Below are 230686 nucleotides of genomic sequence, written 5' to 3'. Positions count from 1 at the left end.
CTAGGCACTACAGTAGCTATCCTCCCTTAAATCAATTGTTTTTTGCACTTGCAGCACTTTTTGGTGGAAAATCCATCATGGGCTCCATAATGGTTATGCGATTGACGATAATTCTTGCAGATTTAGGAATATTTTATTTCGGCCGTAAATTATTGAAGAACCTCAACCGCTCCCCTCATTTAATTTTCTGGTATTTCTTAAATCCGTTAGTCATAGCAGAACTTACGGGCAACCTTCATTTTGAAGGCGTCATGCTCTTCTTTTTAGTTTGGTCCCTCTATTTACTATCCCAAAATAAATGGCAACTGGCAGGAATAGCCTTGGGCTGTTCCATTTCGGTCAAACTCGTTCCCCTCCTTTTTCTGCCGTTGTTCTTGAAATATCTAGGTATTAAGAAAAGTATCCTTTTCTACGGAATCGCAATCATCACTACTTTAGTTTTGTTTATCCCTTTCTACTCCCCAGAATTTATCTCTAATTATTCGCAGACCGTTGGACTTTGGTTTTCAAATTTTGAGTTTAATGCAGGCTTCTATAATATTATAAAACATATCGCGATTTATTTCGATGAAAAGCCTTGGGAGTTTATTAAATCCTATGGAAAAATCACTCCATATGCCACTATTCTTTGTGCGCTCCTTTTTGCATTTTTTAGAGATAATAAAAACCTATTGAGCCTTATGGGTTCTATGATGTGGTTATTGACAATCTATTACATGATTTCCACCACGGTTCACCCATGGTACATTATTACCTTAGTGCTATTAGCATCCTTTAATTCGTATAAATACCCTATTATTTGGTCCGGGGTAATTGTACTCAGTTATTTTGCTTATTCTCAAGTGAACGACAAAGAGAACCTATGGTTACTGGCTTTAGAGTACACCATCGTTTTAGGCATCTTGGTTTACGATGTAATTGCACATACTAACAAAAAGTAAAGTTTTTGTAAAAAATTTTACTTCAATTAGGTAGGTTCTATATTATTTGTACATTTACCTCATAATGAACGAGGATAATTACATTTTAGCTTTAAGGAGTCTTCAGTCTCCAACACGTCCCGTATCTCGCCGTCGTCGCCCGTAAGGGTATTATTATTTTCATGGAATTAGGTGAGTCCATTTCCGCACGAACAAAATCATATTTTATATTTCTTTTAAACTCTAATAGCAATGAAGCTAGTTGTTGCTAACGAATCACATTTTAAATACGCACAGATTATTTGCGATACCATTGGTGAATCCGCTAAGGTTCGAGGTACTGGTATTGCCAAACGAACACCGGAGTACATTCAAAAAAAACTATCGAACGGTAATGCAATCATCGCCTTGGATGGCGAAAAATTTGCAGGCTTCTGTTACATCGAGGTGTGGGGTCATGAAAAATTCGTGGCTAATTCTGGGTTAATCGTACACCCAGATTACAGAGGGCAGGGACTTGCTAAGACCATTAAGGCCAGAATTTTTGAGCTGAGCAGGGAGAAGTTTCCAAATGCGAAAATTTTTGGTATCACTACAGGGTTAGCGGTTATGAAAATTAATTACGAACTTGGCTACCAACCTGTTACGTTTTCCGAACTTACGGATGATCCTGAATTCTGGAAGGGATGTCAAACCTGTAAAAACTTTGATATTTTGACCAGAACGGAAAGAAAAATGTGCCTTTGTACCGGGATGTTGTACGATTCGGAAAAAAAGGAAAAGGACAACAAGAAAAAGGAAATAACCAGCAAGTCTTTTAAAAGGTTAAAAAGCATTAAGGAAACTTTGTTTTTAAAGAAAAAAAAGTAAAAGTCAATACATAAAATAGAACGCATGAAATTAGTATTAGCATATAGTGGGGGATTGGACACCTCCTATTGCGCAAAATATTTATCAAAGGAAAAGGGATTCGAGGTACATGCGGTGAGCGTTAATACCGGCGGATTTTCTACTGAAGAAATAAAAACCATCGAAGAAAAGGCTCTGGAATTGGGAGCAACTTCATACACCTCTATTGATGCCGTACAGACCTTCTACGATAAGGTAGTTAAGTATCTAATTTTCGGGAACGTACTTAAGAACAATACCTACCCTTTATCTGTTAGTTCCGAACGAATTGTACAGGCTATCGAAATTGTAAACCATGCCAAAAAAATTGGAGCCAAGTACATTGCCCATGGTAGCACGGGTGCGGGAAACGACCAAGTTCGTTTTGATATGATTTTCCAAATTATTGCACCGGAAATAGAAATTATCACTCCAATAAGAGATAATAAATTGGCCCGTGAAGTAGAAATTCAGTATTTAAAGGAAAACGGAGTAGATTATCCTTGGGAAAAAGCCAAGTACAGTATTAATAAAGGTCTTTGGGGAACCTCCGTAGGCGGAGATGAAACCCTTACATCGGACAAGCCATTACCCGATAGCGCCTACCCAAGTCAGTTAGAAGAAAAAACACCAACAGATGTGAAGCTGACCTTCGAAAATGGTGAGTTGGTAGCCATAGATGACATTTCCGACAAACCTGTGAACAATATTGAAAAGTTAGAAGACATGGCCTCCAAATATGCCATTGGCAGGGACATTCATGTGGGTGATACCATAATAGGAATTAAGGGAAGGGTTGGATTTGAGGCCGCGGCTGCCTTGATTATCATTAAGGCCCATCACCTATTGGAAAAGCACACCTTGACCAAGTGGCAACAATATCAAAAGGAACTACAAGGAAATTTCTATGGCATGCTCTTACATGAAGGAAACTATTTAGATGCCGTGATGCGAAATATAGAAGCCTTTTTAACGGATACCCAAAAAACGGTGTCCGGGGATGTATTTATAAGCTTATACCCATTCCAATTTAGATTAAATGGAATTTCGTCTCCGCACGATTTAATGAACGCTTCTTTTGGAAGTTATGGCGAAATGAACAAAGGTTGGACGGCCCAGGAGGCTAAGGGCTTTATCAAAATACAGTCTAACGCAGGAAAAATTTATAACCACGTAAACCAAAACGATGATTAAGGCAGGTATTATCGGCGGCTCAGGTTATACTGGCGGGGAACTGATTCGAATTTTACTAAACCATCCCGCGGTGGAAATCGATTTTGTCTATTCCACCACAAGGGCCGGTAAAGGTTTATCGACCGCACATACCGACCTTTTAGGACTGACGGATTTACAATTTACAGGTGATGTAAACCTAGAGGTTGATGTTGTATTCCTCTGTTTAGGACACGGAAATTCCTCCAAGTTTTTATTGGAAAATGAGTTTTCATCCGAGACTATCATCATTGATTTAAGCAATGATTTTCGGTTACGGGCGGATGCCAATTTCAACGGGAAACAATTTGTCTATGGTCTACCCGAATTGAATTCAAAGAAAATCGTAAACGCACAATACATTGCAAATCCAGGTTGTTTTGCCACAGCGATACAATTAGCCTTACTACCGCTTGCGGAAAAAGGAAAACTATCGGAAAACATTCATGTAAATGCCGTAACGGGAAGCACAGGTGCAGGCGTAAGCCCTTCGGATACTTCCCACTTTAGCTGGAGAAATAATAATGTAAGCTGGTACAAACCTTTTACGCATCAACACTTAGGGGAAATTAACGAAAGTTTAAATTCCCTACAGGAAAAAACGGGAGAACTATTTTTCCTTCCCAATCGGGGTAACTTCACCAGAGGGATTTTGGCTACCGCATATACAAATTTTACCGGTACTCTTGAAGAGGCCAAGAAATTTTTCAAAGGATATTATGCCGATGCGGTTTTCACTCATGTTTCGGAAGAGCCACTCCATTTAAAACAAGTAGTGAACACGAACAATTGCCATATTCATCTGCATAAGCATAACGATACCCTATTGATTACTTCTGCCATCGATAATTTATTAAAAGGAGCATCCGGGCAGGCGGTACAGAACATGAACTTAATTTTAGGCCTGGAAGAAAATCTTGGACTAAATCTTAAGGCGAGTGTTTTCTAGATGTCGTTGAAAAACAATAAAAAATAGACACATGAAAATAGCCATTATAGGAACAGGTAATTTAGGACTTTCCATAGCTAAGGGGATACTCAATAGTAATGGTGCAACGAGTATGTACCTTACCAAAAGAAATGCAGAGTCCATCTCCGAGTACGAAAAATATGGAAACGTCACTGTTACTTCAGATAATAGGGAAGCGGTGGCTAAGTCGGACATTTTAATTTTTGCGGTTCAGCCGAGTCATTTTGCCGATATACTTGAAAGCGTCAAAGACCTTTTGAACGATAACCATGTAATCATTTCCACAATCACCGGTTTTGAAATTCATAAGATAGAAGCCATTATCGGATCCGATAGATATATCATTCGAAGTATGCCCAACACTGCTATTTCAGTCGGGGAATCCATGACCTGTATCTGCAGTAATGATAAAGGTAAAAACCGTATTGATTTGGCCAAGGCGATTTTCAATAGAATGGGACATTCCATGCAAATTCCCGAAGCACAAATGCAGGCGGCAACAGTTATCTGTGCCAGCGGTATTGCTTTTTGGATGCGTTTAATAAGAGCTACAACACAAGGGGCCATTCAATTAGGCTTCGATGCGAAGGAAGCTCAGGAACTAGCCATGCATACTTGTAATGGAGCGGCAAAATTATTGATAGAATCCGGCAACCATCCGGAAGAGGAAATAGATAGGGTTACTACCCCAATGGGCTGTACCATACAAGGGTTGAACGAAATGGAGCACCAAGGATTAAGCTCATCCCTTATCCAGGGTATTGTAGCTTCCTACGATAAAATAACGGAGTTCAAAAAAAGATAGATAGATGAAACTTTTCGACGTATATCCACTGTACGATGTTACCCCGGTTTCCGCAAAGGGAATGATAGTGACAGATGACAAAGGCCAAGAGTATTTGGATTTCTACGGTGGCCACGCCGTAATTTCCATTGGGCACTCCCATCCACATTATATTAAACGATTAAAAGACCAATTGGACAAAATAGGGTTCTACAGTAATGCGGTCCAAAACCCTTTACAAGTGGAATTGGCGGAAAAACTAGGAACTCTTTCAGATTGCGAAGATTACAATCTCTTTTTGTGCAATTCAGGTGCTGAGGCTAATGAGAACGCATTAAAAATGGCCTCCTTTGTCACTGAAAAATCAAGGGTGATTGCCTTTAAAAATAGTTTTCATGGCAGAACCTCGGCAGCTGTTGCCGCTACGGACAATGTAGCAATAAACGCCCCAATCAACAAACAACAGCAGGTGACCTTTTTAAGTTTGGATGATACAGAAGTCCTCAAAAAAGAACTGGGGAAAGGTGATGTTTGTGCGGTAATCCTTGAGACCATACAGGGCGTTGGCGGATTGGATGAGCCGACCACTAGTTTTTGTCAAGAAATCGCTTCCTTGTGCAAGGAAAACCAGGTTGTATTAATTGCAGATGAAGTACAGTCCGGATTTGGAAGAAGTGGAAAATTCTTTGGATTTCAACACCATGGTATTCAGCCGGACATCATAAGTATTGCCAAAGGTATGGGCAATGGTTTCCCTGTTGGAGGAATATTGATACATGAAGATATTAAGGCAAGTCATGGTCTATTGGGAACTACTTTTGGTGGTAATCATTTGGCCTGTGTTGCCAGTTTGGCCGTTTTGGAGGTCATTGAAAAAGAAGATTTAGTAAAAAATGCAGCCAAAATCGGTGCATATTTTAGCCAAAAGGCAAAAGAAATTCCACAAGTAAAAAGGGTAAAAGGTAGAGGATTGATGTTGGGATTGGAATTTGATTTTGAGGTAAGTTCACTGCGAAAAAAACTGATTTATGACCATCATTTGTTTACCGGAGGCGCAAAAGACAAGTATGTACTTAGAATCCTGCCAGCTTTAAATATTACGGAAAAGGATATCGATATTTTTTTTAAAGCCTTAAAAGCAGCATTACATTGAGCAAGCCACTAGACATAAAAGTGCGAAATGCCGTGTTAACTACCATGGCACGATTAATTTCTATAGAAAAATCAACGTTATTGGAAGCCAATCAAAAGGATTTGAATGGCTACAATGGTGAGGATTTGGCCATGGCCGACCGATTAAAAGTGGACAAATCCAAAATCGAGGGAATGATTTCGGCTTTGGAAAAACTGGCCAACGAACCGGATCCCCTCGGCATTGAACGTTTTTCCTTTACCCATGAAAATGGAATTAGAGTCAGCAATAAAACTGCTCCTTTTGGAACCATTCTAATCATCTATGAATCCAGACCGGATGTCACCATTGAGGCGGCGGGAATCACTTTTAAATCGGGTAACAAAATCTTATTAAAGGGTGGAAAGGAGTCATTTCACAGTAATCTTTTCTTGGTAGACCTTTGGCACCAAGCATTGGAGGAGCATAGTTGCTCCTCAGATTGGGTAACCTATCTCCAATTTAACCGATTACAAACCCAAGCTTTTTTGGAAAATCCATCACAAAAATTGGATTTGATAGTTCCTCGTGGCGGAGAAAAGTTAATCGCCTTTGTGAAGGAACATGCTACCTGCCCAGTTATCGTCAGTGGAAGGGGAAACAATTTTGTCTATGTGGATACAGAGGCCGATCTGCAGATGGCTCTCGACATTATTATCAATGGGAAAACGTCAAAAATATCAGCATGTAACGCCTTGGACAAAGTTCTTATTTCAAGAGATTTACCAAGAAAGCAGGAGTTTTTACAACATCTCACCCAATCCTTGAAAAAGCATAATGTCGAAATTTTGACGGATGCCAAGTTGGAAGGTTTGGAGGGAACATCAGTAATTCCCCACGAAAAGGTCTGGTATGAGGAATTTTTGGACTATAAAATTCTTATAGGCCAGGTTCCCGACTTAAATGAAGCGGTAAGCACTATAAACACGTATGGTGGAGGCCACTCCGCCGTTATCGTAACCAACAACGATGAAAAGGCCGACGAGTTTATGACTTCAGTGGATTCTGCGGCAGTGTATCACAATGCCTCGTCCCGATTTACGGATGGCGGACAGTTTGGACTCGGTGGGGAGTTAGCGATAAGCACGGATAAATTGCACCAAAGAGGGCCCATTGGCCTTCAACATCTGGTGACCAATAAGTGGTATGTAAAAGGCAACGGTCAGGTAAGGTAAATGGTTGATGGTAAAATAAATAAATCTGTCAGGTCGAGTGCAGTCGGGACCTTAGTTAGGAGTTAGAAAAATTATTAAGCAAACGGCTAAAAGCTAAAGACAAGAAAAGTAATGTCCAAAAAAAGAATTTTATTAAAAATTGGCTCCAATACCCTTACCAAGGAAACCGACCAGATTTCTAGAGGTAAGATTGAGGATATCGGTAGGCAAATTGCAAAGCTTAAAAACGATTACGAGTTCATTCTAGTAAGTTCAGGTGCTATTGCCGCCGCCAAACAATTTGTAAACTTGGAGCACAATGGAAAGGAAATTACGGTTAAGCAGGCCTTGGCATCCATAGGTCAGCCCCATTTGATGCGTATCTTCCAGGAAAACTTTAGGGAGTTGGGGCTTTTCACCTCACAATGTTTGCTTTCTTATTCAGATTTTGAAAAACCGGAATCCAAGGAAAATATAAGGAACACCATTAACGTGCTGGTAGAAAATAATTTTATACCTATTATCAATGAGAATGATACCGTAGCTACGGATGAAATTCAATTTGGTGACAATGATAAACTTGCGGCCTTGACCGCTAGCCTTCTAAAGGCAGACTTATTGATTATTGCCACTAATACCAATGGAATTTACGTAAAAGAGACCATCAATCATATCAGTCCCAAAACCATTTTGGAAGTTAATTATATCAGTGATTTAGAGAAGGAAATCAGTATGGAAAAATCTTCCCATGGTACCGGTGGGATGGAGTCTAAAATGGAGGCCGCTAAAATTGCAAAAAAAGCTCACATTGAAACCTGGATTGTGAACGGCCTTAAGGATAATTTTATTTTGGATGCGATTGAAGGCGCATCAAACTTTACAAAAATCAAGATATGAAGAATTACTTGTCCATTAGTGATATAGACAATCTATCTGAATGGGTAAAAGAAGCTCAGAAACTAAAGGCTAACCCCAAAGCGGATAAAAAACTGGGTGCAGATAAGACTATTTGCCTGCTTTTTTTCAACAATAGTCTTAGAACCCGTTTAAGCACACAAAAAGCGGCCATGAACTTGGGCATGGAGGTTATGGTCATGAATTTTGGTAATGAAGGTTGGGCGTTGGAATACGGAGATGGCACCATAATGAATCAGAACACTTCAGAACATATTAAAGAGGCTGCCCAAGTAGTTTCACAATTTTGCGATATTGTGGCCATTAGAGCTTTTGCCTCTTTGACCGATAAGGAACAGGACGAAGCCGAAGTTGTGTTGAACGGTTTTAAGAAATATACCAGTATTCCCATTGTGAATATGGAAAGCTCTGTAGGTCATCCATTGCAAGCTTTGGCCGATGCCATTACCATGGAAGAACAAAAAACAAAGGTCAAGCCCAAAGTGGTTTTGTCATGGGCTCCTCATCCAAAGGCCCTACCCCATGCAGTGGCCAATTCCTTTGTGGAAATGATGCAACTGCAAGAAGCCGATTTTGTAATCACCCATCCTGAGGGATATGAACTGAACGAAGCCATTTCCAAAAATACGACCATTGAATACGACCAAAAAAAAGCATTGGAAAACGCGGATTTTGTGTATGTAAAAAATTGGAGCAGTTATACCGATTACGGAAACGTTTCAAATCAAGATTCTAATTGGATGATGACCATGGAAAAATTGGGTTCGGCCAAATTTATGCACTGTTTGCCGGTACGTAGAAATGTGGTGGTCGAAGATGCGGTGCTGGACAGTGAACAAAGCTTGGTTATTGAACAGGCCAATAATAGGACCTATGCCGCACAAATTGTTTTAAAAAAAATATTGGAAAGCCTATCAAAGAGATGAGCCTAAAACTGAAAGACAAAGTTTGTATTATTACCGGTGCCACTAGCGGAATGGGAAAAGCTATTGCGGAAAAGTTGTCGGCAGAAGGTGCTAAGTTGGTTTTATCCGGTAGGGATAAGGTACGCGGCTCAAAATTGGAATCAAGTCTAGATAATTCTATTTTTTTGGAAGGGGATGTACGTGAATTAGGCTACAATGAAAAACTGGTAGAAACTGCCATATCCAACTTTGGAACGTTGGATGTCGTATCCTTAAATGCCGGAATTCTTGGTTTAGGAAACGTGGTGGATTTACCTATTGAGGTTTGGCACAGTACCATCAATACCAACTTGAGTGCTATTTTTTATCTAAGTAAATATGCAATCCCCCATTTAAAAAAATCAAAAGGAAATATTTTAATCAATGCATCGATTGCGGCTTTCAAAAGTTTTCCAAATCATCCAGCATATTGTGCCTCTAAGGCAGGTTCTGTTGCCATAATGAAACAAATGGCCGTAGAATATGGTCCAGATATAAGGGTCAATGCAATTTGTCCCGGACCGGTAGATACACCATTGCTGTGGGATTCGGCTAAAGCTTTCGAACATCCGGAATCTGCCGTGGAAAATGCCGGTAAATCTACTTTGTTAAAAAGATTAGGAACGCCTGAGGAAATAGCAAAACTATCTTTGTTCCTAGTCTCCGAAGATGCCTCTTGGATTACGGGAACGGCTATGACCATTGATGGGGGAATCATAAATTCATAGTATGAAGGAGAAATTATCCATAGTAAAAATTGGAGGAAACGTTATTGAGAACACAAGTGAACTAGAAAAATTTTTGACCCTTTTTTCAGAATTGGAGGGTTTAAAAATCTTAGTCCATGGAGGGGGCAAATTGGCCACTCAATTAGCAACAAAATTGGGAATCAAGTCCAAAATGGTCGGAGGACGAAGAATTACCGATGCCGAAACCTTAGATATTATAACCATGGTCTATGCGGGTCTCACCAATAAAAATATTGTGGCCCGGTTACAGGCTAAAAACTGTAATGCTATAGGATTAAGTGGTGCAGATGGTAATAGCATACAGGCTCATAAAAGACCTGTAAAACATGTTGATTATGGTTTTGCCGGCGATATCGATAGCGTGAATACCGCTTTACTCGCCCATCTACTAACTTTAAGACTAACACCGGTTTTCTGCGCTATGAGTCACGATGGCAAGGGACAGTTGTTAAATACAAATGCGGATACCATTGCATCGGAACTTGCGATTGGTCTAGGAGATATCTTTGTCACTACGCTTTATTACTGTTTTGAAAAACCCGGGGTATTGTTAAATGTTTCCGACGATACATCCGTAGTTAAAGAAATCGACACCAAAAAATACAAACAGCTTTTGGCCGGAGGTGTAATTGCGGATGGTATGCTTCCTAAATTAGAAAACTGCTTTCATGCATTGAATAATAAGGTGGATACGGTTTGTTTGGGAAATATGGACATGCTAGATAAAAACGATTCTATGTTCACTACCTTAACTTTGTAAGATGAATCAGAACCAACTAACGAAAAAGGCGATTGAATTATTGAAGGAATTAATCGCTATCCAGTCTTTCTCAAATGAAGAAGAGGGTACAGCAGCTGCTATAGAAAATTGGTTTAAAGCTTTTGATATCTCCTTTGAAAGGGAGCATAACAACGTTTTTGCCAAGAACAAGTATTGGGATGATTCCAAGCCAACCTTGCTATTAAACTCGCATCATGATACGGTTAAACCCAACCAAGCCTATACAAAAGACCCTTTTTATCCTCATATTGAAGATGGCAAACTTTTCGGTCTAGGCAGTAATGACGCGGGCGGGTGTTTAGTATCTCTAATTGCCACATTTACCTTTTACTATCGTTCCAAAATCTTGAGTCATAATATCTTAATGGTGGCTTCGGCAGAAGAGGAAAATGCAGGTGAGCATAGCTTACGTGGACTATTACCCCGTTTACCAAAAATAGATGTTGCCATTGTCGGGGAACCTACCCTAATGCAATTGGCCATAGCGGAAAAAGGCTTGGTTGTTTTTGATGCTACGGTAAAAGGTACTCCATCACACGCGGCACATCCTAATGACAATAATGCTATTTATAATACCATCAAGGTTCTGGAGTGGTTCAAAAACTATTCCTTTGACAGGACCTCGGAAGCTTTGGGGGACGTTAAATTGACCGTTACCCAGATAAATGCCGGCAGCCAACACAACGTAGTTCCCTCACAAGTGGATTTGGTGATAGACGTTCGCGTGAACGACAAGTATACCAATAAAGAAATCGCTGAATTATTGAGGTCGGAAGCTCCTTGTGAACTGAAAGAAAGAGGTTTAAAACTAAATTCGTCTCGAATTGACAAGGACCATCCTTTGGTAAAATCAGGAATCGCCTTGGGAAGGGAAACCTACGGTTCTCCAACCCTATCCGATCAAGCAGCATTAAGTTGTCAATCCCTAAAATTGGGACCTGGTGACAGTACGCGTTCCCACTCAGCCGATGAGTATATTTACGTTCACGAAATTGAAGAAGGAATAGATTTGTATATTAAAATATTGGAAGGATTCCTGAAATAAAAAATCGTCAAAAATGAAACTTTGGGACAAAGGATTTAGCACGGATAAAAAGATAGACCATTTTACGGTTGGCAATGATCGTGAATTAGATTTGTATTTGGCCAAGTATGACGTTGTTGCATCAAAAGCACATGCAAAAATGTTGGGTAAAATAGGATTGCTTAATACAACAGAAACAGAGGACTTAGTTTCGGAATTGGATAAAATTGAGGATTCCATAGAAAAAGGCGAGTTTACTATTGAGGAGTCCTTCGAGGATATGCATTCGAAAATTGAATTTATTCTGACTGAAAAGTTAGGCGATACAGGAAAAAAAATACATACGGCACGCTCAAGAAATGACCAAGTATTGGTAGCCATGCATCTCTACTTGAAAGACGAACTCAAAGAAATAAAAAATCAGACAAAATCACTTTTCGATTTACTTTTAAATCTAGCCGAAGAACATAAATCCGTTCTACTTCCTGGATATACCCACTTACAGATTGCCATGCCATCCTCTTTTGGACTATGGTTCTCCGCCTATGCCGAAAGCTTGATTGATGATCTTTACTTTATCGAAGCAGCACACAAAGTAGCCGACCAAAATCCCTTGGGCAGTGCAGCCGGTTATGGTAGTTCCTTCCCTATAGATAGGAACTTCACCACCAAGGAAATGGGTTTCAAAACATTGAAGTACAACGTTGTATCCGCTCAGATGGGAAGAGGAAAAGTAGAAAAAGCTACAGCTTTTGGAATGGCCAGTATTGCTGCAACACTCTCCAAAATGGCTATGGACATATGTTTGTATATGAGCCAAAACTTCAACTTTGTTTCGTTTCCAGATGAGTTAACTACGGGCAGTAGTATTATGCCACATAAGAAAAACCCCGATGTATTTGAGTTGGTTAGAGGAAAGTGTAATAAACTGCAATCCATACCCAACCAGTTGACTTTAGTCATCAATAATTTACCAAGTGGTTATCACAGAGATTTACAATTGGTAAAGGAAATCATTGTTCCCGCAATTCAGGATATGAAGGCTTGTCTGGAAATACTGACCTTTAGTTTAAAAGAAATTCGAGTGAACAAAAACATTTTGGAGGACGAGAAATACGATTATCTCTATAGTGTTGACACCTTGAATGAGCTCGTCCAAAATGGAATGCCATTTAGGGATGCCTACAAAAAAATGGGGATGGAAATCAATGAAGGGAGTTTCGTTCCAAAAAGAGATATTTCCCATACCCATGAAGGCAGTCTGGGAAATCTATGCCTTGAAGAAATCCGTGCTAAAATGAAAAAAAAGGGTTAAGCCGATTTTATATACTTATCTGAGTAAACCTTTGTAAACTGGGCCCCAAAGGTCACTATTAAACTGGAATATGAAACCCAGAGCATGACCAAGATTATAGAGCCTGCAGCTCCATAAGTAGAGCCCGGCTCGGCTTTTCCAAAATAAAAGGCAAGCGCATATTTCCCCAACAGAAACAAAAGGGCGGTCAGTCCAGCTCCAATTTTTACGGCACTCCATTTAATTCTCACACTTGGAAGATATCTGAACATAGCGCCAAACAAGAAATATATAAAAACGAGGGACAGTAAAATATCCATGACAAAAGTCCATTCCACTATACTGGTAGAAAGCAACCTTGACAGTTGCTTGGAAAAGGCAGATAAAAATGAGGTGATTACAAAGCTAATGAGCAATAAGAATCCAAATATCAGAATAAAGCCGAAACTCTTCAACCTACCAAAAAGAGTGGCTATAATTTCATTGGAATAGTTTGGTGATACACCCCAAATATCGTTCAACGCGTTCTGCAGTTGGTAAAAAACTCCAGTTGCTCCGTAAATTAGCACACAAATCCCCAAAAAAGTGGCTAAAGTAGAGGTATTCTCACTACCAGGATCGGACAACATTCCTTGAATCGATTGAGCGGTTTCCGGCCCCATGGCTGAGGATATTTCTGAAAAGAGTTCCCCTTTAACAATTTCTTTGCCCCAAATAGCACCAACAACTTCCAAAATAATTATCAATAACCCAGGCAAGGAAAGAATCGCATAATAGGCTATTACCGCACTAATTTTAAACGGTTCTTTTTCTAACCAAGCGTTAAAAGTGCTTAGTAATAATTTTGGCAGCTGCCTTAAAGAAAACCTCATCTCAATCCTATTTTTATTTAACCTGAATCAAGGTAGAACAAAGAATAGATCATCCTTGATGCAAATCAAAATTTTAGTGCTCTTTATTAAATAATAACTATTGTTATTTTTCAAAGCACATTTAATTTGAAAAGAGTTTTAAACTAGAAGACTATAGAGAGGTTCTTATTGACCCATTTTTGATTTTTAAGACTTATGGTGCCCTCTTTGTGTGGATAAAATGGATATATATTCTATATTAGACCCTTATCTTTTATTGCCCATTTATATTCATGAAAAATCGATTTTTAGGTTTCACTGCTTTCTTTAGTTTATTTCTTCTTCTTAACTATTCTCTTCATTGTCAGGATACCTATATTAGAAATGATTCCGCTGATGTTAAAAGTTACATCTTCAATCTTGAGTTAAGCGACGAGAACGATGAAATAAAAGGAACAGCCGAAATTTTAGTGGATTTTAAGGGTGATGCAAAACCTTTTAGTGTAGATTTAATAGGTAAATCCGGAGAATTTGGGATGGAGATTACTCAGGTTTTGGAAGGTGATGAAAATGTCAACTATTCCTTTGAAAACAATAAAATAAAGATTTCACCAAGCCAAAATAGCCATGATTATCAAGTTTTTAAAGTATCCTACCATGGGGTACCCGAAAGAGGATTGGTAATTGACACCACTAAATTTGGTCAACGTTCCTTTTTTGGGGATAATTGGCCCAATTTAGCACGCCATTGGTTACCGTCGGTCGACCATCCCTATGATAAAGCTTCAATAGAATTTCAAATCACCGCACCTGACCATTATGATGTAGTGGCCACAGGAGAAAAAATCGAAGAAAGCTACCTCGAGAATGGTAAAAAATTAACCGTTTATAAAGAGCCTGCGCCAGTTGCCATGAAAGTGGTCACTATAGGCGTTACCAAGTTTGCGAGTAGACTATTGGACAAGGTCTACGATATTCCGGTATCAGCCTGGGTATATCCTGAAAACCGATTGGATGGTTTTTCAGATTATGGTGTTGCTACCAAAGTCCTAAAGTACTTTATAGACCAGATCGGTCCCTACTCTTATGCCAAATTGGCCAATATGCAGGCAAAAACCCAATGGGGCGGACTGGAAAATGCGGGTACCATTGCTTATTTTGAAAATTCCGTCAATGGTAAAAATGAAGTGGAAGGACTTATTGCTCATGAAATTGCCCATCAATGGTTTGGAAATTCCGCTTCGGAAAATGATTGGAACCATGTATGGCTCAGTGAAGGTTTTGCCACTTACTTTGCTATTTTATATCAAGAAAGTGTGTATGGTGATGATAAAAGAAAACAAGAATTATTGCTAGACAGGAATGAAATCATTGATTATTTCAAGAAAAACCCCTCTCCTATAGTTGACCCTTCCATAAAAGAACCTTTAAAGGTTTTAAGTGTAAATACATATCAAAAAGGGGGTTGGGTCCTTAATATGTTACGTCGCGAGCTAGGAGATGAACTTTTTTGGGAAGGGATAGTTTCCTACTACAAAAGGTATCAGAATGCCAATGCTATGACGGAGGATTTTAAAGAAGTGATGGAGCAAGTATCCGGAAAAGAGCTGGATAAATTTTTCCAGCAATGGGTATTTACCAAAGGTTATCCTGAATTGAAATGGGAGTGGCATTATGAAAAGAATAAGCTCTATATAGATATAGAACAAGTACAGGATTATCATATATTTTCTTTTCCATTGGAAATTCAGGTTGACGGAGTTATTGATAGAACCTACTCACTGGACATCAATAGCAAAAAGACGACTTTTGAAATTCCATTAAAAGCAGCACCTAAAGAAATCCTTTTAGACCCTGATTTGTGGTTATTATTCGAAGAAAGAAAGTTTTAGGGCTCTTAAAACTTGTTTCTGAATTACAAAAAGTTCTCTTGATTGGGTAACTTTTGCGAATGAAAAAAATTGGTTTAGGTGTAGGTATTATCATCTTGGTATTAATCCTTTTGACCTATTTTTCAATTTCTTCCACGGATAAAGAATTTACCACTTGTATCGTTAAAACTACAGAAGATTTGGAATCATTTGATTTTTCCAAACATGATTCTGTTACCATTTCGCCCAGTATGCTATACAAGGCAAACCCTATAAAAACAATAATACAGGGTGAACAGTACCGCGAAGCTTGGTCCACCCCCGTAAATTTCCCTATCGTATATTTGGATACACTTTTCGGGGGAGTGGAAATTTTAGAGGAAGGCGGAGGAAAACAAACACACAGTTTAAAGTTGAAATCTAAAGAGGGATACATCTATACATTAAGAAGTATAAACAAAGACCCAAAACCTTTAATTCCGGAATGGGCAAAAACATTAGGTTTAGAAAATATTATCGTAGATGGTATTTCCGCACAGCATCCTTTTTCGGCATTAGCCGTCGCTAGATTGGCGGACAAGGCAAATTTAATTCATACCCAACCTAGGGCCGTATTCATTCCACAACAAAAGTCCTTAGGAAAATATAATGAAAATTATGGAAATAGAATCTACCTTTTGGAGCATGAAACCGAGGGCGGTAGAAACTGGATTCCTTATCAAGGAGTTGAAGAAATCATCGATACCGACGACCTCCAAGAATTAAAAGTTGACCTTGGGTCTGATTTAAAAATTGACAGAAAAACACTGATAAGGGCCAGATTGTTCGACATTATAATTGGCGACTGGGACAGACATTCCAAACAATGGGGATGGGCAGTAACAAAGAAGGAAAGAAGCTATACCGCAGTGCCCATTGCAGGAGACAGGGATAATGCATTTTTTAACATTGGCGGTTTAATTCCAACCATCATTTCAAATAGGCACTTGCTCCCTGGACTACAGTCCTTTGAAAAGGACATAGATTATCTTCCGGGTTTAGTCATGCCTTTTGATGTTTACTTCCTAAAAAATAGCTCCAAGAAGGAATTTTTGACCGAGGCCGAAAAATTACAAAGCATGTTAACAGATCGTATGATAGCGAATAGCTTTAAGGTATGGCCAGAACAACTTTACAAATTAGATGCAAAAGAGATTATTGGTAATATTCAATCCCGAAAAAAGAACCTTCCCCAAATAGCCGAGGATTTTTATGAAATTCTAACCGAGAAGGAATATCTAAATACACCTTTAAAAGGTTCGGAGGATTTGGGTTTACCCAGTCCTTTAATCCGTTGTTTTGACTGCCTTTGATTTGGGTTTAGGGTACTTTTGTTTTCTGTTTTTTAAATATTTATAACCCACATAGCCCAGCTGGGCCCCAATTAACAGAAGTTTTGTCTTTCTACTCTTAACCAATAATTTTGCAAAGCCTAATACCGGTGATATATTCATGTTATTTGTTTTACCTCAATAAAGCTTTAATAAGATAAAATAGATAACCCTTTTGAGTCAAAATTTGGTTCAAATGCTAACCCCTTCGATTTAGGAGGTTATGAATAAACTCTAATTTTATTTTTACAGGATCGGATATTACGAAAGGATAGGGGTCATCCTCCCCCATAGAGCGATTCATACTGTTCATCGTATACAACAAGGGTATGCCAGTTTCCAAGATAACCCCAAAATTCTTTTCTTGGTAAGGGTCAAAATTGGCTTTCATTTCTAGCTCGCTTTCTTTATTGAGTTTTGGCGCTGTTCTTAATCCAAAATTAAAGGCCGTTTCAAGGGCATCCATTAAATGAAGATAATGAGACCAGGTTTCGGCCCAGTCTTCCCAAGGATGTGAAGAAGCATATTTACTTATATAGAAATCTTGCCAATTGCCCATTGGGCCGTTAAAATAATGCTTACTCAGAGCATCGGGATAAGAGGTGGATTCGTCACCAAAAACATTTCTAAATCCATCAAGAACTGCATTATCAAAACGTACAAGTCTATCCCAATAATAATGTCCCACTTCATGTCTAAAGTGTCCTAAAAGCGTTCTGTAACGCTCTTCCATTTCTTGCTTTACCTTCTCTCTAATTACTGCATCGGCCTCTGAAATTAAAATAGTTACTACCCCATTGGCATGTCCAGTTTTTATATCCTTGTCAGCACTGTCAAAATCTTCCTTCGAAAGAAAGTCGAAACAAAGTCCGTTTTCAGAATTGATAGTTTTGCTTATAACGGGCAACCTCAGTCGCAAAAGTTGATATACCAATCTATGCTTGGCAAATTCGATTCGTTTCCAGCGCTTTAAGTTTTCTTCGTTGCTTAAGTCAGGTATAGTCCTATTTAATGAGCAGGCCAAACAAAAATTTGATGAGTGTCGCACGGGAACCAACCAATTGCAAGTACCGTGTTGGTTATTGGAACAGTAAGTGTAATCATTACCATCTAAGGCCGGTATGTTCCATTGTATTGAATTAGGGTCCAGAGCAACCATTTGGTTATAGTAGGAGGAAAAACCCAAATAATGGCCACAACTAACGCAGATATTGTTTTCAAAGACAACAGTATTGTTGCAGTTAGTGCATTGAAACAATTTCATTCGTTAGTTATTTTAGTACTCCTATTTAATCATCTTTAAGTTGATGATTTCTTGTTCGGTAAGGTAGCGCCAATGTCCTCTAGGTAAATCTTTTTTTGTGAGTCCACCATAAACGACACGGTCCAGTTTTATGATTTTGTAATCCAATTGTTCAAACAACCGTTGCACAATCTTACCTCTGGAACTATAAATTTCAATACCCACTTCCCTTTTTGGAGCATCTGTGATATAGCTTATATCTTGGACCTTTACTATTTTTTCATCGACCAGCACACCTTCTTGGATTTTTTTAAGATCGGCGCTTCTTAAATCCTTGTCCAATACAAGATGAAAGATTTTTCGCAATCCATTAATAGGGCTTTTTAATCGCTTGGTAAGGTCGCCGTCATTGGTGAATAAAAGTAGGCCAACATCTTCCTTATCCAATTTGTCCACAGGAAGTAATTTTGACTTTGAAGCGCTAGAAATTAACCCAGAAACATGGCGCTTCCCCTTTTCATCCCTGATTGAAGTGGTAAAATCCTTGGGTTTGTTTAGCAACACATATTCCTTTTTAACGGGATTTAGTAACTGACCATCAAATTTCACCTCATCGGTGAGCTTAACTTTATACCCCATTTCAGTAATTGGCTTTCCATTTACCGTTACACTACCGGCGGCAATATAGATATCTGCATCCCTTCTTGAACAAACTCCTGAATTTGACACATATTTATTTAGTCTAATGGAATCCGGGTCACTAAACTGTTTGGAAGAAGTGTTTTTCTTTATTGGAGCATTTCCCCGAGCATAACTCTTTTTTCTGAAATTCCCTCCTTGTCTTCCAGACGCCTTGTTCCCTTTTTTGGAATCATCCCTACTCATAACTTCCTGATTTTGTACAAAGGTAGCAAAGGGAAATGTATGAAATATGGAATTCGGTTTTTGTTTAACACAGAAAATTGAAATAGGACCAAAACAAAGCTCGATATGGGTACTATAAAATACGGTTCAGTACCAAGTCAACATCAATAAGTAGTATACTAAACACACCAACAACAATGATCAATTTTAGAATGTTATGCAACCATACAAAATGCTTTCTAGTGCTAGATTTGGCCAAGATAATCGTAAATACTATGAACAAACCAATACAACCGGCAAAATAATAATTCATGTAGCCCACATCGAACTTAAAAGTTAATAGCAAAGACGGAATAAGTGTAAATAGGAGCAGTATAACAATTAAAATTTTAGAAACACCCACACCATAAATAATAGGTACGGTCCTGTAATTTTGAGCAACATCTCCTGAAATATTTTCCAAGTCCTTAATAACCTCCCTTACCAAAATCAAAAGAAATAGAAACATGGCATGGACAAAGATTACCGATTCAAAATTCTTATAGTACACAAATACAGCAAAAAAAGGGGTTATGGCCAATGTTGCAGAAACAAAATTTCCTAAAAAAGGGATTTTTTTGAGCTTATGGGAATACAACCAAATACCGAAAATATAGGCCGAAAAGAAAAGAACCGCTTTAAAAGAAACATAGCTAGCGGCAAATACGGCCAAAAAATTCAGAATAAAGTAGGCGGATAATTTAAACCGTTGACTTACCAACCTATCCAACATACTTTTTCTAGGCTTGTTAATTAAGTCTTTCTCCGCATCATAGAAATTATTAATAATATAACCACCTGCTATGACCAAACTGGAAGCTATAACAATAATAAAAAGATTTACATCGAAAACCACTTGTCTTAAGGGGAGATCAGGAGAAAGAATATATATAGATGCCAAGTACTGTGCGATAACAATCATCAAGAGATTATACCCACGTACAACGGAAAAGAGACTCAAAACCTTTAATAGCAAGAGTTTGTCTTTTCTACTAAGCATGTATTTTAGGTGTACTAGAAGTTATAAACCACTTCTAATTTGTAGTCTTTTAATGCCCTTTTTGCCTTCTCAAAATCCTCGGTAAATCCTAAAAAATAACCTCCACCTCCAGAGCCACAGAGTTTTAAATAGTAGTCATTTGATTCGATACCCTGTTTCCAAACCTCATGAAATTTTGTAGGAATCATTGGTTTGAAATTATCCAATACAACGTGGGACAGTTTTTTTAGGTTGCCGAAAAGTGATTTTATATTTCCATTTACAAAATCTTCAACGCACGCATCCGTATGTTTTATAAATTGGTTTTTCAACATATTTCTAAAACCGTCATTTTTCATTTGCTCCATAAAAATCTGAACCATGGGTGCTGTCTCACCAATGGAACCACTATCCAATAAAAATACAGCACCCTTGCCCTCTAAATTTTGTGATGGAATGCTGGTAGACTCTATATTATCCTTACTGTTTATAAGAATTGGAAGGCTTAAATAACTATTCAATGGATCTAATCCAGAAGATTTTCCGTGGAAAAAAGACTCCATTTTACCAAAAATATCTTTTAGGCTTAAAAGTTTATTTCTGGTAAGATTTTCGAGAACCGTAATTTTATCCGTTGCATACTTATCATAGATTGCAGCAACTAAAGCTCCGCTACTTCCAACACCATATCCTTGAGGAATTGAGCTATCAAAGTACATGCCCTCTTCAATATCCTGTTCCATCGATTCAAAATCAAACGAAACCAATTCAGGTTCATTTTTGGAAAGCCCTTTTAAATAGATGGCAAAATCCTTTAATGCCTTATTGGATTTTTTAGCAATCTCAGAATTGTCATTGATTTTCAAGGCCCCTTTAAAAAAATTATAAGGAATGGAAAGCCCTTTAGAGTCTTTGATGATTCCATATTCTCCAAAAAGTAGGATCTTAGAATAAAATAATGGTCCTTTCATTTTTAAATATAAGTCTGTAAGGCGCTACAACTATATAAATATAAGCAACTAAAACACCAATTTCTGGGTTTTCTCTTCAAAAAATTAAGTGTTTTGCTTAAAAATTTACCTTAAAAACGTCAAAATAGTATTTAAAGTATGCTCCTAAACCACTAGTTTTTTAGCTCCCAACCCAATTCTATCACAAATATACTGCTGGTTTTGACAGTATACAACTAACTCATTCACAATAAATTGATTCACCATCTCTTTCTCGTTCTCCGGATATAGTACATGAACATTGGCACCTGCATCCAAAGTAAAGCAAACGTGTGTTCCTGATTTCTCCCTAAATAACCATATTTTATTAATGATTTCCAGGGTATTGGGCTTCATTAGAATAAAGTAAGGGTCACCAGTCATCATAATGGCATGCAAGGTCAATGCCTCGCTTTCAACAATTTTTACAAATCCTGATAAATCCCCCTCCTTTAGAACGGATTTTAATCGAGTTAAGTTCTTATGAGCCTGTTCAAAACGGCGTTCAGCAAATGGGTGTCCATTGACCAAATCGTGACCTGCAGTACTACTTACTTGTTTCTCCCCTTTATCCACCAGCAATATGGTGTCATGAAAATTTTTGAATATAGGATGTACTTCACTTGAATATTTTACTCCATACAAATTAGAACTTTCAGGTATATCCTTATGAAGTCCCCATTCCACTATTGGCCCTTCTAGACTTCTACAAGCACTTCCAGAACCCAAACGGGCCAAAAAAGAAGCTTTTTTCATGAAATATTTTTCTTCTAAATTGGGAAGATGTAGTCGTTCTATTTCCAGGAGACAGAGCGCCAATGCTGCCATACCACTAGCAGAAGATGCAATACCACTGCTATGGGGAAATGAATTGCCTGTCTCAATAACATAATGGTATTCTTTTAAAAAAGGAAAATAAGGTAGTATTCTATCAAAAAAGGTGATGATTTTTGGATTAAAATCGAGCTTGGGCTTCCCTTCAAATAAAAGCTCAAATGAATAATATTTCGTTGGTTTTGGTAGTTTATTAAAGCTGAGTATCGTGGTAGTCGAACATGCACTTAAAGTAAAGCTAATAGATGGATTTGCCGGAATTTGCCCTTCTTTTTTGCCCCAATATTTTACCAAAGCAATGTTACTAGGGGATTTATAGCCAACCTTACCTTCTTTTATTAACTGTAAATATCCAGAAGGGATGAAATCTTTTTCTGTCATTAAAACAACCTTTGTGCAAAGATAGTTTTTAGCCGGAGCAATTAAAATAAATGATTATTTTAGAGCTTGAACACCACCCAGATGAAGAAAAAACTAATGTATGTTTTTATCAGCGTTGCGGTATGCCTGATTATTGGGTTCCTCTCCAGCGTGGTTACACAAAGTTCAGTAAACGATTGGTACCTAACTTTAAACAAGCCAAGCTTTAATCCGCCGAATTGGCTATTTGCGCCAGTATGGACGGTGCTTTACGTGTTAATGGGGGTTTCCGCAGGATGGGTTTGGGCCAAGGGATTTCATCATAAATGGGTTAAGACCGCCTTATATCACTTTGGTTTCCAATTGTTGTTAAACGCGCTTTGGAGTATTGTCTTTTTTGGTCTAAAATCTCCCTTTTGGGCTTTACTGGTTATTCTAGCTTTGTTGGTAATGATACTATTTACCATAAAATGGTTTAAATTAGTTAGTAAGGTAGCCGCGGTTTTATTGATTCCTTATTTGGCATGGGTTTGTTTTGCAACCATCCTAAATTATAAATTATGGGAACTTAATTAATTTATGCCCATTTCTATTAGCTTGTGCATAGTTCTGTAATTCCTAGTCGTCGCATCGACCTTTAACTTTCGTTCTATCATATTGTTATTCAGTTTAGCTTTACCATAGCCGTTCTCACAACATAGGTAGATACAATTATTATTAAATTCCCATTTTTCACTGGGAAATACTTCATTCTTAAAAGCATTTATTTTTTCTAGGCCCGGATTTTGAAACAGAAGTACGAAATAAATCTTATTTACCGCTAAATTATCTCCATCATCGAAAGGATTATTTTTTAAAATTTTCTGTAAATCTTCAACCGACTTTACTAAAACCGGAACATCAAAACCGAAATTTTTCTTAATAGCCTTTTCTATTTGTTCTTCTAATTTTGATATTAATGTACGCTTACTTGTAAAAATGACATTTCCACTTTGTATATAGGTTTTTACCTCCTCCAAACCGATATTGGACATGATGGAACGCAGTTCTACCATAGGTACTTTCTTTTGCCCACTTACATTGATTCCCCTTAAAAAAGCAATGTACCTACTCATTCTCTCCAATTTCACTTAAGCCATTCACGATGCCCTGAGCCGCTATAAACCCTCCGGTCCATGCGTTCTGAAAATTAAAACCACCCGTAATTGCATCTATATTTAAAATTTCACCTGCAAAATATAGATTAGGCTGTATCTTACTTTCGTACGTTTTAAAATTTATGTCTTTTAGATCTACCCCGCCAGCCGTTACAAATTCTTCCTTGAACGTACTTTTTCCATTAACGTGAAACAATCCACTGGTAAGTTGATTCGCTAACTCCTGTAGTTGAATTTTACTGACCTCGGGCCATGTAAGTTTATCACTTATACCTGAAGCACGGACAAGACTGGCCCATAATCTTTTTGGAACATCAACTATCTTAGTTCTAAGGATAGTCTTCTTTTCTACCTGTTTCACCTTCATAAATAGCTCTAGGAGTCCATCTGAATGATACTCTGGCACCCAATTAACTTTAATTCTAAAACTATAGTTATAGGACTCCAGTATTCTAGCGCCCCAAGCCGAGAGCCTTAAAATAGCGGGACCGCTCATTCCCCAATGTGTAATTAACAATGGACCCTCCGCAAAAAGTATCTCACTTTGCGCACTATTCTTCTGATAATTCCTCCGCGACTTTTTTTTGTCCAGTACGGTTACCTCAGCGTAGGTACTTAGACCGGGAATATGCTTTATTCTTTCGTCCTGAATATTGAATGTAAAAAGGGAGGGTACCGGAGTAATTATATTGTGTCCCAACTGCGTCAGCATCTTCCAAACCTTTAAATTACTACCAGTTGCAAGGAGTAATTTTTTTGTTTTAAAAGTTTGGGTAGTTGTAGCAACGTGCCATAATTTTTCATTCTCTTCGGTAAATGGTTCTATCCCGGTAACACTACATAGAAGAAAGGTTTGTACTCCTAACTTTTTAGCTTCTGAAGTCAAACAATTTATGATAGTTTGCGAGGAGTCGGTCGTTGGGAATATTCTACCATCCTCTTCTATTTTTAGGTCAACTCCCCTTTTTTCAAAGAATTCAACGGTATCTCCACTGGCATAGGAATGAAAAGGACCTAAAAGCTCCCTTTCTCCGCGAGGATAGTGAGAAGCGAGTTCTTTTGGTCGGAACTCGGCATGGGTAACATTACACCTTCCCCCTCCAGAAACCTTAACTTTGGCAAGCACTTCCTTCCCGCGTTCTAAAATCGCTATTTTAATTTTTGGTCTTGCCTCTGCGACATGAATAGCTGCATAAAATCCTGCAGCCCCGCCCCCAACAATAACCACATCGTACATTAGTTTATTCTTTCTGGGTAGTTTGTAATAATCCCATCTACATCGATTCTTTTCATGGCGTTAATATCTTCTTCTTCGTTTACCGTCCATACATAAATTTTGAGTCCGGCTTCTCTTATTGTATTAGCAACTTGGAGATTTACATTCTTATAATAGGGGTTGATTGCAACCGCATTCAATTCCTTGGCTATGGGTATAGCTTCCGTTGGGTCTTCTTCGGTAAGAATGGCTAATTTCACGTTTGGGTTAAGCGTTCTCATTTCCCTTAATTCATCCCAATTAAAACTTGAAATAATGAAATTTTCAGCGGACCAGCCTTTGTTTTCTATATAATAAGTCATTATGTGGTTAACACGGTCCGCAGTATTTGCACCTTTCAACTCAATATTCAGTGCAACTTTGTTATCAATTAATTTGAGGACATCTTGAAGCATTGGTATTTTATGTCCACCATCCACAATTAGTTTTTTTAAATCTATATAATTATAATCCTCTATACTTCCTGGACCATTTGTTAGTCTTTCCACGTTTTCATCGTGAAATACTACAATTTCACCACTTTTAACTTTGAACACATCGATTTCTATCATATCCACTCCCAAGTCCATGGCTTTTTGTACGGAAGCCAAGGTGTTTTCTGTCTCATGGCCCATTGCGCCTCTATGGCCGATTATTAGCGGTTTTTTCATATTACAAGAAACTAAAGTTAAACCTGTAATCAAAACTAGTAATACTCTTTTCATATTCTATTGTATTTCAAAAATTAATGATTCCAAAGGAGCAAGATGAATATCTATAAATCCCTCTTTGTTGCTAATTTTTAATTGATTATTCCCCCCGTAAAGCATTTCCTTTAAAACAAACTCCTCATTCTTAAGTTCCCATTCTTCTATCAAGTCGACAGGTAACTTTAATTCAAAAGAAAATGATTCTTGAACATCAAAATTAGCGATTACAATAAGCTTTTGGTTCTTTGACCAACGTACATACGATAAGACCCTATGATTATAGTTTTGGGTAAGTTCCTTATTATAGAAATGAATCTCTCGATAATTGCCCATTAAGGCCTCACTCTTCAAAGTAAAATTTAATACCCTTTTATAAAAATCTCTTAGGCCTCTTTCCTCCGAGCTTAACTGACCTCCATCAAACTTTTTATCGTTTACCCAACGTTGGTGATTCGGAACTCCAACATAATCGAATATCGATGTCCTCGACGGACTTCCAAAGCCTGGGTTCTCGGCCGCCGGCTCACCCACTTCTTGTCCAAAATAAATCATTGTGGGAGAGGTACTTATGGTTGCAGAAACCACCATTGCAGGTTTGGCTATTTCGGCCTTGCCAACAAACTCCGGACTTGCAATTCTTTGTTCGTCATGGTTTTCCAGAAAATGGAGCATATGATGTTCAATATCCTTTAGTCCATTTTGTACTACTGGTATATGATCGGACCAACCGTAACCTTTCATGATATGCTTAAGACCATCATAAAAATCTACCTTATCGTACAAGTAATCCATCTTACCTTTGTGAATAAAAGTTCTATACAAATCTGGGTTATAGACCTCGGCCATTAAAAAGGTGTCTTCATTTTTCATTTTGATGGATGAATTCATAAAGCTCCAGAATTCTACAGGAACCATCTCGGCCATATCGTACCGAAAGCCATCTACACCTAAATCCAACCAAAACAAGGCTATATCCCTAAACTTAATCCAAGAATTAGGAACCTCTTTGTGCTTCCAAAAATTAAAGTGTTCTTTGTAGTCCCGTTCTCCAAAATCATAAGGTAGAAGGTCAAAATCTATTTCTCCATCTGGGCGAACCCCATAATTTATGCGTACCGTTTCGTACCAGTCGTTCATATCAGGCTTGGGACTTCTAGCACCGTTACCGGTCCACTTTGCCGGTTTCTCCTCAAGTGTCCCTATGGCCTTATGATTTTCACCTCCCAAAGGCTGGTAGCCGTCATGCCAATCTGGAACCTGAAATACAGAATTAGGGATATAATAGAAATTGTTGTCCTTTTTATATTCCAGACTGGTATCATCGTGTACTCCAAAACCAGAAACCCCTTCCGGATTAGAAATACCCTCATAATTTCTTGCAACATGATTAGGTACAATATCTATAATTACCCTAATTCCGTGCTTATGAGTTCTATCGATTAGTGCCTTGAAATCCTCTAGCCGTTTGGCCGGGTCTGTCGCCAAGTCAGGGTTCACATTGTAATAATCCTTTACAGCATAGGGAGAACCTGCGCGCCCTTTCACTACATTTGCATCATCATTGGAAATGCCAAAATCCGTATAATCCCTTATAACGGCATGATGAGGAACTCCTGTATACCAAATATGCGAAATTCCTAAATCCTTAATTTCAGCCAAGGCCTTATCGCTAAAATCCGCAAACTTACCCACCCCATTTTCCTCAATGGTTCCCCATGGTTTGTTTGTAGTGTTGGTATTACCAAACAGTCTTGTGAAAACATGATAGATTACAATCTTCCCTTTCATTTTTAAATCTCTTTTTCCTGAGATAAAGCGATAACACTTGATTCTTTTAAGACCATCTATCCTACAGTCAATTTATTATTAGGTAACAGCTCCCTTTGCTTTCCTTTTACCATGATTAGAATTCCTTTTTCCCCGGTCATTTCAAAGGTTACTTCATCCGCAGAAACTTTTACTTTTATAATTCTATTTCTAAAATTGACTTTGAATGAATATGCATTCCATTGCTCAGGTATTCTGGGATTAAAAGAAAGTTGGTCATTAATCACCCTCATTTCACCAAAACCTTCCACGATACTCATCCAAGTGCCAGCCATGGAGGTAATGTGAAGACCCTCCTCGACCTCTTTATTATAATCATCCAAGTCTAACCTTGATGTTCTTAGATAAAATTGATAGGCTTGATCCATTCTTCCCAACTTAGCTGCCTGAATACTGTGTACACAAGGTGATAATGATGACTCATGTACGGTAAAAGGCTCATAGAAATCAAAATGCTTTTCCAATTCTTCTGTAGAAAAATTATCTTCGAAGAAATAGAATCCTTGCAATACATCGGCCTGCTTGATATAGGGCGACCTTAAAATTCTATCCCAACTCCATTTTTGGTTGATGGGTCTTTCCGTCTTGTTCAGGTCACTTACCTTGACCAAATCTTTATCCAAAAACCCATCTTGTTGTAAAAAGACCTTGTATTCATCCGAATATGGAAAATACATATTGTCCGCTACTTTTTTCCAGGCCTCGCATTCTGTTGGTGTAAGATTTGTCTTCCCTACAACTCTTTTATAATCATTAGGATATCCTTCTTTTACACGGCCGAGTTGTTCTATTGCGAAATTGATACACCATTGTGCCAAGTAATTGGTATACCAATTATTATTGACGTTGTTTTCATATTCGTTGGGGCCCGTAACCCCTAAAATGACATACTTTTTCTTGTGACCTGAAAAATTGGCTCTTTGATGCCAAAACCTAGCGATACCTATAAGGACCTCTAGCCCCATTTCCGGGATGTAACTATAATCACCGGTATATCGATAATAGTTATATATAGCGAAGGCTATGGCACCATTCCTATGAATTTCCTCAAAGGTTATTTCCCATTCGTTATGGCATTCCTCGCCGTTCATGGTTACCATGGGATAAAGTGCTGCACCATTCGAAAATCCAAGTTTTTGCGCATTTACAATGGCCTTTTCTAGGTGATTGTATCTATATTTTAATAATTTTCTAGCAACCTTTTCGTCCTTGGTCGCCATATAAAATGGAATGCAATACGCTTCCGTATCCCAATAGGTACTCCCGCCATACTTTTCTCCCGTAAAACCTTTTGGGCCAATATTCAATCTAGAATCGGTTCCTAGATAGGTTTGGTTCAGTTGAAAAATATTGAATCGAATACCTTGTTGTGCTTTGATATCACCTTCAATTACGATATCGCTCATTTCCCATATGTTGGCCCAGGCCTGTTTTTGTTCTTCCAACAATCCTTTAAAACCAAGAATCGAAGCTTGGTCCAATGCTTGGTTGGCAGCGCTTACCAATTCTCCTTCGTCATGATTACGAGATACTGTATATCCTCCGAATTTTACAAGTGTTAGATCTTCTCCCCTTTTAATTTTCTGGGAAAATTTCATGGATATGAAGTTTTCCTGAGATTCTTCCAACTTGCCTTGAATTGATTTCCCATTATAATCTAAACTTGCCTGCATAAAGGCACAGGTCTTAAAGTTGGTCTTCATTGTATGCGCCTCTATAAAGGCACGGTTCCCTGAAGTTGACACATTCGTCGTATTCCAGAATTTATCATCCCAATTACTATCTTCATTGGTAATGCCACTGTCTAAATATGGAACAAAAGAAACTTCCGCATCACTGTTCGGCAATGTTAGTTTAAATTCGATAGCCCCGACCTCATCCAATTTCAAACTTAGAAAGCGGGTTACCTCGACCTTTATTTCAATAGTATTGGGCAAGACAGCACTAAAAGTTCTTTTGTGCCAGCCCTCTTTCATGTTCAATTCACGTTTATATCCAGAAACCTTAGTACAAGTAGCCAAGTCGAATTCATGGCCATTTACGAATACTTTTATACCTATCCAATTGGGAGCATTCAACACTTTGGCAAAATATTCTGGATATCCATTTTTCCACCAGCCAACACGGGTTTTATCCGGATAATAAACTCCCGCAATATAGCTTCCCTGGAAAGTTTCACCTGTATAGGTCTCTTCAAAGTTTGCTCGCTGTCCCATGGCACCATTGCCCAGACTGAATAAACTTTCGGAAGCCTTTACATGTTGCTTATCAAAACCCTCTTCTATTATGGACCATTCGTCGGCTTGTATATAATCCTGATTCATAGTTGTCGGATAAATATTGTTTAATGTAATTGGATTAAAATAGGAATAAGTAAAGAACTATTGAATAAGGCTATCCAAAAATTCGTTTGAAATTTCTGTAAAATCCGTAAAATTATAATTTGCTTCCCGTAAAGTTTTTGGGTCTCCAATACCAATACTAGTCATATCTGCTAGGTTGGCCGCCTGTATTCCTGCTACGGCATCCTCGAAAACAACACATTTGTTTGCGACCACTCCCAAATTTTTCGAAGCTATTAAAAAAACTTCAGGGTCGGGTTTGGCTTTAGTAACATTATTCCCATCTACTATGCTATCAAAATAGGATAGTAGTCCCACTTTTTCTAATATCGGTTTGGCATTTTTACTAGCTGAACCCAATGCCATAGGTACGTTTCTTTCATTAAAATATCGTAACACCCTTGGCACATCCGGTAAAATTTCCGAAGCATCCATCTTTTCTATATAGGATAAATAATCCTCGTTTTTTTCAATCATCCATTGATCAAATTGACTTTGGGAAGCATCAATATTGCCAATGTCGAGCAAAATTTCCAAACAACATTTTCTACTCACCCCCTTAAACAATTCATTTTGTTCTTGTGTAAATTCGAACCCCAGCTCATTGGCCAGTTTTTTCCATGCGAGATAGTGATATTTCGCAGTATCCACGATTACACCGTCCAGATCAAAAATAATTCCCTCTTTCTCCATGGCGGCAAAAATACTAATTGATGGTAGAACCACGTTGAATCAGCGTAGCAGAAATGACCTCCGTCTTAAAATTTCCTTCCAAATCGTTCTCAATACGGTCAATAAGCAGTTTTGCAGCCATTTCACCCATCCTTTCACCGTGTTGTGCTACCGTGGTTAATTTTGGAACGGAGTATTTGGACAAGATTCCGTTAGTAAATCCAATAAACCCAACATCTAGTGGAACTTTTTTTCCTTGACGCTGAACTATATCCATACATTGAATGGCAAAGATTTCATTCACGCACAAAACAGCATCTATTTCATTTTCATCAAAGAATTTGGAAATAACAAAATCATCAGCTTTTTCGTAAGGCAGCGTTAAAATTAATTTTTCATTAAATTCAATTCCATTTCGCTTTAATGCCTTTTCATAGCCTTTTGCCCGATTGGTACTAACATTGAAATATCTTTCGGTAGTTACTAATGCTATGTTTCTTTTCCCTGATTTAATCATGGAAAAGACTGCTTGATATGCAATTTCCTCATCATTGATAACCACTTTATCACATAGGACATCATCCGTAACCCTATCAAATAATACAAGGGGAATTCCCTGATTCAATACCTCATTCAAGTGATTGTAATCATTTTTCTCCTGGGTTTCTGCGGATAAGGACATTATAAAGCCATCTATACTCCCGTTGGCCAGTAGCTCCATATTCAAAACCTCTTTTTCAAATGACTCATCCGAAACGCAAATCATTACATTGTACCCCCTCTTACCCGCATAATGTTCAATCCCCCTAAAAACCGTTGTAAAAAAATGATGGACAATGTCAGGTATAATGACCCCAATATTCTTAGTCTTCTTGTTCTTTAGGCTTAGTGCAATATTATTGGGCCTATAATTATAAAGTTTTGCAAAAGCCTGAATTTTATCCTTGGTATCCCTACTAATTTCCTCACTATTCTTTAAAGCTTTGGAAACGGTTGAGACAGATACCTCCAATTCCTTTGCTATTTGTTTTAATGTAACTCTCTTTTTCAATTTTCTATAACTAAGTAGTCATTAATTTGAAATATGTGGTGAAATTTAGTCAAAAAATGACTAAAAAAACCTTGGGAAGGTTTAGTGTTAAAGATTTAACTTAAATTAATAAAACAACAATAAAACATTAAGGAAAATTAAAATCCTTATATTTGCCAAAATTGCAAATTCACATTTTAGGCTTAGTATTTTTACGAATTGACCAAAGTGACGTTGTTTTAATTTAGAATTCCAAAAGACTACCTAAAGTTATTAACACGAAAACGGTTTCGTAACTATATATTAGATTCTATACGTGTGTTTTTGACATTTTTACATATTTTTAACTCTTGAAATTAATTAAACTCAACTTAAATTAACTATTTATGAAGATTACGCTACTAAAAAGCCTAGTTATTCTTGGGGCACTTTTGTCTTTTGGAGTAGCACAGGCACAAGAAGTTTCCGGTACCGTTTCCGATGCTTCTGGCCCCTTGCCCGGCGCAAGTGTTTTGGAAAAGGGAACAACAAACGGTACACAGACTGATTTTGACGGAAACTAAACCCTTTCGGTTAGTGAAGACGCCGTTATAGTCGTAAGCTATATTGGTTACAAAACACAAGAAGTGTCTGTAGACGGAAGAACAACAATTAATTTCACTTTGGAAGAAGATGCTGAGGCTTTGGAAGAAGTAGTAATTATTGGTTATGGTACTACAACCGTAAAGGATGCGACTGGATCGGTATCCGCTGTAACTTCCGAGGATTTCAACGGTGGTAATATAGCTTCACCAGAACAATTAATACAAGGTAAAACTGCTGGTGTTAATATTCAGCAAACTACGGGTGAACCCGGAGCAGGTATTCAAATTAACATTAGAGGTGCAAACTCGGTTAGAGCAAACAACAACCCTTTATTTGTTGTAGACGGTGTTCCGCTATTTGGAGAAAGTACTGAAGCCGTTGGGTCCAACGCAGGTGGAACAGGAAGTGGACAAGTAGGTAACCCATTAAACTTCTTAAACCCTAATGATATCGAAAGTATGAGTATCTTAAAGGATGCCTCTGCAACCGCTATTTATGGTTCTCGTGGTGCCAATGGTGTCGTTATAATAACTACCAAAAGTGGAAAAGGAGCTTCTCAAGGATCTTTCGAATTTTCTACTAATTTAAGTGTTGCGCAGCCTGTTCGGTTGTTTGACTTATTGGATAGAGACGAATTTTTAACGGCTTTACCAGATTACGGTGCTGATCCTGCTGCTAACGATTTTGGGTCAAGTACAGATTGGCAAGAGGCTATCTTTAGATCGGCCGCCTCTACCAATAATAACCTTTCCTATTCTAACAACTACGGTTCTGGTAATGTGAGAGCCACTTTTGGTTATTCCAAACAATTTGGTACCATTGAGAAGTCAGAATTCGAAAGAATCACAGGTAGACTAAACTTAAATCAAAGGTTTTTAGATGACAAATTGTTGTTTACGCTACAATCTTCAATTTCTAGGGTTAATAAATCCCAACCTCCTATTAATTCTGGAGCAGGCGTAGAAGGAGATCTTTTGGGAGCTTCGTATTCCGCGAACCCCACTTGGCCGCTTAGCCCAACCTTTCAACCTCCGGGCAGTATTTCTAGAAACCCACTTAACCTTTTACTTGAGTCGCAAAACATAAGTAATACGGACAGGTTCTTATTAAATGGTTCCGTAGAATACAAGTTTACTCCCGAAATTTCAGCTAAAGTAAATGCAGGTTACGATAAATCCAATAGTGAAAACGTATCTGTACAGTCAGCCAATAATATTAATTATCCAGGAATTAGTGATATTGGTTTTGGTACATTCTACACCTTGGATAGAGACAATAAAACCTTGGAAACAACGGTTAACTATAATAAGGAGTTTGAAAACTCCAACTTAGATGTTGTTGTCGGTTATGCCTACCAGGATTTTAGGACGCAAGGACGTAACACTACCGGTAGAGGATTCAGCACTACGGACCTCAATCAAATGGGAGACGATTTGGTAAGCTCAGTTGAAGGTGCCGAAAGTACGATTGATGGTTCGTTCCAACAATTTTACTATGCAACTAACACTACAGATTTAGTAGTAAATCGTTTATTTCCATCTTCAACAACCGATAATGTCGCCTATGCATTTGATAGAAGAGTAGATGCGGTTACTGCTGATACATTTGATAATACGGATGAACTACAATCCTTTTTTGGAAGGATTAACTATAGCTTAAATAGTAAATATCTATTTACGGCTACTATGAGAGCTGATGGATCTTCAAGATTTGGACCAGAGAATCAATACGGTTACTTCCCTTCTGGTGCTTTTGCATGGCAAATAGGAGAAGAAGATTTTATCGGTGAAAATATCTCCACTCTAAAACTTAGGTTAAGTGCAGGTTTAACCGGTAACCAAGCTGGACTGGGATATGGTAACTTTGTAGCAAGACAACGTTATGGAGGACTAGGCAGTAACAATGATGCAGTAGTTCAACAAAATGGTTTGGCCATCGTAGCCGCTGACAACCCAGAATTAAAATGGGAAAGTACATTGGACTTTAACGTAGGATTGGACTTCGGATTTAACAGTGACCGATTGAACGGTAGCATAGATTTTTATCGTAGAGACACGAAAGATTTATTGCTAAGAACTCCTCCAGCATTTCCTGCAATAACGCCTTTCCAGTTTGGTAATGTGGATGCGAGTATCATAAATCAAGGTATAGAATTTGCCATAGGGTATGACTTTATTCAACAAGAAGACCTAAATTTCTCGGCCAATTTCAATATTGCCTATAACCAAAATGAAATCCAAGATTTCGCAGGTGCCATCAATACAGGGCCAATTAATGGGCCTGGTTTAACTGGTGCTTTCGCCCAACGTTTTGAAGCTGGCCAGTCCTTATTCTCCTATTACATGGCTATTTTTGAAGGTTTTGACAGCACTGGAAACCCTGTGTATACAGATGTTGACGGTAATGGGGTTGGAGATCCTGATGTGGATAAAACATTTGTTGGAGAGGATGCATTACCCGATATTACAAGTGGACTTTCCCTAAACTTAAGATATAAGAATTGGGATGTAGCTACCTTTTTTACGGGCCAATTTGGTTTCTCTGTATATAACAACACGGCAAACTCTTTCTTTAATGCCGGTCAGTTAGGTACAGCAAGAAACGTAACACAAGATGTACTTGCCTTGGGCGAAGATCCAGGAGCATCTACGGCAGTTTCTAGCAGATTCTTGGAAAAAGGTGATTTCGTAAGATTCCAAAACGCGTCCATAGGATATAAGGTGCCTTTATCTGGTGAAGGCGCATTAAAAAGTTTAAGATTATCCCTGACGGGACAAAACTTGTTCTTAATCACAGATTATAGTGGAATTGACCCAGAAGTGACTGTAAATACAGGTAATTTAAATGCTTCAGAAATTCCAAGTAGGGGTATCGATTTTATGACATTCCCTAACCCGCGTACATTTACATTCGGAATTAACGCTTCATTTTAATTAAAAAAATTGTTTACATTATGAAAAAAGTTCAATTAAAAATTTATTTAACCAGTTTCCTTTTAGGTCTGGGCTTCGTGTCCTGTACCGATTTGGAAATTGAGGAAACGGATTCCTTCATAAGTGAAGGATTTCAAGGGCTCGAAAATCCTGCTTCAGCACTCGAAGCACTTTATGGTGATGTCAGAGGACAACTTGCTGATCAAGCTAACACCTATGCACTTTTAGAAGTGACTACGGATGCCCAAATTATACCCACTAGGGGTGCGGATTGGGGGGACAATGGTCGTTGGAGAAAATTACACCAACACGAGTGGGGTCTTGAAGAGTCAGATGTTATTACACCATTTGAGCAATGGAATAAAAACCAATTGTCTGCTTCACAAATTTTGGATGAAAGAAGTAATTCGCCAGAAGACGTAAAACTTGAGGCACGTTTCCTTAGAGCCTATGCCATGTGGAGAATTCTAGACCTTTATGGTCAAATACCATTTAGGGATACGAGTTTACCCTCCACGGCATTACCAGAAGTTCTATCCGGGCAAGCAGCTGTTGATTTCATTTTAGCTGACCTGGATACTTGTATTTCAGGATTACCTGTACTCACAGGAAATTCCGGTGATGAACTTCTAAGACCAGGAAAAGCGGCCGCTAGATTCTTAAAAGCCAAAATTCTTTTGAACAAACATATTTATGTCAACCAACTTACGGGAGGCGGAGGATCTCCTGACGCAGGTGATATGGCCCAAGTCATTTCCTTGGTAGACGCTATTACGGCTGATGGGTATGCATTAGAAGATGATTATTTTGAAATCTTTAAGGAATCTGCAGATAGTGAAACTATTTGGTTTACGGAGTCCAACGTTCAAAATGTGATTTATGCCCCAATGCACTTGAACCAATATGGTCTTGCCGGTGGTGGTGGCTGGAATGGATTTAGCACATTGGCTGAATACTACGATTTATTTGAAGGTGACCCTGAAAGTAATAGAGTAGAAACAGATCTTACCCCCTTGGATGGACAAGAGGAAAGACGTGGTGGTGTTCCGCCAGAAGGACTTTCTTTTACTGGTAGGGAATTTACGGAAGATGCGGAAGGTTATGAATTTGGTTCCAATGTTGGTTTTGGGTTTTTGGTCAACCAACAATATGACTTGGATGGATCCAAATTACAGGATAGACAAGGTGTAGATTTAGCTTTTACCAGAGAATTTGTTGATGGTACTGGATCTACTAACCTAATTAATAACAGTGAAAGAACAGGTATTCGTATTATAAAGTACAATCCTCGTTTCGGTGAAACTACGTTACATAAAGTTCAATTTAGATACGCAGATGCCTATCTGATGAAAGCCGAAGCCATGTTTAGAACCGGTGGTGACCCTACGGAGATGATTAACACCCTTCGTGTTATAAGAGATGCTAACCCCCTAGGTTCCGTAAGCGAAAGTGATATCCTTGATGAAAGGGGAAGAGAACTATATACCGAAGGTTGGAGAAGAGGAGATCTTATTCGTTTTGGAGAATACCTTAGAGCTTGGCAGTTTAAAAATGATGGAGAAATTGGAAACGAGAAGAGATTGTTATTCCCTATTCCGTTACCTCAACTTTTGGCCAATCCTAATTTGGTACAGAATCCAGGTTACGAATAGTAGTTCTATTTATTGAGTATATAAGAATCCCTTACTATTAAGGGATTCTTTTTTTTAGATTAAAAACTTAATAAAAGTTTAAAACAGTTAGCACAAGGTTAAAAATTCGTGCCAAAGCCAATAAATTCCGTTTCTTTAACCCCATTTTCGATTGTTTGGTTCGTATGCGAAAACATTTAGTATATTTTGGTTTTCTCCTACTTTCCTTGGGATGTAGCGATACTGAGGACAAACTATTTATACAATTACCCTCTAATAGTACAGGTGTCACATTTACCAATACCATAACAAGTACTCCTGAATTAAATATCCTTAATTACTTGTACTACTATAACGGGGCCGGAGTAATTACCGCAGATTTCAATAATGATAACCTTATTGACTTGTTCCTAGCAGGGAATCAAGTAGCTCCCAATTTATATTTAAACCAAGGAAACATGACGTTTAAACGGTTATCAATGGATTGGAATACAAAAAAACTAGGCAATTGGACCACTGGGGTAACGCAAGTTGATATAAACAATGATGGTTTGTTAGATTTGTATATCTGTCAAGCCTCCGGATATAGAGCATTACAAGGAAAAAACAAATTATTGGTGAATCAGGGCCTGGATGAATTAGGTAACCCATCCTTTAAAGATGAAGCGGAAGATTATGGATTGGATTTTTCAGGACTCTCAACAAAAGCCGTCTTTTTTGATTACGACCTCGATGGCGATTTAGACATGTACCTTTTGAACCATTCCGTTCACCCAAACCTAAACTATGGCAGAGGCAATAACAGGTCAAAAAGAGACACCCTTTCCGGGGATAGACTCTACGAAAATGTCAATGAGAAATTTATAGATATCAGTGAAAAAGCAGGTATTTTTCAAGGAAAAAGTGGCTATGGGTTAGGGATTTCTATTTCAGATATTGATCGGGACGGTTACCCGGACATATATATTGGAAATGATTTTTTTGAAAATGACTATCTCTATCTAAATCAGCAAGACGGAACTTTTAAAGAGATTATTTCTCTTGATGACAAAAAATTGGGCCATACCTCACACTTTTCCATGGGCAATGCTATTTCGGACATAAACAATGATGGGTATTCCGATATTATTTCATTGGATATGCTACCGGAAAACCTGCATACCTACAAGACCTCTGGGCTGGAATATGGCTATCCTATCTACCAACAATATTTAAAGAATGGTTTTGCACCGCAATACATGCAAAACACCTTGCACCTAAACAACAAAGGCTCAAATTTCTCTGAAATAGGTTTTTTAAGTGGATTATCTGCAACAGAATGGTCTTGGGGACCTTTATTGGCCGATTTTGACAACGACGGATACAAAGATGTCTTTATCACAAATGGTATCAAGGGTGCCACCAATGATATGGACTATATGAATTTCATTGCAAATGAGGATATTCAAAAAAGGATAGATGCTGGAATGAGGAATACGGACATGCCCTTAATCGACGAGATTCCCGAAAAAAAAGTATCCAATTATTTTTTTAAAAATAATGGTGATTTAACATTTTCAAATTACACCACAACTTGGTTTAAAGATGAAGCAACATTCAGTAATGGATGTGCATATGCCGATTTGGACAACGACGGTGATTTAGATATCGTCGTAAACAATCTAGATGAGCCTGTTTCCATTTTGCAAAACAATCAGAAGGAAAATAACTTCATTAAAATAAAACTAAAAGGACCTCCAAAGAATATTAATGGAATAGGCTCCAAAGTATTTGTGTATTCCTTAGGAAAAGAACAATACCAGGAACACTATCCTTCGAATAATTATTTATCCTCAGGTGGAAACATACTTCACTTTGGAGTTGGAAACGATTCTATAATTGATTCATTGAAAATTGTCTGGCCAGACAAGACGATAAAAAAAATCACAGATATAAAACCTAACCAAGAAAGGTTAGTAGTTTTTGAAAAAAACATAAATGATTCAAAGTTTACACCGTCAAACGGGAGCAATCAATATATAATTGCAAAAGATTTGTCCGTTGACTTTGTTCATGAAGAAAAACAAACTTTGGATTTTAACAGGGAACCATTAGTTCCTTTTGTTAGGTCGAACGAGGGCCCTACCATTTCCGTTGCGGATATAAACAGGGATGGCCTGGATGACTTTTTTATAGGGGGAGCTAAAACCCAATCCTCAAAAATTTATCTTCAAAATGTAGAAGGGAATTTCAGAGAAAGTCAAACCAATCCATTTGAATCAAAAGTTAACAACGAAGACGTTACCAGTATATTTTTTGATGCTAACGGTGACGACTATTTAGATTTGTTAGTGGCAAGTGGCGGAAACGAATATCTTAATGGTGAACCATTAAGGCCACGATTATACCTGAATATAGAAGGTGATTTTATGGAAGAAACCTTAGCTTTTTCCAATATCAGTACTAATGCTTCTAAAATATCCACTAACGATTACGACAATGATGGAGATGTTGATGTTATAATTGCCTCGGATTTGGTTCCAACCCAATTCGGAGAAGTACCACAACAATATTTTTTCATAAATGATGGAAAGGGAAATTTTTCTGATGCAACAGAACTAATTGTCCCAGAACTTAAAAACTTGGGCAACGTTAAGGACTTGGTTTGGACAGACCTTAATGATGATGGTATCGATGATTTACTCGTAGCTGGCCACTGGATGCCGATTTCAATTTTTATAAACGATGGAAAAAAGCTAACCCTACTAAAATCTAATGACCTCAGCACTACTCATGGATGGTGGAACACAGTAGTTTCGATGGATGTCGACAATGACGGTGACCAAGATTTCATCGCCGGTAACTGGGGGGCAAATACGAAATTCAAAGCATCTAGGACAAAGCCAATAACTTTGTATAATTACGATTTTGACTCCAATGGACAAAATGACCCTTTAATTACTTATTACCACGGAGGCACGGAAACACCTTTTGCCTCTAAGGACGAACTAGTAAAACAGATGCCTTTCTTGAATAAGAAATATTTATCCTATGACTCGTTTGCTAAAGCTAGTATTGAGGATATATTTGGAAATGCTTCCTTAAATAAATCCAATAAAAAATATGTGTATGAACTAAGAAGCTGTTTGTTCATAAACCAAGGTGGTGGTAAATTTTTAAAACAACCTTTGCCCATAATAGCGCAGGCATCATCCATACACGATATAGCCATTGATGATTTTGACAAGGATGGCTTTAAAGATCTGTTAATTGTTGGCAATACATATGAAATTAGCACTCAATTGGGGAGGTTAGACGCATTGCATGGCTTAATTTTGTATCATTCCAAGGACAATCAACAACCTTATACGAGTAGGTACAAAATGTTGGAAATCGATGGTGCGGCAAGAGAAATACAAAAGATAAAACTTAAGAATACTGAATCTTACATAATTGGGCGGAACAATAATTCGCCTATTTTCTTTATTTATGATGATAACAATGAATAAGCCCTATTTTCTTATATCCATATCAATAATACTACTAGGTTTTTCCTGTACGGATAAATCGAGTGTAGATAATGAAAAAGAAAAAAAGGAAAATACACTATTTACTTTGATGTCGCCGGATAGTACGGGCATAAAGTTTTTTAATAGAATAGAAAACCAGAAGAATTTCAACATTTTTAAATATAGAAACTTCTATAATGGCGGAGGAGTTGCCTTGGGGGACATCAATAACGATGGCTTAACGGATATCTATATGACCGGAAACATGGTGTCAAATCGTTTATACCTGAACAAGGGAAATTTCAAATTCGAGGATATTACCGAAAAATCAGGTACACAGGGAAATAAACCTTGGTCCACAGGGGTAACCATGGCTGACATTAATAACGATGGTCTTCTGGATATATATGTTAGTAATGCGGGTAATATGGAAGGGAACAACCACGATAATGATTTGTTCATTAACAATGGTGATTTAACCTTCACGGAACGGGCCTCTGAATTTAATTTGGCCAAAACTGGTTTTTCCACACACGCCACTTTTTTCGATTACGACAAAGATGGAGATCTAGATGCTTATATCCTCAACAATAGCAACATTCCAGTTAGTAGTTTAGGGTATGCAGAACAACGCGAAGTTAGAGCTCAAGATTGGGAAGGAGTTCCGGACATATTCAAGGGTGTTGGTGATATGTTATTACGAAACGATGATGGTAAATTCGTAGATGTTAGCGAGGATTCAGGTATTTATGGAAGTCTCATTGGTTTTGGTTTGGGTGTAATGATTACAGATATCAATCAAGACCTTTACCCGGATATTTATGTTTCTAACGATTTTTATGAGCGAGATTATTTATACATCAACAATCATGACGGTACATTTAGTGAGGAAATAAAAAAATGGACCAACCATCTAAGCCTATCCGCCATGGGAATTGACATCGCAGATATAAACAACGATGGGCTCAGTGACATTTTTATTACCGATATGCTTCCGGAACCTGACCAACGCGTTAAATCCGTCATGGAGTTTGAAGGTTATAATATTTTTAAATTGAAACAGAGTAAGGATTTCCACCAGCAATATATCCAGAATACCCTACAGTTGAATAATGGTAATGGTTCTTTTTCAGAAGTCGCTTATTATAGCGGAATTGAGGCAACAGATTGGAGTTGGTCCGGCCTCTTGTTCGATATGGATAATGACGGGCTAAAAGATATTTTTATAACCAATGGCATTAACCACGACCTTACCGATTTGGATTTTGTGGACTTTTTCGCGAATGAAATTATCCAAAAAATGGCATTGACAGGACGAAAGGAGTCTATTGATTCCATTATCAACAAAATGCCCATGACACCCTTACCGAATTACGCCTACAAGAATAACGGCGATATAACCTTTAAAAACGCAAACGAAGAATGGGGTTTTGAAGTTCCTAGTAAATCGAATGGTGCTGCTTATGCCGATTTGGATAATGACGGGGACTTGGATTTGGTTGTAAATAATGTGAACATGGAAAGTTTTGTTTACAGAAACAATACCGAAAAGAAAAAAGAACATAATTTCATTAAACTTGATTTTGAGGGGCCTGATAAAAATAAGTTCGCCATAGGAACTGTTGCCAAATTATATTTTGATAATCAAGTCATAGGTCAAACCTTAATTCCATCTAGAGGATTCCAATCTTCCGTAGAATACCCAATGACCATCGGTCTGGGGAAAATACAAGAAATAGACTCTATAAGAATTATCTGGCCCGATGATTCAACTCAAAAACTAACAAAAGTTAAAGCAAACCAAACTTTGACTTTAAACTATAACGATGCTTCAACAAAATATACGTTACCTAAAACAAAGAATAGTCTCCCATTTTTACAAGAGGTAAATAATCCAACTTTTTATACCCATAAAGAAAACGAGTATAACGATTTTGACAATGAAGGGTTAATATACCAATCCCTTGCCGAAGAGGGACCTGCTATGGCCATAGGAGATGTGAACGGGGATGGTAACGAAGATCTTTTTATAGGAGGTGCCAAAGGGCAACCCGCTACACTTTATCTTCATAGCGGAAATGGAAAAGTAGGTAGTCCCAATACTTCTTATTTTGAAGTAGATGCAGAATTTGAAGATGTTTCTGCTTCATTTTTTGATTCCGATAATGATGGTGACCTAGACTTAATAGTAGGAAATGGAGGAAACGAGTTGGGCATGCAAAGTACGTACGGCGCAAGAATTTATATCAATGATGGCAAAGCCAATTTTTCCAAACTAGATGCTAAGCTTCCAAGTACAAACAAGAACATTTCCGTGGTGGCTCCTTTCGACTTTAATGGAGATGGGTATACCGATATTTTTATTGGATCCCGCAGTGTTGTGGGTACCTATGGAGTAGAACCAAACCATTTATTACTTCTAAATAATGGAGACAATACATTCTCTGATGTAACCGAAAAATCTGCATACGACCTAAAGAATGCGGGTATGATTACCGATGCAATTTGGGTAGACATCGATGAAGATGATAAGAAGGACCTAATAACCGTTTCGGATTGGGGAACCCCACAAATTTTTAAAAATTCTGGTCGTAGGCTCAGTAAATTGGAAAGTAACTTGGATAGTTTAAGTGGATGGTGGGGAGCAGTTAATGCTAAAGATTTGGATAACGACGGAGATCTTGATTTAATTCTGGGTAATGCCGGCAATAATCTGCATTATAAACCTGCACCGGGAAAACCAATGAAAATGTGGGTCAATGATTTTGACAATGACGGAACCATTGAGCAAATCGTAACGCAACGCTATAATGGAGGTGACTATCCCCTTCATCAAAAAAAGGAACTGACCACCCAGATTTTGGCCCTAAAAAAAGAGAATATTAAAGCTTCCGACTATGCCAAACGCAGGGTAGACCAACTCTTTTCAAAGGAAGTGATAGCGAATTCAATTGTTAAGGAAGCGGCAACTTCAGAGTCAATGATTGCCATCAACGAAGGGGAAGGAAAATTTTCCTTCAAGGTATTACCACCACAGGTTCAATTTTCCTGTATTTGTGGTATAGAGTGTACGGATGTAAACGCTGATGGGAACTTAGATTTGATTATGGCAGGCAATAATTTTGAGTTCAAGCCACAGTTTTCTAGACTGGACGCCAATTACGGAAACGTTCTTTTAGGGGATGGAAAACTGGGATTCGATTGGCAGAACTATAACGAAAGTGGTTTTTTCATAAGGGAAGAGGTCAAACACCTAAAAATACTAAAGGATAAATCGGGAAAAGAATTTATTGTAGCGGCTATAAACGATGCTACTCCAAAAATCTATAGCCTTTATGAGAATTAGATATCTTGTTTTTTTCATATGCATCGTGCTTTTAAGTTGTTCCGATACTAATTCTGGTGAGGTATTTAAAAAACTCAAGGCTGAGGATACAGGTATTGACTTTGCCAATACCCTTCGAGAAACAGATGACCTCAACATCTTGGATTATCTCTATTTTTATAATGGTGGTGGCGTAGCCATTGGTGATATCAACAATGACAATTTGCCGGATATCTATTTATCTGCCAACCAGACCGAAAATAAACTTTATATAAACCAAGGTAATTTAAAGTTCCAGGATATTACTGAAAAAGCCGGCGTTTCCGGAAAAAGCTCTTGGAATACAGGGGCTGTAATGGGCGATGTAAATGGGGACGGTCTTTTGGATATTTACGTTTGTGCCGTTGTAGGGTTAAACGGTTTCAATGGACATAATGAGTTATTTATTAATCAAGGGGATGAAACATTTAAGGAGCAATCGGCCGAATATGGATTAGATTATGAATCCTATAGTTCCAATGCCGCATTTTTAGACTATGACTTAGATGGCGATTTGGATATCTATCTTTTAAATCATGCCGTACATTCACAAGATACTTTTGGAAACGTTAAACTCAGGTACGAACGCAGTTACGAAACAGGAGATAAACTGCTTAGAAACGATAATGGAAAATTTGTCGATGTGAGTGAGGAGGCAGGTATTTTTGGGGGAATAAATGGTTATGGACTTGGAGTAGCTGTTTCGGATTTCAACTTGGACGGTTATCCAGACCTTTACATAGGTAACGATTTTCATGAAGATGATTACTATTACATCAACAATGGCGATGGTACTTTTACGGAAAGTCTAAGGAATTATTTTGGTCATACTTCGAGATTTTCAATGGGTAGCGACGTGGCAGACTTGAACCATGACGGTCGCCCTGATTTAATATCCTTGGATATGCTTCCTGAGGATGAAAAAGTAATTAAATCGTCCGAAGGCGATGATAATATTCAAGTCCAAAAACTTCGCATTAACGATTACGGATATCATTACCAATTTACCCGCAACATGCTCTATTTAAATCAATCTAACGGCACGTTCCAGGAAACTGCACTGGCAAGTGGTGTGGCTGCCACGGATTGGAGTTGGAGCGCACTTTTTGGTGACTATAATCAAGATGGGGAGCAGGACATTTTTATTAGTAACGGTATTCCAAAACGTCCTAATGACCTGGATTATATAAACTTTCTATCGAATGAAAATGTTGAAAAAAAAATCAACAATACAAATTTAATAGACAAAAAAGCCTTGGAATTAATGCCCTCTGGCCATGTTGGTAATAAAATTTTTCAAGGAGGTTCCGGGCCAACTTTCGTTGACCAATCCAAGGAATGGATTCCTCAAGATACGCTGGTTTCAGGAGCTACTGCCTATGGTGATTTAGACAATGATGGAGACTTGGATATTATTACCAATAACCTTAATAGCCAGGTTACCTTCTATGAAAACCTAACCAATATGACCTCTAATTATTTAAAGGTGAAACTGAACTATAAGAAAGGAAACACCTTAGGTATTGGAACAAAAGTCACGTCTTATTCTAAGGGAAAAATACAGTTTAGGGAATTATACACGGTTCGTGGGTTCCAGTCCTCTTCCCAACCTATAGTACACTTTGGGTATAGCCAATTGACTAATATAGATTCACTGGAAATAATTTGGCCAGATCGATCCCATCAAGTATTGAAAAACGTGGCGGTAAATCAAACCTTAGAAATTTCGCCAGAAAGTACTTTTCCAAACTCAAGATCAAGGAAAACAGAAGTCAAACCATTATTTACCCTCGTTGAAGATGGTCTTGGTTTAGATTTTGAACACAAGGAAGATGCTTATACCGATTTTAATCGACAAAAACTTATCCCCTACAAAGCGTCGGACCGTGGTCCTGCTACTAGTATAGGTGATATCAATAATGACGGTAAGGATGACATATACTTTGGCGGTTCCAAATTTGTTCCTGCACAAATCTATATTCAAAAAGACACAAATTTCGTCCGTTCTACTTACCCCAGCATTCAAAAAGATTCTGTTAAGGAGGACGTGGTATCCATTATTTTTAAGCCAGACAGCAATAGTTCTCCTAAATTATTGGTAGGTACGGGAGGGGCAGACTTTTTCGGACAGGCCAAAGCACTGAAGAATAGTTATTACAATTTCCATATAAAAGAGGGCGAAGCAATTCGTTTGGATTTTCCGGAATTGTACGAAAACACTTCGGTCATAGTCCCTATTGACATTGATTCGGATGGGGATTTGGACCTTTTTATTGGGAGTCAATCTGTTTCGGGTGATTTTGGCAAGCTCCCTAAATCGTATCTTCTTTTAAACGATAATGGTAAGTACTCCGTGAAAAATACCAAATCTTTCGAAGCTTTAGGTATGGTCACGGATGCAATTGCCGAAGACTTCAATAATGATGGTAAAACAGATTTAATCATTGTCGGGGAATGGATGAGCCCAAAATTCTTCAAAAATGACAACGGTAATCTTGTATTGGAGGAAGGACTGTTGGACGAGAATTTAACAGGCCTATGGCAAAGTATAGAGAGCTTTGATATTGATCAGGATGGTGACCTTGATTATTTATTGGGAAATTGGGGTGCAAATTCGAAATTCACAGCTTCTAAAAAGCATCCGTTAAAAATGTATTATAATGACTTTGATGACAACGGTAACACCGAAACCATCGTCTGTAACTATAACCAAGATGGATATTACCCTTTAGACGGACTCAATGAATTATCCAGCCAATTGGTGTTTTTACGTAAAAAATTTAATACCTATACCTCCTTTGCAGGTAAACCCATTGAGGAGGTATTGGGCAATGAGCTACTTGAAAAGTCAAGGTTGCTCACAGTAGGAGAGCTTAAATCCGGTTATCTCAAAAATGAAAATGGCCGTTTTGAATTCGTTCCTTTTCCTTTTGAATTGCAATTGGCTCCAATTATGGATTTTCTCAGATTCGATTTTAATGGAGACGGAAGGGAAGAAGTACTGGCCGGCGGAAATTATTTTGGTGTGAAACCTTATCACGGTAGATTTGATTCCTTTTCTGGGGCCCTGATAAAGTCACCTGATGAAATCCAAATGGGTAACGATATAGGTTTAAATTTTATGTTTAAATCCCTCCGGCACCTCAATATTCTACGTTTTAAGGACCGGCCATATTTACTGGCAACTTTCAATGATGAAAAAGCGCAATTGTACAAACTAATACCTTAAAAATCGGTATCCTAATTTTCAATTAAAACCCATTGACAAATTTTCAAAAAATCTAATATTGATAATGAAAAAAGGTATTAAAATCTTAGTGATTATTATTTCCATTTTAATTGTATGGTATTTGTTTTTTAAACCATCAGACTATACCATTAATTTCTCGTCAAAGTCATTGCCAGGTACCATTAATCAATCGCTAAAACTTTGGGGTAAGGGAATTAAAAATTCTACGAGTCCAAAACAAGAGGACCCTCTTAATATTTTACAAACATTTACTTTTTCAGATTCCGTGCATCAATATAACTGGACTATAATCCCAATTAACGATTCCCTTTCAAAGGTTTCTGTCGGTGTAAAGGATGATAATTTGATGCACAGTATTGTGAATAAGCTAAAAGTACCTTTTAGCAAAACTGATTTTGTAAAACGGTCTGAGAAAACCGTGTACGATTTTATGACCGTATTAAAAGACCATGTAGATAATTTTAAAGTAACGATAATAGGGGAAGAAGAGATGCCAGCTAAACTGTTAGCGTATGTCACCATTACCAAAGAACAGGTTCATAAGGCACAAGGTATGATGAATAACACAAATTTTATTAGTGATGTTCTCCTCAAGAATAAAATTGAATTCGATGGTCTCCCAATGGTCGAGGTGGTTAGTTGGGACAAGAAAAACGACAGCCTTACCTATAATTTTGGTTTTCCAGTAAAAAAAATGGATACTTTACCCGACTTGGGTGAAATAAAATTCAAAAATTTAGAATCTAAAAAAGGAATCAAGGCCATCTTTAATGGAAATTATATTTCATCGGATAGAGCTTGGTATGCTTTAATAAATCACGCTAAAAAAAATAATATTAAAGTGACAGAAACTCCTTTGGAGGTATTTCACAATAACCCTCAAATGGGGGGCGACACCAGAAAATGGGTGACTGAAGTTTATTTACCAATCGATTCTTCGCCAAGTATTGACTGACTTTAAAACATTTGGCACTAAGAAATTCTTAAAAAAGATTAATGAAAGTTTAATGTCGTCCTGTAGCGTCCATTTTTAAGCCTAAAGAATTGAATAGCAGACAAAATAGTGTAATTTTGCCTACCATTTAACAATAATTATATTGTAAAAACAAAAATAGACAAGTTATGTTCAGGAAAGTTTCGGCACTACTTCTTTTATTGATTTCATTTTCTTGTACCCAAGAAAAGCCGCAAAGCAATGAACCTATCAATATAACCGCGGAAGATTTACATACCTCTATAGATAAAGTTGTAGAGATTATGATACATGATATCTTTTCTCCGCCCGTAGCAAGTAGAATTTTTGCTTACCCAAATATCGCGGCATATGAGATTATAGCTCAGGTTAACCCAGAATACAATTCCTTGGCAGGGCAAGTAAACGAGCTTACACCAATACCAAAACTTGATTCTGTTCCCAATGTGAACGCTCACTTGGCAGCTATGATTGCCCATATGAACATTAGCAAACAGCTGATTTTCTCCGAGGATAAATTTAATGTTTTACAAGACAGCCTATTCAATAAGTGGGAGACGACCAACAAAGTTGAATTTGATGCCTCAAAAGCATATGGTGAAAAAGTAGCTGAGCATATAAAAAAGTGGATGGGTAAGGACAATTATAGCCAAACGCGCACTATGCCCAAGTTTACGGTCAATACGGATGACCCGGCCAGATGGCAACCAACACCTCCTGCATATATGGATGGTATTGAACCACACTGGAATAAAATCAGGCCATTTTTTCTGGATTCGGCCGCACAATTTAAGCCCGTGCCCCCTCCACCATTTTCTATGGATGAAAATTCGAAATTTTATAAAGAATTGAAAGAAGTTTATGATACCAGTAATAGGATTACGGCTGTTGGTGACTCATCTGAAGAAGTTGCCATTGCCAAGTTTTGGGATTGTAATCCGTATGTCTCCGTTACCCGTGGACACTTAATGTTCGCCACAAAAAAAATTACGCCTGGTGCACATTGGATCGGTATTACAAAAATAGCCTGTAAGGATACGGAAAGTGATTTCGAAAAAACTGTTTTTGCCTATACCAAAACATCAATGGCCATTGCCGATGCTTTTATCAGCTGTTGGGATGAAAAATACAGAAGCAATCTTATTCGACCTGAGACATTAATTAATCAGCATATCGACGAAAACTGGGTGCCTATTTTACAAACTCCTCCTTTCCCCGAATATACTAGTGGGCATAGTGTTGTATCCGGTGCAGCGGCAACTGCTCTAACAGATATTTTCGGCGATGGATTTAGTTTTGAGGACGATACCGAAATGCCTTATGGTTTACCCATGAGAAAGTTCAACTCTTTTAACGAAGCGGCAGATGAAGCGGCTATCAGTAGAATGTATGGAGGTATCCACTATCGCGCAGCCGTAGAAATAGGTGTTGGCCAAGGTAGGGAGTTAGGAGCATTGCTCATTGATAAAATCAAAATGCAAAACGACAATACCGTTGCCGCAAACCAGGACTAGTTTTATTTAGATTCGTAATTTCATCTACTATCTAGTTAAGTTTTAGCATTCCGGGTAAATTACCTGGTGGTTCTCACAACTTATGGGTATTGGTTCGAGCCAAATTCATCAATTCTTATTCGAGATTCTTAAGACATGATTAGAACTTTATTAATATTGACTTTCTTAACAACTGTTTCTTGCAGCAACTACGGACAGTTGACCGTGGTCACCGACTTACCGGGAAGCCTTAAGGAAAACTCGGGTATGGTAAGCCTAAAGGATTCTACAATTTGGGTGATTGAGGACGGTGGAAATAAAGACATACTCTATAAGGTTGACTTTAATGGAGATATTGTTAAGTCTTTGAAAGTAAAGAATGGAGACAACGACGATTGGGAAGATTTAACCAAGGACAAATTAGGAAACTTATATATTGCCGACATTGGAAACAATGATAACAGTCGAGATAATCTAACGATATACAAAGTTCCAAATCCAGAAATAGAACCTGGGGATAAAATCGATGCAGAAAAAATAGAACTTAACTATCCAGATCAAAAAGAGTTTCCACCCAAAAAGTCCGAACGTTTTTTTGACGCAGAGGCACTTTTCCATTATGGGGACAAGCTATTTATCGTAACTAAAAATAGATCTAACCCATTTACCGGTGTCGCCCATATTTATAGCGTACCCGACACTAAGGGTGAATATGAAGCTACCTTGGTAGCAAAAGTGAATTTATGTGATGAATGGGAAACATGTCAAATTACGGGTATCGATATATCTCCAAGCGGAGAAAAGGTAGTTGCCCTCAGTTACGGCAAACTCTTCATCTTTACAGATTTTTCATGGGATAATTTTTCAAATGGTAAAATAGAAGAAATAGATTTAGGAATAAGAACGCAACTGGAATCCATTTGCTTCGTTAATGAAGATATCATATTGCTATCCGACGAACGTTCCCATGGGACTGGAAATAATCTTTATACATTAGACTTAAGTAAAGTACAGGTTAATTAAAACCCAAAACCCAAACCAAAAGTAAAACGAGCCCCATCTGCACTATTAAATAGGGCAAGGCTTACACTTAAAATATCTGCTCCGTTAAGAAAAAAACCTCCGCCGTACGAAGTATGCCATTGGTTAGAGGAAATACCGGGAGACCAAACCCTGCCATAATCGAATCCTCCAAAGAACCCTATAGCAGTAGGTACTATTTGAGTTCTTATTTTTCTTAGACTAAATCTTATATCCGTGTTCTGAAAATACGCAGCCTTACCGGTGAACCTTTGATTTCTGAAACCTCGCAAACCATTCGTACCACCAATACTGGCCGCCTGGTAAAACTCATAACCGTTCCCCATATTAAGATGACCTTTCCATTTTGTTGCCAAGACCAAACGCCCGCTTGGAATCAATTTATAATCAAACGAAATACTGGGAATAAAATAACCGAAATTCTTTCCTTCTATATTTATATTATCTTTAAAACCAACCTTTACCGAAGTTGCCATGCCCATAGTGGGAAAACTTTGATTATCATGATTCTCATAGGTGTATTCTCCATGAACACCTACGAAGCTATTCCCTGTCTCTTCCCCATTTCCTTGATAAAATGTATTAATGAATCTATCAGCAGTTTCTTCTACCTCAATAATTTCGTAAGAAACTCCAAGTCTAAACTTTGCTTCCAAAGGACTTCTCCAAACCAAAGACGGAGAAAATTCAAAATTTTGAATTCTTACCCTATTATAATCCAATCCCAAATCATCATCCAAATTTTCACTATTGTTCCCAAACCCGAAAAAGTTAATGGCAAAATTAGGCGTTGTGAACCTTGTCTTTAATTCAAGGTTCCAATCCTCGAAAATATTGGCAAACTCACCATTATATTGAAGTTCTACCCCACTTGTAGCGAAATAATAAGACGCTTTTAAAGTATGTTGTTGGGTAAAAGGATTTTGTCTGAAGCCATTGTATGTATAGGTATCTAAAAAACCAATTTTAATACCATCATCAGGATTAAACCCTACTGTGGGTATGACCTGGTTATTGCTACTCCGAATATTCAAAGGGTTATAGGTATTCACGGGATAATCGTCCGTTAACCTGACCTTGGTTCTTGAAGTTTCTTCCAAGGTATTATCTTTACTTTTATAGTCATAAACAGAGACTCCCTTGCCATTTTTTATTCTGTAAATATCATTGTTTTGCCCCCCAATGATACGAACCTTTATTCCACCATAATCCTCTGGGTTTTCCAATTCAAAAATATCATCATCATCCAATCCGTAAATCCAAATTTCATTGGTACTGGAAGCATAGAAAACTTTATTGAAAAATTGTTTCTTTTTCTCTCCATCTATGATTCGGTATGCCTTTACCTCGGTTCGATTTTCATCGAACCTATTAATTTCAAACCAATCATCTTTATCCGTTCCAACAACCGTAGCAAATTTGTTAAGTACCCTGAAATATTTAATCGCGGTATCTTCCACATTATCTATTCTTGACAGAAGAATTCTTTTCATCTCCTCAGTTTTCGAATCCTGTACGGCTTTTGGAAACATGGCAAAAGCTTCGTCGATATCCTTATCTCCAAGGTTTTCCTTGATATATCTAGCTTGCTTTAACCAATCATCCAGCGTACTTTCGGACAATAATGCCAAGTCTAGTACATAAGTCTTTGGTGAAGAATTAAATCCTTTAACACTGCGTATTTCTTCATTGAATCCTTCCATTAATCGTAAACCTGGAATAATCCTAGTTGCCAAACCCATTAACAGTCCATCCCCCATTTGGGAAAAAGCCTGATCCCTATCCCGAGGTACGGGCCGATAGATTACCTTACCATCCTCCTTAAATTCTGCCCATCTCCACTGGTCCACATGTCTGTCCCAATCTCCAATGACCATATCGAACAACCTGGCCTTTATATATTCATCCGTATCCACTTCATATTTCTCATCATCCCTTAAATCCTCAAGCATGGAATCCGTGCTCTTTAACTCATTGGCATACCCAAAACTTTCAAGGTCTCCATGACCATCACCGGCATGTTCCTCAATCATGTACAATTCGTCCCCAAAATCCTCATTGTATTTTCCAAGGGCATTCTGTTTTGGTATGTAATATAGGGTGGGATTGGTATGTAACAACCCAACGGCATCGGAGAGCTTACCAATCGTAAAAGGTGCATAAGGATGTGAACCCGTATAAAAATCCGCCAAAAGTTCCTGGGTGTACGTCTCCTTTAAATCATCCATGACATACTGATTTTGAAAGGCCATGGATTGGAGATACAACTCAGGAAGTTTTCTCAAAGCCCTCATCACATACTCCTTGCCCGAAGCATGTCTTAACCTCAACGATTTAGATTGGTGTCCCCCTCCCTTTTTTACCGGCTTAAGACCACCAAAAATAGTATCCAAATAAACCACCGGGGCTGTCACTTCCTTGCCGTAGTATTTTCGATACCTTTCTCCCCAAATGGCTTTAAAAAATCCAGACTTATCAATTTCCTCTTCGGTATAGACGGAGGCCTTAACTTCCTTTATTGTTGTTCTTGAGTAAAGCGTGTCCGCTTTTTGCACTTCAGGTGGTAGGACAGCAGAAGTAAAAAGAAACTCCTCTTCCCCTTGTTCGCCTACCCCATAATAACGTACTCTTGAAGAACCGTCTCCATAGACTTCCAAGATTGCATATCCCATTCTTCCCGTGGAAAACCTTGACCCATTTAATAATCTGGTGTCTCCCTCTTTTGCCCCAGACCCACTTACAATCTGTGGTGTATTATTTTCAACGATATATTGCAAAGTATGCTCATGTCCCGAAGCAAAAATCACCTTCTCTGAAAATTGCGCCAATGTAGTCACCTTTTTGACCAAATCTAAATACCTTTTATTACTCATATCCTCCGTGGATGCACCCGATGTGCGCCTAAGTACGTTTATAAATGTCCCCAATCCCGGGAGTGGAACTGGCTGATCTTTTGGATAAAAGTGTTTTTTAAAGGAATATTGCCCTCCATGGGGGCCATAACTGGTCATGGGATGATGCATCGCAATGACGGTGGTTCTATCCCTGTAATCTTTTATGGCATCCTCCAATTCAAGGAGAAATTTCTCCCTACTTTTTATTTCACACTTATCGTTAATATCGGGACGTTTGTTCCAGTTGGTCAGATACCATTCCGTATCGAGTGCTATAATTACAATTTCATCGCTGACTTCGATTACTTCAATTGGACATCCGTTTTTGGGAAGGAATGCATCTTTATCATTCAAAACTTCTTTTACATAATTTTCCTCTCTTTCCAAACCAACAAGACCTTCAGTATACCAATCGTGATTTCCCGGTATAAACAATTTTCTTCCCTTATAGTTGGTCAAAGTATTTAACTGAGCGTCTAAGTGATTCTTTGCGGTTAAATAAGCAACGGTAGAATCCTTTGGGTCGGGAAGGCCAGCTGGGTAAATGTTATCTCCCAAAAAAATAGCTGTGCTGTTCTCCTCCGCGCTGTCCAGTCGTTTCTTGAAGTTTTTTAATACTGGATTCATATCTCCAAGAGGAGATAGGCCCGCATCCCCAACAAGATAAAAGGTGTGCTTTATCTCGTTATCCAATACGATATCCTCGGCATCCTTAATGTTGGCATATTTAGATTTATAGGTCGCACAGCCCGTAATTAACAATACCAATAAGAGAAAAGCGCAATTTTTTTTCATATAAAATTCCCTGTGTTCAATTTTTTGTAATTTGGATTTTCCTAATTCATTTCCCTATGTCTGATATCCTTCAGAAATCCAAAAATTATGTTGAGGAACTTTTATCTAAGAAACTAAGTCCCAACTACCTTTACCATAATTTAAGGCACACGCAACGTGTCGTTAAAAGTACTAAAGAAATATCGAACGAATGTGCCCTATCCACACAGGAATTGGAGGTTTTACTACTTGCGGCTTGGTTTCATGATACGGGATACACGGTGGAAAGCAAAAACCATGAAAAGAACAGTTGTAGTATTGCTACCCAATTTTTGAAAGACCAAGAATATGATCCAGAATTAATTGCCAAAGTGAATGATTGTATTATGGCAACGGAAAAAAACTCTGTACCCAATTCCCTTTCAGAAAAAATTTTAAGGGATGCAGATGCTTCGCATTTTGCACAGAGTAGTTATTTAGAAACTTCGGAGTTGTTAAGGGAAGAACTTAAACTATTAAACCTTGCAAATTTCAGCTATAGTGATTGGGTAGAAGTCAATATTAAAATGTTGGGTAATCAACATCGTTACTTTACGGAATATGCCAAAGAAAATTGGCAAGAAAAAAAAGATGAAAACCTAAGAAAACTCATTAAAGAAAAAAAATCCATAAAAGGCCTTGCAAAAAAAGAAGCTTTAAAGGCAAAGTTTAAAGGCGAAAGTCCGGACAGGGGAATCCAAACACTTTTCAGGGTTACTTTAAAAAACCATATTACACTTAGTGATATTGCGGATACCAAGGCCAATATACTTCTCTCCGTTAATGCCATAATTATTTCACTGGCACTTTCCAATCTTATACCAAAACTGGACAACCCATCTAACGATTACTTAATATACCCTACCGCTATTTTTGTACTATTTAGTGTGGCCTCAATGATTATGGCCGTTCTAGCCACTAGACCAAACGTTACAAGTGGGGAATTTACCCATGAGGACGTTCTGCAGAAGAAAGTCAACCTACTATTTTTTGGGAATTTTCATAAAATGAGCTTAACCGACTACGAATGGGCTATAAATGAATTGGTAAAGGACAAGGATTATATCTATTCTTCCCTGACCAAAGATCTTTACTTTCTTGGCAAAGTTTTGAATAGGAAATATATGTTACTACGTTGGACTTACACTATCTTTATGATAGGTATGATTATTTCGGTCATTGCATTTGCCATTTTCTTTAAAGTTTACGGTCCAGAACGGCAATTACACGAATTAATATCCCAAAATCTATTCTTTTAGAGTGGCCATTAAATCTTCATAGGTATAGGATTCTTGAGATTCTTGGTCTTTTTTATAGAGAATTTCTGCGCGTATAGCTTTTAGTCCTGAAACACCCTGTAAACCTTCAAGTTCCACAATTTCAATTTTGTCGGTAAAGTAGTTTTTGGACTTTAAGAACTTAATGTACCTTAAATACTCCAACTCATCCTTTTTTTGGGAATATACAATGGCTATTTTTCCTGTTTGGGTAAGTCGCTCCTCTGTTCCTTTTATATAGGCTTTGTCAATTCGTTTTTTGATAACCTCATAACGTGCGTTATAGGTTCCATCCACATCAAATTTCTTCTCATCCATCCGGAAACGTATGGATAAAGATGAACTATATACCAAAATCAACGAAGTAGCATTTAAGGGTATAGGTAATTCTGGTTTTAACTTATAATGTACATTCTCCATTTCACACATTACCTGTAATTGCCACAACCTTAAATTGTTCAGGTACAAACTATTGAATCCTCCATTTTCAGAAATACTCGCACCGATGTACATATTATGTTCAACGCCATCCGTTTTGTATCGCTCAAAATAATGCGGGAACATGGCCTGGGCATTTTCCTGCTTTTTATCCAAGACCGAAACCAATTTTTTATTAATCATTGTTACGCTCTCGTCATAATTTTTCCTATGATCATAATAGGAGCCTGTGCCCATATCTATTTTTGCCTCATAGGTCTGTATATGTTTGGCAATTTCAGTGTCCGAATCCTTTAAGTGGGCAAAAACCGGATCAATTTCTTCTTTAACAAAATCAAATATAGCCTGCTCACTATTGGTGTAAAGCATTTCCTTAATGCTTTCTAAATGATTGTTCACCCTATATACAAGTTCTTCATAAATAGGGAGTCTATTCTTCCCAAGTGCAAGCTCTAAAACCACATTTATTTGAGACAACTGAATCATCAAGTCCCTTTGAATTGCCTTGTTTCTAGCTTTCGAAGAATCCTTAATATCTATTTGACCGTAAAGTGGATATACATCTTTGAAGACAATTTCCTTGAAAGATGGTGATCTACTTTCCAACTGATCTTTAATAAAAAATTTCGCTTCCTCTTGAAATCTCCAATATACAGAGGAGTGTACAGAGGTACATTCATTCTGTATAATGGCATCTATTAAATTTTCCTCCTCGACCTTTGATCTCACTACTGCAGAAACGATATAGGGCATTACATCGTTAAGCTTTCTTGCATTGACCCCATTTAGTTCGTTTTTTCGGCCAGAAACTACTTCCAACACACCTAAGAGCTCACCTTCAAAAGCAATCGGTGCCAAAATGGCGCTCTTGATATTTTGGTCTTCAAGCACATGGTATGGGTCACTTCCATGCGACTTCTCATCGTATTTTGCAACATCGGGAATGGCGAAATAAGAATTCTCTTTAATAAGTTTCTTATAGGAGTATTGACAAAGGGCCTCGTGACACGATTTGGAATCCTGTCCATTAAGGATAAAGCTTCCCATATCTTTTCCGTAAACCGGTTCAAATTGGTCCTTTTTGGAGTTATAGACGACGAAACCTACTTTAATACCCGGCAACCTAAAAAATGACCTAAAGGTTTCCTGAAGGTTACTCATAAAACTTTCACTAGATCTTTTATCGCTTGCGATTAGATTGGACTTAATTTCAGATATTGAATGTTCGGAGGTGACATCGAACATGTTGGAAATTATAAATCCTTTTGCAACAAAACTATCTGGCGGTATCTTTTCTTTCCACAGACTTAGATTATCTGGGCTTTCCATCAACTCATCAATATCTTCCTGCGAAAGTTCCTTTGATCGTTCAGTAGGAAGTATCTCCATAAAATCCGCGTTGTACATAATGCGGTAATGGCGCATAACCCCATTGGAATCCGGAATATCATAAAAATAAGGTCGGCTAAAGTCTAGCTCCACACCATAATGGAATTTTAATATCACTGTACACCCCATGATATAATCAATCCCTTTTTCTTGATTTCTGATTTTGGGCTTAAAGTTAGGTCCAGCTTCTTTTACGATATTCTGGAAACGCTTAGAAGGATTAAAGAAAAAGTCAAAATATGGAATAGAAGCCACTTTAATTTCATTCTCGCCTAATATGGGTGAAAAACTATCCTGAAGCATAAGGGAGATTACCTCCTTATGTTCTTCAAGCAATTCAAAATCCGCAAAGCCTTCCCGAAGTATCGGATACGGTTTTTGGGCATCCAGTATTTGTTTGGCCCTTTCCGCCAATATCTTATCGTTGCCCTTGCTCAACCTTTCATACTCCTTTAAAAGCTTACCAAAACTTATTTGGTACTGGAGCGGCCGTATCTTATCCTCATTTTCCATATGCTACGTTAGTCTAGAATAGACTCTTAAAATTACAAAACCTGAGATTGTTTTTTGTTAAAGTTTATTTAGCACATTTTACAGTTTTTCGGATATTTATAAAAACTTAGTAGATGTCCTCCTCAAAAAGACTTTCAAGAGCATACTCCAATGCAAAGTACATTCAGTTTGACGATACTTCAAAATTCATTCTTTTTAGTGATTGCCATCGTGGGGACAATAGTTTTGCAGATGATTTTGCCAACAACAGAAACATTTACTTTCATGCCCTGAACCACTACTATAACGAAGGTTTTGATTATTGCGAACTTGGGGATGGAGATGAGCTTTGGGAAAATATTCATTTCGAATCCATCTTTGAAGCCCATAAAAATGTGTACCAACTTCTACGTAAATTTCATTTGGGACAACGACTTCATATGATTTGGGGAAACCATGATATGGTTTACAAGGATAAGGATTATGTAGACAACCATCTATCCAGTTACTTTGAACCCATAGATGATACAGATAAAGAATTGTTCGAGGGAATAACCTATAATGAGGCCATAATTTTGAAACATACGGAAACCAATCAAGAACTATTTCTCACCCATGGCCATCAAGCGGATTGGTGGAACTATACTTTCTGGCGATGGGGACGGTTTTTGGTAAGGGTATTATGGAAACCATTGCAAGTTTGGGGAATAGCAGACCCAACAAGTCCGGCCAAAAATTACAAGGAATTAATAAAACTGGAAAGAAGAATTAAAAGATGGATACTCAAAAACAATTTACTGATTACCATTGTAGGACATACCCATAGACCTAGGTTCCCGGAACCTGGGGACATTCCTTTTTTTAATGATGGTAGTTGTGTCCACCCAAGGAGCATTACCGGAATAGAAATTGAAAACGGACAAATTTCCCTAATAAAATGGCATATTGATACCACTTTGGACGGAACCTTAAAGGTAGTAAGGTTATTGCTTGAAGGACCTCAGAAACTGGTCGACTATATTGAAAAAAAATAATAGTGGACCAAATAGAACAATTAATAGAAAATCTTCCTATAAGACATAATTTGGTTTCTAGCTTTATGTTTTTGGGAGTTGTGCAAAGTTTTTTCCTTGCGTCCGTACTTTTCTTGCGATCTGGTACCAACACCGGAATAAAATGGTTGGCCGGCTGTATGCTGGCATCCGCAATTATCTTTTTGGATACCTATTTATGCTATACAGGACTTATAAAACATGTGATGTTTCTCAATGACTCCACGGAGGTATTAGTTTTATTAATTGGCCCCACCTCATATTTTTCTATATATGTTTTTCTAAAACGCCAAAATATTTCGTTGAAAGAAAGTTGGTGGCATTTTGTAATACCTATTACTTACTTTCTATCCCAAATACCATTTTATTTTGCTCCTTTGCCTGTAAAATATAATGCCTATTTAGGAGCTTATTATTCAACTTTGGATGCCGCTGTGGTTCCCGATTCTTTCAGTTATGGTTATCATTACATTAAAGATCTATTCGATTGGTTAGTTTTATTCAGCTTTCTCCTTTATGTGATTTTATCATTATTGCTTGTGTGGAAAGAAAAAGTAAGATTGACCGATTTGGGAATAACAGCAAAATCAAGAAAGTACATCTTTACAAGAAACACGGGACTAGTACTTCTATTATTATTAATCTTTATATTTTCTATCTATTATTCTTATGACGATGACGGAGGTGACCACTACTTAGGTATTTTTCATACCCTCATAACACTTTTAACCACCTACGTACTCCTATCAGAATCTCGCTTTTTTGAAAAATCATGGATTGCGGACAAATACGAAACACTAAGTAATCCAAAACAAGAAATAAATATAGAAGCCGTTGAATCTTATGTAATCGACAACGAATACTTCCTCAACCCAAAAGCATCTTTAAAAGATTTAGCCACAGTTTTACAAATTCATCCTAATCATTTATCCAAGGTCATTAATCAGAGTCGTCAATCCAACTTCAATGATTTTTTAAATCAAAAGAGAATTGAGCAATCAAAAAAGAAACTAATAGATCCAAACTTTTCCAATTTAACCATAGAGGCTATTGGGGTATCTGTAGGTTTCAAATCCAAATCTGCTTTCTATAACGCATTTAAAAAACATACGGGAACATCTCCCTCGTCATTCATGAAGTCATTTTCTCCAAAATTGTAATTCAGGACAGAAACGGCACCCCAAATATTTGTCGGGCAACTTTCTAATTTAATCTTTGACAAAAACAAAAATCATGAAGGGAATTAGGAGATACGATTTGGATTGGCTACGTGTCATTGTATTTGCATTACTTATATTTTATCATGTAGGCATGTTTTTTGTCCCTTGGGGCTGGCATATTAAGAACAATCATATTTATGAATGGATAAAATGGCCCATGCTTTTTTTAAACCAATGGAGACTTCCTATTCTCTTTGTCATTTCTGGTATGGGCACCTATTATGCCTTTTCGAAAAGAAATCTTTGTCAGTTCAGTTGGGAACGTATCAGAAGGTTAGGAATTCCTTTAATATTTGGTATGCTTTTCATTGTCCCGCCACAAGTATATTTAGAACGCTTGACAAAAAATCAATTCTCAGGTTCCTATTGGGATTATTTTACTTCAGTTGCTTTTAATGGTGTCTATCCTGAAGGAAATGTTAGTTGGCATCATTTATGGTTCCTCCCTTATCTATTAATTTTTTCGCTTCTTTTAGGACCTGTATTTATCTATTTGCTAAAGAAAGAACCTGGTTTCATTAATTGGATTAAGAAAATCTTTAGCAAAACCTTCGGACTATATTGGCTGATAATACCCCTTTATTTATTGGAAGCTTGTTTGGAACCCTTCTTTGATATTACGCACGCCTTGATAGATGACTGGTTCAATTTTAGTTTTAGCCTAGTTCTATTCTTCTATGGATTTTTATTAATCTCGGCAGGAAATGTATTTTGGACTAGCGTAGATAAAATAAAATCAAAGGCGCTCCTAGTGGGTATTTTTACTTTCTTTGGTCAAGTTTTTATTTGGATATTTCTAGAGGACGGCTATCTAGTTCATTTCACGGAGGCTCTTTTAAAAGTTGGCAATATATGGTCTTGGATTCTGGTGCTTTTTGGTTATTCAGCCAAATATTTAAACCGTAAAAGTAATTCGCTCACTTATGCCAATCGGGCTGTTTACCCTTTTTATATTCTTCACCAAACCATAACCATTATTTTGGCCTATTTCCTTATGGATTTGTCATGGGGATTATTTCCAAAAGCATCCATCCTAATTTTGGGAACATTTGGATTTAGTTGGTTTATTTATCATTTTATAATTCTAAAAACCCCTTTATTACAGCCCTTCTTAGGTTTAAAAAAGAAACGACCGAAATAAGTTAAACTCTCTTCGCCAATGTCTTCAAGGCAATAACGAATGCATCAAGTTCCTTGGTGGTGGTATAAATATTTGGGGTAATCCTACAGCCCTGAACGTTGGCATAATCTATCGCCACGGTAAATATGTTGAATTCCTCCAATAAGCTTCTGGCCAAGTCGGCCGGTTTAAGGTGGGCTATGCCCACATTGGCAATACCACAGCTGCGGTGCCGTTCCTTAGGTGTATTCACTACGATGTGTTCCACATCCCGAACAGCATCGCTCCAATACCGCTGCAGGTAACGGAGCCTTTCTTCCTTTCGTTGTAGTCCAATGCGCTCTAGATAATCAATGGCATCATCTACAGCTAAATCGGTATGTACGGGCAAGGTACCTGTGTGATTAAGACGTCTAATTTCAGGCACGTTGTCTGTATGATCTGCAAAAAGCGGCCAAATTTTGGCGATATGTGGTTTTGCCACAAACAACATGCCGCTGCCTAAAGGCACACTTAACCACTTATGGAGGCTACTTCCATAATAATCACAACCAAGGTCGGTTATATTCACATCTATATGGCCAATACAATGTGCACCATCGACCATAACCTCCACCCCGTGTTTATGAGCCATGTCACATATTTTTTTAACAGGTAGGATTTGCCCAGTTATGTTTACCATATGACATATCATTAGTAGTCTGGTCTTTGGTGTTATCTGGGATTCATAAAGCGAGACAATCTCTTCGTCTGACTCCGGATGGTTGGGCAGGGAAACTATTTTATTATTGATACCATACTTTTTTGCCATCAAGTTGAATTGATTCTTCATGGCACCATAATCCTGTTCCGCAAAAATGGCCTCGTCGTTTCTTTGCCATGGATACCCCCCAATAATCATATCCAAGGACTCCGTAGTGTTTCGTGTAATAATAAGTTCTTCCGACGAAGCTCCCACAATGCCTGCCAAACGATCCCTTACCTTATCCTTATTTTCCCATTGTAGGGTCCGCATATAATAGGAGGCCTCGTAATTCACGATTTCAATATGCCGTATATACTTTTCCATTATAGGCCTGGGGATAAAATTATAGTATCCATTTTCAAGGTTGATATATTCAGGCTTTAAAATGTAATCCTCTCGAATACGTTCCCAAAAGGCATCCTCTTCCAAGGGATAGGGTTTATTGGGTATGGACAAAGGGTCTTGGGACATCCCCAAAAAAGGTGAAAACAAAGCGGCACCTCCCAATTGCTTTAAAAAAGTTCTTTTTCTCATATAGTTAATGAATAGGTCCTTAAATAAATATACTAAAAAGATTCAACAGCCCTTTAACCCTTTGTTAGGGAATGGGAAATAGGCTGATTTCGGTTTTTATAGTTCCAACCCATTATTGAGGCTATTCTCGTTGCTTACTCTATAAAGTCTTTCAACAGTAGGTAACCAAATAAACAGAACCTATACTTTAAACAAAGTAGCCCAAAAGCGTATCCCTATAGTAGGTTGGGATACACTTATTTTTTATAGTATCTTTAGTGCACCATAATGACTTAACTACCACAGCCAATGCCTTTATTAATCGTAGTCCTAGGAATTCTTCTTTTGTTCCTCTTGGTCGCAAAATTTAAATTAAACGGATTCATCTCATTTATTTTAGTTTCCCTATTTGTTGGGATTACTGAAGGAATGGAACCTATTGATGTCGTAAATTCCATTCAAAAAGGGATAGGAAATATTCTAGGGTTTTTGGTACTTATCTTAGGACTTGGAGCCATGCTAGGAAAACTTGTGGCCGATAGTGGTGCTGCCCAAAGAATTACAACAAAACTTGTCGATAAATTTGGAAAGAAAAACATTCAATGGGCCGTTGTATTAACTGGATTTATCGTGGGCATCCCCATGTTCTATTCCGTTGGTTTTGTCATACTGGTACCCCTGGTTTTCACTATAGCCGCAGCCACAGGGCTGCCATTGCTATATGTAGGATTACCCATGCTTGCCTCACTTTCCGTTACGCATGGATATCTTCCACCTCACCCCGCACCAACAGCTATTGCAGCAACGTTTGATGCGGACATAAGCAAAACATTATTATATGGTATCATTGTAGCGATACCCGCCATCGTAGTTGCTGGACCGTTACTTTCAAGAACAATGAAAAATATAAAAGCAACCCCTTTAAAGGAATTTATGAATCCAAAAATCCTAAAGGAGGAAGAAATGCCAGGAACCGGTATAAGTATTTTTACGGCCCTGCTTCCGGTTATTCTAATGGCAATTGCAGCTCTTGGTGCATTATTTCTACCTTCAGAATCAACAATAAAATCAATTTTAGTTTTTGCAGGAAATCCCGTAATGGCAATGCTCATCTCGGTTTTGGTCGCGATTTACACCTTGGGATTGGCCCGGGGTAAAAAGATGAAAGAGGTCATGGATACGGTGGGCAGTGCCGTAAAAGGTATAACCATGGTACTCTTAATCATTGCCGGTGCTGGGGCTTTAAAACAAGTTTTGATAGATAGTGGGGTTAGTGAATATATTGGTGATGCATTGAGTGGCTCTTCTATATCACCTCTTATCCTAGCTTGGTTGATTGCAACTATAATCAGGGTTTGTGTGGGTTCCGCTACCGTTGCGGGTTTAACCGCAGCCGGCATCGTTTTGCCGCTTATCGAAGGAACGGGAGCGAGCGCAGAATTAATGGTATTGGCCATTGGCTCCGGTAGCTTGATGCTTTCCCATGTAAATGATAGTGGGTTTTGGCTGTTCAAGGAATATTTTAATCTGTCCATTAAGGATACCATAAAATCATGGACGATAATGGAAACTACCGTAGGGGTTATGGGCCTGGTTGGTGTCTTGGTATTAAATCAATTTGTATAAAAATTTTTATGAAATGACTGTATCTGAAAGAATAAAAGAATTAGGACTGGAACTACCTCCTGCCCCACCACCAGCAGGACTCTATCGCCCTATACTCGTGGTAGATAATTTTTTATATGTTTCTGGTCAGGGTCCTGTTTTAAAGGATGGGTCCCTATATAAAGGTAGAGTAGGTCATAACTTGGATTTGGAAGGAGGAAAAGCAGGTGCTAGACATGTAGGTCTAACCATGTTGTCCACCATTGTTACGCATTTTGGTGAAATAGACCGAATTAAAAGATTGGTGAAGACACTAGGAATGGTGAATTGTACTGCAGATTTTGAAAATCACCCCTTGGTTATAAATGGTTTTAGTGAGTTAATGTCGGATGTGTTAGGCCCTGAAAATGGAGTCGGTGTTCGCAGTGCTGTTGGAATGATGTTACCAGGAGGTATTGCCGTAGAGATCGAAGCTATGTTCGAACTTCACAAATAAGTAGTATGAATCAAGAAAATTGGTATCGGTTAAAAGACAGTTCAGAAGCCATTTCTCCCTCATTATTGGTCTATAAGGATAGGGTAATACATAATATTCAGGAAATGGTTCGGATGTCTGGGAATCCAGAAAATCTTCGACCCCATATAAAAACCCACAAAACTGCTGAAATCATTCAGTTACAAATGGATTTTGGTATCCATAAGTTTAAATGCGCCACCATTGCCGAAGCTGAGCTTTTGGCCCTTTCCAATGCTCCAGATGTGCTATTGGCCATGCAGCCCGTAGGAGCAAATATGCAACGGTTTATTACCCTCGTTAAAACATTCCCTAAGATTCATTTTTCTGCCCTCACGGACTCTTTTTCAATTGCGGACCAATTGTCCGAACTGGGAAAAGCCAATAATTTAATAATCAATCTCTATATCGATTTAAATGTGGGTATGAACCGAACAGGTATTGTCCCCCATGACAAGGCTTTCCATTTATACAAACACATTTCGGAAAATCCCCATTTGAAAATTGAGGGTTTACATGTGTATGACGGTCACCTAAGAAATCCCGATTTTAAAATTAGAAAGCAGGATTGCGATAAGGTATTTGATACGGTATTAGCACTAAAAGACAGGGTAGTTAAGGCCAGTCTTCCTCTACCCATCATTATTGCTGGGGGGTCGCCCACCTTTCCTATTCACTGTAAAAGGGAAAATGTCATTGCTAGTCCAGGTACCACACTTTTGTGGGATGTTGGTTACGGAGCACTTTTTCCAGAAATGAAATTTCTTCCGGCAGCAGTATTATTTACCCGTATTATAAGTAAACCCAAAGCGGGTATTTTATGTTTTGATTTGGGGCACAAATCCATTGCTCCAGAGATGCCTTTTCCCAGATTGGAATTTTTGAGTTTGGAACATGGTAAACAAATTAGCCAATCCGAAGAACATTTAGTCGTCGAGTACGATGACTTAAAGGTCACGGAAGTAGGTGCGGAACATTATGCAATTCCTAAACATATTTGCCCAACGGTAGCAAAGTATCCAGAATTACTCATCGTAGAGAACGGGAAAATTACCGAAAAATGGAAAGTAGCTGCCCGTAACCATAAAATAACAATCTAATATGTTTATTCTTGATGCCCACTTAGACCTTTCCATGAATGCCATGGAATGGAATCGGGACCTTACTTGGTCCGTGAAAGATATTCGAGCGAGTGAGGAAGGAATGACCGACAAGCCGGATAGGGGAAAAAATACCGTTTCTTTTGATGCTATGCGAAAAGGAAACATAGGCGTTTGCGTTGCTACCCAAATTGCTAGATATGTAAAGCCCAGTAATAATTTGCCAGGCTGGAAATCTCCACAACAGGCATGGGCTCAGACGCAAGGTCAACTTGCTTGGTACAGAACCATGGAAGAGGCCAATCAATTGGTTCAAATCAAGACAAAGAAACAGTTTAACGTCCATTTAAAAAACTGGAAACAAGATAAAGAAAATACGCCCATAGGTTATATTTTGAGTTTGGAGGGCGCAGATTCCATTCTAAATATGGATTATCTTCATAAGTCCTATGAGCATGGACTTCGGGCCGTTGGTCCGGCACATTATGGTCCTGGAACTTATGCATTTGGCACAGATTCCGTAGGAGGAATCGGTGCAAAGGGAAGAGAATTACTTAAGGAAATTGAAAAACTAAAGCTGATTTTGGATGCGACCCACCTTTGTGATCAGAGTTTCTGGGAAACCATGGATTCTTATAATGGCCCCATTTGGGCGAGCCATAACAATTGTAGAAAATTTGTGAATCACAATCGTCAATTTTCCGACGAGCAAATAAAGGAGCTAATACAACGAAACGCGGTTGTTGGAATGGCATTGGATGCTTGGATGATGGTACCCAACTGGGTTAGGGGGAAATCTACTCCGCGAAGTACTGGAGCTTCTTTAAAACATATGGTTCAAAATATTGATCATATCTGTCAGCTTTCGGGCAACGCTTTGCACGTGGGAATAGGTACGGATTTGGATGGTGGATTTGGGTTGGAACAATCTCCAATGGACCTGGATACAATAGCCGATTTACAAAAGATTCCATCATTACTAAATGAAAAAGGATATAGCCCAGAAGACATTGAAAATATTATGAACGGGAACTTTACTAGGTTTCTACAAAAGCATTTACCAGACTAAGCAATCCCTTAACCTCTTCGTTAATCGAATTTAACAGGGTGTTAAGTCCCTGTGGCAGGGTATTTGTTATCTTTATTCCAATATTTTAAGAAAACGAATGCGTAAACACAGCCCAATCATTATTGTATTATGCTTTTTAGTATTTGGATGGAGCTACGCCCAAACGGATATACCTACGCAAAAGCCATTGAAAATAGAAGCGGTAAACAAGATTGATAACAAGGGCACCACCAATATAGGCAATGTACTCAATATACCTTCGGTTATCAAAGAACAGCCAAAGTTGGATATGACGCGTAAGAACCCCGTGAAAATGTTACCGGACGAAGAATTGGTACAAGCTGGTACCGGACTTAAAATAGACCCTCGTATTGGTCCGGGCGAAAGATTGAACGGTTCCGGACAGTACTTTCCAGATCAGTATCTGGGTGATATAAAAAGTAATGGAAAGTTTATCGGTATCGTCTGTAGGGACCACGAATTTGTTGATGGAGACCGCGTAAAGATTTTTGTAAACGATATGGTCGTTGAACCCAACCTTCTTTTAACAGGTGCCTTTAAGGGCATTAACGTGGATCTTCAATCTGGTTTTAACAAGATTGACTTTGAGGCATTAAATCATGGTTCCTCGGCACCCAATACCGCTCAAGTGGATGTGTATGACGATACCGGCCAACTGCTCTATTCCAATAAGTGGTTACTATCCTCGGGCTCCAAGGCAACATTAATTGTTACGAAGGACTGATATATACTTTTTATTTGCGTTTTCCGGGGTTGTAACTTTCCTCTCCCCTATTTAGAACATCTTCTCGGTAATAAGCAGCATCTTTCCAATCTACATTAATATATTTTTCTATTTGGTCATCAAAATGAGGTGAAGAAGGATTGCCACTTTGTCCTCCGGCCAAAATTGTTTTTGCCTTAACCTTCTCCCCGAATTCAACGGCAGCAACAAAGCTATTTCCTCTTGTACCGTATATTTTTTTTGCTCCGGGTGTAGTATATCTCGCCCCATAGGCAGCCAGGGCTCCCCAAGTTCCCGAAGCGAAGCCAACACCAACACTGGGTAAACTATCCTTGAAAGTCTGTATGATATCGCCGTTTAAACGTTGGTATCGGTTTATATCGCCCCAGGGTATATCCCATGTTCCAAAATCCTCGACAAGTTGGTCAATAGTATCTTCAAAAATTTTGAGCTGTTCCCCAGGCTCATTCCCCCAGAACTGAATACGTTCCATTGCAGACATTCCGGCCGGAGAATCTCCTTCTCTATAATACCTCATGCCATAATGATGGGCCAGGGTCATTGCAACAGCTTCCTTGGATGTTTTAAAATCCCATTTTTCAAGCAGCTCAATTGGTTCTCTAAGTTTCGGGTTTTTATCTTCATGCTTATTGTATTCCTTTATCAAACCGGGAATTAAGGCCTCAAATGCTGGCAAGTATGGGTCGTGTGCCAATTGGATAAGACTATCCAAGGTGTAACTGTTCCTGTCCGTAAGAAGTTCTATTGCATGAATACCTCTAAAATTTTCTTCGTCGCGAGACATATAATATGGATAATCCTCTTTTTTAGGGCTGAATTCCAATGCAGAAGTGTAGGGAGTGGAATTACAATTCTGTATCCAACCGTTTTCGGGATTTAAGACCAAAATATTTTCATCTACCGTATGTAGACCTTGCCAATCGGTTTGTGGATCACTGCCATCTACAGGAAGAGAATAATCAAAACTTATATTACGCTTCGGAACAAAGTTCCCATGAAAGTAAGCAATATTTCCTTCGGCATCCGCATAAACGGTATTATTACTAGAATTTGTCCTAATGTCCATCATTTCCCTAAACTCTTTATAGCCATCTTTTTTAGTCCTTACAAAGGACTGTTCCAAGGCCTTTACCGGTTCCCACATCATGGCAGAGGCAGTCCATTGTCCATCCACAGCATGGGTTATAGGACCGTGATGGGTTCTGTACATGGGAAAGGTCTTTTCTTTAATTCCGCTTTCTGTCTTGTATTTTAGAGTTACAGTTGTTGAATCCACCTGTAGTAATTCCTCCCCGTATTGATAAAAGAGGTTTCCATCATTCTTTATAATGGTCTCCTTAAATTCATCCATAACATCGGTATAGGTAGAGGTATGCATCCATCCTGTTTTCTCGTTAAACCCTTGATACACAAAAAACTGGCCCCAAGTTACAGCACCGTAGGCATTTAACCCTTCCTCGCTTACTACGTGCACTTCACCCCTAAAATAAAAGGAGGTATGCGGATTGATCAAAAGCATGGCATTACCCGATTGCGTTAACTTTCCGGATATCGCAATTCCATTGGAGCCCTGTGGTTCGGCCATTTCTTCCTTTTTCTTCGTATTTAACAACTCCATTTCAGGAAGTTCCATTCCACTTTCGTAAAAGGATTCTATTTTACGGGTAGAAATTCTTTCTATATCTCCTCCAATACTTCCTTCACTAAAATACATGGGCATCCAAGGCTCAAACCGTGTTAATAGTTTTGGTTGTACCTCTGGATGTGTGTATAGATAATAATTGATACCATCGGCAAAAGCAACACAAAGCTTTTTTAGCCACTCGGGACTTTGCTCATAATTGGCCTTCGCCTCGGCTTCGGTCATAAAAAGATTTGCCCTTAAATCGCTATAAATGGCTTCCTCCCCTTCTATTTCCGCCAAACGTCCGGTGGCCCAAATATAATTTTGTTCCACCCGGTTGAAATCATCCTCACACTGAGCATACAACAATCCAAAAACGGCATCTGCATCGGTCTTTCCATAAATATGGGGAACTCCAAAATCATCCCTTATGATTTCAATTTGAGAAGCTCGGGCCTCCCATGACTCCACTTCCTGATTCTTATTCCGAGGAGAATTACAGGCCAGAAAGGAGCAAAAAATAACCAGATAAAATACTTTGTTCATATATCAACTTTTACGTCTTGGAAGGTACATAAACGTATCCGCTTTTACCAATTTTAGGAACAACACCCCTCTTTTTATAAAGCAGTAGATAAATAACCCATGCCGTCGTTCGCAAATTGTTTAAATTCATATGATTATAATCATCTTAAAAATAGATCGGATAATCTAGTTTTGGATAAGATGATTAAAATGAAACCAGGTTCATGGAATTATTGAAAAGAAATCTAGTTAAAAACAAAGTAAGTTGAAAAAGAGCATTTTAATATTGATTGTTACGATGCTCTATTCCTGTGGGAATAAGGAGGAAAAAGTATATCCAAAAAGAACTGCTATGACAGAATCTGTCTATGCATCAGTCACTGTGCAACCTGATAGTCTTTATCAAGCTTATGCAGCAGTTGCTGGAATTTTGGATGAGATTTTGGTGGAGGAAGGCGATTGGGTCCAAAAAGGTACTCCCTTGTTTCAGATTACAAATACAGCTCCTGAGTTGAATGCCGATAATGCCCGATTAAATCTTAGGTTGGCAAGGGACAATTACAAGGGCAGTTCTGCCGTACTGTCAGCCTTGGAAGATGAAATCCAATCGGCCGAACTTACCTTAAAAAACGATTCCATCAATTACTTTCGTCAAAAGAAACTTTGGGAACAGAACATTGGTTCAAAAGTACAGTTCGAAAACAAAAAATTAGCTTACGAACTTGCAGTGAACAACCTACGTCTACTTAAAAACCGCTATGAACGGACTAGAAATGAGCTTTCTACACAATTGCAACAGGCCCAAAACAATTACAAAACCGCTAAGGCCAATACGGCCGACTTTACCATTACGAGTAAAATCGATGGAAAAATCTATGCCTTATTCAAGGAACCTGGCGAAATCGTGACCACAATGGAACCATTGGCATCTATAGGCAGTAATAATGTATTCGTCATTGAAATGCTGGTCGACGAGGTCGATATCGTAAAACTTGCCAAAGGGCAAAAAGTACTGATTACCTTGGATGCTTACCAAAATGAAGTTTTTGAAGCAAAGGTCAACAAAATTTATCCCCGTAAGGACGAGCGATCACAGACTTTTAAGGTAGAGGCGCTTTTTAAAACCCCTCCAATAACCCTTTACCCAGGCTTGGCTGGAGAGGGAAACATCCTTATTGCACAAAAGGACGATGTGCTTACTCTTCCTAAGTCCTATCTTATCAATGAGAATAAAGTACGTACGGAAGATGGCTTTGTAACCGTTAAAATTGGTCTTCAAAACCTAGAAAAAGTCGAAATTTTAGAGGGTATAGATGCAAGTACGCAAATATTAAAGCCTGAGGAATGACCAATTGGAGCATTATACTCAATATTGCCAAAACGCATCTGCTGACCAAGATGAAAAGTACGGTAACCGCTACTCTAGGGGTCACCTTTGGGATAGGCGCCTATATTACCATGGCGGGCTTTATGACCGGACTCAACGACTTACTTGACGGACTTACCCTCAACAGAACACCACACATTCGATTATATAATGAAATTGAACCTTCGTTAAAACAGCCCATTTCCCTATATACAGATTTTGAGGACACATTTAACGTAATCAACTCTATAAAACCTAAAAAAAGTCAGGAAAAAATACATAACGCACTACCCATACTAGATTATCTCAAAACAAATAATGCAATTAAAGGGGCCACCCCACAGTTACAAGCTCAAATATTCTATCTATCGGGTTCCATTGAACTGGGCGGAATACTCGTTGGTGTGGATATAATAGAAGAAACCCGACTTTCAAATATTAACGATTACATCATAGAAGGAACTCCAGAAGCATTACGCAACAACAGTAATGGAATCCTATTGGGCGCCGGATTAGCCGATAAGATGTCACTCTCGGTAGGCGATCGCGTGCAGGTGAGCACCGTCGCAGGGGACATTTTCCCGCTAAAGATAGTAGGGATTTATCAAAGCGGGCTTGCGGAGATAGACAATGTGCAGAGCTATGTTAACCTAAAAACAGCACAAAGCATTTTAGGGCAACCCGAAAATTTTATTACAGATATTAATATGCGACTGTTCAATATAGAGGCGGCTCCTGAAATGGCAAGACAATTGGAGAGTCAATTCAATGTTAAAGCCATCGATATAAACGAAGCCAATGCACAGTTTGAAACCGGTTCCAATATCAGGAACCTTATAACCTACGCTGTTTCCATAACCCTATTGATTGTAGCCGGATTCGGCATTTACAATATTTTGAATATGCTTATCTATGAAAAAATGAAGGATATCGCCATTTTAAAGGCCACCGGTTTTTCTGGGCGAGATGTGGCCTTGATTTTTATGAGTCAAGCTATGATTATAGGCCTTTTGGGTGGATTGTTGGGATTGCTGGTCGGGTTTGGACTTTCGGTATTGATTGACAATACGCCCTTTGTGACGGAAGCGCTACCCACAATCAAAACCTATCCAATAAACTATAGCCCTTTGTTTTATGCAATTGGCATCGGCTTTGCTTTGTTATCTACATTTGTCGCAGGTTATCTACCAGCAAACAAGGCGAAAAATATTGATCCGGTCAGAATAATCCGGGGAACTTGAAACTTGAAATATGAAGCTAGTTCTCGAAACTAAAAACGTTAACAAACACTTCTATAAGCCAAAGGATTTTCATGTACTAAAAGACATATCATTCAGGATCAAAGAAGGTGAATTTGCCTCTATCATGGGCAAGTCCGGTTGTGGAAAGTCTACCTTGCTCTACATTCTCTCAACCATGGATACCGATTATACTGGGGAGCTCTTTTTAAATGACCGTTTGATTACTGGAAAATCCCACGAGGAACTATCGCGCATTCGAAATAAAAATATAGGGTTCGTTTTCCAATTTCATTATTTACTAACAGAATTTAGTGTTATTGAAAATGTAATGCTACCAGCTAAAAAACTGGCCGTGAAATCACTAAAAGAAATTAAACATGACGCATATGAAAAGTTAAAAATGCTTCATATAGATCATCTGGCGGAACAACGGGCTTCACGCATTTCCGGAGGCGAAAAGCAACGGGTGGCCATAGCCAGGGCTTTAATAAACAATCCAACAATTTTAATGGGAGATGAACCAACGGGAAACCTCGATAGCCATAATTCTCAAAACGTCTTTAATATTTTTAAGCGGCTTAGCACCGAGGAGGGACTCTCGCTATTGGTTGTAACGCATGACGAAGATTTTGCTAGACTTACCGACCGGATAATACAAATGGAAGATGGGAGAGTAATTGATTAATGCTCCGTAGCGAAGAATTTTTGAGATAACAACTGTTCTCGGTTTCATATTTCCACGGTTCATTTTTAGTATTACAATTATATTTTATGCCTTTAGGAATAAGAACCACTTTTTATCCCACTCACTATTTAACAAAAAAGTATTTTTGCAATATGGCAGAAAAAAAAGTCAGTATACTTACCGCGTTCAAAACCATTATTTGGCCCAGGAGAAACCTGGTTTTTATTGGATTAGTTCTTATTGTTATTAGCAAGGCAGCTAGTTTTGTTCCTGCCTACGCATCTAAGTCCCTTTTTGACGATATTCTACCGAACAAAGATTTGGAAACCCTTAAAATTTTGGTCATTGTGGTTATTGTAGCCATATTGGTCCAATCCGTAACCTCGTTCCTTCTTACTTATATTTTAAGTGTCCAAGCCCAATTTATGATTTCGGAACTGCGAGCCCAAGTACAGAAAAAAGTGCTTTCGTTACCTATACGTTTTTTTGATAATGTTAAATCCGGTGCTCTAGTTTCACGTATCATGACCGATGTTGAAGGAGTTAGAAATCTCATTGGAACCGGTCTAGTACAGTTGATAGGTGGTACTATAACGGCCGTTGTTTCCTTGGTAATCTTATTGAAGATTAGTGTTGGAATGACGCTTTTTACTTTGGTGCCATTGGCAATTTTCGGATTTATCGCCCTAAAGGCATTTAAGATAATTCGTCCTATTTTCAGAAATAGAGGTAAAATAAATGCCGATGTAACGGGAAGATTAACGGAGACCTTGGGTGGAGTGCGCGTTATTAAGGGGTTCAATGCTGAGGCTCAGGAACATGCTATTTTTGAGGATGGCGTTGCCGAGTTGTTTAGAAATGTTAAGAAAAGTCTGGTAACCACAGCATTTATGACCAGTTCTTCAACTTTTCTAATCGGCCTTGCAACGACTGGAATTATGGGTTACGGAGGGTATAAGATTATAGAGGGCACATTGACCGAAGGTGAATTCATAATGTTTACCATTCTTTTGGCGCAAATGATTGCCCCTATCGTACAAATGAGCAATATTGGAAGTCAACTCACTGAAGCCCTTGCCGGTTTGGATAGAACGGAAGAGCTCATGAACAAGACTCCTGAATCTGACGAGGAAAACAGAACTATAGTTCTAGAAAACATAAAGGGCGATATTGTTTTCAACGATGTTTCCTTTGCCTATGAAGAGGATAAAGAGGTTTTGCATAATATCAATTTTGAAGTTAAGTCGGGTTCCGTTGTGGCTTTGGTAGGTAGTTCTGGATCGGGAAAAAGTACCATAGCCGGTTTGGCAGCAACATTTTTGAATCCTGAATCGGGTACAATTACAATTGATGGTAAGGATATTTCCAAAGTCAACCTCAATAGCTACCGCAAGAATTTAGGTGTAGTGTTACAAGATGAATTCTTGTTCGAGGGTACGATTAGGCAGAACATTCTTTTCCCCAGACCAAATGCCAGTGAAGAAAAACTACGAGCCGCCGTTGAAGCGGCTTACGTAAACGAATTTACGGATCGGTTTGAAAAAGGGTTAGACACCCTTATTGGGGAACGTGGCGTAAAACTATCTGGTGGACAACGCCAACGTATCGCAATTGCAAGGGCCGTATTGGCCAATCCGAAAATATTGATATTGGACGAAGCCACTTCCAATCTGGATACGGAAAGTGAATCCTTGATTCAAAAAAGTTTGGGTGCTTTGACAGAAGGCAGGACCACTTTTGTCATTGCCCACCGCTTAAGTACCATTAGAAAAGCCAATCAAATACTCGTTATTGAAAATGGAAGGATAGCAGAACAAGGCACGCATGATGAGCTAATTGCAACCGAGGGTAGATATTATAATTTATTTACCTATCAAGCGAGGATTTAAAGTTCCTCTGGAGCAAGTTCTACTTCTAGTCCGTCCATATCTTCATTGATATGTAGTTGGCAACCTAAACGGCTATTCTCACGAACGTTAAAAGCCTCGGATAGCATAGCTTCCTCGTCATCGCTTTTCTCTGGCAGGTCATGGTCCGATATAACATAGCACTGGCAAGATGCACACATGGCCATACCGCCACATATGCCTATAGTTCCTTCCGGGGCAAGTTCATAAGAACGAACCACTTCCATTAAGTTCATGTTCATATCAGTTGGTGCATCAATTTCGTGCAATACACCTTCTCTGTCGGTTATTTTGATTTTTATATCGGTCATTTCTAATCAATCGCTTTTACCACGGCTTTGGGTGCTTCTTTTTTGGAACCATCAAAACCACTTATGCCACCAACGGTGGTATACTTCATTACATATTTTTTATCTGGAAAAATTCTTTGATAAGCACTTTGACACATAAGCGTAGCCTCATGAAAACCACATAAAATCAATTTTAATTTACCAGGATAGGTATTAACATCACCTATGGCATATACCCCAGGAATATTGGTTTGATAATCAAAGGTATCTACCTTAATGGCGTTTTTTTCAATTTCCAAGTCCCAATCCGCAATAGGTCCAAGTTTTGGTGAAAGTCCAAAAAGAGGAATGAATTCATCGACTTTTAAATGGATATCCTCTGCAGCGTTGGAGGTCTTCCGGATTGTTACGGATTCCAATTTGCCCTCACCCTTTAAACCTACAATTTCACCTGGGGTAACTAAATTAATCTTACCCTCGTTCTTTAGTTGCTGTACTTTTTCTACGGAATCCAATGCTCCTCTAAACTCATTTCTTCTATGTACCAAAGTAACCTCTGAAGCCACATCGGCTAAAAAAATACTCCAGTCCAAAGCAGAATCCCCACCACCTGCAAGGACAACTTTTTTATCGCGGTAAATTTCCGGGTCCTTTATCATGTAGGCGACTCCCTTATCCTCATAATCCGCTAGATTTTGTAGTAAGGGTTTTCTCGGCTCAAAACTACCCAGTCCTCCGGCTATGGCCACAACTGGGGCATTATGTTCTGTTCCTTTGTTGGTAGTGACCACAAAGGTACCGTCGCCCAATTTTTTAATGGTTTCCGCCCTTTCCCCAAGGGTAAAACCCGGTTGAAAAGGTTTTATCTGCTCCATTAGATTATCCACTAAATCACCTGCCAATACTTCCGGAAATCCGGGGATATCATAGATAGGTTTTTTGGGGTAGATTTCTGAACACTGTCCACCTGCCTGGGGCAGGGCATCAATGAGGTGGCATTTTAATTGTAATAATCCTGCTTCAAAAACTGCAAAGAGGCCTGTTGGTCCGGCCCCTATAATAAGTATATCTGTTTTAATCATGTAAAGCGCTATTAGCGGGCTAAACTACTCTTGGGAAAGTTTAAAAATTATGATTTTAATCAGGTTGTTATTCAACATTCACAACTTCTTCTATTTGAGGGGCATATTTTTTAATGGTCATTTCTACCCCGCTCTTCAAGGTCATCTGATTCACGGTACACCCTACGCAAGCGCCATGTAATCTTACCTTGACTGAGTTGCCATTGTCAATAGAAATAAGGGAAATATCTCCACCATCACTTTGGAGGAAGGGACGTATTTCATCCAATGCCTTTTCTACTTTTTCTTTTAAATCGTCCGAAGTCATTGTTGTCATAACTACTTCTTTTTAACAGCAGAACAGCCTGCCATTGTTGTTATCTTAATCGCCTCCGTAGGCTGAATATTTTTATTTCTATTAACTACTTGTTGCACCACATTCTTTGTGAGTTCCTCAAACGCAGCCTCTATGGGTGTGGCGGTCTGTAAAGCAGCCGGTCTACCAACGTCACCTGCCTCCCTGATACTTTGTACCAATGGAATTTCTCCTAAAAAGGGCACCTTTAAATCTTCCGATAGGTATTTAGCACCTTCCTTTCCAAAAATATAATATTTGTTATCTGGAAGTTCTGCAGGAGTAAAGTAGGCCATATTTTCTACAATTCCTAAAACGGGAACGTTTATAGAGTCTTGTTGAAACATTGCCACTCCCTTCCTTGCATCGGCCAGCGCAACTTCTTGGGGTGTACTTACCACGACAGCACCCGTTACAGGCATTGATTGCATAATACTTAAATGTATATCCCCTGTTCCCGGTGGTAAATCCAATAGCATAAAATCGATTTCGCCCCAATGCGCATCAAAAATCATTTGGTTTAATGCCTTTGAGGCCATAGGCCCCCTCCAAATTACGGCTTGGTTGGGTTGCGTAAAAAACCCGATGGAAAGTAGTTTTACCCCATAGTTTTCTACAGGTTTCATTTTGGATTTGCCATCCACATTTACCGCTAAAGGTTTTTCTTGAGCCACATCGAACATAATAGGCATGGAAGGCCCATAGATATCAGCATCCAAAAGACCTACTTTGAATCCCATTTTGGCCAAGGTTACGGCTAAATTTGCAGTAACCGTCGATTTTCCAACTCCTCCCTTTCCAGAAGCTACGGCAATTATATTTTGAATTCCAGGAATCGGTTTTCCTTTTATTTCATTCGTTTTGGTAGGTTTAGCAGGAGCATCGACCTTAATATTGATCTTTATTTTGGCCTTCGCATAAACTTCCCTATGAATAGCCTTCAATATTTCAACTTCGGTTTTTTTTCTTGCCTGCAGGCTAGGGTTTTTTATGGTAATATCCACTTCTACCTCATCACCAAATATTTGAATATTTCTTACTGCCTCACTTTCTACCATATTCTGGCCTTCACCAGGAACTGTAATGGTCTCCAAAGCCTTTAAAACCTCCTTTTTATCTATCTTCATTATGTATATTCATTCTAAACAACAAAGATAGTCCTTAGGTATGAGATTAAGAAGCCATAACATTGAAATTGAAGATAAAACAATAGGAACTATTTATTTTAACAAAAAGTCAAAAAGTCATTTATTATCCCTTTTTGTACTGTAAATAAGGTTTAAAAAGACCTAATTGTAGTATTTTAGAACCCAACCAATTCCTTATTAAATGCGAAAGTCCTTTTCTGGTAAACACATTGTTTTAGTTTCAGTTATTTTGACTTTTTTTCTAAGTTCCTGCGGTGGGGCAAAAAAGTTCTCCAAAAAAGATGTAAAACGAAGTCAGGCATTAGTGGGACTTTCCTTTACAAACAAACAGATAGACACTCTATATCCTTATTTGCAACGAAATAGAAAAGGATTCGATTCTTTGAGGAAATATGATTTGGATTACACGGTATTTCCTGCATTAAAATTTGATCCCCTACCCCTTAATTTCACTCCCAAACCGCAAGCCGATTTCCCATCTTGGGAAATTCCTAATGATGTGGAATTACCTACCAAAAAATCGGAGCTTGCTTTTTACACAATTCCTCAACTCGCTTCATTGATAAAGAACAAAAAAATCACTTCTGTTGAATTGACTCAATTCTTCATTGATAGAATAAAAAAATACGACGATGTCCTACAATCGACCATTACCATTACGGAGGAACTGGCTATGAATCAGGCCCAAAAAATGGATGAAGAATTGACAACAGGAAAATACCGGGGCATTTTACATGGAATTCCCTATGGAGTAAAGGACCTTATGTCCGTTGAAGGTTACAAAACTACATGGGGAGCAGAACCTTATAAAAACCAACAGTTTGATATGACCGCTACGGTTGTTGAAAGGTTACAGAAAGCCGGGGGCGTCTTAATTGCTAAATTGGTATCCGGTTCACTGGCACGGGGAGATGTTTGGTTTGGAGGAAAAACCAAAAACCCATGGGATACCAAACAAGGAGCCAGCGGTTCTTCTGCGGGTTCAGGTTCAGCAACCTCTGCAGGTTTAGTTCCCTTTGCCCTTGGTACGGAGACATTGGGCAGTATTACCTCACCAAGTAACCGAAATGGCATTACAGGTTTACGTCCTACCTATGGAAGGGTAAGCAGGTACGGGGTCATGAGTTTAAGTTGGTCCATGGATAAAATTGGTCCTATGGCCCGAAATGCCCAAGATTGTGCTATTGTTTACAGCATCATATCTGGAAAAGACCCCAAAGACCCAACAACCACTGACTATCCTTTTGGGTTTGACAAAAACAAAGATGTCCGTACACTTAAAATTGGATATTTGAAAGAAGACATCGATAAGGATACTTCCAAATCCAAAGACAATTTGACAAAAGCCCTAGGAATATTCAAAAAAATGGGGATTAAAATGGATTCCTTAAAATTACCGGAAGATCTCCCTTTTAGTAGCTTCGACATTATTCTCAGGGCAGAGGCTGGAGCATTTTTTGATGATTTAGTGCTTTCGTCAGATGTTGATAAAATGGTGGAACAAGACCAACGGTCCAGGGCAAATTCCCTACGGCAAGCGCGATTTATTCCCGCAGTGGAATACTTACAGGCCAATAGACACAGGGAAGTATTAATAGAAAAAATGTACCAATTGATCAAGGATTACGACGTCATCATCTCTCCTTCCTTTGGCAATAGACAGTTGGTCATTACGAATTTAACGGGACACCCTGTAATCGCCATTCCAACCGGGTTGGACAAGGACAAACACCCCACCAGCATCACTTTGGTAGGGAATCTCTATGACGAGGCCAGTATTCTTCTATTGGCAAAAGCCTTTCAAGAAAACACGGAATTTGATGAAATGCATCCAGAAGGGTACATGGATTAATATCTTAAATTTGCATTCTTTAACAAAAAATAACTAAACTATACATTATATTAGAAGTAAATCAATTAAAGCAATTAATTGATACAAAATTAGTTATTGATAATGGCAACAATCTATAACAAGTCACTATTTATAATATTGAGATAACGATGGTACGCGAAAAACTTGAACTAGGAGCTGGTATATATACAATTACAAGCATTTCCGATATTCTTAAAATTAAGAAGAATAAGATTTCGCATATTTTCAATTATTATTATAACTATAAACTCGAAGATTCATCAAATCATAAGTATTTATTGGATATTGAAGGTCATAAAGCTGTAAATTTTTTAAGCCTTGTTGAAATAAAAATTTTTTTCACTCTACATGAACACGGTATTAAATATCCAACAACTTTCAAAGCGCATGAATTTCTTTCCAAAGAATTAAAAACGCCCTATCCGTTTGCTCATCATGAAATATTGATTTCTGGATCTGATATTCTTTTTGAATTAGATAGCAAGGATTTAATAAAAGCAGATGAATCCAAGCAAACTGCAATCAAAGGCATAGTCCTTCCTTTTTGTAAGAAAATCGAGTATAACTCGAAAAATATTGCAAAATCCTATTATCCATTAGGAAAAGAAAAATCTATTATAATAGATCCTGAACATCAGTTTGGCGAGCCAACAATAAAAAACACAAATATTCTCGTCCAAAGTGTTGCTGAAATGTACAACGCAGGAGATAGCAAGGAGTTAATTTCAAACATTTACAATCTCAATTATGAGACTATAAATGATGCGATTTCCTATTACAATCAATCTGCTTAATGGAGTTTTTCTTTGACGAGAATTTCGACAATAATATTCCTGACGCATTGAATCTAATCGAAAAATTAGAAGGTAAGCACAGTGTAAGTCCGACAAGAAGAATATTCAAACCAGGCATTAAAGATCCTAATCTAATTCCAAAGATTTCAAAAAAGAAAGGAGTTTTGGTAACGTTTGATAGAAAGGCCCTTAAAGCACATATTAAATTGCTGAAACGTCATAAAGTATCGGTTTTTGCTTTAAGCTTTGGCAGCGAAAAATATTCAGAAAAAGTTCATTTGATTTTAAAGAGTTGGAAGCTCATTAAGGAAAAGGTCGAACTACATGAGAATTTGAAACAAAGACCATATTTCTATAAAGTTTCCAATAATGGATTAAAGGAATGGAAATAATAATACAAATTAAACCTTTCTCCCGTCCAATAAATTGATGATTCGGGAACCATAGGCCGCATTTTTTTCAGAATGCGTCACTTGAATAATGGTGACCCCATCTTCCTCGTTCAATTTTTTAAACAACTCCATAATTTCCTCACTCTGTTGCGAGTTCAGATTTCCAGTTGGCTCATCCGCTAGAATTAACTTTGGGTTTGCGATCAGTGCTCTGGCAACTCCTACTAATTGCTGTTGCCCACCACTCAGTTGCGAAGGAAACAAATCTTTTTTGCCTACAATGTTGAAGCGGTCCAACATATCCGCCACCATGGCCTTACGTTCAGAACCCTTGAACTTTTTGTACAATAATGGCATTTCCAAGTTCTCCTGAACAGTTAAATCATCCAATAAATGGTAGGACTGAAAAACAAACCCTATATATTCCTTATAAAGGTTGGAACGGTGCTTCTCCTTTAAATTATGTACAGATTCATCCAGAAAATTATACTCCCCTTCATCAAATGTGTCCAACATTCCTATGACATTCAATAAGGTGGATTTCCCAGATCCGGAAGGACCCATTACAGAAATGAATTCGCCCTCATTAATCTCCAAATTAATATCTTTTAAAAGAAAGACACGTTGACCGCCGGAGTTGACCCATTTAAAAATATTCTTTAGTTGTAGTAACATAAGTTTAGCTTGATTATACTTTATGTAAGTGGTGTTATAACTAAAAGTTTAACCACTATTGTACCAAAAACATAATTAATTGATTTTTAATTATTTAAAAAATAATTCGCCTTTTGATGGTAAAATTATTTTACAAGCAATGTATAAAATTTTTACACTTAATAGGTCAACAATACAGAAATCAGGATTAGAGATGTTCTCTAGGTTTGGGGATAAATGAGTTACACCCCCTAAACTATATGACTTTCCTTAAATTATTTGTAACCTTTTTATAAACAACTTCTGCACTTATAGGTTTTGTAGCATAATCATTTACCCCTAGACGGAATATTTCCTTTCTTGTTTTCTCGGTACTATCCGCTGTTAGAACCACGATGGGAATGTCTGTTTTTTCATCTGATACCATTCCACCCCTAATCATCGCTATTGCCTCAAAACCATCCATCACAGGCATTTGTAAATCCATCAATACAATATCGAAATCATTTTGAGCCAATAGCTCTAAACCTTCCTTTCCATTATTAGCAATAGTCAATATGGCGTTTTTCCATTTTTTTACAATCAACTTAATTACCTGTTGATTCATTTTATTGTCTTCCACCAATAAGATATTAATTCCTTCTAAATTAATTTCTTTCCGGTAATCCTTACCATCCTTTGAGATGTCCAATTCGGGGGCATAACCCATTTCAAGATGAACAGAGAATTTAGTTCCTCCTTCTTTGTTTCTTCTTACGGAAATATCACCATTGTGTAAATCAACATACGTTTTTACAATATAAAGTCCCAGCCCCAAACCGCTGAACTCCCTTTTATCCAAAAAAGATTTTTTAGTGAAAGCCTCGAAAACCGTACTCATCTTTTCTTTAGAAATGCCCGTCCCTGTATCGCTTACCTCAAAATCCAAGCAAAGTTTTTTTCCTTCCAAAATCTTATAGCTCAAACTAAAGCTTACTGTACCACTGCTAGTAAACTTTATTGCATTATCCAATAAATGCTCTATAATCTTGATTACTTTGGCTCTATCACCTATAATACCTTTAGGAAGGTCACTGGGTAAGTTATAGGTAAAGTCCAATTTTTTATGCTCAGCCTTTATTTGGTTTTCGCTAAAGACCTTCTTTAGAGAAGTTTCCAAATCGAAGGGCCAGTTTTTTAATTCTTGATTTCCTTTTTCAATAATTGTAAAATCTAGAATGTCATTTATATATCCCAAAAGATTTTCCGAAGAATTTAGAATTAATTTACTTTTCTCCTCTATTTCTGTTTTTTCATTATGTCCATCTAAAGAGTTGGCAACGCCCATGATAAGATTTAAGGGAGTTCTAAGTTCATGACTGATATTGGAAATAAAAGATGATTTAATTTCATTCATATCCTCAGAACGCTGTAATGCCAGTAATTGGTTTCTATCATTTTCCATACGTAGGGTTCGTATTCTTTTGCTCATGGAAATTGAAAGGAACATTATTTCCAATCCTATTCCGAATTTGGCACCATTGTCCGTAAAAAATGAATTCTCAACAGCATTGAAGTTGTTTAGTATAAAAACAATAAAACCAAAGACTAAAAACGAGATACCCATAACAAAACTTATATCAACTGATATCCCTTTCTTTCTATAATACGCCAAAGTAGTCAACGTTTGGACCAGCACTATTAAACCTATTGCATTCGCTATTGGATAAGAAGCCGATAATAGGCTTGGGAACAATACCAAAGCCCCTATAGCTACTAAAACGGTAACACACATTCCCTCATAGGAGTAATGTAAAATTTTGTTCCGTTTCTTAATTCCCAAAAATTCACTTCCATATTTAACAAAGAATAGAAGAGACAACAACGCCGATAACAATACGGAATGATTGGACAGCCAACCTCCATTAGGCGTTATATACTGATGAAAAAAACCATCTAAAGAAAATTGCATCATTGCTATAAAGAACACATAAAGACTATAATATGCGAAGGCAATATCCCTAAGACCGAAATAAAAAAACAGATAGACCAGGAACGCCATAAATAGTATGCCGTAAAACAGACCATAGAACATTTGTTCTTTATAGGTGGCTTCCAAAAACGTTTCTTTATCAATTAAGTTTAAAGGGAGCATTAAAACCTCTCCATCACTTTTAAGGTGAACAAATACCGTAATCTTTTGCTTTGGAGCAATTTCTATATTAAAAATAGACTTCCGATTGCGAACGGTTTTTTCATCAAAAGGAATGAGGTCTCCACTCTTCTGTTCTATTATTTCTCCAATGTTATCAATTAAATAGAGTGTGGCAACATCCGTAATCGGCCTTGCCGTTTCCAAATAAGCATGAAATTCCTCATTCGTATTGTTTTCCAAGTCGAATTTTACCCATAATTGGTCTTCTGTAAAGCCATAATTGGTTTTATAGTCCGCCATTGGCTTAAAAGAAAGCGCATTATGGTTCTCGAGAATGTATTCAATAGTACTGGTTGTATCTCCTGCGACATACATAAAAGCATTTGCTCTTATAGAAGTCGATTCTTCAAAGTCCGGACCAATTTGTACTTGAGCTGTGGCAGTAGAAATACCACAAAGGAGAAATATAAAAGTAGCCCCAATTGATATCAGCTGTTCTTTTAGTAGCATAAACGTAAGTAGGTTTCATAAACTTGCCTTTGGGAAGCAAGGTTATTTTTTTAATTGGGTATCATCACCCAATTTTCCGTTCTTTAAAAAACGGGAGTTTATGCAGTAATGGTACGTTTTTCGGTTCTACAGTAGAAATATTCGATTAAGACGGTATTCAAAGCATTTTTTAGTTCTTTTGACCAAGGACGGACATTAGCTCAATTAAAATTTTAGCTATTCTTGTCTTAATGAATCTACTGGATTTCCCATCGCAGCTTTAATCGTTCTGGCACCAACTGTACACAAAGCTATTACGGCCGCTAACAACCCAGCTCCAAGGAAAAATATGGGACTAAGGTCAATTTTAAACGGATAATTCTCCAACCATTCCTTCATAAACCACCAAGCTAATGGGGATGCAATTAAAAATGATACCCCAACTAATTTCAAAAAGTCCTTCGTCAATAAAAAAGCAATATTGGCCACACTGGCACCTATTACTTTTCTAACACCAATTTCTTTGGTGCGTTGATTAACAATCAATAGCGAAATTGCAAAAAGACCTATACAACTCAAGGCAATTGCAAGTATGGATCCACTTGTGATCATAGTGGTCACCCGCTCCTCTTTTCTAAAGGTCCTGTTTATGTTTTCATCCAAAAACGAACCTAAAAATTTAGAATTGGGAGAAATCTTCGCCCAAGCACTTTTGATGGCATCGTAGGACTTTGCCAAGTTGACCGGGGCTACTTTAACGTAAGCATAGTACAAATCATAATCACGACTCATCATCATGGTGATGGGTGCTATGGTCTTATCCAATTTTTCAAAATGGTAATCTTTGACTACTCCTATTACCGGAAAGCGTAATGAATCATTAAAACTAATATATGCCGTCAACGGGTCCTCTTCCCCAAACTCTTTGGCCATCGCCTCATTGATAACTGCCCCAGACTTGTCACTTGCGAATTCCCTGTTAAAGTTCCTACCAGCTACTAGTTCCAAATCCAATGTTTCTACGTAGTCATAATCGACCGTCAAATAGTTTGTATTGATTATCCTGTTCTTGTATTCAAAACCGAACATACTACTTGAAACACTACCATCTTTTCCATATCCTAGATTATTGTCGGCTCCCGAAATTTCTAGGATGTCCGGATTACCAGCTAATTCATTTCGTAATAGTTCCAAAGCATCATAGCTATTCTTTTTACCGTCCAATGGAAAGGAAAGTACTTGTTCTTTATTAAATCCAAGGTCTTTATTACGCATAAAATCCAACTGACTATGCAAAACCAATGTCCCTGTTATCATTAAAATGGCAATCCCGAACTGTAAGACCATTAAAGCATCCCTAACCCTATTCTTACCGGAGACATCCAATTTTCCTTTTAAAGATTGAATGGTTCCCATTTTACTCAAAAGTAAAGCTGGATACCCTCCTACTATTAAGGTTATTATGAGAATAGCAAATACAAAAAATAAGATATTTATTGGAGTCAAGACCAGTCCAAAAGAGACATCCGTTCTAAAAATTGTTTTAAATTCATCAATCAACAAAGCGCTTATCATTAAACCGATTCCAACGGAAAAAACAAATACAAGTACACTTTCGGTCCAAAATTGAAAAAAAAGCTGTTTGCGTCTTGCTCCCAGTGTTTTACGCATGCCAATCTCTCTTAACCTTTGCCCGCTTCGAGCAATACTCATATTAATAAAGTTGACGCAAGCGATAAAAAGAATTAAAAAAGCAACACCCAATACTAAATAGGCATTACCTCGACTCACTTCGACATATCCATTTCGGAACGTCGCAAAATTTTCATCCAATAAAGGTAAAAGCTCAAACTTATAATAAAGACCATCGGCATCCGGCTGGGCACCATCGCGCTTGGCATTAGCTATTCTTTCTTCAAAATTATTGCTGACCAAGGAACGGGTTGCCTTATCAAACTCGCTTGATTCCACATTCTCAGACAATTGCACGTATACATCATGATATCTTGCACCCCATTCATTTTTATTTTCTAAATATTCTGCATCTTTTTCGAACCGAACGGCAACTTCAAAATCCAATATACTCTGCGATGGTGTATTTCCAACAACGGTTCCAACTGTAAAAGGCTGGTCTCTGCCATTAATAAGAATTTGTATCGTTTTGCCAATGGGATCCTCAGTCCCGAACAATGCTTTGGCCGTTCCTTCGGTAATGACTATATCGGATTGGTTTTCCAAAGGATTGTCTATTTTTCCAGAAATAGCGGGAAACGTGAACATTTCGAAGAAATCTGCATCGACCCAAATGGCATCCATATTAATTTCTTTTTCGTCATAGGTAAGTACCGCTTCCTGCTGCAAATGGCGGGTAGCCTTTTTTATACCCGGCACTTCTTCCACTAGAGCAGGCATTAATGGAGCGGCATGGCTTACGCTTACTTGAGGGCCTTTAGGGTTTTGCCATACGGAGTAGACCTTATAAATATCCTGGGCATTGGTATGAAATTTATCATATGATAAATCAAAAAAACCCGCCATGGACAATAGAATGGCAACACCGAAAGCAACGGACAATCCAAAGACGTTTAGAATTGTAAAAGTTTTGTTTTTAAGAAGACTACGCCACGTGGTTTTTAAATAATTGTAAAACATGATTTTTCATTTTTTGATTGATGCAAAGTAATGATATGATTATTCTAGTCTTGCTGGATTATATAGAAATCGATTACCATGCCAAAAGATTAACAATTTGAAAATGAATTAATTATAATTAAACAAGTATTCGTCACTGTCTAACATTTTTACAAAAAATGTAAAATATGTTGACAATACATTGATTAAGAACGTAGGATTTAAAAGAAAATGACGCTATTCTATTCTCAGGTTTTTAACTGGGTCTGTATTTGCAGAGGATACTGTTTTTACACTCATGATTACTAATGCGATAAACATCATCGATAACCCGCTCAATACAAAAATCCACCAGCTTAACCCAGTTTTGTTGGTGAAACCTTCCAACCAGTGATTAAGTCCGTACCATGCGATAGGAGTAGCAATTATGAAAGCAATAAGGACCAATTTTAAAAATTCTTTGGATAGCAATATGTTCAATTGAACCACAGATGCTCCCAGAATTTTACGAATACCTATTTCCTTTATACGCCGCTCCGTTGTATGAATAACAAGTCCAAACAAACCAAGGCAACTGATGAGAATAGCTAAACCCGTTGCCCATTGAAGTAATATAGATGTTTTTCGTTCGGATTCGTAAAACCGTTTTACGGTGTCATCCATAAACGTGTATTCAAAATCAGAATCAGGATATATGTCTTTCCAAATAGCTTCAATCTGACCAATGGTTTGTGACCAGTCGCTTCTTTCCAAATTGCTCAATTTGAAATGAATGGTTCTAAACTGGGTCCATTTATCGGTGTATGAGCTTCCCGTAAATGCCATAGGAGAGACACCATATTTTAGTGAATGCTGGTTAAAGTCTTCCATAACACCCACAATGGGCAAATCCTCATTATTCGCTTTAAAAGTTTTACCCAATGCATCCATGGGATCACTAATTCCTATAACTTTTAAGTAGGAGGTGTTCACCACGTATTCTCTTATAGAATCGTTTAAAGGCATTCTGCCAGCCAACAGTTTTAAATCATACAAATTGAAAAATTCGGGATTACCATATAACAACTGTATATCCGAATTTACTTCGTTATCACCCTTATGGTATGTAACCCCCATACTCATCGTAGTAAAAGATGCTGGAGGATTTCCGGACAGAACTGCTTCCGTGACACCCGGAAGATTGTTTATTTCCTTTACAAATCGTTTTCTTTTATCGTAAGAGACATCGCGCCAAGGGGTTCTAAAATAGGCAATGGCCTCCGTTTTAAACCCCATGTCCTTTTTCATAACATAGTTTAGTTGTTTACCTACAAGTACAGTGGAAATGATAAACACCTGGGCGATTACAAATTGGAAAATGGTAAGATACTTGCGCATTGTTCCCTTATCTGAATTGGGTATAATTTGTTGTTTTAGAACAGATACCGGTTTGTATTTTGATAATATAAGGGCTGGATAAAACCCGGATAATAAAGTCACCAAAACCAATAAAAATATTACACCAATAAGCACCCATGGGTTCCAAAATATATCGAATGTAAGTCCTTGAGGAATAAAATCAGAAAATAGTAACAATAGCCATTTGGATAGAAAGAAGGAAAGAATGGCCGCTACGGAAGTAAGCAAAAAGGTTTCTCCTAAAAATTGAAATACCAACTGAATTCTGGAGCTTCCGAGCGTTTTTCTAATTCCTATTTCCTTGGACCTCTGTATTCCTTGGGCCGTATTTAAATTTATGAAATTTATACATCCAAGAACTATGAGAATAACGGCCAGCAAAAGCAAACTGTTTAAAGCGGAGATTGTGGTTCGGCTGTCATTAAAATCAAATGTACCGTACAATGGATTTAGATGAATGTCGGCCAAGGGTTGCATGGTATAGGTATTCGTTCTACCCTCAGCTACCATTTCAGGATTATCGTGTTCCTTGGCTATTCTTGTTAAGGTTTTTTGCACGTCAGCCGAACTTCCATTTTTTGTAAGCTTGATAAACAACTGAGAAGCGGAGTTGGTGTTGTCCCAACCAGATTCCATTGTATTGGTAATGTCTTGGGTGATACCTGTTTTTAAAGAAATGAATTCCTCGAAAACAATATCCGTTCGATCCTCAAAGTTTGCTACAATGCCAGAAACCGTTGTGGATATGGTGTCTTGATATACAATTGATTTTCCAATTATATTTGTTAGCTCTTCATTTGGGAAATATTTCTTTGCTCTTTGTTCGGATAGAACGACTTTATTAGGCGCTTGCAATGCCTTTTGTTCATTTCCCGCAAGCCATTCATATTCAAAAGTTTTAAAGTATGAATCATCCGTATAAATTACGAAGTCCGGTCTTTTAAATTTATTTCCTGTTTCCGGATTTTCTACATATAGTGGGTATGCCGTAAAAAATGGTGCTACGGACTCTAGTTCCGACATTTCCATATTATGTAATTCCTGAGCCAAGGGCACGGTTACTCCTGCATTATAAAATTCTCCACTTGGACTTTTAAATGAAGTCGTTATTCTATAAATACGTTCACCGTCTGGATGGAACTTGTCAAAAGAAAGATCGTAATATACCATGGCCCCGATGACAAAGGCAGCACTTAAGCCAATGGAAAGACCTAAAATATTGATGAAGGAAAAAACCTTGTTCTTCCATATGTTTCTGAAGGAAATTTTTAAATAGTTTCTAAACATACATATTTCCAGTTTTTATTGACCGAGCTTATTCTGTTCTTAAACTTTTTACGGGGTTCGCAGCTGCGGCTTTTATTGTTCTTGTTCCCACAGTTATCAAGGCAATCAAGGCGGCTAAAAACCCCGCTCCTATAAAGAACCACATACTCAAGGGAACATGAAACGCATACTCTTGTAACCACCTATCCAAAGCATACCAAGCAATAGGAGTTCCGACAACAAAGGCAACACCTACTAGTTTTAAAAAGTCTTTGGTCAATAAAAGTGTAATAGAAGAAACACTTGCACCTATGACTTTTCTGATGCCGATTTCTTTGGTCCGTTGGGCAACTACCAATAATGACATGGCGAACAAGCCGATACAACTGAGCACAATACCCAAAATAGAACCACTGGTGATAATGGTAGCCATTGTTTTTTCCCGCCTAAACGTACGGTCCACATTTTCATCTAAAAAAGAACCTATAAACTCGGCATTGGGTTCCACGGTTTGCCATGCCCTCTTGATCGCTTCATAGGATTCGGTAATATTCGTAGGCGCCACTTTTATGTAAGCATAGTATAGATCATAATTCCTGTCAAGAAATAGGGTTAAAGGTTCAATTTTTCTACTGACATCCTTAAAATTATAATCCTTTATAACCCCTATTACCGAGTAGGCTACGGAATCCTCATTAAAATAGACACGTGTTGCCAAGGGATTTTCCGTCTCATTAAATTCTTTGACCATGGCCTCATTGATGACCATACTCAAACTATCGGCACTATATTCCCTACTGAACATTCTACCTGCTACCAATTGAAGGTCTAAGGTCTTGGCAAAATCATAGTCAACTGTTTGTACGTTAGTCCGTAACCCGCGCCCTTTATAATCAAACCCCATTACACTCGTGGACGCACTACCATCTCTACCGCGCCCTAGGTTATTATCTGCACCACTAACACTAAGGATATCTCGGTTTCCTTGTAACTCGTTACGTAACAATTCTATAACACGATAACTATCTTTCTTTCCGTTTAAGGGAATAGACACCACTTGTTCTTTGTTGTAGCCAAGGTTTTTGTTACGCATAAACTGTATCTGTCCTTGAAAAACCAAAGTGCCACTTATTAAAATAATAGCAATGACAAATTGCACCACAATAAGCACATTCCGCAACCCATTCTTGCCCATTTCCCATTTTCCCTTTAGCGCGTTTAACGTATTCAACCTGCTCAATAATAATGCTGGGTACCCACCTGCAATAAAAGTGATGGCCAAAATACCCAATAGAAAACCAAGTAAAATAGTAGGTGACATTAAATTAGCTAAAGTAGCTTCGGAATTAAACAGTGTCTTAAAGGGTTCTAACAGTAGATTACTCAATATAAAACCCAAAATAATAGACAACATAAAGACCAATAAACTCTCTAACCAGAACTGAACGAATAACTGCCCCTTAATGGCGCCTAGGGTTTTCCGCATGCCTATTTCCTTAAGGCGTTTTTCGCCTAAGGCAATATTCATATTTATGAAATTGGCACATGCGATAAAAATGATTAAAAAAGCGATGCCTAATATCATATACGGGAAGATGCGCTGTACGCGCACCACACCGGTTGCAAAAGACGCAAATCGTCTGTCTGAAGATGACAATAAACTCAACTGCACGTAACGCCCATTGACATCGGGCAACGCTCCATCACGTTCCCTACTTTCTATTTCTTCTCTAAAGTGCAACTTTGAAAATTCAACGGTGCTTTCCTCAAATTGTTCAACAGACACACCCTGTTCCAATTGTAAAAAAACCGAATGGTTACGGCTATCCCAATCGTCTTTATTTTCATCATATTCACGATGGTTCTCAAAGGGAATGGCGATGTCAAAATTAGCACTGCTATTATTGGGAATATCTTTTAAAATCGCAGAAACCGAAAATGGTTTTTCTTCTTTTCCTATTTTTAATCTTACGGTTTTTCCAATACCATCTTTAGTACCAAATAATTTGTTAGATGCTTTTTCTGTAATGGCAATGCTATTCCTATCCTGAAGAGGCTTGCTCGTATTCCCAAACACCACAGGGAAGCTGAATATCGAGAAATAATCAACATCCAGATATTCTGCATCTAAATTCAATTCCTTGTCTTTATAAATTACCAAGACATTGGTGCTAAGTGCCCTCGCAATGTTTTTTATTCCAGGTACTTCTTCTTTTAGGGCAGGCGCAAAAGGCACTGATTTAGATAGGGCAATCTCAGAACCCTTTGGAGTTTGAGCGGAAGCGTATACTTGATAAATGGAATCTTTATTCTTGTGAAACTGGTCATAGGACAATTCGAACAAAGCGTTCATCGCCAAAAGAATGGCTACGGTAAAAGCCAAAGTCAGCCCTACAATATTGGCCGTAGTGAATACTTTGTTCTTTATTAAGTTTCGCCAAGCGATTTTTAGATAATTCTTAATCATTATTTTTTATTGTTCCGATTAATGCTGTTTTATTCCGTTCGTAAACTTTTTACGGGATTTGCCTTGGCTGCTTTAATGGCCTGAAAACTTACTGTTAAAACCGTAACACCCATAGCACCCAACATGGCCAGAGCAAATATCCACCACTTTAATATTACCCGATAGGGATATTCCTGCAACCAACCATTCATGATATAATAGGCAATGGGAACAGCGATAAAACAAGAAATTACCACCAGTTTCAAAAAGTCTTTGGAAAGCATATTCCACACATTGAAAATAGATGCGCCCAACACCTTGCGCACTCCAATTTCCTTTTTCCTTTGTTCCGCCACAAAGGAAGTAAGTCCAAAAAGCCCCAGACAACTAATCAAGATGGCCAAAGCAGTAAAGACCCCCGACAAGGTTCCTATGCGCTCTTCCGAAGCGAATTTTTCCCCGTATTGACTATCCACAAATTCATATTCGAACGGTATATCGGGGAAATGCTCCTTAAACACTCTTTCAACTACCGCTAAATTCTGACCAGCGCTTTGATTGGGATTCAACCGAAGGTTATAATAACTTGAATTATTGAACCGATCGTACACATAAATTCCCTGTTTAACAGGTTCGTAAGGAGATTGGGCAATCATGTCCTGTACCACACCTATTATTTTTAAGGGTGGCCCCGGATCCTCCTCGTCATCATCCTTTAAAAGTTTACCTACGGGATCGGGCATTCCCAAATATTTTTTTGCAGTTTCATTGATAAGCACTCCTAAGGAATCTGTGGCAAACTCCCGTGAAAAATCCCTTCCCTCTACAATTTTCAAATTAAGTGACTTTGCATATTCGGGTGAAACCTCAGTCCATGCCAAATCTTCCTGAAAACCTTCAGGTTTTCCTTCCCAAGTAAATCCACTTCTATTTGACCATATTTGGGTTGTAGGACTACTGGAAGTAGACATTTCCACCACCGATCCAGAACCTATAAATTCAGTTCGCATTAAATCATATTTCCCCTCAAAGTCTTGACTGAATGTAGGTATCTGAATCAAACCTTCTTTATCGTATCCGATGGGGCGATTTTTGGCATAATTAATCTGTTGCATAACGATTACAGTACCTATAATGAATGCAACGGATACCGTAAACTGAACCACCACCAATATTTTTCTTGGAAGACCGGCATATTTTCCGGATTTAAATGAACCCTTTAACACATCCACGGGTCTAAAAGAAGATAAATATAGTGCCGGGTAACTCCCCGCCAATAGCGAAGTGAATAAAATAAATACTAGCGAAACCAACCAAAACATACCATTGGCCCAAGGAAATGAAATTTCCTTTCTTGATAGATCATTAAAGCCGTTCAACGATACTAGTACAATAAAAATTGCAACAAAAAAAGCAAAAAGGACCACTAAAAAAGATTCACTTAAAAACTGATAGATCAATTGCCCTTTTTGCGAACCAATAGATTTACGAATACCCACCTCCTTGGCCCTTTTTTCAGATCGGGCGGTACTTAGATTCATAAAATTGATACATGCCAACAAAAGAACAAATGCTCCAATAATACCAAAAAGCCAAACATATTTTATGCGGCCACCTACCTGTTTTCCGTTCTCAAAACTATTTCTCAGGTGCCAATCCTCCATCGGAAATAGGAAAATTTGTGGGTTGAACTCTGCAGAATTCTCATTTAGGGTTTTCTTTACATCCTTAATTTTCTGCGTTACACTTGACATCGTTGTATTGTCCGAAATCTGCGTGAACATTTGAAAGGAATTATTACCCCATGAGTCCTCCGCATTTCTTATCCACTCATTGTTGGCCAGATATTTTTCCCAAGGAATGATAAATTCTGTATCGTTAAAAGTGTTATTAAAGGGAATATCACTGTAAACAGCACTAACATTCATATCATGTTCGTTGCTTACTTTAATAGTCTTTCCTATAGGGTCTTCGCTCCCAAAAAGGGCATTAGCCGTAGACTCGGAAAGCATAATGGAGTTGATTTCCCTTAATCCATCTTTATCCCCTTTTATAATGTCTAGGTTAAAAAGTTCCGGCCCCACACGCTGCATATAATTCCCTGGCCTAGAAATACTTTTTTCACCATATTTCAAATAATGGTCATTGGTCCAGGAACACATAATCAAATGTTTAAAGTTATCCCCATACCCATCCCGAAGCGCCATTTCCAATGGTCTGGGAATGGCAGGACCCGTTCCCGTTTCACCATTAAAAGTCTGGGACTGGTACACTTGGGCTATCTTATTCTTATTTTTAAAATAGCTATTATAGGAAAGCTCGTCCTGAATCCACAGGCCAATAATCAAGGTAACGGCCATACCCAAGGCCAGTCCACCCACGTTTATTACCGAATAACCCTTATTTTTAAGAAGGTTTCTCCATGCAATTTTTAAATAATTTTTAAACATGTTTCTCGATTTTTTGATTGATGCTTCTACTACGATCGGCACTGGTTGATGAACACTTCTAGCTCTACAACGACTAATTTCATGCCATGATATTAATCATCTGAATATTAATTAGTTACAGAAGTCACCCATTTATTAGTTGTAAAATATTTTGACAAAAGATGTACAATATATTTACAAAGACTAGTCTAAAAACAAACTGTTACAAAACCGCTTTATCGGTTCACTAATTTTTGAGTAAAAAGTATTTGACCTATTCGGTCCTTAAACTCTTCACAGGGTTTGCTATTGCAGATTTCAAAGATTGAAACCCTACAGTCAAGAATGTAATCACCAGCGCAAATCCGCCTGCCAACAAAAACACCCACCATTGAATATCAATTCGATACGTAAAATCCTCCAACCACCTTTGCATAAAATAATAGGCTATAGGTGAGGCAATCAAAAAGGCTATACCTACCAGAACCACAAAGTCCTTAGTCAATAACTGCACAACAGAGCCGATACTTGCTCCTAAAACCTTACGAATGCCTATTTCCTTTTTCTTTTGTTCGGCCACATAAGATACCAAGCCAAAAAGGCCAAGACAACTAATTAAAATCGCCAAAATCGTGAATACCAATGAAATCTGCCCTAAGCGTTTCTCCTCGTCATACAATCTTTCAACTTCTTGATCTACAAACCTATAATCGAAAGGAACATTCTTAACCGTGGCGTTCCAACGTTGTTCCAAACCCGACAGTAATTGCCCGTACTCTTTGGTTTCGGTTTTAAGAAATAACCAGTTCGGAGAAGATTCCTTATGTAAAAAAAGAGGGGCAATTTCATCTTTAATTGAAGCAAAATGGTAATCTTTTACTACACCTACGATGCGCATTTCATAGGATTCATCACCAAAGCTTTGCACTAATCTACTACTTAAAGCATTCTCTTCCTCTATTTTAAACGCACGTAGTGTAGCCTGATTTACAATTATTTGATCCGTGGTATCCGAAGGGGTAAAGTCCCTACCGTTTACGATAGGTATATCGAAGGTCTCAAAATAGCCTTCACTAATCCCCTGTCTTTTAACGATTTTTACGTTCTCCCGATTGCCCCCTGGAAGATAGAGGCCATTATCAGATAAAACAATTTCGGAAGGAGCGTAATTACCACTGGAGACGCTTACCACCCCTGGAATTTCCAAGAATGCCGACTTAATGGATTCAAACTTGCTAGAAGCTTCGTCAGTACCTATGCGTAGGGCTAGAAGATTATCTTTCTTGAAACCTAAATCCTTACTTTGAGCAAATTTGAACTGCTGTGTTACAACGATGACCGTAGCGACCAAACTTATGGACACGACAAACTGAAAAACTACTAGGGCCTTTCTAAAACCACCACTTCCAGACTTTAGAATAACAGCGCTTTTAAGGGCTCTAATTGGTTTTATTGAGGAAAGTATGAGTGCTGGATAAATTCCAGCTATGAATCCCGTCGTAATACCAAGTGCAATCAAAATAACAGCAATTTCCCGGTTTAAAAGGTTTTGGTACGTGAGAGTCGCCTGTGTAAGTTCATTCAGCATCGGTAATAACAAAATGGTTATAGGAATACTGATGAGCATGGCAAAAAGCGATAATAATAAGGACTCTCCAATAAATTGCCACATCAAACTTTTTTTGCCAGCTCCAACAACCTTGCGAACCCCAATTTCCTTTGCTCTTTTACTGGCCCTTGCTGTACTTAGATTAATAAAATTGATGCATGCCACCAATTGTATAAAAAATGCCAAAGTCAATAAAAAATACAGGTATTTAATATTGGAGACTTCATGTATTTGATTTTTTCTTCCTGCCGAATACAAATGGATATCGGTTACGTTTTTCAATATTAAAACCTTATTGTCCATACCGGCATTGGCAAGGTCCTGGGCACCTCTTTCGGTAATGAATTCAGGCAATTTTTTTTGTACTTGATATGAGGCTACATTAGGTTTTAGTTTTACATAACTATACACAAAATTATTTGTTGCAAAATCCTGAAAGTTTTGAACGAAAGTCCCCATTCCAGGAGTACTCATGCTTACAATATAATTTGGGTTCAAATGGGACTTACCATAAGTTTCGTCAAAAACCCCGGTCACGGTTAAAGTCTGTGCGTCTTCACCACTACCCCATGTCACGGCTTTTCCCAAAGCGTTTTGACCACTGAACAATTTTTCCGCCAAAGAAGATGAAAGCACCAGGGAATTGGGCCCGTTTAAAGCAGTTTCTAGTTTTCCTTCCAACAAATTATAGGTAAAAACCTTAAAAAAGGTTGAATCCGCAATATATACCCTTGGCTCATAATAAGAATCCTTACTTTTTGCGGCACCAATCAGGTTACTATAAAAAACATCGGCCAGAACTACACGTGTTGCCTCGTCAACCTCTGGGAAGTCTTCTTTTAGGGCAAAAGCGATAGGCGGGGATGCCGCACCAGTGTCAAAATTTTCATCACCATCCCTTTCTATTATGGTTTCAACCCTGTAAATGGAAGAAGCTTCCTTATGGTGCTCATCATAACCAAACTGATCAAAAACATATAAAAGAATTGCTAAACAGCTTACCGTACCAACGGTAAGACCCAATAAGTTTATAATAGTCTGTTGCCTATTTTTAAGTAGGTTTCGCCAAGCTATTTTTATATAGTTTTTAAACATGTTTCTCGATTTTTTGATTGATGATTGATTTCAAATTTTCATTCTGTCCGCAAACTTTTTACAGGGTTTACTATAGCGGCTTTAATACTTTGATAGCTTACCGTTAATATGGCAACGCCTAGTGCCAATACCGCGGCCAATAAAAATACCCACCATGCTATTTCAATTCTATATGAAAAATCCTGTAACCATTGGTTCATTGCATACCAACCTATTGGAAGTGAAATAAATATGGCGATGCCTACCAATTTTAGAAAATCCACCGTAAGCCGGTAAGAAATCTGGCTTACGGTAGCTCCCATCACTTTTCTAACCCCAATTTCCTTGGTTCTTTTTTGGGCATTAAAAGCAGCTAATCCAAATAATCCCAAACAGGCTATAAAAATGGAAAGAATAGTAAATATGATAAAGATTTTACTCAAACGTCGCTCCGCTTCATAAGTGGTATTGAAGGAATCATCCATAAAGCGATAATTAAATGGTTGTCCCGGAGCAAAGGTCTCCCAGACATTTTCAAGTTCAAATAGGGTTTCGTTGTACTTACCCGGGCTAATTTTCGCTGCCAATACTCCTGGAGTCTGATTCCAAAAAAGACCAAGTGCACTGATATTTTCCCTTAAAGATTCATAATGAAAATCTTTCACCACCCCAATAACCTTATAGAATTGAGGCCTTTCTAGATCAATATCCTGGGAGATTCGGGTTCCTAGTGCTTCATCGGCATTCATACCCAGAACCTTTAAGGTTGCCTCATTGATTATTACCGCTATAGAATCTGTGGCAAATTGCTCATTGAAATTTCGACCGGCTACCAACTCCATGCCTAAAGTCTCAATATAGTCAAGATCTACGTCCCAAGTCTGCATCTGTATGGCATTTTCTTGCGTCATTGCTCCCTCCTTAAAATAAGAACTATTAGACCTTGAAGATGGCGTTGGCAAATAGTAACTTATTGTCGCATTTTCTACATCACCAATTTTTAACATCTCTTCTTTGAAGGACGCCAGCCTATCTCCCACCGCAAAAACATCCTCAACAAGAACTATTTGCCCCTTGGAAAAGCCCAAATCTTTGCGCTGTATAAAATTTAGCTGTTGAAATACGACCAATGTGCTTACGATTAAGAAAATTGATATTGTAAATTGAAAAACAACCAAGGCGTTTCTAATATTTCCTCCTCCTACATTACTCTGTGCTCCACCTTTGAGGGTTTTAACCGGCTTGAATTTTGACATAAAAAAGGCAGGATAACTTCCGGAAAGTAATGCCAACAGAAGGGTAGCTATGAGTAATAGTACCCAAAATATGGGATCGGTAAAAGGAATTGACACTGCTTTATCCGATAGTTCATTGAAAAATGGAAGTACTACAATAGTAAGTACCAGTGCAATCAACAAAGAAATAAATGAAATCAAGCACGACTCCGTTAAAAATTGCCTGATCAATTCCCTCTTATTTGAGCCTAGCGTTTTTCGTACTCCCACCTCTTTGGCACGCTTTAGAGAATAGGCTGTAGAAAGATTCATAAAATTCACACAAGCCAGAACTATCAAAAATAGACCTATAAAAGAAAGAATGTATATATTCTGAATACTACTGTTCGCGCTCATCTCGGAATCTTTATTGGAATAAAGGTGGATGTCCGTAAGTGGAATAGTGTGGTATCTTAAATAATTACCTGCCTCTATAAAAGACTTTTTGGTAATTCCAGGAAAGTGTTGTTGCGCCCATGGTAACATGTAGGTATCGAACATTCCGGCCAATGGTTCTTGAAAGTCAGCAACATTTGCCGATGGAATGAGCTTTACGAACGTATAATAGTTGTTACTCCCCCAATGAATCAATTGGGCATCCGCATAACCGGACATTGCCATGAAAACGGAATGGTCCCTTAAAAAAGAACTTTTTGGTAAATCATTAATAACCCCTGTAACCGTATATGTATCACTATTGTTCAACAACATAGTCTGCCCAAGCGCATTGTCAATTCCAAAGTGCTTTTCCGCGGCTGTTTTGGTAAGCACCATCGTATTTGGTTCTACCAGAGCTGTATTTGAATCACCAACTAACAAATCAATTCCGAAAAAATCGAACAAAGTAGAATCGGCAAATGATACCCTTAATTCCTTTGTATTGGTCTCGGTTCCAGTTTTTCTTAATAATAGGCTTCCTCTATCTCGAAACCTAACGGTAGATTCCACCTGTGCAAAATCCCCCTGCATGGTTGCGGCCATTGGGGCAGCTGCTTCGGCCGATCTCATTTCTGCCCCTCCAAATTTAATGTCTGTATCAATCCTATAAATACGCTCGGCATCGGCAAACATCTTATCAAAACTTAACTCATCATGGATATATAATGAGATTAACAGTGCTCCCGCCATTCCTATAGCAAGACCAAAAGTGTTTAGAAATGTAAAAACAGGTTGTTTTTTTAAACTTCTCCAAGCTATTTTTAAGTGATTCTTAAACATGACCGTCTTTTTTAATTATTCCGTCCGCAAACTTTTTACCGGATTCACAAGGGAAGCCTTAATACTTTGATAACTCACCGTAATGACCGCAACGGCTATGGCCAAGAAGGCGGCTAATGCGAACACCCACCAAGGAATATCAATTTTATAGGAGAAATCCTCTAACCACTTGTTCATGGCATACCATCCTAGTGGCAAAGAAATTAAAATGGCCACACCAACCAACTTTAAAAAATCCATGGTGAGCTTTACCGAAATTTGTCCTACGCTTGCACCGAGCACTTTGCGAACGCCAATTTCCTTTACGCGTTTTTCGGCATTAAAGGCAGCTAATCCAAATAATCCCAAACAGGCAATAATGATAGACAGTATTGTAAAAATGACGAATATATTACCCAATCTTTGCTCACTTTGATAGGAGTCATTAAAGGAATCATCCATGAAGTAATAATTAAAGGGTTCTCCAGGTACTATGTTGTTCCAAACCCCTTCTATTTCTGAAACTGCATTATCAAAGTTACCTGCTTCTATTTTTATGGCCATGGCGTAGGCACCTTGAGTTAGGCGAAGACTAAGGGCATCGATTTCTTCCTTCATAGATTCGAAGTGGAAATCCTTAACCACACCAACTATGGTAAAAAACTCAGGATTTTCCGCATTAAAATCGGGTGAATATCTTTTTCCCAAGGCAGTCTCAGGGTTAAGTTTCATAACCTTTACGGCAGTTTCATTGACAATAATAGCCGTAGAATCGTTACCGAAATTTTCATCAAAGTTACGTCCGGCAACCAACTCAAAACCCATAGTTGGAACATAGTCATAATCTACTCCCCAAGTTTGCATACTTACCGCATTCTCCTGATCTGTTAGTCCTTCTTCTGGTACAAACGTATTATCGCTTCTACTTGACGGGGTTGGGAAAAAACTACTTAACGTGGCGTTTTTAACAAAGCCTAGTTGCTTCACTTGTTCCTTAAAAGAACTCGCTTTGCTTCCAGCAGTATATACGTCATTAACGACCAATACTTGATCCTTTGAAAAACCGAGGTCCTTACTTTGAATGTACTTTAATTGTTGATATACCACCAAAGTACTTATAATCAAGAATACCGATATGGCAAATTGAAAGACCACTAAGGAATTCCTAATTTTTCCACCACCTACACTACTATGCCCACCGCCTTTAAGCACATTTACGGGGATGAATCTTGACATGAAGAATGCCGGATAACTTCCCGAAAAAAGACCCAAAAGAATTACTGCTCCCAATAAAATTAGCCAAAAGAAAGGATTTAGAAACGGAAGTGAAATGTCCTTATCAGCCAAGTCGTTAAAGAAGGGTAGGGCCGATACGGCCAAAACCAAAGCCAAAAGCAACGATATAAAAGAAATTAAGCCAGACTCCACCAGAAACTGCCTTACCAAATCCCTCTTGTTAGACCCCAAGGTTTTACGAACGCCGACCTCCTTGGCTCTTTTCAGGGATTGCGCCGTGGAAAGATTCATAAAATTTACACAGGCCAAAACAATTAAAAATATAGCAATAAAAGAGAGTATGTAAATACTCTGCATATCATTATTGGCACTAATCTCGGCAACCAAATTAGAACTTAAATGAATATCGGTCAAAGGAATTATGCTGTAAATCAAATAGTTTCCTGCTGCTTTGAATTGTTCCTCGGTTATTCCGGGCATATACCGCTGTACCCCGGGAATTACATATTTACCCAAAAAACCTTCCAAGGGCTCTTTAATATCCTCAACATTCGCAGAGGGAATCAATTTAAAATAGGTTTGATAATTATTACTTCCCCAATTTACTATTTCGGAATCTTCATTGCCGGCCATAGCCTCGAACAAACTGTAATCTCTCAAAAAAGAGTTATTGGGTAAATCCTCGATTACTCCCGTTACCGTAAATGACTCCTCATTGTTCAACAATAGATCCTGACCGACAGCACTGGAAACCCCAAAGTGCTTTTCCGCTGCTGTCCTTGTCATTACTATCGTATTCGGATTTTTAAGCGCTGTATTTGGATCACCTTCAATTAGTTTAATCCCGAACATGTCAAAAAAGGAGGCATCCACGAAGGTTGTCTGTTCTTCCTTAACATTAGCCTCCGCCCCAACTTTTCTGACCAGGGCACTCCCCCTAGTCCTAAACCGGGTAACCTCTTCAATTTCGGAAAAATCGTTTTCCAGAGCCTCTGCCATTGGTGCAGGGGTTACGGCATACTTTCGGGCATCGCCACCAAATTTTATATCTGCATTTACCCTATAGATTCTGTCTGCATCTGCAAACATGGTGTCATAGGTTAACTCGTCGTAGATATATAATGAAATAAGTAGAGCTCCCGCCATACCAATAGCAAGACCAAAGGTATTTAGGAACGTAAAGAAGGGTTGCTTCTTTAAACTCCTCCAAGCGATTTTGATGTGATTTTTAAACATGATCTATGATTTTTTGATTGATGCTTCGACTATGCTCAGCACAAGTTGATATAGTGGCTCATATTATAGCGTGACCAATTTCATGCCAATTAGATAAATAATTGATTATTAAATATTTAACAAATTATTATATTGATCAAGTGTAAAATATTTTGACAAATAATGTACAATATATTTACAAGGAATATTCTTAAATCAAATAGTTCCAATTAATTAAAAATCAATACTTGATTATGAAAAAAGTAGTTTCCCTACTCTGTCCGCAAACTTTTTACAGGATTGGCCATGGCCGCTTTGAATGCTTGAAAACTAACCGTGAATAGGGCAATAGAGATGGCAATAGCTCCGGCAATGACAAATACCAACCAATTAATTTCAATACGATAAGCAAAGCTTTCCAGCCAATTTTGCATGGCATACCATGCTAATGGAATAGCAATTAAAATTGAAATGAACACCAACTTTAAAAAATCTTTGGAAAGTAGGTTAACAATTCTCGAGACACTGGCCCCCAAGACCTTTCGAACTCCTATCTCCTTTTTGCGCTGCTCAGCAGTATATGTCGCAAGCCCAAACAGCCCAAGACAAGAAATTATGATAGCCAGAATAGAAAATATTTTCGCGAGCTTACCAACCAATTCCTCATTTCTGAACCTGGAATTAAACAAATCATTTTCAAAACGATATTCAAATGGAAACGATGGGTTGTATTCCTTGAGGATCCGCTCAATCGCTCCTAATGCCTCTGCCCTTGAAGATTCCGGTCTTATATTAATATACATGGCATTACCAAAATCATAATTATTATAGAACATGACGGGACCTGTTTTTCCATTACCATACATATCGCCATAGAGATAATCCTTGACAACCCCTATTACGTTATAATTGGTGTTATTGCGCATGATGGTCTTACCTAGAGCACTCTTATCGCCCATAAGATTGGCAAAAGATTGGGTTATAATTACATTGGTACTATCCACGGCCCTATCATCATTAAAACCATGCCCTTCAACCATTTCTAAACCAACCGTATTAAAAAAACTAGGGCTCACATATCTAAATCTCACAAGAACATCATCAGTATTTACACCTCCTTGCCAGCTCAGGCCTGCTCCGTTGTTGCCACTGGATAACATATAAGAATTGGAAAGTGCAACATTATCGACTACACCGGAAGCGATCAAATCTTCTTTAATTGGGTAGAATTTATCTATCATGTTCCCACTAACCGAAACATTAACTAAGTTCTCTTTTTCATAACCGACATCACGAGCTCTAACATGTTGTATTTGCTGATAGATTATAATACTACAAATAATGAAAACTATAGATACCGCAAATTGAGTAACCACAAGTGCTTTACGAATCAACGTTGCGCTGCCATGACTTTTACCAGTACCTTTAAGAACCTGAGCAGGTCTAAAGGAAGAAAGATATAGGGCAGGATACCAACCTGCTAAAAGACCCGAGACCAAAGTAATTCCAAGAAGTGAAAATATATGTAGGGGTTCAAGTACCCTTAATTCCATCTGTTTTTCAACAAGAGTATTAAAGGGTGGTAATAACACCAGCAATAACACAATACTGAACAAAGCGGAAATACCTGCCATAATCAAGGCTTCCATCATAAATTGGGAGACCAGTAGCTTTTTACTGGAACCCAATACTTTTCGTACCCCTACTTCGTTAGCCCTTTTTTCACTTCTAGCAGTTGATAAGTTCATAAAATTGATGCAAGCAATCAATAGGATAATCAATGCAATAAATGCTACCAAGCGAACAAAGGTAATTTGTCCTCCAACCTTTTTTCCCCCGCTAAAATCTGAACGTAAATGCCAATCTTTGATGGAATGTAAAAAAGCCTCATTTGGCGATTCATTTTCGCTATCCATTTTAGAGGCAATCATTGCCCTTACTTTGTTATCCACTACTTTAAAGTCGGAATTTGGGGCAAGTTCTACAAAGGTGTCGGCAAAGTTGTTACCATATTCCTTTGTCCAAGACATATCTTCTTCCCCTAGCTGAAATCGTTCAAAAGGCAGAAGCCAGTTGAACCCAAAGGTGACATTGTTAGGTAGGTCTTCCACAACCCCGGTAACCGTAAAACTATATTCGTTATTGACTTTTATAACACGGTTAAGCACTTTTTTATCCGAACCGAAAAGCGTTGCGGCAGTTTCTTGGGTCAAGATGATTCCATCTGGCCTTGATAGTGCACCCTTTAATTCTCCCTCTAAAAAATTAAGACTGAAAATGTCCAAAAAATCAGGATCTACATACCTGCCATATCGATTGACTCCATTTTCGCCATCGGAAAGTAAAATTTCTCCGCCCCAAGTAGTAGAAGATTTAGTGATTTCCGGTATCTCATCCTTTAAATCCTTTGCCAACGGTCCCGGCGTGGAATAATATGTATATACTTCACCCTCAAAAGTTTGATTGGTCGGTACATAGTATACCAAATCCTGTTTAGGAAAAACGCTATTAAAGTTCACTTCGTCCTCGACCCATAGTAGTATTAGACTGGCACAGGTAATTCCAATCGCCAAGCCGAAAATATTTAGGGCACTATAGGCCTTATTCTTCCAGAGGCTACGAAACGCAATTTTAAAATAGTTTTTAATCATGGTTCTCTTCTTTTGTTGGTTAGAGCGAAGTCGATACTTCCAACCTCTCAACTTTGCTAATGGGGATTGGGTTTTAAAATATCATTCCGTTCTTAAGCTTTTAACAGGATTTGCTCTGGCCGCTTTTATCGCCTGAAAACTTACAGTAGCTATGGCAATGGCCAATGCAATAGCTCCGGACATGGCAAAGACCCACCAATGTATATCTATTTGATAGGCATAATCGTTCAACCATTTGTTCATGGCATACCATGAGAAAGGAGTTGCAATAAATATGGCCAACAATACCAGCTTCATAAAATCCTTGGATAATAGTAAGGCAATACTGGATACTTCAGCCCCCAAAACCTTGCGAACCCCTATCTCCTTGGTCCTTTGAACTGCACTGTATGTTGCCAAGCCCAACAACCCTAAGCAAGCAATTAATATGGCCAAAAAGGAAAAAATGGTAAAGAGGTTTTTAAACTTAAAATCAGCTTCATATTGCTGGTTAAATGATTGATCTAAGAAACTATAGAGAAAAGGACGATGGGGTGCCAGTTCCGACCATTTGCTTTCGATCTTGGTTATGGCTTGTTGAATATTGTCCGATTTCACCTTTAACGAAAGGTACTTGCCATATTGCGAGTACCGCAAAGTCAATGGTGCCACTTTCTGGTGTAAGGACAAATAATTAAAATCCTTTACTACGCCCACAATGGTACCTTCACGGCCCCATTGTTCAAAACTTTTTCCTATAATATTTGCTGGGTCGGCATATCCAAAACTTCTGGCTGCGGCTTCGTTGACTACCATAGCCTGGGTAGAATCCGTTACAAATTCCCTTGAATAAGATCTTCCTGCCACTACTTCTATTTCATAATGGGGAATAAAATCAAAATCGATTTCATACAAGAACGGTTCAAAGTGCTCCATTTGTCCTTCCTGAGTCTCTATATTGGTTCCGGCAGCAGGAAAATGACTTCCAGGAACCGTACGCGAACCGGCAACGGAGACTACTTCTGGCAAGGTCATAAACTCGCTTTTTATGGTTTCCATATTGTCCAGCACTTCACCGTCCCAATTAAAGTCGATTACCAATTGCTGTTCCCTGTCAAAACCCAAATTTTTATCGAGCATATATCCTAATTGAAAGTATACGATTACCGTACTTGCAATTAAAGCGATGGAAAGACTAAACTGAAATACAACCAAGCCTTTTCTAAGTCTATTACCACTCTGTGAGGTTCTAAAAATCCCTTTCAAAACACTTGACGGTTTAAAACCCGATAACACAAAAGCAGGATAGCTCCCGGACAACAAACCTATGACCAAGGCCATTCCCACATAGCTCAAAAGGGTAAATCCATTATAAAGTTCTTCTGTTGAAAATGGTTTTCCCGTAATTTCCCGCATGCCGGGAAGACAAAGAAGAACCAACCCCAAGCCTAATAATGATGCCGTAAGAACCATAATCATGGACTCCCCCAAAAATTGATATATCAAACCTTTCTTATTGGCACCAATTACTTTTCTTATACCTACTTCCTTTGCCCTTTCCAAGGAACGTGCCGTAGCCAAGTTCATAAAATTGATACTTGCTATAATCAGAATAAATAAACCAATTATTGCAAAGATGTATATATTGGATAGGCTACCTGTAATTCCCGGCTGTCTTGCTGCTTTCGATTGTAAATACGCCTCACTTAAAGGTTCAAAAGAAAGGTCGTAATAATATTCCGCATTCTCCTCTGGGCGATTCCTTTCTAAAAACGCCGGCATCTTTGCCTGAAACGCTGCTTGGTCAAAATTCTCATCGACCAGAAAGTAGGTGTAGAAATCCACATAACCCCAAGCATCAAAAATTTCAGGCCGGGTCTGATAGAACGAACTCATGGACATAAGCACATCAAAAGAAAAATGTGAATTGGCCGGGACGTCTTTCATGACACCTGTTACGGTATAGACTCCGTCATTGGCCCTACCACCAATACCATTAATAGCCTTGCCCATTGGATCCTCATTCCCAAAATATTTTCTCGCCGTGCTTTCCGTCAAGACAATGGAATAGGGCGCTTCCAAGGCGGTTTCAGGATTTCCGGAAATCAATGGCCAAGTAAACACTTCAAAGGCACTCGGTTCCATATAAAAGCAATTGCCTTCTTGGAAAGAACGTTTATTATATTCCAACAGGATATCCGATCTACCCGAAAATTGTACTTTTTCAATGACTTCTGGAAAGTCGGCCTTTAATGCCGGTCCTACCGGGGCATTTCCCCAAATCCATCTATCCTCCGAATTATCGGGACTGCTGTGGTGGACCACTCTATAAATCCTATCACCTTTTTCATGATAGCTATCGTAGGAAAGCTCATTTCGTATGAACATTGCTATCAATAAAAAGCAAGTCATTCCTATTGCGAGCCCTCCAATATTAATTGCCGAATACCCTTTGTTCTTTAAAAGATTACGCCAGGCTATTTTCAGATAGTTTCTAAGCATGATTAATTTTTTTTGATTGATTATTATTCATTCCGCAATGCTTCCACAGGATTCGCCACTGCAGCCCTAAAACTTTGCCAACTAACAGTCAGCAATGCGATAATTAAGGCCAAAATTCCAGCCAGACCAAAAACCCACCAACTCATGGTTGTCTTATAGGCAAACCCCTCTAGCCATCGGTGCATGGCATACCATGAGATTGGCACGGCAATGATAAATGCAAGTCCCACCCATTTTACAAAGTCTTTATTTAAAAGTGAGAGAATTTGGATGATAGTGGCACCATTGACTTTTCGAATTCCAATTTCTTTCCTTCGTTGTATAACGGTATAGGAAGTCAACCCAAAAAGCCCCATGGAGGCAATCAAAATTGCTAGAATGGTAAAAACCTGAAAGGCCGAACCAAAGGCTTTGTCCTCTTTGTACTGCGCCTCGAACTTTTGGTCGAGAAAAGTGTAATTGAAAGTACTTTGGGGGAATTGACCGGTCCACTTTTCCTGAATCTGTCCAATGGCTCCTGTCATGCCAGAAACAGAAGAAGCCTCTTCATTGAATTTCACCAATAAATTGGAGCCTTGTTTATCATAACGTAATATCATAGGTTCAATGGATGTTTTGAGCCCAAAATGATGATAATCCTTTATGACTCCTACAATAGTGTTGTCACGACCAAAAAATTCAACGGTCTTATCTATGGCATCTTCCATATTGGAAATTCCCATAAACCTTACGAACTTTTCGTTCATTACAATGTCGGTACTGTTTCCTTCAGAATTTTGTCTGAAAGGCCCTCCGGCGATAAATTCGATATCCATCAGTTCAAAATAATTCTGATCTACTGCATAATTATATGTAATTCGCTTATCATCTCTTGTTCCATCAGGGAACGTAATCCCCGAATTGGAATTTAGTTCATCATATCCATCACCGGGATACGTCTCTGCCTGGGACGTAATTTCAACAAAAGGAAATTTTACAAGTTCCTTTTTAAAGGTTTCAAGTTTATTGGTAAATAGGGAGTCCGGAATGGAATTTAAAACTTGCCCGTTTAAAGCAACCACCTGATTAAGGTCGGCCCCTATAGGTTGATTTCCTAAAAATTTGATTTGTTTGGTTACGATAATCGTGCCTATCAATAAAACAATGGTCGCCAAAAATTGCCCCATAATCAAAACTTTTCTAACAATAAGACCGTTTCCGGAAGTTTGTATTTTTCCTTTAAGTGCCTTAGCCGGCGAATATTTGCTTAATACGAAAGCGGGATATAGACCCGATAACAAACTCCCGAACAAAACAAAACCCAACATAGGTAGTATTCCCTTTAAACTTGAAAGATGAATTGACAAGTCTTTTCCAATGTAGCTGTTGAATAAAGGTAGTAGAGCCAACACTACTAAAAAGGCAATTATAACTGAAACGATATTGAGAAGCATCGATTCCAATACCGACTGCCAAATGATTTGTGGTTTTAAAGCTCCTGCGACCTTTCTAATTCCCGTTTCTTTGGCACGTTCCAAAGATTTGGCCGTTGAAAGATTTATATAGTTCAACCAGGAAAGTATGATGATGATAAGGGCAATGGCCATTAAGAAAGTAATCCTACTGGCACTTCCATTGGCTTCGGCCTCGTAGGGCTTATCGGAGTAAAGGTGAATATCTTCCAACGGTTCAATATTGTGCCGTTCATGAAGTAATCCGTCGACCTTAAAATTCTTGATTTTATTTTGTAACTGCACGGCATTCGCCATTGGATCAACTTGAATATAAGTAAAGTACATATTTTGGTTCCATGTATATTTCCAATCTCTTTCGAAGACGTCCCATGTATAAAAGGTTTTAAATGAAACCAAAAAATCATTTTTAATGTGGGTGTTACGATTATCATCTTTGAGTACTCCCGTCACCGTAAAATTTGGACTGTTGGAGTCAAAGATTTTTAGAGCTTTTCCTAAGGGATTTTCCTTACCGAACATCTTCGCAGCCAAAGCCTCGGTAAGAACAATGGAGTAAGGTTCGTTCAGTGCTGTACTGGCATCTCCCTGAGATAAGCTATAATCAAAAATTTGAAGAAAAGAAGGGTCTGTCAATGACCCTTTTAAATGATCGAAAATAGCATTTTGTTGGAGCAATAGAATATCTCGCACTTGCCTTAATCTCGCAAAATCAATAATTTCAGGAAACTCGTCTTTTAAAGTTGGCGCGCTTACAATATAAGCGTTAGCATCACCTGGAACCCATTCGTCCCCTTCCAAATAATCCATATAAACGCGATAAACATTTTCGGATCCCTCAAATCTATCATAGCTGCGTTCATAATTTACATAGAGCATGATGAAAATAAATGAAGCAACGCCTATAGCTAGACCAAAAATGTTAATAAAAGAATACAGTTTGTTCTTTAGTAAATATCTGGTTGCTATTTTCAGAAAAAGCTTATTCATAATTATCAGTATTACTCTGTTCGCAAACTTTTTACAGGGTTGGTCAGTGCAGCCCTGATAGATTGGAAACTGACCGTTAATAAGGCTATACCCAAAGCTACAATTGCAGATATGACAAATACCCACCACTGAATTTGTATGCGATAAGCAAAACCTTCCAACCAATTTTCCATAAGCCAATAGGCCAAGGGGAAACCACATAGTAATGCAATGAATACTAATTTTGCAAAATCCTTGGATAACATCTGCGCTACACTGGCAACCGAAGCACCTAAAACCTTACGTATACCTATTTCTTTTCTTCGCTGCTCTGCAGTAAATGCGGCCAAACCGAACAAGCCCAAGGCAGCCACGAAAATGGCCAGTATACAGAATACTATACTTATTTGCCCGGCCCTTTTTTCACGTGCATAAAGATTCTCTAGATTCTGGTCTAAGAAGATATAGTCAAAATCTAGATCAGGAGCTACTTTGTTAAAGGCCATTTTTAAACCCGACAAGGTATTGGAAATATTTCCTGATTTAAAGCGCACCAACATAAAGGATTTACCTTCGCTGGTATTATTATGAAATGCATAGGCACCGATAGGTTGGCGTAACGATTCATAGTTAAAATCGTTCAATACGCCTACAATGGTGTTGGGAACCCCAATATATACCTCCTTGCCAATGGCTTCCTCAGGGGAAAAGCCTAAATAATCAATAGCTTTTTTGTTCAGAACAACTTCCACCAATGTATCGCCTTCACTTTTATGTATTGGAAGTCCTTGTCCCGCTAAAAGTTTCAAATTTAAGACATCGATTATTTCAGCATCGGCCACATTGGTCTGGATATTCAATCCATGTTCATCCGATTGATTTTTTTTTAAGGTACGTCCACTTACGTCAACACTAGGATATCCTTGGGCCATAGCTACCGAGGTAACATCGGTTAAACTCTTTAGTTCCTGGACCATAGCACTTTGATTCTCCATTCCGCGTAATCCCCTTACGGATATGGCCATTACGTTTTCCGGAGCAAAACCCAAATTCTTGTTTTGAATAAATTGCGTTTGTTGATAAATGACCAACACGCCCACAATCAATGATGCAGAAGCAGCAAACTGCAGTACTACCAATCCCTTTCTTACCGCCATGTTTCCTTTTCCCTGTTTTAGGGAAGGGGATAAGATTTCTTTGGGTAAGAAACGGGACAAATAAAGCGCTGGGTATATTCCCGATATAAAAGTAGTTATGACCCAAATTACACATAGGACAGCAAAAAATTTACCCGTAAGTAATAGGTCAAATTTTAATTCTTGGTCGGTCAAGGCATTAAAGGCGGGCAATACCATAGTTGCCAAAAGCAAGCCCAACACTATCGAAATGACCGTAATTAATCCGGTTTCCATATAGAACCTACCTACCAAAGAGCCAGAGGTTGCGCCAAGGGTTTTACTGATACCCACTTCTTTTGAGCGCTTTTGAGATCGTGCCGTGGTTAGGTTCATATAGTTCATGCAGGCAATCAACAGTATAAGTACCGCCAAATATCCCAGGTTTCTCACTTCATTGATATCCCCAACACGGGAGGTATAGGTATTGCCGAAAGAAGCAGAATGCAAGTGTACGTTACTCAAAGGCTGCAGGGAAAGCGAGTACCATTGGTTCTCTTTGGATACGTTGGCATCCAACATTTGGCTCACTTGAATCAAAGTAGCCTCAAGAGAAACATTTTTCTTTAGTAGACAATAGGTCTCGAAACTAGAATTACTCCAAGACGTATTCTCATAAAACCAATAACCATTACTAGAGGCCATTACATCGGCATCCAAGGTGCTATTTTCAGGAAAATCCTTATACACTCCTGTTACCTCTAGCTTTCGGCTACCATCAACGAGTAATACTTGGCCAACAGGATTGTCGTTTCCAAAATACATTTGTGCTGTCGTTTCCGAAATAATTACCGTATTTGGCCGATCCAATGCACCTACCTTGTCTCCTTTTAATATGGAAATATCAAATATGGACAACAACTCTTTATCTACCCAATAGAACCGATCCTCCGTAAAATTCTCATCGTTAACACGTAATGATGCCGTACCCCCAAAATCATGTTTCAGCATTCTAGCCGCCTTTTCCACATTGGTCACTTCTTTTTGCAAACTACTTGCTACAACGGGAGGTGTAGAGGCCCAAGTTTCATAACCAAAATCACCATCCGTTTCTACCAAAACCCTATGAATTCTGTCCTTATTAGGGAACATAGTATCAAAACTCTGTTCATGTGAAATGAACAAAAACAGGAGAATTACAATCGCCAATCCTATGGAAAGACCAATAATATTAATCAAGGAAAATAGTCTATTAACCTTAATATTTCGCCAAGCGATTTTGATATAGTTTTTAAACATGTCCCTTGTTTTTTAATTTGAAGTTATTCCGTACGCAAACTTTTTAGTGGTTTCGTCAATGCTGCAATAATGGATTGATAGCTAATCGTAAGTATTGCAATAGCAAGCGCTATGAGGGCAGCTGAGATAAAAATTCCCCATCCTATGGTAATTCTATACGCAAAGTCTTCTAACCAACGGTTCATCATATACCATCCTATAGGTATAGCGATACCTATGGAAATTAGAATCAACTTCATAAAGTCCAGTGTTAACAATTGATAGATACTTTTAAAAGGGGCGCCCAAAACCAACCGGATACTGATTTCTTTTTTACGTTGTTCCACCAAAAAGGCAGAAAGGGCAAACAGACCCAAGCAAGCGACCAGTATGGCAAACAAGGCAAAACTGTTGAATATTTTGCCCACGCGCTGAACATCATCGTGCATTTGGGTAAATTCTTGATCTAGAAAGGTGTATTCAAAAGCCTGGTTGGGTACATATTCTTGCCAAACTTTTTCAATATCCTGCAAAGCCGAAGTGGTAGCGGCAGCATTTAATTTTACAGATACAATACTAGGACTATTACCTATGACCAAGCTTAATGGTGTAATTTCTTCTTTGAGACTTTTAAAATGAAAATCTTCAAGTACCCCGATAACCGTCCATTCCTGGCCATTAGTAATCCGCTTTCCAATAGGATTGTCAAATCCCAGTTCTTTCGCCATAGCAGCGTTAATGACAATCGCCGAGGAGTCACTCGCAAATTCTTCCGAAAAACCTCTCCCTTGGTTCATAGTAAGGCCAAGGGTGTTTATATAATCAAAATCTACACGCCAAATTTGACCGGGTACGCCACGTTCTTGATCTCCTTCACCTATTTTATTGAAAGTATTGCCGTTACGCTTTGTTCCTTCCACCGGTAAATAATCACTTACGGATACACTTTTTACTTCCGATAGCCCTAATAATCTATCCTTAAAAGTATTCACATTATTGCTCAATAAATTGGCTCCTTGCACCATAAGCACCTGTTCTTTATCATAACCCAATTTCTTGTCTAAAATGAAGTTCATTTGTTGGTAGATAATTAGGGTTCCTATAATCAATACTACGGATGTGGTAAATTGAAAAATGACCAATCCACTTCGTAAACTCCCACTTTTACTACCGATGCTCAGATTTCCTTTGAGCACATTGACAGGTTTAAAAGCAGACAGGTATAGAGCGGGGTAGAGACCAGCCAGAATCCCCACAAACAATGACGCAAACAATAACAAAGGCAAGAACCACCATGCAGACCATGGCATTACGATACTTTTAGCAGCGATTGAATTAAAGGTTGGCAGTAAGGCCCACGCCAATAAAATGCCCAATACAAATGAAATAAGGCTAAAAATCACCGATTCCGTTAAGAACTGATTTACTAAATTACTTTTAAAAGCGCCAACCGTTTTTCTCAATCCTACCTCTTTTGCCCTATTCGCTGATTTTGCAGTGGACAAATTGATAAAATTTATGATGGCTAATAAGAGTACGAAACCGGCAATCGCCGCAAAGAGCCAGACAAACCGTATGTCACCGTGTTTCAACCGGTCACCCATTTTTATATCGGACTTTAGGTGAATGTCCGTAACGGGTTGTAGTTTATATTCTAAGGTTTTTAAGACCTCCATAAAATCTTCCCCCACGCCTCTTTCTACTTGTGCCGGTATAAAATAATCCTCTAATATTGCAGCCATTTTATTTTCTAAGGTTGCAATATTTGTATTTTGATCAACTAATAGATAGGTGAAATAATTGGTGGTCGTCCAACTGGTGTTTTTATCTTCTACTACTAAAAGAAAGTCGAAATCTAGATGTGATTTTTGCATAGGATTTTCATCGATAACCCCGGTAACCGTATATGGTTTACTGGTATCGTCATCAAGGAAAATAGTACTTCCAAGAGCATTACCATTTGGAAAATACTTAGCAGCCTTTTCGGCCGTCATCACAATACTACCTGGGTTGCTCAGTACTTGATCAGGACTGCCCTCCTTTACATCGAACTCCAATATTTCAAATGCACCTTGGTCGGCAAAGATGAAGCCCTCTTCAAAATTATTTTGAGATGTCCCTTTAACGCGAAACGCTCTTCTTCCCGCCCCAAAGAGCTCACTGGTATTGATTTTACCTGCTTTTTCAATTTCAGGATACGTAGATTCTAGGGTTTCGGCAAAAAGATTTTGAAAATGAACACTCTTCAAAACTTCACCGTTCATAACGCCCTGCATCACCACCCTAAAAATTCTATCTTTATTCTGGTAGTGATCATCATAGCTTAGTTCATTCCTAATAAACATGGCAATAAGTAGACAGGCGGCAATCCCCATGGCAAAACCACCAATTTTAATGGTGGTAAAGAGTTTGTCCTTCTTAATATTTCGCCAAGCTATTTTTAGATGATTTTTGAACATGATTTCCTCCTATGACTAATCGATTGGGGATATTTTGGCTTCGCCGATTACTATGCCTTTGCTTACTTGGGGGGAACCCTGATACGCAATGGTCGCTTCACCGTACGCGGTTACTTTTAATCTATCATTCACAGCTATTCTATAGCTACCTTCACCGTAGGCCACAACTTTAACCTCGTCGCTATCCACGCCCAAAGCATTGACCGTCGTTTCACCATAAGCCGTAATTTTTTGACGCTTAACTGTTCCATTTTTTAATTCAATATAGCTTTCACCATAGATGGTGGTGGTCAAATTATCGAAATCCACGCTGTTCATATAAATTTGGGACTCGCCATAGACCTTAAGTTTAAATTCCTTGCCGGATAAAGGGCTTTCACAAACAAACTTTTCCTCACCACGGAGAGAAAGTTCTTTTAACGTTTTATAGGTAACAGTGGCCGTTACTACAGTTCCTTTATAAATGGGCTTTTTATAATCATAATGATCACCTTTTACTTTTTTGCTGTCTGTGTACGTCTTGGCGCCGTCTAGATATAATCTTAGGGTTGAGCCGACCACTTCAATATTCAATTTGTCAAGAGGTTCCGTACTGGTATGAATGGTAACGGATTCGGTACTGCCCTCCACAAAGGTTACTGCTATGTGTGGACTTACAATGACCTTCTCAAAAGAGTCCGTCCCTATATTTTTGAGCTGGCCAAAGACCATTGTCGAAAGAAACAAAAAAACTGTGATGAATAGTTTTTTTTGAATTATCTGTATAATTGTTTTCATGACTGTTCTTTTTTTGATTTGCTTGATTTTTGATTGAACCCTAGAAACCATTTTTACAACGCTCAATGGTCTTGCTTAGGGTAAGTGAATAAACTCCTTTTACATCATGGCCCCTATAGCCCTATTTTGACTCTCTGTTACGATTTGTCCGTCGAACAGATTCACCACTCTATGCGCGTAATGTGAATCTCGATCAGAGTGCGTAACCATTACGATTGTAGTTCCTTCTTGGTTCAATTCCGTCAATAGGTTCATAACTTCGATTCCATTTTTGGAATCCAAATTACCCGTTGGCTCATCCGCAAGAATTAACTTTGGATTGGTCACCACCGCTCTGGAAATAGCAACACGTTGCTGTTGCCCACCGGATAATTGCTGCGGAAAGTGTTTCTCTCGATGTGCGATTTTCATACGTTCCAGCACCTTCATTACTTTTTCCTTTCGCTCACTCTTTCCCATTTTTAGATAGATGAGTGGTAGTTCCACATTTTCGTAGACCGTTAGCTCATCGATAAGGTTAAAGCTTTGGAATACGAAACCTAGATTTCCCTTTCGCAATTGGGTACGTTGGCTTTCCTTAAGCCCGCCAACTTCATGACCGGCAAAATTGTAGCTTCCTTCCGTAGGATTGTCCAACATACCTACTATGTTCAATAAGGTGGACTTCCCACAGCCAGAGGGTCCCATTATGGCGACAAATTCACCATCTTCCACCTTAAGGTTTACATTATTTAAAGCCAAGGTCTCTACCTCCTCGGTCCTGAAGCTCTTTTTTAAATTCTTAATAGTTATCATCTCTACTTTTGATTAAATTGATTGTTATAATGACATCCAGTACATCTGAATGTGACAGTTTTTCTTTATTTTAATACGATTCTTTCAGCTTCTCCAAAGCTGTCATAATTACTGGTTATTACTTTTTCCCCAGCATCCAATCCTTCTAAAACCTCATAATAGCGAGAATTTTGTTTTCCTATTCTGATGGGTCTCTTTAGTGCCTCTCCTCCATCTGGGCCAACAACAAATATCCACTGGCCACCTGTACTTTGGAAGAAACTACCTTTTGGCACCAATAAGGCATCACTGGATTCTCCCAATTGTAATCTGATATTATAGCTCTGACCTGTACGTATTGTTTCAGGTTTATTGTCATTAAAGACCAAGTCTACCCTAAACCTTCCGTTTCTGACCTCGGGATAAACTTTCCTTACCCGTAATGGGAATTCATTTCCATTACGTTCCAAAATAGCACTCAAATCCCTTTTTACACGATCAATATAATGTTCGTCTATATCCGCTTCAATTTTATAATCGGTAAGCACATTGATCTGTCCTATACGTTGACCTTGAGAAATATTCTGACCTATTTCTGCATCCAAAAAACCCAATTGGCCATCTGCGGGGGCACGTACATTTAAATGGTCCAGACGCTGATACACCATACCCAAGGTCTTTTGCATACGATTTAAATCAGCCTCCAATACAGGTAAGGATTTTTCTCTCAACTCATTGTCGTTCTCTGTCTGTACCTTAACGATCTCATATTGTTTTTTGGATAGTTCATAGTTTTCCTTTGAAAGCTGATATTCCTCTTGAGAAATCAATTCTTCGTCATAAAGGGCCTTGTTCTGCTCAAAGTTTCTTTTTAGGCGTTGCAAATCCGTACTGGCCGTTGCCAAGGAACGTCTTCCCTCAACTTGACGCGAATCAAAAGTTAATTTTGTGGAACGCAGATCATTTTGTTTCAATGCCAAATTACTTTCACTAGCCAATATTTGTTCATAAAGGTTCATATTCTCCAACTTTAGGATAATATCTCCCTTTTTCACCATGGCTCCTTCCTCTATTAATTTTTCGGTAACCCGTCCTCCTTCATAGGCATCCATGTAAATGGTTGTGATGGGTGCAACATTACCATTGATGGTGATGTAATCATCAAACTTACCTTGCGAAACTTCAGCAATGGACAACTTGTCTTTTTCAGTCCTAAAAGTTGAAACCGAAGTTGCAAAAAGTAGTTGATATCCTACGAAGAGCAATAATATACCCAATGCTATATACCCGTAATGTTTGGGTCGTAATCCTTTTTTCTTTTCTAATTGTATATCCATTCTATTTTCTAATCTTTTTATTAGTTTATGTTAAATACAGGGAGTCCCTTGTAAAAATCTATGGTACTCTTATTAATCTCCGATCTTAGCCTTACTTGCAAGTTTTCATTTTGTGCACTGGCAAATAAATTTTTTGCCGTGAACAATTCCAATGCGTTTATCAGACCCTTTTCATAACGTTTCTGGGCAATGTTAAATGCCAAGTTTTGTGCTTTAACTTTTTGATCACTTTGTTCCAACTCCACCAACAGGGAATTATGATCTTGCACCAATTGTTGTATGGTCTGGAAAAGTACTTGTTCCTGTGTTTTTAAATTATTTTCCGCTCTCAATTTTTCAATCTTGGATTGTTTAATTCTTGATCTTGCGGACCACCCATTGCTTATAGGTACGTTTAAACTTACCCCAATATATTGATTGGTATTGTCTCTAAACTGATCTCGAAATGGCAAAGTACTTCCCAAGCTATCAGTTCTGGTTTCAAAATAACCGGTCCCAACACCGGCAAAAAGTGTTAGTGAAGGGTACAATCGCCCACGGGATACAGCAACCTGTTTTTTGGCAGCTTTCGCCCTTAATTCTTGTGCCTTGATCAAAGGCAAAAAATCACGGGCAAAGGTATAAATAGAGTCCGATTGTATTTCTTCCCCACCAATATCATTACCTATATCTGTCAATTGTTCTTGAATGTTTATTTGCGAGGTCCCTTCTAAATTCATCTCTTGAATTAGGGCAAGCTTGGCCGCTGCTAACTGATTCTTGCTTTGGGTAAGATTCAATTCATCCGTAAGCAATAAGGACTCGGCCTCATATAAGTCGGCGCCCGCTTTTAAGCCCAGTTCAATTTGTTTGTTCACCAATTCATAATTGGATTTTGAAACGGCTAACTGTTCTTGAGATATAGTGACCAAACCCTGAAAAAATTGGATATCATAAAAAGCTTGCATCACTCTAAAGGCCAATAGAAATTTCTGTTGTAATACCTCCTCCTTAGTAGCTTTGTACAAAAACTTTGAGGCTTTAATTGAATTTATTTTTTGGAATCCCTGAAATAAATCGATCGAAGATTCCAAGGAGTAATTATTCCTAAAGAAATCTTGGGTTACAAAAGTTCCGGTATTAGGATCTTCCGCCCGACCCGAATTGATGAAATAATCTGAACTGGCGTTAATCGAGGGAAGTAAGTTTCTTATGGACTGAGCATAGGTTTCCTTATTGGATTGATTGGTGTATTTAAAATCGTTTAGCTGTAAGTTATTTTCCAGCGCATAGGATACACATTCATCCAACGACCATTTTTCTTGGGCCCATACGTTTACTCCTATCATAAGAAGTACAAATAGTGCTATTTTAAATTTATGCGTCATATTTTTTTAATAGTATGCCATTCTTAATACTATTTACATGCCACAATCTTAAAAAACTGTAATTCAGTATTTTATATCAAATTCAAGAATGAAAATTGAAAACCACTGTAAAATACTTGTACAGATATTGTAAAATAATTTGACACTTATAAAAAAGTATTCAAGTCAATTTGTAGCTTTAACTCAATCAATAGGTAATGCTATAGTTTTATGGTAGATGCAAAAATATTAGTCATAGACGACAATAAAAGTGTCCTAAGCGCTTTGGAAATCTTATTACAGTTTGAATATAAGAGTGTGCAAACAATCTCAAACCCCAACCAAATTTCTTCCTTTCCCAATTTTAGCTCTTTCGACATAATTCTGTTGGACATGAACTTTTCCGCCGGTGTAAATACCGGAAACGAAGGATTGTATTGGCTCCGGGAAATCAAGAAAAAGGCACCGCATATTTCGGTAATCATGATGACCGCCTATGGTGCAATTAATCTAGCGGTAGAAGCTTTAAAAGAAGGTGCGTCCGACTTCATTCTTAAACCATGGAACAACGAACGGTTATTAACTACGGTAAAATCTGCCTATGAGCTAAGAAAGACACAAAAAGAAGTCGTACAGTTAAAAGAGAAGGAAACAAACCTTAAACAGGTAATCAACCAAAACTCCAATTACATCATAGGGAACTCCAAGGCCTTGAATCGGGTTTTAAATCTTGTTCAAAAAGTTGCCAAGACAGATGTTAACGTACTGGTAACTGGTGAAAACGGAACCGGAAAAGAGCTCATTGCCCGGGAATTGCATAAATTATCACCAAGACAAAATGAGGTTTTTATTTCCGTGGATATGGGTTCCATTTCAGAAAATTTGTTCGAAAGTGAATTGTTTGGTCATGTAAAAGGCTCATTTACCGATGCAAAGGAAGATAGGGCCGGAAAATTTGAGGCGGCCAATGGTGGAACCTTGTTCTTGGATGAAATAGGCAATCTTTCACTCCAGATGCAAGCCAAATTATTATCCGCTATACAGAACCGGGTTATTGTTAGGGTGGGTTCCAACAAACCAATTCCAATTGATATTAGGCTTATCTGTGCTACAAATTGTAATTTGGACAAAATGGTTTCCGATGGCTTGTTTCGGGAAGATCTATTGTATCGAATCAACACCATTCGTGTAGAAGTACCACCGCTTAGGGACCGTGAGAACGACATACTTGTGTTAGCTGATTTCTATTTGAACAAGTTCATCAGCAAGTATGGGAAACAAGGATTAAGGATAAACCAACAAGCGCAGGATAAGTTAATGGCCTATGCTTGGCCTGGAAATATAAGAGAGCTGCTCCACACCATGGAGAGGGCAGTTATTTTGAGCGAAGGGAATGTATTAAAGCCCGATGATTTTTTATTGGAATCCAAAGGTTCCATATCCATAGAAAACGGACCAAATACCTTGGAAGAGATGGAATTGATTATGATTACCAACGCCCTTAATCAAAACGACGGCAATTACAGTGCGGCGGCAGAACAGTTGGGCATTTCAAGGCAGACCCTTTACAATAAGCTTAAAAAATCATCCAAGTAATATGGTAAGCCGTAACATTTATTTACAGCTGTTTTTCCGCATCATCCTAATTGTGTTGACAGTGGTCGTAGCAACCTATCTTTTCTTTAATGGAAGTTATATTTCCTGTGGTATTGGCGTTTTAATTATAATCGCCCAAACCACGGCACTTATAAATTATGTGAACCAGACAAATCGAAAAATCGCTTATTTCTTCGATGCTATTAAAAATGAAGATTTTACGCTTCGGTTTCCCGAAAAGCTTAGTGTAAAATCCTTGGAAGAGCTCAATCATAGCTTAAACATGTTAAATAGCATGATACAGGATATTCATTTAAAGAAACAGGCACAGGAGCAATATTATCAAGAAATATTAAGGCAGGCAGATATTGGTATTTTCACCATTAATGCGAAAGGACATATACTATTTGCCAACCCCACAGTACAAGAATTACTGAATTATCGTCCATTGAACCATATAAAACAGTTGAATCAGGTAGACCACGAACTCTATCAAATTTTTCAAAAATTGGAGCCCTTTGAAAATAAAATATATCAGCTTGGCAATGAAAGGGGAAAGCGGGATTTAAGTCTTAAATGTACTCCATTGACCATTGAGGGACAGGATTTATTATTGGTAGTTGTTCATGACATCCATCGAGAATTGGATGAAAAGGAAACGGATTCCTGGGTAAAACTAATCCGAGTGCTTACCCACGAAATCATGAATACCATTACCCCGATTACCTCAATTTCAGAATCGATTCTAAGCTATTTCAAAAAAGGAAGTACCCTCACAGATCATTCTGAATTTAGTAAAGACCAAATAAAAAATACGGCAAAAGGATTGGAAGTAATTAAGGACCAAGGGAATGACCTTATGAGTTTTGTACAATCTTACCGTAAATTCCTAAGTGTGCCGGAACCTGAAAAGGAGCTCGTTTCTGCTAATAAGCTTTTGGAGCGGGTTAAACTTTTGTTGGAAGAACAGAACCAAGACCATCCTATCAGCATAGAAGTCGAAGTAAACCCCAAAGAACTAGAACTTTATATCGATTCACAACAAATATCGCAGGTGCTATTAAATTTGGGCAAAAATGCCAAACAATCGTTAGAAGGCCAAGAAAATGGAATGATAAAGTTCATATGCGGTATTAACGAAATGAATAAGAAGTATATCCAAGTTTGGGATAATGGAACAGGAATACCCCCTGATTTACTTAATGAAATTTTTGTTCCTTTCTTTACTACAAAAAATTCCGGTACAGGCATCGGATTAAGTCTCTCCAAACAAATAATGCGACTCCATGGAGGAAGTATCAATGTAGTATCCGATGAAAAGACTGTTTTTACTATGATTTTTGATTAAACCGATCAGCCTAGTTCCTTCCAAGGATCCCAGAAGTACTTATCCAAATCCTGAATCTGGTTATCAACGACATTAATACCTTCATTTTCCAGTAATTGCTGCATTAAGTTGCTACCGTCAAAATGATGTTTCCCGGTTAAAAGCCCTGCTTTGTTAACTACCCTGTGCGCAGGAACATCTTCCATTTTTCCCGCACCGTTCATGGCCCAACCTACCATTCTGGCACTTCTTGCAGCTCCCAGATACTTCGCTATGGCACCATATGAAGTTACCCTACCATGTGGGATTTGTCTTGCCACCTCGTATACCTTTTCAAAAAAATTTTGATTATCCTGCATGACTACCTATTTACGACACGAATTACGGTAATGAGTAACAGGATGACCATAAGAAAGGACAGTATATAATTGGCATTCCTTTCAAATCTATTGGTCTTGTGCTCCAGTTTGTCAAAGTAAAAGACGTAAAGATAGAGTACCGAAAACGTTCCTAAACCAGCCGCCAAAACAAAGATGATAATATCCAGGAACATAAACTTGATCCATCCAGAAGCATTCCACATAATATTTAATCCGCTGTAGTAAGGGATGGTCAATAAATTGAGTGTAGCTAGGAACATTCCCTTAAAATAACTATTTCTTTTACTGATTTTTATCGCTTTTATTTTTGTCTTTTTGTTTCGTTTGGCGGCAATAAAAAAATAAATCGCCAACCCTGCAAAAACGATTATAGCAAGCTCAAGTAAAGTAGAAACAACCTCCGGATTTCTATCGAGAAATTTAGAGATAAAGACAGCTATGGTCGCCTGCAGCATGATAACGGTAGACACGCCCAGACTAAAAATAACCCCATTGAGCTTATTTTTCTCCACACTGGTCTTTGCTGCATTCAGGTTCAGTAATCCAGGAGGTACAGTGGCCATGAACGCCGCTGAAAATGTAGCGAAGAAAAGAATGAGCAAATGTTGCATGTGCTTATTGTACCCTAAACTGGATATAGGTTATTGGTTTGCCTTTCTCAAGATACTGATTTTCGTAGAATGTTTGTATTTCCAGAACATCCTTTGGACTACCTTCATTTTTGTAAATATCGTGGTTTGCGTATAGAATTTCCAACCCTAGACCATGTAAAATACCTAGCGTATATCCATGCATAAATTCACTATCGGTCTTTAGGTGTATGACCCCTTCTGGTTTTAAAACACGCCTGTATTTCTCCAAAAAAACGGCATTGGTCATTCTGTGTTTGGTCCGTTTATATTTTATTTGGGGATCAGGAAAAGTAATCCATATTTCAGAAACCTCATCTTTTCCAAATAAATAATCTATTAATTCGATTTGAGTTCTTAAGAAAGCTACATTGGCCGAGCCATCTTCAATTGCAGTTTTTGCACCTCGCCAAAATCTGGCTCCTTTAATGTCGATTCCTATGAAGTTTTTATCCGGGTTTTTCCTTGCCAACCCCACCGTATACTCCCCTTTCCCACAACCGAGCTCCAAAACTATTGGATTGTCATTTTTAAAATGGTCATTCCAGTTCCCCTGAAGTGAAAAGCCTTCAACTACCTCTTCCCGAGTCGGCTGAATTACGTTTTTAAAGGTTTCGTTCTCCTTAAATCTCTTAAGCTTGTTCTTGCTGCCCACAATTTTCCTATAAGAGCGCAAAGCTAAGAAAATTGGAACAGGTCTTTATTTCTTGGAGTTTGTATTTTGAGTTTTACTTTTCTCAAGAGTGAATGAAAATTCCGAACCTACGTCCTTTGAACTCTCCACGTAAATTTTCTCTCCATGAGCCTCAATAACATGCTTAACAATGGATAGACCTAGACCACTTCCACCTTCTCTACGACTACCGCTCTGATCTACCCTATAGAAACGTTCGAACAATCTAGGAATATGGTTGGCCGGGATTCCTTCGCCATTATCCGTCACCCTAACAATTACCTTATTTTTTACCAAATTTTCTACACTTACCTCTGTAGTCCCATTTTCATTACCGTATTTAATGGAATTCACTAAAAGGTTGGTCAGAACTTGCTGTATTTTTTCCTCGTCCGCATTCACCATAATTGGTTTAGGATAGACCATATCAAAGGTGAGGACAATCTTTTTCTTGGCCGCCTTCATTTCCAGAAGATCAAATACGCTCTGTATGAGTTCCACAATGTTAAAATCTTCCTTTTCCAGTCTTAGGTCACCAACTTCCAATTTTGTGATTAAATCCAGGTCCCTTACAATATAGATAAGTCTTTCTACTGCTTTATTGGCTCTGGATAAATATTTCTTTCTTATGTTTTTATCATTGATTGCACCATCCAAGAGGGTTTCTAAATAGCCTTGAGCGGTGAACAATGGGGTTTTCAATTCATGGGAAACGTTCCCTAAAAAGTCCTTACGATATTCCTCCCTGATTTTTAGGGTGTCAATTTCAATTTTCTTGTCTTTGGCAAATTTTTCAATTTCTGCGGTAAGGGTCCGCATATCGGTCGTAACTGGATGCGATGTAAGTGGCGTGGACTCCAATAGCGCAACATCATCGTATATTTTTTTTATTCTTCGATATATAAACCGCTCTATTCTAAACTGTAGTGCCAAAAAGGAGAGAACAAAAATAATTATGGTAGCAAGTCCAAGAAGACCCCAATTAAGCATTTTGAAAAGCCAAAGAAGCGTTCCAAAAACTGTGAAAGAAATTAATCCTATATACAGGGCAGAACGTAAGGCAAACCTATAGGATTTTTTAGCTTTAATAGGCATTACAATACAAACTTATATCCTACGCCCTTCACGGTCTTAAAATGATCTTCCCCGATTTTTTCCCTTAACTTCCTAATATGAACATCAATGGTACGGCCGCCAACAACGACCTCATTGCCCCAAACCTTATCCAGTATTACCTCTCGTTTGAACACTTTATTTGGCTTAGAAGTCAATAAGGCCAAAAGTTCAAACTCTTTTCTTGGAAGGATAATTTCCTCCCCTTGGTTAACGATTTTATATTCTTCCCTGTTAATTACGATATCCCCGACTTTGGTTATATCTTCCTGAGGACTTTCCCCTTTGGACATACGTCTAAGTAAGGCATTTACCTTACTAACCAAAACTTTTGGTTTAATGGGTTTTGTAATATAATCATCTGCACCGGCATCAAAACCTGCCACTTGTGAATAATCCTCGCCCCTAGCCGTTAAAAAGGTTATAATGGTATTCTCCAAGCCCGGTGTTCTCCTCATAATTTCACAGGCTTCGATACCATCCATCTCCGGCATCATTACATCAAGTATAATTAAGTGAGGTTGTTTCTTTTTAGCTTTGGAGACTCCTTCCGCACCATTTTTAGCGGTAATGACTTCGTATCCTTCAGAAGATAAATTATAGCTGATAATTTCCAAAATGTCCGGTTCATCGTCCACTAAAAGTATCTTAATATCCTTCTTTTTCATCCTGTTCTTTTATCTGGTTGTATTAGGTTCTGGTATTCTTTATCAAATCGAAATCCCGATTTATATGTGTTTTTTCAAGGTATTGTACACACACTAAGTTTATCAAAAGTACTGATAATACCCTTATCTCGAAATCGCTTAACGTTGATTTAATATAGTAACGTTTAGATAACATTTTTGCAATCCATATTTAACATGACCATAACCCGACCTTTACAACCCCTGACGTTCTTTGCGGCTGATAATGAAGAACATTTTAATGAGAAAATTTATTACGCTTTTATTGATTTTAGGTCTACATACCGTATCCGCCCAAGACACGGGAAGTATTGCCGGGGCATTGACCGACAAAGAAGTAAATAACGAACCATTGGCCTTTGCCAATGTTTTAATTAAGGGAACTACAAAAGGTACAACATCCGATTTCGATGGCCTTTATGAAATCGCCAATTTAGAGCCGGGAAACTACACTGTTGTTTTCAGTTATTTAGGTTACGAAACTGTAGAGCTTCCGGACATTTCCGTAGAAGCAGGAAAGGTCACTACCATTAATGTACCACTCAGTGCCTCCGCTGGAGTTTCTTTGGACGAGGTGACGGTAGTTACTGTAGCAAGAAAAGACTCCGAGGTAGCTCTATTGTTAGATCAGAAAAACGCAGTTACCGTTGTAGAAAGTATAGGTGCAAAAGAATTAGGTGATTTAGGTATATCTGATGCAAAAACCGCCACAACCAAAATTTCTGGTGTTTCTGAAAGTGAGGCCTCTGGAGATATTTTTGTTCGAGGTCTTGGTGACCGATACTTATCCACAACCTTAAATGGTTTACCTATACCGTCTGACAACGTTGACAAGAAGAACATTAATCTAGGGTTGTTTCCCACAAGAGTTATTCAAAACGTCAGTATTAGCAAAACATATTCAGCGAGAACATCTGCAGATCAAGCTTCTGGTAACATTAATATAACATCGAGAGAGTTAATTGGAAGTTCTGAACTAAGTGTTGGAATTTCTGGTGGCGTTAACTCTTCCGTTAATGAGGCAGATAATTTTAAAATAAGCCCAAACCTTGCAGATGAAACTACGTTTGGATTTTATGATGCTAACAGCAATCTTGTTCAACAACTTACTGAACAATCCTGGGACCCATCCATAAAAAGCAATCCATACAACTATGGTGTAAACCTTACCCTAGGAAAAAAGTTTTTTGATGGAAAACTTTCATTTGTACTTACCGGAGCTCATGATGAAAGTTACCGTTATAACGAAGGTATTTATCAAATTTTGGAATACGGTTTTGTGCAAGTTGGTGCATCAGATTATACTACTTTTCAATCAGAAATAAACAACACGGCACTGATGGATTTAACCTGGTTCATCAATGACAAGAATAAGTTGAAGTCCACTACCACGTATTTAAGTACATTGAACGACGATGTGGTAGAATTCGGAAGAAACGGTGAAGCCCAGGTAAGTGATGATACCGGGGCCTTTAGCAGTTTTGGCATTCCTTTAGAATTCGTAAGAGACCAAAATACAAAACAAACCAACCTTTTAGTAAGCCAGTTATTAGGCGAACACAAATTATCTGAAAAGAACCAGTTAAATTGGGCTTTTGGTTATAATTTATTAAATGCTGACGAACCCAACCGTATTCGTAACCAAGTGTTTTTTGACACCACTCCAGAAAGCTCCGTAGCTATTAACTCACAAGGTGGTTTTAACCAAAGAAAAGCAGCTCAGCTTATTGAGGATAATGAATACAACGGCTATATTAATGATGTCCTACACATTATTAAAGAGGAAGATTCCAACAAAGCTTTTGATATTGAATTAGGAGTTTTCTATCGCAATAAAGAAAGAGACTTTAGCTCTGAATTCGTTGGGGTTGTGGAGTCTAATGATGTAGATAGGTTTAGTACACGCTCTTCAAGTTTAGACGATTTAAATTCTATTATTTCAACTCAAAATTTCGGAAATGGTTCTATAGAAGTTCGTAGGTTAAGTCTTAACGAAAATGGAGTTCCTCAAGATATCTACACAGGTGAATTTACTTCTCAAGCTGCCTATGTTGATTTTAATGTAGCACTTAGCAAACTAAATGTAAATGCTGGACTAAGAGCTCAAAAAGATGATATCAATGTTATCTATGACGTTGGTGGTAGTGGTACACGCTTAGTAGGTGAAACTAATCAAGAATATCAGAATTTCTATCCAAGTTTAAACCTAAAATACACACTTAATGATAAGCATGCTTTACGTTTTGCTGCTAGTAGAACTATTACACTACCAGAATTTAAAGAAATTGCTCCATTTAGGTACGTGGCTCCATCAGGTCAAGAAGTTACGGGTAATGCCGATAACCTTACCGCTTCCTTTACCAACAACTTTGATATTAAATGGGAATTCTTCCCTTCTAATGATCAGTTAATCTCTTTAGCTGTTTTCTACAAAGACATTAAAGATCCAATTAACAGAACGGTTCAGAGAGGTGGTGAGAGTATTTGGACCTTTGAGAACACCGGAGAAAAAGCTGAAGTACTTGGTTTAGAGCTAGAAAGTAAATTAAACCTATTAAAACCTTATTACGACGAGCAAAACGATGTGTATTCTGGAATTGATTTAAGCTTAGTATTAAATGCAACAGTAATGCATCACGAGCAAGATTTAAAATTTGTTCCTACCGAAGATGGTTTGAGTGCAACGGATTTCTTCAAATTCGGCACCAACAATTCAACTGGTTTAGAGGGTGCTTCAGATTTTATATTAAACACAAACCTAAACTTAAAGACCTCATCCGAAAACCCATTTACTGCATCTTTAAATGCTAACTACGCTTCGGACAAGATTTTTGTATTGGGTAGTCCAGAAGGATTTAACATCTACGATTATTCCTATAACGACAACATTGTTGAGAAAGGTTTTGTGGTTTTGAATGGTAGAATAAGTAAGGAATTTGCTAAGAAATGGCAAGTTTCATTAAACGGTCAAAACCTATTAAACCCAGAAATTAAAAGAACACAAGGAGTGCTTGAAAATAGAAATGAAATCAGGGCTTTTTCTAATGATATTAACGAAAGGTTAGGCCCAAATGCACCAGAAAGGATTATTAGAACTGAAACCGTAAGGTCATATAAACTAGGTAGAACCATTGGAATTGGGGTTACCTATTCATTTTAAAATAAGAACATTTTATTTAAACATCTAAATCCTAATTATGAAAACGAGAATCTTTAAATTTTTTCTTCTCTTTATGTCAACTGCCGTACTAACGGTTAGTTGTGACAAAGATGATGACACTCCAGGACCTACCTGTAGTGATGGAATACAAAATGGTACGGAAACAGGTATTGACTGCGGTGGTACCTGTGCTAACGCTTGTGAAGAAGAACCTACATGTTCAGATGGAATTCAGAACGGAGACGAAACTGGTGTTGATTGCGGTGGATCCTGCGACGCTTGTACAGAGTCTATTAATTTAGCTGCCATTAGCCCAATTACAGAAGACCTGACTCTTGAAGTGCAAAACACCTATACCTTAGATGGTCAAGTTAGTATTGAGAATGGCGCAACATTAACTATTCCTGCCGGAACAACGATTACAGCTGGTGCCGCTTCAGGTGATGAAACCAGTACATATATCATTGTACAGAAAGGTGCAAAAATCGATATTCAAGGTACTTCATCTGAGCCCGTTATCATGACTTCAGATAGTCAATCTCCTGGTGATTGGGGTGGATTGGTTATTGCTGGTGACGCTACCACTACAAAAGGTACCGATGCCACTGCCGAAGTTGGTAATATTATTTATGGTGGAACCAATGACGCTGATGATTCCGGTAGCATTGAGTATTTGATCATCAACTACGCCGGTGCGCAGATAAACCCTGAGTCCCAGTACAACGGTCTTACACTTTATGCAGTAGGTTCCGCAACGACTATCAGCAATGTTGCCATTTTGAACGGAACGGACGATGGTGTCGAGTTCTTCGGTGGAACGGTTTCCGCTTCCAACTTTTACTTGGAAAACAACCAGGACGACGCTGTGGACTGGACAGAAGGCTGGAACGGTACTTTGACCGATGCCTATGTTCTTCATACCGAAGCTGGATTCTCAACTGCGGTTGAAGCCGATGGTGACAATGGCAATCCTTCCTTGGTTAACTTTACTGCAGTTTCTACCGTTGGTGGTACTGCACTTCAATTCAAAAAAGAATCCGGTGCTACCATAACAGGTCTTTCCTTGACAGGTTACGACACATCGATTGATTATAGGGACGGAGGTGCTGTTACTAACGTTACTATAGAAGGTGCTACTTCTGATCCCGCATTAACATATGATGCTGCAGCTACTGTAGATCCTGCAATCTTTAGTTGGGCGACTAACTAAGTTTTAGCAATGTAAATTTTATAAAGCCTCGCGTACGCGAGGCTTTTTTACATTTCATCGAAAAATTTAAAGAAAGGGGGCTATCCTATTGACTTTCAGGTTCTATAATTCCTATATTTGTGGCATAGCATTTGTAACCAGCTATATATGAAGCACCTTTACCTCATTATTTTCTTGCTTTTTTTCTCCTTTAGTTATGGGCAAAGCACCCAAAACAAAGGGGATATTGCAGGTTTTAGCATGTATCCCAATCCGGTTACAAATGGTAAGGTATATATCTCTACTGCAAACAATAGTCCGAAGGAAATTTTTATTTACGACGTTTTTGGCACCTTGATCTTAAAGACTACCATTTTAGGAAAAGAATTGGCCTTGACCGACTTGGATGCAGGGGTTTACGTGCTCCGGGTCTTTGAAAAGGACAAAATGGCCACTAGAAAGCTTATTATCAAGTAAATTCCCCATCTCTTTTTTAAAATAGCACATATCGATGAATTGCACAATAAATCGATGAATTGCACAGTCTATTGTATTGACATACAAAATATTAACCTTCACAACATTTTTTTTAACCAAGCCCATTATATAAGTAGTTTTATACCTGTTGATCCCAAATCAATGCCCAATGAAAAAAATCTACGTCATCCTACTTATGGGGTTTTCATTCCTGGCTTTCGGTCAAGACTCTATTGATTTTCGGAATCTAAAAAACGAGGAAATCTCTGGTTTCAAATTATACCCCAATCCGGCGACAGCCGATATGGTCTATGTGACCACGGAAAAAAACGATACCAAGGAAATTAGGATATATGATGTATTTGGGGAATTGGTGCTCACTGATCGTATTTCCAACAAAACTTTGGACATTTCCCGTCTTTCACCTGGTGTCTATGTAATTCAAGTGACAGAGAATAAGAAATCTATAAACCGAAAACTGGTGGTGAAATAACAATCCCTTCCAATTCAATTCAAACCATTTACTCCTTACTTTCTAGAGGGTTCTGTACCTTTGCATTAATTGTTAAGTTGCATGAACCAAAAAGGTATTTTCAACATTGATTCTGATAAAGACTTTATATCCAAATGCCTGGACACCTTCCTATTTCAGTACAATAACAACATAATTTATGGTAGATTTTGTGATTATCTAAAGGTTAATCCTGCGGAGGTATCCACACTGGAGGACATTCCCTTCCTACCCATACAATTCTTTAAGAAGCATAAAATTGTTAGCGCTACAAAGACTAGTCAAATTACATTTTTAAGCAGCGGTACAACAGGTGCAACAACCAGCAAACACTACGTCACTGATTTAAAAATTTATAAGGAAAGTTATCTAAAAGGTTTTGAAAGATTCTATGGAACTGTAGAAGATTACTGTATTCTTGCCCTTTTACCTTCATATATGGAGCGCAATGGTTCATCCTTAATCTATATGGTGAATGACCTCATAAAGAAAAGCAATCATCCTAAAAGTGGGTTTTTTCTCAATGATTTTGAGAAATTAAAGTCGGTCTTAATGGAATTGGAGGCCGAAAACCAACAAGTCCTTTTAATAGGTGTCTCCTTCGCCTTGTTAGAATTTGCTGAACGTTATCAATTGGGACTCAAGAATACCCTTGTAATGGAAACGGGTGGTATGAAGGGTCGACGAAAGGAGCTAATCCGTAAGGAATTACATGAATTATTGAAGCAAGGATTTGGAGTGGAAAAAGTTCATTCGGAATATGGTATGACCGAGTTGCTCTCCCAGGCTTATTCTAAAGGAAATAGTCTTTTTGAATGTCCTCCATGGATGAAGGTACTGATAAGGGATACCGAAGACCCTCTAACGGTTCAGCCCTTTGGAAAAGTTGGAGGTATTAATGTCATCGATTTGGCCAATATAAATTCCTGTTCCTTTATCGCAACCCAAGACTTAGGAAAAATGCATGCTTCAGGTAAATTTGAAATTTTGGGTAGGTTTGACCATTCCGACATACGTGGCTGTAACTTAATGGCACTTTAGTCCTTCTCCAGAACATAATATAAACCGGGACCGTCACAAGCCATCCAAGTATTGTATATTTCAGTGGATGATAAATATCTTAACGTCTCCTTTTTATCGCTACCGGAACAACTCCCGACAAGTTCTTCACCGGTAACATAGTTGAGCGACAAGTAGTCCGCATCATCATTATCAAACTCCACTATTTCAAAGGTTCCACTGGCCTCCTTTATAATACCATCTTGCTCCCTACTCTTTACAAATGAACCATCAGGATGAAAAATATAATATTCCTGCCACTCCATTTCTTCTCCTTCCGAAACAGAATTTACCCAACTCCCTGTCATTTGGGTCAACTTCCATTTTTGACTCGTAAATTGCAATTCGGTATCCTTAAGCACCAAATCATCACTTGTGCAACCCAACATTAGTAATACCACTAAGAAGAAAAAGCAATTTTTGTTCACCATTTGAATTTTTACAATCCTTTCATAAGATACCATAGATTGTAATACGTTGCGTTAAGTTAACGTAAAGCCTTAAAGACTAATAATTTTCATTAAAGAGAAAGGATTATGAACGAATTTATGGTCTCCTGAAGTAATAGGCTACTTCATCATCCGCTATATTGGGTTCATCGAGATAAATAAGGGAAAGTTGGCTTCCTTTAACCTCGAATTGATAACTGGTTTCGTCCGGAAAGCTGATAATATTGTTCTGACCTCCATATTTATATATACCGGATTCCTTGAACAATTGATAATTTCCATCATTAATTACCGTAACCGAACTAGTATCAACATCAAATAGCAGTCTGGTTTCTGTAAAATCAATTTCAGGGTCAAAGGCACAGAAACAGCTAATTTCCGTTAACATCCATTCTCCTTCCAACTGGTAATCAAGAATTACTTGGTCATCTGACGTTTCACAAGAAAAAACAAGGACAAGTATCGACAAAAAGAATCTCTTCATAACATCCGTTTTAAAGAAGATACCAAAGCCGACTAAAGGTTGCCTAACCCTTTACAGTAAGTACAAAATAATTTTTTTTACCCCGTTGAAGCAGAATAAACTTTCCATTAATCAGGTCCTCTTTACCAATCACGTAGTCCTCTTTTACTTTTTCCTTATTTACGGAAATGGAGTTTTGTTTAAGTTCTCTGCGAGCTTCCCCATTAGATCCCAAAAAGCCGGTCTGTGCGGATAAGGCGGCAATCATATCCAATCCATTATCCAATGAAGTCATAGGTACCTCAGCCTGAGGGACTCCTTCGAATATATCCAAAAAAGTCTTTTCATTTAGTCCCTTTAGGTCCTGCGATGTAGACTTGCCAAAGAGTATACCACTAGCTTTTACGGCATTGTCCAAATCTTCTTGAGAATGTACCATGACCGTTATTTCCTCGGCCAATTTTTTTTGAAGCAGCCTTAAGTGCGGAGCCTCCTTATGTTCAACTGTAAGGCTATCTATATCAACTTTGGAAAGAAAGGTGAAAATCTTGATATATTTCTCGGCATCAGCATCGGAAGTATTCAACCAATACTGATAAAACTTATAGGGAGAAGTACGCTCGGAATCCAACCAAACATTACCACTTTCTGTTTTTCCAAACTTGGTGCCATCAGCTTTGGTGATTAACGGGCAGGTAAGCGCATATCCTTTACCCCCATCTATTCTTCTAATTAATTCCGTTCCTGTAGTAATATTTCCCCATTGATCACTACCTCCCATTTGTAGGGTACAATTATGCGTCCTATACAAGTGAAGAAAATCATAACCTTGTACCAACTGATAGGTAAACTCTGTAAAGGACATCCCTTCCTTTGCTTCCGCAGAAAGTCGTTTTTTTACAGAATCCTTGGCCATCATATAGTTTACCGTGATATGCTTACCCACATCGCGAATAAAATCCAAAAAGGAAAAATCCTTCATCCAATCGTAATTGTTGACCAATACTGCAGCATTTTCCGCGTCACTTTCAAAATCCAAGAATCTAGAAAGCTGCTCCTTTAAAGCTTCTTGATTATGTCTTAAAGTCTTTTCATCCAACAAGTTTCGCTCAGCAGATTTTCCGGATGGATCTCCAATCATACCCGTTGCTCCACCAACCAGAGCAAAAGGTTTATGACCTGCCAATTGAAAATGCCTAAGCATCATAACGCCTACCAAGTGCCCTATGTGCAAAGAGTCAGCTGTTGGGTCAATTCCTACATATGCAGATTGCATTCCTTCCATAAGATATTCCTCGGTTCCCGGCATTGCATCGTGCAACATTCCTCTCCATTCCAACTCCTTGACAAAATTTGATGTCATTTGTAATGATTATTTTATAATTCATTGCAAATATAAAAGGAAAAACACCGTCGATCGTCTTGATTTAATGATGAATTTATCCATACGTATTTCCTAACTTTGGTTTATGGTTTTAGTCACTGGAGGCACAGGGTTAGTAGGTTCCCATTTATTATTAAGATTAGTTTTGGACGGAACCAAGGTAAGGGCAATTTATAGGACGGAAGCCAAACTACAAGAGGTTAAAAAGGTATTTTCTTACTACACTGAGAATTCGGACACTATTTTTAATGAGATTGAATGGGTTTCCGGTGATATTTTGAACCTCCCTTTATTAGAAATTGCCTTTAAAGATGTGATACAGGTATACCATGCCGCTGCACTCATCTCCTTTGATCCAAAAGATTTTAAAAAATTAAAAAAAGTGAATGCGGAAGGGACGGCCAATATCGTAAACCTTTGTATTCATAATAAGGTTGAAAAACTATGTTATGTGAGTACTATAGGGACCATTGGTAGAAGTGTTTCAGGAGAAAAAGCTACCGAAGATAATGATTGGACAGAACATCATACCAATGTATATGCCTTAAGCAAGCATTTTGCCGAAATGGAAGTCTGGAGAGGTACCCAAGAAAATCTAGATGTGGTCATTGTAAATCCTGGTGTTATTTTGGGGCCCGGGTTCTGGAGTACAGGAAGTGGTAAACTTTTCAAAACGGTTAACAAAGGGTATTCCTTCTACCCGCCCGGCGGAACTGGTTTTGTCGCCGTAGAAGATGTTGTAAAAATTATGGTTAAACTAATGACTTCCGAAATTAAAAATGAGCGATTTATTCTTGTATCCGAGAATTTCACTTATAAGGAAATCATGACTCGAATAGCCAAGCGTATTGGAAAAAAGATTCCTCACAAAAAATTAAAAATTTGGCACTTACAGGTAGGCCGATATTTCGATTTTATCAAAAGTTTGATAACAGGAAACCCCAGGACCATAACCAAAAATTCCATTTATTCCCTGCAGCATCCTGAAATATACTCAAGTAAGAAAATTAAAACGGCACTACAATTCGGATTTACACCTTTGGATGAGTGTATTGAGCTTTGTTCTCGAAAATTTATTGAGGAACATTTTCTTTCGAAGTAGTGGTAGCATTGATACTATCCAAAACGGCATTCTTTTTTCGTTTACTTTCCAAAAGTTTTAAACTGTCATTTATTTTTTTCTGTTCATCCAGATATGCCTTTTTTTCTTCTAATTGCGCCTCAACCTCTGTATAGATAGCCTCATACTTCAAAGGTAACGAGGCATAATAGCGGTCACTTTCTACGAACTGCAAACTGTCTATTTCATACTTTTCAAAAACATAGCTGGTAGGTTCAACATCATTATCTTTTAAAATGCCCATATTGGTACCTTTGGCCGCATTGACAATGGCCATATCCTTTAAGATTTGGACCATTTTATCCTCTGGTATTAAATTATCGGGTTCCTGGATTAATTTTTCACCGCAAGAACAAACTATAAACAATACTAATATTGCAATACTAAATATCCTCATCGATTAAAAGTTAGTCTTTTTGCATTTCTTTTTTCTGATAGTTTCCCTTCTGAAAAAGCCAAATGTCCGTTCACAAACGTATGACTGACTTTTGATTGAAATGTATTTCCTTCAAATGGAGACCATCCACATTTATAATAAATATTTTCTTTAGATACCTGCCAAGGAGCTTTTAAATCCACCACTGTCAAATCGGCAAAATACCCTTCCCTTAGAAATCCCCTTTTTTCAATTTGAAACAACTTAGCGGGGTTGTGGCTCATTTTCTCTACGATCTTCTCCAAACTGATAACCCCTTCCAAATGTTTTTCAAGCATTGCGGGCAATGCATGTTGTACCAGCGGACCTCCACTTGGTGCCTTGGTATATACATTATTTTTTTCTGATAGTAAATGAGGTGCATGATCTGTGGCAATTACGTCTATCCTATCATCCAATAAGGCTTGCCAAAGTGTCTCCCGATCCGTCGAAGTTTTAACTGCTGGATTCCATTTTATCAAAGTACCTTTATCCTGATAATCTTTATCAGAAAACCATAGGTGGTGGATACATACTTCTGCCGTAATTTTCTTCTCCTCTAATGGAATATCATTCCTGAACAAATCAGTTTCCTTTCCAGTGGAAAGATGAAAAACATGCAATCGAGCTCCAGTTTTCTTCGCTAAAGCAATTGCCCTGGATGATGAGATATAACAAGCTTCCTCACTTCTAATAATTGGGTGGTATTTTATTGGAATATCGTCACCATATTCGGATTTATATTTTGCCAGGTTCTCGCGAATTGTGTTTTCATCCTCACAATGGGCAGAAATGACCATCTCAGTATTCCTAAATATATTTTCGATGACTACTTCATCATCGACCAGCATATTTCCCGTAGAAGACCCTAAAAACAGTTTTATTCCAGAACAGGCATTTTTGTCCAAACGTTTTAATTCTTCCAAATTATCGTTGGTCCCTCCAAACAAAAAAGAATAATTGGCAAATGAAGTTTTATTGGCTACCGAAAATTTTTCTTCCAGTTTCTTGATGGTCGTAGTCTGCGGATTGGTATTGGGCTGTTCCATAAAAGTAGTGATGCCACCCGCGACGGCAGCTCTACTTTCTGAAGAAATATTTCCCTTATGCGTAAGTCCTGGCTCTCTGAAATGTACCTGATCATCTATAATCCCTGGGAGCATGTATTTACCTTCCAGATCCATTACGGTAGCGTTGCTATCAGATATATCATTGGATATTTTAGAAATGGTATCACCATCCAAAAGCACATCCACTTCGCAAATTACTCCTTCGTTTACAATCTTTCCATTTTTTAATAACGTTTTTCCCATACTTAAAATTTATTTTTTTGAAAAAGACTGCGCAACTTCATTACAAAAACACCCCATATCGCTTCACTAATTATCGAGGAGCTCATCTTTGACTTCCCTTTGACACGGTCCCTAAAAATAATGGAAACTTCCTTTATAGTATAATTTTTCAAATAAGCCCTAAACTTCATTTCAATTTGAAAAGCATATCCAACAAAACGTACAGAGTCCAAATTAATATTCTCCAATACGTGTCTTTTATAACATACAAAACCTGCGGTTGGATCATGAACCCTCATACCGGTTATCATCTTTACATAAAAGGAAGCCCCGTAAGACAAAAGAACTCTGTATAATGGCCAATTGACCACATTTACCCCCTTTTTGTATCTAGAACCAACCGAAACGTCCGCACCATTTTCACATGCCTTGAGAAGTCGTAAAAGATCTGTGGGGTTATGGGAAAAATCAGCATCCATTTCAAAAATAAAGTCGTACTTTTTATCAATGGCCCACTTAAAACCATGTATGTAGGCCGTGCCTAAACCAGATTTCTCTTTTCTTACTTCTATAAAAAGTTTCCCGTTGAATTGTTCCTGCAATTCATAAACTTGCTGTGCTGTTCCATCAGGTGAATTATCATCAACTACTAGAACGTGAAAGTCTTTCGGTAATTGAAAAACAGCGCTAATAATGGCGTCAATGTTCTCAATTTCATTGTAAGTGGGAATGATTACAACACTGTTGGACATTTGCATATGCTATATTAGCACAAAAGTAATGTTTTAAAAATGGTGGAAAAGTAGACACAAGGTGTTTATGAAATTTTTAAAGAATGAATAATCCCCAGAATTTGTAATTTTGCGCCATTAAAGCCCACGAATGTTAGCCAAAATTCCTAAGCAATTCTATTATTTTCTTGCTGCTTATTTTATTCTAAATCTAATTCAATCTGCTTTAACGGAATTAATATTCGATGAGGCGTATTATTGGTACTACAGTCAAAAATTGGCATGGGGTTATTTTGACCATCCGCCCATGGTGGCATTCCTTATTAAGTTAAGCAGCTTCTTTTTTAATGGGGAACTAGGGGTCCGGTTCTTGAGTTGTGTAATTTCTGCAGCAAACTTAATTGTCCTATGGTTGCTCATAGATAATCCAAAGAAGAAAAACCATATTCCTCATTTTTTTCTCTTGGTATTTTCTATGACCTTATTGAACGCATACGGCTTTTTTACGTTACCGGATACTCCCTTGTTGTTCTTTACCTCTTGCTTCTTACTTACGTACAAATACTTTCTAAAAACGCCTCGGTTGACTTCAGGAATCCTCTTGGGTGTATGTATGGCCGCATTAATGTATAGTAAGTATCATGCGGTTTTGGTTATTGTTTTTGTTTTGTTTTCCAATTTAAGTTTGGTTAAAAACAGATATGCCTGGTTATCAGTTGGAGTAGCGTTACTTTGTTATTCTCCGCATTTTTATTGGTTGTTCGAGAATGACTTTGTGAGTATAAAATATCATTTATATGAGCGACCTAACGACGCCTATAACTTTGAAAAATATACCTTAGGTTTCTTTGTAAATCTTATTGCCATTTTCGGACTCACTTTTCCGTTCATCTATTATGCCTTGCTAAAAACAAAAGGAAAAGACCTTTTTAACAGGGCCCTTCTATTCCTGACCTATGGTGTAATCCTATTTTTCTTTATCTCTAGCTTTAATCGAAGAGTACAGACCCAGTGGATAATTGTAATATGCATACCCTTGGCAATACTTGTTTTCAATTATATGTTGACAAACAAAGGAACCATGAAATGGATTGTAAGATTGGGAATCGTTAATGCTGTTTTAATACTTTACTTAAGGGCCGGTTTAATATATCAACCCTTGCTTTTTAATTTCTATTATGAAAGCCACGGAAACAAAGAGTGGGTAAATGGAATTAAAGATGAAGTCGGTGAAATTCCCGTGGTATTCGAAAACTCATATAGAAATGCACCTATGTATGAGTTTTACACTGGGGGAATACCTACCTTTTCGCTAAATAATGTCATGTACAGGAAAAACCAATATTCTATTGACAGTTCTGAAGAACGAGTAAGGGGGAAAAAAGTCGCTTACCTTTCCAAGTATATTAACGATAACAGTTTTTCCTATACCAAGTCTGACGGTTGGACTTATAAAGGAAAATATATAGGCGACTTCAACTCCTTTAGGAAATTGGAATGTCTCTTGGAAGAAGATAATATAAAATTGGGAACCTCTGGATATAACCTTAAGGTCGTTAACCCCTATGATTTCAATATTGAGCTCTCCAAGCTCAAATTTTCGGTAGCATATTTAACCCCGTATAAAAATACTATTGGCCTAAAGTCGGTTAAACCCAGTCCTGCAAAAGAGGGCATCGCTTTCCTCCCAAAAAACGATACCGTAAATTTTACCTTGGACATCCCACCATTTAAAAAACAAAAAGTTGGCTATGTAAGAATCGTAATTTCAGAAAATGGCCTTTATCCTGGTCTGAATGGAAAACCAATACCCGTGGAGTAATGGAGCCGATAACCAGAATTACAGAAAATATAGACTGGATTACATTGGTGCTTTTAGGTAGCCTTCTTCTTATTGTTATCGCCAAAAAGTTTTTCTATTCCCGTTTTTTGAATTTTATCATTTTACCTTTCAATAACAAGTACATTATTATGTACAACAAAAAGGAGAAATTATTCAGTTGGTTTCATATTCTGCTCACTACTTTTCAAATCATTAATATCTCCTTATTCGCGTTTTTTTCTTGGAAGGCTTACTGGAGTCTGGAACCTGAGAATTCTAGAATAACGTTTTCTTTAATTTTTGGATTGTTATTTCTTTTCTTAATAGTAAAAATGTTCCTACAACTAGCTAATGGATTTATTTTCGGTTCCTATCGATTGATCAGCGAACTACTATTTAAAAAAACATCCTATTTAAATTATAGTAGTCTTGTATTATTCCTTGCCAATGTACTTTTAAGTTTCGTATATATTGATTCGATCAACTTAGTATTGTTAGCCATAACCATATTTATTATCATAAATATTATCGGCTGGGTTACAGTGATTAGGATTCATCAAAAATTCATAAGTTCCTACTTTTTCTATTTTATTTTGTACCTTTGCGCACTCGAAATTGCACCCCTAATCATATTGGGTAGCTTTCTTAAATAGAGTACCTTATGAAAGTAAAAACAATTTTGGTCTCTCAACCTGAGCCAAAAATGGAAAATTCTCCATATTCCAGGCTTATAGACAAAGAAAAGGTAAAGGTTGACTTTAGACCCTTTATTCATGTTGAAGGAGTTGACGCAAAAAATGTGCGTCAGCAAAAAATTGATTTAAAAGAGTTTACGGCCATTATTCTTACGAGTCGTAATGCGGTAGATCATTTCTTTAGAATTGCCGAAGAAATGCGTTTTAAGGTTCCGGATAGCATGAAATATTTTTGCCAATCAGAGGCTGTAGCATACTATCTTCAGAAATATGTAGTATACAGAAAAAGAAAAATTTACGTTGGTAAAAGGTTATTCTCCGATTTGGTCCCGTTAATAAAAAAATATAAGGATGAGAAATTTTTACTACCATCATCCGATGTCCTAAAACCAGATGTTCCTCAAACCTTAGACGAACTGGATATTAACTGGACCCGTGGTATTTTTTACAAAACGGTCATAAGTGACCTTTCCGATCTCAGAAATGTTTATTATGATGTTTTGGTATTCTTTAGCCCCTCGGGAATAGAGTCATTATTACATAATTTTCCCGATTTCGAACAGAACGAAACCAGAATTGCTGTTTTTGGAAACTCTACAGTTGAAGCAGCTACAGGTGCTGGTCTAAGAATCGACATCAAGGCCCCGACACCAGAAACCCCATCTATGACCATGGCGCTACAAAAATATATTAACAACGCAAATAAATAATCTTCACGTTAGTGCAGAGCAAAAAGGCCATACTTTTCAGTATGGCCTTTTTTATTTTCAAGAGCGTTCATTTTATTTTCAAACCATACCATCCTTAATTAAAAGGCATAACGTTGTGGACCCCCGCGTCTAATTTCCTCATTGGCATAACTTTCAAACTTCTTAAAATTTTCCCGAAAGGCATTGGAAAGTTTAAACGCCGTCGTATAGTATTTTTCATCATCGTTCCAAGTAGCCCTTGGACTTAAAACCTTGGTTGGCACCCCAGGACACTCCCTGGGTTGGGCCACTCCAAACACGGAGTGGATATGATACGTATCATACGAATACAATCCTAGCTCCCCATTAAGTGCTGCACTAATCATGGCTCTCGTGTATTTGAGTTTCATTCGAGTGCCGACACCATAAGGTCCACCCGTCCAGCCTGTATTAACCAACCAAACATCTACACCGGCTTCCTTCATTTTTTTACTCAACATTTCGGCATATTTGGTAGGGTGCAAAGGCATGAAAGGTGCCCCAAAACAAGCAGAGAAAGAGGGCATTGGTTCCACGACACCTGCCTCTGTCCCAGCAACCTTGGCCGTATAACCAGAAATGAAATGATATGCAGCCTGACTTGGTGTTAATTTTGATATCGGAGGCAATACTCCAAAAGCATCAGCGGTCAAAAAGAATATGTTCTTTACATTCTTTCCAATGGAAGGCTCTTGAATATTTTCAATGTGATAAATAGGATAACTTACCCGAGTATTCTGGGTAATGGAAGTATCCGTAAAATCAACATTACCAGTTCCGTCTAAGACTACATTTTCTAGAATAGCACCTGGTTTTATGGCACCATAAATCTCAGGCTCTTGCTCCTCTGAAAGGTTGATGACTTTGGCGTAACAGCCACCTTCAAAATTGAATACCGTATTTCTGCTCGTCCAACCATGCTCATCGTCCCCAATCAATTTTCTATTTGGATCTGTTGATAGTGTTGTTTTTCCGGTTCCGGACAGTCCAAAGAATATGGCGGTATCGCCTTTTTCTCCAACATTTGAAGAACAATGCATTGGCAACGTCTCCTTAAACACCGGTAAAATGAAGTTCAGCGCTGAAAAAATACCCTTTTTAATTTCACCGGTATATCCCGTTCCCCCGATAAGGGCAATTTTCTCGGTAAAATTTAGTATAGCAAAATTATGTTGTCTTGTGCCATCTTCCGCCGGGTTAGCCATAAATCCAGGTGCGTTAACCACCGTCCATTCCGGAAGAAAGATTTCCAGTTCTTCCTCCGTTGGTCGTAAAAACATATTGTAAGCAAACATATTGGACCATGGGTATTCATTGATTACCCTAATGTTTAATTTATATTCATGGTCAGCACATGCATAACTATCTCGAACGAATAATTCTTTTGTATTCAGATAAGCAATGACCTTATCGTACAATGCTGTAAATTTATCCTGTTCAAATGGTATATTAACCGCACCCCACCATATTTTGTCCTTAGTAATATCATCCTTTACAATAAAACGGTCCTTGGGAGATCTACCTGTAAATTCGCCCGTATTCACCGCAAGGGTCCCGTTGTTGGTTTCCACTCCCATGCCCAAGTCAAGGGTGGCCTTTTGAAGTTCTTCTGGAGTTTCCTGATAATGAAAATTATTATGATCAATTCCGTAATTTTTCAAAGAGATTGTTTTGGATTTAGAAGACGAACTATGCATAACACGAAATATTGGTTATCCAAAGCTATTAAATTTAACCCTGAAGCCCTTGAAAATCAATAGGTATTCGTACACTTTTCGGTAAGAAATATGAAATTGGCGATGAAATAATATAATTTCAATAAATAATGCGTAGAAAATTAAATAATTAATAAAAATATATTAAAAAAATACGTTTGTTTTGTGTATTTGATACTATTAATTTGATTTACTGATAAATTCGTAAACTAAAATCACTGAAAACCTATTGAAATAAAGGTCTTTAAAGCAATTTTTTAAAGTATTGTTTCATCTTCTCTTCCAATAGTATTTTGGCATTTCTCATATTAAACTCCAAGCTCTTGTCAATATCCCGGATTTCAATCACATCCTGGACCCCCTGTTCTGTAAGTTCGTTCAGATTAACATCTAACTTACCACAAACGGCAAGCACCGGAATGTTATATTCCTTGGCAAGGCCCATTACTCCCTGTATTAATTTACCACTAAGCGTCTGTGCATCAATCTTCCCTTCCCCCGTAATCAGATAATCAAAGCTTTGATTTTCCAACTTATCCCTAACCCCGGAAATTTCCAATATGAAATCAATACCACTAAGGTATTCAGCATTAAGAAAAGATTTTAGACCAAAGCCTACTCCACCAGCGGCACCTGATCCGGGAAGTTCGGCATAATAGATATTGGATTTATCTTTTAAGACAGCAGCCAAATTTTTCAATCCCTCATCCAATTCTTCTACCATGTCGGCATCCGCTCCTTTCTGCGGACCATAAACAAATGCAGCGCCATCTTTACCAGAAAGAGGGTTCTTTACATCGTTGATTGCAAAAATCTGAACCTTGGATACATTCAAAAAAGTTTTGGATTTTGATATATCGTGAATCTGTTTCAAGTTTTTTCCGATGGGTTTCAAAGGGCTGTCTTTCCTATCCATGAATTCAAATCCCATTGCATGGGCTATGCCTATACCACCGTCATTGGTAGCGCTACCTCCTAGACCTACATAAATTTCTTTTGCACCTTTTGTGATAGCATCCCTAATTTGCTGCCCGGTTCCGTAAGTGGAAGTCAAAAATGGATTTCTTTCGGATGAATTCAGCAATTCCATTCCCGAACTATTCGCCAATTCTATGTAGGCTGAAGTGTTCTGTACATCATACAAATATTTGGATGTGATTTTTCTTCCCAGTGGATCTAGTGTTTGCATCGTAATTTCCGAGCAATTTCTATATGTTCTGATCGCTTCCAGAAAACCGTCCCCACCATCCGAAGCTTTCACAAAATGGAAATAAGCATTTTCATATACTTGTTCGGCTCCTTTTTTGATTGCATGATAGACTTCCTCGCTGGTCAAGGACCCTTTAAACTTATCTGGAATAATCAGAAATCTCATTTTTTTAGGTTTTCAGGAAATCCATTGATAACAATATCCCATAATTGGGGTAGAAGAAAATAAACGAACAAGCTTAAAACAAGTATTGAAATAACATTCATAAAAAAACCTTTTTTAACCATGTCCGGAATTCGTAGATATCCGGATCCAAAAACTACCGCGTTCGGAGGCGTGGCAACGGGCAACATAAATGCACAGGAAGCGGCAACCGCAGCACCCACCATTAACACAAAAGGATGTACATCTATTGAAAGAGCCATAGGGGCCAATACGGGCAACAGCATAGCCGTGGTAGCTAGGTTTGATGTGATTTCTGTAAGAAAGTTGACTGCGGCTATTAGGACCAAAATCAATAAAAATATAGGCAGCCCCGACAATGACGTCATTTGACTTCCGATCCATACAGCAAGTCCACTTTCGTCAAATCCTTTTGCCAATGCCATTCCTCCTCCAAAAAGCAAAATAATACCCCAAGGCATTTTAACCGCTTCGTCCCAATTGATTAATTGTTCTCCTCTTTTTTTAGCTGGAATTAAAAATAAGAGAATCGCAAAAAATATGGCAATAATGGTATCGTCCAGTCCTGGTAAAATTCTTTGTAATAAAAAAGAGCGGGTTATCCAACAAAAGGCAGTTGCACCAAATACTAAAGCAATTAATTTTTCTTCATAGGAAATCTTTCCCAAGCCATTTTTCAACCTTTGTATTTCAGCTCTTCCTCCTGGAAATTCTATTTGTTTGAACGAATAAGCAAAACGCGTTAGATATTTCCAACAGATAAATATTAGAATGATAGAAATAGGTAGACCAAACATAAACCATTGCATAAACGTAATTTCATACCCGTAAGTATCCAACACAACCCCTGCCAGCACAAGGTTTGGTGGTGTACCGATCAATGTAGCCATTCCTCCAATGGAAGCACTATACGCTATGGCCAACATGAGGGACTTACCAAAAAGTAGGTTTTCATCTTCTTCTGTAGCCGGGTTGTCCTTTAGCTGTTTTATAATCGCTAGTCCAATGGGCAACATCATAACTGACGTCGCCGTATTGGAAATCCACATGGACAAAAAAGCTGTTGCGACCATAAAACCCAATATGATCTTTCGGATATCCGCCCCTATTAAATGAATAATATTCAAGGCTAATCTTTTATGTAGGTTCCATTTTTCTATGGCAATGGCAATGACAAAACCACCCATATATAAAAACACATATTTATGGCCAAAAGATCCGGAGGTTGCCGAAAGGTCTAACCCTCCTGAAAGTGGAAAAAGTACTATCGGCAATAAAGCTGTAACGGCAATAGGAATGGCTTCCGTAATCCACCAAATGGCTATCCAAATCGTGGAGGCCAATACTGCATTGGCTTCCTTTGATAATCCTTCGGGGTGAAAAAATAGAAGAATTAAAATGAATGAAAGCGGTCCCAATATCAGCCCAAAAAGCTTTGTTTTGTTCATACCGTTTATAATGTCATTTAAGTTTTGATTTATATAGCTGATACCCCATATATGCCCATGCTATCAATAATAAAGTTCCTCCTATTGGAGTAATAATGCCGATAACTTTAAAATCAAAAGCCGTGACACTATTTAAAGCCAAAAGATAGATAGAAAAAGAGAAGAAGACCACTCCAACTATGACCAATCTATATATAATTCGTTGTGCCTTTAGGGAAAGATCAGGTACCATTCCGAGAACAAATAGAAATAAAGCATGATACATCTGGTAGCGAACTCCCGTTTCAAATGTGCTTATCGCATCCTGATCCACTAGTTTTTCCAAACCATGCGCCCCAAAAGCACCCAAGGCGACTGCTAAAAACCCCATCATAGCGGCGGAAACGAGTATTGTTCTTTTCATCTATTTAATTTTTATTTATTAAAGTTGATATAAAATTAATTTTACAATAAACTATTGGTCCGTACTACACGGATTTTCTATTAGAAACACAAGCATTCAAAGTTGATTTTATAACTTTATGGTTAAATTTTTTTATATATATAACAAATTGATACTTTAGTAGAGTAATATCAACCAAAAGTAAGTAATAACCATGGCGCACAGAATTTTGATTATCGGAGCTGGAAAATCCACTTCATATTTGTTGGATTATTTGCTGGAAAAATCTGAATCTGAAAAATTAAAGATTACCATTGGCGACTTGGATACCACATCAATTCCAGAACGCATCCAATCGCATCAAAATTGCTCAATAATAACATTGGATATTTTTAAAGATCAAGAAAGAATTACCGCAATTCAAGGTGCCGATTTAGTTATTTCCATGTTGCCGGCCAGGTTCCACATTAAAATTGCCGAAGACTGCCTTACTTATAAAAAGCATTTAGTTACCGCATCCTATATAAGTCAAGAGCTCAAAAAATTGAATCAAAAAGTAAAAGAAAACGGTTTGGTCTTTATGAACGAAATTGGTTTGGATCCTGGAATCGACCACATGAGTGCCATGCAGGTTATTGACCGGATTAGAGACCAAGGCGGCAGGATCTTATTGTTCGAATCCTTTTGCGGCGGGTTGGTGGCGCCGGAATACGATGACAATCTTTGGAATTATAAGTTTACCTGGAATCCAAGAAATGTAGTTCTGGCCGGGCAAGGGGGTACTGCCAAATTCATTCAGGAAGGAACTTATAAATATATTCCCTATCATAAACTATTTAGGAGAACCGAATTTTTTGAAGTAGAAGGTTTTGGTAAGTTTGAAGGCTATGCCAATAGGGATTCCTTGAACTATAGAGAAGCCTATGGCCTTCAAGATGCCCTTACCATTTATAGAGGTACGATGAGGCGTGTTGGATTCTCTAAAGCCTGGAATATTTTTGTACAACTGGGAGCAACGGATGACACTTATACCATAGAAAATTCCGAAGGTATGACCTACAGGGAATTCATTAATCTATTTCTCCCGTACTCCCCTACGGATTCCGTGGAGTTGAAACTACGCCATTATCTTAAAATAGACCAGGACGACAGTACTTGGGAAAAACTCATTGAACTAAATTTATTTGATGACTCCAAACAAATTGGGATTATCGATGCCACACCCGCGCAGGCACTACAGAAAATTTTAGAGGATAGATGGACCTTAGGTGAAAAAGAAAAGGATATGATTGTCATGTATCATAAATTTGGGTATGAACTTCATGGAGAGAAAAAACAAATCGACTCCAAACTTGTGGTCATTGGTGAAGACCGGGTCCATACGGCCATGGCAAAAACAGTAGGGTTACCAGTGGGTATCGCCGCCTTAAAAATCCTCAATAAAAAGATAACTACCCCCGGCGTTCAAATTCCCATTACCAAAGAGGTCTATAAACCTATTTTGAAAGCCCTTGAAAATAACGGAATTAACTTTAAGGAATATGAGGTTCCCTATTTAGGTTATAATCCAGATTCGGTGGCAAGTTAAGTCACAATTTCAAGGGTATTCTGTATTTTTGATTTCATATTGAAACTATAATTATGAAGTCGGATAACAAATATGCCAAGATCGACGGTATCGATAAAAAGATTCTAAGATTTTTAATGGAAGATGCCAGAAAGCCGGTATTGGAAATCGCCAGAAGCATAGGTATTTCGGGTGCCGCCATTCATCAACGATTAAGGAAACTGGAAGCGTCAGGTTTATTGGCCGGTTCTAAGTTTATTATTAATCCAAAGGCTATGGGATACACAACGATGGCTTATATCGGAATTTATTTGGATAAAGCCATGAGCAACCCGGTTGCCGTGAAGCAATTGGAAAAAATTCCTGAAGTATTGGAGTGCCATTACACTACGGGCAATTGGTCCATTCTGATTAAAATCCTCTGTAAGGATAACGAGCATTTAATGCACGTCCTCAATAAAGAAATTCAACAAATTGATGGAGTTTCCAGAACGGAAACCTTTATTTCCCTTGCCCAACAGATAGATCGGCAGATTACCATATAAAAAACCTTCCCGTTAACGGGAAGGTTTCCAATTTTTTAAATAGGAAATATTAATCCCTTCCTCCAAAAACCTGAAGTCCCCAGTATACTAAAGTTGCCAAAGAACCAATTGCAGCTACCAAATACGTTCTAGCAGCCCATTTTAAAGCATCTTCAGAACCTTTGTATTCAGATTGGGTTACTACATTCCTATTTTTTAACCAAGCTAGCGCACGGTTACTGGCATCATATTCTACGGGCAGGGTTATAAAACTAAAGAGGGTGGCCATGGCCATCATAATTAAACCCGCCACGGCGACCCAGTAACCAAATCCAACTCCGGCAGCAGCTCCTAAAATCAACCCGCCAAATACTACCCATGTTGACATTCCTGAGGTAACACTCACGACGGGAACCAATTTGGAACGCATGGTTAGCCACTCGTAAGCCTGTGCATGTTGAACGGCATGTCCACATTCATGGGCCGCCACAGCAGCAGAAGCAGCGTTGCGTTGACTGTACACCGCTTCACTAAGGTTTACGGTTTTATTTTTAGGGTTATAGTGATCGGTCAACCTTCCCGGTGTAGAAATGACTTTTACGTCCCGTATACCGTGATCCGACAACATTTTTTCGGCAATTTCAGCCCCACTCATGCCATTCTGTAAATGGACTTTTGAATAATGCTTAAACTTACTTTTTAATCTACTGCTCACTAGCCAACTGACTAGCGCTATTGCACCGATTAATATATAATATCCCATCATAACGTTTCAATTTTTTATTTCAATAAATATACATAAGATTCCTATTGCATTAGGAATCCTCTATTGAAAAGCAAAAACCCCGCCAAACCCATAATTCTAAAATATGGGGCTTGATAGGGTTTATATAACTGACAAATTGTACCGTTATGCCAAGGCCTCTTCCCAACCAAATGCCTCAATAATTTCTTCGTAGACCACCTTCCCAGATACGATGTTCAATCCCTTGTTAAGAGAAACATCACGCTTGCAGGCTTCTTCCCAACCGAGATTGGCCAGTTTTAGGGCATAGGGCAACGTAACATTGGTCAATGCCATCGTAGAAGTGTAAGGAACTGCACCGGGCATATTGGCCACTGAATAATGTACTACATCATCGATGATATATATAGGGTCTTCGTGGGTGGTTGGCCTAGTAGTTTCCACGCATCCGCCTTGATCTACAGCCACGTCCACTATAACCGTTCCAGGACGCATTTCTTTCAACATATCCCTAGTGATTAGATTCGGTGCTTTGGCGCCTTTTAGCAAGACACCTCCTATAATCAAATCATGCGTCTTGATATGTTTTCTGATATTAAATTCGTTGGAAAACTCCGTTACCACATGCGGTGGCATTACATCGTTCGCGTAGCGCAAACGCTTCATATTAATATCCATTATGGTAACATGAGCTCCGAGACCCGCTGCCATTTTAGCAGCTTGTATACCCACGACACCGGCACCTAATACCAAAACTTTTCCTGGTGCCACGCCCGGAACTCCCCCCAAAAGTACACCACGTCCCTTAACAGGTTTTTCCAAATATTTTGCCCCCTGTTGAATTGCCATTCTCCCGGCCACTTCGGACATGGGCGTTAATAAAGGCAAAGTACCTTCTTCATCTTCAACCGTTTCATAGGCAATACAGATGGCTTTCTGTTTGATCATCGCCTTGGTGAGCGCTTCGCTAGAGGCAAAATGAAAATAGGTGAATACTATCTGCCCCTCTTGGATTAAATCATATTCTTCTGCAATAGGTTCCTTTACTTTTACGATCATTTGGCTCATGGCGTATACCTGGCCAATGGTATCCAATATCACGGCTCCCACCTGTTGATAATCCTTATTAAAAAAACCGCTTCCTTCCCCAGCTCCTGACTGCACATAAACGGTATGGTTGTTCTTTACCAATTCAAAAACTCCGGCCGGTGTCATACCTACCCTGCTTTCGTTGTTCTTAATTTCCTTTGGAATACCAACAATCATAATTATAGATTTATCAATTATGGGGTAAAGGTGCGATTATTTTAAATTTTAAAGAATAAAATTTCGACAAAAGAAGGGGTAAAGTCATTTAAAAGTAATTTTTAAATAAAACACCCCCTAAAAATTAGGGGGTTAATTAAAAATATATAATATTATAAAAAAAACTTCTTTTCCAATAGAAAGATTAAAGAAGGAGATTGGAATATTAAAATATAATCTGATTGGGCCTAGTTGATCATAACTTACTGTCTCCTCGAGCGCAGTCGAGAGGTTACCTACGTTTATGAATATAATATTAGGTCTCGACTGCGCTCGACCTGACAAAGAAATTTTAAATAAACTACAGGTAACTTATTTCATCAACACAAAGCAATAGAGCATTTCGATAAGCTTGTAAACACGTTAGCCGACGATATTTACAATCTTACCGGGAACCACAATAACCTTTTTAGGTGTCCTTCCCTGCAATTGTTGCTGGGTCTTTTCATGTGCCAAAACAGCGGCCTCAATATTCTCCTTACTCATATCCAATGGTAATTCCATCGTAAACCGCATTTTACCATTGAAGGAAATGGGATACTCCTTACTACTTTCCACCAAATACTTTTCCTCGAATTTTGGAAAAGGCGCGGTAGCAATAGACTCCGAATGTCCCATCTTTTCCCAAAGTTCTTCAGCAATATGCGGAGCATATGGAGATACCAAAATAGCAAGCGGTTCTAAAATCTCTTTACTGGAACACTTTTGGGCAGAAAGTTCGTTAACGCAAATCATAAAGGTAGAAACCGAAGTATTAAAACTAAAGTTCTCAATATCCTCCTCTACTTTTTTTATGGTCTTGTGCAAGGTCTTTAAATTATCATTCGAGGGTGCGTTGTCCGACACATAAAAAGTCTCGTTTGGACCTGTATGGTACAACCTCCACATTTTCTTTAAAAAGGAATGTGCCCCTGTAATACCTGCGGTGTTCCAAGGCTTGGATTGCTCCAAGGGCCCTAAGAACATTTCATACAGGCGAAGACTGTCCGCTCCGTACTCCTCACAAATGGCATCAGGGTTGACCACATTATATTTGGATTTGGACATTTTTTCGACTTCGCGTGAAACCTTAAATGAACCATCTTCTTCCGTTATAAATTCTGCATCGCCATATTCAGGGCGCCATTTTTTAAAACCTTCAATGTCTAATTCGTCAGAAGCATTTACTAAGGATACATCAGAATGTAATTTTATTTCACCAAAAGTAAATTGCGAAATGTTAACCTTGTTCTCGTCTATTTCACTCAAAAATTTGAGAAGTTTAGGAAACTCGAATTTCGCAGCTAAATCATTTAATGTAAGTCCATCGCTAAATGTTTTTTCGTATAACTCGGACGAATGAAAAATATCCGGAAATTTTTGGGATAATTCTTCTAAATATTTTCTATTATCACTGTGTCTCGAGGTTAAAGCCCACATTAAACTAAGCTTATAAACAAAAGCACTAGTCCCTGTAATCATCCCTTGATTGATCAACTTTTTGGCAAACTCGTCCTTGGGGACCAAACCTTTATCGAACATAAACTTTTGCCAAAAACGAGAGTACAATAAATGTCCCGTAGCATGTTCGCTACCACCAATATAAAGATCTACATCCTGCCAATAGTTAATGGCCTCTTGGGAGAAAATTTCCTCATCATTATGCGGGTCCATATAACGATTGAAATACTGGGAACTTCCGGCCCAACCGGGCATGGTGTTCAGTTCTAATGGAAATACATGCTTATAATCAATACGTTCATTATTCACTACTTCCGATTTATTCAGGTCCCAGGCCCATTCGGTTGCGTTGCCCAATGGGGGTTCCCCGGTTTCCGTAGGAAGGTATTTCTCCACTTCGGGTAAGGTAATCGGTAAATACTGTTCCTCGATCATCTGGGGCATACCGTTCCCGTCGTAATATACTGGGAAAGGCTCCCCCCAATAGCGTTGTCGACTAAAAACGGCATCGCGCAAGCGGAAATTCACTTTCCCCTTTCCTTGTCCTAATTTTTCCAATTCGAAAATAGCGCGTTTTACCGCTTTTTTGTAGGGTAGCCCGTTCAAGAAATCAGAATTTGCGATTACGGTTTTCTCCTTATCGGCAAAAGCTTCCTTTGAAATATCAACTCCTTCAAAAATATTGGGAATAGGAATATTAAAGTGTTCGGCATAGTCATAATCCCGTTGATCACCACAGGGAACGGACATCACCGCTCCGGTACCATAACCGGCTAATACATAATCCCCGATCCAAATAGGCAATGGCTCCTTGGTGAAGGGATGTTCGGCAAAAGCCCCGGTAAATGCTCCGGTTATTGCTTTAACATCGGCCATACGATCACGTTCCGATCGTTTCGCCGTGGCTTCGATATAGGCTTCAACCTCATCCTTTTGTTCAGGCGTAGTAATTTTTGAAACCAGTTCATGTTCCGGGGCGAGGGTCATAAAAGAAACCCCGAAAATAGTATCTGGTCTTGTGGTGAAGACTTCGATTTGATGAGGTTCCTCGTCGCTTCGCTCTGTTGGAATGACATTAAAAGTTACGGAAGCGCCTTCACTTCTACCAATCCAGTTGGTCTGTGAGTCCTTTAGAGGTTGTGGCCAATCTATTTTTTGTAAACCATCCAATAAACGTTGTGCGTAGGCGGTGATTCGCATGCTCCATTGGGTCATTTTTTTTCGGATGACCGGATGACCACCACGTTCGGAAACTCCGTTTACAATTTCGTCGTTGGCCAAAACCGTTCCTAAAGCAGGACACCAATTCACTTCACTTTCCGCCAAATATGTCAACCTATATTTTAGAAGAACTTCTTGCTTTTTGCTATCCGAAAAAGAATCCCAGTCCTCTGCTGTAAATTCTACTACATCTTCATCACATACAGCATCGACCTTTGCGTTACCTTCCTTTTCAAAATGGGCAATCAGACTTTTAATATCTTCCGCCTTGTCCGTTTCCTTGTTATACCAAGAGTTAAAAAGTTGTATAAAAATCCACTGCGTCCATTTATAATAACTTGGGTCCGAGGTTCGCACTTCCCGGCTCCAATCAAACGAAAACCCTAACTGATCTAATTGTCTACGGTAGGTTTTAATGTTGGCCGCTGTTGTAATAGCAGGATGTTGACCTGTTTGGATGGCGTATTGCTCCGCCGGTAAACCAAAAGAGTCATATCCTTGGGGGTGTAGCACATTGAAACCCTTATGTCTTTTATATCGTGCATATATATCACTGGCTATATATCCCAACGGGTGCCCTACATGGAGACCTGCCCCCGAGGGATAGGGAAACATATCCAATACATAAAACTTTTCCTTTTCAGAATCGTTTTCAGCTTTAAAGGTTTGATTATCCGCCCAATACTTCTGCCATTTGGCCTCAATTTCGTTGAAATTGTAATTCATCATCGTTCCTATAAAAAAAATGACCACATTGGAATATTCGAATACCGTACATTCCGCAATGATCCCATAATCATTAGGTTACAAAAATAGGCCTATTCGATGAAAGTTGAAAAGATATTGATGATTTACACCCAAGGCCCTAAATAGTAATGTAAAATCGAACTTTATAAGCGAAAACTGTATCTTTAAATCCGTGAGCACACCAAGTCCCAAATACTTCTTTTTTGCCTTCTTATTTTTATGGTTTACCTCGGCAGAAGTCAAGGCGCAGCTGGGTTTTTGTACAGGTAGTTCAGGTGACCCCATCTTTACGGAGGATTTTGGATCTGGCACTACGGATGGGCCAGCGCTCCCACCCGGAACCACTTCCTACAACTTTACACTGGGCACCCCTAATGATGGGGATTACACCATTTCCAGCACCACTGACTATTTTAATTGGCATAACGTAGAGGACCATACTCCGGGAGATACGGACGGAAAGGCATTCATAGTCAATGCAAGCTTCACGGCGGGTGAATTCTATCAAAGGCAGGTGGACGGGCTTTGCGAAAATACCACCTACGAATTTTCGTCTTGGTTGGTCAATGTACAGCCAAGAGAAGGATGTGAGGGCAATAGTATTCCCGTAAACGTAAGGTTTCAAATATGGGATGAGACGGACACAAATCTTCTGGCGCAGGGCGATACGGGCAATATACCGGCCAGCTCTACCCCTAGCTGGGAACAATATGCCTTGGTTTTTCAAACCTTGCCCGGGCAGACTTCCGTGATACTCAAAATGCGGAACAATAGCAATGGCGGGTGCGGTAACGATTTGGCCATTGACGATATCGTATTTAAGTCCTGTGGTGATTCCGTTACGGTTACCACAGATTTAGATGAAACAAATGTGGTTACCTGTGAAAATCAAGGAGCAGTGGGAGCTACGTTGATAGCTACTCCGGACAATTCTATTTTCTCCACCCATGCCTACCAATGGCAAGCAAGCTCGGATAATCAAAATTGGGTGAATATCATTGGGGAAACTTCCAACACCTATACTACCCCTCTAGTGAACACTACGAGCTTTTATCGTGTAAAAATCGCAGAGGACCCCATCAATGTATCCAACGACCTTTGCAATGTACTTTCAGATGTGTTTGAAATTAAAATAGTTCCTATACCCCCTCCGCCTATTAGTAATGGTGATGTTGAAGTTTGCGAAAATAATACGCCCATCCTGTCCGTTCAGAATACAGCGCCGTATACCATTAATTGGTATGACGCCCCAAGCGGAGGTAATTTACTTATGGAAAACAGCACAAGCTTTTCACCCGATATGGCAGGTACCTATTACGCCGAAAGCAATTCTACCGAAATTTCATGTCCGTCGGACACAAGAACCGCAGTCACTTTAAATTTTAATCCCTTGCCTCCTGTTACCGATAGCAACCTATCTTTTTGCGAAGGCACTACAATAAACCTTACGGCCGAGCTGGACAATGTTTCCTACTTATGGAGTACTGGAGAAACCACAAAAACCATCACGGTTGATATGCCTGGTGAATATTCCGTAATCGTTACTGACGCTAACGGTTGTTTCAATACCAGAACAATTGATTTGCAACAAATAGATATCCCAATACTTGACAAAATCTCTTCCGATGATAGCTCAATTATAGTTAAGACCTTAAATGAAGGTAGTTTTGAATATTCCTTAGATGGTTTCAATTATCAAGACAGTCCAATTTTTGAGTCGGTTCCCGGTGGAGCCTATAGCATATACATTCGAGATAAAAATAACTGTGGGGTCATCACTTCAGGTTTCCTTCATATTGTTATTCCCAACTTTTTCACTCCCAACGGCGATACCTATAACGATATTCTGCAGCCGGAAGGAATAGAATCGTTTAACGATGTAGAACTTTCCATATATGACAGATATGGTAAATTGTTAAAGTTTGACAATACTAAAAATGCCTCATGGAATGGTACTTTTTTGGGTACCCCGGTTCCTGCAGATGACTATTGGTATCAACTTAAGTTGGACACGTTATTATTTAGAGGACATTTTTCAATTAAAAGGTGAGTGTTTTCAATTTTTGTGATTGATTTTATCTGTTAGTTTTCATTTTTATTAATCGGTCATATATAATCCCCCATTCAGCTTCTAGTTGAGAATCACGATTTGTTATGGCTCAATTCACATTACTTTTCTATTTTTACACCACTATCCGTTTGTATGAGCAAAGCATTTGAAAGATATCAAAGACGTAAACTAATTTCGTCCTATTTCTCAGTGGTACTGAGTATTGCCTTGGTGCTTTTCCTATTGGGTATTTTGGGACTGTTGGTCCTAAACACCAAAAAAATGGCCGATCGCTCCAAGGAACAGATAACCATTTCCGTCTTTTTAAAGGAGAATACCAAGGAAATTGAAGTTGAGCAGTTACAAAAAACCCTGGCCATGTCAGATTACACAAAGTCGGCAACCTATGTTTCAAAGGAAGAAGCTGCAGCACAACACAGCAAGGAAATAGGAGAGGATTTTGTGGATTACTTGGGTTATAACCCACTTAAAAACTCCATCGACGTAAAACTAAACGCGGAATTTGTAACTGCCGAGAAAGTTGCTGAAATCGCTTCTACCCTAGAAGAAAAGAGTTTTGTGGATGAAGTAAGCTATGATCGTGTTTTGGTAGGCATGGTGGCCAGTAGCGTAGAAAAAATAGGATTTTGGATTTTAGTGGCCAGTGCAATATTTACCTTAATAGCAGTGCTATTAATTAACAGCTCCATTAGATTATCCATTTATTCTAAAAGGTTTATCATAAAAACCATGCAAATGGTGGGGGCCACAAAAACTTTTATCAGGAGGCCCTTTATTTGGCAAAACATTAAATTGGGAATGCTTGGAGCCTTGTTGGCACTCTTGGCCATAACAGGGGTTATTTATTATGTTAATACAAATTTTCAGGATTTAGGACTTCTTGAAGATCCATATATTTTAGTGATCTTACTCGTTGGTGTTTTCCTTTTGGGTATTATTATCTCTTTTTTAAGTACTTACTTTGCCACCCAGCGCTTCTTAAATTTAAGAACAGACGAATTATATTATTAAATTTGCCCTATGAGCAAAAAGAACAAAATAGAGCAAGCACCGAAACGGGAATTCATTTTCCAAAAGAAAAATTACCTCTTTATGTTTATTGGCTTGGCTTGTATTGCCCTTGGGTTTATTTTGATGAGTGGTGGTGGAACTGACGATCCAGATGTTTTCAATCCAGAAATCTATAATTTTAGAAGGATACGGTTGGCACCAACACTGGTATTAATTGGTTTGGGAATAGAGGTCTACGCCATTTTGTTGAATCCCCACAAAAAGAAAGATTAAGTTGGATGTTTTAGATGCCATTATACTCGGTGTTGTTCAAGGATTGACCGAGTTTTTACCTGTTTCTTCCAGCGGACATTTGGAATTGGGTAAAGCAATTTTAGGGGATAATTCTGTCCCTGAAGAAAGTCTATTGTTTACCGTAGTACTTCATTTTGCGACCGCATTAAGTACTATCGTCGTTTTTAGGAAAGATATCTGGGAAATTATAAGGGGGCTCTTTCAATTTAATTGGAACGAGGAAAGTCAGTTTTCCGCCAAAATTATTGTTTCCATGCTACCCGCAGTATTCGTCGGACTATTTTTCGAGGAACAATTGGAAGCTTTTTTTGGCGGAAATGTTATGTTCGTAGGCTTTATGCTATTGATTACGGCCGTACTTCTTTATTTTGCGGACAAGGCTAAAGACACCAATAAAAAAGTAAATTTTGGAAGTGCTTTGACTATAGGTATTTCTCAAGCCATAGCTATGTTACCTGGAATATCAAGGAGTGGGGCAACCATTTCTACTTCCGTACTACTGGGGGTGGATAAATCAAAATCGGCAAGATTTTCATTTTTGATGGTCGTTCCTTTAATTTTTGGAAAAATTGCCAAAGACCTTATGAGTGGTGAACTTAATTTTAACGGAGGGAATAATATGGCCATGGGAGCAGGCTTTTTGGCTGCCTTTATTGCAGGATTAGCGGCATGTACCTGGATGATCCAGTTGGTAAGGAAGAGCAAACTTTCTTATTTTGCCATATACTGCTTGGTTGTAGGGCTTATTGCCATCATCTATGGTTTTCTAAATCCTTAAAAAAAAGACCCAACATGGAATCATTGACCAAAGAAGATTTTTTAAATGGTCAGTTGTTGTTAATAGACAAACCTCTGGGTTGGTCCTCCTTTCAAGCGGTAAATAAGTTGAAATGGGCCATTCGCAAGAAGTTCAAGCTAAAAAAAATTAAAATCGGCCATGCAGGTACCCTGGACCCTCTAGCTACTGGACTATTGATTATCTGCACCGGGAAATTCACCAAGAAAATACCCGAGTACCAAGGACAAACCAAAGAATATACCGGTGTTATTACACTGGGCAGCACTACCCCATCCTACGACTTAGAAACCGAAATCAATGAATGGTTTCCAACAGAACACATTACAGAAGTCCTTTTACAAAAAACTATTTTACATTTTTTAGGTGAAATAGAGCAAGCCCCACCCGTTTTTTCGGCTATTAAAAAAGATGGTAAACGGTTATATGAATATGCCAGGGAAGGTAAGGAAGTTGCAATTAAAACCCGAAAAGTAACCATTGATGCTTTTGAGATAACAAGGATTAATTTACCCGATGTAAGTTTTAGAATAACCTGTAGTAAAGGCACTTATATACGCTCTATAGCACATGATTTTGGCAAAGCCCTGAATTCTGGAGGTCACTTATCTCAGCTTAGAAGAACCAAAATAGGGGATTTTAACGTAGATATAGCCCGAGACCCTAGGGTATTATCGGAACGAATGTTGCAGTAATAGTTATATCGATACAATTTTATTAAATTCCCCGTTCATCGATTTACTGTAATATTTTTATAAAATATAGGTTATATACACATGAATCTCAACAGACAACAATTATCACTTTTAATCACCTTTTTTTCCATGGGGATTGTTGTCTTGGTTTTGTACAATATACATTTGGGAGCCCAACAGGAAGATGATGATGATTATGTAGTTGAAATGGTACTTGAAGATTTACCGGAAGAACTAACCGAAGAGGAGGAAGAATTATTGGAGGAACTTTCCAAGACTGAAGCGATAAAAAGCCACATGGCATTCAATGAAACGGCCAAACCAAGCTACGGAAATCCCGAACCATTACAGACTTTGGAGGAAATTATGGAAGAAAGGGCCATGGAGAATGAGGGTGAAATAGCGGAAAACCTTTTATCCGATGCCGATTTTGTCCAGAGGGTTAAGGAATTGGCAAAGAAAAGAGAGGAAAAAAAGCAAATGTTGGGCGAAAAAGAAGCCCAAAAACAGGAATACACCAACAACCTTGCAGAAAGAAGAACCTCTATTTCCTTTTCATTGGTAGACAGAAATGGATACCGTTTACCTCCTCCTATCTACACCTGTATCGAGGGAGGAAAAGTTGTCGTAAATATTGAAGTAGATAATTTAGGAAATGTAATCGACGCCAGCTTCAACGAAAAAAGCTCTGGTACATCCAACGGATGTTTGGTCGACAATGCCCTTGCCTATGCTTACAAGGCACAATTTAGCACATCTGATAGGTCTTCTCAAAAAGGAACCATTACCTATTTATTTCAAGGAAAGTAAGCTCAGTAGGTCCTTCAAGATACTATTTCCCTTATCCTTATTGTACCAAATTTGAAGGTTTTGCTTGAATTCCGCAGTAAGTTCACCATGCTCCCTTTTAAAATCCTCCACCAATTCGGTAGCAGCTTTGGATCTTGAGCCCCAAGTTCCCATAACATCTTTATCCGTTGCGTCAAAGGAAATTAATTTGGGGATAGACATACTACCGTTTGTTAAAAATTGATTCATAAGTTCCAAATTCTCATCCCTTAAAAGTATTTTGAAGGAAATGTTCGGATTCAATTCACTTATTTTGTTCATCACGGGTAAAGCAGGTGAGGCATCGCCACACCAACTTTCAGTTAAAACCAACCAATTTATTCTTTGGTTTACCTTTTTTATTTTCAGTACTGTTTCATCGTCAAGCTTTAAAACTTTATCCCATCTCTTCATTCGACGGTCGTTCAACATGGTGTAGTCTATTAGCGACTCCGTTTGGATGGGTCCTGTTGATTTTTTCTCCAATGCCAGTTTCTGAACCAAAAGTCTGTACTGTTGATAAGACATACCTTTAGCCCAACCTATTTCTAGTAAATTTGATAATGAAATTTCTTGGGTCTGCATTCTTATAATAAGCTTTATTTGGCTATTTAGTACGATACTTAAACCATACCTTACAAAGAGCGTTTCTTTATCATTCCACCCCTTGTGTCATTTATTTTTCCCATCACTACAAATGCCTTAGGATCTATTTTGTTTATTTCAATATTTAGGCGGCGAATTTCTAAACGGGTAATTACCGTATATATCACGTCATATTCTGTATGTTTACCATGCTTCCCGTACCCTCCCTTTGCCTTGTAAAGGGTTAATCCTCGACCTAATTTTTCTATGATCATCAATCTTATTTCCTCACTTTCATCCGAAACAATCGTGACCCCTGTATACTCTTCAATACCCTCAATTACAAAATCTAAAGTTTTAGAAGCCGCTAAATAGGTTAGCAAGGAATATAAGGCTGTTTCTATAGATAAAAGATATGCAGCCCCCAAGAAAACCAGGATATTAATTAGGATAATTATGTCCCCAATAGTAGTACCCAATTTTCTACTCAGGTAAATTGCCAAAACCTCGGTTCCATCCAATACTCCTCCCCCTCTAACAGAAAGCCCTATACCTGCACCCAAGAAAAACCCACCAAAAACGGCAACCAACAACTTATCTTTTGTAATCTCTGGAAAATCTATGAAGACCAATACAAGTGCTAAACCTAAGATAGCTATGGCAGTCTTTAAAGCGAATAGTTTGCCTATTACTTTATACCCAAGCACAATAAATGGAATATTTACCATTATGATGAGTAGGTACAATGGTATTTGGGAGGTCTCAGCAATTAGTAAGGATATTCCCGTTGCTCCACCATCAATAAATTTGTTGGGCAACAGAAAGCTTTCTAAAGCAAAAGCAGCCAATACAATTCCCGAAATCAAGAAAAAAGTGTCCATGACAACTAACTTTATATTTGCACGTTGCTCTTCCCTACCTAACTTCATAATTTCTTTTTCCCATTATTATAAATTCTCAGGGTTTACGGCCAAACTATTAAAGAGTTTTGCTTTGGCCGTATAATACTTGTTTTGAACAGCGTTCTGTTTTAAAACGGCATCTATCAGCTTACTTTCCCTAGAGTTGATTAAAAAAAGTGAGCTCTCGCCAAAACTGAATTTTCGCTCCTCGGCACTTAGCATGCGCTGATAATTAGCCACTATATCACTTATCAATTGGTTTTGATTTTCAAAAGAATCCAATTCATTATAAATGGCCAACACCTTGTTTTGAATAGCAACTTGTGCATTATTAAATTCAAGTTCGGCATCCAACAATTTCATTTTCGCCAATTTTAAATCGCCGCGCTCCTTTCGCAGAAACAAAGGTAGCTCAAAGGTAATACCACCTTTGTAGAATTCGGGTTCAAATGAATTGATATATTTCGGGGTTTCGGTCAATAAATTGTACTCAACATCTATAGTCGGAAGTAATTTATTGGTTTTGAGCCTTTTGTCCACGCGTAGACCATCTACCTTATATCCCAATGACTTTAATTTAGGATGGTTCTCCAGTGAAAAACTATCCAAAGGTTTGCCCAAGATTTCCAGAGTGGCATCAATTCCCATATCCAAATTCCATTCTGGGACCACATTGGGTTGTAAATCGGCTGGAATATTATCTCCCAGCCATAGAAAATTTGAAAGTTCCATGGATTTATTGACCAAATTCACCCGTGCCTGCTCCAGCTCTAAAGCCCTATTTTGAACCGCGATTTGGGCCTCAACAGTATCAATAGCCGCAATATCACCTGCCAAGGCACTCTTTTTTATCCCTACAAATCGGGTTTCGGCATTCTCCAAAAAATTAGAATAGACCTTATTGTTCCTATACGCCTGTAACCAATCAAAATAAGCCAATGAGGCATCGAACAATACTTGGTTGACCAATAAATCCCGATCCGCCATAGTCTGTTCCCTAAAGAATTTTGCCTTTTTTAAAGTGGCCATACGCTCGTTAATCCATGATCCCCTACCAAGGGATACAGAAACTCCTGCACTATAGAGACCTTGATCAGGAACCGACTCTTCAGGGTTTATGAAAGCTCCCTCATTTTGTTCAAAATTTCCTTTGAGCTCAATTCCATACCAAGTGGGTATTTTAAAAGTTGCATTAAGACGATCATAATATTCTGTTCCCTTGAACTCTTTCGCATCATAGTCTACTTGGACTTTAGGATCAAAGCCACCTCTAGATTTCATAAGATTAGCTTGGCCGATTCCTATGGCAAGCTCCCCTTGCTTTGCTATGGGATGGTATTTTTTTACATATCCAAGATATTCATTGAACTTAAGTACAATAGAATCGTTCTCTTGACCATGTAACAAAAAAGAACTACAAAAAAGCAAACTAAGGATAATGTACTTGTTCATACTTATTTTTTGACAGGTTCCGCTTGTGCTCCTTCTGGTTGATAATAGTTAGGAGGGAAACCATTTAACTGCCTCCACAGTTCATACCAAATGGGAACATCCTCCAATAAGGCTATGGTATTTGCACCAGACCCAACTCTAATCGCCTCTGGCCAAGCATGATCATCTTCATCCGGTGCCACAAGCACCCTATATTTTCCATTAGAACTTATAAATGTTTCTATAGCTACCACTTTACCTCCATAGGTTCCATAAGATACATTGGGCCATCCGCTAAATACAATTGCCGGCCACCCGTCAAATCTGATCCTGATTTTTTCCCCTAAATGGATTAACGGAAGGTCTAATGGAGCTACGAAGGTCTCAATGGCAACATCATAATCCGAAGGCATAATTCCCACCAAACGGTCACCTTCTTTAAAGGTTTCTCCAATTCCTCCTTGTATTGCCTTGTTTATAAATCCATTCTGAGGGGCTTTGATATAATAGAGATCATTTCTTATTTCATAATTGGTAAACTCACTCTCTAACTTATTGACCTGTGCCTCGGAGTCGAATTGATTAGATTGTGCCGTATACATATCGCTCTGGGCCTTTGATACTTTATCCGTATACTCAGCCTGTACCCTGTTTATTTCCACTTCGGAATTAAGAACTTCATTTTTAGCGGCCAAAAGTTTATTTTCCTGGGATATTAATTTGGCTTGGGCCTCTTGAAGCTTCATTCTTTTCTCTTCTACATCGGTAACTGCTTTTAGGCCTTCGCTTTCCAATTGATCTGTACGCTCAAATTGTCTTTCTGCTATTCTAATATTCGTTTTGGCGGCCTCCAGGTCAATACTGTCACTCTTAACTTTTAACTTGGCTTGCATAAGCTTATTCTGTGCCTGCTGCAACTTTAACTTTCGTTCATTAATTAGTGCTGAAATCTGTACGTTCAACGCCTTGACTTTTCCTTGATAAGAATTTACCGAAGCCTCCTTCGCCCTAAGTTGATTACCTGTTCTTTCTACCAATCTAGGGTCAAAATACTCGTTTTTCACTTCGGAAATAAAAAGGATGGTGTCACCCTTTTCCACATAGTCCCCTTCCCGTACAAACCACTTCTCAATCCTGCCAGGAATCGGTGATTGTATAGTCTGTGGTCTTTGGTCTGGTGTTAAAGTGGTTACAGAACCTGTTCCCGTAATATTCTGGGTCCATGGCAAAAAAAGAACAATAATTCCAATCATGGCAAAAGCGAACAGAAACCTATTAAAATGCTTATAATGTCGCTGATGAAAAACTTTCTTGACAGAATTAAAATGCTCCAAGGAGACTTTCTGATTTAGCTTATTGTGTGAAATGTTCAACATAACCCTACTTATTTTTCTCGTTCACCACTTTACCATTTTCCAATGTAATTACCCTATTACAATGTTCTGACCAAGCATCGTTTTCACTGACCACCATAAGGGCCCATCCATTGACTGGATCTGTTAAAAACCTTATAATGTGATTGGACTCTTCCTTGCCAAACTGGTCCAATGGATCTTTTAGCACCAACAACTTAGGTTTGTTAACGACACTCCTGGCCAATACTATTTTTTTGGATACGATATAGGGTATTTGTTTTCCCTCAGGATATATGATTGTCTGCAAACCGTCCGGTTGCTCTCTAATAAAACTGGTGAGCCCAACATTCTCAAGTGCCCAGTATATTTGTTCTTGGGGTATAGACTTATCACCGAAAGTTATATTGTCCAATATAGTACCTTCAAATGGCGATTCGTCTGCCAAGGATTGTCCCACATATGAGCGATAATAGCTAAGGTTTATCCCCTTCATTGAGGCATTATTAATATAAACCCCACCAGAATCCGGTTCCAATATTCCGGCAATAACTCTTAGAAGACTCGTCCTGCCAGAATATCTTCCCCCTTTTAAATAAATAATATCGTTGGGTTTTATTTTAAGATTTATACCATTAAGCACTACTCTACCCGTATCTGGCAGATTATAACGGACATCCTCCAATTCAACTGAAAAGCTTTCCCCTTCATAAAAAGGTTTTTCACCTTCTTGGGACTCCAACTCCTTATCCACAACTTGTCCCATTTTTTCTAAGGATGTAAGTAGGTCGTAAAAAGTCTCAAGACCCATAATCAACTTTTCAACCGAATTTATCACTAATAAAATGATGATTTCAGCTGCTACGAACTGACCAATATTCATCTCTTGGTTCAGTACCAACAGACCTCCAATCAACAATAATCCTGCTGTTACCAACACTTTAAATCCAATCATTTGAATGAACTGAATCACTAGAATCCTAAAGTGTCCTTCCCTAGCGTCCAGGTATTTGGTAACCAAAGTGTCATTTTTATCTATGGCGTGAGAAGTTTTACCGGAAAGCTTAAAACTTACAATAGATCTTGCGATTTCCTGTAACCAGTGTGCCACCTTGTATTTGTTTTTGGACTCTTCCAGACTGGTATCCAGACCTTTTTTGGCCGTAAACTTGAAGACTATATAAATAAGCCCTAATAAAAGCATGCCATAAATAATAAAGAAAGGATGGTAAAAGGAAAGTAATAGCAGACCAAAGATAATTTGTAGTAATGCCGCTGGAAAATCTATGAGTACCTTGGATAAGGACTTTTGTATGGTCAAGGTATCAAAAAACCGATTTGCGAGCTCCGGTGGATAGTAGTTATGAAGCTCACTCATCTTTATTTTAGGAAACCTGTAAGCAAATTCAAAAGAGGCTCTCGTAAAAATTTTTTGTTGTAGATTTTCAATAATCCTAATTTGCATTAATTGCAAAATTCCTACAAAAATAACTCCTAGCGTTACCAAAACGACCAAGACAATCCAAGATGTACTTATCTGGGCCCCTTGAATTAAGTTGATTATTGCCTGAATCCCTAATGGCAGGGACAAACTTACAAGACCTGCGAAAATAGCATAGTAAAAAATTTGAAAAACATCACGTTTATCCAAGCGCAACATACCTATTAGCCGTTGCCAAGCGGTCATTACTTGATTAGTCATTAAAATTTTGATTTAATACGTTAAAGACAAGGTTAGTCAAATATTCGGTTGGTGTAACTTTATCATTACATTCTGTCAATGAAGAGAAATGGTTTTTTAAGAAATGTTGATGTAATGCCCCTCCCAATATAGTACTAGCGAGGCTGGAAGGATATTTATATTTTGGGTCGAAAACACGAATCATATCACTTAACCTTTTAGCCAGGCGCTTATAACTGGCAAAAAATCCTTCTTTATCCTCTTCATCCACTTCTTTTGTTAAGTACGATTTAGAATATTCGTTAATCACTATATTATTTAAAAGAACTTCGTTAATATGTGAAAAATTAGAATCCTCTTTAATTTCACGGGTAATCATGTAGATTGCTTTAGACAACTTTTCTTTTGGCTCTGCAATATTATGGGTTGCGAATACCAATTGATATTCCATCCAGCCCCAGTACCAAGATGTTAGATACAATAAAAGCTTATGCTTATTTTCAAAATAACGATAAATAGAACTTTCATTGGACCCTATTCTTTCCCCCAACTTTCTAAAGTTAAATTTTTCAAAACCTAATTCGCCCATCATCACGATACTAATCTCTACGATTGACTTACCTAGGGTTGAGGATTCTGGATCCTTGACAAATAACTTGTCATTAACACGTATTCTAACTCCTTGAAATAGCTCTTCCATACTGCAAACTTAACTCTATTACACTCGCTAATATAATAGTATTACTATCATTTATTGAAAGTTTAACTTTTTTTAACAGATATAATACTGTTAGTTTAAATAGCTTTTATATTTTTGAATTGTAAGATTTATAGGGATGTTAATGATAATATGACAATTTTAGGGGTGTAATTTTCAACAGTACCCATTATCCAAGCCACATTTCCTGTTTTTACAACTATTTTATGAACCTTAAATCGATAAAACTATGAAACATGTACTCACATTTTTAACATTATTTTTGGTGTCTTTTGGTGTTTTTGGTCAAGAAAAATCTAATGAAATAGAGGTTGGCGACATCTTCACCATTCAAACAGACTCTAACCTACCTTTTAATCACATTCATTTTCCAAGTTCGAATTTTATTATTAAACGCGGAGGTATTGCCAACTATAAAAGCTTGGACGATGTAAAGGTAAAAGTGGTAAAGGTTTATGATAACGATGTAATTAAAATTACATCTCTCAACGGTAAAAAATTCTTTAACATTTATAAATATGTAAAAGCGGACATTGAGGAAGCTTTGGAAAACGGAGAGTTACAATACATAGATTTGAGCAAGAAATCTACCGTAGCCGTTAATTAATAACGAAAGATGCTATAGAATAAAATTCCCGCTACAAGATTTTGTAGCGGGAATTTTTACATTTGTTAGAATTTGAATTGTGGTTTAATACATTTCCTATGAAAATAAATCGTTGTGGTTGGTGCGAAGGTGATAACCTATATGAGGCCTATCATGACAAGGAATGGGGCGTACCTGTAAAGGATGATGCGACCCTTTTTGAATTTCTCGTTTTAGAAACCTTTCAGGCTGGACTAAGTTGGATCACTATTTTAAAAAAGCGAGAGAACTTTAAAAAGGCCTTTGATGGTTTTGATTATAAAAAAATAGCGCAGTACGACCAACACAAAATAAAGGATTTGTTAGACAATGCCGGAATAATACGCAACAAATTAAAAGTTAATGCAACGGTATCCAACGCTAAAGCTTTTATGGAAGTTCAATCTACATTTGGAAGTTTTAGCAATTATTATTGGGGCTTTGTGAATAACACTCCAATAAAAAATCGTGTTGAAAATTATAAGGAAGCTCCTGGAAAAACGCCTCTTTCGGACTTAGTAAGCAAAGACCTAAAAAAAAGAGGTTTTAAATTTGTAGGCAGTACCGTAATATATGCAATGATGCAAGCTACGGGAATGGTCAATGACCATGAAATAAGTTGTTTTAGATATGAAGAAGTTTAATATTCTATTGCTATTCGCTTTGCTGTGTGTTTCCTTAAACGCACAGCACAAATATGAAAGGGAATATAGAATTAAGAAATCACAATTTCCTTCCTCCGCGCTTGAACTCATCGATGAAAAACTGGATGATGCTAGACGTATAAAATTTTATCGCGAAACGGATAGTACCAAAGTTAGTTATGAGGCTAAGTTTAAAAAAGACAGACTTTGGTATAGTGTTGAATTTAATGAAGAAGGCGTTCTAGAAGATGTGGAAATATTAATAAAAAAAGTAGATATCCCCTCGGAAACATGCGAAAACATTGAGCGCTATCTCGGAAGTTCATTTACCAAACATCGTATTAAAAGGATACAGCAACAATATCCTACCTATAAAAACGAATCGTTGGAAAAAACGATTAAAAATGCTTTTCAGAACTTACTTCTACCGACCATAAATTATGAATTTATAGTTGCTGGTAAAAAAGACAAGGGATATTATGACTATGAGATATTATTTGATGCCAACGGGAAAATGAAGAAAACAAGGAAGTCTTTACCTCCAAACTATGACCACGTTCTCTACTAGACTACTTTTTATATTTTCATTGCTTTTTGTGATTTTGATGCCTTCATTAGTAAAGGCACAGGAAAACCTTACTGGTTACTGGAATCCTAAAGTATCCCTTAATTATGATGTTAGCTCCAATTACTCCCATAACTTCTCAGTGGAAAAACGCTCATATTTTTATCGGGATTCAGACTTACAATTAAATGTTCGTCAAATAGATTTAAATCATTTTTCTAACTTTAAAGTATTAGACAATCAAAGCATTGGGTTTGGTATTAAATATAGGCTTAAGGAAACATTTGAAAATAGTACTGAAAACGAACTTAGGTTCACGGAACAATACAATATCACCTTAAAACGGGGAAGCATTAGATACGGCCACCGTCTACGCGCCCAGCAACGTATTACCAAATCTAGTACTGTTCATAGGTTCCGTTATCGTTTTGCTTTAGATTTTCCCTTAAAAGGTAAGGAATTGGATATAGGCGAACCTTATCTAATGGTATCTACGGAATCACTGCTTAGTGTTGGAAAATCATTGTTACCAGCATTTGACCAACGATTAACATCAAAATTAGGTTGGGTTTTAAGTACGACTACGAAACTTCAGCTTGGAATGGAGTATAGGACCGAAAATTATGCACAATCTACAGAAAATAAACTTTTTTTTCTAACGGAATTAGTCTTAAATCTTTAATTGCTTTATAAAGGATTCTCTAGGTATTTCTTTTGCACCAAGGCTTGCTAAATGATCAGTATACAATTGGCAATCTATGAAGCGGTAATCTTTCTCCAGAAGATTCTGAGCCAACCTAATAAATGCAAATTTAGAAGCATTGGGTTTTCTGCTGAACATACTTTCTCCACAGAATACATGACCTAGGTCCACCCCATAAAGACCGCCGACCAAATTCCCATCTTCCCAAACTTCATAGGATTTTGCAATGCCCTTTTTATGCAATTCCATGTACGCCGACTTCATTTCCTCCGTAATCCATGTACCTGCTTGACCTTCTCTTTTAATGGAAGAACAATGCTCCAAAACTTCGTTAAAACTAGTGTTCACAGTAATATTGAATTTATTCTCCCTTATCAACTTTCGCATACTTTTAGAAATCTTTACGTCTTTTGGGTATAATATCATCCTTGGGTCAGGGCTCCACCAAAGTATAAGCGAATCGTCATTAAACCACGGGAAAATTCCATTTTGGTAGGCCAGAAGCAATCTTTCAGAGGATAGGTCGCCACCTACTGCCAATAATCCTTCAGAGTTAGCATTCTCCACCGGGGGGAAGTACATCTCCTCTCCTAAAAAATATATGGAATCTCTACCTTTCTGCAATTTCAAAAACTTTTTTTCAAATTAACAAATTGGGTAAAAATGTAAAAACTTGTTTAACCTTTTTAAGGTCAAACAAGCTTTCATAATTAAAGTATAAATGTTATTACTTGATATCCTAGAAGGGAAGATCATCGTGATCCTCTTCGTTGATATTGTCAGCTGGTTCAAAGGCTTCCATGGGAGGAACAGGAGGCATTCCCTCCGGTTGCGTTTGTTGAAGGTTTTCTATTCGCCATCCCTGGATAGAATTAAAATATTTTGTTTCACCTTGGGGATTGGTCCATTCCCTTCCACGTAGGTTGATACTTATTTTAACGTCCTGGCCCACACCATAGTTGTTCAACAAATCACATTTGTCCTGAACAAACTCTACCATCAGGTGCTGTGGATATTGCTCGTCTGTAGTTACTACAACTTCGCGTTTTCTAAAACCATTGTTGCCAAATGTTTTAGTCTCGCCTACCATTTTTATTTTTCCTTCAATTTCCATCTTATATGCGCTTTAACTTCAAAAGCCAAAAGTAAACAAAATGCTTGGGGAATAAAATAGTATAAAGTCCAATACACAACAAATATTTACATTTTAGGTTATCTTTAATAGAACAAAATAGTTGGATGAATTTTAGTCCTAAAAACAAATCAACCAATATTTTTCTAGTAATTGGCTCCTTTATTGTTGTGAGTCTAATTCTCTGGAATACAAATAGCTTTTTTAAAACCTTTAAGGAAGAAGAGCGTTTAAAAATGGAAATTTGGGCCACTGCCCAATCCGAGTTCTTACAATCCCCAGAAGATGTTGATCTTGGCAGCCTCCACTTAAAGGTTTTCCAGAACAACACCTCCACACCCATGATCCTTATTAATAAGGACAGTTCTATCCGTGTAAACAATATACCTTCGGAAATGGTTACGGATTCACTTTATATTGCCGAAAAACTAAGGCAGTTCCAAGATGAAAATGTACCAATTTCCATAGATCAGCAAGGGGAACATTTGGCAACGCTTTATTATGGTAATTCTGAAGTACTGAATAAACTTAAGTTCTATCCCATTGCACTATTATTAATAATCCTGCTTTTTGGAGCCGTTATTTATTTCTTATTTAAAACCAATAAGGCGTCCGAACAAAACAAACTGTGGGCAGGTATGGCCAAGGAGACTGCACATCAGATCGGAACGCCGTTATCCTCACTTTTAGGTTGGAACGAATTACTAAAATCAGAGCATATCAACGAGGAAATAACCCGAGATATAGAAAAGGACATTGCAAGGCTTCAAACCATTACCGAAAGATTTTCAAAAATAGGTTCTCTTCCTAAGCTTAATGAATCCGATATCGTATCGGAGACTAAGAGTGCCTACGACTATCTTAAAAGAAGAAGTTCTAAACTTATCCATTTTTCGTTCAATTCACAAGTAGAAAAAACCATGGTTCTTTTGAATAGTTCCTTATATAATTGGACTATTGAAAATTTGGTCAAGAATGGAATTGATGCCATGAAAGGGAAAGGAAGTATTGCTATTGAAATTGTACCTAACGGAAAATTTGTTAATATACTCATCGCAGATTCAGGGCAGGGAATACCCAAAAAAAAATATAATGCTATTTTTAACCCAGGAGTTACCACTAAAAAACGAGGATGGGGACTAGGCCTTTCTTTAGTAAAAAGAATAGTGGAGGAATACCATCAAGGTAAGATTAAAGTACTGTCGTCCGGGAAGGAAGGCACAATAATGCAAATTACGTTCAAAGTACACCAATAGTCATGGCAAAGGAAAAACTCAAAGTAATTAAGGAAGCAGATTTAAACAATAATTGTCCTGAATGCTTTAATCAGGATTTAAAGCTCACTTTTTACCAAAAGCATACCTACAGTCCCTTTTTTCATAAAACTACGAATGAAATATCCAACCAAATCGTGTGTAGGAAATGTAGTTCTATGATTTATCCGGTAAAATGGACCGATGATATAGAAAGAATGTTCGACTACTACCAAAAAACAGTAGTGCCCGCAAAGAAGTCGACCAAACCAACCTTTCTGTTTTTTATTATTCTATTGTTAATGATAACGATAGTGGCCGTTGGTGTCTATTTTTTATTGGGAGGAACTATTAAAGTTTAGCCTTGATATCCTTTGCAATTTCCTCAAACTCTTCATCTGAAAATTTCACTTTGTTTTGAAAAGTAGCGTCTTGCATGGAGGTCAATGGTATCAAATGGACATGAACGTGAGGAACTTCTAAACCTATTACCGTTAATCCTACTCTTTTACAATCGATAGCTTTTTCAATGGCCTTACCTACTTTTCTTGAAAAATCCATGAGGCCACTGTAGGTGGCTTCATCCAAATCCAACAACTTATCAACTTCCGTTTTTGGAATGCACAGGGTATGCCCTTTGGCATTGGGATTTATATCTAAAAACGCAAGGTAATTTTCGTCCTCGGCAATTTTATAACTGGGTATTTCTCCTTTTATAATTTTAGTGAAAATTGATGCCATGTTCTACGTTTTAAAAAAATAAAAACCCCATCATAAAATGACTATGATGGGATTAAAATTAGGTAATTATCAGATATTATTCCCTTGTAATTTCCAGAATGTCAAATTTCATTTTACCATTTGGCACTGATATTTCCGCCACGTCTCCTACGCTTTTACCTAATAGACCCTTGCCTATGGGCGAATTGACCGAGATTTTTCCGGATTTCAAATCGGCCTCACTTTCTGCTACCAATTTGTATTTCATTTCCATACCATTGGTCTGGTTCTTCAGTTTTACGGTGGAAAGTACAAGAACTTTGGAGGTGTCCAATTGCGACTCATCAATTAGTCTAGCGTTGGACAAAGTGGCTTCCATTTTTGAGATTTTCATTTCTAAAAGTCCCTGTGCCTCCTTTGCGGCATCATATTCCGCATTTTCGGATAAATCGCCTTTATCGCGTGCCTCGGCAATAGCCTGGGAGGCCTTCGGGCGTTCCACATCCCTTAAATAATTTAATTCCTCCTTAAGCTTTTTTAATCCCTCGGCTGTATAATATGATACGTTACTCATTGTGTCATCGTTTTATAAATAGCAAAATCCTCTATAACAGTCGTGTAGGCACAACTTATTTAGAGAGGATTTAACACAAATATATATATTTTTGCTCAAATTTGCTTATCTATTCCCCAAACATTGTAAGGACATGAAACGAATATCCGGTCTATTATTCTTGCTATTTTTATTTGCTTGCGAAAACAATGGCACCAATAGAAATCCTTATTTACAAGAAATAAACTTCAGATTCGACGCCAACTTGAACCTTCCCCTCTACAGCCCATTAACCAATACTGGTAGTGCAGTTTTAGTCACTGCGGATGGTGTTGGCACGCAAGGGATATTTATTATCAATGCAGGTTTTAACCAATTTCGTGCTTTTGAAGCGAGTTGTCCCAACCACGCCCCAAACAATTGTTCTACCATGACTTTGAATGGCCAAGTGGCCACCTGTTCCTGTGAAGATTACGAGTACAGTCTTTTTACCGGACAGATGCTTAACAGGCCAGATGACGGAAATCGCTATTACGACATGTTGGAGTATCGGACTAGTTATGGTGGAAATAGTGTTACGGTAACGAATTAAAAAAGCCCCAAAATAAGGATTGAAATTATTTTGAGGCATTTATTCATTTAGAAGTTAACCGTAGCTCCCAATAGAAAATTAATACCCGCTTGTGGATAATAACCTGCACCTTCAATAGTGGTGATTACCCCTGGAGTAGAAAAATCATCGTCGTAGGTGAAAAAATAGCCATTGGAAACGATATCGGTGTCAAACAAATTATTGACCAACCCGGAAAATACAATACTCTGTAAAAAACCATTGAAGGCAACTTCATATTGGACATTTAAATCCGTTTGGGAATAGGCATCCAAAACAGAAGCCTCTGAATCTATATTGCCCATATATTGCTTTCCTACATATTTAGACAATACCGAAATCTGAAAAGCATCCGTAGGACTGTAGGTGATTACGTTGCCTGCAACAATATCCGGAGAATAGGCTATGTTCGTATTTCCTAAATTTTCCAACGTACCATCTCGTTGAAATAAGAAATCTTCATTTTTATTGGTACTTAAGGCCAAGTTGGGCCTCCAAGTAAATTTTTCATTGAATCTTATCTGGGCATCAACTTCAAGACCCAAACGATAACTATCTCCTACGTTGGCCCTTAAGGGTGCCCCAACATCGTTTAATTCCCCAGTTAGTACCAATTGATCTTGATATTTCATATAATAAATATTGGTGTTCAATTGAACATCCGGATTGATATAGCGCCAACCCAACTCCCAATCGTTCAACTTTTCTGGTCTCGGATTGCCATTTTCATAGTCGTTTCGGTTGGGTTCCCTACTGGCATTGGCATATGAGAAGTAAAAATTGTTGTTTCGGTTCAAATCGAAGGTGATACCGGCCTTAGGGTTAAAAAAATTAAAAGTATCATCCACCAGTCCCGTATCGTCCCCATTGGCTTGATACGCTACGGCCCTATATTGTAAATCCCCATAAAGTGACCATTTGTCGTTCAAATTGTAATTGACCTTGGAATAGATATTGAAGTCCGTCTTTTTGGAGGTGTCATCATAGTACCGATCTCTGTATGCACTATTACTGGCAAATTCTGACCAAATGACCTCACCAAAGTGATCTCCTTCATACTTGTTCCAGCCTCCTCCGAAAATGAGATTAAGATTTTCCTTATCATATGTGGCGGAAAAAACGGTTCCATAAAAGTTATTATCCAACCAGCGTCTACGGATCAGGTCGGTCGTATTTACTTCCTCACCATCAACCATCAACGGTTCAAAACCATAGGTCTCAAAATCATCATCCTCCCTATACTGTTCAAAGAAGCCCCTTCCCCTAGTGTAGTGCAATGCTAAATTGGTACTCCAATATTCGGATATTTGTTCGTTCCATAAAAGTTGGGTGTGGTCTTGTTTATAATTATCCACCTCGTTGTCATAAAATTGAGTATTTCCGTTTTCATCGGTATAAATTCCCGATGGATTAAAAGTACGATCGGTTTCCAACATGGCCGCATCGATACCATACCAAGCTTGATACGTTATTTCATGCCCACCGAAAAGCAAGGCTTTTATCAGGGTGTTCTCATCTTTGTAAGCCCCTTGTATAAAATAGGAATCCAAATCCGAGGAAGCCCTATCGATATAACCATCTGAAGTAATTCGGGATAACCTTCCCGAGATTTCCACGTGATCGTTTAAAAGACCCGTACTAAATTTAAAATTGTTCCTTAGGGTATTAAAACTTCCAACGGAAGACGAAATTTGAGCAAAAGCCTCCTCAGAAAAACCATCGGTCAATAAATTTAAGCTTGCTCCGAAGGCTCCGGCACCATTTGTGGATGTTCCAACACCCCTCTGTAATTGTAGACTTTGGGTGGAAGAAGCAAAATCGGGCATATTGACCCAAAAAGTTCCTTGGGATTCGGCATCATTATACGGTATTCCGTTAATGGTGACATTAACTCGGGTTGCATCGCTACCTCTTACCCGTATTCCGGTGTAACCTACTCCGGCTCCGGCATCAGATGTTGTTACCACGGAAGGCAAAAAATTCATGAGAATCGGAATATCCTGACCCAAATTTCTAGGTTTGATCTGTTCCTTGGTCAGGTTTGAAAAGGTAACCGGTGATTCCTTGGTCACCCGTACTGCGGAGACAAAAACCTCGTCCAATACTACTTTTTTTCCCTCTAGGGAATCTGTTGGTTGTTGTTGGGCCAATGAGCCCATGGTTAGACCCAAAAGGGTCATTGTTGTGAACATAGAGTATTTCATTCGTAAAACTTTTTACGAATAAAAGGGGCTATTATTCTGAATTAAAATTGATTTTTGTGAAATTAAATCACGTAATATTCAATGAAGATCGTGCTTATGACATGTTAGCTACTGCACCATCTCGCGCCGCTTTCAAAAAGCCCTAAGGACCTTTATCCGTGGCCGTCCCTTGGCAGCATTATCCGCCCAGGTTCATTGGGTATAATCTCAGCTTCCTCCAAAATTGGATTCGGCACCCCTTTGAGATGGAACAAATGTAAATTAGTTTTTCTAAATTATTGAATTCTTTTTAGAAAAAAATTGATTTGATCACAATTGGCATAATGGTATAAAAAAAGGAGCCGCCTAAGCAACTCCCTTCACAACCAACCAAAAAAACCAATTTTCTAAACTTTCTAATAACCATAGAACCCATTTTTCTAAAAAAAGAATGGTTCAATTACAATTACCGAGGAATCGAGTTCAATCTAAAATTATGGTTCATTTGATGGTTCCTTCATAGTTAATAGTTAGTGTTTCTATAAAGGTTCGTTATTATCTTCTGTTAATGACATCGCATTAGTTATCTCTTTCTCTAATTCACTTATTAAGACACATAAGTATTTAAAAGGTCACTTTTAGATAGAAAAAATAAAATTATGGTAAAAAGAAACCCAATAGCTTAACAAAGAAGGAGTACAAAGATTTAACACCGCTTTAAAACTTATAATCTGATTTAGTTCGTAACTAGTATTCATGGAAAAATCCAAAAACAAGTTTACTATCAAAATTGTTTTTAGCTACTTACTACTGCTAGTATTAGCCGGGATTGCAACCTATTATGTCTATTCAGAAATAGGAACCTACATCACCAAGGAAGAAACCGAAAGGAGTGATTCAAAACTTTTAAAGACCAGCTCTTTAATAACTCAACTATATGAGGCCGAAAGTCTTTCCAAACTTGCCCTACAGTCCAAAGAAAAAAAAGCCTTTGATACCTACATACTAAAAATAGACTCAACATATAAGGACATTGAGCAACTAAAATCTTTTACGACCAGCGATTACCAGAAAAAACTATTGGACAGCCTTCAAATACTACTAGAGCGAAAAGTTGCCAACAATAAGGTTTTAAGAAGACTTAAAACCAGGGACCAAACCGATTTGGCAATAAATAAAGCCCTAACAGAGTTTGATCAGTTAGAAGAGTCGTTGGGTGTAATCACCCCAGAAGGTATTGCACCAAATATTAAGGACTTATCACCAAAAGCTCAAGAGGTCATTAGGGACCTAGCAAAATATTTAAACCAAAATGTTCCTAAAGATTCCGAAGAGGAAAAAGAGCTAAAGGCCGATAGTGTTTTGCAGGCTTCTAAGGCATTGCTTAGGGAGGTTCAAAAAGAAAACAGGCTCAACGAAAATAGTTTGGCACTTAGGGAAATTGCAATTAACAAAACAGATGTTGAATTGTCCCAACAATTAAGAAGTATTCTATCCTCCTTTGAGCAAGAAATTTTAAAGAATACAATCAATGAAAACATAAAAAAAGAAACGGCCCTCAAAAGGAGTGTGCGCCTAGCCATAATTGCTGCTCTTTTAGGTTTTATAGTCGTTGGTATTTTCATTTTTATTTTGAATAGGGATTTTTGGAAAGCCAGTATGTATCGACAAAAATTGGAGAAAGAAAAAAAATACTCTGAAGGTTTACTGAAAAGTAGGGAACAGCTCATTGGGACTGTAAGCCACGATTTAAGGACTCCATTAAATGCAATAACCGGGTATACCAACCTTTTGGAGGACTCTGATATTACACAGAGTCAAGGACAACATCTGGTCCATATAAAATCAGCCACGGATTACGTAAATAATTTGGTCAACGACCTTCTAGATTTTTCTCAATTGGAAGCTGGCAGAATGAACCCAGAAAAAACTCCATTTTCCCTTTATCATTTACTGTATGAAACAGTCGAGGGTTTTAGAACGACCCAGGAAAACGGGACGGTTCAAACCAAAATCCAAATAGATGATGCACTAAAAAAGCCAATTATAAGCGACCCGCTAAGAATTCGGCAAATTGTATCCAACCTTTTGGGAAACGCCTATAAATTCACCAATAAAGGTGAGGTACGACTAGAGGCCCATTTGATTAAAAATAACGGTGCAGTTAAAATTGTTGTATCCGATACAGGTATTGGAATCCCAATAGATGAACAGCAACATATATTTAACGAGTTCACCCAGATTAAGGACAAGGACTTAAAAAAATATGGGGGCTATGGATTGGGTCTTACCATTTCCAAAAAGCTCACTGAATTATTAGGTGGAAGCATTGGTCTAAAAAGTGAAGTAGCAAAAGGAAGTAGATTTACTTTGGAGTTACCCATTATTTTTTCCGCTGAAGAAATAATCAAGGAGAAGAAAGAAGATTATAATTTTTCAGGTAAACCATTGCGTGTTGTCGTTATAGACGATGATACTTCCTTTTTACATATGCTTGGCGAAATGATGAAGAGAGAGAACCTACGAACCTACCTTTTTTCGGATTTCAACCAATTAGAAAAAAATAGTGAAATAAATTACGATATTATTCTAACGGATATTGAAATGCCCTATGTCACAGGTTTTGATGTTTTACAAAAACTGCATAATAAAGATTATGAACATTATAAGGGACAACCTATAATCGCCATGACCGGCAGAAGGGATATGAGCAAAGACTTTTTCGTGCAAAAGGGGTTCAGTGGAGTCCTGAAAAAACCTTTTGCAAAAAATGAGATATTCCGTTTAATGGCAGAGCTTACAGACAATGTTAAAGTTGTAAATAACCTTAAAGTCAAAAATAACGAAGGTCAAAAAAATGATAAAATGTATGACCTCATCTCACTAAAAACTTTTCTAGGCAACGACCAAAAAGCCATACAAGAAATATTGAGCACTTTTGAACAGAATACCATTAATAATCAAAAGGAAATACATACTGCATTCAAAAACAATGACAAAAAACAATTGGGTAAAACAGCCCACAGAATGCTGCCTATGTTCCGACAATTACAAATTGCCAGTTGTATCCAGATACTGGAAAAATTTGAAAATGGTGATGACGGGGAATTTATAGCTCAAGAATTAAAAAAGGAGTATAAAATACTTGAGAAGCGATTGCAAATACTCATTTCTCAATTGCATACAGAGTTGAACTAAAAATCTAGATTGTAGTGGTTAATTCTATTATATAAAGTCTTTCGCGTGACTTGTAATAGTTTGGCCGCTTTGGACTTATTATAATTTGTTCTTTTCAATGCCCTTATTATTTGATCCTTTTCAAATTCTTCCTTGGTCATAGTACCAGAACTATTTTCTACAGTAGAAGGTTCTAACATATCAATGGGCAGTACTGTGGAAATTACTTTATCACCTTCTGTCAATAAAACTGCCCTTTGTATTACATTTTGTAGTTCTCGTATATTGCCCGGCCAGTGGTACGTTTTAAATATTTCCCATACCTCACCATTAAAGTCCTGTACATTTTTATTTAATTTCTGATTGGAAAGACTTAAGAAATATTTCGAAAAAATACTCAAATCCTCCATTCTGTTTACCAATGAAGGTGTTTTTAATGAAAATTCATTTAATCTATGATATAAATCTTCCCGAAAATCACCTTGCCCGACAGCTTCTTTTAAATCCTCATTGGTGGCAGAAATTATACGGACATCCACATTAATTTCCTTATTACTCCCTATCCGTTTAATTTTACGCTCCTGTAAAGCTCTTAACAGTTGAATTTGATTTTCGTAGGAAAGATTCCCTACCTCATCCAAAAACAAAGTCCCACCATTTGCAGCTTCGAAACTACCCACCTTATCCGAAATGGCCCCTGTAAAGCTTCCTTTTAGATGACCAAAAAACTCACTGGCCGCCAATTCCTTGGGGATTGCCCCGCAGTCCAAGGCTATGAAAGGGGCCTTATTTCTTTTACTTGTAGAATGAATTGATTTTGCGGTTACTTCCTTCCCGGTTCCGCTATCCCCCGTAATGAGTACGGACATGTCCGTTGGAGCAACCAGGGAAATATACTGTTGCAACTTTTCCGATGCCGCGCTCACAAACTCGAGATGCTCACCTCTCCTATTGACCGATTCTGACAAAGTCTCCTCAGAGGTTGTTTTATTTTCTTGCTGTGTTTTCTTATTGGTTGATGGACCTTTACCTTTTAAAGCATTTTCAATTGTAGATAGAATTTGGTCCGGGGTAAAAGGCTTTGAAACATAGTCATATGCACCTTGTTTCATGGCTTCTACTGCGGTTTGAACCTCCGCATATCCTGTCATCACAATTACTGGAATATCATCTTGAATTGAATTTATAAGTTGGATGCCATCATAGTCTGGAAGTCTTAAATCCGTGAGAATTACGTCTAAAGTATGTTCTTCAATTTGCTTTTCACCATCCAAACCCGTTGAACTTAAGATTACATCGAAACCATTTCTACTTAAAAACTTTTGAAGCATTTGAGCAAAAGAGGTGTCATCTTCTATAATCAGAATCTTGGGCATATAGGTTTTCTTGTTCTCTTAAATGGGGTAATCGTAAAAGTAACATTTGCCTATAAGTATTCCTTCTAAAATTTTCTTAAAGATTACTGAATTTAGCTAAAGGGTCAAAAAATAGAAAAAGGCAGCAATTTGCTACCTTTTTCTGACCAAACCAACTTGATACAAACAAGTTATCTTTTTGTGATTACATATCTAACCAATTCCCTTCCTTATCGGCATAAAGTGTTCCTGCCGTACCATCTTCCAAGGCAACCTCTAGCTTATATTGCTTTTCTTCGTTCACATAAGCTTTATTGATAGTTGCTGTTGGATAGTTTGTTGAAACTGCATTGGTTACCGCCTCTGGTAATTCTGAAGTTTCAATTTCGGTAAATTCATCCGCAACTGCAACCATTTCCGTGGCATCTGCCTGCGCTAAATCGGCATCTTGTGCCATTACCGGTAAACTTGCTATTGCTAATGCTCCTAATAAAACTAACCTTTTCATAATTCTAAATATTTAATAATTAATAATTGTTTTCAAATTCAAGAGGTATAGTAGCAAAATGATGCCATGATTAACTAATAAATACAACTATTTGGATTTCAATTATTTAAATAATATTTTTTAAGATTTATTTGGGTAAATGTGTGCTTAAAGGTCCTATGTTGGGTAAAAGTTATACATATACAAAGAAGCGATTTTAAAACGGATGCATAATTTAAATTAGGCACACCCATTATAATAATAAAAAAGGCTGCCGAAGCAGCCTTTTTTATTATGAATTTGTCCTAATTTTTTTCTTTCTTATCCAATTCCCATATTGGTCAATATAAACCGTTCTCCTAGTTCCACTTTTCAGAACCATGATCAACTTAAATTCTCCCTCAGTGTTTCTATAGGCTGCACCTAATTTTGATGTAGGATATTGTTTTAGAATTTCCTCAATTACTGGAGGTGTCAATTCACTGGAAGATATACGTTCATAATCATCGTTAAGTACTTCTTTCTTTAAAACTTCATCATTCTGATTCTGCATTGCTTGTCCACTCATTATCACACCAACCATTATCAAAATCAATATTAAATACTTTTTCATCTTAAAATTTTTAATCGTTATTAAATCATACTACTTTAAATTACGGATGACATTCTAAATTGGATTTCCACTCCCTAATCTTTTAGAACATTTTAACGAAAAAAGGCTACCGAAGCAGCCTTTTCAAATAAACAAACTATAGAGAACAATTTACATCTCAAGCCAGTTTCCTTCGGAATCTGCATAGAGTTCCATACTACTACCGTCTTCGGTAGAAACTTCTAATTTATAGGTACTTTCCTCATTCATGTAAGCTTTATTGATACTAGCACCTGGATAATCTGCTTCCAATGCTGTAGTCACTGCTTCCGGAACATCGGAAACCGCAATTTCCTCATAACCTTGAACAATGACCTCTTCCATTATTCCATCATGAAATATAATGGGAGTTGCAGCTGTACCTATAGTCAAACCGCCTATTGCTAATGCTGTGGCAAATACTATATTTTTCATTTTTTTATTGATTTAGATTAAACTTCTTTACATCAACTATTGAAAAAATGATACCACAAAAAATAAGAGGATTATTTTTGATATAACAAACTGGTATATAATAAATTAGAATTATATCCGCTTTACTATCGGTTGTATAATAGTGTGCAGGAATAAAAAAAGTGTGTAACGAATACACACTTTTTTTATTCAATTCAAACAATCTTTATGCTTGGTGGGATTCTTTAAGTAAATCCGTAACTGTTTTAACGGGGTTAAAGGTTACTAAAGGCACCTCTACCATAAGAGTATTCCAATGAGCCATTGCTCCATTCCACAGACCAGGTAATTCCAAGGCTTTTAATTCCTTCCCATCCTTTGTCTTTCCTGTAATAAAACCTTGTTTGGTATCCACAAAATTCAGCAAATCAAATTTATCGCCTTTATAATCCCTAATTCCACAAACCAAGTCCACAGGGTTAAAATGTGTAGAATGCTGCAAAATCTCAACCTGTTCCTGGTTATCCATATCTATTTGAGCAGATTCTATTATTTGTAAGGAGATTTCACCTTTCGCATTTTTTATCCAGAAAGGCCCCCCACCCGGTTCCCCTTCATTCTTTACCATACCGCAAATTCTAATAGGTCTATTTATTTTGGACTTTAAAAGATTCCTCTTTTCTCCATCGGATAACTTATCATAACCTTCCTTAAATTTTACATTTAATTCATTCTCCAAAAATTCTTTGATTGTACCTAAATCCGCTTGGGAAGCATTGACACCATCTAACATCTTTGCGTAATTAAAAGCTCTTTTCTGAACTTTTAATAAAACTCCCGCCAATGTTTTTTTGCTGTCCGCTACGTCCTTGGCATCTTTCATAACAGCTACATTATCTATATTCTTAATAAAGATAATATCTGCATCCTGTTCGTTTAAATTTTCTATTAAAGCTCCATGACCTCCGGGTCTGAACAAAACAGTCCCATCAGGGTTTCTAAATGGTTTATTCTCCATATCTACCGCAATAGTATCCGTAGAAGGTTTTTGAAATGAATAATCCACGACATATGAAATCCCGGTGTCCTTAGAAACTCTATCGCCTACCTCTTCAAGTTCGGATTTAAACATTTCTTCATGCTGTTCAGAAATTGTAAAATGCAAATTTGAGGTATTGGAGGAGCTTGCATATAGGGCACCCTCCTTTAAATGTTCTTCAAAGGGGGTCGCGGTATTTTCACCGTATTTATGAAATGGTAATAAGCCCTTTGGGTAAAAGCCATAATTCAAGGCATTCTCGCCCAACAATTCTTGTACAAACAGATAGACTTTTTCTCCCTCTGTTTCAAATGAATTGGGCAGCCTATTCATGACTTTATCATAAAAGGGCATGTTTTCCATTCCTTCGGAAAGTAATTTTATGTCCTTATCGCCCGTACGTTCTAAATAGGCCTTTAAAGTTTCGTCCTTGGGTTTATAACTATCCAAAAAAGCAAATAGGGCTTTGAACATACGTGAGGCAGCTCCAGAAGCGGGAACAAACTTTAGCACATCCAAGTCTTTTACCCTGGTTTCGTATAAGGCGATTAAATCTTGTTCTTCTTGATCTGTAAAACGATATATGCCATTTCCAACAACAGCGGCACCCTGTAAGTCTACAAAAGGAATGCCTTCTTTAAAGGTGTTGATTTGGTCTACTACTTTCTCTTTGGCAATTCCTTTTTCTGCCATTTGTTTTCTGTCCTGTTCTGTGAATTCTATCATTTTCCTAATAAATTATCTATATGTTCCACTGCGAGATTAAGTCGCTCTTTTTTATTTCCTTTTAAGATAATAAAATTGCGCTCAAACTTTTCTAAAGTCGCCCTGAAATATTCGAACATCTCCTCTCTTTCATCTGGTTTATCACGTAAATCGTCTGCCTCCCAAGGAATATCTATATAGGTTAATAAATAAAGGTCGTACGTGTTTTCAATGGCATACTTTTCTAATGTGGGATCACAATCTCCCACATAATAGGCCTCTGAATATACTTTTGTTTCCAGTAAATCGGTATCGCAAATGAGAATTTTCGTTGCTTTTTTGGTCAGGTCATTTTCCAATTGCATTTGGCCTGCAGCTATAGGAAGTAAATCTTCTGGCTCACAAGTTTTACGTTCGTTGTTCCATTTATTCTGAAGGTATTCCCTTGCATACTCCGGAACCCAAACCGTATTGTAATGTCGCGCCAGTTGTTCCGATAAGGTAGTTTTTCCCGTGGATTCCGGGCCAAAGAGAACTACTTTTATAATATTTGACGGTTGTTGTCTATACTTTTCTTCCATTCAAAATAACCTTGGATAGCCAAGATGGTAAATATAAGGTATTGCAGGGAAAGCATGCCCCAACCTCTGTAGGCGTAGAGTGGCACTGTTATGATATCGGCCAATATCCATAGTGTCCAGTTTTCCAATTTTTTAAGAGCCATGTACCACATTCCCGTAAAGAAAACTCCAGAAGTAAATATATCTATATAGTTAGAGGGACCAATTTCTACATCAAAAACTCGATACACCACATAAGTAATGATCATGGTCATAAGAAAAAGGCCAAAGCCAATTATTTTCTCTCTAGAATTGGTTCTGGAAATATGAACGACCTTTTTATTATTCTTAGTCCTTGCCCAGTTCCACCAACCATATACGCTCATGACCGAAAAATAAAAATTCATCATCATATCCCCCATCAGCCGATCTCGATATAATAGATAGACCGTAAGGACCGTGGCTACCAAACCTGTTGGATAGACCAGAATATTCTCCTTTTTTGCATACCAAACACTTAGAATACCGGTAACAAAAACAATCGCTTCAATCACGATAATAAATGTTTCCTTATCCTTATAAGGCCCTAAAAAAAAATCAAAAATGGGGCTCATACGCGCTCCTATCGGATTTTACCATTTTCATATACATCAATCCCTTGTCCATTAGTTCAAAAGCAGTTTTGATTTCGACTTTTAAGACTTCCATTACGGTATCATAAGGTCCAAAAACCTGAGTGCTTAAAGGATTTTCCAAAACCACAAGTCCAGAATTCCTCAGTTTTTTTATAAAATTAATGATGTGTTCCTCAAAATCATCCTGCAAAGGAGAAAAGGTAAGTTCTACAGATATTTCCATGTCAGCTTTTTACGTATTCCAGATACCTCAGGGTACAAAAAGGGCATCAAATTTTTATTTATACCGATTAATTTTTAGAGCAATTATAGCGCTTATATCGAGTAAAGATATTTGATTGAATAACCAAAAGCTAGTCGGTTTTATCTTTAATGGCATAAACACAGGTGAAACCTTCAAATTCTATGAAGTCCACTTTGTAATGGGAAATATCGCCCTCATAAATTATCTCCGCGGTAGTCCTATTTTCGGAAAAGGAAAAATCCGCTACATTGATATGATGCAAAAAACTGATGCCTTGTTGACCGTAAATCTTATAAAGTGACTCCTTGGCCCCCCAAACAATGGTTAATTTTCGTACAATTGCCATTGTATTTGCCAATGTCCTATATTCCTCAAAAGGAGTGAATTTGTGGGCAATTCTAAGAATTTTCTCCCTTTGTTTTTCTATATCGATTCCTACATCGTCAGATTTACTTATGATAATTCCCGTAAAATTATGGGAGTGGGAAATGGAAATTAAATTACCATCCTTAAGATGTGGTTTACCACTTTCATCATAAAATAAGTCTTTATCCACATACCCGTAAATGGCCATTAAATGCCGGATGCTCAAAAAGGCCCTTCGGTGTAATTCGGATTTCATGCCATCGTAACGTGATTGGCAATGGTCTGACAATTCAATTCCTTCGGCTAAAAAACCCTCCGTCTCTTCAACCTTCCAAATAGCTATCGAGGTATCTTTATTAACTGTTATAGTTTTGTAAAGAGGCATTGATTATTAGGGTATTTTGTACCTTTGCAGGACATTTAAAAAAGCTTTGTGCTTTAAACGAAAGTAAAAAGAAAAATAGATATGAGCACCACCACCATTCCATTTGTACCCTATAAAGTAAAAGATGTTAGCCTTTCGGCATGGGGTAGAAAAGAAATTGAATTAGCTGAGGCTGAAATGCCAGGATTAATGTCCTTGCGTGAAGAATATAAAGATGAGCAACCACTTAAAGGCGCTCGTATCGCTGGTTGTTTGCACATGACGATTCAGACAGCGGTTCTAATTGAAACCTTGGTCGCTCTTGGGGCCGAAGTTACTTGGAGTTCTTGTAATATATTCTCTACCCAGGATCAAGCTGCAGCAGCTATTGCAGAAGCAGGCATACCTGTGTACGCCTGGAAAGGTATGAACGAGGAGGAGTTCGATTGGTGTATAGAACAAACCTTGTTTTTTGGTGAGGATAGAAAACCACTGAACATGATTTTGGATGATGGTGGGGATTTAACCAATATGGTTCTTGATAAGTACCCAGAGTTGGCAAGTGGGGTTAAAGGATTATCGGAAGAAACAACAACAGGCGTTCATCGTTTATATGAGCGTGTTAAAAAGGGAACACTTCCAATGCCTGCTATCAATGTAAACGATTCCGTAACCAAATCTAAGTTTGATAATAAATATGGTTGTAGGGAAAGTGCTGTTGATGCCATAAGAAGGGCAACAGATACAATGTTAGCTGGTAAAAGAGTTGTAGTGGCCGGTTATGGAGATGTAGGTAAGGGTACTGCGGCTTCTTTTAAAGGTGCCGGTTCCATAGTAACCGTTACTGAAATTGACCCAATATGTGCACTACAGGCTTGTATGGATGGTTTTGAGGTGAAAAAATTGGAGACCGTCATTAGCAAGGCAGATATCGTTATAACTACTACAGGAAACAAGGATATCATAAGAGGTGAGCATTTTGAGGCACTTAAAGACAAGGCCATTGTTTGTAATATAGGCCACTTCGATAATGAAATTGATATGGCGTGGTTAAATAATAACCATGGAGCTACTAAGGATGAAATCAAGCCTCAAGTTGATAAGTACACGGTTAAGGGTAAGGATATCATTATACTGGCCGAAGGTAGGCTTGTAAACTTAGGGTGTGCTACAGGTCATCCTAGTTTTGTAATGAGTAATTCATTTACCAACCAAACCTTGGCTCAAATCGAATTATGGAATCATAACGACAAGTATGAAAACCAAGTTTATATGCTTCCGAAACATTTGGATGAAAAAGTAGCGAAGCTACATCTCTCTAGACTTGGAGCTGAATTAACGGAGCTAAATGAGGAGCAAGCGGAATATATAGGGGTAACCGTCGAAGGTCCATTTAAACCCGATTATTACAGATATTAAATATATAAATATGATAAAAAAAGCCCTTACATTGTGTAAGGGCTTTTATTTTTTTGCCTCCGCTATTTTCCTTTTATGGAATATCCTTTAAATTCACGCTGAGTGCCAGACAATTTATCAATCGGGCAATTTTAAATAAAAGTATTATGAAGAAAATCTACTTAGGACTACTGACATTTGGCCTGTTGGCGAATCTAATTCAAGCACAGAATACTATTTCTGTTGAAAAAAAATATACTAAAGAAATAGCTCGTTTGGCAAAAGATAAAAAGGTAAAAGTTGCCTTTGGCCAAATTGAAGAACAAAAAGAACAAACGACTAAAGACCATATAAAACTCACTGAAATACTTGCGGCCCCTTTTAAAGAGGATAAAAGAGGTGTGGCATTTGCTCAGCTACTTAGAGAAGCTGGATTAGATAGCATCTGGACGGATAACGTGGGAAATGTAATCGGTTTACGAAAAGGTGTTTCCGATGAAACGGGATATGTTGGAATTGATGCGCACCTCGATATCGTTTTCCCCGAAGGTACAGATGTGACGGTTAAAAAAATTGGCGATACACTTAAGGCTCCCGGTATAGGTGATGATACCAGAGCTTTGGCTAACCTTATTTCGATGTTAAAAGCGATGAACAAGGCGAATATTAAAACCCAAAAGGACGTGCTCATAGTGGGTTCCGTGGGTGAAGAGGGCTTGGGTGACTTACGAGGCATGAAATACATATTTAATGAATCGGGTTTGGATATAGATTCCTGGATTGCCATTGATGGAGGTAGTATGGGACGAGTGAGCAATGCCGGGTTAGGCTCCAAGAGGTATAAATTGCTGGTTAAGGGTAAAGGAGGTCATTCATGGGGAGCATTTGGATTGGCCAACCCACATCATGCCTTGGGTATGGCTATTGATGTTTTTTCGAAAGCGGCTTGGGAATATACCTCAGGTGATATTTCTAAAACGAGTTTTAATGTGGGGCGCATTGGGGGAGGAACATCTGTAAACTCAATTCCTTTCGAATCTTGGATGGAGGTGGATATGCGTGCCATTAGCCCAAAAAATTTGGAAGAAATAGAAGCTATTTTTAAATCATCTGTAGAAAAAGCCATAAATGAATATAATAGCAGCGGAATAGAAGATGAAGTCACCTACGAACTTATAAAAATTGGCGATAGGCCATCAGGTGAACTTTCTGAAGATATTCCATTGGTCCAAAGAAGTATGGCTGCCACAGAATATTTTGGTGTCACACCGTCTTTAGGCAGAGGATCAACGAACATCAATATACCCGTTTCCAAGGGTATACCCGCGGTGTGTATTGGAAGAGGTGGTTCAGGTGGTGGAGCCCATTCGCTTCACGAATGGTATGTAAACGATGAGCCCCATGAAGAATCCATAAAACTGGCACTCCTAATTACCTTGGCACAGGCTGGACTGGACAAATAATAACTCCAAATCGTTCAAAAAAATGATAATTTATGTAGATATGGACGAGGTATTGGCGGATACCTACGGCGCACATATAGAGATATATAATAAAGAATTCAATGGTGAACTTACAGAAGAGCTATGCTTAGGCAAAGAAGTTTGGCATATGGTTCCCGATGCACATCAGGATAGCGTTCGGAATCATGCTAGGAGAAGAGGATTTTTTAGGGACTTAAAGCCAGTCGTCGACAGCCAAAAAATATTGAATGTTTTAGCTGATACATATGAAGTTTATATCGCATCTGCCGCTATGCAGTTTCCAAACTCCTTAGAAGAAAAAAGCGATTGGTTAGATGAACATTTTCCTTTTATTCCATGGCAAAATAGAATCCTATGCGGACATAAACATATTCTCAAGGGAGATGTCCTAATTGATGACAGAAGCTACAACCTAACTCATTTTGACGGGCGTTCCCTGCTCTTTACCTCACCGCACAACGTGAACACCACCGGAATAGAAAGAGTCAATACTTGGCAAGAAGTTGCCGACAAATTGTTATAAGTAAAAAGCCCTCACAGTTGTGAGGGCTTATGTTATTCTAAACGAGAATTTCTTTTACGCCTCAAAGGGCTCAATAGAAACGTAGGATTTACCTCCCGCTTTTTTCTCGAATTTAACCATACCATCTACACGGGCATGCAACGTATGATCTTTTCCTGCGTAAACATTTTCACCAGGATTATGTTTTGTACCACGTTGTCTAACGATAATATTACCGGCAATTGCTGCCTGGCCACCAAATATCTTAACACCTAATCGTTTTGATTCTGACTCTCTACCGTTTTTAGAACTACCTACACCTTTTTTATGTGCCATAATTTTAAGGTTTTATATTATTATACTTTGGAGAATTGCGATTAAGCTTTACCTCCGTCTAATTCGTCTTGCCATTTCTTCAACTCATCCCACTTACCTTCAGCTGCCAATTTAGCTTGTGCTGGCCAAGTATCGGTTACGTGGTTACCACGAACATCAGCGATTATTTCGGCAATTTTCTCTGGAGTGGATTTTGCCAATTCTGCATAAGTTGAAATACCAGCAGCATTTAAGGTCTCTGCAATTTTTGGTCCGATACCTTCAACCTTTTTAAGGTCATCAGCCTTTGCTTTTGCTTTGGCTGCTTTTGGTTTAGAGGCAACAGATTTTTCTACTGGAGCTGCTTTACCCTCAGATTTTGGTTTTGCCGGAGCAGCTTTCTTAGCGACCGGTTTTTCCTCTTTCTTAGCCGGGGCCGCCTTCTTAGCACCTTTTGCAACAATAGACTCAATTACAATCTCCGTTAAGGATTGCCTATGCCCATTTTTCTTTCTATAACCTTTACGTCTTTTCTTGTGAAAAACGATTACTTTGTCACCTCTCAGGTGCTTAATGACTTTTGCCTCTACTGCGGCTCCGTCTATAGCCGGGGCGCCAATAGTAACGTTCTTACCATCATCCAAAAGAAGAACATTGTCAAAAGTTACCTTTTTTCCCTCTTCTGTTTGCAAACGGTGAACGTACACTTTTTGGTCTTTCGCAACTTTAAATTGCTGCCCTGCCATCTCTACAATTGCGTACATATCGTTAAAAATGTATTGTTAAAACCTACTGGATTTTTTCCATAGGCGGGTGCAAATATACTGCTTATTCCATAACCCACAAGGGTTTTTTTACGAATTTAGCTACTCTTTCGTTTTAAATTATTGGAAGATTTAAAAAGCTGCATAAAAGAGAGTGTAAGCACAAGTGAAGTTACGAAACCCATGGTAGCGACTACCAAAAATACGATAGCTTCAAAGTTTTCATATTCCTTGGCCCATTTTGTGGAAAGTTCCTCCAAAAAACCAGGGTTGACCTCGGTTGAATAAAACGCAAAAAACAATGTAAAAAGAAGGGTAGCCACTCCGCCAGTAACAAGACCGGCCACAAAACCTGTACTATACGTAAATGTTTCGGGCCTTTTTATCTTTAGGTACTTTATAGTTTCATATATACCAAATCCTGTAATTACTGCATTAAAAAGACTGTAAAAAACATTAGTATGTAACCCTAGTGATGCCAAAATCAAAAAGTAGGCAATAAGACAAGCACTGGTTACAATTCCAAATCGAATAGGTAGTGTGTAATTTTTCATTTATTTTTTTCTTTTTCATAAGTTAATAAATCTTTGTGATATTGTTAGCGGACAGGCTATAAAACCCTTTGATTATTTAAGATTAAACCTACAAAACCTTATTTTCGTGTAACAATAATCATTAACAATAGACACATTAAAGTGATAAACACTAAACACTAAAAAATGAAGAAAACATTACTCATGGCCTCGAGCCTTCTCCTTTCTTGCGTTACTATCCAGGCGCAAGAAGTAAATTATGAAGAATATGACCTCGACAATGGACTCCATGTCATTCTTCACCAAGATAATACGGCTCCCGTCGTTACCACCTCGGTGATGTACCACGTAGGAGGTAAAGATCGTACTGAAGGCAGAACAGGATTTGCACATTTATTTGAGCATTTATTGTTCGAGGGAACCAAGAACATTGAAAAAGGAAAGTGGTTCGAAATTGTATCCTCCAACGGAGGTACGAACAATGCAAACACCTCACAGGACAGAACCTATTATTACGAGGTTTTCCCATCCAATAATCTTAAGCTGGGCTTATGGTTAGAATCGGAAAGAATGTTGCACCCAGTAATAAACCAAGATGGTGTAGATACACAAATCGAAGTAGTAAAAGAGGAAAAAAGGTTACGTTACGATAATTCTCCATACGGCCAGTTACTTCCTGTATTGGGAAAAAATCTCTTTGAAAAACACCCTTACAAAGATCCAAATATTGGATATATGAAGGATTTGGATGCAGCAACCCTGGATGATGTTGTCGCCTACAATAAAAAGTATTATGTCCCCAATAATGCTGTTCTGGTTGTGGCCGGGGATATTAAGGTTGAAGAAACCAAGCAAATGATAAAAGATTACTTTGGACCTATTCCAAAGGGAGCGGAAGTAGCTCGGAATTATCCCCAAGAAACACCCATTACCACAGAAAGAAAAGCTACAGCCTACGATCCCAATATCCAAATACCGGCAGCAGGGTTGGCATATAGAACACCTGGCTTTAAGGAAAGGGATGCCTATGTATTGGATATGATTTCAACCTATTTGAGTGATGGGCCTACATCCAAGCTTTACAAAAAAATGGTAGATGATCAAAAGCAGGCATTGCAAGTTGGCGCCTTTAATATTCCACAAGAAGATTACAGTATGTATCTGGTTTTTGCCCTACCAGTGGGCGAGACTTCCACGGATACGCTTATCGCCGAAATGGAGGAGGAAATTGCCAAAGTAAGAACGGATTTGATTTCTGAAAGGGACTATCAAAAGCTTCAAAATAAATTTGAGAACCAGTTTGTGAATTCAAATTCCAGTGTGGAGGGTATTGCCAATTCCTTGGCAAGAAATTATATGCTTTATGACGACACCTCGCTGATAAATAAGGAAATAGATATTTATAGGTCAGTAACTCGTGAAGAAATTATGGAAGTGGCCAAAAAATATTTGAAACCGAACCAACACGTTGTAATCGATTATTTACCAGAAGAAAAACCTTCAAATTAGAACTGAAATGAAAAAATTATATATACTACTTTTTACCGTCCTATCTACCTTGGCGATACAGGCTCAAGTAGATAGAACCAAAATGCCCGAGCCAGGACCAGCTCCTGAAATCAACCTTGAGGAACCTCAGAGTTTTGACCTTAATAACGGTTTAAAGGTTTTGGTGGTCGAAAACCATAAACTCCCAAGGGTCTCCATTCAATTGACAATTGACAACCCTCCCATCCTAGAAGGCGATAAAGCTGGTGTTTCAAGTTTAACGGGATCTTTGATGGGCAATGGAACAAGGAACATATCCAAGGATGAATTCAACGAAGAAATCGATTTCCTTGGGGCTAGACTTAATTTTGGGTCGCAAAGTGCCTTCGCAAGTTCGCTCTCCAAATATTTTCCTAGAATAATGGAGCTAATGGCCGATGCAGCCATTAACCCAAATTTCACCCAGGAAGAGTTTGAAAAGGAAAAGGAAAAATTGATTACAGGGCTAAAAGCTGAGCAAAAAGATGTTTCTGCCATTAGCGGTAGGGTTCAAAGGGCACTGGCCTACGGCAAAGACCACCCCTATGGTGAATTCACAACCATTGAAACCGTAAACAATGTTAAGCTAGAAGATATAAAAAAATTCTATAGGGAATATTTTGTTCCCGCCAACGCCTATTTGGTCGTAGTAGGTGACGTAAATTTCGATGAGGTAAAAGAATTGACCGAAAAACATTTTACTTCTTGGACCAAAGCTATTCCCCCTTCATATTCCTATAGCAAACCTAAAGATGTCTACAATACGCAGATTAGTTTCGTGGATATGCCCAATGCCGTGCAATCTGAAATAGCGGTACAGAATATCGTCAACCTTAAAATGAAGGATGATGACTATTTGCCTGCATTGGTAGCGAACCAAATTTTAGGTGGTGGTGGAGAAGCCCGACTTTTCCTAAACCTAAGAGAGGATAAAGGGTACACTTATGGTTCTTATTCTGTTATTGGAGACGACAAATACGAACCAACTAGATTTAGGGCAGTGGCAAGTGTACGTAATGCAGTTACCGACAGTTCCGTAGTTGAAATTCTAAAAGAAATTGATAAAATTATTACTGAACCGGTATCCGAAAAGGAATTGGAAAATACAAAGGCTAAATATGCCGGTAGGTTTGTGATGGCTTTGGAACAGCCACAGACCATTGCCAATTACGCATTGAACATTGAAAAGGAAGGGTTGCCAAAAGATTTTTACAAAACCTATCTAGAGAGTTTGGAAAATATCACGGTAGAAGATGTTCAAAATGCAGCAAAAAAATATTTTAGCTCCTCGAATGCACGCGTTGTTGTTGCCGGTAAAGGCAGTGAAGTTTTAGAGAATTTGGAAAACGTCGAGTTTAAAGGGAAAAAGTTACCCGTTCTTTTCTATACCAAAACCGCGGAAAAGACAGAAAAACCAGATTATAATGCAGCTACTCCTGAAGGTCTAACGGCCGAAAAAGTGGTTGAAAAATACATTGAAGCCATTGGTGGTAAGGACAAATTAGAAAGTGTAGATTCTTATTCCATGACCGCCGAAGCTGAAATGCAAGGGATGAAACTGAATCTTGAACTTAAAAAAACGTCCAAGGATCAGTTTATGCAGGATATTACCATGATGGGCAATTCTGTTAGTAAACAAGTCTTGGACGGTGATAAAGGTTATGTAGTAGCGCAGGGTCAACGTAAGGACTTTTCCGATGAGGAAATAACAAAAATAAAGGAGGAGTCTGCCCCTTTCCCTGAACTTAATTATCTGGCCGCAGGAGATATTTCCTTGGAAGGAACCGATATGGTCGGTGAAAAAAAAGCGTACAAAGTGAAAATCACGGATAATAAAACGGCCTTTTATGATGTGGAATCCGGACTTAAACTGCAAGAGGTAAATGTTCTGGAGATGCAAGGACAAACCATGCAACAGACCATGATGCTCGACGATTACAAGGAAGTTTCCGGAATATTGTTCCCTTTTAAATTGACACAGAGTATGGGGCCTCAAAACATTGAGTTCATCTTTTCGGATATAAAAGTAAATGAAGGGGTTTCCCCGGCTGATTTCGAATAGAAAAATTCCATAGTAATCAGAAGGCCCATTTAATTTAAAAGTGGGCCTTTTTTCATTTCAATTTTTTGAAACAAAATCTTATCTGTTTTTTAGGGCAAGTAGTATATTTACGATTCAAAGATTGTGACGCTTGAAAAATCATAGGCGTCTATCAAAATGTGTAAATAACATGAGACTAAGTATTTCAATTGTCATTTTTCTGTTTGTCTCAGCTTTATCCTTTGGACAAAAATTAAGAAATGAAACAAATAAAATAACGACTGCTGTGTTCGAAATCAATGGCATGGCCTGTCAAGAAGGGTGCGCTGATAAAATCAGTTCAAATTTAACAGCCATCGAAGGTGTTTCATCTGCAGTCGTGAGTTATGAAAAGAAAGAGGCCATCATAGAATTTAACCATAACGTTCTATCCATAACCGATTTGAAGTCAGTAATTACCAATACCAAGGTAAAAGATTATATATACACTATTGGAAAAACCACCATTGAACAATAAAGAATATGAAAAATTTTATCCTCTTATCTATTAGCTGCTTTTTAATTTTTATCTCCTGCAAAGAAGAGAAAAAGAAAGAGGGCCCTACACAAATGGAACAGGTAATGGCCATACATGATGAGGTCATGCCTAAAACTGGTGAATTAGGAAAATTAGTAAGCCAATTAAAGCCTATCGCCGATTCATTGGGAACGGAATCTCAAGAGGCAAAGGCGATGAAAGATTTACAGGAAGCTCATAAAGCGATGATGGACTGGATGCAGAATTTTGGAGACCGTTTTGAACCAGAGGAAATTTTGGAAGGTGAGGCCTTGAGTGAAGAAAAGAAAAAATGGTTGGATGAGGAAGAGATGGCAATTAAGGAAGTAAAGGAAAAAATCAATTCAAGTATAAGTAATGCTGAGGCCCTTCTTGGGCCTTCTAATTAACATTCTCCCACCAATCTTCATGGTAAACACTGGTTTCGCCTAAATAAATGAACTCCCCAATTTTTGGTGTAATAATAGGTAGATTCAATTCCCTAGCTTTTTGTGTTACTCGAACAACCGGATCGGTCCAAGAATGCATCGCCAATTTAAAGGCTCCCCAGTGAATGGGCATAATCGTGTTCGCTTTTACATCTAAACCAGCTTGGGCGGTTTCCTCGGGCATCATGTGTATTTCTTTCCATAGCCGATTGTACTGCCCACATTCCATCATGGCAAAATCAAAAGGTCCGTATTTATCCCCTATTTCCTTAAAATGGTTGCCATAACCACTATCACCACTAAAAAATATATTAGTACTATCTATTTGTAGCACCCAACTGCTCCATAAGGTTTTTCCCCTATCCGTTAAACCTCTTCCGGAAAAATGTTGGGCCGGAGTGCACTTAAGGGAAACCCCCTTAAAAAATGTTTCCTCCCACCAATCCATTTCTACAATACTTTTGGTGTCCACACCCCACTCCGTCAAATGTGCACCTACTCCCAAAGGAGTGAAAAACACTTTTACCTTATCCTTTAATTTAATGATAGATCCATAATCCAGATGGTCGTAATGGTCGTGGGACAATATCACCATATCTATCTTGGGCAATTTCTCTATTACTATTGGTAAACTTTCACTAAATCTTTTACCGCCCAACATGGGATGAGGGGCGGGTACTGGACCCAGCATAGGATCTAATAGTATATTCTTACCCATTATTTGAAGAAGGAAAGTGGAATGTCCAAACCAAATGAAGCGCGCCGGACCCTGGTAATTTGCCAATTCAACAGAATCGACTTTTGAAACGGGGATATCCTTTTCCGGTACGGTATTCGGTTTAGGTGAAAAAAACCCACGTATTCCTTTAATATAATCCCCAAAACCCATCGACATCTTTACGCCGCCTATATTTTCAAAGACTCCATCTTTATAGTTTCCGGACTTAGTAAAACGCTCTTTATGCTCCTTTGAGATTGTCCCTCCAAATTCAGGGCTTAAATTGATGAATAATGCTCCAATTACGAACAAAATGAACAGAATAGACAAAATCGAAATCAACATTCTTTTTAATTGTTTTTTAAACCTTTTCATCTAGAAGGGTAAATTGCTCAAATCTACATTACCTCCGGATATAATTATTCCGATTTTCTTGTTATGGTAATTACCCTCATTTTCTGATTCATCCCTAAACAGGGCTGCTAGTGCCACAGCACTGGAGGGTTCTATGATTATTTTCATCCTTTCCCACACCAATCGCATAGCGGAAATGATCTCCTCTTCCGTAACCCGAACAATTTTGGAAACGTTTGACTTAATTATTGGAAAATTCGTATCGCCCAAGGTTGTCCTTAAACCGTCTGCTATTGTATTGGCAGTTTCATTGTTTTCTATTTTACCCGAAAGCAATGACCTATAGGCATCATCTGCTTCAAAAGGCTCACCTCCCAATACCTTACAATTTTGACCATAGTATTTTGCTGATAGTGAAGTACCCGCTATTAGACCACCTCCTCCCACGGGGCAGAAAATAGCATCCAAATCTGGTTGCTTGTCTAAAAGTTCAATGGCTGCGGTTCCCTGTCCTATAATTACATCAATATCATTTGAAGGATGTAAAAAAGTGGCTCCCTTATCACTAGAAATTTGGTCCGCCAATGATTGTCTGGCTTCCACAGTGGGTTCACATTCATAAACAATACCGCCATAAGCCAAAACGCCTTCCTTTTTTACATGGGGTGCTGTTGTGGGCATTACAATATGCGATGTAACCCCCAAGCTCTTGGCAGCTAAAGAAACCGCTTGTGCAAAATTACCGGACGAATGCGTAACTACGCCATTTTTTCTTTGATTCTCAGTAAGCTTCAAAATAGCATTCGTAGCCCCCCTAATTTTATAGGCACCGGCGCGCTGAAAGTTTTCACATTTAAAATATACCTCACATCCAATTTTATCATTGATTAGGGATGAAGTTAAAACAGGTGTTTCGTGAACAAAGGGTGAAATCCTTCCATGACAACTTAGCAGTTCTTCTTTGTACATTTTCTGAAACTATTTTATTTCCATTCCAAGGATTCGATTATCCTCCTAATGTCATTTTGGAGGTAGGCAGCCGCTGGCAAAATGGAGTCGTAATTAGGTTTGGTATAAAAATATACCGAGCCCGTCAGAAAATGCTCGGTACTGTCCGTTACAAAAAATTGTGATTGGGAGGCTGCGTTACCTTGTACTTCAAACAGGGCACCATATACTTCCTTGTTAGGATTTACGTAGGGCTGTTCCACAATATTATCCGCCTTCATAGCGTGCTCGTAACTTAATCTTTTTGCATCCACTATCAGCTTTTCCAGGTTACCCTCGACTTTCTTGTAGCTTAGAAAAATAGCACCCTTCATTTCTGGGTATTCCAAAGAAAAGGCATTCTCAGCATTTAGTTTGGCATTGGCCAATTGATTGTATTGAAATTTAAAGTTATCGGTCTCCAAAGGCAACAAATTTCCGGGAGGATATTCCAGTCTAATTTGGGCCTTTGGTTTTGGGATGGCCTGTTCATCACAAGCAAAAAAAAGACAAAAACATACAACAATCAGAACCGAAATTTTAAACTTCATGAGGTAGCGTTACTTTTATTTGTTTTAGTCTCTTTTTATCGAAACTTTCTACGACAAATTTATAATCTTGAAAGATTACTTCTTCCCCTCGTTTTGGAAAACTTCCAGCCATTTCCAGAACAAAACCGGCTATGGTCTCGGACTCCCCTTTGTTACTCTCAAAAATATCTTCCTCCGTTAGTTTGATGACCCTATAGAAGTCCTTTAACGTTGTCTTACCTTCAAACACGTAGTTATATTCGTCCAACTTGGAAAAAACTAAGTCCTCATCATCAAATTCATCACTTATATCCCCAACAATCTCCTCAATGATATCCTCTAAGGTAACAATTCCTGACGTTCCACCATACTCATCTACCACTACCGCCAGATGATTCTTTTTGGCTTGAAAATCAGCCAATAAATCATCCAATTTCTTATTCTCTGGTACAAAATAAGGCTCACGGATCAGAGTCATCCAATTGAAGGATTTACGTTCTAAATATGGCAACAAGTCCTTTACATATAATACGCCAAGGACATTATCGATATTTTCGGTAAAAACCGGAATTCTGGAGTAACCGTGTTTTTTAATTTCTTCCAGAACTTCCGGAAATTTCATCTGGTCATTAAGTGAAAAAATATCAATCCTGGGTCGCATTACCTGTTTGGTATCGGTATTTCCGAAGGTCACTATTCCTTGTAGGATTTTTTGTTCCTCTTTAGTGGTATCCCCATCCGAGGTCAATTCCAAGGCTTGCGATAAGTGATCAACACTCAGGTTAGATTTTTCCTTTCCCAATTTGTTGTACAAGAAAATTGTACCTGAGCGCATTGGCAAACTCAAGGGAGAAAAAATAAAATCCAAGACCTTTAAAGGGTAGGTCATGAAATTTGAAAAGCTCAATCGGTTTCTGTTCGCGTATACCTTTGGTAAAATTTCGCCAAACATCAATATCAGAAATGTAGCAACCACCACTTCCAGTAAAAACCGTACGGAAACAAGATTGAAGAGGACCATGTTAATTTCTGAAAAAAGAGTATCCCCAATTAAATTGAAAATTAGAACGATTCCTATGTTTATGGCATTATTGGCAATTAATATGGTCGCCAGAAGTTTCTTTGGACGCTCCATTAACTTTATTAGAATACCGCTTCTATCTGTTTTTTGCTCCTTGATTTGGTTTATTTCCGTAACCGATAGTCCGAACACGGCTACCTCCGCACCTGAAATAAGTGCCGAACAGATTAAAAGAACTACCAAAACGGCAATATTTAGTGCAAAAACACCGTCCATCACCATAAAATTAAGAGCTAAGCGTAAAGGGTCAGGATCCAATTAATATTTTTTAGAACTAGTTTAGAATGGTAAATCATCATCCTCCTCTTGACTTAAAGGTGCAGGGGATTTAGGGGGGGTCCTATCCTCATCGGATGTGTTCTGCGGCTGCGATGTCTGTCCAGAATTATTGGACATACTTTCCTGTTTTGTAGTCAAAAAGGTGAAGTCTTGTACATGCACTTCGGTCGTATATCTCGTATTGCCATCCTCGCCCTGCCATTGCCTGTTCTTAAGACGCCCTTCCACATATACCTTATCCCCTTTGCTCAAATACTTTTCACAAATTTCGGCGGCCTTATTTCTTACTACAATGTTATGCCAGTCCGTATTGGTAACACGTTCTCCCGTTTGTTTACTGGTATAGGTTTCATTGGTTGCTAAGGGAAACCTTCCTATGCATCCTCCTCCTTCAAAATAATGCATCTTTACTTCATCTCCCAGATGCCCAATAAGCATCACTTTATTTAATGTCCCGCTCATAATTTTTTTCTAATAATCAAAAGTACTAAAATTTAAATGTTTTCATGAAATCCGCAATTAATACCGGTACGGGATAATTAATTAAATCCAAGGTCTTAATACACTTCTTAAATTTAAAATCTCCTTCTATGATCCAAAATTTGGTATGCAAATGTTGATGCGATAATTTATGTACAATCGGATTTTCATTGTGCAGGGTAATTTCAGAAAGTCCATCTAATTTGAATTTTTTGAGAACTACTTTTTCAACTTCGATTGCGTCAATCTCTTTTTCACTTTCCCATAAAGGGAATTCCCATAAGTTTTGCCAAATTCCCTTTCCTTTTCGCTGTCTTAATTGAGTGAACTTATCATTCTCAAGATTCCTCGTTATCGGAACCAAATAATTAAAATACCTAGTTCTAACTTTTGTCTTTCCAACCTTAACGGGTAAGGTTTTAATCTTGTCCTTTTCCAAGGCCACACAACTATTGCTCAACGGGCATTTTTCGCAATTAGGGTTTTTGGGTGTACACTGTATTGCCCCGAATTCCATAATGCCCTGATTATAATCGCTTGTATTATTTGAATGCAATACTTCTTGGGCCAAATTTTTAAAATATTTTATTCCCTTGGTTGTATTAATGGGAATATCAATTCCAAAATAACGCGATAGTACCCTATAGACATTTCCATCTACTACAGCTTGGCGTTCATTAAAACATATAGAAGAAATTGCGCTTGCCGTATAATCTCCAACTCCCTTTAATTTTAATAGTTCCTTATAAGTGCCTGGAAAGATTCCATCATTTTCATTGACTACCATTTTGGCGGCAGTATGCAAGTTACGGGCTCTGGAATAATAACCAAGCCCCTGCCATAGTTTCAAAATTTGCTCCTCCTTGGCATTGGCCAAATCATTTATAGTAGGGAAAGCCTCTATGAATTTAAAATAGTATGGTGTTCCTTGGGCAACACGCGTCTGTTGTAATATTATTTCGGACAACCAAATTTTATAAGGGTCCCTAATACCTCTCCATGGTAAATCCCGCTTATTTTCTTGGTACCACTTTAAAATTTTATCCGAAAAAGACATCAACAAAAATAATAAGCGACAAAAGTATAAGTTTAAATACTTAAAATTAGATCTTTAGAAAGAAAGATTGAATTTAATTTATATATTTGCAACCCGAAAAAAATACAGAAAATCTAATATTGTAAGATGACGAAAGCGGAAATTGTATCTAAGATCTCAGATAAACTGGGAATTGAAAAAGGAGATGTACAAGCAACAGTTGAATCCTTTATGGAAGAAGTAAAGACTTCTTTAGAGAGTGGTGATAATGTTTACCTAAGAGGTTTTGGAAGTTTTATTATCAAAACCAGGGCAGAGAAAACCGGAAGGAATATCTCTAAGAATACAACCATTAAAATCCCCGCCCACAACATTCCTGCATTTAAACCAGCCAAGGTTTTTGTAGAAGGTGTTAAAAGTAACGTACAAGTAAAATAATAATCTAAAAGAAGAACTTTATGCCGAGCGGTAAGAAAAGAAAAAGACATAAGGTAGCTACTCACAAGCGTAAGAAGCGAAGAAGAGCTAACCGACACAAGAAAAAGTAGTTTTACAACTACTTTTTCGTTTTATACCTACGTTCATTGACATAGAGATTCCTATGAGTATCTCGGCAGATTTTTAAAAATCTGTTTACAGCATTGTTTAATCAATCTATCCTCAAATTTTAGGATAGATACAAATACATTCAGGTGAATAGAGAATTAATCGTAAGATCTAGTTCCGATGCCGTTGACTTTGCTTTGTTAAAGGACGGAAAACTCACTGAACTGCATAAAGAGGAAGACAACAATAACTTTTCTGTTGGCGATATATTTTTAGCCAAAATACGTAAGCCTGTAACAGGTTTAAATGCGGCTTTTGTAAATGTAGGGTATGAAAAAGATGCTTTCTTGCATTATCATGACCTAGGCCCTCAGTTATCCTCTATGTTAAAGTTCATTAAACAAGTGAGCTCAGGAAAATTAAAGGATTTTTCCTTGAAAAACTTTCCGTTTGAAAAAGATATTGATAAAAATGGTGTAATAACCGATGTTATTAAAGCCAATCAATCACTTTTAGTGCAAATTGTAAAAGAACCGATTTCCACCAAGGGACCCAGAATAAGTTCTGAGCTATCCATTGCAGGACGCTATTTGGTCATGGTGCCTTTTTCCGATCGAGTTTCCGTATCACAAAAGATAGGAAGCAAAGAAGAGAAGGATAGGTTAAAAAGACTCGTAAAGAGCATAAAACCAAAAGGATTTGGAGTCATCATCAGAACAGTTGCAGAGGGTAAAAAAGTCGCAGAACTGGATAAAGATCTAGAAAACTTGCTGAACAAATGGTCAGCAATGTGTAAAAAATTATATCGGGCGCAAACGCCTTCAAAAGTATTAGTGGAGCTTAATAGAGCTTCCTCTATACTTAGAGATGTTTTTAATGATAGTTTTACCGGAATTCATGTTGATGACGACAACTTATATAGAGAGATTAAGGACTACGTTTCCGAGATAGCTCCAGAAAAGGAATCTATTGTAAAACATTACACGAATACTGTTCCCATCTTCGAAAAGTTTGGAATAGACAGACAAATTAAAACTTCTTTTGGTCGTACAGCGACCATGAGCAAAGGAGCTTACCTTATTATAGAACATACCGAAGCGTTGCACGTTGTAGATGTCAACAGTGGTAACCGTTCCAATAAGGCAAAGAACCAAGAAGATACAGCTTTGGAAGTTAATTTGTTGGCCGCCTCCGAAATTGCTAGACAACTTCGTCTAAGGGATATGGGAGGAATTATTGTGGTGGATTTTATAGATATGGTAAAGTCTCAACATAGAAAAAAACTTTTTGATCATCTTAGGGATGAGATGAAAGATGACCGGGCAAAACATAAAATTTTACCTCCTAGTAAGTTTGGGTTAATACAGATTACAAGACAACGTGTTAGACCCGAAATGAATATCAAAACTACCGAAGAGAATCCGAACAAGAACGGACAGGAGATTGAAGCTCCAATTGTTTTGATAAACAAAATAAATGTAGACTTAGAACGACTATTGAAAGGACCTGCTAAAGATAATAGCATAACATTGAACATACATCCTTTCATTGCTGCCTACATTACCAGAGGATTCCCATCTATCCGAACCAAGTGGTTCTTGGAACATAAAAGATGGATAAAAATTCAACCAAGGGATGCGTATACGTATCTTGAATACCGTTTTAAGAATAAAGACGGTAAAACAATATATTAACCATCAAAAGCGACTTCCAAAAGAGGTCGCTTTTTTTGTTTATGAAAACCTCAAATGATAAAACCGGAATTGATTATCTTAAAATATTTCAAACATTTTCTACAACAATTTTTCTTCCCTTACCTTTAACATTTTTAGCAATTGAATCCCTTTTAATGGCACAAAATAATAGACGACAACAACAAGCAAAAATTTTACGGATTTTTCGAAAGTTACATCGAACGACAGGGGCTTTACTATTTTTCTTTTTTCTTTTTGTTTCTATAACAGGGCTTCTTTTAGGTTGGAAAAAGAATAGTAATGGAGTGATTTTAGCGGATACGGAGCAAGGCACTTCAGCGGAATTGGCAGAATGGCTTCCATTGGAAAAACTAAAAACCAACGCCCAAATCATATTTAGGGACTCGATTTCCAATCAATTATCTCCCGATATTGACAGAATTGACGTTAGGCCGGACAAAGGTGTCGTAAAGTTTAGTTTCAAAAATAATTATTATGGAATTCAATTAGACGGAGCCACGGGAACTATTTTAAAAATCGAACAAAGAAGATCTGATTTTATAGAACAAGTGCATGACGGTTCTATCTTGGACCAATATCTTGGTACTACCGACGGGCAAATAAAATTATTCTACACCACGGTAATGGGTCTGGCCCTATTACTATTTACAGTAACGGGCTTTTGGCTTTGGTATGGTCCAAAGAGGATGAAAAGGATGTCTAAAAGTTAATGAATCACAAAGAAAATTATACGGTTGATGAGGCCACCAGAAAGCTGGAGGGCTACTGTGCTTACCAAGATCGTTGCCATAAGGAAGTTGTGCGAAAATTAAAGGAAATGGGGATGATTTCTATTGCAATTGACACCATTGTATCCCATTTGATCAATGAAAATTATCTCAACGAAGAGCGCTTCGCCAAAAGTTTTGCTAGAGGTAAATTCAAGATAAAAAAATGGGGAAAAAATAGAATTGTAAATGAATTAAAATTCCGTGATATTTCAAGATACAATATCCAAACGGCCCTTAAGGAAATAGATGGTCCAGAATATTTTACCACGTTGGACAATTTGGCCAAAAAAAGATTGGCTCAAATCAATGAACGGAACATTCAAAAAAGAAAAAGAAAACTTGCGGACTACCTATTATACCGAGGTTGGGAAAGTCATTTGGTGTATGAAAAAACAAACGAACTTATTTCCTAATTACCGAATACAAGCTGTTAGCCCGTTTTAAGAAGGTTCGTTCTGGTAATCGCCTTTTCATTCTTTTCATCAATCCACTTTTGCCCTTTAATTCTTCGCATTAGAACGTCAAAATGCCGCATAAAAAGAACATTGTATAATGCCTTGGCTAAGTTTTTTGGGTTCCGAGCAATGGCCCTTAGGCTCATTGAAAAACCAGGAGTAATATATTTCATATAATGCCAATATCCTTCTGGCATATACAAAACTTCCCCGTGCTTAAGCCTTGTCTTATAGCCGCTTGCCTGTTTCAGTACTGGCCATTTTTTTAAGTCTGGATTTGAAAAATCTATACTTTCATGGGTTATTAATGAATGTGGAACCTTATATAAGTATTTGGTTTGCGATTGCGGGAAAAGAATACATTCCTTCTCTCCCTCAAAATGAAAGTGGAAGATATTACCAAAATCAATATCATAATGCATAAAAGTGTGGGAGTCTTCCCCGCCAAAGAACAGCATGGGAAGCTTTTTCATAAGTTTGATTCCAAAATCGGGATAAGAAAAGTCTTTTTGCAGTTCAGGTACTTCCTTTAAGATGTTCCAAAGAAAAATCCGGTATTTAGTAGGTCGGGTTTTTAACAGTTCTACATATTCGGCCATCTTCATTTTGGCATGTGGTTCATTGAAACCATCTTCATGCTGAACGGGTCTATCATCATAAAGTGGCACAACTTTATCTCCAGCTACCCCTTTCATGTAATCCAAATTCCACTTCCTAGAAGCTGGCCAATCCTCAATTGCCTTTTTTATGACAACAGGCTTTTGAGGCTTGAAATAATCCCTGATAAATTCGTCCTTGGTTATAGATTCTATCTTTGGAATTTCTGTTAACTTCAATACTACTTGGGTTTTTTAGAGCCTCAAATTTAGTTAACGTATCTAAAACAGTTTATAAAAATTTTGAAAATGTAGGACTAGTCCGTCAATTTCGCCTTTTTCTTGGCCTGTTCATTGCGTTCAATACTATGTCCAGGCCTGGACCATTTTGGTTTTTCATTTAGGCCCTTGTATTGAGAGTCTGATGCCTCTACCGTTTTTGGTTGGGAAATCTTGGTAAAGGCCTTTTGTGGGTTTAACCCCAAAAGTTTAAACATTTCCATATCCTGGTTAACATCAGGGTTTGGTGTGGTTAATAATTTATCTCCGGCAAAAATAGAGTTGGCCCCCGCAAAGAAGCACATTGCCTGCCCTTCCCTGCTCATTTCTGTTCGACCCGCAGAAAGGCGGACTTGAGTTTCGGGCATTACAATCCTTGTCGTTGCTACCATTCTTATCATATCCCAAATAGGAATTGGTTCAATATCCTCCATAGGTGTACCTTCTACAGCTACCAATGCATTAATGGGCACGGATTCCGGTTGAGGGTTTAATGAAGCCAGAGCAACCAACATGCCCGCTCTGTCCTCTAGTTTCTCCCCCATGCCTATGATTCCACCACTGCAAACGGTTACATTACTTTTACGAACGTTATCAATTGTTTCCAAACGATCTTCAAAAGCACGTGTAGAAATTATATCTTTATAATAATCCTCTGAAGTATCCAAATTGTGATTATAAGCATATAATCCAGCTTCCGCTAAACGCTTTGCTTGATTCTCGGTAAGCATCCCCAAGGTGCAACAAACTTCCATATCGAGTTTATTAATGGTTCTTACCATTTCTAAAACCTCGTCAAACTCTGGACCATCCTTTACATTTCTCCATGCCGCGCCCATACATACACGAGAGCTACCCGAAGCTTTGGCCCGTAATGCCTGGGCCTTTACCTGTGAAACCGTCATTAAATCGTTCCCTACAATATCTGTGTGATATCTGGCAGCTTGTGGACAGTAACCACAATCCTCGGGACAACCACCCGTTTTTATGGAAAGTAGAGTGGATACCTGAACAACATTGGGGTCATGATTCTTTCTGTGAATAGTAGCTGCATCATATAACAGCTCCATTAGAGGTTTGTTGTAAATTTCCAGAATTTCCTCCTTGGCCCAATCATGTCTTGCTTCGCTCATAAATTCAATGATGTTAGTAGTTATCAAAAATAGCAGAATTAGGTCAGATATGATAATCTGATATTCTAAACTTTAGAAAGTAGTATACTCACGGCATTACCTCCAAAACCTACGGCATTGACCAAGATGCTGTTAATATCCTTTGGGTCCTTTCCATTTTCAATATACGGTACACTAATAGTTTTTTGATATTGCAACATGAGCACGGCCAATTCAATACTCAACATACCTGATGCTCCAAAAGTATGTCCTGTCTTCCACTTATTAGTGGTTAAAAAAGGTATCTTTTCACCAAAAACCTTTTTAATAGCATTATTTTCCGATTGGTCACCTTTTATAGTTCCTGGGGCATGCATCACAATTATATCAACATCCGCTTTAGGAATGCCCTTTAATGCCATTTCCATTGATTTTTGAAAACATTTTGCATCTGAAGAAATGGATACGTTATGATTTAAGGTTTCTGTGGCATAACCAATGCCTTTGATAACTGCCAGAGAATTTTTTGAAACACCTTTTTCCAAACATGCCATGGAAGCCCCCTCCCCCAAAACCATCGTATTTTCTTTTTTATCCAAATCCATGGCCCTGCATGGGTAGCTGTGACCGTCACCCGCTATCTTATTGGAGTAAATTTTTAGCGCCTTCATCTGAGCAATGGTAAATGAAGTCAACGGTGCCTCGCTACCACCCACCAAAAATCTATCAGCCATCCCGCTCATGAGCCAGGCAAAACCATTTAACAGTGCGTGCAAAGCCGTTGAACAGGTGATGGAATGTGAAAATTCGGGCCCTATCGTTCCTAAATCGTGCGCTACCCAAGACGAAATATTGCCTAATGTAGTTGTTGGAGAAGTCAAGGAGGAGGTTCTACCTTTTTTCAAATAATCTTTGTGGAAGTTTTCAAACAAACCCGTAGCACCTCTTGAAGACCCAATATTTATTCCAAAATTATTTTCGCCTTCATATGTTTTATCCCATCCTGCCGATTTAATAGCATTTCTGGACACAAGCAAAGCATACAATACACTATTATCCAGGTTTTTATATTTGGAATTGGATTGACCTAACTTCTCGATACTTTCCATCGTGCTTTCATTTAGCCTACCTATCCAAGTTGATTTACCATCGAAATTTTCCTGTGTAAGATAATGATAGTCATTCCCATAACTTTCCCAGGCATCCTCTAAATTTTCTCCTAATGGGGATATAGATGAAATTGCAGTAATCGTGATTTTATCCGTGGCCATTTTTACTTTAAACTTAGCAACAGTTGGTTAATAGCGTCATATATACTATGTAGCTGCTCGTCTGTTATGATATATGGAGGTAGAACATATATTGTATTTCCCAAAGGTCTTAACAGGATACCCCTTTCCATAAAAAATTGATATAATTCATCCCTCAAATTACCATATCGTTCTGTATTCAAGTTCAAATCAATAGCAAGAATCACGCCTATGGAACGTACATTCTTAATTTTCGGGTGACCTTGAACGGATAGAACAAAGGAGGTATGGGATGCTTCAATATAGTTTCTACGCTCCTTGATTTCTTTCGATTTCAATAATTCCAGTCCTGCCAAGGCAGCCGCACAGCCCAGGGGATGTGCACTGTAGGTGTGTGCATGGAAAAATCCTTTAGAAACCTCCTCACTGAGAAAAGAATCGAAAATTTTTTTTGTACAACTCGTAATACTGAGGGGAAACATACCTGCGGTCAACGCCTTGCTTAGACACAAAATGTCAGGTTTATTTACTAAATATTCTGAAGCAAAGTTCTTTCCCGTTTTTCCGAAACCCGTCATTACTTCATCCGAAATACACAAAATGTTGTTCTCTTGACATTTTTTTATTAGCTTATCCAGTCCTTCTGCAGAATGAAACTTCATACCTGCCGCTCCTTGCACTAAGGGCTCAAACACAAAAGCAGCACAACTGTTCTTCGAAATAATCAGGTCTAATTGAGACAGAATTTCATGGATATTATCACCCGAAGGAACAGGAATACGTTCGACCTTTAATAGGAAATCTTCAAACGGACCATTATAGGAAGAAAGACCAGATGCGCTCATAGCACCGAACGTATCACCGTGAAACCCATTTTCCAAGGCAATAAGGGTATCTCTTTTATCCTCTATGTTGTGATGGTACTGAATTGCTATTTTTATTGCGGCTTCGACAGCAGTGGAGCCATTGTCGTTAAAAAAAATCTTGGATTGATTTTCCGGCAGAATAGCCATTAATTCTTCCGATAAACGAACTGCCGGAGGATGCGTAAAGCCACTGAACATTACAAAATCCAATTCTTTCATTTGTTCGGTTATGGCTTGCGATATAGCCTGGTTCCCATGACCGTACATGGCCGTATACCAAGAGGCAATGGCGTCTATATAACAATTCCCTTCTTCATCCCAAAACAAGGCACCTTCTGCTTTGACTATACCAATAGGTGGAGCTGCGGTTTTGTGTTGGGTCAAAGGATGCCAAAGATATTTTTTATCCCGTTCCGATAGATTTTTCCCTTTCATAGAATTCCGTAATCCTCAATTTCTCTATCTTGCAAAGATGGGAAATAAAGTTAAACTTGTGGATGAATCTTAACGTTCTAAAAAAGGCTTTTTTCTGTAATTCCCAACTAAAAAGCAGGACTGTTTTTTTAATTTTAACGGGTGTTACATTTCTAATTCGCTTCCCTTTTTTCTTTAGGGACTATGTAGACCGAGATGAAAGTACCTTTATTCTCCTAGGGCAATCTTGGGTCGATGGGTATTTGCCTTACACCCAACTTTGGGATTTGAAACCTCCTTTAACTTTTGCATTCTTTGCTTCGATAATTTATGTATTTGGAAAAAGTTTTATCGCTATCCGACTTTTTGGAGCTTTACTGGTTGCTATCACGGCATTCTATACCTATAAAATTGGAACCAAAATTACTACCAATCAAATCTCGCTTTGGGCATCCTTATTCTGTATTGTATTGTTAAGTTTATTTGGAAGCCTGCAGGGAGTGATGTCAGAGCATATTTGTATGGCATTTTTTATTCCCGCACTTTATTTGATTGCTTCCAAAAAAGGCCCTGTTTGGCTATTTACCTCCGGATTATTGATGGGCGTGGTTGTAATGGTAAAGCTCAATATGGCCTACCCCATTCTATTAATCGGGTTGTTTCTATGTTACGAGATTTTTAATAGGAAGAATTCGATCAAGCCTCTAGAAGTGCTTTCATTTGGTACAGGAATTATCGTAGTTGTGCTATTGACTATACTTCCTTATTATATCAATAATCAATTTCAAATCTGGTGGGATTCTGTAATATTGGCCTCGTTGGAGTATACCGAAGCAAGGCGCTTCCCCATTTTTAAATTGGCACCAACCTTTATCTTAATTGGTGGCTTTTTATACTATTGTTGGAAAAAAGGCATTATATCATTCAAAAAAAGGACGTCAATACTTTTATGGGTTGCTATAATTGGCGTATTAATTTCGTTTTTCAAGGGAGGAAGGGTCAATGGCCATTATCTCATCCAGGTACATCCAATGTTGGTTATTCTCGTCGCCATAATGATTCATCAACTATATCACCAATCTAAAAGAACAATTCCCAAATCATTTCTATTTATTCTGTTATTGATACCTGTAGAAAGTTATTTGGAATATGTAAATGTCGTTAAGAGTAAAATAGCCAGAGGAACTTTTTTTAATGGAGAAGGCTTTAGTGTGCCTTTTTATATAAAAGAGAATCATTTGGATACTGAAAATATCTTGTTTTTTGGATATCATATTGGATATTGGAACCTAAGCGAACTGCCCCCTTCCTTGGCCTCTACCCACCCAAGTAATATTTGCAGGGAAGAACTTTATCCCTTTTTTAACAATCCAAGGAGAAACTCGATGGAGGAACTCCAGTTTTTAATGGAGGAACTTAGACCTAAAACTGTGGTGGTTAGAAAGGGTCGCTTAGTATTCGATAAATTGGAAATTGAAGAAAATGAATACATAAACGCTTATTTGGCTAGATATTATAAAGTAGAGGCGACCGTTGAAAATGCTGAAATTCTGAAACGTTTAGAGGGTCTCTAAGATATGTTTAAACTGTCCAGCATATTTAGCAATAACTTCCTTATCTATTTTTGATTCTTCACCTATCCTTCCAATAAGTGAAACACCCGTTTTATGTAGAATTATATTTTGCGTGTGTGGATTTTCATTTCCATTGAAAAGTACGGAAACATCATAGCCCTTGTTTTGAAGCCATCCAATAGTCAATAAGGTGTGATTTATACTCCCTAGATAGTGTTTAGAAACCACAATGACCTTGTACTCTGGCATAATAATATCGAACATAGTATCCTCCTCATTGAGAGGAACCAAAAGTCCGCCAGCACCTTCGATTACCAAATTTTTTTCCGTAGCCGGTTCATTGATGTGAAAACGGTCAATTTTAACACCGTCAATCTCTGCAGCCGCGTGTGGGCTCATAGCCGTTGTCAGCTCATAGCTACTGGGAAGAATTTTAGTTTCATCATTTGAAATTAGATTCTTTACCGTATCACTATCGGTTTGATCCAAATCTCCGGATTGTATGGGTTTCCAATAATCTGCTTTTAAGGCTTCCGTTATTATCGCCGAAGCAACTGTTTTTCCCACACCTGTTGAAATACCGGTAACAAAGATTTTTTGCATTCTTAACTCGATTTAGTAATCATGCCACAATTTAGGCACTTATATTTTCTTTTCTCAAAAAATGGAAAAAGTTTATAAAAAATTCCTTTCCTGTTATAATATACTTCAGATTTAGCTGCTTTGCAATTGGGACAGATAATTGGGTTATTATTTTCATCCAATGCATACGCTCTAACTTCATTGTAAATTTCCAATGCCCTTTCCTTATCCTTAGTGTAAACCAGTAATTTGACCCCACCTATGGCATTGCTGATCAGCGGATCGGAATTTAGTGTGTTTTCATCCCGAAGGAAGGCAGGAATACCTTCCGACTCTAATTTTCCTTTAAGGATTTGAACATCGGCAACATATTCAAAGGAAGCCAAAAGATAGAATTTACCATCCATACCTTAAATATACTTGGACAATAATTGTAATACCAAACCTATTTCCTCCTTAGAGTTAAAACTATGTAAACAAAACCTAAGTCTTTCCTTACCCTCAGGCACAGTAGGCGACAGAATGGACTTTACATCAAAGCCGTCATCCTTTAATTTATTCGAAACAATCTTTACCGTATCATTTGAGGGAAGTACACAGGATTGAATAGCGGAATTACTGGCTATAAAATAATTGCTCAACTTTTGTTTCTCAATTACACTTTTAAAAAAAACTATATTCTCCAATAACTGCTTTCGCCGATTTACACCATTACTACTTAAATAATCATAAGCTGATAAAACAGTAATGACATTATGGGGAGGTAAGGAAGTTGTATAAATGAAAGTTCTGGAGAAATTGATTAGAAATTCTCGAAGTCCCGCTCCACCAAGAATAGCGGCCCCATGGACTCCCAAGGATTTTCCAAAAGTAACGACCCTAGCAAAGACATCTTTTTGCAAACCTAATTCCTGTATTCTTCCTTCACCATTTTTTCCAAAGACCCCTACGGCATGTGCTTCATCCACGATTAAATGATAACCTTCAGATTTGCAATAAGCAGTTAATTCTTTTAAATCCGGGGCATCTCCGTCCATAGAAAATATGGATTCGGTGACAATATATATTTCTGTATTACTCTGTTTGCCAATTTGAGAGACCGTTTTTCCAATCTTATCTTTTAAAGCTACCAAACTATTATGTGAAAATTTATAGCTTTTGGCATTACTCAATTGCAGGCCATCACGAATACTCGCGTGTATTAGTTCATCATAAAATACAAAATCCCCTCTTTGAGGCACACAGCCAAAAAAACCAATATTTGCATCATAACCCGAGTTATATACAAGTGCTGCTTCAGAATTATGAAAAGTAGCTAATCTCTTTTCCAATTCTTCAAACAAAGAATGATTTCCCGTCAATAGCCTAGAGCCCGTAGCTCCGTTCTGGCCAATGTCATACTTCAGTAACAGCTGAAAAGTTTTTGAAAATAGTTCTTCGCTTCTTGCAAAGCCCAAATAGTCATTGGATGAAAAATCAATAGCGCCGTTTACAGAAGATAATGCTCTAAAAGCGCCTTCCTTCTTACGATTTTCTATTAAAGTTAACAGTCTCGCAGGAAATTTGTTCATGGAGCAAAAATACGTCTCTGCCAATTTAAACCCACATAATTATCAAATTAACTATGGTTTTTCAACGAAGTCTCCAAATCACATAAAAATTGGAAAAAAGAATTAAGAATTTAACCTCAAAAAATTGCGATTATTAAATACTTAAATAAAAGCTAAAAAAATTAAAATTAAATTAAAGTTGAGATTAGACTTTAATTTACAAAAGATTAAATCTAAATTTGCAAACATTTTTTAAAGAATTTTCTTACAAAAAAGGATGTCTTTAAATAACCAATATTATGATGGCAGATAATAACGTTGCATGCGAAAGATTGAGACTATTGGATACGTTGGAAATCATGGACTCCATACCTGAAAAAGTATACGACGATATCACTTCCCTAGCGGCTTCCATATGTGGTACACCAGTAAGTCTTATCACTTTATTGGGTGAAAAAAGACAATACTTTAAGTCACATCATGGTGTCGGCTTTAATGAAACACAGATTGAGGTTTCTATTTGCAAGCATCTAGTAGATGACGATATAGATAAATTAATCGTTGAAGATTTAAGAAAGGATAATAGATTTAAAAACAATCCTATGGTAGCGAAGGAGCCAGGTATTACATTTTATGCTGGCGTTCCTTTAACTTGGTCCAATGGGGTACGACTTGGTTCCTTATGCGTCATTGACAGTCAACCAAAAAAGATAAGTACGGAACAAGTAAAAGCATTAAAAACACTTGCTCAACAGGTTATTCAATTATTAGAGTTGCGGAAAGCTAAAAAAGAAGTAGATCAAAAAAATGAAGAACTGGAAAAGATTTTGAGTTCCTCTCTGGACGTAATTTGTACCGTAGATAGGGAAGGTACTTTTATGCAAATTAACAATGCTTGCAAAAAGATTTGGGGATATAAACCCAAAGAATTAATCGGACAACATTTGATGGATTTTGTTTACAGGAAAGATATACCAATAACCCAAAAATCAACGGAAGCTACCATTTCAGGCAAAAAAACATTGAATTTTGAAAATAGATATATACATAAAGACGGCTCACTAGTTTCGGTACTATGGTCGGCCAATTGGGATGAGCGCGACGAATTAATGTATTGTGTAGCTAAAGATATTACAGAGAGGAAAAAAGTAAGGCTACAACTGGAACATAGCGAGCGGCGTTTTAAAACATTGGTACAAGAAGGAGGTGAACTTATTGCCATATTGGACGAGGATGCCAATTATTCTTATGTGAGTCCAACTTCCACAAAAATATTACAAATAGAACCGGAGGAATTTATTGGAACCAATGCATTTGACTACATACACCCAGAAGACCAAGAATCCGTATTCAATCAGTTCAAAGAAATTTTACAAAAGTCCCAAATAAAAATTGAGCCGTTTAGATTTAAAAACAAAGCGGGGAATTGGAGATGGGTAGAGACTATTGTGACCAATCAAAAGAACGAACCGTCCTTGAATGGAATCGTTGCAAATTCCAGAGATGTAACCGAACGTATCGCATATCTAAAAGCCATAGAAGAACAGAATGCTAGACTAAGAGAAATTGCCTGGACACAATCCCATGTTTTCCGAGCACCTGTAGCCAGACTAATGGGATTAATAGAATTAATTAAGGATAAGGAAATCGAATTTGACGAAAAAGATGAAATTTTAAATTTCATCATTATATCAGCCCAAGAAATTGATACCATCATTAAAAATATTGTTGAGAATTCGGCGAATAAGATAGAATTGGAAGACCTTAAATGAGTAACTAGTCAATATTGACCAATGGTTATTCAATTCTCAGTTAATCAATGAAAAATGACTTTTTTCAAAAATGGATAAAATACCCTTGAATATTTTTAAAAAAGATTATCTAAAAGGCGGTAAAGTAATATTTTAGGTATTACTGCTTAACATAGATAGGATTAGCTTCGGTATATTAGCTAAAAAGTTACTTATGCGTCTTCTACTTATCCTTCTTGTTTTAATTTTATCAAGAAATCCAATAACTGCCCAAACCAACACCTATACTATTTCCTTTGAAAATGCCGTACACCATGAGGCTAAGGTAGAAGTAACTTTCCCTGATTTAAATGAGGATAAGCTATCCGTTAGAATGAGCAGAAGCTCTCCAGGAAGATATGCCCTACATGAGTTTGCAAAAAATGTGTATGGTTTTAAAGCCATGGACAGTAAAGGAAAAAGACTTCCTGTAAGCAGACCGGACCCTTATTCCTGGAATATTACAGGTCATGATGGCACTGTACATATTTCCTATACATTGTTTGCCAACCGTGGGGGTGGCACTTATTCGCAGATAGACGAAACACATGCCCATTTAAACATTCCGGCCACCTTTATGTATGCACCTACCTTATCTGACAGAAAGGTTGAAGTGAATTTTAAGGTTCGGAAAGATTTAAATTGGAAAGTCGCGACTCAATTACCCTTGGTCTCAGGAACTATCTACGCTGCTCCCAACCTACACTATTTTATGGATAGCCCTACGGAAATCAGCGATTTTGGATTAAGGGAGTTTAATGTTGATGGACAAACAATTCAACTAGTATTACATCATAACGGTACTGAAGAGGAACTGAACACCTATTTTGAGAAGGTGAAAAAAGTTGTTTTGGCAGAACAGGAAGTGTATGGTGAATTACCTCGATTTGATTATGGAAAATATACCTTTTTGGCCTGCTATATTCCCAATGCCTCCGGTGATGGAATGGAACATAGAAATTCTACCATTTTAACAAGTACAAGAAGTCTGGACGATGGTGGTATGGAAAGAAATATTGGAACAGTTTCCCATGAGTTTTTTCATGCCTGGAATGTAGAGCGAATACGACCGAATAGTTTGGAACCGTTTAATTTTGAAGCTGCCAATATGAGTGGTGCACTTTGGTTTGCTGAAGGCTTTACGAGTTATTATACTGGGCTAATCCTTTGTAGGGCGGGTTTAAGTTCTCCCGAGGAATATATTGAAGGTTTGTCCGGAACCTTCAACTATGTTTGGAATTCGCCGGCAAGGCAATTCTTTAATCCAATAGAAATGAGCTTTCAGGCTCCCTTTGTAGATGCTGCAACTGCGGTTGATCCGGTCAATAGGGAGAATATGTTTATTTCCTATTATTCCTATGGAAGTGTATTAGGGCTGGCCTTGGATTTATCATTGCGTAGCGAGGAATTAAATCTAGACGATTACATGAAGCTGGTTTGGGAAAAATATGGAAAAACCCAAACCGCTTATTCAATAGAAGACTTACACCAAAGCTTAAACCAGTACGCTGGCGCGGCATTTGGTGATACTTTTTTTAATTCCTATATCTATAAAAGTGAAATGCCAGATTACCAATCCCTTTTAGGTTCGGTAGGTGTCCTATTAAAGACAAATCCAGAAGTTGCCTATTTTGGTGCTTCGGTTTCCCTTGATGGCGATGGAAATGGAGAAATTAAGACCAATCCCAAAATGGAAAGCCCTGTCTACAAAGCCAATTTAGACAAGGGTGATATCATTACTTCCATAAATGGAGAACCTTTTCCAGATGGGAAACAATTTGATGATTTCCTCTCCCAATTTAAGCCAAAGGACATTTTGAAAATTGAATTTGAGCGTTTTGGTATACCGAAAAGTACCGACGTCGAATTGATTTCCAGTCCAGCCTATAGTATTCTTCCCATGGAAAAAGACGGTGCCAAGCCTACAAAAAAACAACTCGAGGCCAGAAAAGCTTGGTTAAAGGTGGAATAAATGCATATCCAATATTCCCGGTCCCATACGGAAGAAGAGTTAATGGAAATTTTGGCACTTCAAAAACAAAATTCACCCACTAACTTTTCCGAAGAGGAAAAGCAAAAAGAAGGATTTATTACGATTTTACATTCCTTTGATCAATTGAAAAATCTGAATGATGATTGTCCACATATTATTGCAAAATTTGAAGGAAAAGTGATTGGCTATGCCCTTTGCATGACTAAAAAATTCGCCAAAGAAATACCGCTGCTTACTTCCATGTTTGAGAATGCAGATATCCTTTTAAAAGAAAAAAGTTATTTGGCCATGGGCCAAATATGTGTTTCCAAAGACTTTAGAGGATATATCTTGGAAATTCATTTGTTGGGACTGGAATTAAATTTTCCTTTTATCAATATTTTATTATTGTTTTTCAATAATATTATTATATTTGTTATTGAATAACAGTAATTTTATGAGAAATCCACTCTCCTCATTTTCTGGTCTTGTTAATATTATCCTTTTTGCCGTCTTTCTTTCTACGTTCGATGTTATCATTAATAGTATATCCAAGGGTTATTTTGTAATAAAGTATTTATTGATTCTCTTTGGTATTCTCAATTCTTCATTTGAGGGGGTTATTGACTTTTTATTCCCTACTCTATTATTTATTGATTTCCTTCTATCTTTTTACCTGCTTTGGCTGCTGCTCCAATTTGGCAAACTTTTTTATAGTGCAAAACCAAGCTCCTTTTTTTCAACTAAGAATGGGAAGATATTTGAAACCATAGGAAAAGGGATGATTCTCTATACCGTACTCATATTACCCGTAAGAATTTTACTGAGCAGTTTTGAAAAAAATACTGAATTTGGGGACCTTATAAATTATAGTTTAGAAAGAAATTTAATAGAGATCATAAATGCTCATTATCCTTCATTGATTATAGCTGTTTTTATCTTGATAATTTCTCACCTAATAAGAGATGGGCGTTTACTAAAAAGAGAAAACGACCTAACCATATAAAATTACAATTATGAAAATGTTCGGTCCAAAATCAATTTCAGCTTTCTTATTTTATTTGTTTCGCTCTATCACAATAGGATTAGGAATATTTACAAGCTATGTTGCCATCTCATTTGGCACAGGTAATTTTGAATCAATGGATGGAAGGTATAAAATGAATATTCCACTATTGGAAAACTATATACATGGAGAGCATAAAACCAATGTGTTCATTACCATTTCTATTGGCTTGCTTTTTGGCACTATTTTTCTCTATATGCTTTCCAATATTTTTAAAACCTTTAAAAGGGAAACGCTCTTCACCCAAATTGCGGTTAAAAGAATGAATCAATTTGCTTTACTAAATTTACTAGGTAGCCCATTTCTATACTTGATAATCCATTATATTATAATGAAACACAATCATTATAGGGATATCCATAATCCTATTATACATATAACATTGGGGTTATTAATACTTTATGGTACAGCAGTTTTCAAGCGTGGTTTTGAAGTACAGTCTGAGCATGATTTAACAATCTAATATGGGAATCGTTGTTAACTTGGATGTAGTTTTGGCCAAACGAAAAATGAAGAGCAAGGAACTTGCCGAAGCCATAGGTATAACGGAGGCCAACCTATCCATCTTGAAATCTGGAAAAGCAAAGGCTATTCGATTCTCTACTTTGGAAGCTATTTGCAAAGAACTGGAGTGCCAACCCGGGGATATCCTAGAATTTCGTTTAAAAGAATCCCTTACTTAGAGTTCAGTAGCCCGAATTTTTATTTTATGGTGTGGGTCCGTAGCATTCCAAAGATCCACTTTTAAGAATTTAGCAATTTCCACCCCCATTTGTAAAGCAACCTCAGCATCATGACTAAAATAAACACGCTTTCGACCTCCCTTCTTTAGCCATAAATTAATTTCATATCTTATAGGTGCTCTAGTATCAAAATTTATAGAATAGGTTTTATGGGCCTTAAAAACTGAAATATAATCAACTGGAGAAAGTAGTACCCAATTTCCAAAACTTATAGGTCACAGTTGCCATCGCCTCATGATACGACTTGACTTTCTGTCTAAAACAATACTGTTACTTTTAGCAAATAATACACCCATACCCGCCATAATAATGGCTGTATATAGACTGGTTATTTGAAACCTTTCGTAACTATATTCAGACCGAAGTAAGTTATAACCCCAAAAAAATAATATCAGGAAAAAAACTAGTAGAGAAAAAGCTAGGGCCGCCATTATCAATTGAGTTATTGGCGGGCGACCCTCGGAAATTTCAAGTTGGTTATTATTATTCAAACGATTAGAAAATTGAATGATCAATATAAAAAAACCCACTACAAAAGCAGTGGGTTCTTGATTTTTTTAATAAAATATTGACTAATCCGCTAAAACAATAACTTTATTGTTTTTCAATTCAACCGTACCACTGGAAATCTCCAAAATTGTATTTCCGTTTTGGTCTTTAGTAAACTTAGCGGCATATTCCTCAGCAATAGTCATATTGCCCTGAACTTTGACCTTACCGGCCTGTAATAAGGACACAATAGGTGCGTGGTTTTGCAACATTTGAAATTCACCATTGATTCCTGGAACGGTTACTGAATTAACGTCCCCAGAAAATAAAGTGGCCTCGGGCGATACTATTTCTAAATACATACTTATTAATTTTAAAAGATGCTTCGACTTCGCTCAGCACTTACCTCGGCTAAGCTTCGGCAAGCATTTTTTCACCAGCTTCAATAGCTTCCTCAATAGTTCCTTTAAGGTTAAAGGCTGATTCTGGCAAATGATCTAACTCACCGTCCATAATCATGTTAAAGCCTTTGATAGCATCTTTAATGTCTACCAATACACCAGGGATACCTGTGAATTGCTCAGCAACGTGGAAAGGTTGTGACAAGAAACGCTGCACACGTCTCGCTCTACCAACGGCTAATTTATCTTCTTCGGAAAGTTCCTCCATACCCAAGATGGCAATGATATCTTGAAGCTCCTTATAACGCTGCAAAAGCTCTTTAACACGCTGCGCACATGCATAATGGTCTTTCCCTAAAATTTCGGCTGTCAAAATCCTTGAAGTAGAATCCAAAGGATCCACAGCAGGATAGATACCTAGCTCCGCAATTTTACGAGACAATACCGTATTTGCATCCAAGTGGGCAAACGTAGTTGCCGGAGCCGGATCTGTTAAATCATCCGCAGGTACGTATACCGCCTGAACTGATGTAATAGACCCTCTTTTAGTTGATGTAATACGCTCTTGCATGGCACCCATCTCCGTTGCCAAAGTGGGTTGGTATCCTACCGCTGATGGCATACGACCTAAAAGTGCCGATACCTCCGAACCCGCTTGTGTAAAACGGAAAATATTATCTACGAAGAATAAAACGTCTTTTCCTTGACCTTCCCCTGCTCCATCACGGAAGTATTCTGCAATAGTCAAACCGGAAAGCGCCACACGTGCACGGGCTCCCGGTGGTTCGTTCATTTGTCCGAAAACGAAAGTCGCTTTCGATTCTTTCATCGCCTTTTTATCTACTTTCGATAAATCCCAACCCCCTTCTTCCATGGAGTGGATAAAATCATCACCATATTTGATAATACCGGACTCCAACATCTCACGAAGCAAATCATTTCCTTCACGTGTTCTCTCACCTACACCGGCAAAAACAGAAAGTCCACCATGCCCTTTGGCGATATTGTTAATCAATTCCTGAATCAGAACCGTTTTTCCTACACCGGCACCACCGAACAAACCAATTTTTCCTCCTTTTGCATAAGGCTCTATCAAATCGATTACTTTAATACCTGTAAACAATACTTCTGTAGAGGTGGAAAGGTCTTCAAATTTTGGAGCTTCCCTATGAATTGGCAAACCATCTTTTCCAGATTTTGGTAAATCTCCCAAACCGTCGATTGCATCACCGATTACATTAAACAAACGGCCATAAACGTCATCACCTATAGGCATTTGAATCGCAGAACCTGTTGCAACAACCTCAGTCCCCCTACTCAGTCCATCTGTAGAATCCATGGAAATAGTTCTTACCGTATTTTCTCCAACATGTGACTGAACTTCCAAAACCAATTTGGTATTATCCTTATTGGTAATCTCCAATGAGTCATAGATTTTAGGAAGGTCATCTCCCGATTGAAATTCTACATCAACCACCGGTCCAATGATTTGCGAAACTTTACCTGTAACTTTTGACATTACTATTCTGTTTATATATTACTTTAAAAATATCTTAAAAAATGCTCTGGTTTTCAGGCTGCAAAGATATGTCTTTCCCTTTTAAACAAAAATTGTTTTTTCGGGTTTTTTACAAAACAAAAAGGATGCATCAAAATGCACCCTTTTTGTTTATTTCAAACCTTCTTTTATTGTAGTGTCGGCGAAAAGTTTGTAGGATAATTACCGACATTGACCAAATTACCCGATGCTTCAAAATTAGAACCATAAGTGGCATCAATAGCTTTCATAAATTCATTGGCAAGAAGTGCATACCCTCTTGCTGTTGGGTGTATACCATCCAAAGAAAATGCACTACCTGTTACTAAATTTGCAGTTAAGGTAAAGTCACCACTTGTAATGCCTCCATTTGCCAATTGATCCAACAATGTATTGGCATCTACCAAAGCTAACCCTGCTTGACTTGCAACCGTTGCTATAATTTGATTGAACGCCTCCGTTGCAACTGCTATTTCTTCTTGCTCGCTAGGTATTAAAACCCATTTATCTTCTAAAGGAAGTGAAATTCCTTCTACTGAAAACTGCCCAGCTAATTCCTCTGGTAAGCCAGCGTTCATTAAAGCACCTACCGATTCTACATTTACGGTACCTATAATAGAAGAGCTTGGTAAAACAAATAGGTCATCTGCGGTAGCTTCTCTTGTTTGGCCATAGGTATTTCCTAATAATGTTGCGACCAAAGGTGCCGCCTGTGCAGGCAAACCAAAAGATTGCACGAAGGCAGGAAAGGTAGGACTGGCACTTAATACACCGGTAATTTGTGCTGATAAGTCCGTTAAGGTTTCATCTCTAATAACAACTTCACTTGCAGCTGTAGTAGAAAATTCTATAGAACGTTCAGGTACACCTAAAAAAACATAGACCTGATTTAACTGACCAAAAATTCCATTCAGTGTGGCTATTTGTGGTCCAAAATCAGGATTTGTAGGGTCTAATGGATTATGAGGTACCGTTGTAAAATGCGGAATACTAGTCACATTAGGAATATTAGCCACAACTCCCTGAGCACCACCAGCCGTTAACGTGGCCACAAGTGCACCGTAGCTACCATCAAAACCAACTCCTGGAGCACCAGAAACTGGTGTTATTGGATTAGTGCCATCTCCACCAGTGGTTGCGTAACCCAAAACATCATTGTTACCTATCCAAAGTGAGAAAAAACTAGGAGATTGCGATACTGCCATCTCTAGTACACTTATTTCCGGTGTTGATCCTGTCATTCTAACAAAATAAGGATTGGCAAGTCCCAAAGAAACATTACCTAAATTTCCATAACCTGGCGCTAATAGATGGAAGCTTTTTGCTCCCGGTACGCCCAAATTATTGAATGGCCCTGTTGGATTATTAAGAACGATATCGGTTCCAACGGTCACAGGACCAATAACAGATTCCAATGGTACAGGACCAGCTCCACCAAAAACCAACCTTGGGCCCTGTATTCTATCTCCCGCTGCAGCGAGACCTCCAAGGTTATCACTAGTTAATGGTTGAGTAAAATCTCCACCTCCAACAAGAGTGAATTTTTGGGAAAGAATATTGGGTAACGAATAGGTTTGACCCGCTTGAAACAAAGCGCCATCGGTAAAACCAGCGGTTAATGAGTTTCCTAGAGATACGTAGTTAGAGAAATCTGCAGATCCTGCGGTCAATTCCGGTAGATCTTCCACTACAATTGGCTCTTCAAGCAAAACATCCTCAGGGTCATTACAGGCAACAAACCCTAAAACCAAAGAAGAGAGAACTATATATTTAATTTTTTTCATTTTAAACCTTATTAAATTTTCAATTAGTTATTGATGGTCCAGGATAGATAGTACATAGACCCTATGAATCCGGTTCCAAAAGCCGTAAAATATTCATCACCCAATAAATTATTAGCTCCAAGTTTAAAAGAAGATTTTATGCTTGGTACCGAGTAATTTATTTGCGCATCCACTACATGAAACTCCGGAACTAGACCATTTCCAAAGGTAGCTTCCCAAAAATAATCGTCGCTAAAACGGTAGTTTACATTAAACCCAAAATTTTTGAAAAGCTCTTCGTTACCAAAAGAAGCCTTAAACTTATGTTCGGGCGTATTAAAGTTTAACATAACATCTGGGTTTGCTTCCCTATCGAAATCGAGTTTGGTAAACGTATAACTCCCGCTTAAATCAAAATCTCCTAATACTTTCATAGTAAGACCCAAAGAAGCACCATAAGAGTTTACGTCAGCATCCGAATTTGTATAAGCACTATATGCTTGAAAATCATCGTTTGAAATAGCTGCTATAGAAAGTGACCCATCGCCAACAGTTCCGTAGTAGGGAGCAATAACAACTTCTTGGGATATGAAATCCTTATAACTATTATAATAGGTACTAAAATCAATGACTAATTTATTCAGCTTGCCCCTATAGCCTACTTCAAAAGAAGTCACCTGTTCAGGATTGATAATATCAGGATTCGCAATTTCTAAGTCGGCAGGGTTTCCTGTTTCCCCCAAACGTTCGACCGAACTTAAAGTATATGAATTTTCATAAGCGGCCCTTCCCGTTTGCTCAATGGAAGCAGGTTGACCTAAATCCTGTCCACCACCACTCACTTCAAATGGTCGAGTATATCGATCTAAATTATCCGGTGCGGAACCAACCGAAATTGCCCTACCGGCATCTAGACCTATAAATAAATCCTGTGTAGTGGGATTTCTGAACCCTGTTTGTACCGATGCTCGAATATTGTGGTTACGGTTGAGTGACAATCCAGCTGACAACCTGGGCGAGAAGAAGCCGTCAAAAAACTCTGATTTATCGTAACGTACAGATCCCGTTAGCTTGAGGCTTTTTTCGTTTTGCAGCGCTATAGACTTTTGCAACTGTGTATATAATCCAAATTCGTTATAAGTAATTGGTCCGTCAAAATCCGTGTAAATTGTACCAGAAGAATTTAAATTATATCTTCTATATGAACCTCCTACTTGTATTTCGGCAAAGTCTATTAATTCACTAAAGTTATAATTTGCATCAGCATGGTAATATTTAGAGGCATCCTGAAATTTTGAACCCGTAGACAAATCCGGGTTATTAATGCTTCTGTTAAATGCCGATTGGAACTCAGGAGAGCCAGGTAAAAAACGACCAGACTCCGCTTGCGCCCTAGCTGCTGCATGTGCTTGCTCGTCCGTGGCTCCCGATAGCGTCGCCTGTACATAAGTACCTGTATATTCACCGAACCAAGTATTGTCATCCTTCCAAGCTCTGTTTATATTTATACCGGTGAACACCATATCGTAGGAGTCACCAGCCTTATCCGCAACAACGTAACCACGAACAAAGAAATTATCATCCCTTATTTCCAATTTATGCTGCTCTTGAAAGAAGCCGTTAATATTATATCTATTCGTTCCCTGATAGATTGTAGAACCCGTTCCAACCTTACCCACATAGGAAAATTCTAGGTTACTTCCTTCAATAGGCCTATAATACAACCCCCAATCGGCTTTGATGCTTTCCGCATTATAATTGGTAAGATCTCTTTCATTATATCCAGTTCTACTTACTTCTTGAGAAGGCACCAAGGCGTTGGCTCCTGCTGGTAGTATTCCAAGTCCTTCCAAGGTTACGGCTACGTCCTTTATATCAGCCGAAACTTCATCTCCATATACATTGATACCATCGTAATTTAAATCTGCCCTTGTCCTGGTTGGGTCAAATTTATCTACCTCACTTGTTGCGGCCCAATCGGTTCCTTTTAAATATCCAAAATTTACCTTGGCAGCAAACTTGTCGCTGAACTTGTATGCCGCTCGTATACCAACATCAGTATAGGAATTATCCCCTGCTGATTCCTGGGAAGTTATCCCTCTTTTTATGGAAATACTAATTCCTTCATAATCGAACGGACTTTTACTCCTCATAAAAAGAATACCGTTAAATGCATTTGCACCATATAAGGCTGAAGAGGCACCGGGTAGAAGCTCAACACTTAAAACATCGGTCTCTACCATACCTACCAAGTTTCCAATAGGGAAGTTCAATGCAGGTGTAGAATTATCCATACCATCCACCAATTGCATAAATCGAGTATTTGCAAATGAGGCAAAACCTCTAGTGTTTACAGATTTAAAAGTCAAACTATTAGTGTTGACATCAACCCCTTTTAAATTTTCTAAACCGCCATAAAAATCTGCAGAAGCAGTATTTTTAATGGCCTCGATACCCATACGTTCTACCGTAACCGGGGATTCGAAAATACGTTCAGGTGTTCTGGAAGCAGAAATTACAACTTCATCCAAAAAGGTTTGCGCTTCCGAAAGAACTACCCTAATAGTTTGATTATTAGATGTAATGCTTTCTTGCCCGTCGGTATAACCAATACTCGTAATGCTTAACTGAAATGGAGGAACTTCAGAAGTTTGTAGCACAAAATTACCATCAAAATCTGTAGTTGTTCCAATGGCCTTTCCTACAATCACAATATTGGCACCCGGTATGGGTTCGCCGTTTTGATCAACAACGTTACCATTGATCGTAGTTTGTGAAAAAGCAAAACCTCCCACAAAGACCAAGGCTAAAAATAGAATTGTTCTCATTCTAAAATTGAGTTAAAATTAGTTTGGTGTGAATTTACCAATTATTTTAAATCAATAGCACAAAAATGAAATAAATTATGCATGCATAGTATTTTTTTAACAAAAATACCCCCTATAAAAAGAGAAAAAACCAAAAAAAAGGGTAGTCTTTTAGACTACCCTTAAAATTTGCTATTTTTTAAGTTGTTATTCAACAGTTACCGACTTTGCTAAATTACGTGGTTGGTCTACATTACAACCTCTCATTACAGCAATGTGATAAGACAATAACTGTAACGGTATTGTCGTAAGTAATGGAGTTAAGCTCTCTAAAGTTTCAGGAACTTCTATAACATGATCCGCTAATTCCTTCACTTGTTCGTCACCTTCTGTAACGATGGCAATAATTTTCCCTTTTCTGGATTTAATTTCCTGAATGTTGCTTACCACCTTTTCATAATGACCCTTTTTAGTGGCAATAACAAATACCGGCATTTGATCATCAATCAAAGCAATAGGTCCATGTTTCATTTCGGCAGCTGGATAACCTTCTGCATGTATATAACTAATTTCCTTAAGTTTTAAGGCTCCCTCCAAAGCTACAGGGAAATTATAACCTCTTCCCAAATAAAGACAATTGGTAGAATCTTTATAAACATTTGAAATAATCTCGATTAACGGATTAGACTCCAATGCCTTTTCAACTTTGTCCGGGATCGTTTCTAACTCCGTTAGGAATTCGTGGAACTTAGTTTGTGAAAAAGTGCCCTTTTCTTTGGCTAATTTTAGTGCCAGCAAGGTAAGAACCGTTATTTGAGTTGTGAAAGCCTTTGTCGATGCCACACCAATTTCCGGTCCAGCATGCGTATATGCTCCTGCATCAGATTCTCTAGCAATTGAAGAACCTACCACATTACATACTCCAAAAACAAAAGCTCCTTTTTCTTTTGCCAATTTAATTGCCGCTAATGTATCTGCCGTTTCACCGGATTGTGAAATTGCTATCAATACATCCTTCTCGGTAATTACAGGGTTTCTATATCTAAATTCGGATGCATACTCCACCTCAACAGGAATTCTCGCTAAATCCTCAAAAATATATTCAGCCACAAGTCCGGCATGCCAAGAAGTACCACAAGCAACAATGATAATTCTATTAGCATTCATGAATTTTTCCAAATTTTGGTCTATTCCTGCCATCCGAATAATTCCTTGATCAGCAAGCAACCTTCCTCTGTAAGTATCCTTTATAGCTCTTGGTTGTTCATATATTTCCTTCAGCATGAAATGATCGTAACCTCCTTTTTCAATTTCCTCCAAATTCATTTGAAGCTCCAATATTCTTGGATAGGCTACGGCATCGTTCTTAATCTTCCTAAGTTTTATCTCCTTACCTAACCGAATAATAGCCATTTCTTCATCTTCCAGATATACGGCATTGTTAGTAAATTCAATAAAGGGTGAGGCATCCGAAGCTATAAAAAATTCGTCCTCCCCAACACCAATTGCCAATGGACTACCAAGTTTAGCAACAACGATCTCATCTGGTTTCTTTCTATCAAATACAGCTATTGCATAAGCACCAACCACCTGATTTAAAGCTATTTGTACAGCTTGCCCTAATTTAACCTCTTCCGTCTTTTTAACCTCCTCTATTAAATTTACCAGAACCTCAGTATCCGTATCAGAAATAAAGCTATAACCACGCTTAATCAACTCCTTTTTAATGGACTCATAGTTTTCTATAATTCCGTTATGGATTATCACCAGATCCCCAGAATTCGAGTAATGTGGGTGAGAGTTAACATCATTTGGAACACCGTGGGTAGCCCATCTCGTGTGTCCAATTCCAACAGAACCCTTTTGAGATATTGTCTTAGCCTTATTGTTTAGGTCTTCGACCTTTCCTTTGGTTTTAACTAAATTTATATCGCTTCCGTCGAATAGTGCTACCCCGGCACTATCATATCCTCTATATTCCAGTCGTTGCAACCCTTTTATTATTATGGGGTAAGCATCCCTATGTCCTATGTAGCCAACAATTCCGCACATATTATTTTTAATTAGGTTTATTAGTATTACTACAAAAGTATCCTAAAAGATAGAACTTCAGGACCTTAATTGTTAATTGAACGAAAAATTCCTTTAAAGTGTATGTTAAAGGACAATAATCTTGTGAAACAATGGTAAGAATTATTCAGCTTTGGTATAACTTATCTCCAATTTAAGCCTTTTGTCAAAATTTGGATCCGTCTCCGAAAGAGCACTGCCAAATAATACCGTGCCTAAAGGGGTAAGGTTAGAGGTTACAGGAATATCTTCCTCCCCGGAAGTAAGCATTGCATTTGTTACATTAGTATTCTGTATGTTAGTTGTCAACGTAAGACCAAGCGTCCTATTTAGGGAATCCCTTACTACCAAATTGTTAATATGTTCTGTTATCCTAACTGTATATTTATAACCCAAGCCATCTTGTTTAACTATGATTCCATCATAATTAAGAAAGCGACCAAAAAGAGATTCTTCAGAACTTTGTTCTGTATTTGGATTATACAGCGGCAGATTGGTTTCAGCATTGTAAAGATATAATCGTGGAGGTTCCGCAGCTTCGCTGGACATTCCAGAATAATTCTGATCCACATAAAAAACCAAATTGGCTTCATTAATGATCCAATTATTGGCCCTAATTTCCTCCAAGATATTCTCTCCATTGTCAGACTCAAAAAGATTGATCTGTGTAGTGATGCCAGCTCCTCCCTTTAAAAATATTCTAGAGGCATTGTTTCCACTATCCAAGGATTCTAAAATGTCAGTGGGATAATTTTCATTTATTAAGGTATTAACGGCATTACCTAAAAAGCCAGTCGCGGCAGATCCTGCCAATAAACTTAAGGTATAGGTATTCTCTCTTTCCTCAATATCCTCATCAGAAGTATTGTACGCATCATAGGTATAGGTAATTGTGATGTTTGCCCTGGTCAAATCCAACAAAAACATTGTTGGGTCTCCAACAGATTCTAATAATGATAAATGAACTCCTCGTAAAAATTCAGAGAAATTAGCTTGGCTCAAAAGTTCTGAACCCCCTTCGTTGTCTAAAATATATTGTTGAAAAAAAGTTGCATCAAGGGGAACTCTTATTCCAGGAGCCAACTTAGTAAAAGTCAATGACTCGTCAATATCTTCTGTTGTCTCATCATCCTTATTAGGGATAAGTATTTCCTTATTATCAATAGTTAAAGCTTCATCGGTTTCATACAATACCTCCGACACAAAAGAAGGAGAAAATTCCTGGTTGGAATAATATTGTTGTGCCTCTTGGAAATTTGTGTCAGGATCTAAATCTCTTAAAAAATAAGTTGAACGCTCCACTTTTAGACCAAAAGTTGAAGGTGTTTCGACCTCATCATAATTCTTTGCACCCACATAAATACTGTCCAATTCCACAGTATTTGGGAAATTATTGGTAAATATTGGGGCATCATCAGTATCATTTATACCATTGCCATCTAAATCTACACTTTCCGAATCCAAAGGATCCGTGCTTGCTGCTTTTTCCTCTGCGTTCGTAGCCGTGTCCCCATCACTATCGTTAGTGGGGTCTTCAGGCTCATCGTCGAATAGGTCCTCAACTCCATCAGCATCCGTATCACGCCTTGTATCCTTAGTTAAATAGGGTATGTAAAGATAGACCTCTTGAACCGTTTCATTTTCATTAATCGTTGTGGCACTATCATCATTTTCCGCATTATCCTCTGAACTCTGTGGAAGAATCCCAAACGTTGGGTTATTGCTAGGCAATCTTAATTGTGTGGTTATAGAAGCCTTTGTCTCACCATACACCGGATCATTATAAAATCCTAGCTGATAGATTGGCAACTTATTCGTCCTTATCGCTTCAACATTTCTGTTATAAGCAAAAACATCATAAACTTCTTTACCCGTTGAAAATGGATCAGACCCAGCTACTCCCGACCCAATGGTCGTTAAATCCTGCTCACAGGAAATAAGGAAAACCAATGTAAAAACAATACCCATGGATATGGGTAAACGTCGCTTTTGAAAAATGTTCATTCAGATTACTTTAAAACTTCCGTGTTATAAAAATTAGCGTATGCTTCCTCGAATTCTTGAACAGGAACATAGGCTAACACAGGTTTTTCTTGGTTGGCTATATGTGTTGTTAATTCTTCCGGAATTTCTTCCGAGGCTAAAATAATGGCATCCGAATAATCCACTGCTACTTTTAACAAATTATTATAGGTAGGTGTTCCTAAAGAAGCGATTTCTTCTTCAGGAATACCGTCAAAAGCAATTTTTTTAATCATATCCTTATCCAACTCTCCCTCAAAGGTTTTCCCGTAAACAGAGAGTACAATTTTACTATCGGCAAAAAGAGGCTCATCAGAATAATACTTCTTTAGATACAGAGGTAATAGACTTGCCATCCATCCATGTACATGAATAATATCTGGCGACCAATTTAATTTTTTTACCGTTTCCATAACCCCTTTGGCAAAAAATATGGCTCTTTGGTCGTTATCTGGAAACAACTCTCCTTTTTTGTCGGTAAAAGTTGCTTTCCTCTTAAAGTACTCTTCGTTATCAATAAAATAAACCTGAATGCGTTCCCTAGGTATGGAAGCCACTTTTATAATCAATGGCATGTCCATATCATTAATGACCAGGTTCATCCCCGATAATCTAATCACTTCATGTAATTGATGCCTTCTTTCGTTTATATTGCCGTACCGCGGCATAAAAATCCGGATTTGACCTCCATTGCTATTAACCATTCTGGGGGCCTCATATGACATATGTGAAACTTCATTCTCGGGGAGGTAAGGAACTAATTCAGAAGATACAAACAATACCTTTTTACCATTCATAAAAACTATATTTTATTTTTCGCAGAAACGCAGGTGCAAAATTACAAAAAATATAGAGATTACCAGTATTTATAGTAAGTTTGCTCGCTAATTACATTTTCGCATGCTCCCAATCAAGACTAAAAAAGAACTTGATAAGAAACTAAGAAGCAAATCCCCCATTAAGAGTTTAGGGCTTGTCCCTACCATGGGAGCGCTACATCAGGGTCATATGGCCCTTGTAGAAAAAGCTGTTTCTGAAAACGACCAAGTTGTAGTTAGCATCTTTGTAAATCCTACTCAGTTCAACAACTCGGATGACCTTAAAAAATATCCAAAAGACCTAAAAAAAGATCTTGCGCTTATTGAAAATATTAGTTCAGAGATTATTGTTTTTGCGCCTTCCGTAGATGAAATCTACCAAAAATATATAGTGTCCAAAAAGTACGACTTTCATGGTTTGGATAAAGTAATGGAAGGCGAATTTAGGGACGACCACTTTAACGGAGTGGGAACAATAGTGGAGCAACTTTTTAAAATTATATCACCGGATAAGGCCTATTTTGGAGAGAAGGACTTTCAACAACTCTGTATTATTAAAAAGCTTGTGGAAACACAAAAGATTCCTGTACAAATTATTCCATGCCCAATTATTAGGGAAAGCCATGGATTGGCCATGAGTTCTAGAAATGAAAGGTTAAGCATGGAAATGCGACTAAAGGCGGGATTTATTTATAAAACTCTTAAGACTGCCAAGGATAAATTTGGCACGAAAAGTGCACTAAAAGTAAAGGAATGGGTTGATAACCAACTTCTTAAAAATGATGATTTTGAATTGGAATACTTTGAAATCGCAGATGTTGAAACTTTAACCCCACTAAAAAGAAAAATAAACAATAGAAAATATAGAGCATTTATTGCCGTTTATGCCGAGGAAGTAAGGCTGATTGACAATATAGCACTCAATTGATTAATTTTGTCCCATGCAAGTACAAGTAGTAAAGTCTAAAATTCATCGCGTTAAAGTCACAGGAGCCGACTTAAACTACATCGGTAGCATTACCATCGATGAAGATTTAATGGACGCTGCGAATATTATTCAAGGAGAAAAAGTTCAAATCGTGAACAATGATAATGGTGAGCGTTTGGAGACGTATGTGATACCAGGTCCCAGAAACAGTGGTGAGATAACGCTTAATGGAGCAGCGGCAAGAAAGGTGGCCGTTGGTGATGTCTTAATCTTAATCACATACGCCTGGATGCCCCTTGAAGATGCAAAGATCTTTAATCCGTCCCTCGTATTTCCAGATGAAAAAACAAATTTACTTCAGTAAGATACCTAAGATAAAGTTTGAAGATTTCTTTCATTACTTCGGTGCTTTGAAAAATTCCATTATTTAGAATAACCCTGCTATATTTCTCTTTTAATTCCTTTGTAGTAAACCACATTGAAAAAATACTTGCTTATTTTAGCGATTTGGAACATACCTAAGAAATCGTGAACAATTCCCTTAAAAAGACCCTCAAATTGGTTGTACCCATACTCATTGGGGTCTTTTTAGTTCTTTATTGGTACCTAAAAACCTCAGTTGAGGATAGGGACCAAATCCTCTTTTACATTAGGGAGGCCGATGTTTTCTGGGTTTCTGTTTCCCTGCTATTAGGAATCATTGGTCATATCTCTAGGGCCATACGTTGGAACTTTCTTCTTGAACCTTTGGGCTATAAACCTAAATTGAGCAATAACATCCTTATGATATTCATGGCCTATCTTGCCAATTTAGGAGTACCAAGAACGGGGGAAATACTTAGAGCTACCGCCCTTACGACTTATGAGGGCGTTCCTTTTGAAAAAGGTTTTGGCACCATTGTAACGGAAAGGGTTGTCGATTTGTTTATGTTATTGGTCGTGGTGGTGGTAACCCTTTTATTACAAACCGATATTATCATCTCTTTCTTTGAGCAGCGCGGCTTTAATTTAAACGGGATTTTTCTCTTATTATCGGCGGGTGTAGTAGCTTTTTTGATATTCTTTTTATTCATCAAAAAATCCAATTCCATAATTGCCAAAAAAATCAAAACCTTTGTAAAGGGGCTTTTAGACGGGGTTTTCAGTATTTTTAAAATGAAAAGAAAATGGGCGTTTGCCTTCCATACACTTTTAATTTGGGCGTGCTACATAGGTATGATGTGGGTCATAAAATTCACAGTTCCAGAAACTGCTAATTTGTCCTTGAACGAAATCATGGTCGCTTTTGTTTTTGGCGCCTTTGCCATGGCCACTACCAATGGTGGAGTAGGTCTTTTTCCAATTTTGGTAAGCAAGGCACTTGGCCTTTTTGGTATAAGTTCCGTATCCGGGGATGCTTTTGGTTGGATTATGTGGATTGCACAGACCATGATGAACATCGTATTTGGTGCAATATCTTTTCTCCTATTACCGTTATTGAACAGGAACAAATAAAAACTTGCTCTGTTTAATTACTTTCTATGCGTCATTTTATAACAATACTGACACTCCTTCTTGTCTTTGTTGGGAGTGCACAAACCACACAGGAAATTTTTGAGTCCTTTAAACTTCAAGAGCGAAGAGATGTCCAATATTACTTTCCACCTAACCTGGATGATACCAAAAAATATCCGTTAATCGTGGTATTGGATGCAAACTATCTGTTTGATCAAGTTGTGGCTGCCTCTAAATATTACAGTCAGTTTCATGGAATGCCAGAAAGTATCATCGTGGGAATTAATCAAAGTAAGAATAGCATAAGGCTGGATGATTGTGCTTTTGATCTTGAAAATGGTCTTCCAAGTGAAAAAGGAAAAAAATTCTACGAATTCATTGGAATGGAGCTTATTCCCTATCTGGACCTTAACTACAGCACCGCACCGTTTAAA

The 230686-nt window shown here is 38.0% G+C and carries 189 protein-coding genes and 1 pseudogene (2 of these 190 only partly in view); 90 read left to right on the top strand and 100 right to left on the bottom strand.

Annotation, left to right across the window (positions count from 1 at the left end; translation table 11 throughout):
- From PP182_RS06390 to argH, 13 genes are all read left to right on the top strand, one after another.
- On the top strand, nucleotides 1-941 hold the 3' portion of the coding sequence (locus PP182_RS06390; RefSeq protein WP_272650505.1) for a glycosyltransferase 87 family protein. Its footprint begins 403 nt before the window's first position; the window shows 941 of its 1344 coding nt (coding positions 404-1344); its start codon lies off the left edge, out of view; its stop codon occupies nucleotides 939-941.
- Between the two features lie 231 nt (nucleotides 942-1172).
- Nucleotides 1173-1790 (top strand): GNAT family N-acetyltransferase, encoded by a 618-nt coding sequence (locus PP182_RS06385; protein ID WP_272650504.1) that lies wholly within the window; start codon nucleotides 1173-1175, stop codon nucleotides 1788-1790.
- 24 nt (nucleotides 1791-1814) lie between these two features.
- On the top strand, nucleotides 1815-3002 hold the full coding sequence (gene argG, locus PP182_RS06380) for an argininosuccinate synthase (protein WP_272650503.1): 1188 nt from the start codon (nucleotides 1815-1817) through the stop codon (nucleotides 3000-3002).
- The gene (gene argC, locus PP182_RS06375; RefSeq protein ID WP_272650502.1) at nucleotides 2995-3969 is read left to right on the top strand and encodes an N-acetyl-gamma-glutamyl-phosphate reductase; all 975 of its coding nucleotides are present in this window, start codon (nucleotides 2995-2997) and stop codon (nucleotides 3967-3969) included. The genes argG and argC overlap by 8 nt, the downstream gene beginning before the upstream one ends.
- Nucleotides 3970-4000: 31 nt before the next feature.
- Complete coding sequence (gene proC, locus PP182_RS06370; RefSeq protein ID WP_272650501.1) at nucleotides 4001-4795, top strand: pyrroline-5-carboxylate reductase; 795 nt, start codon at nucleotides 4001-4003, stop codon at nucleotides 4793-4795.
- 4 nt (nucleotides 4796-4799) lie between these two features.
- Nucleotides 4800-5927: an aspartate aminotransferase family protein gene (locus PP182_RS06365; RefSeq protein WP_272650500.1), complete on the top strand. Its 1128-nt coding sequence runs from the start codon at nucleotides 4800-4802 to the stop codon at nucleotides 5925-5927.
- Nucleotides 5924-7120: a glutamate-5-semialdehyde dehydrogenase gene (locus PP182_RS06360; RefSeq protein WP_272650499.1), complete on the top strand. Its 1197-nt coding sequence runs from the start codon at nucleotides 5924-5926 to the stop codon at nucleotides 7118-7120. Before PP182_RS06365 ends, PP182_RS06360 begins: the two co-directional genes overlap by 4 nt.
- Nucleotides 7121-7231: 111 nt before the next feature.
- Nucleotides 7232-7996, top strand: coding sequence for a glutamate 5-kinase (gene proB, locus PP182_RS06355; protein WP_272650498.1), 765 nt, complete (start codon nucleotides 7232-7234; stop codon nucleotides 7994-7996).
- Entirely contained in the window at nucleotides 7993-8940 is a 948-nt protein-coding gene (locus tag PP182_RS06350) for an acetylornithine carbamoyltransferase (RefSeq protein WP_272650497.1), read from the top strand. Before proB ends, PP182_RS06350 begins: the two co-directional genes overlap by 4 nt.
- Complete coding sequence (locus PP182_RS06345; RefSeq protein WP_272650496.1) at nucleotides 8937-9686, top strand: SDR family NAD(P)-dependent oxidoreductase; 750 nt, start codon at nucleotides 8937-8939, stop codon at nucleotides 9684-9686. Before PP182_RS06350 ends, PP182_RS06345 begins: the two co-directional genes overlap by 4 nt.
- A gap of 1 nt (nucleotide 9687) precedes the next feature.
- Nucleotides 9688-10467, top strand: coding sequence for an acetylglutamate kinase (gene argB, locus PP182_RS06340; RefSeq protein ID WP_272650495.1), 780 nt, complete (start codon nucleotides 9688-9690; stop codon nucleotides 10465-10467).
- A gap of 1 nt (nucleotide 10468) precedes the next feature.
- Complete coding sequence (locus PP182_RS06335) at nucleotides 10469-11533, top strand: M20 family metallo-hydrolase (RefSeq protein WP_272650494.1); 1065 nt, start codon at nucleotides 10469-10471, stop codon at nucleotides 11531-11533.
- A gap of 13 nt (nucleotides 11534-11546) precedes the next feature.
- Nucleotides 11547-12827 (top strand): argininosuccinate lyase, encoded by a 1281-nt coding sequence (gene argH, locus PP182_RS06330; RefSeq protein ID WP_272650493.1) that lies wholly within the window; start codon nucleotides 11547-11549, stop codon nucleotides 12825-12827.
- Here the strand turns inward: argH and PP182_RS06325 are convergent.
- Nucleotides 12824-13678, bottom strand: a complete 855-nt coding sequence (locus tag PP182_RS06325) for a YihY/virulence factor BrkB family protein (RefSeq protein WP_272650492.1) — start codon at nucleotides 13676-13678, stop codon at nucleotides 12824-12826. The two genes, argH and PP182_RS06325, sit on opposite strands and share 4 nt — an antisense overlap.
- A 272-nt stretch (nucleotides 13679-13950) precedes the next feature.
- On the opposite strand from PP182_RS06325, the gene PP182_RS06320 reads away from it, so the two are divergent.
- Nucleotides 13951-15549 (top strand): M1 family metallopeptidase, encoded by a 1599-nt coding sequence (locus PP182_RS06320; RefSeq protein WP_272650491.1) that lies wholly within the window; start codon nucleotides 13951-13953, stop codon nucleotides 15547-15549.
- A 59-nt stretch (nucleotides 15550-15608) separates the two neighbouring features.
- The gene (locus PP182_RS06315) at nucleotides 15609-16880 is read left to right on the top strand and encodes a hypothetical protein (RefSeq protein WP_272650490.1); all 1272 of its coding nucleotides are present in this window, start codon (nucleotides 15609-15611) and stop codon (nucleotides 16878-16880) included.
- 217 nt (nucleotides 16881-17097) lie between these two features.
- Here PP182_RS06315 and PP182_RS06310 read toward each other — a convergent pair whose 3' ends face one another.
- The 5 genes from PP182_RS06310 to PP182_RS06290 all read right to left on the bottom strand — a co-directional run bounded on the left by PP182_RS06310 (nucleotide 17098) and on the right by PP182_RS06290 (nucleotide 22227).
- Nucleotides 17098-18162: a zinc-binding metallopeptidase family protein gene (locus tag PP182_RS06310; protein ID WP_272650489.1), complete on the bottom strand. Its 1065-nt coding sequence runs from the start codon at nucleotides 18160-18162 to the stop codon at nucleotides 17098-17100.
- Between the two features lie 21 nt (nucleotides 18163-18183).
- On the bottom strand, nucleotides 18184-19026 hold the full coding sequence (locus PP182_RS06305) for a pseudouridine synthase (protein ID WP_272650488.1): 843 nt from the start codon (nucleotides 19024-19026) through the stop codon (nucleotides 18184-18186).
- A 112-nt stretch (nucleotides 19027-19138) separates the two neighbouring features.
- Entirely contained in the window at nucleotides 19139-20044 is a 906-nt protein-coding gene (locus PP182_RS06300; RefSeq protein ID WP_272650487.1) for a geranylgeranylglycerol-phosphate geranylgeranyltransferase, read from the bottom strand.
- Nucleotides 20045-20058: 14 nt separating this feature from the next.
- Entirely contained in the window at nucleotides 20059-20994 is a 936-nt protein-coding gene (locus tag PP182_RS06295; protein WP_272650486.1) for a mevalonate kinase family protein, read from the bottom strand.
- 144 nt (nucleotides 20995-21138) lie between these two features.
- Nucleotides 21139-22227: a diphosphomevalonate/mevalonate 3,5-bisphosphate decarboxylase family protein gene (locus PP182_RS06290; RefSeq protein WP_272650485.1), complete on the bottom strand. Its 1089-nt coding sequence runs from the start codon at nucleotides 22225-22227 to the stop codon at nucleotides 21139-21141.
- An 81-nt stretch (nucleotides 22228-22308) separates the two neighbouring features.
- Between PP182_RS06290 and PP182_RS06285 the strand changes: the two genes are divergently transcribed.
- Nucleotides 22309-22782: a TspO/MBR family protein gene (locus PP182_RS06285; protein WP_272650484.1), complete on the top strand. Its 474-nt coding sequence runs from the start codon at nucleotides 22309-22311 to the stop codon at nucleotides 22780-22782.
- Here PP182_RS06285 and PP182_RS06280 read toward each other — a convergent pair.
- The 7 genes from PP182_RS06280 to PP182_RS06250 are packed head-to-tail and all read right to left on the bottom strand — an operon-like array spanning nucleotide 22779 to nucleotide 31220.
- The gene (locus tag PP182_RS06280) at nucleotides 22779-23321 is read right to left on the bottom strand and encodes a DUF1697 domain-containing protein (protein WP_272650483.1); all 543 of its coding nucleotides are present in this window, start codon (nucleotides 23319-23321) and stop codon (nucleotides 22779-22781) included. The genes PP182_RS06285 and PP182_RS06280 overlap by 4 nt on opposite strands.
- The gene (locus PP182_RS06275; RefSeq protein WP_272650482.1) at nucleotides 23314-24600 is read right to left on the bottom strand and encodes an NAD(P)/FAD-dependent oxidoreductase; all 1287 of its coding nucleotides are present in this window, start codon (nucleotides 24598-24600) and stop codon (nucleotides 23314-23316) included. The genes PP182_RS06280 and PP182_RS06275 overlap by 8 nt, the downstream gene beginning before the upstream one ends.
- Entirely contained in the window at nucleotides 24600-25343 is a 744-nt protein-coding gene (locus PP182_RS06270) for a glycerophosphodiester phosphodiesterase (protein ID WP_272650481.1), read from the bottom strand. The genes PP182_RS06275 and PP182_RS06270 overlap by 1 nt, the downstream gene beginning before the upstream one ends.
- Nucleotides 25344-25346: 3 nt before the next feature.
- Nucleotides 25347-27116 (bottom strand): alpha-amylase family glycosyl hydrolase, encoded by a 1770-nt coding sequence (locus PP182_RS06265; RefSeq protein ID WP_272650480.1) that lies wholly within the window; start codon nucleotides 27114-27116, stop codon nucleotides 25347-25349.
- Between the two features lie 56 nt (nucleotides 27117-27172).
- Nucleotides 27173-29479 carry a glycoside hydrolase family 65 protein gene (locus PP182_RS06260; protein ID WP_272650479.1) on the bottom strand — a complete coding sequence of 769 codons (2307 nt, stop codon included), beginning with the start codon at nucleotides 29477-29479 and terminating at the stop codon, nucleotides 27173-27175.
- Between the two features lie 57 nt (nucleotides 29480-29536).
- Nucleotides 29537-30190: a beta-phosphoglucomutase gene (gene pgmB, locus PP182_RS06255; RefSeq protein ID WP_272650478.1), complete on the bottom strand. Its 654-nt coding sequence runs from the start codon at nucleotides 30188-30190 to the stop codon at nucleotides 29537-29539.
- A gap of 13 nt (nucleotides 30191-30203) precedes the next feature.
- On the bottom strand, nucleotides 30204-31220 hold the full coding sequence (locus PP182_RS06250) for a LacI family DNA-binding transcriptional regulator (RefSeq protein ID WP_272650477.1): 1017 nt from the start codon (nucleotides 31218-31220) through the stop codon (nucleotides 30204-30206).
- 365 nt (nucleotides 31221-31585) lie between these two features.
- Here PP182_RS06250 and PP182_RS21025 point away from each other — a divergent pair, with 365 nt between their 5' ends.
- From PP182_RS21025 to PP182_RS06210, 9 genes and pseudogenes are all read left to right on the top strand, one after another.
- Nucleotides 31586-31762: a carboxypeptidase-like regulatory domain-containing protein gene (locus PP182_RS21025; RefSeq protein WP_330097978.1), complete on the top strand. Its 177-nt coding sequence runs from the start codon at nucleotides 31586-31588 to the stop codon at nucleotides 31760-31762.
- Nucleotides 31763-31774: 12 nt separating this feature from the next.
- Nucleotides 31775-34717 (top strand): annotated as a pseudogene (locus PP182_RS06245) (SusC/RagA family TonB-linked outer membrane protein); the annotation flags it as partial.
- A 20-nt stretch (nucleotides 34718-34737) separates the two neighbouring features.
- Nucleotides 34738-36369: a RagB/SusD family nutrient uptake outer membrane protein gene (locus PP182_RS06240; RefSeq protein ID WP_272650476.1), complete on the top strand. Its 1632-nt coding sequence runs from the start codon at nucleotides 34738-34740 to the stop codon at nucleotides 36367-36369.
- A gap of 164 nt (nucleotides 36370-36533) precedes the next feature.
- A complete protein-coding gene (locus PP182_RS06235; protein WP_272650475.1) occupies nucleotides 36534-39836 on the top strand; it encodes a VCBS repeat-containing protein in 3303 nt (1100 codons plus the stop codon).
- Nucleotides 39820-43182: a VCBS repeat-containing protein gene (locus tag PP182_RS06230; RefSeq protein ID WP_419197724.1), complete on the top strand. Its 3363-nt coding sequence runs from the start codon at nucleotides 39820-39822 to the stop codon at nucleotides 43180-43182. Before PP182_RS06235 ends, PP182_RS06230 begins: the two co-directional genes overlap by 17 nt.
- The gene (locus PP182_RS06225; RefSeq protein ID WP_272650473.1) at nucleotides 43172-46429 is read left to right on the top strand and encodes a VCBS repeat-containing protein; all 3258 of its coding nucleotides are present in this window, start codon (nucleotides 43172-43174) and stop codon (nucleotides 46427-46429) included. Before PP182_RS06230 ends, PP182_RS06225 begins: the two co-directional genes overlap by 11 nt.
- A 64-nt stretch (nucleotides 46430-46493) precedes the next feature.
- Nucleotides 46494-47405, top strand: coding sequence for an AraC family transcriptional regulator (locus tag PP182_RS06220; protein ID WP_272650472.1), 912 nt, complete (start codon nucleotides 46494-46496; stop codon nucleotides 47403-47405).
- 167 nt (nucleotides 47406-47572) lie between these two features.
- Nucleotides 47573-48937 carry a vanadium-dependent haloperoxidase gene (locus PP182_RS06215; protein WP_272650471.1) on the top strand — a complete coding sequence of 455 codons (1365 nt, stop codon included), beginning with the start codon at nucleotides 47573-47575 and terminating at the stop codon, nucleotides 48935-48937.
- Nucleotides 48938-49072: 135 nt separating this feature from the next.
- Nucleotides 49073-49939, top strand: coding sequence for a hypothetical protein (locus PP182_RS06210; protein ID WP_272650470.1), 867 nt, complete (start codon nucleotides 49073-49075; stop codon nucleotides 49937-49939).
- Here the strand turns inward: PP182_RS06210 and PP182_RS06205 are convergent.
- Nucleotides 49936-53646, bottom strand: coding sequence for a metallophosphoesterase (locus PP182_RS06205; RefSeq protein WP_272650469.1), 3711 nt, complete (start codon nucleotides 53644-53646; stop codon nucleotides 49936-49938). The genes PP182_RS06210 and PP182_RS06205 overlap by 4 nt on opposite strands.
- 56 nt (nucleotides 53647-53702) lie before the next feature.
- On the opposite strand from PP182_RS06205, the gene PP182_RS06200 reads away from it, so the two are divergent.
- On the top strand, nucleotides 53703-54923 hold the full coding sequence (locus tag PP182_RS06200; RefSeq protein ID WP_272650468.1) for a Pycsar system effector family protein: 1221 nt from the start codon (nucleotides 53703-53705) through the stop codon (nucleotides 54921-54923).
- Here the strand turns inward: PP182_RS06200 and PP182_RS06195 are convergent.
- Complete coding sequence (locus PP182_RS06195; protein WP_272650467.1) at nucleotides 54912-57281, bottom strand: GAF domain-containing protein; 2370 nt, start codon at nucleotides 57279-57281, stop codon at nucleotides 54912-54914. The two genes, PP182_RS06200 and PP182_RS06195, sit on opposite strands and share 12 nt — an antisense overlap.
- 113 nt (nucleotides 57282-57394) lie before the next feature.
- Between PP182_RS06195 and PP182_RS06190 the strand changes: the two genes are divergently transcribed.
- The 3 genes from PP182_RS06190 to PP182_RS06180 all read left to right on the top strand — a co-directional run bounded on the left by PP182_RS06190 (nucleotide 57395) and on the right by PP182_RS06180 (nucleotide 60673).
- Complete coding sequence (locus PP182_RS06190) at nucleotides 57395-58294, top strand: metallophosphoesterase family protein (protein WP_272650466.1); 900 nt, start codon at nucleotides 57395-57397, stop codon at nucleotides 58292-58294.
- 2 nt (nucleotides 58295-58296) lie between these two features.
- Nucleotides 58297-59472: a helix-turn-helix domain-containing protein gene (locus PP182_RS06185; RefSeq protein WP_272650465.1), complete on the top strand. Its 1176-nt coding sequence runs from the start codon at nucleotides 58297-58299 to the stop codon at nucleotides 59470-59472.
- Nucleotides 59473-59545: 73 nt separating this feature from the next.
- The gene (locus PP182_RS06180; RefSeq protein WP_272650464.1) at nucleotides 59546-60673 is read left to right on the top strand and encodes an acyltransferase family protein; all 1128 of its coding nucleotides are present in this window, start codon (nucleotides 59546-59548) and stop codon (nucleotides 60671-60673) included.
- Nucleotide 60674: 1 nt separating this feature from the next.
- Here PP182_RS06180 and PP182_RS06175 read toward each other — a convergent pair whose 3' ends face one another.
- A complete protein-coding gene (locus tag PP182_RS06175) occupies nucleotides 60675-61931 on the bottom strand; it encodes an aminotransferase class V-fold PLP-dependent enzyme (RefSeq protein WP_272650463.1) in 1257 nt (418 codons plus the stop codon).
- A gap of 288 nt (nucleotides 61932-62219) precedes the next feature.
- On the opposite strand from PP182_RS06175, the gene PP182_RS06170 reads away from it, so the two are divergent.
- The 5 genes from PP182_RS06170 (at nucleotide 62220) to PP182_RS06150 (ending at nucleotide 66943) form a co-directional block, all read left to right on the top strand.
- On the top strand, nucleotides 62220-63536 hold the full coding sequence (locus tag PP182_RS06170) for a gluconate:H+ symporter (protein ID WP_272650462.1): 1317 nt from the start codon (nucleotides 62220-62222) through the stop codon (nucleotides 63534-63536).
- 13 nt (nucleotides 63537-63549) lie between these two features.
- The gene (locus tag PP182_RS06165; RefSeq protein ID WP_272650461.1) at nucleotides 63550-64011 is read left to right on the top strand and encodes a RidA family protein; all 462 of its coding nucleotides are present in this window, start codon (nucleotides 63550-63552) and stop codon (nucleotides 64009-64011) included.
- Between the two features lie 5 nt (nucleotides 64012-64016).
- Nucleotides 64017-65129 (top strand): D-TA family PLP-dependent enzyme, encoded by a 1113-nt coding sequence (locus PP182_RS06160; RefSeq protein ID WP_272650460.1) that lies wholly within the window; start codon nucleotides 64017-64019, stop codon nucleotides 65127-65129.
- 1 nt (nucleotide 65130) lies between these two features.
- Nucleotides 65131-66198 (top strand): dipeptidase, encoded by a 1068-nt coding sequence (locus tag PP182_RS06155; protein WP_272650459.1) that lies wholly within the window; start codon nucleotides 65131-65133, stop codon nucleotides 66196-66198.
- Nucleotides 66199-66295: 97 nt separating this feature from the next.
- Entirely contained in the window at nucleotides 66296-66943 is a 648-nt protein-coding gene (locus PP182_RS06150; RefSeq protein WP_272650458.1) for a hypothetical protein, read from the top strand.
- Between the two features lie 10 nt (nucleotides 66944-66953).
- Here PP182_RS06150 and PP182_RS06145 read toward each other — a convergent pair whose 3' ends face one another.
- Complete coding sequence (locus tag PP182_RS06145) at nucleotides 66954-69134, bottom strand: acylase (RefSeq protein ID WP_272650457.1); 2181 nt, start codon at nucleotides 69132-69134, stop codon at nucleotides 66954-66956.
- Between the two features lie 244 nt (nucleotides 69135-69378).
- Between PP182_RS06145 and PP182_RS06140 the strand changes: the two genes are divergently transcribed.
- The 4 genes from PP182_RS06140 (at nucleotide 69379) to PP182_RS06125 (ending at nucleotide 74294) form a co-directional block, all read left to right on the top strand.
- Nucleotides 69379-70461 carry an efflux RND transporter periplasmic adaptor subunit gene (locus PP182_RS06140; RefSeq protein ID WP_272650456.1) on the top strand — a complete coding sequence of 361 codons (1083 nt, stop codon included), beginning with the start codon at nucleotides 69379-69381 and terminating at the stop codon, nucleotides 70459-70461.
- The gene (locus PP182_RS06135; protein ID WP_272650455.1) at nucleotides 70458-71720 is read left to right on the top strand and encodes an ABC transporter permease; all 1263 of its coding nucleotides are present in this window, start codon (nucleotides 70458-70460) and stop codon (nucleotides 71718-71720) included. Before PP182_RS06140 ends, PP182_RS06135 begins: the two co-directional genes overlap by 4 nt.
- 10 nt (nucleotides 71721-71730) lie before the next feature.
- Complete coding sequence (locus PP182_RS06130; protein WP_272650454.1) at nucleotides 71731-72405, top strand: ABC transporter ATP-binding protein; 675 nt, start codon at nucleotides 71731-71733, stop codon at nucleotides 72403-72405.
- Nucleotides 72406-72557: 152 nt separating this feature from the next.
- Nucleotides 72558-74294, top strand: a complete 1737-nt coding sequence (locus PP182_RS06125; protein WP_272650453.1) for an ABC transporter ATP-binding protein — start codon at nucleotides 72558-72560, stop codon at nucleotides 74292-74294.
- On the opposite strand, the gene PP182_RS06120 is transcribed toward PP182_RS06125, so the two are convergent.
- The 4 genes from PP182_RS06120 to PP182_RS06105 all read right to left on the bottom strand — a co-directional run bounded on the left by PP182_RS06120 (nucleotide 74291) and on the right by PP182_RS06105 (nucleotide 77145).
- Entirely contained in the window at nucleotides 74291-74623 is a 333-nt protein-coding gene (locus PP182_RS06120; RefSeq protein ID WP_272650452.1) for a 2Fe-2S iron-sulfur cluster-binding protein, read from the bottom strand. The genes PP182_RS06125 and PP182_RS06120 overlap by 4 nt on opposite strands.
- Before the next feature lie 2 nt (nucleotides 74624-74625).
- On the bottom strand, nucleotides 74626-75684 hold the full coding sequence (locus PP182_RS06115; RefSeq protein ID WP_272650451.1) for an NAD(P)/FAD-dependent oxidoreductase: 1059 nt from the start codon (nucleotides 75682-75684) through the stop codon (nucleotides 74626-74628).
- Between the two features lie 67 nt (nucleotides 75685-75751).
- Entirely contained in the window at nucleotides 75752-75991 is a 240-nt protein-coding gene (locus PP182_RS06110; RefSeq protein WP_272650520.1) for a NifU family protein, read from the bottom strand.
- 11 nt (nucleotides 75992-76002) lie between these two features.
- On the bottom strand, nucleotides 76003-77145 hold the full coding sequence (locus tag PP182_RS06105) for an Mrp/NBP35 family ATP-binding protein (protein ID WP_272650450.1): 1143 nt from the start codon (nucleotides 77143-77145) through the stop codon (nucleotides 76003-76005).
- Between the two features lie 202 nt (nucleotides 77146-77347).
- On the opposite strand from PP182_RS06105, the gene PP182_RS06100 reads away from it, so the two are divergent.
- From PP182_RS06100 to PP182_RS06090, 3 genes are all read left to right on the top strand, one after another.
- The gene (locus tag PP182_RS06100; RefSeq protein ID WP_272650449.1) at nucleotides 77348-79018 is read left to right on the top strand and encodes an amidase; all 1671 of its coding nucleotides are present in this window, start codon (nucleotides 77348-77350) and stop codon (nucleotides 79016-79018) included.
- A 149-nt stretch (nucleotides 79019-79167) separates the two neighbouring features.
- A complete protein-coding gene (locus PP182_RS06095) occupies nucleotides 79168-79833 on the top strand; it encodes a DUF433 domain-containing protein (protein ID WP_272650448.1) in 666 nt (221 codons plus the stop codon).
- On the top strand, nucleotides 79833-80225 hold the full coding sequence (locus PP182_RS06090) for a hypothetical protein (protein WP_094997175.1): 393 nt from the start codon (nucleotides 79833-79835) through the stop codon (nucleotides 80223-80225). The genes PP182_RS06095 and PP182_RS06090 overlap by 1 nt, the downstream gene beginning before the upstream one ends.
- A 9-nt stretch (nucleotides 80226-80234) precedes the next feature.
- On the opposite strand, the gene PP182_RS06085 is transcribed toward PP182_RS06090, so the two are convergent.
- From PP182_RS06085 to PP182_RS06000, 18 genes are all read right to left on the bottom strand, one after another.
- Nucleotides 80235-80900 carry an ABC transporter ATP-binding protein gene (locus PP182_RS06085; RefSeq protein WP_272650447.1) on the bottom strand — a complete coding sequence of 222 codons (666 nt, stop codon included), beginning with the start codon at nucleotides 80898-80900 and terminating at the stop codon, nucleotides 80235-80237.
- 235 nt (nucleotides 80901-81135) lie between these two features.
- Nucleotides 81136-83523 carry a hybrid sensor histidine kinase/response regulator gene (locus PP182_RS06080; RefSeq protein ID WP_272650446.1) on the bottom strand — a complete coding sequence of 796 codons (2388 nt, stop codon included), beginning with the start codon at nucleotides 83521-83523 and terminating at the stop codon, nucleotides 81136-81138.
- Nucleotides 83524-83739: 216 nt separating this feature from the next.
- Nucleotides 83740-86154 carry an ABC transporter permease gene (locus PP182_RS06075; RefSeq protein WP_272650445.1) on the bottom strand — a complete coding sequence of 805 codons (2415 nt, stop codon included), beginning with the start codon at nucleotides 86152-86154 and terminating at the stop codon, nucleotides 83740-83742.
- 216 nt (nucleotides 86155-86370) lie between these two features.
- Nucleotides 86371-88818, bottom strand: coding sequence for an ABC transporter permease (locus tag PP182_RS06070; RefSeq protein ID WP_272650444.1), 2448 nt, complete (start codon nucleotides 88816-88818; stop codon nucleotides 86371-86373).
- Nucleotides 88819-88846: 28 nt separating this feature from the next.
- On the bottom strand, nucleotides 88847-91264 hold the full coding sequence (locus tag PP182_RS06065; RefSeq protein ID WP_272650443.1) for an ABC transporter permease: 2418 nt from the start codon (nucleotides 91262-91264) through the stop codon (nucleotides 88847-88849).
- Between the two features lie 29 nt (nucleotides 91265-91293).
- On the bottom strand, nucleotides 91294-93693 hold the full coding sequence (locus tag PP182_RS06060; RefSeq protein WP_272650442.1) for an ABC transporter permease: 2400 nt from the start codon (nucleotides 93691-93693) through the stop codon (nucleotides 91294-91296).
- Between the two features lie 253 nt (nucleotides 93694-93946).
- Nucleotides 93947-96376, bottom strand: a complete 2430-nt coding sequence (locus tag PP182_RS06055) for an ABC transporter permease (protein ID WP_272650441.1) — start codon at nucleotides 96374-96376, stop codon at nucleotides 93947-93949.
- A gap of 38 nt (nucleotides 96377-96414) precedes the next feature.
- A complete protein-coding gene (locus PP182_RS06050) occupies nucleotides 96415-98847 on the bottom strand; it encodes an ABC transporter permease (protein WP_272650440.1) in 2433 nt (810 codons plus the stop codon).
- 15 nt (nucleotides 98848-98862) lie between these two features.
- Nucleotides 98863-101298 carry an ABC transporter permease gene (locus tag PP182_RS06045; protein WP_272650439.1) on the bottom strand — a complete coding sequence of 812 codons (2436 nt, stop codon included), beginning with the start codon at nucleotides 101296-101298 and terminating at the stop codon, nucleotides 98863-98865.
- Nucleotides 101299-101549: 251 nt separating this feature from the next.
- Nucleotides 101550-103928, bottom strand: coding sequence for an ABC transporter permease (locus PP182_RS06040; RefSeq protein ID WP_272650438.1), 2379 nt, complete (start codon nucleotides 103926-103928; stop codon nucleotides 101550-101552).
- Nucleotides 103929-104009: 81 nt separating this feature from the next.
- Nucleotides 104010-106409, bottom strand: a complete 2400-nt coding sequence (locus PP182_RS06035) for an ABC transporter permease (RefSeq protein ID WP_272650437.1) — start codon at nucleotides 106407-106409, stop codon at nucleotides 104010-104012.
- Between the two features lie 23 nt (nucleotides 106410-106432).
- The gene (locus PP182_RS06030; RefSeq protein WP_272650436.1) at nucleotides 106433-108850 is read right to left on the bottom strand and encodes an ABC transporter permease; all 2418 of its coding nucleotides are present in this window, start codon (nucleotides 108848-108850) and stop codon (nucleotides 106433-106435) included.
- 11 nt (nucleotides 108851-108861) lie between these two features.
- Nucleotides 108862-111243 carry an ABC transporter permease gene (locus PP182_RS06025; RefSeq protein ID WP_272650435.1) on the bottom strand — a complete coding sequence of 794 codons (2382 nt, stop codon included), beginning with the start codon at nucleotides 111241-111243 and terminating at the stop codon, nucleotides 108862-108864.
- 23 nt (nucleotides 111244-111266) lie between these two features.
- Complete coding sequence (locus tag PP182_RS06020; RefSeq protein WP_272650434.1) at nucleotides 111267-113681, bottom strand: ABC transporter permease; 2415 nt, start codon at nucleotides 113679-113681, stop codon at nucleotides 111267-111269.
- Nucleotides 113682-113696: 15 nt separating this feature from the next.
- Nucleotides 113697-114458 carry a head GIN domain-containing protein gene (locus PP182_RS06015; protein WP_272650433.1) on the bottom strand — a complete coding sequence of 254 codons (762 nt, stop codon included), beginning with the start codon at nucleotides 114456-114458 and terminating at the stop codon, nucleotides 113697-113699.
- A 99-nt stretch (nucleotides 114459-114557) separates the two neighbouring features.
- A complete protein-coding gene (locus tag PP182_RS06010) occupies nucleotides 114558-115253 on the bottom strand; it encodes an ABC transporter ATP-binding protein (protein WP_272650432.1) in 696 nt (231 codons plus the stop codon).
- Between the two features lie 65 nt (nucleotides 115254-115318).
- Nucleotides 115319-116569, bottom strand: coding sequence for an efflux RND transporter periplasmic adaptor subunit (locus PP182_RS06005; protein WP_272650431.1), 1251 nt, complete (start codon nucleotides 116567-116569; stop codon nucleotides 115319-115321).
- Between the two features lie 20 nt (nucleotides 116570-116589).
- The gene (locus PP182_RS06000; RefSeq protein WP_272650430.1) at nucleotides 116590-117936 is read right to left on the bottom strand and encodes a TolC family protein; all 1347 of its coding nucleotides are present in this window, start codon (nucleotides 117934-117936) and stop codon (nucleotides 116590-116592) included.
- Between the two features lie 210 nt (nucleotides 117937-118146).
- Here PP182_RS06000 and PP182_RS05995 point away from each other — a divergent pair, with 210 nt between their 5' ends.
- Nucleotides 118147-119511, top strand: coding sequence for a sigma-54-dependent transcriptional regulator (locus tag PP182_RS05995; RefSeq protein ID WP_272650429.1), 1365 nt, complete (start codon nucleotides 118147-118149; stop codon nucleotides 119509-119511).
- Nucleotide 119512: 1 nt separating this feature from the next.
- Entirely contained in the window at nucleotides 119513-120859 is a 1347-nt protein-coding gene (locus tag PP182_RS05990) for a sensor histidine kinase (protein WP_272650428.1), read from the top strand.
- 5 nt (nucleotides 120860-120864) lie between these two features.
- On the opposite strand, the gene PP182_RS05985 is transcribed toward PP182_RS05990, so the two are convergent.
- The 5 genes from PP182_RS05985 to PP182_RS05965 all read right to left on the bottom strand — a co-directional run bounded on the left by PP182_RS05985 (nucleotide 120865) and on the right by PP182_RS05965 (nucleotide 124301).
- Entirely contained in the window at nucleotides 120865-121197 is a 333-nt protein-coding gene (locus tag PP182_RS05985; RefSeq protein ID WP_272650427.1) for an MGMT family protein, read from the bottom strand.
- Between the two features lie 2 nt (nucleotides 121198-121199).
- On the bottom strand, nucleotides 121200-121829 hold the full coding sequence (locus PP182_RS05980) for a LysE family transporter (RefSeq protein ID WP_272650426.1): 630 nt from the start codon (nucleotides 121827-121829) through the stop codon (nucleotides 121200-121202).
- A 4-nt stretch (nucleotides 121830-121833) separates the two neighbouring features.
- On the bottom strand, nucleotides 121834-122502 hold the full coding sequence (gene trmB, locus PP182_RS05975) for a tRNA (guanosine(46)-N7)-methyltransferase TrmB (protein WP_272650519.1): 669 nt from the start codon (nucleotides 122500-122502) through the stop codon (nucleotides 121834-121836).
- 45 nt (nucleotides 122503-122547) lie between these two features.
- Entirely contained in the window at nucleotides 122548-123510 is a 963-nt protein-coding gene (locus PP182_RS05970) for a sensor histidine kinase (protein ID WP_419197723.1), read from the bottom strand.
- Nucleotides 123511-123614: 104 nt separating this feature from the next.
- Nucleotides 123615-124301 (bottom strand): response regulator transcription factor, encoded by a 687-nt coding sequence (locus PP182_RS05965; protein WP_272650424.1) that lies wholly within the window; start codon nucleotides 124299-124301, stop codon nucleotides 123615-123617.
- A 259-nt stretch (nucleotides 124302-124560) separates the two neighbouring features.
- Here PP182_RS05965 and PP182_RS05960 point away from each other — a divergent pair, with 259 nt between their 5' ends.
- The 5 genes from PP182_RS05960 (at nucleotide 124561) to PP182_RS05940 (ending at nucleotide 130697) form a co-directional block, all read left to right on the top strand.
- The gene (locus PP182_RS05960) at nucleotides 124561-127479 is read left to right on the top strand and encodes a TonB-dependent receptor (protein ID WP_272650423.1); all 2919 of its coding nucleotides are present in this window, start codon (nucleotides 124561-124563) and stop codon (nucleotides 127477-127479) included.
- Nucleotides 127480-127516: 37 nt separating this feature from the next.
- Entirely contained in the window at nucleotides 127517-128689 is a 1173-nt protein-coding gene (locus PP182_RS05955) for a hypothetical protein (RefSeq protein WP_272650422.1), read from the top strand.
- 147 nt (nucleotides 128690-128836) lie between these two features.
- Nucleotides 128837-129145 (top strand): T9SS type A sorting domain-containing protein, encoded by a 309-nt coding sequence (locus tag PP182_RS05950; protein WP_272650421.1) that lies wholly within the window; start codon nucleotides 128837-128839, stop codon nucleotides 129143-129145.
- 169 nt (nucleotides 129146-129314) lie between these two features.
- Nucleotides 129315-129638, top strand: a complete 324-nt coding sequence (locus tag PP182_RS05945; protein WP_272650420.1) for a T9SS type A sorting domain-containing protein — start codon at nucleotides 129315-129317, stop codon at nucleotides 129636-129638.
- Nucleotides 129639-129719: 81 nt separating this feature from the next.
- Nucleotides 129720-130697 carry a LuxE/PaaK family acyltransferase gene (locus PP182_RS05940; protein ID WP_272650419.1) on the top strand — a complete coding sequence of 326 codons (978 nt, stop codon included), beginning with the start codon at nucleotides 129720-129722 and terminating at the stop codon, nucleotides 130695-130697.
- Here PP182_RS05940 and PP182_RS05935 read toward each other — a convergent pair.
- The 3 genes from PP182_RS05935 to tyrS form a co-directional block, all read right to left on the bottom strand.
- Nucleotides 130694-131104, bottom strand: a complete 411-nt coding sequence (locus tag PP182_RS05935; protein WP_272650418.1) for a hypothetical protein — start codon at nucleotides 131102-131104, stop codon at nucleotides 130694-130696. The genes PP182_RS05940 and PP182_RS05935 overlap by 4 nt on opposite strands.
- Before the next feature lie 157 nt (nucleotides 131105-131261).
- Nucleotides 131262-131648 (bottom strand): hypothetical protein, encoded by a 387-nt coding sequence (locus tag PP182_RS05930; protein ID WP_272650417.1) that lies wholly within the window; start codon nucleotides 131646-131648, stop codon nucleotides 131262-131264.
- A gap of 43 nt (nucleotides 131649-131691) precedes the next feature.
- Nucleotides 131692-132990 carry a tyrosine--tRNA ligase gene (tyrS, locus tag PP182_RS05925; protein WP_272650416.1) on the bottom strand — a complete coding sequence of 433 codons (1299 nt, stop codon included), beginning with the start codon at nucleotides 132988-132990 and terminating at the stop codon, nucleotides 131692-131694.
- A 106-nt stretch (nucleotides 132991-133096) separates the two neighbouring features.
- Here tyrS and PP182_RS05920 point away from each other — a divergent pair, with 106 nt between their 5' ends.
- The gene (locus PP182_RS05920; protein WP_272650415.1) at nucleotides 133097-134113 is read left to right on the top strand and encodes an NAD-dependent epimerase/dehydratase family protein; all 1017 of its coding nucleotides are present in this window, start codon (nucleotides 133097-133099) and stop codon (nucleotides 134111-134113) included.
- Here PP182_RS05920 and PP182_RS05915 read toward each other — a convergent pair.
- The 3 genes from PP182_RS05915 to PP182_RS05905 are packed head-to-tail and all read right to left on the bottom strand — an operon-like array spanning nucleotide 134085 to nucleotide 136590.
- Nucleotides 134085-134528 (bottom strand): DUF4296 domain-containing protein, encoded by a 444-nt coding sequence (locus tag PP182_RS05915; protein WP_272650414.1) that lies wholly within the window; start codon nucleotides 134526-134528, stop codon nucleotides 134085-134087. The genes PP182_RS05920 and PP182_RS05915 overlap by 29 nt on opposite strands.
- A complete protein-coding gene (locus PP182_RS05910) occupies nucleotides 134525-135859 on the bottom strand; it encodes a dihydroorotase (protein WP_272650413.1) in 1335 nt (444 codons plus the stop codon). Before PP182_RS05910 ends, PP182_RS05915 begins: the two co-directional genes overlap by 4 nt.
- Before the next feature lie 2 nt (nucleotides 135860-135861).
- Nucleotides 135862-136590 (bottom strand): polyprenol monophosphomannose synthase, encoded by a 729-nt coding sequence (locus PP182_RS05905; protein WP_272650412.1) that lies wholly within the window; start codon nucleotides 136588-136590, stop codon nucleotides 135862-135864.
- A gap of 130 nt (nucleotides 136591-136720) precedes the next feature.
- Between PP182_RS05905 and PP182_RS05900 the strand changes: the two genes are divergently transcribed.
- From PP182_RS05900 to PP182_RS05890, 3 genes are read left to right on the top strand one after another with little or no spacing between them, the layout of a single operon-like run.
- Complete coding sequence (locus PP182_RS05900) at nucleotides 136721-138391, top strand: ArnT family glycosyltransferase (RefSeq protein WP_272650411.1); 1671 nt, start codon at nucleotides 136721-136723, stop codon at nucleotides 138389-138391.
- Nucleotides 138391-139044: a DUF4271 domain-containing protein gene (locus PP182_RS05895; protein WP_272650410.1), complete on the top strand. Its 654-nt coding sequence runs from the start codon at nucleotides 138391-138393 to the stop codon at nucleotides 139042-139044. Before PP182_RS05900 ends, PP182_RS05895 begins: the two co-directional genes overlap by 1 nt.
- An 8-nt stretch (nucleotides 139045-139052) precedes the next feature.
- Nucleotides 139053-139796: a uroporphyrinogen-III synthase gene (locus tag PP182_RS05890; protein ID WP_272650409.1), complete on the top strand. Its 744-nt coding sequence runs from the start codon at nucleotides 139053-139055 to the stop codon at nucleotides 139794-139796.
- 98 nt (nucleotides 139797-139894) lie between these two features.
- On the opposite strand, the gene pckA is transcribed toward PP182_RS05890, so the two are convergent.
- The 4 genes from pckA to PP182_RS05870 all read right to left on the bottom strand — a co-directional run bounded on the left by pckA (nucleotide 139895) and on the right by PP182_RS05870 (nucleotide 144773).
- Entirely contained in the window at nucleotides 139895-141511 is a 1617-nt protein-coding gene (pckA, locus tag PP182_RS05885) for a phosphoenolpyruvate carboxykinase (ATP) (protein ID WP_272650408.1), read from the bottom strand.
- A gap of 262 nt (nucleotides 141512-141773) precedes the next feature.
- A complete protein-coding gene (locus PP182_RS05880) occupies nucleotides 141774-142904 on the bottom strand; it encodes a glycerate kinase (RefSeq protein ID WP_272650407.1) in 1131 nt (376 codons plus the stop codon).
- A complete protein-coding gene (locus PP182_RS05875; protein WP_272650406.1) occupies nucleotides 142901-144370 on the bottom strand; it encodes an SLC13 family permease in 1470 nt (489 codons plus the stop codon). The genes PP182_RS05880 and PP182_RS05875 overlap by 4 nt, the downstream gene beginning before the upstream one ends.
- 13 nt (nucleotides 144371-144383) lie before the next feature.
- Nucleotides 144384-144773 (bottom strand): DUF423 domain-containing protein, encoded by a 390-nt coding sequence (locus PP182_RS05870; protein WP_272650405.1) that lies wholly within the window; start codon nucleotides 144771-144773, stop codon nucleotides 144384-144386.
- Between the two features lie 193 nt (nucleotides 144774-144966).
- Between PP182_RS05870 and PP182_RS05865 the strand changes: the two genes are divergently transcribed.
- A complete protein-coding gene (locus PP182_RS05865) occupies nucleotides 144967-146340 on the top strand; it encodes a saccharopine dehydrogenase family protein (RefSeq protein ID WP_272650404.1) in 1374 nt (457 codons plus the stop codon).
- 53 nt (nucleotides 146341-146393) lie between these two features.
- On the top strand, nucleotides 146394-146864 hold the full coding sequence (locus tag PP182_RS05860) for an Lrp/AsnC ligand binding domain-containing protein (protein WP_272650403.1): 471 nt from the start codon (nucleotides 146394-146396) through the stop codon (nucleotides 146862-146864).
- Nucleotides 146865-146913: 49 nt separating this feature from the next.
- Here PP182_RS05860 and PP182_RS05855 read toward each other — a convergent pair whose 3' ends face one another.
- The 3 genes from PP182_RS05855 to PP182_RS05845 all read right to left on the bottom strand — a co-directional run bounded on the left by PP182_RS05855 (nucleotide 146914) and on the right by PP182_RS05845 (nucleotide 152280).
- Nucleotides 146914-147609 carry a zinc metallopeptidase gene (locus tag PP182_RS05855; RefSeq protein WP_272650402.1) on the bottom strand — a complete coding sequence of 232 codons (696 nt, stop codon included), beginning with the start codon at nucleotides 147607-147609 and terminating at the stop codon, nucleotides 146914-146916.
- A 144-nt stretch (nucleotides 147610-147753) separates the two neighbouring features.
- On the bottom strand, nucleotides 147754-148854 hold the full coding sequence (ald, locus tag PP182_RS05850; RefSeq protein ID WP_272650401.1) for an alanine dehydrogenase: 1101 nt from the start codon (nucleotides 148852-148854) through the stop codon (nucleotides 147754-147756).
- A 402-nt stretch (nucleotides 148855-149256) separates the two neighbouring features.
- Nucleotides 149257-152280: a leucine--tRNA ligase gene (locus tag PP182_RS05845; protein WP_272650400.1), complete on the bottom strand. Its 3024-nt coding sequence runs from the start codon at nucleotides 152278-152280 to the stop codon at nucleotides 149257-149259.
- A 193-nt stretch (nucleotides 152281-152473) separates the two neighbouring features.
- Here PP182_RS05845 and PP182_RS05840 point away from each other — a divergent pair, with 193 nt between their 5' ends.
- From PP182_RS05840 to PP182_RS05815, 6 genes are all read left to right on the top strand, one after another.
- Nucleotides 152474-154351 carry a T9SS type B sorting domain-containing protein gene (locus PP182_RS05840; protein WP_272650399.1) on the top strand — a complete coding sequence of 626 codons (1878 nt, stop codon included), beginning with the start codon at nucleotides 152474-152476 and terminating at the stop codon, nucleotides 154349-154351.
- Nucleotides 154352-154504: 153 nt separating this feature from the next.
- Nucleotides 154505-155383: a cell division protein FtsX gene (locus tag PP182_RS05835; RefSeq protein WP_272650398.1), complete on the top strand. Its 879-nt coding sequence runs from the start codon at nucleotides 154505-154507 to the stop codon at nucleotides 155381-155383.
- A 9-nt stretch (nucleotides 155384-155392) separates the two neighbouring features.
- The gene (locus PP182_RS05830) at nucleotides 155393-155656 is read left to right on the top strand and encodes a DUF3098 domain-containing protein (RefSeq protein WP_272650397.1); all 264 of its coding nucleotides are present in this window, start codon (nucleotides 155393-155395) and stop codon (nucleotides 155654-155656) included.
- Between the two features lies 1 nt (nucleotide 155657).
- Complete coding sequence (locus PP182_RS05825; protein WP_272650396.1) at nucleotides 155658-156455, top strand: undecaprenyl-diphosphate phosphatase; 798 nt, start codon at nucleotides 155658-155660, stop codon at nucleotides 156453-156455.
- 14 nt (nucleotides 156456-156469) lie between these two features.
- Complete coding sequence (truB, locus tag PP182_RS05820; protein ID WP_272650395.1) at nucleotides 156470-157168, top strand: tRNA pseudouridine(55) synthase TruB; 699 nt, start codon at nucleotides 156470-156472, stop codon at nucleotides 157166-157168.
- 81 nt (nucleotides 157169-157249) lie between these two features.
- A complete protein-coding gene (locus tag PP182_RS05815) occupies nucleotides 157250-157978 on the top strand; it encodes an energy transducer TonB family protein (protein ID WP_272650394.1) in 729 nt (242 codons plus the stop codon).
- On the opposite strand, the gene PP182_RS05810 is transcribed toward PP182_RS05815, so the two are convergent.
- From PP182_RS05810 to PP182_RS05785, 6 genes are read right to left on the bottom strand one after another with little or no spacing between them, the layout of a single operon-like run.
- Nucleotides 157961-158581, bottom strand: a complete 621-nt coding sequence (locus PP182_RS05810) for a thioredoxin family protein (protein WP_272650393.1) — start codon at nucleotides 158579-158581, stop codon at nucleotides 157961-157963. The genes PP182_RS05815 and PP182_RS05810 overlap by 18 nt on opposite strands.
- A gap of 50 nt (nucleotides 158582-158631) precedes the next feature.
- Entirely contained in the window at nucleotides 158632-159510 is an 879-nt protein-coding gene (locus PP182_RS05805; protein WP_272650392.1) for a YitT family protein, read from the bottom strand.
- Nucleotides 159511-159528: 18 nt separating this feature from the next.
- Nucleotides 159529-160935 (bottom strand): TolC family protein, encoded by a 1407-nt coding sequence (locus PP182_RS05800; RefSeq protein WP_272650391.1) that lies wholly within the window; start codon nucleotides 160933-160935, stop codon nucleotides 159529-159531.
- Between the two features lie 2 nt (nucleotides 160936-160937).
- Nucleotides 160938-162290: an HlyD family secretion protein gene (locus tag PP182_RS05795; RefSeq protein WP_272650390.1), complete on the bottom strand. Its 1353-nt coding sequence runs from the start codon at nucleotides 162288-162290 to the stop codon at nucleotides 160938-160940.
- Nucleotides 162291-162294: 4 nt separating this feature from the next.
- Nucleotides 162295-163968 carry a peptidase domain-containing ABC transporter gene (locus PP182_RS05790; RefSeq protein ID WP_272650389.1) on the bottom strand — a complete coding sequence of 558 codons (1674 nt, stop codon included), beginning with the start codon at nucleotides 163966-163968 and terminating at the stop codon, nucleotides 162295-162297.
- Nucleotides 163961-164647 (bottom strand): TetR/AcrR family transcriptional regulator, encoded by a 687-nt coding sequence (locus PP182_RS05785; RefSeq protein ID WP_272650388.1) that lies wholly within the window; start codon nucleotides 164645-164647, stop codon nucleotides 163961-163963. The genes PP182_RS05790 and PP182_RS05785 overlap by 8 nt, the downstream gene beginning before the upstream one ends.
- A 247-nt stretch (nucleotides 164648-164894) precedes the next feature.
- On the opposite strand from PP182_RS05785, the gene PP182_RS05780 reads away from it, so the two are divergent.
- From PP182_RS05780 to PP182_RS05765, 4 genes are all read left to right on the top strand, one after another.
- Entirely contained in the window at nucleotides 164895-165272 is a 378-nt protein-coding gene (locus PP182_RS05780) for a hypothetical protein (protein WP_272650387.1), read from the top strand.
- A gap of 98 nt (nucleotides 165273-165370) precedes the next feature.
- A complete protein-coding gene (locus PP182_RS05775) occupies nucleotides 165371-165934 on the top strand; it encodes a DNA-3-methyladenine glycosylase I (RefSeq protein WP_272650386.1) in 564 nt (187 codons plus the stop codon).
- The gene (locus PP182_RS05770) at nucleotides 165921-166502 is read left to right on the top strand and encodes a hypothetical protein (RefSeq protein WP_272650385.1); all 582 of its coding nucleotides are present in this window, start codon (nucleotides 165921-165923) and stop codon (nucleotides 166500-166502) included. The genes PP182_RS05775 and PP182_RS05770 overlap by 14 nt, the downstream gene beginning before the upstream one ends.
- A 37-nt stretch (nucleotides 166503-166539) precedes the next feature.
- Entirely contained in the window at nucleotides 166540-167181 is a 642-nt protein-coding gene (locus tag PP182_RS05765) for a DUF2490 domain-containing protein (protein WP_272650384.1), read from the top strand.
- Here PP182_RS05765 and aat read toward each other — a convergent pair.
- Together aat and PP182_RS05755 are read right to left on the bottom strand one after the other, a co-directional pair.
- Nucleotides 167170-167805, bottom strand: coding sequence for a leucyl/phenylalanyl-tRNA--protein transferase (gene aat, locus PP182_RS05760; RefSeq protein WP_272650518.1), 636 nt, complete (start codon nucleotides 167803-167805; stop codon nucleotides 167170-167172). The genes PP182_RS05765 and aat overlap by 12 nt on opposite strands.
- 136 nt (nucleotides 167806-167941) lie before the next feature.
- A complete protein-coding gene (locus PP182_RS05755) occupies nucleotides 167942-168316 on the bottom strand; it encodes a DUF3127 domain-containing protein (protein ID WP_272650383.1) in 375 nt (124 codons plus the stop codon).
- A 125-nt stretch (nucleotides 168317-168441) separates the two neighbouring features.
- Between PP182_RS05755 and PP182_RS05750 the strand changes: the two genes are divergently transcribed.
- Both PP182_RS05750 and PP182_RS05745 read left to right on the top strand, forming a co-directional pair.
- On the top strand, nucleotides 168442-169590 hold the full coding sequence (locus PP182_RS05750) for a sensor histidine kinase (protein ID WP_272650382.1): 1149 nt from the start codon (nucleotides 168442-168444) through the stop codon (nucleotides 169588-169590).
- A gap of 2 nt (nucleotides 169591-169592) precedes the next feature.
- Complete coding sequence (locus PP182_RS05745; RefSeq protein ID WP_272650381.1) at nucleotides 169593-169949, top strand: hypothetical protein; 357 nt, start codon at nucleotides 169593-169595, stop codon at nucleotides 169947-169949.
- On the opposite strand, the gene PP182_RS05740 is transcribed toward PP182_RS05745, so the two are convergent.
- Nucleotides 169939-170328 (bottom strand): HIT family protein, encoded by a 390-nt coding sequence (locus PP182_RS05740; RefSeq protein ID WP_272650380.1) that lies wholly within the window; start codon nucleotides 170326-170328, stop codon nucleotides 169939-169941. The genes PP182_RS05745 and PP182_RS05740 overlap by 11 nt on opposite strands.
- Before the next feature lie 76 nt (nucleotides 170329-170404).
- A complete protein-coding gene (greA, locus tag PP182_RS05735; protein WP_272650379.1) occupies nucleotides 170405-170881 on the bottom strand; it encodes a transcription elongation factor GreA in 477 nt (158 codons plus the stop codon).
- 133 nt (nucleotides 170882-171014) lie between these two features.
- On the opposite strand from greA, the gene PP182_RS05730 reads away from it, so the two are divergent.
- Nucleotides 171015-171452 carry a Rieske (2Fe-2S) protein gene (locus PP182_RS05730; RefSeq protein WP_272650378.1) on the top strand — a complete coding sequence of 146 codons (438 nt, stop codon included), beginning with the start codon at nucleotides 171015-171017 and terminating at the stop codon, nucleotides 171450-171452.
- Between the two features lie 47 nt (nucleotides 171453-171499).
- Here PP182_RS05730 and PP182_RS05725 read toward each other — a convergent pair whose 3' ends face one another.
- Nucleotides 171500-173674 carry a TonB-dependent receptor gene (locus PP182_RS05725; RefSeq protein ID WP_272650377.1) on the bottom strand — a complete coding sequence of 725 codons (2175 nt, stop codon included), beginning with the start codon at nucleotides 173672-173674 and terminating at the stop codon, nucleotides 171500-171502.
- 735 nt (nucleotides 173675-174409) lie between these two features.
- Between PP182_RS05725 and PP182_RS05720 the strand changes: the two genes are divergently transcribed.
- Nucleotides 174410-176851: an ATP-binding protein gene (locus PP182_RS05720; RefSeq protein ID WP_272650376.1), complete on the top strand. Its 2442-nt coding sequence runs from the start codon at nucleotides 174410-174412 to the stop codon at nucleotides 176849-176851.
- On the opposite strand, the gene PP182_RS05715 is transcribed toward PP182_RS05720, so the two are convergent.
- The 9 genes from PP182_RS05715 to PP182_RS05675 form a co-directional block, all read right to left on the bottom strand.
- Nucleotides 176848-178206, bottom strand: a complete 1359-nt coding sequence (locus tag PP182_RS05715; RefSeq protein ID WP_272650375.1) for a sigma-54-dependent transcriptional regulator — start codon at nucleotides 178204-178206, stop codon at nucleotides 176848-176850. The two genes, PP182_RS05720 and PP182_RS05715, sit on opposite strands and share 4 nt — an antisense overlap.
- Nucleotides 178207-178390: 184 nt before the next feature.
- Nucleotides 178391-178693 (bottom strand): hypothetical protein, encoded by a 303-nt coding sequence (locus PP182_RS05710; protein WP_272650374.1) that lies wholly within the window; start codon nucleotides 178691-178693, stop codon nucleotides 178391-178393.
- A gap of 271 nt (nucleotides 178694-178964) precedes the next feature.
- Complete coding sequence (locus PP182_RS05705; RefSeq protein WP_272650373.1) at nucleotides 178965-179285, bottom strand: hypothetical protein; 321 nt, start codon at nucleotides 179283-179285, stop codon at nucleotides 178965-178967.
- 150 nt (nucleotides 179286-179435) lie between these two features.
- Nucleotides 179436-179738: a hypothetical protein gene (locus PP182_RS05700; protein ID WP_272650372.1), complete on the bottom strand. Its 303-nt coding sequence runs from the start codon at nucleotides 179736-179738 to the stop codon at nucleotides 179436-179438.
- A 205-nt stretch (nucleotides 179739-179943) separates the two neighbouring features.
- The gene (locus PP182_RS05695) at nucleotides 179944-181482 is read right to left on the bottom strand and encodes a DUF4301 family protein (RefSeq protein WP_272650371.1); all 1539 of its coding nucleotides are present in this window, start codon (nucleotides 181480-181482) and stop codon (nucleotides 179944-179946) included.
- Nucleotides 181479-182042, bottom strand: coding sequence for an ATP-binding protein (locus PP182_RS05690; protein WP_272650370.1), 564 nt, complete (start codon nucleotides 182040-182042; stop codon nucleotides 181479-181481). The genes PP182_RS05695 and PP182_RS05690 overlap by 4 nt, the downstream gene beginning before the upstream one ends.
- Complete coding sequence (gene pnuC, locus PP182_RS05685; protein WP_272650369.1) at nucleotides 182003-182635, bottom strand: nicotinamide riboside transporter PnuC; 633 nt, start codon at nucleotides 182633-182635, stop codon at nucleotides 182003-182005. Before pnuC ends, PP182_RS05690 begins: the two co-directional genes overlap by 40 nt.
- Complete coding sequence (locus tag PP182_RS05680; protein ID WP_272650368.1) at nucleotides 182619-182879, bottom strand: hypothetical protein; 261 nt, start codon at nucleotides 182877-182879, stop codon at nucleotides 182619-182621. Before PP182_RS05680 ends, pnuC begins: the two co-directional genes overlap by 17 nt.
- A 130-nt stretch (nucleotides 182880-183009) precedes the next feature.
- The gene (locus tag PP182_RS05675) at nucleotides 183010-183651 is read right to left on the bottom strand and encodes a 4'-phosphopantetheinyl transferase family protein (protein ID WP_272650367.1); all 642 of its coding nucleotides are present in this window, start codon (nucleotides 183649-183651) and stop codon (nucleotides 183010-183012) included.
- 81 nt (nucleotides 183652-183732) lie between these two features.
- On the opposite strand from PP182_RS05675, the gene ahcY reads away from it, so the two are divergent.
- From ahcY to PP182_RS05660, 3 genes are all read left to right on the top strand, one after another.
- The gene (ahcY, locus tag PP182_RS05670; protein ID WP_272650366.1) at nucleotides 183733-185049 is read left to right on the top strand and encodes an adenosylhomocysteinase; all 1317 of its coding nucleotides are present in this window, start codon (nucleotides 183733-183735) and stop codon (nucleotides 185047-185049) included.
- Nucleotides 185050-185195: 146 nt separating this feature from the next.
- Nucleotides 185196-186491 carry a M20/M25/M40 family metallo-hydrolase gene (locus tag PP182_RS05665; protein ID WP_272650365.1) on the top strand — a complete coding sequence of 432 codons (1296 nt, stop codon included), beginning with the start codon at nucleotides 185196-185198 and terminating at the stop codon, nucleotides 186489-186491.
- A gap of 22 nt (nucleotides 186492-186513) precedes the next feature.
- The gene (locus tag PP182_RS05660) at nucleotides 186514-187035 is read left to right on the top strand and encodes a 5' nucleotidase, NT5C type (RefSeq protein ID WP_272650364.1); all 522 of its coding nucleotides are present in this window, start codon (nucleotides 186514-186516) and stop codon (nucleotides 187033-187035) included.
- A gap of 54 nt (nucleotides 187036-187089) precedes the next feature.
- Here the strand turns inward: PP182_RS05660 and rpmA are convergent, their stop codons facing one another.
- From rpmA to PP182_RS05645, 3 genes are all read right to left on the bottom strand, one after another.
- Complete coding sequence (gene rpmA / locus PP182_RS05655; RefSeq protein WP_094997093.1) at nucleotides 187090-187350, bottom strand: 50S ribosomal protein L27; 261 nt, start codon at nucleotides 187348-187350, stop codon at nucleotides 187090-187092.
- Nucleotides 187351-187391: 41 nt separating this feature from the next.
- Nucleotides 187392-188093: a 50S ribosomal protein L21 gene (rplU, locus tag PP182_RS05650; RefSeq protein ID WP_272650363.1), complete on the bottom strand. Its 702-nt coding sequence runs from the start codon at nucleotides 188091-188093 to the stop codon at nucleotides 187392-187394.
- Nucleotides 188094-188191: 98 nt separating this feature from the next.
- Nucleotides 188192-188647 carry a DUF4199 domain-containing protein gene (locus tag PP182_RS05645; RefSeq protein ID WP_272650362.1) on the bottom strand — a complete coding sequence of 152 codons (456 nt, stop codon included), beginning with the start codon at nucleotides 188645-188647 and terminating at the stop codon, nucleotides 188192-188194.
- 165 nt (nucleotides 188648-188812) lie between these two features.
- On the opposite strand from PP182_RS05645, the gene PP182_RS05640 reads away from it, so the two are divergent.
- The 4 genes from PP182_RS05640 (at nucleotide 188813) to PP182_RS05625 (ending at nucleotide 193139) form a co-directional block, all read left to right on the top strand.
- Nucleotides 188813-190135 (top strand): M16 family metallopeptidase, encoded by a 1323-nt coding sequence (locus PP182_RS05640; RefSeq protein ID WP_272650361.1) that lies wholly within the window; start codon nucleotides 188813-188815, stop codon nucleotides 190133-190135.
- 7 nt (nucleotides 190136-190142) lie between these two features.
- Entirely contained in the window at nucleotides 190143-192215 is a 2073-nt protein-coding gene (locus tag PP182_RS05635) for a M16 family metallopeptidase (protein WP_272650360.1), read from the top strand.
- 169 nt (nucleotides 192216-192384) lie between these two features.
- Nucleotides 192385-192711 carry a heavy-metal-associated domain-containing protein gene (locus PP182_RS05630; protein WP_272650359.1) on the top strand — a complete coding sequence of 109 codons (327 nt, stop codon included), beginning with the start codon at nucleotides 192385-192387 and terminating at the stop codon, nucleotides 192709-192711.
- Nucleotides 192712-192716: 5 nt separating this feature from the next.
- Nucleotides 192717-193139 carry a hypothetical protein gene (locus PP182_RS05625; protein WP_272650358.1) on the top strand — a complete coding sequence of 141 codons (423 nt, stop codon included), beginning with the start codon at nucleotides 192717-192719 and terminating at the stop codon, nucleotides 193137-193139.
- Here the strand turns inward: PP182_RS05625 and PP182_RS05620 are convergent.
- The 6 genes from PP182_RS05620 to mutY are packed head-to-tail and all read right to left on the bottom strand — an operon-like array spanning nucleotide 193132 to nucleotide 198664.
- Nucleotides 193132-194271, bottom strand: a complete 1140-nt coding sequence (locus tag PP182_RS05620; protein ID WP_272650357.1) for an MBL fold metallo-hydrolase — start codon at nucleotides 194269-194271, stop codon at nucleotides 193132-193134. The two genes, PP182_RS05625 and PP182_RS05620, sit on opposite strands and share 8 nt — an antisense overlap.
- Nucleotides 194272-195219 carry a pyridoxal-phosphate dependent enzyme gene (locus PP182_RS05615; RefSeq protein WP_272650356.1) on the bottom strand — a complete coding sequence of 316 codons (948 nt, stop codon included), beginning with the start codon at nucleotides 195217-195219 and terminating at the stop codon, nucleotides 194272-194274.
- A 14-nt stretch (nucleotides 195220-195233) separates the two neighbouring features.
- Nucleotides 195234-195788: a gliding motility lipoprotein GldD gene (gldD, locus tag PP182_RS05610; protein WP_272650355.1), complete on the bottom strand. Its 555-nt coding sequence runs from the start codon at nucleotides 195786-195788 to the stop codon at nucleotides 195234-195236.
- A complete protein-coding gene (locus PP182_RS05605; protein ID WP_272650354.1) occupies nucleotides 195778-197106 on the bottom strand; it encodes a gliding motility-associated protein GldE in 1329 nt (442 codons plus the stop codon). Before PP182_RS05605 ends, gldD begins: the two co-directional genes overlap by 11 nt.
- Before the next feature lie 21 nt (nucleotides 197107-197127).
- Nucleotides 197128-197589: a single-stranded DNA-binding protein gene (locus PP182_RS05600; protein ID WP_272650353.1), complete on the bottom strand. Its 462-nt coding sequence runs from the start codon at nucleotides 197587-197589 to the stop codon at nucleotides 197128-197130.
- A 25-nt stretch (nucleotides 197590-197614) separates the two neighbouring features.
- The gene (mutY, locus tag PP182_RS05595) at nucleotides 197615-198664 is read right to left on the bottom strand and encodes an A/G-specific adenine glycosylase (RefSeq protein ID WP_272650352.1); all 1050 of its coding nucleotides are present in this window, start codon (nucleotides 198662-198664) and stop codon (nucleotides 197615-197617) included.
- Between the two features lie 126 nt (nucleotides 198665-198790).
- Between mutY and PP182_RS05590 the strand changes: the two genes are divergently transcribed.
- The 4 genes from PP182_RS05590 to PP182_RS05575 all read left to right on the top strand — a co-directional run bounded on the left by PP182_RS05590 (nucleotide 198791) and on the right by PP182_RS05575 (nucleotide 202087).
- The gene (locus tag PP182_RS05590) at nucleotides 198791-199081 is read left to right on the top strand and encodes an HU family DNA-binding protein (protein WP_013306152.1); all 291 of its coding nucleotides are present in this window, start codon (nucleotides 198791-198793) and stop codon (nucleotides 199079-199081) included.
- 254 nt (nucleotides 199082-199335) lie between these two features.
- Complete coding sequence (locus tag PP182_RS05585; protein WP_272650351.1) at nucleotides 199336-200883, top strand: ribonuclease E/G; 1548 nt, start codon at nucleotides 199336-199338, stop codon at nucleotides 200881-200883.
- 155 nt (nucleotides 200884-201038) lie between these two features.
- Nucleotides 201039-201614, top strand: a complete 576-nt coding sequence (locus PP182_RS05580) for a PepSY domain-containing protein (RefSeq protein WP_272650350.1) — start codon at nucleotides 201039-201041, stop codon at nucleotides 201612-201614.
- A complete protein-coding gene (locus PP182_RS05575; protein WP_272650349.1) occupies nucleotides 201614-202087 on the top strand; it encodes a regulatory protein RecX in 474 nt (157 codons plus the stop codon). Before PP182_RS05580 ends, PP182_RS05575 begins: the two co-directional genes overlap by 1 nt.
- Nucleotides 202088-202104: 17 nt before the next feature.
- Here the strand turns inward: PP182_RS05575 and PP182_RS05570 are convergent, their stop codons facing one another.
- The 4 genes from PP182_RS05570 to bioA form a co-directional block, all read right to left on the bottom strand.
- Nucleotides 202105-202965, bottom strand: a complete 861-nt coding sequence (locus PP182_RS05570; protein WP_272650348.1) for a cupin-like domain-containing protein — start codon at nucleotides 202963-202965, stop codon at nucleotides 202105-202107.
- Nucleotides 202966-203042: 77 nt separating this feature from the next.
- Nucleotides 203043-204137 carry a biotin synthase BioB gene (gene bioB / locus PP182_RS05565; RefSeq protein ID WP_272650347.1) on the bottom strand — a complete coding sequence of 365 codons (1095 nt, stop codon included), beginning with the start codon at nucleotides 204135-204137 and terminating at the stop codon, nucleotides 203043-203045.
- A gap of 65 nt (nucleotides 204138-204202) precedes the next feature.
- On the bottom strand, nucleotides 204203-205387 hold the full coding sequence (locus PP182_RS05560) for a beta-ketoacyl synthase N-terminal-like domain-containing protein (RefSeq protein WP_272650346.1): 1185 nt from the start codon (nucleotides 205385-205387) through the stop codon (nucleotides 204203-204205).
- A gap of 2 nt (nucleotides 205388-205389) precedes the next feature.
- Nucleotides 205390-206667 (bottom strand): adenosylmethionine--8-amino-7-oxononanoate transaminase, encoded by a 1278-nt coding sequence (gene bioA / locus PP182_RS05555; protein WP_272650345.1) that lies wholly within the window; start codon nucleotides 206665-206667, stop codon nucleotides 205390-205392.
- A gap of 62 nt (nucleotides 206668-206729) precedes the next feature.
- On the opposite strand from bioA, the gene PP182_RS05550 reads away from it, so the two are divergent.
- Entirely contained in the window at nucleotides 206730-208220 is a 1491-nt protein-coding gene (locus PP182_RS05550; protein ID WP_272650344.1) for an ArnT family glycosyltransferase, read from the top strand.
- Here the strand turns inward: PP182_RS05550 and bioD are convergent.
- From bioD to PP182_RS05535, 3 genes are read right to left on the bottom strand one after another with little or no spacing between them, the layout of a single operon-like run.
- Nucleotides 208206-208823, bottom strand: a complete 618-nt coding sequence (gene bioD / locus PP182_RS05545; protein WP_272650343.1) for a dethiobiotin synthase — start codon at nucleotides 208821-208823, stop codon at nucleotides 208206-208208. The two genes, PP182_RS05550 and bioD, sit on opposite strands and share 15 nt — an antisense overlap.
- Nucleotides 208824-208825: 2 nt before the next feature.
- Nucleotides 208826-209209 carry a putative signal transducing protein gene (locus PP182_RS05540; protein ID WP_272650342.1) on the bottom strand — a complete coding sequence of 128 codons (384 nt, stop codon included), beginning with the start codon at nucleotides 209207-209209 and terminating at the stop codon, nucleotides 208826-208828.
- Between the two features lie 3 nt (nucleotides 209210-209212).
- Nucleotides 209213-210373 (bottom strand): aminotransferase class I/II-fold pyridoxal phosphate-dependent enzyme, encoded by a 1161-nt coding sequence (locus PP182_RS05535; protein WP_272650341.1) that lies wholly within the window; start codon nucleotides 210371-210373, stop codon nucleotides 209213-209215.
- A 278-nt stretch (nucleotides 210374-210651) separates the two neighbouring features.
- Between PP182_RS05535 and PP182_RS05530 the strand changes: the two genes are divergently transcribed.
- The 6 genes from PP182_RS05530 to PP182_RS05505 all read left to right on the top strand — a co-directional run bounded on the left by PP182_RS05530 (nucleotide 210652) and on the right by PP182_RS05505 (nucleotide 215863).
- Nucleotides 210652-212124, top strand: a complete 1473-nt coding sequence (locus PP182_RS05530; protein WP_272650340.1) for a PAS domain S-box protein — start codon at nucleotides 210652-210654, stop codon at nucleotides 212122-212124.
- A gap of 193 nt (nucleotides 212125-212317) precedes the next feature.
- Entirely contained in the window at nucleotides 212318-214114 is a 1797-nt protein-coding gene (locus tag PP182_RS05525; protein WP_272650339.1) for a M61 family metallopeptidase, read from the top strand.
- The gene (locus tag PP182_RS05520; protein ID WP_272650338.1) at nucleotides 214115-214561 is read left to right on the top strand and encodes a hypothetical protein; all 447 of its coding nucleotides are present in this window, start codon (nucleotides 214115-214117) and stop codon (nucleotides 214559-214561) included.
- A gap of 10 nt (nucleotides 214562-214571) precedes the next feature.
- Nucleotides 214572-215120, top strand: coding sequence for a DUF2975 domain-containing protein (locus PP182_RS05515; RefSeq protein WP_272650337.1), 549 nt, complete (start codon nucleotides 214572-214574; stop codon nucleotides 215118-215120).
- A gap of 10 nt (nucleotides 215121-215130) precedes the next feature.
- Nucleotides 215131-215643 (top strand): DUF2975 domain-containing protein, encoded by a 513-nt coding sequence (locus PP182_RS05510; RefSeq protein ID WP_272650336.1) that lies wholly within the window; start codon nucleotides 215131-215133, stop codon nucleotides 215641-215643.
- 1 nt (nucleotide 215644) lies between these two features.
- Nucleotides 215645-215863, top strand: coding sequence for a helix-turn-helix domain-containing protein (locus PP182_RS05505; RefSeq protein WP_272650335.1), 219 nt, complete (start codon nucleotides 215645-215647; stop codon nucleotides 215861-215863).
- A 632-nt stretch (nucleotides 215864-216495) separates the two neighbouring features.
- On the opposite strand, the gene PP182_RS05500 is transcribed toward PP182_RS05505, so the two are convergent.
- From PP182_RS05500 to PP182_RS05470, 7 genes are all read right to left on the bottom strand, one after another.
- Entirely contained in the window at nucleotides 216496-216774 is a 279-nt protein-coding gene (locus tag PP182_RS05500) for a F0F1 ATP synthase subunit epsilon (RefSeq protein WP_272650334.1), read from the bottom strand.
- A 49-nt stretch (nucleotides 216775-216823) separates the two neighbouring features.
- Complete coding sequence (gene atpD / locus PP182_RS05495) at nucleotides 216824-218332, bottom strand: F0F1 ATP synthase subunit beta (protein ID WP_272650333.1); 1509 nt, start codon at nucleotides 218330-218332, stop codon at nucleotides 216824-216826.
- A gap of 167 nt (nucleotides 218333-218499) precedes the next feature.
- The gene (locus PP182_RS05490) at nucleotides 218500-220134 is read right to left on the bottom strand and encodes an SGNH/GDSL hydrolase family protein (protein WP_272650332.1); all 1635 of its coding nucleotides are present in this window, start codon (nucleotides 220132-220134) and stop codon (nucleotides 218500-218502) included.
- Between the two features lie 23 nt (nucleotides 220135-220157).
- Nucleotides 220158-222941 carry a TonB-dependent receptor gene (locus tag PP182_RS05485; RefSeq protein ID WP_272650331.1) on the bottom strand — a complete coding sequence of 928 codons (2784 nt, stop codon included), beginning with the start codon at nucleotides 222939-222941 and terminating at the stop codon, nucleotides 220158-220160.
- 186 nt (nucleotides 222942-223127) lie between these two features.
- A complete protein-coding gene (glmS, locus tag PP182_RS05480) occupies nucleotides 223128-224972 on the bottom strand; it encodes a glutamine--fructose-6-phosphate transaminase (isomerizing) (protein ID WP_272650330.1) in 1845 nt (614 codons plus the stop codon).
- A 141-nt stretch (nucleotides 224973-225113) separates the two neighbouring features.
- Nucleotides 225114-226994 carry a DUF4270 domain-containing protein gene (locus PP182_RS05475; RefSeq protein ID WP_272650329.1) on the bottom strand — a complete coding sequence of 627 codons (1881 nt, stop codon included), beginning with the start codon at nucleotides 226992-226994 and terminating at the stop codon, nucleotides 225114-225116.
- Nucleotides 226995-226999: 5 nt separating this feature from the next.
- On the bottom strand, nucleotides 227000-227809 hold the full coding sequence (locus tag PP182_RS05470) for a glycogen/starch synthase (RefSeq protein WP_272650328.1): 810 nt from the start codon (nucleotides 227807-227809) through the stop codon (nucleotides 227000-227002).
- 103 nt (nucleotides 227810-227912) lie between these two features.
- Here PP182_RS05470 and panC point away from each other — a divergent pair, with 103 nt between their 5' ends.
- The 4 genes from panC to PP182_RS05450 form a co-directional block, all read left to right on the top strand.
- The gene (gene panC, locus PP182_RS05465) at nucleotides 227913-228758 is read left to right on the top strand and encodes a pantoate--beta-alanine ligase (protein WP_272650327.1); all 846 of its coding nucleotides are present in this window, start codon (nucleotides 227913-227915) and stop codon (nucleotides 228756-228758) included.
- 13 nt (nucleotides 228759-228771) lie between these two features.
- Nucleotides 228772-229122 (top strand): aspartate 1-decarboxylase, encoded by a 351-nt coding sequence (gene panD, locus PP182_RS05460; RefSeq protein ID WP_272650326.1) that lies wholly within the window; start codon nucleotides 228772-228774, stop codon nucleotides 229120-229122.
- A gap of 164 nt (nucleotides 229123-229286) precedes the next feature.
- A complete protein-coding gene (locus PP182_RS05455; RefSeq protein ID WP_272650325.1) occupies nucleotides 229287-230252 on the top strand; it encodes a lysylphosphatidylglycerol synthase transmembrane domain-containing protein in 966 nt (321 codons plus the stop codon).
- A 26-nt stretch (nucleotides 230253-230278) separates the two neighbouring features.
- Nucleotides 230279-230686 carry the start of an alpha/beta hydrolase gene (locus tag PP182_RS05450; RefSeq protein ID WP_272650324.1) on the top strand. It continues 735 nt past the right edge of the window, so 408 of the gene's 1143 nt are visible here — the first part of the coding sequence; the start codon lies at nucleotides 230279-230281; its stop codon lies off the right edge, out of view.

The organism is Maribacter sp. PR1 (genome assembly GCF_028464145.1).
Taxonomy (GTDB): domain Bacteria; phylum Bacteroidota; class Bacteroidia; order Flavobacteriales; family Flavobacteriaceae; genus Maribacter.
Note: the sequence above shows the minus strand (reverse complement) of the source record. Positions and strands in the feature narration are given on the sequence as shown.

What these genes read in the sequence shown, in the direction of transcription:
- PP182_RS06215 (WP_272650471.1), top strand. Translation starts at nt 47,573, where the DNA reads ATGTTCAGGAAAGTTTCGGCACTACTTCTTTTATTGATTTCATTTTCT.
- PP182_RS05640 (WP_272650361.1), top strand. Translation starts at nt 188,813, where the DNA reads ATGAAGAAAACATTACTCATGGCCTCGAGCCTTCTCCTTTCTTGCGTT.
- argB (WP_272650495.1), top strand. Translation starts at nt 9,688, where the DNA reads ATGAAGGAGAAATTATCCATAGTAAAAATTGGAGGAAACGTTATTGAG.
- PP182_RS06285 (WP_272650484.1), top strand. Translation starts at nt 22,309, where the DNA reads ATGAAGAAAAAACTAATGTATGTTTTTATCAGCGTTGCGGTATGCCTG.
- bioB (WP_272650347.1), bottom strand. Translation starts at nt 204,137, where the DNA reads ATGAGCGAAGCAAGACATGATTGGGCCAAGGAGGAAATTCTGGAAATT.
- PP182_RS06305 (WP_272650488.1), bottom strand. Translation starts at nt 19,026, where the DNA reads ATGAGTAGGGATGATTCCAAAAAAGGGAACAAGGCGTCTGGAAGACAA.
- PP182_RS05905 (WP_272650412.1), bottom strand. Translation starts at nt 136,590, where the DNA reads ATGTCCAACAGTGTTGTAATCATTCCCACTTACAATGAAATTGAGAAC.
- PP182_RS05620 (WP_272650357.1), bottom strand. Translation starts at nt 194,271, where the DNA reads ATGAAAAGGTTTAAAAAACAATTAAAAAGAATGTTGATTTCGATTTTG.
- PP182_RS06100 (WP_272650449.1), top strand. Translation starts at nt 77,348, where the DNA reads ATGCGAAAGTCCTTTTCTGGTAAACACATTGTTTTAGTTTCAGTTATT.
- PP182_RS05715 (WP_272650375.1), bottom strand. Translation starts at nt 178,206, where the DNA reads ATGCCCAAGATTCTGATTATAGAAGATGACACCTCTTTTGCTCAAATG.
- PP182_RS05590 (WP_013306152.1), top strand. Translation starts at nt 198,791, where the DNA reads ATGACGAAAGCGGAAATTGTATCTAAGATCTCAGATAAACTGGGAATT.
- PP182_RS06035 (WP_272650437.1), bottom strand. Translation starts at nt 106,409, where the DNA reads ATGCTTAGAAACTATCTGAAAATAGCCTGGCGTAATCTTTTAAAGAAC.
- PP182_RS06045 (WP_272650439.1), bottom strand. Translation starts at nt 101,298, where the DNA reads ATGTTTAAAAATCACATCAAAATCGCTTGGAGGAGTTTAAAGAAGCAA.
- pnuC (WP_272650369.1), bottom strand. Translation starts at nt 182,635, where the DNA reads ATGAGCCCCATTTTTGATTTTTTTTTAGGGCCTTATAAGGATAAGGAA.
- PP182_RS06385 (WP_272650504.1), top strand. Translation starts at nt 1,173, where the DNA reads ATGAAGCTAGTTGTTGCTAACGAATCACATTTTAAATACGCACAGATT.
- PP182_RS05515 (WP_272650337.1), top strand. Translation starts at nt 214,572, where the DNA reads ATGAGAAATCCACTCTCCTCATTTTCTGGTCTTGTTAATATTATCCTT.
- PP182_RS05525 (WP_272650339.1), top strand. Translation starts at nt 212,318, where the DNA reads ATGCGTCTTCTACTTATCCTTCTTGTTTTAATTTTATCAAGAAATCCA.
- PP182_RS05940 (WP_272650419.1), top strand. Translation starts at nt 129,720, where the DNA reads ATGAACCAAAAAGGTATTTTCAACATTGATTCTGATAAAGACTTTATA.
- PP182_RS06040 (WP_272650438.1), bottom strand. Translation starts at nt 103,928, where the DNA reads ATGATTAAAAACTATTTTAAAATTGCGTTTCGTAGCCTCTGGAAGAAT.
- pckA (WP_272650408.1), bottom strand. Translation starts at nt 141,511, where the DNA reads ATGCATAGTTCGTCTTCTAAATCCAAAACAATCTCTTTGAAAAATTAC.
- PP182_RS06290 (WP_272650485.1), bottom strand. Translation starts at nt 22,227, where the DNA reads ATGACAGAAAAAGATTTCATCCCTTCTGGATATTTACAGTTAATAAAA.
- PP182_RS06145 (WP_272650457.1), bottom strand. Translation starts at nt 69,134, where the DNA reads ATGAACAAAGTATTTTATCTGGTTATTTTTTGCTCCTTTCTGGCCTGT.
- rplU (WP_272650363.1), bottom strand. Translation starts at nt 188,093, where the DNA reads ATGTACGCAATTGTAGAGATGGCAGGGCAGCAATTTAAAGTTGCGAAA.
- pgmB (WP_272650478.1), bottom strand. Translation starts at nt 30,190, where the DNA reads ATGGAGAAAGAGGGAATTATTTTTGATCTGGACGGTGTAATCGTGGAT.
- PP182_RS06060 (WP_272650442.1), bottom strand. Translation starts at nt 93,693, where the DNA reads ATGTTTAAAAATTATTTAAAAATTGCATGGAGAAACCTTCTTAAAAAT.
- PP182_RS05630 (WP_272650359.1), top strand. Translation starts at nt 192,385, where the DNA reads ATGAGACTAAGTATTTCAATTGTCATTTTTCTGTTTGTCTCAGCTTTA.
- PP182_RS06240 (WP_272650476.1), top strand. Translation starts at nt 34,738, where the DNA reads ATGAAAAAAGTTCAATTAAAAATTTATTTAACCAGTTTCCTTTTAGGT.
- PP182_RS05830 (WP_272650397.1), top strand. Translation starts at nt 155,393, where the DNA reads ATGAGCAAAAAGAACAAAATAGAGCAAGCACCGAAACGGGAATTCATT.
- PP182_RS05970 (WP_419197723.1), bottom strand. Translation starts at nt 123,510, where the DNA reads ATGCTTAATTGGGGTCTTCTTGGACTTGCTACCATAATTATTTTTGTT.
- PP182_RS05980 (WP_272650426.1), bottom strand. Translation starts at nt 121,829, where the DNA reads ATGCAACATTTGCTCATTCTTTTCTTCGCTACATTTTCAGCGGCGTTC.
- PP182_RS05805 (WP_272650392.1), bottom strand. Translation starts at nt 159,510, where the DNA reads ATGAAGTTAGGTAGGGAAGAGCAACGTGCAAATATAAAGTTAGTTGTC.
- PP182_RS06265 (WP_272650480.1), bottom strand. Translation starts at nt 27,116, where the DNA reads ATGAAAGGGAAGATTGTAATCTATCATGTTTTCACAAGACTGTTTGGT.
- PP182_RS06010 (WP_272650432.1), bottom strand. Translation starts at nt 115,253, where the DNA reads ATGATAACTATTAAGAATTTAAAAAAGAGCTTCAGGACCGAGGAGGTA.
- PP182_RS06160 (WP_272650460.1), top strand. Translation starts at nt 64,017, where the DNA reads ATGAATCAAGAAAATTGGTATCGGTTAAAAGACAGTTCAGAAGCCATT.
- PP182_RS05720 (WP_272650376.1), top strand. Translation starts at nt 174,410, where the DNA reads ATGGAAAAATCCAAAAACAAGTTTACTATCAAAATTGTTTTTAGCTAC.
- PP182_RS06050 (WP_272650440.1), bottom strand. Translation starts at nt 98,847, where the DNA reads ATGTTTAAGAATCACTTAAAAATAGCTTGGAGAAGTTTAAAAAAACAA.
- PP182_RS05755 (WP_272650383.1), bottom strand. Translation starts at nt 168,316, where the DNA reads ATGGAAATTGAAGGAAAAATAAAAATGGTAGGCGAGACTAAAACATTT.
- PP182_RS05530 (WP_272650340.1), top strand. Translation starts at nt 210,652, where the DNA reads ATGATGGCAGATAATAACGTTGCATGCGAAAGATTGAGACTATTGGAT.
- glmS (WP_272650330.1), bottom strand. Translation starts at nt 224,972, where the DNA reads ATGTGCGGAATTGTTGGCTACATAGGACATAGGGATGCTTACCCCATA.
- PP182_RS05615 (WP_272650356.1), bottom strand. Translation starts at nt 195,219, where the DNA reads ATGTACAAAGAAGAACTGCTAAGTTGTCATGGAAGGATTTCACCCTTT.
- PP182_RS06365 (WP_272650500.1), top strand. Translation starts at nt 4,800, where the DNA reads ATGAAACTTTTCGACGTATATCCACTGTACGATGTTACCCCGGTTTCC.
- PP182_RS06315 (WP_272650490.1), top strand. Translation starts at nt 15,609, where the DNA reads ATGAAAAAAATTGGTTTAGGTGTAGGTATTATCATCTTGGTATTAATC.
- PP182_RS06020 (WP_272650434.1), bottom strand. Translation starts at nt 113,681, where the DNA reads ATGTTCAAAAATCATCTAAAAATAGCTTGGCGAAATATTAAGAAGGAC.
- PP182_RS05675 (WP_272650367.1), bottom strand. Translation starts at nt 183,651, where the DNA reads ATGCCTCTTTACAAAACTATAACAGTTAATAAAGATACCTCGATAGCT.
- PP182_RS05540 (WP_272650342.1), bottom strand. Translation starts at nt 209,209, where the DNA reads ATGGATGGTAAATTCTATCTTTTGGCTTCCTTTGAATATGTTGCCGAT.
- PP182_RS05725 (WP_272650377.1), bottom strand. Translation starts at nt 173,674, where the DNA reads ATGAAATACTCTATGTTCACAACAATGACCCTTTTGGGTCTAACCATG.
- PP182_RS05770 (WP_272650385.1), top strand. Translation starts at nt 165,921, where the DNA reads ATGAAGAAGTTTAATATTCTATTGCTATTCGCTTTGCTGTGTGTTTCC.
- PP182_RS06180 (WP_272650464.1), top strand. Translation starts at nt 59,546, where the DNA reads ATGAAGGGAATTAGGAGATACGATTTGGATTGGCTACGTGTCATTGTA.
- PP182_RS05835 (WP_272650398.1), top strand. Translation starts at nt 154,505, where the DNA reads ATGAGCAAAGCATTTGAAAGATATCAAAGACGTAAACTAATTTCGTCC.
- PP182_RS05490 (WP_272650332.1), bottom strand. Translation starts at nt 220,134, where the DNA reads ATGAAAAAAATTAAATATATAGTTCTCTCTTCTTTGGTTTTAGGGTTT.
- PP182_RS05790 (WP_272650389.1), bottom strand. Translation starts at nt 163,968, where the DNA reads ATGACTAATCAAGTAATGACCGCTTGGCAACGGCTAATAGGTATGTTG.
- PP182_RS06075 (WP_272650445.1), bottom strand. Translation starts at nt 86,154, where the DNA reads ATGTTTTACAATTATTTAAAAACCACGTGGCGTAGTCTTCTTAAAAAC.
- PP182_RS05890 (WP_272650409.1), top strand. Translation starts at nt 139,053, where the DNA reads ATGAAAGTAAAAACAATTTTGGTCTCTCAACCTGAGCCAAAAATGGAA.
- PP182_RS06070 (WP_272650444.1), bottom strand. Translation starts at nt 88,818, where the DNA reads ATGTTTAGAAACTATTTAAAAATTTCCTTCAGAAACATATGGAAGAAC.
- PP182_RS06110 (WP_272650520.1), bottom strand. Translation starts at nt 75,991, where the DNA reads ATGACTTCGGACGATTTAAAAGAAAAAGTAGAAAAGGCATTGGATGAA.
- PP182_RS05950 (WP_272650421.1), top strand. Translation starts at nt 128,837, where the DNA reads ATGAAGCACCTTTACCTCATTATTTTCTTGCTTTTTTTCTCCTTTAGT.
- PP182_RS05995 (WP_272650429.1), top strand. Translation starts at nt 118,147, where the DNA reads ATGGTAGATGCAAAAATATTAGTCATAGACGACAATAAAAGTGTCCTA.
- PP182_RS05505 (WP_272650335.1), top strand. Translation starts at nt 215,645, where the DNA reads ATGGGAATCGTTGTTAACTTGGATGTAGTTTTGGCCAAACGAAAAATG.
- greA (WP_272650379.1), bottom strand. Translation starts at nt 170,881, where the DNA reads ATGAGTAACGTATCATATTATACAGCCGAGGGATTAAAAAAGCTTAAG.
- PP182_RS06105 (WP_272650450.1), bottom strand. Translation starts at nt 77,145, where the DNA reads ATGAAGATAGATAAAAAGGAGGTTTTAAAGGCTTTGGAGACCATTACA.
- PP182_RS05695 (WP_272650371.1), bottom strand. Translation starts at nt 181,482, where the DNA reads ATGATAGAATTCACAGAACAGGACAGAAAACAAATGGCAGAAAAAGGA.
- PP182_RS06080 (WP_272650446.1), bottom strand. Translation starts at nt 83,523, where the DNA reads ATGCTACTAAAAGAACAGCTGATATCAATTGGGGCTACTTTTATATTT.
- PP182_RS05475 (WP_272650329.1), bottom strand. Translation starts at nt 226,994, where the DNA reads ATGAACATTTTTCAAAAGCGACGTTTACCCATATCCATGGGTATTGTT.
- PP182_RS06260 (WP_272650479.1), bottom strand. Translation starts at nt 29,479, where the DNA reads ATGAATCAGGATTATATACAAGCCGACGAATGGTCCATAATAGAAGAG.
- PP182_RS05625 (WP_272650358.1), top strand. Translation starts at nt 192,717, where the DNA reads ATGAAAAATTTTATCCTCTTATCTATTAGCTGCTTTTTAATTTTTATC.
- PP182_RS06015 (WP_272650433.1), bottom strand. Translation starts at nt 114,458, where the DNA reads ATGAAAACAATTATACAGATAATTCAAAAAAAACTATTCATCACAGTT.
- PP182_RS05710 (WP_272650374.1), bottom strand. Translation starts at nt 178,693, where the DNA reads ATGAAAAGGTTAGTTTTATTAGGAGCATTAGCAATAGCAAGTTTACCG.
- PP182_RS05600 (WP_272650353.1), bottom strand. Translation starts at nt 197,589, where the DNA reads ATGAGCGGGACATTAAATAAAGTGATGCTTATTGGGCATCTGGGAGAT.
- PP182_RS05845 (WP_272650400.1), bottom strand. Translation starts at nt 152,280, where the DNA reads ATGAATTACAATTTCAACGAAATTGAGGCCAAATGGCAGAAGTATTGG.
- PP182_RS06115 (WP_272650451.1), bottom strand. Translation starts at nt 75,684, where the DNA reads ATGATTAAAACAGATATACTTATTATAGGGGCCGGACCAACAGGCCTC.
- PP182_RS06090 (WP_094997175.1), top strand. Translation starts at nt 79,833, where the DNA reads ATGGAGTTTTTCTTTGACGAGAATTTCGACAATAATATTCCTGACGCA.
- PP182_RS21025 (WP_330097978.1), top strand. Translation starts at nt 31,586, where the DNA reads ATGAAGATTACGCTACTAAAAAGCCTAGTTATTCTTGGGGCACTTTTG.
- PP182_RS05875 (WP_272650406.1), bottom strand. Translation starts at nt 144,370, where the DNA reads ATGAACAAAACAAAGCTTTTTGGGCTGATATTGGGACCGCTTTCATTC.
- PP182_RS06275 (WP_272650482.1), bottom strand. Translation starts at nt 24,600, where the DNA reads ATGTACGATGTGGTTATTGTTGGGGGCGGGGCTGCAGGATTTTATGCA.
- tyrS (WP_272650416.1), bottom strand. Translation starts at nt 132,990, where the DNA reads ATGACATCAAATTTTGTCAAGGAGTTGGAATGGAGAGGAATGTTGCAC.
- PP182_RS05855 (WP_272650402.1), bottom strand. Translation starts at nt 147,609, where the DNA reads ATGATGGGATATTATATATTAATCGGTGCAATAGCGCTAGTCAGTTGG.
- PP182_RS06170 (WP_272650462.1), top strand. Translation starts at nt 62,220, where the DNA reads ATGCCTTTATTAATCGTAGTCCTAGGAATTCTTCTTTTGTTCCTCTTG.
- PP182_RS05690 (WP_272650370.1), bottom strand. Translation starts at nt 182,042, where the DNA reads ATGGAAGAAAAGTATAGACAACAACCGTCAAATATTATAAAAGTAGTT.
- PP182_RS06310 (WP_272650489.1), bottom strand. Translation starts at nt 18,162, where the DNA reads ATGAAATTGTTTCAATGCACTAACTGCAACAATACTGTTGTCTTTGAA.
- PP182_RS05920 (WP_272650415.1), top strand. Translation starts at nt 133,097, where the DNA reads ATGGTTTTAGTCACTGGAGGCACAGGGTTAGTAGGTTCCCATTTATTA.
- PP182_RS05635 (WP_272650360.1), top strand. Translation starts at nt 190,143, where the DNA reads ATGAAAAAATTATATATACTACTTTTTACCGTCCTATCTACCTTGGCG.
- PP182_RS06135 (WP_272650455.1), top strand. Translation starts at nt 70,458, where the DNA reads ATGACCAATTGGAGCATTATACTCAATATTGCCAAAACGCATCTGCTG.
- PP182_RS06055 (WP_272650441.1), bottom strand. Translation starts at nt 96,376, where the DNA reads ATGTTTAAAAACTATATAAAAATAGCTTGGCGAAACCTACTTAAAAAT.
- PP182_RS05550 (WP_272650344.1), top strand. Translation starts at nt 206,730, where the DNA reads ATGAATCTTAACGTTCTAAAAAAGGCTTTTTTCTGTAATTCCCAACTA.
- PP182_RS06320 (WP_272650491.1), top strand. Translation starts at nt 13,951, where the DNA reads ATGAAAAATCGATTTTTAGGTTTCACTGCTTTCTTTAGTTTATTTCTT.
- PP182_RS05470 (WP_272650328.1), bottom strand. Translation starts at nt 227,809, where the DNA reads ATGAATGGTAAAAAGGTATTGTTTGTATCTTCTGAATTAGTTCCTTAC.
- PP182_RS06210 (WP_272650470.1), top strand. Translation starts at nt 49,073, where the DNA reads ATGATTAGAACTTTATTAATATTGACTTTCTTAACAACTGTTTCTTGC.
- PP182_RS05580 (WP_272650350.1), top strand. Translation starts at nt 201,039, where the DNA reads ATGGCACAAAATAATAGACGACAACAACAAGCAAAAATTTTACGGATT.
- gldD (WP_272650355.1), bottom strand. Translation starts at nt 195,788, where the DNA reads ATGAAGTTTAAAATTTCGGTTCTGATTGTTGTATGTTTTTGTCTTTTT.
- mutY (WP_272650352.1), bottom strand. Translation starts at nt 198,664, where the DNA reads ATGTCTTTTTCGGATAAAATTTTAAAGTGGTACCAAGAAAATAAGCGG.
- PP182_RS06225 (WP_272650473.1), top strand. Translation starts at nt 43,172, where the DNA reads ATGAGAATTAGATATCTTGTTTTTTTCATATGCATCGTGCTTTTAAGT.
- PP182_RS05500 (WP_272650334.1), bottom strand. Translation starts at nt 216,774, where the DNA reads ATGTATTTAGAAATAGTATCGCCCGAGGCCACTTTATTTTCTGGGGAC.
- PP182_RS06150 (WP_272650458.1), top strand. Translation starts at nt 66,296, where the DNA reads ATGCGTAAACACAGCCCAATCATTATTGTATTATGCTTTTTAGTATTT.
- argC (WP_272650502.1), top strand. Translation starts at nt 2,995, where the DNA reads ATGATTAAGGCAGGTATTATCGGCGGCTCAGGTTATACTGGCGGGGAA.
- PP182_RS06295 (WP_272650486.1), bottom strand. Translation starts at nt 20,994, where the DNA reads ATGAAAGGACCATTATTTTATTCTAAGATCCTACTTTTTGGAGAATAT.
- rpmA (WP_094997093.1), bottom strand. Translation starts at nt 187,350, where the DNA reads ATGGCACATAAAAAAGGTGTAGGTAGTTCTAAAAACGGTAGAGAGTCA.
- PP182_RS06280 (WP_272650483.1), bottom strand. Translation starts at nt 23,321, where the DNA reads ATGAGTAGGTACATTGCTTTTTTAAGGGGAATCAATGTAAGTGGGCAA.
- proB (WP_272650498.1), top strand. Translation starts at nt 7,232, where the DNA reads ATGTCCAAAAAAAGAATTTTATTAAAAATTGGCTCCAATACCCTTACC.
- PP182_RS05745 (WP_272650381.1), top strand. Translation starts at nt 169,593, where the DNA reads ATGGCAAAGGAAAAACTCAAAGTAATTAAGGAAGCAGATTTAAACAAT.
- PP182_RS05510 (WP_272650336.1), top strand. Translation starts at nt 215,131, where the DNA reads ATGAAAATGTTCGGTCCAAAATCAATTTCAGCTTTCTTATTTTATTTG.
- PP182_RS05870 (WP_272650405.1), bottom strand. Translation starts at nt 144,773, where the DNA reads ATGAAAAGAACAATACTCGTTTCCGCCGCTATGATGGGGTTTTTAGCA.
- PP182_RS05730 (WP_272650378.1), top strand. Translation starts at nt 171,015, where the DNA reads ATGAAACGAATATCCGGTCTATTATTCTTGCTATTTTTATTTGCTTGC.
- PP182_RS05535 (WP_272650341.1), bottom strand. Translation starts at nt 210,373, where the DNA reads ATGAACAAATTTCCTGCGAGACTGTTAACTTTAATAGAAAATCGTAAG.
- PP182_RS05945 (WP_272650420.1), top strand. Translation starts at nt 129,315, where the DNA reads ATGAAAAAAATCTACGTCATCCTACTTATGGGGTTTTCATTCCTGGCT.
- PP182_RS06220 (WP_272650472.1), top strand. Translation starts at nt 46,494, where the DNA reads ATGAAAAAAGGTATTAAAATCTTAGTGATTATTATTTCCATTTTAATT.
- PP182_RS06175 (WP_272650463.1), bottom strand. Translation starts at nt 61,931, where the DNA reads ATGAGAAAAAGAACTTTTTTAAAGCAATTGGGAGGTGCCGCTTTGTTT.
- PP182_RS05740 (WP_272650380.1), bottom strand. Translation starts at nt 170,328, where the DNA reads ATGGCATCAATTTTCACTAAAATTATAAAAGGAGAAATACCCAGTTAT.
- truB (WP_272650395.1), top strand. Translation starts at nt 156,470, where the DNA reads ATGGAATCATTGACCAAAGAAGATTTTTTAAATGGTCAGTTGTTGTTA.
- PP182_RS06190 (WP_272650466.1), top strand. Translation starts at nt 57,395, where the DNA reads ATGTCCTCCTCAAAAAGACTTTCAAGAGCATACTCCAATGCAAAGTAC.
- argG (WP_272650503.1), top strand. Translation starts at nt 1,815, where the DNA reads ATGAAATTAGTATTAGCATATAGTGGGGGATTGGACACCTCCTATTGC.
- PP182_RS06005 (WP_272650431.1), bottom strand. Translation starts at nt 116,569, where the DNA reads ATGGATATACAATTAGAAAAGAAAAAAGGATTACGACCCAAACATTAC.
- PP182_RS05765 (WP_272650384.1), top strand. Translation starts at nt 166,540, where the DNA reads ATGCCTTCATTAGTAAAGGCACAGGAAAACCTTACTGGTTACTGGAAT.
- PP182_RS05965 (WP_272650424.1), bottom strand. Translation starts at nt 124,301, where the DNA reads ATGAAAAAGAAGGATATTAAGATACTTTTAGTGGACGATGAACCGGAC.
- PP182_RS06235 (WP_272650475.1), top strand. Translation starts at nt 36,534, where the DNA reads ATGCGAAAACATTTAGTATATTTTGGTTTTCTCCTACTTTCCTTGGGA.
- PP182_RS06000 (WP_272650430.1), bottom strand. Translation starts at nt 117,936, where the DNA reads ATGACGCATAAATTTAAAATAGCACTATTTGTACTTCTTATGATAGGA.
- PP182_RS06300 (WP_272650487.1), bottom strand. Translation starts at nt 20,044, where the DNA reads ATGCTTAGTAGAAAAGACAAACTCTTGCTATTAAAGGTTTTGAGTCTC.
- PP182_RS05520 (WP_272650338.1), top strand. Translation starts at nt 214,115, where the DNA reads ATGCATATCCAATATTCCCGGTCCCATACGGAAGAAGAGTTAATGGAA.
- PP182_RS06195 (WP_272650467.1), bottom strand. Translation starts at nt 57,281, where the DNA reads ATGGAAAATGAGGATAAGATACGGCCGCTCCAGTACCAAATAAGTTTT.
- proC (WP_272650501.1), top strand. Translation starts at nt 4,001, where the DNA reads ATGAAAATAGCCATTATAGGAACAGGTAATTTAGGACTTTCCATAGCT.
- PP182_RS05575 (WP_272650349.1), top strand. Translation starts at nt 201,614, where the DNA reads ATGAATCACAAAGAAAATTATACGGTTGATGAGGCCACCAGAAAGCTG.
- ahcY (WP_272650366.1), top strand. Translation starts at nt 183,733, where the DNA reads ATGAGCACCACCACCATTCCATTTGTACCCTATAAAGTAAAAGATGTT.
- argH (WP_272650493.1), top strand. Translation starts at nt 11,547, where the DNA reads ATGAAACTTTGGGACAAAGGATTTAGCACGGATAAAAAGATAGACCAT.
- PP182_RS05485 (WP_272650331.1), bottom strand. Translation starts at nt 222,941, where the DNA reads ATGAGAACAATTCTATTTTTAGCCTTGGTCTTTGTGGGAGGTTTTGCT.
- PP182_RS05785 (WP_272650388.1), bottom strand. Translation starts at nt 164,647, where the DNA reads ATGGAAGAGCTATTTCAAGGAGTTAGAATACGTGTTAATGACAAGTTA.
- PP182_RS06125 (WP_272650453.1), top strand. Translation starts at nt 72,558, where the DNA reads ATGGCAGAAAAAAAAGTCAGTATACTTACCGCGTTCAAAACCATTATT.
- PP182_RS06025 (WP_272650435.1), bottom strand. Translation starts at nt 111,243, where the DNA reads ATGTTTAAAAACTATATCAAAATCGCTTGGCGAAATATTAAGGTTAAT.
- atpD (WP_272650333.1), bottom strand. Translation starts at nt 218,332, where the DNA reads ATGTCAAAAGTTACAGGTAAAGTTTCGCAAATCATTGGACCGGTGGTT.
- ald (WP_272650401.1), bottom strand. Translation starts at nt 148,854, where the DNA reads ATGATTGTTGGTATTCCAAAGGAAATTAAGAACAACGAAAGCAGGGTA.
- PP182_RS06030 (WP_272650436.1), bottom strand. Translation starts at nt 108,850, where the DNA reads ATGAATAAGCTTTTTCTGAAAATAGCAACCAGATATTTACTAAAGAAC.
- PP182_RS05680 (WP_272650368.1), bottom strand. Translation starts at nt 182,879, where the DNA reads ATGGAAATATCTGTAGAACTTACCTTTTCTCCTTTGCAGGATGATTTT.
- PP182_RS05910 (WP_272650413.1), bottom strand. Translation starts at nt 135,859, where the DNA reads ATGGGAAAAACGTTATTAAAAAATGGAAAGATTGTAAACGAAGGAGTA.
- PP182_RS05705 (WP_272650373.1), bottom strand. Translation starts at nt 179,285, where the DNA reads ATGAAAAAGTATTTAATATTGATTTTGATAATGGTTGGTGTGATAATG.
- PP182_RS06270 (WP_272650481.1), bottom strand. Translation starts at nt 25,343, where the DNA reads ATGAAAAGAGTATTACTAGTTTTGATTACAGGTTTAACTTTAGTTTCT.
- PP182_RS05915 (WP_272650414.1), bottom strand. Translation starts at nt 134,528, where the DNA reads ATGAGGATATTTAGTATTGCAATATTAGTATTGTTTATAGTTTGTTCT.
- PP182_RS05795 (WP_272650390.1), bottom strand. Translation starts at nt 162,290, where the DNA reads ATGTTGAACATTTCACACAATAAGCTAAATCAGAAAGTCTCCTTGGAG.
- PP182_RS06325 (WP_272650492.1), bottom strand. Translation starts at nt 13,678, where the DNA reads ATGAGGTTTTCTTTAAGGCAGCTGCCAAAATTATTACTAAGCACTTTT.
- PP182_RS05560 (WP_272650346.1), bottom strand. Translation starts at nt 205,387, where the DNA reads ATGGCCACGGATAAAATCACGATTACTGCAATTTCATCTATATCCCCA.
- PP182_RS06085 (WP_272650447.1), bottom strand. Translation starts at nt 80,900, where the DNA reads ATGTTACTACAACTAAAGAATATTTTTAAATGGGTCAACTCCGGCGGT.
- PP182_RS06230 (WP_419197724.1), top strand. Translation starts at nt 39,820, where the DNA reads ATGATAACAATGAATAAGCCCTATTTTCTTATATCCATATCAATAATA.
- panD (WP_272650326.1), top strand. Translation starts at nt 228,772, where the DNA reads ATGCAAGTACAAGTAGTAAAGTCTAAAATTCATCGCGTTAAAGTCACA.
- PP182_RS06165 (WP_272650461.1), top strand. Translation starts at nt 63,550, where the DNA reads ATGACTGTATCTGAAAGAATAAAAGAATTAGGACTGGAACTACCTCCT.
- PP182_RS05700 (WP_272650372.1), bottom strand. Translation starts at nt 179,738, where the DNA reads ATGAAAAATATAGTATTTGCCACAGCATTAGCAATAGGCGGTTTGACT.
- PP182_RS05895 (WP_272650410.1), top strand. Translation starts at nt 138,391, where the DNA reads ATGGAGCCGATAACCAGAATTACAGAAAATATAGACTGGATTACATTG.
- PP182_RS05665 (WP_272650365.1), top strand. Translation starts at nt 185,196, where the DNA reads ATGAAGAAAATCTACTTAGGACTACTGACATTTGGCCTGTTGGCGAAT.
- PP182_RS05860 (WP_272650403.1), top strand. Translation starts at nt 146,394, where the DNA reads ATGAAGTCGGATAACAAATATGCCAAGATCGACGGTATCGATAAAAAG.
- PP182_RS06155 (WP_272650459.1), top strand. Translation starts at nt 65,131, where the DNA reads ATGTTTATTCTTGATGCCCACTTAGACCTTTCCATGAATGCCATGGAA.
- PP182_RS05750 (WP_272650382.1), top strand. Translation starts at nt 168,442, where the DNA reads ATGAATTTTAGTCCTAAAAACAAATCAACCAATATTTTTCTAGTAATT.
- PP182_RS05990 (WP_272650428.1), top strand. Translation starts at nt 119,513, where the DNA reads ATGGTAAGCCGTAACATTTATTTACAGCTGTTTTTCCGCATCATCCTA.
- bioD (WP_272650343.1), bottom strand. Translation starts at nt 208,823, where the DNA reads ATGCAAAAAATCTTTGTTACCGGTATTTCAACAGGTGTGGGAAAAACA.
- PP182_RS05900 (WP_272650411.1), top strand. Translation starts at nt 136,721, where the DNA reads ATGTTAGCCAAAATTCCTAAGCAATTCTATTATTTTCTTGCTGCTTAT.
- PP182_RS05880 (WP_272650407.1), bottom strand. Translation starts at nt 142,904, where the DNA reads ATGAGATTTCTGATTATTCCAGATAAGTTTAAAGGGTCCTTGACCAGC.
- PP182_RS05865 (WP_272650404.1), top strand. Translation starts at nt 144,967, where the DNA reads ATGGCGCACAGAATTTTGATTATCGGAGCTGGAAAATCCACTTCATAT.
- PP182_RS06130 (WP_272650454.1), top strand. Translation starts at nt 71,731, where the DNA reads ATGAAGCTAGTTCTCGAAACTAAAAACGTTAACAAACACTTCTATAAG.
- PP182_RS05960 (WP_272650423.1), top strand. Translation starts at nt 124,561, where the DNA reads ATGAGAAAATTTATTACGCTTTTATTGATTTTAGGTCTACATACCGTA.
- PP182_RS05815 (WP_272650394.1), top strand. Translation starts at nt 157,250, where the DNA reads ATGAATCTCAACAGACAACAATTATCACTTTTAATCACCTTTTTTTCC.
- PP182_RS06205 (WP_272650469.1), bottom strand. Translation starts at nt 53,646, where the DNA reads ATGAAAAAAAATTGCGCTTTTCTCTTATTGGTATTGTTAATTACGGGC.
- PP182_RS05800 (WP_272650391.1), bottom strand. Translation starts at nt 160,935, where the DNA reads ATGAACAAGTACATTATCCTTAGTTTGCTTTTTTGTAGTTCTTTTTTG.
- PP182_RS05955 (WP_272650422.1), top strand. Translation starts at nt 127,517, where the DNA reads ATGAAAACGAGAATCTTTAAATTTTTTCTTCTCTTTATGTCAACTGCC.
- PP182_RS06345 (WP_272650496.1), top strand. Translation starts at nt 8,937, where the DNA reads ATGAGCCTAAAACTGAAAGACAAAGTTTGTATTATTACCGGTGCCACT.
- PP182_RS05780 (WP_272650387.1), top strand. Translation starts at nt 164,895, where the DNA reads ATGAAACATGTACTCACATTTTTAACATTATTTTTGGTGTCTTTTGGT.
- PP182_RS06335 (WP_272650494.1), top strand. Translation starts at nt 10,469, where the DNA reads ATGAATCAGAACCAACTAACGAAAAAGGCGATTGAATTATTGAAGGAA.
- bioA (WP_272650345.1), bottom strand. Translation starts at nt 206,667, where the DNA reads ATGAAAGGGAAAAATCTATCGGAACGGGATAAAAAATATCTTTGGCAT.
- PP182_RS05645 (WP_272650362.1), bottom strand. Translation starts at nt 188,647, where the DNA reads ATGAAAAATTACACACTACCTATTCGATTTGGAATTGTAACCAGTGCT.
- PP182_RS06065 (WP_272650443.1), bottom strand. Translation starts at nt 91,264, where the DNA reads ATGATTAAGAATTATCTAAAAATCGCTTGGCGAAACTTAATAAAGAAC.
- PP182_RS06350 (WP_272650497.1), top strand. Translation starts at nt 7,993, where the DNA reads ATGAAGAATTACTTGTCCATTAGTGATATAGACAATCTATCTGAATGG.
- PP182_RS05660 (WP_272650364.1), top strand. Translation starts at nt 186,514, where the DNA reads ATGATAATTTATGTAGATATGGACGAGGTATTGGCGGATACCTACGGC.
- panC (WP_272650327.1), top strand. Translation starts at nt 227,913, where the DNA reads ATGCTCCCAATCAAGACTAAAAAAGAACTTGATAAGAAACTAAGAAGC.
- PP182_RS05930 (WP_272650417.1), bottom strand. Translation starts at nt 131,648, where the DNA reads ATGAAGAGATTCTTTTTGTCGATACTTGTCCTTGTTTTTTCTTGTGAA.
- PP182_RS06120 (WP_272650452.1), bottom strand. Translation starts at nt 74,623, where the DNA reads ATGACCGATATAAAAATCAAAATAACCGACAGAGAAGGTGTATTGCAC.
- PP182_RS05810 (WP_272650393.1), bottom strand. Translation starts at nt 158,581, where the DNA reads ATGCAGACCCAAGAAATTTCATTATCAAATTTACTAGAAATAGGTTGG.
- PP182_RS05775 (WP_272650386.1), top strand. Translation starts at nt 165,371, where the DNA reads ATGAAAATAAATCGTTGTGGTTGGTGCGAAGGTGATAACCTATATGAG.
- PP182_RS05935 (WP_272650418.1), bottom strand. Translation starts at nt 131,104, where the DNA reads ATGTTGGGTTGCACAAGTGATGATTTGGTGCTTAAGGATACCGAATTG.
- PP182_RS06200 (WP_272650468.1), top strand. Translation starts at nt 53,703, where the DNA reads ATGTCTGATATCCTTCAGAAATCCAAAAATTATGTTGAGGAACTTTTA.
- PP182_RS05985 (WP_272650427.1), bottom strand. Translation starts at nt 121,197, where the DNA reads ATGCAGGATAATCAAAATTTTTTTGAAAAGGTATACGAGGTGGCAAGA.
- PP182_RS06095 (WP_272650448.1), top strand. Translation starts at nt 79,168, where the DNA reads ATGGTACGCGAAAAACTTGAACTAGGAGCTGGTATATATACAATTACA.